This is a genomic window from Bacillus sp. FSL K6-2869 (genome assembly GCF_040869405.1).
Lineage (GTDB): Bacteria > Bacillota > Bacilli > Bacillales > Bacillaceae > Bacillus > Bacillus altitudinis.
In genome coordinates, this window is the sequence record NZ_CP152035.1 from 1,004,952 (window position 1) to 1,235,637 (window position 230,686).

Consider the following 230,686-nt stretch of genomic DNA (forward strand, 5'->3'; position numbering starts at 1 on the left):
TGGCTGATATCAAGAAAAGCTAATACATGCTCGTCTTCATATACTTTTGCACATGGAATGTCTCCATCAATGATCTTGCAAAAAATGCAGTCGCTCACGCCATGTCACTCCTCATTATTTTTCCTTTATCGTATCACAAAAAGAAGCAAAAAAGAAAACAGGACAAGCGAACTCCTTTGGTCGCTCATCCTGCTCCTGCAGAAGAAATGCTGATGCTTTCATTTGATATGCCTTTTGAATTCTCTATTTACTGAAATAAAGAATTCATATGCCTGCTATTTCTGCCGTAAACACCTCATTTGACGTTTTGGTTCGTCGTATACATATTTGTATAGGACACAAAAATCAAGAATCAGTGAAGCAAAACAGAAGCTAAGGTTTTTAGATGAAAAACCAATTTGTCATGCGGTTATTGCCTTTAACAAACACCTCATTTACGTATTGGTCATCAAGTTCATTTCTTCTACATACATTATGATGACCAGTATGCCGATGTTTTATTCATGAGTTGTCTATAGGTAAACATTTCAAATTGTCTTTCGTTTTTGGTACTATAAAGGAAAAAAGAAAGAAAGGAACGAACTGATGTCCCTTCTAACTGTAAAAGATGTAACGGGTGGATATACAAAGAATCCCGTTCTGAAAAATATTTCATTTGAATTAGAAAGAAACCAAATCGTTGGTCTCATTGGCTTAAACGGGGCGGGAAAAAGTACAACCATTCGTCATATTATTGGATTAATGAAACCTCATAAAGGGGTCATTGAGCTAAACGGACGAACCCTTCAAGAAGATCAAGAGGCGTATCGTTCACAATTTACGTTTATTCCAGAGACACCTGTCTTATATGAAGAATTAACGTTAAAAGAGCATTTAGAGCTGACAGCGATGGCTTACGGCCTTTCAAAAGAACAATTAGAAGAACGTCTGCCGTCTTTGCTGAAGGAATTCCGAATGGAGAAGCGATTGAAATGGTTCCCTGCTCATTTTTCTAAAGGGATGAAGCAAAAGGTGATGATTATGTGTGCGTTTCTTGTGGAGCCAGAGTTGTATATTATCGATGAGCCGTTTTTAGGGCTTGATCCGCTTGCGATCAACGCACTATTAGAACGTATGAATGCGGCGAAACAAAATGGCGCAAGTGTTCTGATGTCTACGCATATTTTAGCCACAGCGGAACGTTATTGTGATTCCTTTATTATTTTGCATGAAGGGGAAATTAGAGCGAAAGGAACACTGACAGAACTAAGAGAACAGTTCAACATGAGAGATGCGACACTCGATGATCTTTATTTGGAATTAACAAAGGAAGAAAGCTATGAGTAAAACAACGCAAACCATTTGGAAATCTCGATTAGAAGAACACGTACAAGAAACAAGAAAATATTTAAAATATATGTTCAACGATCATCTTGTGATTGTGCTCATTTTTTTCCTTGCAGGCGGGGCGAGCTGGTACAGTAATTGGCTGAATCATATTCCAGCTCACTTCCCATCCTATTGGGTCATGGCAGTTGTTTTCTCATTGGTACTGACCAGTTCTTACGTGCGAACGTTGATCAAAGAGGCAGATCTTGTGTTTATGCTTCCTTTGGAAGCTAAGATGGACCCTTATTTAAAACAAGCGTTTAACTTTAGCTTCATTTCTCAGTTATTTCCTTTGATTGCCGTGTCCATTATTGCACTTCCGCTATATTCGGCTGTCTCCACAGGCGATCTGATGCTATATGTGCTCATTTTGGCGCAAATGATCTTAATAAGAGGTCTGAATACAGCGATTCAATGGAGAATCACTTATTTTCAAGGGAAACATGTCAGATGGATTGATGCAGTGATTCGTTTTCTGCTCAATACAATGTTAATGTATACCGTTTTACAAGCAGCTTATGCCATTGCCATTGTTTTTTATCTTTTATATGCTGTCTATCTCATTTATCTAACAAATGCAGTAAAAAAACAGCCCTTTCAATGGGAATTGCATATTTCTGATGAGTTAAAACGAAAACAGCGTTTTTACCGCTTGGCAAACTTATTTACGGATGTCCCTCATTTAAAGAAACAAGTGAAAAGAAGGGCGTATATGGACTGGGTCTTGCAGTTTGTCCCTTATGAACAGCGTAAAGCTTTTTCTTATATGTATGTGAGGGCGTTTTTACGTTCAAATGACTATTTTGGTCTTGTGTTTAGGTTAACGGTCGTGTTTGTGCTCATCCTCTTGTATACAGGTGCAGCAGGCTGGGTGGGGGCATTACTTGTCTTGTTTACAGTCTTTATCACAGGTGTACAGCTTGTCCCGTTAACAAAGCATTTTGCTCATCTGTCGTTACAGGCACTTTATCCTGTGTCTCAGCAAGAAAAAGATCGAAGCTTTTTTGTTCTCGTACGAAATGTACTCATCATCCAGTCAATTTTACTGAGCTCCGCCGTTTTCCCAGCAGGTGGATGGAAGGGAAGCGGACTTGCTCTTCTCATTTCATTGGTATTTGTGCTTGTCCTATTCAAGCCTTACGTACAAAGCAGATTAAAAAAGATGAGATAAGCGGAGATTTGTTTTTTACAGCGAGCGTATGATGTCACCAAGGAGGGAACTGGGATGAATGCAGCTGAACGGGAACTGTATGAAGAGGCCATTTTTTTTCAAATGCGTTTTTTAAGAAAACCATCCAAGATCGAGCGGTTTTCAAAAGGTGTTCAGCAGCAAGTGAATCGCCGAATCCCTGCTCGATTTCATCAAGTCATCACAAGTGCGGTGAAAACAATGGTTGAATCCACCGTATCAGGAAGCCATTTTACTTCATTTACAGTCATTGATGAACAATTGTCTATTGTAGAGCGAAATGAGCTGGCAAAGGAAAAGGTGACATATTATCAAAAGGCCGCTGCGATTGAAGGAATTGGCACAGGTGCGGGTGGATTGTTTCTCGGAATGGCGGATTTCCCTCTCCTTTTGAGTATTAAAATGAAATGTCTATATGAACTTGCTTGTATATATGGATTTGATTTGTCTCAAAAAGAGGAAAGGCTCTTTTTGCTTTGTATTTTTCAACTCGCCTTTTCAAGCAGTGCACACCGTCAAAAAATGATGAAACTCATTGAAGAATGGGAAACAACCCGGGAAGAAATGGATTGGTATAGCTTTCAGCAGGAATATCGAGATTATATTGACCTTGTGAAGCTGTTTCAATTAATGCCTGTGGTCGGTGCCGCTGTTGGTGGGGTGGCAAATCATCAGCTGACAGGACAGCTTGGTGAAGTCGCACGCCATGTGTTTCACTTGAGAGTGTTGAAAGAATCGAAATAGAAAAGCCGCTGGTGGCAGCGGCTTTTTTTTATTCATCGTAGGAAAGGACGGCATGAGCGAGTACCTTTGCTGCGACAGGCATTGCGTTTTCGTTAATATCAAATTTCGGATGGTGATGTGGATACACATCTTGGCTGTTTTCTGGCATAGCGCCTGTGTAGAAGAAAGTACCAGGAACATGCTGAAGGTAGTAAGCGAAGTCTTCTCCGCCCATTTGAGTTTCGGCTTCTTTTACTTCTGTGACTCCTTCTGTCTGTTTGGCTATTTCTGCTATATATTCAGTTGGTGCAGGGTGATTTTTGACTGCAGGATAGCCTCTTACATATTCATAAGTATAAGAGGCATCGTGCATGTGGCAGACACCTTTCACCACCTGTTCAATTTCACGTTCAATGATATGGCGTGCACTCTCTTCAAAGGAACGTGCAGTACCTGTTAGCACGGCCGAATCTGCAATGACGTTAAAGGCATTTTCAGCGACAAATCCCCCTACAGATACCACCGCAGAATCAATCGGGTTGACTTTACGGGCCACGACCTGCTGAAGATTGGCTACAATTTGTGAACCGATGAGTACGGCATCTTTCGTCAGGTGCGGCTGTGCGCCATGTCCGCCTTTACCTTGCACTTGAATAGAGAAACGATCGGCGGCTGCCATAAAGTTTCCGCTTTTATAAAGAACAGTGCCGCATGGCTCTGAGGACCAAAGGTGGGTGCCGAAAATGACGTCAACACCGTCTAAACAGCCATCTTCAATCATTGGTTTCGCACCGCCGGGGGCATATTCTTCAGCGTGTTGATGAATGAGGACGATTTTTCCTGTTAATTGATCTCGGTGCTCATGTAAGATCTTCGCTAAGACGAGAAGTGTTGCTGTGTGGCCATCGTGACCGCATGCGTGCATGACGCCAGGTTTTGTTGAACGGTAAGGTACATCCTTTTCATCATGAATGGGAAGTGCATCAAAATCAGCTCTCAGTGCAATGGTCGGTCCAGGGGAAGCTCCTTCAATAAAAGCGAGTACACCATGTCCGCCTACATGTGTGCGTGTTGGGATATGTAATCTGTCATAATATTGAGCGATGTAAGCAGCTGTTTCCTCTTCCTGAAAAGAAAGTTCTGGATTCATATGGAGATGGCGTCTAATTTCAACCATTTCCTCATAATGTTCATCAAGACGTTCATTGATCCTTTTGTGTAAAGTGGATACTGTCATTGATCCGAAAACCTCCTTTAAGCTCTTTTACTGATTGTATGGTAATTGTTAGAATCTTTCAACAGAAGAGGATGTCGAGAATGACAGAAAAGGTCATTTTACATAAAAGTCGAAGGTTAAGTATGAAGCTTGAAAAGGGGGAGTGGCATTGGGAAGCTGTCCAAATTGTTCAAAAGCATTTTCTTTCGTCGAAAAATTTCATTTATCGCATACGAGAATGATGCTTATTCCAAGCTGCCGGCATCAAATCAAAGAAACGTTCGTTTCGAAGATGAGCTTTTTGATGATTTGTTTGATTCCACTGTTGGTACTACTTATTCAGATGAAAGGTGCTTCACCTATGCTCAAATGGCCAATCTTATTAGGATGGATCTTGCTGAATTTTTATGTACTTCAGCCAATTATTCATCGGTACGAGCTTAGAGATAAGCGTTGAAAGCCCAGCAGAAGGGCTTTTTTTTATGAAAAAAAGAAGTGCGAAGAGCAGCACTTCCCAGCGTGTAGACAAACCCTCGCATTCTTTGTCAGTCCTGCGTGCTGGTGCTCACGAATGTCAAATTCGCTCCGCTCCAGTACTCGTCCTTCCTAGACTGCAAAGGTTTTCTATCACGCTGAAAAGAAGACAAAGGGCTAAAATCAAGTTCATTTTAGCCCTTTGTCAACAATCTAAGAAGTGCGAAGAGCAGCACTTCCTTAATGGTCTATGACGGCATGATAGGATGTCAGATAGGCAGGACGAGAGAAGATGGAGCCAGTATCCTCATGCGGCTGAAAGAACGCTTCTGACTCTTGAAAGTCTTGAAATAAGTCTTCAGATTCCCAAAGGGTCAAAATTAAGTACACTTCTTCATCCTTTTTTGGTCTTAACACACGAAGCGCCTGAAAGCCGCGCTGGTGCTCTGACATGTTTGTTTTTTTCTGAAAGGTGGATTCAAAAAGCGCTCTGCTTTCGAGCTTTACAGGGATATGATTCAGCGTGACAAAGCCAGATTGGACGAGCTCACCTTTTGTATAAATCACATCATAGGCATGGGGTGCTTTAAAGACTGTCTCACCCTCCGTTTCATGAAAAAGAGCCGCTTGTTCCTTACCGACCGTATAAAGCAGATTTTCAAGATGATGTTTTTTTGCGATTTTTTGCAAAAAGTCTGCTGTTCCATATGTAATATAGAAATTCATCTAAACCGCCTCCTGCTTGATAGTATAACAAAAGAATGATATATAATTCTTTGGTAGTCAATCCATAAAACATATTATGAAGCAATACATCCCATACTATCCGTATAAAGGAATGAGGTGACCTAATTTGAAGAAAAAGAAGATAATCATTCCATTAGTCATTGCAGGAAGTACAATCGTGCTTTCATTTATTGGCTATCTGACCATTTTATTTTTAGGACATTATGTCATAGATGAGAAGAAGCTCGTTTTTCACGCTTCCTCGAAAATCATTGATCAGAATGGAAAAGAACTCACAAGCATGTATTCAGAAAATCGGGACCCTGTGTCATTAAAAGAGGTCCCAGATAAAGTGGCGAAAGCTTTTGTTGCTGTAGAGGACAAGCGCTTTTATGAGCACCATGGAATTGATGCACAATCGATTTCAAGGGCGGTTTATCGAGATATATTAGCAGGTGGAAAGGTAGAAGGCGGCAGTACCATCACCCAGCAGCTCGCCAAAAATATCTTTCTCACAAATGATAAAACGTTTCTTCGAAAAACAAAAGAAGTCATTATTGCGATCAATTTAGAAAGAGATTATTCAAAGGACAAGCTGCTTGAAATGTATTTGAATCAGCTTTACTTTGGTCATGGCGTCTATGGGATCCAAGCAGCGGCCAATTACTATTTTAGTAAAGATGTAAAAGATCTCACTGTCAGTGAAGGAGCTACACTTGCTGCCATGCCAAAGGCACCTTCAACGTATTCCCCTGTTCTACACCCAGATAAAAATAAACAAAGACGGGATACCATCCTGAATTTAATGAATGAACAAGGATATTTGTCTTCTACAGAAACAGTTGAAGCAAAAGGAAGAACACTTGGTATTCATTTAAAAAAGAAATCAGAAACCCCTTGGGTGGACAGTTATGTAGATCTCATGATTAAAGAAGCAGAATCACAGTATTCGATTTCGCATGAACAATTGCTTCAAGGCGGCTATACCATTACGGTACCAATCGATATGAATTTGCAAAAAGTTGCCTATGATGCAATGAAAAACAATCGTTATTTCCCGGGAAAAAGCGGGTCACCTGAAGGCAGCGCTGTGTTTATTGACAACGCATCTGGTGGTGTAAAAGCAGCAATAGGCGGACGAGAATATCAGGCAAGAGGCTATAACAGAGTCACAGCTGTTAGACAGCCTGGTTCTGTCTTTAAGCCGATCGCAGTATATGGTCCAGCGATGCAGGAGAAAAAATTCAGACCGTATTCACTGCTTGAGGACAAGGAAAAAAGCTATGACGGCTATTCTCCAAAGAACTACGATGGACAGTACGAGGGCAGGGTCACGATGGTAGAGGCTCTCATGAAAAGTAAAAATACATCTGCCGTATGGACGTTAAGCCAGCTTGGCATCGATACGTCTAAATCTTATCTTGAGAAAATGGGGATGGATATTTCGGATAAAGGACTTGCCATAGCGCTTGGCGGTCTAGAAAAAGGGGTTTCTCCATTGCAGATAGCTGGAGCATTTCATACATTTGCAAATGAAGGCGTTTATAAAAAGCCGTTCTTCATTCAGAAAATCACGAATGATGATGGAGAAACCGTTGAAAAAAATCGAAACAAAGAAGAACGAGTGTTTAGCGTTCAGAATGCTTGGAATATGACAAGAATGCTTCAACAGGTCGTCAAAGGCGGAACCGCTCAGAGCGGATCATACGCTGGAGATTTGGCTGGTAAAACAGGGACAACTACGTATTCCGGTGTCAAAGGGGCAACGAAAGATGCTTGGTTTGCTGGCTACACGCCTAGTACAACAGGGGCAATCTGGATGGGGTATGACAAAACGGATAACAGTCATTATTTAACTGGCGGCAGTCAGTATCCAGTGCAGTTAATGAAAGATATTTTAACGACAGCCCAAATAACCAATGAAACATTCCAAAAACCAGAGGGAATTAAAGAACTTCAATCGCCAATCCATTTACAAGGACTGTCAGGCTTTGAAGCACGTTATGCATTTAAAATCAAAGGGCTCTTTACATTGGAACTGTCATGGGATGAACAGGAAGACAAACGCGTTGAATATCGTATTTATGAAAAGAGGAATGGAAGCGAGACCCTGATCGATTCTGTAACAGGAACAAACAGCTACACAATGCCGTATGCAAATGTGTTTTCAGATGCGCAGTATAAGGTTGTTCCATACAATACTCAAACACAAGAAGAAGGCGAAGGCAGTGCTTATATCAAGCCAGAGGCTTTTGGACGTTAATATTCGGCGATTTTTTGAACATTGAGCCGCTTTAGTATACCGAGCCTTGAAAAAGCGGTATAGTAAAAGCAGTGTTTGAGCCTTATACAAAGAGAGTGTGAGGCGAAAGGTGGAATGAAAGGTAATGGGAAAAACGAAGGCTTTTAATGACACGTTCTTAAAGGCGTGCAAAGGGGAAAAAACAGACCATGTACCGGTTTGGTATATGAGACAGGCAGGACGCTCGCAGCCTGAATATCGTGCCCTTAAAGAAAAATACGGGCTATTTGAAATTACGCATCAGCCAGAGCTATGTGCTTACGTAACAAGACTTCCTGTAGAACAATATGGTGTAGATGCCGCTATTTTATATAAAGATATTATGACTCCGCTTCCAGCTATTGGAGTGGATGTTGAAATTAAAAATGGAATTGGACCAGTGATTGACTCGCCTATTCGGACAAAGGCAGATATCCAGCGTCTTGGAGAGCTTCATCCTGAAGAAGACCTGCCGTATGTGCTTGATACGATCAAGCTGTTAACAGAGGAGCAGTTGAATGTTCCGCTGATTGGTTTCGCAGGTGCACCTTTTACGATGGCAAGCTATATGATTGAAGGCGGTCCATCTAAAAATTATCATAAAACAAAGGCGCTCATGTACAGTGAGCCAGAGACATGGATGCTTTTGATGAATAAATTAGCCGATATGACGATCACATACATACGCGCTCAGGTAAAAGCAGGCGTCCGAGCATTTCAAATCTTCGACTCTTGGGTTGGCGCTTTAAATGCAGCAGATTACCGGACCTTCATTAAGCCTGTCATGCAGCGTATTTTCACAGAGCTGAAGTCTGAAAACGTACCAATGATTATGTATGGTGTCGGTGCGAGCCATCTGGCGAAAGATTGGCATGACTTGCCGCTTGATGTCGTTGGACTGGATTGGCGTATGAGTATAGACGAAGCGCGAAAAGAAGGCTTAACAAAAACGTTACAAGGAAACCTTGATCCAACGATTTTACTTTCTCCTTGGGAAGTGATTGAAGAAAGAGCAGCAGCGATTTTAGATCAAGGGATGAAATCAGATCAATTCATCTTTAACTTAGGTCACGGGGTATTCCCTGATGTCTCACCAGACACGTTAAAGAAGCTGACTGATTTTATTCACGATTATTCAGCTAAACATAAAAAGACATCCATCTAAATGATTTCAAATGATCTGAAGGAGTGTTGGTTGTGGAGAAAAAGAAAATGGGGCTACTTGTCATGGCATATGGCACCCCATATAAAGAAGAAGACATTGAACGTTACTATACACATATCCGTAGAGGCAGAAAGCCAGAACCGGAGATGCTGCAAGATTTAAAGGACCGCTACAAGGCAATTGGCGGCATTTCTCCTTTATCAAAAATTACAGAACAGCAGGCAAATGGTTTGTGTGAACATTTGAATGAGATCCAAGACGAGATTGAATTTCATGTATACATTGGGTTAAAACACATCGAGCCTTTCATTGAAGATGCGGTCGCTGACATGCACCGAGATGGCATCACAGAAGCGGTGAGTATTGTCCTTGCACCGCACTTCTCCACATTTAGTGTGAAATCGTATAACAAACGTGCACAAGATGAAGCAGAAAAGCTTGGCCATCTGAACATTACTTCTGTTGAAAGCTGGTACGATGAACCGAAGTTTGTGGACTATTGGGTGAAACAAGTGAAAGAGACGTATGCATCCATGAGTCAGGAAGAAAGAGATTCAGCAGTGCTGATTGTGTCTGCACACAGTCTTCCTGAAAAAATTATTGCAGCAGGGGACCCATACCCTGAACAGCTTGCACAATCTGCAAAAATGATTGCTGAAGGTGCAGGAATTGAGCATTATGAAATTGGCTGGCAAAGTGAAGGCAATACGCCTGATCCGTGGCTTGGACCAGACGTACAGGATCTCACGCGTGACCTATTTGAGCAAAAAGGCTATAAAACTTTTGTATACGTGCCTGTTGGATTTGTCGCTGATCACCTTGAAGTGTTATACGACAATGATTATGAATGTAAAGTCGTCACGGATGAAATTGGTGCAGCCTACTATCGTCCAGAAATGCCAAATGCGAAACCAGCATTTATTGATGCACTGGCAACAGTCGTATTAAAGAAGCTTAATGAAAGCAAGTAATCATATAAAAGAAGGCGATCCTATGCATGACAATCAAAAACACCTTGTCATCATTGGCGGTGGCATCACGGGTTTGGCCGCCGCCTTCTATTTGGAAAAGGAAATTGAAGAAAAAGGCCTTCCTATCCAAATATCTCTTATTGAAGCGAGTCCTAGGCTAGGTGGAAAAATTCAAACATTATATAAAGACGGTTATATCATTGAACGTGGACCCGATTCATTTTTAGAAAGAAAGGTCAGTGGACCCCAGCTGGCAAAAGATGTTGGCCTATCTGATCAGCTCGTCAATAATGAAACAGGGCAAGCGTATGTATTAGTCAATGAAACCCTTCATCCGATGCCAAAGGGGGCTGTCATGGGCATTCCAACTCAAATCAGTCCTTTCATTACAACTGGGCTTTTTTCAGTTGCCGGAAAAGCACGTGCAGCGATGGATTTCGTTTTACCAAAAAGCAAACAGACAGAAGATCAGTCTCTGGGGGAATTTTTTAGAAGACGTGTGGGTGATGAAGTGGTGGAGAATTTAATTGAACCGCTACTATCAGGCATTTATGCTGGTGACATTGATCGCCTGAGCTTAATGTCTACCTTCCCGCAGTTCTATCAAACAGAACAGAAGCATCGCAGTTTGATTCTTGGGATGAAAAAATCACAGCAGCATGCAAAAGCGCAACAAGTGACAGCGAAAAAGCAAGGACAGTTCCAGACAATCAATCAAGGGCTGCAAGCACTTGTTGAAGCGGTCGAAAGTAAACTCAAGCTGACGAAGATTTACAAAGGGACAAAAGTGACCCAGATTGAAAAAGCAGAGGGAGGCTATGGCGTTCAATTAGACAGCGGTCAAACGCTTTTTGCAGATTCTGCCATTGTGACAACTCCTCACCAATCGATCTATTCCATGTTTCCAAAAGAAGCAGGGCTTGAGTACTTGCATGACATGACATCGACTTCTGTTGCAACAGTTGCACTCGGATTTAAAGAAGAGGATGTTCACAATGAATATGATGGTACTGGTTTTGTCATCTCAAGAAATAGTGATTTCTCCATTACAGCATGTACGTGGACAAATAAGAAATGGCCTCACACTGCACCTAAAGGAAAAACATTGCTCCGTGCATACGTTGGGAAAGCTGGCGATGAATCAATTGTCGAACAGTCTGATCATCAAATCGTGAGCATCGTGCTGGAGGATTTGAAGAAAATCATGGATATTAAAGCAGATCCAGAGCTGACGACAGTGACTCGCTGGAAAACAAGCATGCCGCAATATCATGTGGGTCATCAAAAACAGATTTCGACGATGAGAGAAACGTTTAAGCAATCATATCCTGGTATTTATATCACGGGTGCTGCATTTGAAGGTGTTGGAATTCCTGATTGTATTGATCAAGGAAAAGCTGCCATCTCAGAAGCTGTATCTTATCTATTTTCATAAAAAACAAACTCCCTTTTCTGTCATGGAAAGGGAGTTTTTCATGTTCGTATGTTTAGAAAAGAGTGGTGAATAATAAAATTGAACAAAGTTGTTGCATCTGAGGAAAAGGATGTGGTATATTACTTTCTGTACTTAATGACCGAAACGTTCAAATAGTCATTTTGGGAGTGAGATCATGAGTGTTGATAGGAGACAAATGATTTTAGATGGAGCAACAAAGGCATTTACCCAGTTCGGGTATAAAGCCACGACAATGGACCTTGTAGCAAAGCTTGCCAACGTTGGAAAAGGAACGATTTATACTTTTTTCAAAAACAAAGAAGAGCTGTTCGATGAAATTTTCACATCACTGTTAATGGAGATGAGGAAAATTGCAGATGAAGCAATAGATGAGAAGAATAGTTTCTCAGAAAACCTTCATTTAGCACTCTTTGCAATATTAGAATTTCGAAAAAACCACCAGCTTACAATTAAAATCTTTCAGGAAAATGCGGAGCTTGGCACATCAGCAGTGAAAGAAATGATTGAAAAAATGGAGCAGATGATCATTCGCTATATTAAAACAAAAGTAAAAGAAGCGATTGAAAAAGGCGACATTAAGCCCTGTGATCCTGAATTGACGGCATTTGTGATGGTGAAACTATATATTGCACTTATTTTTGACTGGGAAAAGCGATATGAGCCTTTAACAAAAGAAGAGGTCGCTGAATCGCTCGAGCTTTATGTACTAAAAGGACTGTCTGCAACAACATAATTTTTTTTGAGTTCAAATGACCGAATTCTTAATTTAGTCATTCATCAATGGGAGGAAAACAGCAATGAATTTAATTCGGAATCAATGGAAAGACATTGTGACGAGCAAAAAACTACTGATCCCGATTTTAGCTGTCTTATTTATTCCACTGATTTATAGTGGTGTATTTTTAAAAGCTTACTGGGATCCATATGGTACAGTTGATCAATTACCTGTAGCGGTTGTCAACTTGGATGAAGGCAGTCATTATGACGGCAAAACCCTTCAAGTGGGCGATGATTTAGTGAAGGAATTAAAGAAAAACGATAGTTTTAAATGGCATTTTGTTGATAGTGAAGAAAAGGCCATCAAAGGGTTAAATAACGAAGACTATTATCTCGTCGTCGAGATTCCGAAAGATTTCTCGAAAAATGCGAGTACAGTACTAGACAAACATCCGAAAAAATCGAATCTGAAATATTATACGAATCCAGGCGCAAACTATGCTGCGTCTCAAATTGCGAATAACGCCATTATCAAATTAAAAGATTCGGTTTCAAAGGAAGTCACAGAAAATTATGCAGAGGTCATCTTTGATAACTTCAAAACGATTGCAAAAGGATTAGATCAAGCAAGCGATGGAGCGAAGAAAATTGATGACGGAACAAAAAGCGCAAAAGACGGTAGCCAAAAGTTAAAAGACAATCTGGCGAAATTGGCAGAAGGAACGTTAACGTATAGCGAAGGTGTTCATCAGTTTGCAGGAAAAATGGGTGAACTGAACACTGGAATTCAATCTCTTGATAGCGGTCTTGGTCAGCTCTTAACAGGCTATCAAACGATTGATCAGAAATTTGGTGAGCTTGGCACAGGAATTGATACATTGACCGAAGGGTTAAACACAAGCCGTGAAGGACATGAGCAGCTTTCTTCTAAAATGCCGCAATTCACAGCAGGCATTGAGCAGCTGAACAATAAAGCACAGTCATTTTCAGAAAAAATCGCTGCTGTGGAGAAAGTATTGTCTTCACCTGAATTAGCGAATCTTGAAAAGATGGCGCCTAAGATTGATCAGGTGAAAGAAGATGCAAAAACGTTTAGTACCAAACTTGCTTCTTTAAAAGAAGCATTATCTAATCGAGATGCAAAAGTAAAAAGTATTATTCAAAACAGCTCGATGACAGATGAAGAGAAAAAGGCGGCAATGGATCAGCTAGACAGTCTTCCTAAAATTGAACTGCCTGATTTGTCTGGTCTTGAGCAAAGCTTAGCGGCGCTGCAGGAACTGCCTGACGCAAGTGAAGTTCAGTCTGCGGTTGCATCTGCAAAAGCACAGCTACAGCAAGTCAAGCAGCTGCCAGAGAAAACAGAACAGCTGTATACATCGACAGTCGCCATACAAAATGCGATTGATCAAATGACATCCGGTACGAATAAATTGTATCAAGGTGCACTGAAGCTTCAAACGGGCCAAGGGAAATTACAAGATGGCCTGCAAACAGCAAATGGAAAGCTTGATACAGCGAAAAGTGGTGCGGATAAACTGGCAAATGGTTCAAGCCAGCTTAGTGCAGCATTGAATAAACTAGAAAGTGGATCAGCGAGTATCCAAAGCAACTCATCTAAACTGGCTGAAGGGTCAAAATCCCTTGATAAAGGATTAGGTGACTTAAAAAGTGGAACTGGAAAGCTTTCTGATAAGCTAAAAAGCGCTGCAGATGAAACAGGAGACATTGATGCGGGGCAGGACAACTACAATATGATTGCAAGCCCAGTCAAAACAGAGAATGATACAGCGAAAAAAATTGATAACTATGGAACAGGGCTCACACCATATATTTTATCAATGGGACTCTTTGTTGGAGCTCTTATGCTGACTGTTGTATTCCCAATGAAAGATCCTGCAGGACGCCCTAGAAATGCGTTTGAATGGTTTGTCAGCAAATATAGTGTGCTTCTCTTAGTCGGTATCTTGCAGGCAGTGATTGCAAGCTCCATGCTGATCTTTGGACTTGGACTTGAAGTGGAAAGCCTCTGGCGCTTCTATCTCTTTGCGATCATCGTCAGTCTGACATTCCTAGCGATCATTCAGCTTCTTGCGACGACGATGGGGAACCCAGGACGCTTTATTGCCGTCATTATCTTGGTTCTTCAGCTTGCAGCAAGTGCGGGTACATTCCCGCTCGAGCTTGTACCAAAATTCTTCCAAGTTATTCACAGTCTGCTTCCAATGACGTATACCATCAACGGATTTAGAACGATCATTGCAAGCGGTGATAACAGTTATTTATGGCACCAAGCAGCGATTCTTGGAACAGTAGCCATCATCATGATGGCTGCAACAACAGCATACTTTGCTTGGAACATAAGAAAAATGAAACAAGAAGAAGCTTAATCAAAAAAACCTTTCTCTTTCCTGAGAAAGGTTTTTCTATTAGAAATTAGACATCAGGAACCCGAAGCGATATATTTTAAGAAGGATGCTGAAAAAAGGCATGCTTGGAAAGAATTTCTTTTAGATGAAGGAGGATATGCCGAATGACAACGGAAGTAAATGAAACGATTCAGCTTATTCAAAAGCTTGTGTCGATCCCAAGTCCATCAGGAAATACTGAGAAAGTGATTGGCTTTGTCGAACGTTTTTTACAAGATTTACATATTGAAACGAAGCGAAATCGAAAAGGCGGATTAATTGCCACCCTAAAAGGAACAGATGACAAGGAACACCGCATGCTGACAGCACATGTCGATACGCTCGGTGCGATGGTCAAAGAAATTAAATCAAATGGCCGGCTGCGTCTTGCACTTATTGGAGGCTTTCAATATAACTCGATAGAAGGCGAGTATTGTGAAATTGAAACAGTAACAGGCCGTACATACACAGGTACCATTCTGATGCATCAAACGTCCGTTCACGTATATGAGGATGCTGGAAAAGCGAAGCGAAATCAAGAAAATATGGAGATTCGCTTAGATGAGAAGGTGAAAAATGCGGACGATGTGCAAGCACTCGGCATTCAAGTAGGAGACTTTATCTCATTTGATCCTAGAGTGGAAGTGACGTCTTCAGGGTTTATTAAATCAAGACATCTTGATGATAAGGCAAGTGTGGCACTGTTGCTGAGATTGATTCACCGCATTCAAACAGAGCACATCACATTGCCGCATACGACACATTTCTTAATTTCAAATAATGAAGAAATCGGATACGGTGGGAACTCGAATATCCCGGAAGCTACGGTGGAATATTTGGCTGTTGATATGGGAGCCATCGGTGACGGTCAATCAACTGATGAATACAGTGTGTCGATATGTGTGAAGGATTCTAGCGGTCCTTATCACTATGGTCTCCGCAAACATTTAGCAGCAATAGCTGAGGCAAATGAGATCGATTACCGCCTTGATATATACCCTTATTATGGTTCAGATGCGTCAGCAGCGATTCGAGCAGGGCATGATATCATTCATGGACTGATTGGACCTGGCATTGACTCTTCGCATGCCTTTGAAAGAACCCATGAAGACTCATTGATTCATACAGCCAATCTTCTGTACCACTATGTTCAAAGCAAATTAATCACAGTATAAAAAAAGAACCCCGATCGCGGGGTTCTTTTTGATTAGCTTGAAAGTTGTGTTGGCTCAGGTACATCTTGTCCAGTCATCACGCGGTGTCCTTTTTCAGGGTCATATTGCCCTTCCCATTTAGACATCACGACAGCTGCAAGTGCATTACCAGTTAAGTTGACAACGGTTCTTGCCATATCCATGATACGATCAACACCTGCAATAAAGGCTAGACCTTCAGCGGGAACACCGATCGTTCCAAGTGTTGCAAGTAATACAACAAAGGATGTACCAGGAACGGCAGCCATTCCTTTTGATGTCACCATCAATACAAGGATTAGTGTGAGCTGCTGTACGATCGTGAGGTCAATGCCATATACCTGCGCTAGGAAAAGCGCCGCAATGGCTTGATACAAGACGGAGCCGTCCAGATTAAACGTATAACCAATTGGGATAACAAAAGAAACAATTCCTTTTGGACACCCGATGCGCTCCATTTTATCCATGACTCTCGGTAAAACTGTTTCAGAGCTGGATGTACTAAAGGCGAGAAGCATTTCGTCTTTCATGTAAGCAAGAAATCTGAAAATATTGACGCCAATCATCTTTCCAATAATTCCGAATACAACGATAAGGAAGAGAGCGAGCGCAAAATAAACAAGACCTACGAGCTTACCTAATGAAACGAGAGATTCAAGACCAAATTTTGATACTGTCACACCAATGAGCGCGAATACACCAAATGGTGCAGCTTTCATCACAACATTGACGACATGGAACATCGCATGTGACACACCTTCAAAGAAGGCGAGCACTGGTTTGCCGCGTTCACCAATCGCTGAAACGCCAAGTGCGAATAATACAGTGAAGAAAATAATCGCAAGCAAATCACCTTCCGCCAATGATTGGAAGAAGTTCGTCGGAACGATATGAAGGAACGTATCAGCAACTGATTTACTGCTTTGTTCTTTTTCCGTTTCAACATACTGGCTAATATCCTGTTTTTCTGTATGTCCAAAGTCAACGCCTGCACCTGGTTGAACAAAGTTTGCAAGCACAAGACCAAGGATGATCGCAAACGTTGTGATAATTTCAAAATAAAGAATGGTTCTAAAACCAAGCTTCCCTACTTTTTTACCATCACCCGCACCTGCAACACCTAAAATTAAGCTAGATACGACAATCGGAATGACAATCATCTTAATGAGTCGTAAGAAGAAGTCTCCAATTGGTTTTAAATATGTCTCAACACCAGGGTTACCGAAAAAGATCGCACCAACCACGACACCGAGAATAAGACCGATTAGGATTTGAGTAGCTAATCCAAATTTTAATTTTTTCATAGATTTCCTCCCTAACATATTCATTAAAGGAATATTCCCATTATATTAAGTTTTAATATATGAATTAAAGTATAACTAAAATTAAAGAGGTTCGTCCACGATTAAATTATATTAAGAAAATACAAAATTATTTGAAAAAATGGACACTTCGAACCCCCTTCGTTGTTTTAAGTCAATAAAAAGTGCCTTCCGAACTAAAAGTCATCATATGAAAATACTAAAAAACCCTTTTGTACCAAGGGTTTTACCTTTTTACCTATTTTTCAGAAAAAATAAAAAGCACTTTTGACTCCAACTGACGATGGAGGAAAAAAGTGCTTTTTTGTTCTATTTATTTCCTTATTTAAGATAACTTACTTGTGAGCATTCCTCACATTCATTACCGTAACACTCGTGCTGTTCCATTAAATCATTTCCACATTTTGTGCATTTTTTTGAAGGCAAATTTCTAAAAAACTCAGTGATTTTTCCTAGCATTTGTCATCCTCCAATACGTTTTATTGTTATCATTGTATTATAACAGATTGATAATTGTCAATCTGTTTTGTAACAATAGGCAAGAAGAATGCTTTTTTTATGAAAAATGGGTATATTGTAAGAAGGGGATTTTTTGAAAAGGAGGAAATATGACGATGAAATTAACCGTGATTGGCTGCTACGGAGGATTTCCAGCAGCTGGTGAAGCCACATCAGGTTATCTTTTTGAATCAGATGGTTTTCGTCTGCTTGTCGACTGCGGGAGCGGAGTTCTGTCAAAGCTTCAGCAATACATTGATATAGAAGAACTAGATGCTGTACTCCTTTCTCATTATCATCACGATCATGTTGCAGATATCGGACCTCTCCAATATGCGAAGCTAGTGGGTTATCATTTAGGAAAAAGCAGTGGTCCGCTGACGATCTACGGACATACCGGGGATCAAGCAGCATTTCAGCGGCTCTCTGATGATGTACATACAAAGACAAAACCTTATCACCCGGAAGAGGGCATTCAAATTGGACCATTTCAAATTGATTTTTTGAAAACGGTTCATCCGGCAGAATGCTATGCGATGAGAATTCAGGCAAATGAGGCTGTGGTGGTGTATACAGCTGACTCCAGCTATCAAGATGCATTTATCCCTTTTAGCAAGGATGCAGACTTACTTATTGCCGAAAGCAACTTTTACGCCGGACAAGACGGATCGGGTGCAGGACATATGAACAGCACTGAAGTAGGGAAGCTGGCAAGTGAAGCAAATGTTGGAGAGCTTATCATCACCCATCTGCCTCATTTCGGTCGGCATAAAGACCTAGTCAATGAAGCACAGGCGTTATATACTGGCAATATACAGCTTGCCCAATCAGGGCTTAGATGGAACAAGGAAGGAAGATAGAGATGCTGTTTATCGATAACGAGCAACATTATGACCCAATGATTAATTTAGCAATTGAAGAGTATTGCTTAAAATATTTAGATCCAGAAGAAACGTATTTGCTGTTTTACATCAACCAGCCATCCATTATTATTGGAAAGAACCAAAATACAATAGAAGAAATCAATACAAAATATGTAGAAGACAATGGCATCAAAGTCGTTCGCAGGTTATCTGGCGGTGGTGCAGTTTACCATGACAAAGGAAACTTGAACTTCAGTTTTATTACAAAAGACGATGGGGACAGCTTTCATAACTTTAAAAAATTCACCGAGCCAGTCATCAAAGCGCTTGAAAAGCTTGGCGTCAAAGCGGAATTAAGCGGCAGAAATGACATCATGGCAGATGGGCGTAAAATTTCGGGGAATGCTCAATTTGCTACACGAGGACGTATCTTCAGTCATGGCACCCTATTATTTGATTCAGAAATCGAACATGTTGTCTCGGCATTAAATGTGAAGAAAGAAAAGATCGAATCAAAAGGTATCAAATCCATTAGAAGCAGGGTTGCGAATATTAGTGAACTGATGGATCAAAAGATGACAACAGAAGAATTTAGAAAAATTCTTTTAAGCTATATTTTTGACACGAACGGAGACGTGCCTGAGTATCAGCTGACAGAAAAGGATTGGGAGAAGATTCATGAGATTTCTCGTGATCGATACCAAAAATGGGAATGGAACTACGGCCGTTCACCTAAGTTTAACTTGCAGCACTCTAAGCGTTTTCCAGCTGGATCGATTGATCTTCGATTAGAAGTGAAAAAAGGCATCATTCAAGACTGCAAAATTTTTGGTGACTTCTTTGGTGTAGGGGATATTGCTGATATTGAGAAACGACTCATTGGGCACCAATATGATCGCAAAACCATTAGTGATGTATTAGAAGACATGGATATGCGCCATTATTTTGGTAACGTATCAAAAGAAGATTTTCTGGATTTGATTTATTAAGCAAGGACAAGCACGGCTAGAGATAGCGGTGCTTTTTCTAATGAAAGAGATGAAAGCGGTTTACATTTGATCTTGTGAATTTTTTCGATTGTCTATTATAATAGGAAGGAGGAATGTTTGGTCATAAAATGAATGGCTATTCATTCATTGATGAAGTATAAGGGGTGGGAGAATGGATTTGATCAAAAATCTTGAGCAGACTGCGATGACCAAGGGAGAGAACGTCGCACTGATCTTTGAAGGGAACAAGTGGACCTATCAAGAACTGATGACAAGTATCGAACGCTTTGCAGATGGTTTAGTGAGCGAAGGGTTTCAAGCGGGAGATCATATCGCGCTGATTTTAGGAAATTCACCGCATTTTGTGATTTCATTTTTTGGTGCATTAAAGGCAGGACTTGTTGTTGTACCTGTCAATCCAACATATACGCCAAGTGAAATCGGCTATATGCTGGTCACTGGTGATGTAAAAGGGATTGTTGCACCGGATCAGCTTCTGCCGATATACGAGCAGGTGTATGAACAGCTTCCAGCTATTGAACGAGTCATTATTTGTGCACAAAATGAATCTGCGTGCAGGTCAAGTTTAAAAGAAGTATCTGATCGTCTTGTTTTCTTCGGAAAGCTTGTGTCTGGAGATGCGCCGGAAACTGAGCATCCTTCCATACAACCTGACGATACGGCCGTTATTTTATTTACATCTGGCACAACAGGAAAACCAAAAGGGGCAATGCTCACTCATGTTAACCTATATTCAAATGCAAGAGACATTGCGGAGTACCTGTCAATTGATGAGAAGGACAAGGTGATTGCTGCTTTGCCGATGTTCCATGTGTTTTGTTTGACCGTCTGTATGAATGCCCCTTTGATTCATGGAGCGACCATCTATGTCCTGCCGCATTTCAGCCCATCAGAGCTTTTACGAATGATGGAGAAAGAAAAACCAACGCTATTTGTTGGTGTTCCAACCATGTATAACTATTTATATCGTCAGGACGGTCATGAGGAAGCGATGAAGTCGGTGAGGATTTGTATATCAGGCGGTGCGTCCATGCCTGTTGCTTTACTTCACGGTTTTGAAGAAAAGTTCGGTGTCACGGTGCTAGAGGGCTATGGATTGTCAGAGGCTTCCCCAGTGACGGCATTCAATCCCCTTGATGGAAAAAGAAAACCAGGTTCAGTCGGAACTGATATTATGAATGTGAAAAATAAGATCGTGAATGAACTTGGAGAGGAAGTTGGACCAAACGAAGTCGGAGAATTGATTGCAAAAGGGCCAAACATTATGAAAGGCTATTATCAAATGCCAGAAGACACAGAAGCAGCACTGAAAGATGGCTGGCTGTACACAGGAGATTTGGCGAGAAGAGATGAAGACGGATATATTTATATCGTCGATCGAAAAAAGGATATGATTCTCGTTGGCGGGTATAATGTCTATCCAAGAGAAGTAGAAGAAGTGCTTTATCAACATGAAGCTGTAGCAGAAGCCGTTGTCATCGGTGTGCCCGATCCAAACACAGGAGAGGCTGTTGTCTGTTACATTTCCCCTAAGAAACATGCTCACATCAATCAAGAAGACATCATCACACATTGTTCACGCTATTTGGCAAAATATAAGCAGCCCCAAACGATCCATTTCATTGATGATATTCCAAAAAACACGACTGGTAAAATTTTAAGAAGAGCGCTAAAGGATAAGTACCAAGCAGAAACAAGTAAATAAAAAAAGAGTCTCTTCTTATGAAGAGGCTCCTTTTTGAATCGCTTCTTGTACCTGTTTTCGAAAGGAATTTGACTGTTTTTGATTTAATTCATAATAGGTGCCGTCTACTAAAAAAACAACTTGAGAGCGGTTGGTCCATAGCTGAAAAGAAGTGCCATTTGTCCGTCCGAACATGACCTTGGCGATATAATCTGGCTTCTTTACATTCTTTTTGAGATGGCTGCTTGTTTGTTTCCCTTTGTTTAATTGTTCAATTAGATCCTCAGTTGTATCTTTATCATCTATTTCATAAGAAATGGACTGGTTCGTCGGTGAAAGCAATAATTTCTCTGCTCGATTTTCATCGAAGATGTCACTTGTCCGGCTGAACACATAAAAGAAGGTAATCAGTAAAAGCCCAAAGATCACAATTCCTGCAAGGATTTTCTTCATGATGAACCTCCAACTCACTTTTTTATAGTTAGTTTCTCCGATTTTTGAACAGCATAATCATTTTTTCACTCAAGCTTTTTCAGATAGGGCATGCTATGATGGAGCCACATGAGACAGGTTCTAAACAAAAAAGTGCGTGATTACAATAGAGAGAGAAATGGAAAGGAGGCTGACCAGTGCGAGTACGCAAATGGGTAGCTCTTGCAACGGTAGCATACATATTGTACGGTCTTTTTATTTATTCTTACTTATTTCTAATGGGGGATTCATCTGTCCCTGACAGTGTGAAAGGGACAAGTGCAGACCCGCATACATTTATGACAAGCCATGAGCTTTTGATCAGTGGAAATTACTCGAACATTCGTAACCTGTTGTACTTTATGACAATTCCTTTAGATTGGTATGTCTTTTTCCTTTTGCTCATTTCAGGGTTTTCAAGGAAATTAGCAGATTGGAGCTTGGCAGCAGCTCGTTTTGACCTTGTGAGCCAACTTGTGTATGTGTTTGTGCTGTCACTTTTGACGATGCTGATCACATTGCCAGTCAAGTGGGTGAGCTACCAGTTGTCCTTGTACTACGGTATTTCAGCACAAAGCACGGCAAGTTGGCTAAAAGACCAAACGCTTGATTTTTGGATTCAATATCCACTGCTTGTTCTATGCGCGATTGTGTTCTTTTGGCTCATTCAAAAGAAAAGGAAGTATTGGTGGCTGTATGCTTGGTGTTTAACCGTTCCAGTTACACTGTTTCTCTTCTTTATACAGCCGGTCGTTATTGATCCACTCTACAATGATTTTTACCCATTGAAGGATCAAGCGCTTGAGAAAAAGATATTAACTCTTGCAGAGAAAGCACACATTCCAGCAGATCATGTATATGAAGTCAACATGTCAGAGAAAACAAACACGATGAATGCTTACGTCACAGGAATTGGTGAAAATAAGCGCATTGTTTTGTGGGATACGACACTTCAAAAGCTGAAAGACCGTGAAATCTTATTTATCATGGCGCATGAGATGGGACATTACGTGATGAAGCATGTGTATATCGGTTTAGCAGGATATTTAGTGTTGTCTCTGGTTGGATTTTTTGCCATTGACCGTCTTTATTTTTCCCTTTACCAAAAAGGCGCTTCTCCATTTCGTCTGAAGGCACCACATAACGTTGCTGCTCTTCCGCTTCTGTTGATCATTGTATCTATGCTGTCATTTGCTGCTTCTCCTTTTACAAATGCTGTGTCAAGGCATCAAGAACGTGCAGCTGATGAATACGCCGTGAATTTGACGAAAGATGGAGAGGCGGGGGTGACGTCATTTCAAAAGCTTGCAAAATCAGGGCTTTCCCAAGTCAATCCGCCACTTTTAGTGAAAATATTCCGCTATGGACACCCAACGATGATGGAGAGAATCATCGATATGGAAAAAGCCGCAAAAAAAGAGGAAACATCGAAAAAGCAATAAATAAAAAATCCGGCGAACTGAGCCGGATTTTTTTGTCACACTTATTTTAGTTAGAAGCCGCTTGAACGTTAATTAATCCTTTTCCATAATAGAACGAATTACCAAGCGGTGTTGCCGTATTTTCTAAGCGCTGACGAACCTGAGACGTTGATAGATTCGGATACTTAGAAAGGATAAGCGCTGCTGCTCCTGCTACATGAGGAGATGCCATTGATGTTCCCGTATAAGACGTATATCCACTGCTTGGTACTGTACTTAAAATCGATGTACCAGGTGCAGAAACATCTAATTCAGGACCTGCGCTAGAAGACGAGTTTCTGACATTGTTGCTGTTCACGTTGGCAACAGCAATTGTAGAGTCGTATTTTGCAGGATAGCCTACGGTGCTAGTAGAGCCAATTGAACCTGAATTCCCTGCTGCGGCAACGACAACTACTCCGCGGTTATTCGCTGTGTCTACAGCATTTTTAAGCGCTGTGGAGCCGTTTGGTCCGCCTAAGCTCATATTGATGACATCCATGTTATTGGCAACAGCCCATTCAATACCGCTGATAATCCAGCTGTATTGTCCATCTCCGTTTCGATCTAACACTTTAACGGCATACAAGGAGGCGCTTGGCGCAACCCCAAGAACACCAATCGTGTTATCAAGGGCAGCAATGGTTCCGGCTACGTGAGTTCCGTGTGATTGAAAGTCTTGTGTGGCATTTGGCTCTGAAGGGACGAAGCTAGCACCGCCTGCAACATTTAAGTCAGGGTGTGCGGCGTGGATTCCAGTATCAAGGACAGCTACTTTGACGTTAGCACCTTTATAACCTTGAGCGTGTACGGCTGGAGCTTTGATTTGAGGGATACCATAAGGGACGGTTTGTGCATATGCTTCTGCTTTGTGGTCTTCTTCTACATAAGCAATGCTAGGGTCGTGTTCAAGTTTTTTTGCGGCTTGTTCAGACATCTTCACTTGTGCAGCATTAATGAGGCGGTATTGTTTTTCTAATTTCCCACCATTTTGTGTCACTGCTTGTTTCTTAGAGCTGTTTGTGGTGGCAGAAGCTTTAAAGCCAACGATATAGCTTTTTTCGCTTTCTGACTTTGAGGCAGTCTCGGCATTTGCCATCGAGCCTCCAAACCCTGCTGAAAACAGAAGAGGGACAGCCAATAAAACACTTGTCATCACATTTTTCTTTTTCACGCACATTCCACATCCCTTTTTCTTATTTCAGAATAATCATCCGTAGTCTATTAGAATGATCCGTTTGATTATTCTGTATTTTCAGTTTAATAGAGATAGGCAAATAAGAGTAGGCCCGAATTTTTGTGGAAGTCCTAGCGAAAAATAGGGAATTAAGTCGCTTGGAAATGATGGTAAAATATGTTTATTCTATATTTCCAACGGTTTCCTATTAAAAAGGAATCGTGCTTTTTTTCTCATGATCCATTTGAGGATAAACATTCGATACCCGAAATGCCATAAAATAGGTAGAAAAGGCTATCATCTATTTCGAATTTCGATATAAAAAAATATTATTTTATCATTGTTTTTGACATGAAAAAGAACCTGCTATGAAAACAGGTTCTTTAAGAAGGGGCAGATTGTGTTAAATGGCTGACCACGTTGTAATCGCTCACCTTCCATTCACCATCTGTCCATTCCACATAATTTAAGCAGGCATTCTCAAGTCTTGTATCCTTAATACCCATATGTTCGTCAGCTAGTGAGGTGAGTAAGGCATGGATGGCAGCACCGTGTGCTACGATTAGTACCCGTTGATCTGGGTAGGTTGCTCTCACTTTTTCAATACCTTCTAGCATTCGATCTTGAAGTGCCGATAATGGTTCCATATTTGGATACTGTTTATTCGGAAACAGCTTCTGACGTTCCTCAAATGACATGCCTTCAGCGTCGCCATAGTCACGTTCAATAAAATCGTCCATGATCACGAGCGGTGCATGTACATGCTGTAAAATCAAATGAGCTGTTTCTTTTGCCCTTGATAGCGGACTGGAAATGACAACATCCCAGTGGGCATCTTTTAAGTAAAGACCGGTTTGTTCCGCTTGCCATTTACCAGTGTCATTTAAAGGGATATCTGTTCGTCCTTGAATTCGTTTTGCTGCATTCCAATCGGTTTCTCCGTGTCTGACTAGGCAAATTGTTGTCAATCAAATCCCGCCTTTTCTATCTTTTCTTCTATTATACTAAAACAGAAGAAGAATGACTGGATCAGTGATTTGTCAGACTCGTTAAGGACTCGACCGAACTTGCCACTTGGGACACTGTTTGTTTGACTTCTTTCAATTCGTTTAGGAATGTTTGCAAATCTATTTCAATTTTTCCGTTTTGGTTTTTGCTTAAGTTCATGCTGCTGACGATATCATCGAATAGCGAGTTGATTTGGGTCATTTTTTCTTTACTGTCTGTCACAAGTAAATTCACATCAGCAATATGCTGTGACACAATGGCGATTTGTGAATTTGTGTTGTTGACGAGCTCAGATACAGTTGAAACCGTTTTCTTTGTATCCTCTGATAATTTGCGAACCTCATTTGCAACGACAGCAAAGCCTTTGCCATGTTCACCTGCTCGAGCTGATTCGATTGAAGCGTTTAAAGAGAGTAAATTCGTTTGCTCCGCAATACCTGTGACGATCCCAAAAATTTGTTCAATTTGTTTCGCGATTTCTTCTAAGCGTTTAATTTCTGTTTCAATCTTTGTCATACTGCCGTCAATTTGGTTCATTTGCGTCTGCTGAATTTCTAACTCTTTTTTACCGCCAATTGATTTCTCTTCAACTTGTGCTGAAATCTTTGTGCCAGCCTGTGACATATCCGCCATCTCATCAGATTTTGATACAAGTTTGTCCACTGCATTTGTTGTGTTTGAGAAGAGAGAAGCAAGTGAATTAGATGTTTCTGTAATTTTTGTATGAAGCTCTTTTTGCTGTAGTTCTGCTTCATCACGAACTTTAGAGTATTCATTTTGGAACGTATCTAGGACAAGCTGCTGCTCTAGATTTAAAATTTTCGTCGTCGCTTTCACTGCCGTCTGATATTCTTTGAAATCTTGGATATGCTGGGCAAATAAATCCATTATGGATAGCAATAGGTCTTGGAAGGCTGCCATATACCATTTAGGTTGAAGTCCAATTCTTAAATGAACTTGTGCAATTTTAATTCTTTTGGCCACATAAGATTCGTCAATCACACCGGCAAACATTTCACTAATATGAATGCGTAATGTTTTCTTTAGACGCTCGACTGAGCTGTTATCTTGAATGATGTGCATCAAGGAAGACTCGACTTCTAGGTTTTTATAAAATTTATCGACGATATGTTCAATTTCATCTTGAACGATTGGATTCAGCTGTTTCAAGATAAAAAGGTCTTGCTGCGTCAAATCAATCATTTTAATTTGTTTGGCAATGTCCGTATTCTCCGGAAAATTGATTCGTTTTATCCCATCATCCTGCTGTGTGAAAAAAGCAGTGTTTTTCTTTTTACTCTCTTTTTTAAATAACAATGTGTTTGTCCCCCCATGATTATCAAAAATATCAGACTTTATGTTTTTTATCGGATAATTTTGGTTTTTTTAAAGGGAAAACAGTGAAATTTTACTGTTCTTTATATGACCTTTTTAGTGGTTTTTTAGCCGGGCCTTCTACTACTTCTCCCGTAATGGAGAAACGAGACCCGTGACAAGGACAGTCCCACGTGCGGTCACTATTATTCCACGCGACTTCACAGCCTAAATGAGTACAGGTTGTATCGACAAGAAAGATATCGCCGTCCTCTGACTTAAAAGCGCCACATTTTTTATGCTCATAAGATACAATGCCGCCTTCACCCGGTTTTAAATCATCAATTGTTTGATCAGCTCGCTTTAATTTACCGCTGATTAGCTTCGCTGCAACATTGGTGTTTTCTTTGATAAAGTCTTTTACGAATGCGTCTGACACGAGTCTTGATGGAGTAAAGATGGATTCGTAAGGATTCGATTTTCCTTCGATCAAATCTCCGATCAGTGTCGCTGCTACGTGGCTTGTGGTCATGCCCCATTTTCTAAAGCCTGTTGCCACAAAAATATTCGAATGATGTGATGTCAGGCGGCCAATGTAAGGGATTTGATCCATTGTGACCATATCATGCGTGGACCAGCGGTAAAGGACTTCCGTTATACCAAGGGTGGCTTCACCAAACTTTTCTAGTGCTTCATAGTGTGCGGATTCATCTCCGCCTTGTCCGGTTTTATGGCCTTGTCCACCGATGAGCACGACGTCTTCTCCATGGAATTTTGCCGTTCTTAATGAATGGGCAGGCTGATCAATTCCTAAGTACATGCCGTCTGGAAGCGGTTTGCTTGTTTTGGCTGCGACGACATAAGATTGCTCAGGATGGATTCGTGTGAAATACAGTCCTTTGCCATCGTAAAAAGGAAAGTGTGAGCATGAAATGATAGAGCGCCCCATCAGATGATGGCCACTTTTTGTGATGACAGCAGGGTGTTTTCCTTCTTTTACATCGACTGCCGATGTCTGTTCAAATATGCGCACGCCTCGGTCAATGAGTTGATCGATCAGTGCATGAAGATAATGAAGAGGATGAAATTGTGCCTGCTGCGTCATGGCGAGGGCTGCCTTGATGCCAGCATCAAACGGGAGCGCTGTTTTCCATTCGCGATCGATACCGAGCTGTTTGTACGCATCTAATTCCTTCTTTAACTTTTTGACGCCGTTTTCTTCTGTTGTATAAAGGTAAGCATCTTTTACCTCAAGCTGACAATCAATGTCATACTCTTTCACACGTGCTTGGATGAGCTCCTTTGCTTTTTCATTTGCTTCTACATATAAACGGGCTTTCGGCATACCAATATGCTGAATCAGCTCATGATAGTAAACATCATGCTGGGAGGTAATTTTCGCTGTCGTATGTCCAGTGGTTCCTTGCAATACTTGATCAGCATCTATGATGATGACATCCAGTCCGCGTTCTGTCATTTCAAATGCAGTAGCGATACCGGTAATACCGGCACCGACAATGATGACATCTGCTGTAAGATCTTCGCTGACAGTAGGAAAAGAGGGCTTCTCACTATCAGCTAGCCATAACGACTTTGCTTGTTCCGATCCTTTATGTTCTTGTTCCATGTTGTCGCCTCCAGTCACTTATTGTGTATAATTTTTCCACGATGCTGAAAATCATACATTTTAGTGAAAACAAGAGCGAAATACATAAAAAAATGAGCAACACATAAAAATAAACGAGATAAAAGGAAGGAGTGGACTGACGTGTCAACAAAGCAGCCAAAGAAAACGTTACCGCCTCAGCATCAGAACGAACGTCCAGGACTTGAATATAAAATGAACCCTAGACCTATCTTTGATCGAGAGGAGCAAGGCAAAAAGCTGACAGGGAAAACGGCGATTGTCACAGGTGGAGACAGCGGGATTGGAAGAGCAGTATCTGTCTTATTTGCGAAAGAAGGAGCCAATGTAGCGATTGTTTATTTGAATGAACATCGTGATGCGGAAGAAACGAAGGACTATATTGAAAAGATGGGAGGCCGCGTCATTTTAATATCAGGTGACCTAGGGGATGAAGCTTTTTCAAACGAGGTCGTCAAACAAACAAAAGATGCTTTCGGTTCGATTGATATTTTGGTCAACAACGCAGGTGAACAGCATCCGCAAAAAAGCATTGAACAGATTACCTCTCACCAGCTTCTTCGGACATTTCAAACGAATATATTTGCCATGTTCTATTTAACAAAAGCGGTGCTCCCTCATTTAAAGAAAGGAAGCAGTATTATTAATACAGCATCGGTCACTGCTTATAAAGGTCATGAAACCTTAATTGATTATTCATCGACAAAAGGGGCGGTTGTAACGTTTACAAGATCATTATCTCTATCTCTTATCAAACAAGGGATTCGGGTAAATGGGGTAGCGCCTGGACCGATTTGGACACCGCTGATTCCATCCACATTTACGGAAAAGGAAGTGTCTGAATTTGGTGGTGATGTCCCAATGGAGCGGCCTGGTGAGCCAGTAGAGTTAGCGCCAAGTTATTTATTTTTAGCGAGCGAAGACTCTTCTTATATGAATGGACAAATGATTCATGTGAATGGCGGAACCATATTAAATGGATAAAAACAAAAAACTTGCGGTAAAGAGACAAGTTTCTGTCTCTCTGCCGCAAGTAAAATCATCATAATTAATGTAAGCAGTGTTCTGCATATTGAGCTGACAGGTCGTTGAATCGCTTTTCATCACGCTGATCCAGTGCCTTATCAATCTCTTCTCTAAGGAAGGTTAAGCGCTGTTTATAAAGCGCCTCATCTAAAACCATTTGAATATAGATGTCTAAAATCGTCACGCCGTTTTCTTCGGTTTTTTGGGTGTTGCGGGACTTCATGAGCTCAGCATACGTTTTTTTCTCTTTCATAAAGAATCCCCCCGATGCCTTTTTTATAGTATATGGATTGGCGGAGAAAAAATCAACAAGAATTTATAATTTTTAGACAATTTATTTTTGAGCCATATCGACACCCCTTGTCCAGTCGACAAGATGCGATATATCTTTAAAAATGGCTTTTAGATAGATCGAATGTACTAAAAAACATGATAAAAAGATAATTTTAAATAAATATTGAAAAAATCCTGTCGTTTCTTATACGTTGGTGATAGATTAATAGTATCTAAAATAACCAAAAATTAACACAGGAGGAAATGAAGTGTCAGGAATTAGTGAAACACCATTAGATTCATACGTCATTAATCAAACAACAATGGCGGTCCTTCCGGTTGAAGAAGGAAAACGAGTATATTCAAAAGTGATCGAAAGAGAGACAAGCTTTTACGTTGAATTAAAGCCGCTGCAAATTATAGAACGCAGTTGCAGGTTCTTTGGCTCAAGCTATGCAGGCAGAAAAGCGGGAACATATGAAGTAACAGGTATTTCCCACAAGCCTCCCATCGTGATTGACTCATCCAATCATCTGTATTTCTTCCCAACCTATTCATCCAACCGCCCTCAATGCGGATGGATCTCCCACAAATACATTCATATCTTTCAGGAATCATCCCTCGGAGACACGGTTGTTACTTTTACAAATGAGCAATCGGTCAAACTAGATGTCTCATATAAGTCATTTGAGAGTCAGGTACACCGAACAGCGTATCTCCGAACGAAATTTCAAGATCGACTTGATGGAGGTCTTCCTAAGAAACAAGAATTTATGCTGTATCCAAAGGAACAGCAGCTCAACCTTGTGTATGATTTTATCTTAAGAGAACTTCGTAATCGTTATTAGTGAGAGACCAGCGGCAGACAGCCGCTGGACTGCTTACTCATCGCCATCACTTTTTTGCAGAAAAAACCATTGATTATCGTATAAAAAAATATATAATTTATCTATATCGTATAATTTTTTATATAATGAAAGGGGTCATGGGGATGATGTATGAAGAACTGGATACGCCGGCACTACTCATTGATAAACGGGTGATGATGGAGAATGTAGCGGCGATGCAGCAATACGCAGACCGTCAGCATGTCAAATTGCGCCCTCATACGAAAACTCATAAAACGCCTGCACTTGCCAAGCTGCAGGAAGAGAAAGGTGCATCTGGCATTACGGTAGCGAAAGTAGGAGAGGCTGAAGTAATGGCAGCCCATGGGCTCAAAGATATTTTTATCGCCAATCAAATTGTAGGTGAGACTAAACTCAAGCGGATTCGTAAACTGGCAGAGTCGATACAGATTTCATTCGGTATAGATTGTGTTGAGCATGTGAAGCAGATTGAGCAAGTCTTTCGTGAATCAGAGAAAAAAGCGGAGGTTTTAATTGAGATAGAGGTTGGAGAGGGAAGGTCTGGTGTCATTGAAGAACGTGATTTCTGCCACATATTAGAGGCGATTCAAACAAGTGATGCCGTTCATTTAAAGGGGATTTTTTCTCATGATGGTCATACGTATCAAGCGGAAAGTAAAGCACATTGCCGGACATTATACAAGGAGGCTGTAAATCGAACGCTCCGTTTTGCACAGATTGCAGAAGAAGCTGGTATGCCGCTAGAGGTCGTCAGTATTGGATCAACACCGCCATTTTTATTTCAATTTGATATTCCAAAAGGAGTCACAGAAATACGGCCAGGCACATACATCTTGATGGATGCTTCCCAGTCCAATGTAATCGGCACATATTCACATTGTGCAGCATCTGTGCTGACGACGGTCATTAGTAAACCGACAGAGCGCCGGGTGATTACAGATGTAGGGGCCAAGGGGCTGACGGCACAAACGCGTACAAAAGGGCTGACCAAAACAGAGGGCTTAGGCAAAGTGAAAGAATATGATGATGTATTTGTTTCTAGCGTATTTGACGAGCATGCCATTATCTATCATGAAGGCTTTCGTCAAAGTGTACAGATCGGTGAGAAGGTGCAAATTATTCCGAATCACATCTGTCCTGCTGTGAATCTTCATGAAAAAGCATACCTCATTCAAGATGGCGAAGTGGTAGAAGAGCTGGAGATTGCTTGTAAAGGAAAGCTGCAATAAATGGGTAGGATCATAGAGGGAGTTCCCGCTATGTAGAGCAGAATATAAGGCAGCTTCCATGCTAAGAAAGATCATCATTTGAAATCCATACATCTAAGAAAAAGGCGCCGAAAGGGGTCTTTTCTATTTGAGAAAAAATGACGAAGATGAAATAGATTGAAACCAAATGTGCCTTTCTCGTCGTCTATTGACTGTATCATCATGAAATGGCAGGGAAATGTGAACCATTAGAAGGATTTTCATTCATTTCCGCATAAATCACAGAAGTGATACATGCGGTCTGTTACAATAAAAATAAGTCATTTCTTGCAAGGTGTTCGTATGAGGTAAAAGTTGATCATATTTGACCGATATGAACAAATGGGAAAGAGAAATGGGGGCCGTGTATGAAAAAACGATGGCATTTGATGCTGCTATTTACCGTGACAGTGACACTACTCACAGCCTGCAATCAAGCAGGTCAGCCGCCTTCAAAACAAAACACAAAAGAAGCTGCGTATGAACAATGGGTTCAGCGTTATATGGATGAGTTAAATGAAGCATATGAAAACATGACCGATCAATTTATTTCAGATGGACACGGAAAAATTCAAGTGAATGAAAAATTGACAAAAGCGACGAAAGCATTCGACCGTGTCATTCAAAAAGGGCTTACTCATCAAGAAGTGCCAGCTGTGTATCAAAAGGCAGACAAACAATTAAAGACAGGTCTTGCTTCATTTGAAAAAGGAATTAGCAAGGTAGAGCAGCTGTTAAAGCGTCCTGATCAAGAAAAGCTGTTTATGTCAGCCACTCAACATTTTCAAGATGGATTGCAAGAGACAGCCTCTTTCATTGAAGAAGTGGGAAACGTTCAGCAATCACAATGAAAAGCCTGGAAGAGAGACTTCCAGGCTTTTTTAGATGTGCAGTGTTTGCTTTAATCGGCGTACACCTTCTCGAATCATGGCTTCATCCGTACAGGCAAAACCAAGCAGCAACCCTTTCCTTTTGCTTTCATAACAATAGGGGCTTAATGGATAAATGCCGACACCTGCCGCTTTTGCGGCCTCAATCGTGCCTTGTTCATCAAAGTCTGATGTTCCTTCCAAAAAGACGTGAAGGCCTGTATCGGTTCCATATAAACGGAAGTGTTTGTCAAAGTGATGTGTCAAAAGAGCATCCATCATCGCTGCCTGCCGTTTTTTATACACCTGTCTCATCCGCCTGACATATCGCGTAAACTCTCCTTCTCTGAAAAAAGAGGCAAGAGTGATTTGCTCCATGATCGGCAGCTGTCTTTGAATAAGTGATTGCAGTGCAGCGATTTCTTTAATGACTGCTTTGGAGCCGATGATGGCAGCAAGGCGGATGCCTGGAGCAAGTACCTTGGAAAAACTGACAATATAGATCACATGATCGGGTGCTTCTGAAAATAAAGAAGGAAGCGGTCCGCCATGATAACGATAATCCCCATCAAAATCATCTTCTAATATGTAAGATTGAGCCTTCGCAGCAAACTGCAGCAGCTCCCGTCTTCTATTGACGCTCATACAGACACCGGTTGGCCGCTGATGAGAGGGCGTTACAGCGATCAGCTTTGTACGTTCTGGCAATGTATTCACCATCATTCCTTCTTCATCGACTGGTGCGGGGTAAATAGTCATTTCGCGATGTAAAAAGGACAACCTTGCTCCAGGAAAACCAGGATCTTCAACAGCTACTGTATCTCCTTTTTTAAGCATGACTTGTGAAATTAAGTCAATGGCTTGCTGTGTGCCCCCTGTTAACACTATTTGGTCTTCTTCTATATCAATGCCGCGTTCAACCGATAAGTATTGGCGAATTTCTGAACGCACTTCCCATAATCCATGCGGAGAAGAATAGCCCCAATCTTTCATATTTAAGCGCTGTAATGCTTTTAGAAGCGAGCGTTTCCATATGTTTTGAAAATGGTCGTCGATGGCTGGTTCTTGATGGCGGAAATCAATCTCAAGTGTGTCATGAAATTGATTGGCCGAGAGCCAGTGATCCATTTGTTTTTCAGCCTCGTCAAAGTGAGGTCTTATCGGAAGTGCAAAAGGCGGTTCGTTTTGATGTGGGGGAGAAGCAGCATAGTGATTACTTGAAATGACCTTTGTCCCGCCTCTTCTAGAGGTGCTGACATAGCCTCTTGCCAGCAGTTCATCATAGGCAAGCTGTGCGGTGGATCGAGATACGTTGAGCTCTTGTGCTAATACTCTTGTCGGAGTCAACTGATCATCAGGATTCAGTGTGTTTGTATGAATTTTTTGAATGATGCCATTGACGATTTGCTGCCAGAGCGGGGTAGAGCTGGAACGGTCTAAATGAATGTACACAGTGCACCTTCTTTCCTTTGTCTGTCATCATTGATGATGACATGGAATTATGGACTGGTCAATAGCTTCATTTTTGGATATGGGAAGAAATCCAAATGATGTGTACACTGGTTCATATCATTTACACAGAGGAGAGAGTCCCATGATTCCTGCATCAAAAGAAGAAACAGCACAGCTATCCATGATTCCGTTTGTGTTCGTTTTATTTAGCCTTTTTATGATTACAACAGCAGTGAACCTGCAAGTCCCTCTTTATACGGAATATGCAGAGCAGGCAGGATACGGAAAGGCGTCAACAGCCCTTGTGTTTGCTGCGTATGTTTTCGGACTGATTCCAGTATTATTGTTACTTGGCGGCATGTCTGACCGGGCAGGACGAAAACCGATTTTATTGATCGCACTTTGCTTTTCATTATGTGCTACCCTGCTCATGATCGTGCATCCGACCATACAAATGCTCTTTGTCGCCCGGCTGCTACAAGGAGTGGGACTTGGGTTAAGTGTTGGCACATGTACTGCCTACTTGATTGCTTTATATCCAGAGAAATCGGGCTGGATCCCAACGTTTATCGCGTTATGCAGTTCAATTGGATTTGGGGGAGGTGCTCTTTTTACAGCGATTCTTTCTTTTGAGCAAGTGTCACTGACGCCTCTTAGCTATTGGATTGTGTTGGTCTTGATTATGTTGACGATTGTTGCTGTATTCTTTTTGGTGCCGCCTGTACAAGGGGAGGCAAGTAAACCGCTAATGAACATGCCGAGGTTTCCAAAAGGGACAATGTCTGCGAACATAGCCATTGCTATCGCATGGTCTGTGTGCGGTCTTGTTATTTCGATTTTGCCAGCACAGCTTAAATTAAATGGCTATGAATTGTGGGTAGGCCCAGCGCTGTTTTTTATTAATATGGCAGGTGTTCTGATGCAGCCTTTTGTCCGAAAGATGAATAGCAGTGCAGCGCTTCGTATCGGTTTTATTTGTCTTCCATGTGGATATGGCCTGCTGTTATTCGGTGCTAATAGCGGGTCCATATTCCTTGTCCTTGCTGGAACTCTTTTAGCGGGCACAGCTTGCTATGGATTTACTTACTTAGGAGGTCTCCAGCTGATTGTTGAGAAAGGGAAGAAGGAAGCGGCTAGAGCCGTTGCTGGATATTACTTGTTTGCGTATCTAGGTCTTGGCATACCAAGTGTGTTCGTTGGTCTCTTTGCTGATATGTACGGTACTCAGACAGTGTTAACGCTCTTTTTCATGCTCGTGTTGGCTGCCTGTCTGATCTTGTTTAGTTTAAGTTTCAGAGAGAGGCAAAAGTGAAATGGATTCTTTCTCTTTCCTCTCCAATTCGTTTAAAATAAAGACAGAAGAGGGGGAGGGAAATGAAAAAAGTACAGCTAAATGGTGCGATGTGCAGATCACAAGAGGAGCTTCATGATCAACTAAAAACAGTGTTACAACTTCCTGATCATTACGGCAAAAATCTTGATGCCCTTTGGGACTGTTTAACAGGAGAAGTGAGCTTGCCTGTAGAGCTCACGTGGATTCATTATCAAGCAAGCAAAGACGAGCTTGGTGATTATGCAGAGAATTTGCGGCAGTTATTACAAGAAGCTGAAGAGGAACTGCAGGGGCAGTTTCAATTGAATATTGAAGCGTAAAAAGCAGCTGATTCCAAAAGCTGTTTTTTTTATGCGGTTTTCACCCTCATTCTACTATTGAATATTTCACTAAATATGATAATATATGAACTGTCGCTTAATTGATAATGATAATCATTTGTGGCAGAGAGCTTGATAGAAAGTGTGAACCCTGTATGAAGTTGTACCAATTAAGTTTGTTGTTTGTGTGTTTGGCATGTGCGTCGCTGTTTGTCGGAGTACAGGACCTGTCTCTTTTACAGTTGTTTCATCTATCAGATGAACAAATGAACACCTTATTTTCAAGTCGCATCCCGCGGCTGATGAGTATTGTGCTTGCTGGCATGAGCCTGAGCTTATGCGGTTTTATTATGCAAAGCATGACGAGAAATAAATTTGTCTCTCCAACGACTGCAGGAACAATGGATTGGGCCAAGCTGGGTATTTTAACCGCCATGCTTGTTTTTACACAGGCAAGCCCGCTGATGAAAATGGCGATTGCGTTTTTATTTACGTTAGCTGGCAATCTATTATTTTTAAAAATTTTACGCCATATTAAGGTGAACGATACGATCTACGTACCGTTAGTCGGCTTAATGTTTGGCGGAATTGTCAGTTCAATTTCCACGTTTATAGCTTATAAATATGATTTGATCCAAAACGTATCCGCATGGCTGCAAGGAGATTTTTCTCTTATTGTTCAGGGGCGTTATGAACTGCTCTATGTGAGTGTTCCTCTATTGATCATCGCGTATTTATATGCTGACCGCTTTACAGTTGCTGGTATGGGTGAGAGCTTTGCCGTCAATTTAGGTTTAACGTATAAACGTGTCATGGCAGTTGGTTTGGTGATTGTTTCGATGATTACGTCTGTAACGATTTTGACTGTTGGCATGCTGCCATTCCTCGGCTTAATCATTCCGAATATTGTATCGATCTACCGAGGTGATCACTTGAAAAAAAGCCTGCCGCATACGGCTTTATTAGGGGCCATTTTTGTGCTCATATGTGACATGCTCGGAAGGGTGATCATTTATCCATATGAAATATCTGTTGGGCTTATGGTCGGCATCATTGGAAGTGCGATCTTCCTGTACATGTTATTAAGGAGGAAGCGCTATGCATAAGAAACGAACATTATTTCTCATTGCAGCCATTGCAGCCGTATTCGTTGTCATCTTCGTCACCTTTCAAATGGGGTACTGGGAGTACACAGTGCCGAGCCGTTTAAAAAAGGTGCTTGCCATGACTTTGACAGGAGGCGCAATTGCCTTTTCTTCTGTTGTGTTTCAAACATTGACCAATAACCGAATCTTAACGCCAAGCATTTTAGGGTTAGACGCGCTTTACTTGTTTTTGCAAACGGCGATTATTTATCTTTTTGGATCGACCAATATGATGATCGCGAATAAGAATCTGAATTTCTTTCTCTGCGTTGGATTAATGATTCTTTTTTCTGTGCTGCTCTATACGGTCATGTTCAAGCGCAAAAACAAGCATATTTTCTTACTCCTGCTTGTCGGGATTGTGTTTGGAACATTGTTCAAAAGTCTTTCTTCCTTTATGGAAATGCTCATTGACCCGAATGAATACCAAGTCGTACAGGACAAGTCCTTTGCCAGCTTTAATCACATGAACACAGATATTTTACTCTTCGCTTCTCTTTTATTTGCGGCACTTTGTCTTTATATATGGACCTTCCGCGCGAAATTAGATGTCATGTCGTTAGGAAAGGAACAGGCTGTGAATCTCGGGATTGACTATGACGGGATCACAAAAAAGATGCTGATCGTCATTGCCGTCCTTGTTTCTATTGCGACGGCCCTCGTCGGCCCGATTACGTTTCTTGGCTTACTCGTCGTAAATGTGGCAAGAGAGCTGTTTCGTACATATCGGCACACGTACTTGCTATTAGGCTCGTTTTTCATTAGTGTCATTGCGCTTGTAGGCGGGGAATTTCTTGTGGAAAAGGTATTTACGTTTCAAACACCGCTTAGTGTGCTGATTGATTTAGTCGGCGGACTGTATTTTATTTATCTACTTTTAAAGGAGAGTCGTTCATGGTCGTGATGAAGGGAGTCAGTAAGACATATAATGGAAAAACAGTGCTTCACGAAACAACTGTCAGTGTAAAAAAAGGACAGCTGACCTCTCTCATTGGTCCAAATGGCGCAGGCAAAAGTACGCTTTTGTCCATCATGAGCCGCCTGATTCAACCTGATACTGGGGAAGCTTATTTAGAGGACAAACCTTATCGTGCGTACTCTCCTCAGGAGCTTGCGAAAAAAATGAGCATCTTGAAGCAGTCGAACCACATGAGTGTGCGTCTGACCGTTCGTGAGCTTGTCAGCTTTGGCCGCTTTCCTTACTCTCAAGGCCGCTTGACAAAAGAAGATGAGAACATGATTGATGTGTCTCTTCAATACATGAGACTTGTCGAAATCCAGCATCAATATTTAGATGAACTAAGCGGCGGACAAAGGCAGAGAGCCTTTATTGCCATGGTGCTAGCTCAGGATACGGATTATATTTTCTTAGATGAGCCTTTAAATAATTTAGATATGAACCATTCAGTTGAAATGATGAAGCTGTTTCAGCAGCTCGTGAAAGATCTTGGAAAAACGATTGTTGTTGTTCTCCATGATATTAACTTTGCATCTGTCTATTCAGATCACATCGTCGCCTTAAAAGAGGGTCAGGTGATCAAAGAAGGAAGCGTTGATGAAGTGATTCAAACAGAAGCACTTGAACACATTTATGACATGCGCATACCAATCGAAGTCATTCGTGGTGAGCGTATTTGCTTATATTTTTCTTGAAAAAATGAAGAGGTGATCAATCATGAAAAAATGGATTTGGATGATAACAGTACTAACAGCGATTGCTGTCCTTGCTGCCTGTGGTAACCAAGGAAAAACAGCGGGAACGAATGAGGAAACCGTAACAGTAAAGGATATGTTGAATAAAGACGGTGTGAAGGTCAAGAAAAACCCGAAAAAAGTCGTTGTCTTTGATATGGGAAGTCTCGATACACTTGATAAGCTTGGTGTCAACGTGACAGCCTTACCAAAACAAGTGATTCCTCACTATTTATCTAAATATGAAAGTGACAAATATGAGAATGTCGGCGGGTTAAAAGAGCCAAACTTTGAGAAAATTGCAGAGATGAAGCCTGACTTGATCATTATTCAGCACCGTCAAGCAGATGCATTTGATGAATTTTCTAAAATTGCTCCGACGATTTATATGGATGTAGATAATGCAAACTATATGGATTCATTTAAAAAGAATGCTGAAACATTAGGAAAGATTTTTGATAAGGAAGACAAAGTCAAAAAAGAACTTTCTGCCATTGACCAAAAAGTGGCTGCATTAAAGAAACAAGCAAAAGAGTTAAAGAAAAATGGACTCGTCATCATGGCGAATGACAGCAAAATGACGGCATTTGGTCCTAAGTCAAGATATGGTCTGATCCATGATGTATTTGGGATCACACCAGCAGATCAAAAGCTAGAGCCATCTGATAAACATGGACAAAGCATTTCGTATGAGTATATGGTCAAAACGAACCCAGATTACTTATTTGTCGTGGATCGAGGCGCGGCGATTGGAGAAGAAACGTCTGCGAAACAGCTTGTTGAAAATGATTATGTGAAATCAGTCAAAGCGGTTAAAAACAATCATGTGGTGTATTTAAACTCTGACATGTGGTATTTAGCAGGCGGCGGCCTTGAATCATTGAATGCGATGATTGATGAAGTGAAAAAAGGAATTGAACAAAAGTAATGGATGAAAAGCTGCTTATTTTGAGCAGCTTTTTTATTGTGGATACATAAAAATATGTTGCGTGCAGGAAACTTTCATCAAAATATGTTATAGTGGAACCTACATTGTGAGACTAAGATAGAGTGAGGGTTCGGAAAGGATGAAGGAGAAAACAAGATCAAAAAGAAGGCTAAGACCTTGGGTGAAAGTCGTGCTGTTTATCATGGCATTTGTCATGATCATGGCAGTATCTGTCACAGGATACGCATACTATAAAATTTCAAAAGCGTCGAATAAAGCGCAAGTATCTTTAGAAAGAGGAGAGACCTCGCAAAAGCGTGTGAAAGCTTTTGATCCAGGAAAGGATAGCTTTTCGGTGCTGCTCTTAGGGATTGACAGCCGTCCAGGTGAAACGGTAGACGAAGCAAGAAGTGATGCGGTCTTACTGGCGACGGTGAATCGAACAGACAAAACGATCAAGCTCCTAAGTATTCCTCGTGATTCTTATGTTGATATACCGGGGAGAGGATATGATAAAATTGCTCACGCCCATGCGTTTGGGAGTGCAGATTTATCAGTCAAAACGGTAGAGAATTTGTTAAACATCCCGGTAGACTATGTGATTGCAGGAAACTTTAAGGCGTTTCAAGACATTGTCGATGAGCTAAATGGAATTGACGTAACGATTGAAGATGAAGGCATTGCAAAACAAATGGAAAAGGATTCGAAAGGAAAAGTTCATGTGGAAACAGGCACGCATACGCTCAGTGGTGAAGAAGCATTAGCGTTTGTGAGAACGAGAAAGGCAGATAGTGATCTCATGCGCGGAAAGCGCCAAATGGAAGCACTTCAAGCCATCTTTGAAAAATCCAAATCCATTTCTTCCATACCGTCTTATGACAACATCATTGATACACTTGGGGATAACGTCTCCACCAATTTATCCATGAAGCAGTTGATCGGTCTATTCCCTTTACTGAGTTCATTAAAATCAGTGGATACCATTCAGTTAAAAGGGCACGATTACCAGCCTGGGAATGTGTATTACTTTGAGTTAGATGGACCAGGATTAGAAGAAGTGAGACAAGAGCTGAGAAAACAGCTCGAATTGTCATAATTGAGAAAGAGCCTGCCACTGTGGCAGGCTTTTTTTAATAATAGATGGTTGCAGGCATCGTTGGGTACCATACACCATTTAAAGCAAGCGCCCAGCCATACACCTTTTGACCTGATTCAATCTTGTCCTTTACCGAAGTGAGCGCTTCGTATGAAAAGACTTGATAAGCCTGTCCGGTTTTTTTAGCGACAATGACCGATAGAATATTGTCATTGAATACACTTGGCTCTTCGTCCGTACTCGTCCAAGCAATTCGATTATAGTAATTCATGTTGAAAGGATTTTCGAGTGCTTTCACTTCAAACTTCACTCGTTTTCCAACGATAGAAACCGTTGTATAGGCTACACTTGTTATTTGTGCAGATGCTGCTGGGGCTTGTTTTCCTGTTTGCAGTGGTTCTAATGCTGACACTGTGCTTGGCACAAGTAATCCTGCTGCTAAGGTGAGTGCTGTTATTTTTTTGAACATGAGTTGAAACCTCCTAATTTTTGGTATAACAATCAATTCGCCAAAAACTGAAGAGTCCCTTCTGAAAATGTAAAATATAACCATATCATTTTCCTGAATGGAGGAAATAATGGGTGAGCATTTCCTCTACACGATGACGTATACGGGGATTAAAATATTTATGCTTTTCTTCATAGCCATTTATCAGAAATAAATATGTCGTAAATCCTTCATCGTGTTCAATTTGCTGTACGTTCATTTTTTCTTTACGTAACTGTTGTTTCAGTTGATAAAGGGCTTTTTGTGCTTCTTTTAATGAAGAGGTGACTAGCTGAATATATGGTTCATTTAGTTTGAATGTTTGATGTTTTTTAAGGTACGTCAAATCACGATTGAGGATGGAGATGACCATTGGAAGAAAGATGGCCTGTTCCATCATCTGAAGCTGTACGCTTGATAATCTCGTCATGTCCATGCCTGCTTTCTTTATTTATAGAACATTTGTTCTTATTTATTATATCGGATGAGTTAAAAAATCTCAAGGGGGGGCTGAGAGGGATTCATTTGTATATTTTTATGTTTTCCATGTAAAATGAAAGATAGACAAACCTTGAAGGAGTCAAACAAGTTGCCATTATTTCTTTCTATATTTACTCATGAAAATATCACATCATTTTTTGAAAGCTACAAGGCTTTTGGACCCATTGTGGCTATATTACTCCCTTTAATAGAAGCATTTCTACCGTTTTTACCTCTCGTGGCATTTGCGGTGGCCAATGCAAATGCTTTTGGGCTATGGGAAGGCTTTTTATTGACCTGGATTGGTGCAAGTGCAGGATCTATCCTTGTCTTTTTACTGATCAGAAAATTTGGACAGATGAGGATGTTGAACTTTATTAGCAGACACCCTTCTATTCAAAAGCTAATGCTTTGGGTTGAAAAGCGGGGATTTGGTCCGTTATTTATTTTACTCTGCTTTCCTTTTACACCTTCTGCTGCCGTTAATGTCGTAGCAGGTCTATCAAGAATCAGCGTCTGGCAGTTCTCATTAGCTGCTTTATCAGGGAAGTGTGTCATGCTCTTTATTATTAGTTTTATTGGCTATGACATTTCAGCTTTAGTAAAGAATCCGTTAAGAAGTGTTTTTGCGGTTCTAGTCATTGCTTTATTATGGTATGTTGGAAAGAGAGTAGAAAATAGGTTGAATATTCGGATGAGTCAGCGTGAGGACAAAGGAGGCTCTTAATGAAAAAGAAGCCATTGCTATGGTTCATGATTATTACATGCATCGTCTTGTTGTTCCAAGTAAAGAATTTCATGTTTGTCACGTACAAAGTAGAAGGGGTTAGTATGGACCCGACATTTACAGATGGAACAGAATTATTAATTAACAAGTTCTCGCCAAAACTCACGAAAATTAGCCGGTTTGACTATGTGTTATTTCATGGCCCTAAAAATCAAATCTTGATCAAACGGGTCATTGGACTTCCAGGAGAAACAATCAAATATGAAGATGATCAACTGTTTGTTGATGGTGTAAAATGGAAAGAGCCGTATTTAAAAGAGCAGAAAAAACATAAAATGGGCAACGTCCTAACAGGTGATTTTCAGCTGAAAGCCATCACCGGTCGTCAGAACATACAAAACAATCATTACTTCGTGATCGGAGATAATCGAATACATAGCTTTGACAGCCGGCATTTTGGAACGATCTCAAAGGATCAAGTAGTCGGTGTAAAAAGGAATCATGATGAATAAAAAAGAGCCGCTCTGCTTATGCAAAGCGGCTCAGCGTGTAGACAAACCCTCGCATTCGTTGTCATGTCTGCGCTCCAGTGCTCACGAATGTCAAATTCGCTCCGCTCTGGTGCTCGACCTTCCTAGACTTCAAAGGTTTTCTATCACGCTGAAAAGAAGACAACGGGCTAAAATCAACATCATTTTAGCCCGTTGTCAGACCATCTGAAAGCCGCTCTGCTTATGCAAAGCGGCTCTTTTTATTTAGCGGCTTTATAATCAGTCTGTCTTTTTGCCCAGACATGATGTAAGAAACGAAAAAACGGTGGCAGCATGGCGATGACCAAAATAATTCTAACGACTTGTACAGCCACAACAAATGTGGAATCCTCATGAAGTGTCACAGCTGTTGTGGCCATTTCTGCAATACCGCCAGGCGAAAAAGCAAGAATGGCCGTAATGACAGAAATACCTGTTATTTCTGCGATGGCAATTGAACTGAGAACGGTCGCAGCAATCAATCCGGCTGAGCTGACGACGGCCACAATCAAGGTATTTTTTAGCCCGACAAACATTTGTTTATTCATTTTTGACCCGATGGTTGCCCCTAGAAATACCTGTGACGCAATGTTCGCTTGGGCTGGCCAGTAAGGAATCAAATCATGACCTGTCAAGGCGCCTGCCCCTACTTGGAGAGCCGCCACACCTAACATACTGCCGATCAGCCAAGGGGCGGGAAAGTGAAGACGCACGGCTAGGCGAGACATCAGCCATGCCCCTAAAATGAGTGCAACAGTCCAAGAAATGTTTGATATTGTGAAAACGCCTGATGAGAAGGCGCTGCCTTGGGCGACTACCACATCTGATTGGCTTTTTGTATTTAAATAAAATACCGTAAATGGAATGGTCAGTACGACCATTAACACACGTATCGTTTGTACAAGACTCACTACAGCTGTATTTGCTCCAACCTCTTGGGCGATGCCCGGCATAGCGGAAAGACCGCCGGGGGCAGTGCCGACAAAGCTGGTCAGCATATCTGTTTTACTCAGCTTCCATAAGACAAACCCGGAGAGCATGGCTAATAAAATAGAAAAGACGAGCATGAAACTCACGGGAAGCCAATTTTCAGCGAAAATGTGAAGGACTTTCATGTTCATTTTTTGTCCTAGTTCGATTCCGAGAATGAATTGACCAAGGAGTAGCCATCTGCTGTGAATACGTAAGGTATTCTTTCCTTTACGCTGAAACAGGGCGGGGCGGCGCATGGCAATAAATGCAGCTGTCATTAATGTGCCAATCATCCAGCCGATAGACATCCCTGTTAGAGATAAAAGGAATCCACCTAAACCGCTTACCGCAATCAAAATGAGATCGGTTCGAAGGCTGTTTCCTTGCTTCATCACGTATAAACCTTCTTCCTGTATATTTGTTCAGTAAGTGAAATGTTGTTATCTTCACTATAATACAAAAGTCTCTATAAATAAAATACGAATTTTTTTAGTATTTTCATAAGATTAACTTATGTTTAACTCTGTTAGAAAAAAGATTGTTTTTGATATAAATGACATATAATTTTTGTCAAAAACAAATACAATATACAACGATTTTCCCCTATTTTTGTTATCTGTTGACTATCATTTTCAATTACACTACAATGCTTAGTGTGAGGTGATGACATGAAAATTCCTTCTTTTAAATATAACGAAAAGGGATTGAACCGCTTTTTCGGTCCTTTAGAAGGAAGGATTATGGAGATCCTTTATCAAGGTGAGGATATGCCGATTAAAGAGGTACAGCAGAAACTGTCAGATGAGAAGCCAATTAATTTCAACACGGTCATGACGGTACTCAATCGATTAACCGAAAAAGGAATTGTGGAAAAGAAAACAAAAGGGCGTTCATCTATCTATAACCCTGTTTTAACAAAAGAAGAATTTCTAAATGAGCAAACGAAATGGATTACTCAAGGACTGATGGATGATTTCGGCCCCCTTGCAGTCAATCATATGGTGGACGCAATTGAAAGTGCTGATCCTGAATTACTGAAGGTACTCGAAGCAAGGCTTGCATCCAAAAAAGAGGAGAAACGACATGATTAAAATGAAGTCGAGTCTGCTGTTTTTAGGCGGTATATTGATTGGCTTAGTGATCTTTTACCAGATGGGCTATTATGTACTCTCAAGTTTTTTTGGCTGGAATCAAGCATATAACCTGATCCATGTGTGTCAATCTGTTCTCGAATTTTATGGATTCACTCCTTTAAAGTATTTTCTGGATGCGTTCGTCTTGTATACGCTTGGTTTTGCCGTTTTCTATATGACGAAGCAGGTCAGAAAGTATCTTCATTTCAAAAGAAATATGATGATGGCAGTCGATCAACATTCAACGCAAAGTCTATCAGACAAGTATAGAAATGAGATCATTGTGTTTCATTGCCATGAACCGCTTGCTTTCGCAATGGGGATGCTTCGGCCAAAAGTGTATCTCTCAACAGCGCTTATAGACATGCTGGATGAAGGAGAAATCGATGCTGTTGTCTATCACGAATTACATCACAAATACAGCTACGATCCTTTAAAGACTTTCACTTTCTCTATGCTCACAAAAGTGATTTGGTACATTCCTGTGTTAAAGCATATGAGACAAAGTTACTCCGTTTTTCGTGAAGTCATTGCAGATGACTATGCCATTCAGCAGACAGGGACTGAGCTTGGAGTAGGGCAAGCCCTTTTGAAACTCATTAAAAATAGAACCCAGTTTCAAAAACAAACGAAATTTGCCGTGTCCTTTGGAGACCGAGCATTGAATTTAAGAATCCAAAAAATCTTAAACCCAACATACAACATACCGTTCAATGTACCACTTATCCCAATTGTGACATCAACCATCCTCATGTTGGTCTTAATGATTATGCTCAACTTAAATTACTAATTTTTTTTACGAATGAACATTACATGATGTAGTGTAAAAATGGGAGGAAATCACTATATGAAAACAAATCAAGAAATAGGAACACTTTTTGTACGCGTCATCTTAGGCATTATTTTCTTTTTACATGGGCTTCAAGCATATCAAGGTGGACTAGGAGGCACTGCTGCATTTTTTGGTCAAATTGGTGTCCCTGAATTTATGGCCTATATTGTCAAAACAATTGAACTAGTTGGTGGAATCGCCCTGATTCTAGGTTTAGGCACACGTCTTTTCGCAGCTTTATTTGTGCCAATTATGGCTGTAGCCATTATCACAGTTGGTTTTGCAAGAGGATTTGTGGGCGGTTATGAATTTGAACTTTCTTTAATGGTCATGGCGCTTTACTTGACACTTAGTGGCAGCAAGATGCTATCGATTGATGGATTGTTAAAACAACAGCAGCAAAGCAATGAAGCAAAATTTCATTAAATAACAAAAAACTCCTTCTGCGATTTGTAGCAGAGGAGTTTTTTTATGGTCAAAAGGTCGTTTTATCATTGAAAAAAGGAAAAGGGAAGAGGCGTTTTGATGATGACAGCCCTTTATTTCACATATTGAATGAGCAAAAAGGCAATTTCATTTTTTGACGGAACATACGATCTCCTATTAAAATAGGGGTAACTAAGAAACATGGTGCGTTAAAAGATATAGAAACCAGACAGCATGCTGCTGTTCATCTTGAGCAATACGTTTCATTAATTCCTTTGTTCCTTGATCACGGACATAGTCTGATACCGTTAAGTAAAAATCGACTGTTTTTTGTTCGTCTTTAAAGGCAAATAAGAGACCTTCCCTAAATTGGTCTGGACAAGGCTCTGTTATGCTTGGTTTGTGGTTTTTACCAGTCAAAGAATAGTATAGCTTTGTAAATAGCTGATAATGTCTGACTTCATCCTGACGTATTTCTTGAATGATTTTTTTCGCTTCAGGATTTTTTGCTTTTTGTGCAAGTTTTTCATAGCATTGGATCGCAGAATATTCGCCATTTATGGCCTTTTCAAGGTCTGCAATGATCCTTGTGTTTTGGCGCATGTCATATGGCGAGTAGTCATAATAACCGTAATACATGATATTGCCAGCCTCCTTTTAGATCATGATGGTTTATGATATGAAAAGAGTCGGGAAAGGTGCCTATTTTCTTTTCAATCGGAGGAGAAAGGGAAGGTGATAGGAAAATAGCTATTTACCTTTATTTTCGCTAGAATATGAGTACATAAGAAAGGTGTTGTGGAACGTGGAGATTCAGTTTTTAGCAGGCAGATCGGGGAGTGGAAAAACGACTGCAATTCTAGAAGAAATCAAAGAACAACTGCGGCTTGATCCGCTGGGTCCGCCAATCATTTTTTTAGTCCCGGATCAAATGACATTTTTAATGGAATATGAGCTTGCAAAAACGTCTGAAGCTGGTGGAATGATCAGGGCCAAAGTCTTTAGTTTTACTCGGCTTGCCTGGTCTATATTACAGCAGACTGGCGGTGCGAACCGTCAATTTGTCACAAGCACAGGGATTCAAATGCTCTTAAGAAAAGTAATAGAAGAACAGAAAGACAAGTTTAAGGTATTCAAAAAGGCGAGTGATAAACCGGGATTTGTTGAGCAAATAGAAAAGACGATGGCTGAATTCAAAAGGTACTGTATGATGCCGGAGGATATTGAAAAAATTTCGGCATCCAGTATGCATTCAGAGTATACAGAAGAAAGACGTGCGGCGGAAAAATTGCATGATCTTCATGTTCTTTATCAGCAGATGGAGCAGCATCTGCAAGATGAGTATGTGCACTCAGAGGATTACTTGACACTTCTGGCTCAGCAAATTCCTTTATCAGAAGAATTGAGAGGGGCACACATTTATATAGATGGTTTTTATCAGTTTACCCCCCAGCAGCTTCTTGTCATTGAACAGCTTTTGCTACATGCCGAAAAAATAACAGCTGCATTCACAGTGGATCGTTCCTATCATGACACGCAGCCAAATGAACTTGATTTATTTCGCATGACAGGTAAGACATATTCCCAGCTTTATCAGCTGGCCAAAGAGTGCGGAGCGGCTATTTCTGAGAACATTTTGGAGAGAAATAAGCGGCATCTTCATACCCCAGATCTAGCTTATTTAGAAAATCAATATGAACAGAGACCTTTGCAGCCGTATCAAGAAGAAACGCCTCACCTTACCGTATCGAAAAGTGCAAATAAACGAGCTGAAATTGAGGGAGTAGCGAGAGATATTCTTGATTTAGTAAGAGGTGAAGGTCTTAGGTTACGAGACATCTCAATTGTTGCAAGACATGTAGACGACTATAAAGATACGTTAAAAGAGGTGTTTCGAGATTACGATATTCCTTTCTTTATTGATGGAAATGAATCGATGCAGTATCATCCGCTCATTGAGTTCATTCGTTCGAGCCTCGATGTCATAAAAGGGAACTGGCGGTATGAGGCGGTGTTTCGCTGTGTGAAAACGGAGTTCTTATTTCCGCTTGAACTCGCTAAAAACAAAGCGAGAGAACAGGCGGATCAGCTGGAAAACTATTGTATTGCTTACGGTGTAAAAGGTGAACGCTGGACGAATGGTTCACGATTTCATTATCGCCGCTTCCAATCACTAGATGAAGATTTTGGACAAACCGATCAAGAAATAGAAATGGAGCAAATGCTGAATGATGTAAAAGAATGGATTGTTCCCCCTCTCTTTCAATTGCAAAAAAGATTGAAAAAAGCGCAAAAGCTAAGAGACATGGTGGAGGCAGTGTATGTCTTTCTAGAAGAAGCCCAAGTGCCAGAAAAGCTTGAAAAGGCAAGGCTTGAGGCAGAAGAAGCAGGCAGGTTAGCTGAAGCGATGCAGCATGGGCAAGTGTGGGATGCTGTCATTCAATTGATGGATGAATTTGTTGAAATGCTGGGCGAGGAGGAGCTCTCATTTCCATTATTTCAACAGATGATAGATACAGGACTGTCCTCTCTCAAGTTCGCTTTGATTCCCCCTTCACTTGATCAAGTGTTTATCGGAAGTATGGATTTATCCAGAATGTATCAAGTAAAGTGTACGTTTGTTATTGGAGTAAATGATGGAGTTATACCTGCACGGCCCTCTGATGAAAGTGTATTGTCTGAAGACGACCGGGAATGGTTAAAACGGGCAGGAGCAGAGCTGGCAGAGACAGGGAAGGAACGGCTGCTGGATGAACAATTTTTGATATATCAAGCGCTGTCCAGTCCATCGCACTACCTGTATTTATCCTATTCAACTTCAGATACGGAAGGGCGGTCTCTTTTGCCTTCGACCCTCATCAAGTATTGTGAGGAACTGATGCCAAACCATCAGCAAGCCCTCTATGTGTTAGATCCAGAGCAGTTGGATGATCAGGAGCAATTAAAATTTGTAACAAACGAGCATGTCTCGTTATCCTATACCGTTTCGCAGCTGCAACAATGGCTCAATCAATATCCGATCAGCGGCGTATGGTGGAGTGTATATAATCATTTGATGACCTCGTCCAACCGCGACGTATCAAAAAAAATCATGTCCAGCTTGTTCTTTACCAATAGAGCGAAACGTTTAAATCCGAATGTCACAAAAGAACTTTACGGTGACCATATTCAGGGCAGTGTTTCAAGAATGGAGAAATTCAATGCATGTGCATTTTCTCATTTTGCTTCCCACGGGCTAAAACTAAAAGATCGACAATTTTACAAATTAGAAGCACCTGATATCGGCCAGCTCTTTCACTCGGCTTTAAAACTGATTTCAGATACGCTTGTTGAACAAAAAAAGGATTGGAAAAACTTAACGAAGGAAGATTGTGTGACCTACTCAAGGCATGCAATTGAACAGCTGGCTCCACGTCTGCAAAAAGAAATTTTATTAAGCTCTAATCGGCATGCTTATATAAAAGAAAAGCTCCAAAAAATCCTCATCAGGGTGTCTTCTATATTAAGCGAACATGCAAAAGTGAGCGGATTCTCTCCGGTTGGACTTGAGTTAGGTTTTGGAGGTCAAGGACCTCTGCCGCCGTTTACTTTTCAATTAAAAAACGGCTGCACGATGGAGCTTGTTGGAAGGATTGACCGAGTGGATAAAGCAGAAGGATCAAAAGGACTTCTATTAAGAATTGTCGACTATAAGTCCAGTGAGAAGGGACTTGATCTAGCAGAAGTTTACTACGGTTTAGCCTTGCAAATGCTCACTTATTTAGACCTGACCATTACGTATTCTAAAGAATGGCTTGGCATGGAAGCGACACCGGCAGGAATTTTATACTTCCATATTCATGACCCGCTCATTCAAGCCCCTATTCCGCTCGCAGAGGATGCAATTGAGCAGGAAATATTGAAGAAATTTAAAATGAAGGGTCTATTGCTCGAAGATGTGGAAGCAGTGAAGTTGATGGATCAAACACTCGAATCAGGAAGATCACAAGTCATCCAAGCTGGTTTGAAAAAGGATGGTTCTTTCCGATCTGACTCTGCGGTATTAAGTGAAGATCATTTTCATATTCTCACAAAACACGTTCGGCGAACCTTTGAAGAGGCAGGAGAAAGAATTACAAGCGGTGAGGTAGAGATAAACCCATATAAATTAAAGGATCAAACCCCTTGCCGCTTTTGCTCCTTTAAGTCTATTTGCCAATTTGATGAATCAATAGAAGATAATGAATTTAGGGTGCTCACCTCTGAGAAGGATGATGTCATGTTAGACCGGATCAAAAAAGAAGGGGATCAGTATGCAAATACCAAAACCGAATAATAGTACTTGGACAGATGACCAATGGAACGCCATCGTTTCAGAAGGACAAGATATTCTTGTTGCTGCGGCTGCAGGGTCAGGGAAAACAGCGGTCTTGGTTGAACGGCTCATTCGAAAAATGACTCGGCCGGAGCAGCCAGTTGATGTGGACAGGCTGCTCGTAGTGACTTTTACCAATGCTTCAGCAGCAGAAATGAAGCACCGGATCACTGAAGCACTTGAAAAAGAACTATCTAAAAACCCTGGTTCCCTTCATATGCGGAGACAGCTGTCACTTATGAATCGTGCCAATATTTCTACCTTGCACTCCTTTTGTTTGCAAGTTCTCCGTACCTTTTATTATGAGATTGACATTGATCCAGGTTTTCGTTTGGCTGATCAAACAGAAGGAGAATTACTAGGAGATGAAGTGTTAGATGAACTGTTTGAGGATGAGTATAAGGCTGGAAAGCCGTCATTCTTTGAACTCGTTGATCGTTACACATCTGATCGGCATGATTTAGATCTTCAATGGCTTGTCAAAAGAATTTATGAGTTTTCTAGGTCACATCCAGCGCCCGAACAATGGATGCGGGCATTCCTTTCTCTTTATGATGTGGATACACAGACAAAGGTAGAAGAATTACCCTTTTATCCATATATCAAAGAGGACCTTTCTCTCGTTTTAAGAAGCTGTCAGGGACTGCTGGAACAAGCGCTCACTTTATCAAAAGAGCCGGGCGGTCCAGCACCGAGAGCAGAGAATTTTATAGATGATTTAGAGCAAGTAAATGAATTAATAAGGCATCAAGATGATTTTGAGACACTTTATAAGCTTTTACCAAATATCAATTTTAAAAGGTTAAAGACTTGCAAAGGGGATGACTATGACCCAGCTCTGTTAGAAAAAGCAACAGATGCACGCAATCAAGCCAAAAAACAATTAGAAAAACTAAAAGATGAATACTTTATGCGCAGTCCCGATCAGCATTTAAAAAGCTTGGCTGAAATGAAGCCAGTTGTAGAAACACTTGTAGAGCTTGTGATTCAATATGGAGAGCGTTTCGAAAGAGCCAAACAAGAAAAATCAATCGTAGACTTTTCTGATCTAGAACATTATTGTTTGCGCATTTTAGCGAAGCAGGACGCAGAAGGAAATCTCATTGAAACAGAAGCGGCTAAATACTATCAACAGCAATTTGAAGAAGTACTCGTGGATGAATACCAGGATACAAACCTTGTCCAAGAAACGATTTTAAAGCTCGTGTCTAAAGGAAAACATCCTGCCGAAGGCAACCGCTTTATGGTTGGTGATGTGAAGCAGTCCATTTATCGCTTTAGACTTGCAGAGCCGATGCTCTTTTTAAATAAATATAAACAATTTAAAGCAGACAGCAATGAAACAGGTAAAAGAATTGATCTAAATAAAAACTTCCGTAGCCGGGCTGATGTTTTAGACAGTACCAACTTTCTGTTCAAACAGCTGATGGGAGAAACGGTTGGAGAAATTGAATATGATGAACAAGCTGAATTAAAGCTTGGAGCGAGTTATCCGCAAAGCGAAGACACGACGACAGAAATGCTGCTTGTTCATTTAGATCAGCACGACACAGAAAGCGATGAAGAACGAGAAGAGCTAGAGACGGTACAATTTGAGGCGAGAGTGATTGCAAAGAAAATAAAAGAATTGGTAGAACAGCCTTTTCAAGTGTACGATGCAAAACAGCAGCTGACCCGCAACTTGCAGTATCGAGACATTGTGATCTTGCTTCGATCAATGCCGTGGGCCCCGCAAATGATGGAAGAGTTGAAGAAGCAGGGAATCCCTGTTTATGCGAATCTTTCCTCAGGCTATTTCGAAGCGACAGAGGTATCTGTCATTCTTTCTTTGTTAAAAGTGATTGATAATCCATATCAAGATATTCCGCTCGCTGCTGTTTTAAGGTCACCTCTTGTTCATTTAGACGAAAATGAGATGGCACTGATTAGAACCAGTGATAAAAAAGGCACTTATTATGACGCTGTGAAGGCATTTATGAGTGTGACACACTCTGATCATCCGACATGCAGAAAGCTGGAGCGATTCTTCCTTCAATTACGCAAATGGCGTGATTTTTCGATTCAGCATTCGGTAGCAGAACTGATTTGGGAAGTGTACCGAGATACACAATATCTAGATTATGTCGGCGGGATGCCAGGAGGTAAGCAAAGACAGGCAAACCTTCGGGCTTTATATGATCGGGCGAAACAGTATGAAAAGGCTGCATTTAGAGGGCTGTTTCGATTTCTTCGATTTATTGAAAGAATGCAAGAGCGTGGAGATGATCTTGGAGCGGCAAAAACGTTCAGTGAAACAGAGGATGTTGTCCGCATGATGACCATTCATAGCAGTAAAGGACTCGAATTCCCTGTTGTATTTACTGCAGGACTTGGCAGGAACTTTAACATGATGGATTTAAACCAGTCCTATTTGCTCGACAAAGAATTAGGCTTTGGCAGCAAATATATTCATCCTGAGCTGAGAATTAGTTATGCAACATTACCGCTGATCGCGATGAAAAAAAAGATGAGAAAAGAGTTATTATCTGAAGAACTGAGGGTTCTATATGTGGCGCTCACAAGGGCGAAGGAAAAATTATTTTTAGTCGGCTCTGTCAAAAATCAAGTGAAAGCTTTAAGCAAGTGGCAAAATGCCGCAAACGGAGACGACTGGCTCCTCCCTGATTTTGAACGTTATCAAGCGAGAACATACTTAGATTTTATTGGCCCTGCTCTTATCCGTCATCAAGCGATGTCTTCTCTTTTAGAAGAATCGAGAGAAGTCGTTCTCTCGCATCCATCATCATTTTCTATCACCTTTCATCAAGCGTCCAATCTTCTACAAGAAGACATGTCACTTGAAAAACAAAAACAAGACGAAGTGGTACAAGCATTAATGGAAGGTATGCCTGTTCAAGGATATGGCGATTACGAGGAGGAAGTATTAGAAAGACTTTCATGGCGTTATCCATATTTAGCGGCCTCCCAAGTAGGGACAAAGCAGTCAGTTTCTGAGATCAAAAGAATGAAAGAAATACAGGATGAATACAGTGTGCCTTCTTCCGTTCGAAAAGCTCGTGCGACACTGTACGAACGACCGGCTTTTATGAAGAAAAAAACACTCACAGCGGCAGAACAAGGGACGGCCATGCATACAGTCATGCAGCATATCCCTCTTCCTTCAAATGAACCATATGATGAATCTCGTGTAGAAGAGCTGCTCCATTCTTTAAAAGAGAAAGACTTACTAACAGATGAACAAATCCAGTCCATCAATCGAGAAGGAATTGTGGCCTTCTTTTCTACTGCTATTGGTCAAAAACTGCGGAAAGCGGACTGGGTGAAACGAGAAGTATCGTTTAGTATGGTTTTACCGGTTAAAGAGGTATACAGCCATATTGATGCAGAAGGTGAACCTGTGCTCATTCAAGGAATGATTGATTGTTTATTTGAAGCAGATGGCAAGCTCTATTTACTTGATTATAAAACAGATCGAGTGACTGGCAGATTCTCAGGTGGATTAGAGGAAGCTGAAGCGATGTTAAAAAAACGCTATGAAACGCAATTGGCGTTATATACAACTGCAGTAGAACGTTTAACAAACAGAACATTAGAGGAGAAAATCCTTTATTTCTTTGATGGAAATTTAGAAATTTCTTTATAGGTTGAATGAATGAGAGGTGAATCACATGAGGATTCTTCATACAGCGGATTGGCATCTAGGGAAAACCCTTGAAGGCCGAAGTAGGCTTGAGGAGCAGGCTGAATTTTTAGATGAATTGAATCAAATTGTCAAGGATGAACACATTGATGTCATTGTGATGGCCGGTGATGCCTTTGATACAGTGAACCCTCCTGCTCGCGCAGAACAGCTTTTTTATGAAAGTCTGTCTGCATTATCTGATAAAGGAAAGCGTCAGGTGGTTGTGATCTCTGGCAACCATGATAACCCAGACCGTTTATCAGCCGCATCTCCTTTAACGAATGAGCAGGGGATTCATTTAATTGGATATCCGACAAATGATTTAATTCATGTCGATGTTCCTTCTGCAAGTGAACGTCTATCTATTGCAGCACTCGCTTACCCGTCCGAAGCAAGGCTAAACGAAGTGCTGGCTGAAACATTTGAAGAGAAACTGCTTCGTGATCAGTACAATTTAAAAATACAACAAATGTTTCAACATTTAAGCAACCAATTTCAGGCGGATACGGTCAATATCGCAACAAGTCATATTTATGTGGCAGGTGGCAGTCAAACGGATTCGGAAAGGCCGATTGAAGTGGGAGGCGCATATACCGTTGCGGCCGAAAGTCTGCCTGAGGCGGCTTGTTATGTCGCATTGGGGCATTTGCATCGCCCACAAACCATTAAACGTGCCAAAACGATTGCCCGCTATTCTGGATCTCCACTTGCATACAGCTTTTCTGAAGCAGGCTACGCCAAATCAGTCACCATTGTGGATGCAAAACCGAATGAAACAGCAAGCTGGAAAGAAGTGTTTTTATCAAGCGGTAAACCACTTATGAAGTGGAAGGCGACTGAAGGGCTGAGCCAAGTACACAGTTGGCTGGATGAAAAGCGGGATCTTCAAGCCTGGATTGATTTAGAGATTCACTTAACAGATCAGCTGTCGATCGAACAAATTCATCAGCTGAGAAAACAGCATAGTGGATTTGTCCATATTAGACCAAAGTTTAAAGAGTTACAGCAAAAAGAAGAACAAAAACAAGTGGAAAAGCTCTCGATTGAAGAGCGGTTCGTGAAATTTTATGAGCGTCAGACAGGTGGAGGTCTACCTGATGAAAAAACTGTCAAGCTATTTTTAGAGCTTGCCAATGACATGCAAGAGGAGGAAGCGAATTGAAGCCGATCACGCTAACCATTAAAGGACTTCATAGCTTCAGAGAAGAGCAAACCATTGACTTTAGCTCCTTATGTGATGCAGGTGTGTTTGGTATTTTTGGACCGACTGGAAGCGGAAAATCGTCCATATTAGATGCCATGACACTCGCACTCTATGGCAAGGTCGAACGTGCACTCAATAATACGCATGGTATTTTGAACCAAGCTGAAGAAAAGCTGTCTGTCTCCTTTACGTTCGCTTTGCAAAGAGAACACCATATTTCTTATAAAGTGGAACGTGCCTTTAAACGGGCAGATGAAATGAAGGTTAGAACGACGTTATGCCGATTGATTGAAATTGGTGATACGCAGACAGTTCTTGCAGATAAAGCAAGTGAGGTCAATCGTAAAATAGAAGAATTACTTGGTTTAACCATTGACGATTTTACGAGAGCGGTTGTTTTACCCCAAGGAAAGTTTGCGGAATTCCTTTCATTGAAAGGAGCCGACAGACGCCAAATGCTGCAGCGTTTGTTTAATTTGGAGAAATATGGTGATCAGCTCGTCAAACGTTTACGCGCAAAGGCTCAAAATCACTATGGACAGAAAAACGAACTGCTGGCTGAACTGACTGGATTAGGAGAAGCTGGTCCAGAGGCATTAGCGAAAGCTAAAGAAGCAGCTGCGCAGGCGCAAGCTATTTTTCATGAGAAAAAACAAACGCGGGACGAAGCGTTCACTGCTTTTACAAAAGCGCAAGCCATCTGGCAGTATCAAAAGGAACAAGAAGCGTACGAGAAGGAACAACACAACCTCAATCTGCTGGCATCCACGATGGAAGAGAAAAAGAATCAACTTCACATTGCAGAGCAGGCAGAGACATTAAAGCCTTATGCGGATGCATTAACAAAGGCTGAAAAGCAGCTCTCTCAAGTATCAAAAGAGAAGCAGGAAGCAGAAAAACATTTACTTCATCAACGAACGATCTATGATCAAATGACGCAGGAGTATGAGCAAACGCGGCAAAAGAAAATGGAAAATGAGCCAGGGCTTCTTCAAAAGAAAGAGCAGCTTATTCAATTAAAAGAAATTGAACGAAAAAAAGAAACAGCACTTCAGGAAAAGACCGTACTAGAGCAGCAAAACAATGAAAAAGCGCAGCAATTGACTCAAAAAAAAGCGGAAGCCGAAAACGTGCAATCTTTATTAGAGCGTGCGCTTGCGAAACAAACACAGTTGAAGCATGAGCTGGAACAATTACAAGTCTCTGTCAAAGAGCGGAAACTTGTACAAGACGCACTTCGTTTCAGTGAAAATGTTCAAAGAATGAATGTGAGCATTCAAAAGGAAGAACAAAAGATTGAGGAGCTAAGACAGCGTTCAGCACAGGCGACACAATCGTATGAAAAGCTTCAAAAACAGCAAAAAGATCATCATGAAAAAATAAATCAATCGTTTCAAGCGATAGAGCAATTGTATTTTTATGTATGTGAATTTGAACGAGGTCTTACAGAATGGAGTCATAAAGAGCAGGACAAAAAACAAGAAAAATTAAAACAGCGTGATGTTGTCAGATCTGCAGAATTAAGAAAAGAATTAGCGGCAGAGCTAGTAGACGGTGAACCATGTCCTGTTTGTGGATCGATTCATCATGATCCAAAGGCTGTGATAGACAATGACCATGAAGAAACGGTTGCCCAAATTGATGAATGGATTGTAAAAATGGATAAAGAGCTCAAGCTGGCAGAGGAATATGCTAGAGACATGTTTGCTGCAAAGCAGCTGCTTGAAACGCATGCCAATCAATTAGTCAAACAGTTCTCCTTTTTATCTCAAAAAGCCCCCGATTCGGAAGTAGCTGCAGCAGTAGAAGCAGTACAGAATCCGCAGTCTTTGCACCAGCTGATTCAAGAATGGAAAGGCGTAAAACAAGATATTCAAGCAATCGAAAGCAAACGAGCTCGTTTAATGGACGTCACTTATGATCAAGCGGCAGAAATGAGCAAAGTAAAAGATCAACTGACATTTGAGCAGCAGCGCATGCAGGAATTAGACATGCTGATCAAGGAGCTTCGATCTGAGCTTTCCGAACAACTGACGCAATTTGAACAGACCTTTCCTCACCTGACAATCAACCAAGTGCAGGAAATGCAGCAACAAATTGACGAAAAGGATCAACAAGCGGAAGGTTATCAAGAGCGTATTGAGAAGAGTATTTCTTTTCTAGAGGAAAAACAGCAGGCAAAAGAGCATCTGCAAACAGCCATATACGATCTAGAGAAGGAACTCGATAAGCTGGCGCATCAGCTGGGAAGCCAGCAGCACCTGATCGATCAATATGAAACAGATTTACAGCGATATCCTTTAAAAGCCGCTTCTCTTTCTGATGAACTGGACGAAGTTCAACAATCTCTTGCTCATCTAAATGAAAAAGAACAGCATTCGTACGAGCAATTTAAGCATGCACAGCAATTATTTAGTGAGGCGCAAAGCCATTTCTCAAGCAGTGAACGTCAGCTCCAAGAGGCTAAGCGGCGAAAACAAGAAGCTGAGAAAGCGTGGCAAAAAGAAACAGCATCTACTCCTTTTGCTCATCCTCAGGAGATAGCACCTGCTTTAATGGATCGATCTGTACGTCTTACAGTCAAACAGGAAATTGAGGAATTTGAGGATAAAAGAAAGCAATGTGCAGCAAACTTAAAGCGAATTTCGGAACTGTTAAAAGGTGAGTCGCTGGATGAAGACGAGTGGACAGACATTCAACTAAAAAAAGAAGCGGCGGAAAAAGCGCTTGAAGAAGCGACAGCGCTGAGTGGATCTGCACAGGAGCATCTGCGAGTGATTGAAGCAAACCATCAGCGCTTTGCAAGCATTCATGAACGCCTTGAAGAACTGCAGCAAGAAATTGACCGGCTGGATAAGCTTCAAATTGTGTTTAAAGGGAATACATTTGTTGAGTTCCTAGCAGAAGAACAGCTAGAAAGTGTCAGCCGTGATGCTTCTCATCGTCTTGGGATTTTGACAAGACAAAGGTATGCCATTGAAGTCGATTCAGAGGGCGGTTTTGTGATGCGGGATGATGCCAATGGAGGTGTCAGACGTCCGGTATCCAGCTTGTCTGGGGGAGAAACTTTCCTGACGTCTTTAGCACTTGCCCTTGCTCTGTCTGCACAAATTCAGCTGAGAGGTGAGTTCCCGCTGCAATTCTTCTTCTTAGATGAAGGATTTGGTACACTCGATCAAGACTTGTTAGATACGGTGATTACAGCATTAGAGAAGCTACAATCTCAAAATTTGGCTGTTGGTGTGATCAGCCATGTGGAAGAATTAAAGATGAGACTGCCTAAGAAACTGATTGTCCACCCCGCAGATCCAAGCGGGAAAGGAACAACAGTCTCGATGGAATTAATGTAAAGTGAGGTGATCTCAGGATGGCAAAGCAAACGATTGGATTATGTGAGCTGTGCGGAAGACAAGAGGTCGTCCTTACGGAACATCACTTGACCCCAAAAGAAGAGGGCGGGGCTTTTCTACCGACTGCCTTCCTGTGTATCCCTTGCCATAAACAAGTACATGCTCTTTATACAAACCAGGAGCTTGCCGTACGTTTGAATACGCTGGATGCACTAAGACAAGATGAAAAGCTTGTTCCGTACATCAAATGGATTCGAAAGCAGCCGGCAAGCAAGCTGGTCAAAACAAAGAAATCAAGACAACGCAGAAAGAAATAAGCATAAAAGCGCTCCTCTAAATGAAATGAGTGTAGAGGAGCCGCTTTATGCATTGCCTACCATATTCTGATCATTTAAGTCAGGATCCACATAGTTGGTGGCGCTAATGCCATTATTTAAAATCAAGAAATCTCCGGTATTCCCCGCTCCAGAGCCTAAAGCAGATTTTGAAGAACTTTTAGGCGAAAGATAAAATGAGTCACCGACGTTTACGACGCCCCCAGAAATCGAGTTAATGTAAATGGGTCCGACAATTGCTGGCATAATCGACATCCTTTATTCGAAGTCATATCACCATCATATGCGCAGGTAGGTCCAATTGTGAGTTTGGCGGATGTTCGTCATTGTTGCTAAATAACTCTCGAATATGCTTCACTCGCGCAACGGCATTTATTCCGCACGTAGAGCCAATTTGATAGATAGAGGAGGAAGAGACCCCTTCTACATGAATGGACGACACTTTAATGAGAGGCTTTTCATGATAAAAGGCCGTTCTAACCGCTCGTTCTGGCAGCATCAATGGGATCGGCTCATAATACACTTCAAATTCTTTTTCATCTAGGTTTTCAGCTTCATTTCCATAAAACAAACTAATCGTTCGCTGAACAGCTAGCACCTTCACGTTCGGGCATAGCTCTTGTGTATCACCAATTTGAACAACACTTGAAATCCCGACAGAATTCACCTTCGAGAACTTCACTTGAGATGTGCGCTTGATCATTATCGAGGGGCTAGAGGAACAAACGGGCCAATAATTAATGATTCTGGCGGTGTATCGAAAATTGATGACAGTTGTACATGGTCCGTGTCCCCAATAATAAATAGGGAAGAGGACGATACCCCAACTACTTTAATGCTTCCGGTTTCGATGTTGCGGTTGACGACTGTGAAATTCATCCGTTTTCCTCTCCTTTCGTTTCATTTGGAATATGGGCTAAAAAGTGCTCGATTGCCCGTTTGACATCATGTTTCACGTATTCAGCAATTTGCTCGGAACGTTGAAGCGGGGTCATATCTTCCCTTTGTGGCAGCTGCCCCGCATAATATTTGATTCTGCTGTCTATTTGTTTTCGAATGTCCTCAATGATATGGTGTTTGTTGCTTTCATCAAGCGAGCCTTCGTATCGCTGCTCTAGTTCTTCAAGAAGCTGCGGTGCTTCTTCATTTAAGAATGCATCGACAAGCTGGCGTGTTTGATTGAAAAATTGATCAGCCATTTCTTGCTGCATCATTCCAATTCCCGGGGTTGTTGTTTGGCCCACTTCAAAATTTTGAACACTATTTGGATCAGATGGATTGAGGCCGATATTTAATGTGCCTTCCAGCCGCTCGATTTTCAGTTGATCAAATTGATAATCAATCCGTTCAATCGTTGTTGTCGGTTTATCTTTGATCATTTGCATTTCCTGCTGAAGCTCGTTAAGCCTTTTTTCAAGCATCATGATTTGCTGTGTTTGCTTTTGAATGATGCCATACATTTGTGAAGCGCTGTTTTGATAGTCATACATATGCATACACCTCCGGGGATTGCAGATGAACTTATGTTGTTGGTGACTGAAGCGGTACAAAAGGTGCCGTGCTTGCGCCTTGAGACTCTTCAATTCCTTGTGTGCCTGCTGCGGCAGGTGCTGCTTCTACATAGCTACCAGTGTTATACAGATTGGAGAGTGCTTTGATTGATCCAGCACTGCCGATTTGCAGAACGGATGAGTTACTCACAGACTCCACACGTAAGTAATTAATTTGTATCGCTTGATTAATATAGAAGTTCAACGGATTCTCACTCCTTACAAGTTACCAACAAGCGGTTGATCAATGACATCACTATCATACGTATTTGTCACACTTTTATAGTTGCTAATGCGTAATTGATCACCAGTGTTAAAACTGCCTGCGCCGGCAAACGTTTTAACCTGACTATTTGGAGAAATGGTGATGCAGTCTCCAACATGAACGACTCCGCTCGTTCCGACGGCATTTACTTTAAAGGCTCCAACAATAGCCGGCATAGCGGTGCACATCCTTTAGAAAAATAGGGCACTTCGTTTTTTTGGGCGTTTCACCATAGCTTATGATGGGTCTTTTAATATGTGATTGTCTTTTTGAAGAACTTTGATGAGAGGAATGAAGTGTATGGTTTACCCTTTATTCGAGCATTCTTTAGAGGTGGTTTTGATGCCTTTATTTAAGAGTGTGTCAAGCTCTTGACTGCACCTGATGGTTTCTTCGGCATTCATTCCGAATTTTTTTGCGGTCTCAATCAAATGTAATCTTTTTTGTTCAATTTCATAATTGATCATAACGGACGCCAACTCTCACATTTTTTATCAAATAGAAGGATATGGTTAGTATACCCTATTTTTCTATAAAAAAAGCTCTTTCGTCAATATGAGAACTAAAGTGACAAAATTCGAAAGTTTGTTTACAGGCGCGATGTCTCTTTTTTAATCTCAGTTTGTAAATAACGTCGTCTTTTGTTGATATACTGTCGGATTAATTCTCGCTCTGAACGCAGCATGTCTTGTCGGTTTTTCGTATATGGATCATCTCCAATTCGCTGCTCAATCGAAGCATGCCATGTCTCAATGATGGGGAGAAGTCGTTTTTCTAAAAAATGTGTATCTAGTACGTGCTGGAAAAGGGCATAATAGTCTCTTTTAAATGCACGGATGTCTAGCAATCTAGCGGTTAATGTATTGAAACCGCTGACTGGAATATAATCAAACGCCATTTCTTCTCCGTGAATATCACGACCCCAAGTCGCATCATAATCCCAAGGCATTACTTGAAACCTTCCTTGATCATTCACATAAAGCGCATAGTTATGAACAAAGCCATCAAAATTTTGGGTACACACGACACCAATGAGCCAGCGGAAATATTGTGTTACATCAAGGTACTGCTCAATCTTATTTGCAAACGTGTCGTCCCTTGCGGTGTTCAAAAAGTAAATAAATTCACTCAGCTGCTTGTCGTGTTTAGGAGTTCCCGTTTTTTTCTCATAACCGAGAAGAAGATGTTTTTTTGGCTTTTTATCAAATGAACTTAAAAGAGAGAAATTGGCGTCATCATCTACAGCATAATAAATGCCGCCTCCATGCAGCTGTCGTTTTTGGAGGAACAGCTCATCTACAGATTCTATTTTTAAATAAATGCCTTCTTTTCTTCCATTAATGGTCAGAAACACATGAGAAGCGGACGGGCTGAACACGCCCATTTGTTCAAAGAAATAAAAAGACAGCCTGTTGCGAATGAAAGAAGGATCATTGTACTCTGCATTTAAGTGAAAAAGGGATTCGCCCTGTCTTTGCTTTGGTTTTCGATATTCAATTTGATAGGATTTTTTCTTGAGTTTTCGGATGTGCGATCCTCGGTATGAGGCATAAATATGTGACTTGGTTTGGCCGGTTTTCAGAATGGCCTCGACGGGTTCATCGTTCCATACGTCCTTTTTTAATTCCATGAGATCTTTTGGATGAATCCAGATATCCAGTTGTTTTAAAGGTTCTGTGTCCATGCGTTCATCACCCTCCTATTCTCCTCCACTATATGAAATTGAAGGAATGTCCTGTACCTGCTGGTAGGTATTCATGGAGTTTTCTAAGAAAGAGGCATTCGCCAAGAACACTTGTCTATCGAGTCTCGTAACATAAAGCAGAGAAGATAAACAGCTTTGTCTGTTTGTTTTGTCAGAGCACAGTTTGGGAGGGGAATTGTTCGTGAGCACATTTGATCATTCGCATATTGAACATGCAGTTGATTCACTTCGAAGTGAGGGGCGTGATCAACACTTAGATCGTGAACCAGAATCGGGACATTCGCACAAATCATCTCGTTCTCGTCATTCAAATCGCCGTCACTGGTTCTTTGGTGGAGGAGGTTGCCGTAAGTCACATCGCAGCAAAAAAAGCCATAAAAGCTATCGTTCTAAAAAAAGCTATCGCTCTAAAAAAAGTCGCTGCTCAAAGAAAAGTGTAAAGAGCGAGAAACCATGCAAAAGCAAAAAGTCGTATAGAAGCAAGAAATCATGCAAAAGCAAAAAGTCGTATAAAAGCAAAAAGTCTTGCCGTAGCAAAAAGAGTGAACCAAAAAAATCATGCCGCAGCAAACATAGATCACATCATAAGAAAAGCTGCCGCAAATCACACCGTAGCCATCGATCTAAACGTTCTCATCACAAACGGAGTCACTCTTGCCGAAGATGCGGGAAGAAAAAACATCATTCCCGCCATCAAGGAAATGTTGATCGTAAATGGGATCAAGGGAATATGTGGGAGTATCGACGCTACCGCTAAATGTCAGGTCTTCATTTTTGAAACCCTTTTTAAAAGAGAGTATGATAAAAAAGGGTTTTTTTTATTTCGTAGAGAAATAAAAATGAGACATCATAATGTATTGAAATGAAGATTGTGAGGGGAAAACATGAAGTTTTTTACAGGTGAGATACATAACAGATTGTTTATCGGGGTCGTCATTGATGATGAATGGGTGATGGACGTCAAAAAGGCAGAAGCAAAACTATTTGAGCTAGAAACATTGCCAAACTCTTTATCTGAATGCATCAACATGGGGGACAAGTTTGTCGAACACGTCAAACAGCTTCTTGATTGGGCGGAGAAAAAAGAAGAAGACCGCGGCTCTTATGTCTATCCGCTTTCGGACGTGACACTCCATGCACCGATTCCAAAACCAACGAAAAACATCATGTGTGTTGGGAAAAACTATCAAGATCACGTCATGGAAATGGGAAGTGCGGCAGATATTCCTAAAGACGTGATGATCTTTACAAAGGCGCCTACCTCTGTTGTAGGGCATGAAGCGGACATTCTTCTCCATGAAGATGTGACAAGTGAATTGGATTACGAAGGGGAGCTTGCCATTGTCATTGGCAAAACAGGAAAGAATATTGCTCCTGAAAAGGTCCACGATTACATTTTCGGTTACACCATTTTAAATGATATAACGGCAAGAGATTTGCAGAAAAAACACAAACAATTTTTCATCGGAAAAAGCTTAGATACAACTTGTCCAATGGGACCTTATATCGTTCACAAGTCAGTGATCGAGGATCATGGAGCACTCCATGTGGAAACAAAGGTAAACGGAGAGGTTCGTCAGTCTGCCAGTACGGAATTAATGATCTTCCCAATTGAAGACATTGTGTCAACTCTTTCAAAAGGGATGACGCTGGAAGCGGGAGACATCATTGCAACAGGTACACCTTCTGGAGTCGGCAAAGGTTTTGAACCGCCAAAATTTTTAGCCTCAGGCGATCAGGTTGAAGTAACAATTGAACCAATTGGGACGTTATCAAATCGCGTCAAATAAAGGCGTGTTGACACAGGATTGTCGCTTTGTGTTCGACTTATTTCGTGGTACGATGAGAAGGTAATTGTTCTGATAAAGGGGGAAATCACAAATGGGAACACATTTACATATTACAGCGTGGGTGCTAGGTATTATTTTATTTTTCGTTGCCTTTGCATTAGCAGGTAAAAACGATAAAGGCGCTAAAATTGTGCATATGATCGTACGCCTATTTTACTTGATTATTATTGCAACGGGTGTAGAGCTGTATGTTCGCACAGGAATGAAAATCCCGGGTTACGGGGGCGAGTATGTTGGAAAAATGATACTTGGTATTCTTGTGATTGGTTTCATGGAAATGGTCCTTGTACGCAAGAAAAAAGGAAAATCGGTGACGGGTGTATTCATTGGTTTTATCGTGGTTGCCATTGTGACCATTCTTCTCGGCTTACGTCTGCCGATCGGTTTCCATATCTTTTAAGATAAAAAGGGCATTGCTTATCAAAAGCAGTGCCCTTTTTATGTGAGATCAAACTGAGACATCAGCCGGTGACCGTCAGATGTCGTCCATTCCAAGTGAACTTGATTTGCGTCCGAATGATGGTGGCATTGAAGGGCAAGTGATTGCATGTCTCCTGAAAACTGAAAAAAAGACACGCGATGAGAAGGGTGGAAGGAAGAGAAGACACAATCATAGACGGAAAAGCCAAGCTGTTCTACATAGTCAATGATCTGATAAAAAACGCTTTCGGGTACGAACATGAGCAAATCAAGCCACCCTTTTGAAAGAGACGCTGTATATTGAATGCGTTCACCGCCCTTTACCTCCATCAACTTCCCATTCTCACAAAGAACGACAGACCCGAGCAATTCTCCTTTTGTCCATCGCTCCTTTTCTTTCAAACAGATCATAGAACTTTGAAGGCTTTCAGGCAGCATGATGTCTCCTTCTTCGTCTTCAATCAGACAATGACCGTTTTCCATCAGTAAGAACCCGTTACACCATTTTGGGTGGTTTTGCTGAAGATATGTCATTCGGTTCTCCATTCGCAAAACCTCCTTTCCTCTTTCTTTTCTTACCAAATGAAGCTTGTCCTATACACAGGGGGAAAAAAGGACAAATCAACTATCAAGGAGACGATGCATAAACTAAGAAAGGCTAAATGAGAACACTTGATGAAAAACGGATGGGAGCTGATGATGATGTGTGGAATAACAGGCTGGGCAGACTTTAAAAAGCAGCTCATCCAACAGGATCATGTAATCAATCAAATGACAGAGACATTATCTAAACGAGGGCCGGATGATACAAATACGTGGAAAAGTGAGCACGTTCTTTTCGGCCATAAACGGTTAGCCGTTGTCGATGTTGAAGGCGGAAAGCAGCCGATGACATATACCCATCAACACCATGATTATACGGTGGTATACAATGGAGAACTCTATAACACGGAGGATATACGAAAAGAATTATTCAAAAGGGGGCACCGCTTTCTTGGGCATTCTGATACAGAGGTTCTTCTTCACGCCTATACAGAATGGAAGGAAGAGTGTGTGACCCATTTTAATGGAATTTTTGCATTTGTCATCTGGGATAGTGAGCGTGAATTATTATTTGCAGCGAGAGACCGGCTCGGTGTCAAGCCATTTTTCTATACAGAACGTCATCATTCCTTTTTGTTTGGCTCAGAAATCAAAGCACTTCTAGCTCATCCTGAAATGAAAGCCAAAGTGGATCATGAAGGGTTATCAGAAATCTTTGGTTTAGGGCCGTCTAGAACACCAGGGCAAGGCGTATTTAAAGGGGTGAAAGAGCTGAGACCTGCTCATGCCCTAACCTTTTCAAAAGATGGTTTGCGTGTGTGGAGGTACTGGAATGTCAAAAGCAAGCAGCATACAGATTCGCTTGATGACACCGCTCAGCACGTGAAGGAACTCTTTACCGATGCTGTTACAAGACAGCTTGTCTCAGATGTGCCTGTATGTACGTTTTTATCGGGCGGAGTGGATTCTAGTGCCATTACGGCCATTGCTGCCAAGCATTTTGAGAAAATAGGGAAAGCCCCGCTGCATACGTATTCCATTGATTACGACGGAAATGAGCAATTCTTTGAAGCAAGTCAATTCCAACCGAATGCTGACGGCCCGTGGATTGATCGAATGACCAAAGCGTTTCAAACGAATCATCATAGCTGTATCATTGGGCAAAAAGAGCTGGCTTCTTATTTGAAAGAAGCGGTTGAAGTGCGAGATTTGCCGGGGATGGCAGATATTGATTCATCCTTACTATGGTTCTGCCGAGAAATTAAAAAGGATTTTGTTGTCGGTTTATCAGGTGAATGTGCAGATGAGATTTTTGGAGGTTACCCATGGTTTCACATGGCAAGCGAAACCAATGGATTTCCGTGGATGAGATCAACGGAAGCACGCATTCAGCTTCTTCAAGACTCATGGCAAAAGAAATTATCACTGAAGGAATATGCGCAAAGCAAATATGAAGAAACCGTGGCAGAAACCCCTCTTTTAGATGGGGAAACTGGAGTAGATAAAGCCCGAAGAGAACTTTTTTATTTAAATATGATTTGGTTTATGACAACACTGCTGGATCGAAAAGATCGTATGAGCATGGGTGCGAGCCTTGAGGTACGTGTTCCATTCGCAGATCATCGTCTTGTTGAGTATGTATGGAATATTCCTTGGGAAATGAAAATGTATGGAAATCGGGAAAAAGGGGTTTTGAGAAAAGCATTAGAGGGAATTTTACCGAATGAAGTGCTTTATCGCAAGAAGAGCCCTTATCCGAAAACACATCATCCTGCTTATACTCAGGCGGTAAAAGAGATGTTAACAGATTGTCTCGCGCAAAAGGATTCTGTGCTTCATGAATTTTTAGATCCACATCAATTAAAACAGCTGATTGAAACAGAAGGGGCTTCTTTCCAGGTTCCTTGGTATGGTCAGTTAATGAAAGGCCCACAGCTCATTGCCCATTTGGCACAGATTCATCATTGGTTTGAAACATATCGAATTGATATAGAAGCATAACAAAGGGTCGGCTTTCTTGCACTTGTTGAAAGGAAGTCGGCTTTTTTAATACATAACATGAGACTTTTAGAGCACATCAAAAGTTGATCTAACCGTTTCAATTTGTATAATTAACTTAAAGTGAATTAATTTGGAGGAAAAAGGATAATGAAAATCATTGTGATCGGAGCAGGACCAGGGGGACTTGCAGCAGCTATGATGTTGCAAAGCAAAGGACATGATGTTCATATATATGAAAAACAGTCCTTTGTTGGCGGACGTAACTCTAAGTTTCAACTTGGTGATTTCACGTTTGATACAGGTCCTACTTTTCTCAGTATGATTCATATTGCAGAGGAACTATTCACCTTTGCCGGTAAAAATCTCTATGATTATATAGATGTGATTGAATTAAAAGAAATGTATAGATTAATCTTTCAAGATGAGAAGCTTGATATGATTCGAGATCGAGACGAAATGTACAAACGGCTAGAAGCCTTTGCACCTGGTGAGGGCGAAGGGTATGTACGTTTTATGAATGATACAAAACGAAAAATGGACCGCCTAACACCGATTCTACAAAGTAAAATGGATCGTTTCCATCATTATTTGCGACCAAAAGTCATCAAAGCACTTCCTCAGCTCTCATTAAATAAAAGCTTATATGATGTGCTGTCGGATTATTTCTCAAATGAATCAGTGAAATATGCCTTTACATTCCAATCAAAATATTTAGGGATGTCACCTTGGGAATGCCCAGGAGCGTTCTCAATTCTTTCCTTTATGGAGCATGACACAGGCGTTTATCATCCGAAAGGCGGAGTGAATCAGCTGTCAGAAGCGATGGCAAAGGCAGCTGTTGAATCTGGGGCTACCCTTCATCTATCAACTGGAGTTGACAAGTTGCTGACGGAAGGCAGGAAAGTGAAGGGTATTCGCTTAGAAACTGGTGAAGAAATACAAGCAGATGAGGTGGTCGTAAATGGTGATTTTGCACACGTGATGACAAAGCTTGTAGAGCCGGGTCTTTTAAAGAAATATAGCGAGAAGAAACTGAAAAAGAAAAAATTCTCATGTTCCACCTTTATGCTGTACCTAGGTTTAGATACGATATATGATGAGCCACATCATACCATCGTTTTTTCCGATGACTATGCGAAGTTCGTCAAAGAAATTACGAAAACCTTTGAGCTGCCGGATGATCCATCCATTTATATTCAAAATGCAAGTGTGACAGATGATTCGCTTGCGCCAAAAGGCAAGTCCGCTCTTTATGTGTTAGCACCTGTTGCCAATAATCAAAGCGGTATTGACTGGGAAGCGCATCAAGAAGAATTTAGAGAGCTTGTGCTGGATACGCTGGAGCGGAAAACAGGCTTTAAGAATATCAGGCAGCATATTGAAGTCGAGCGGATGATCACGCCGAAGCACTGGGAAGAAGAGCTGTACGTGTATGAAGGAGCTACATTTAATCTTGGTCACCAGTTGACGCAGATGATGGTACTCAGGCCGCATAATGAATTTGATGAGTTGAAACACTGCTGGCTCGTTGGTGGAGGAACCCACCCAGGCAGCGGATTGCCAACCATTTTAGAATCAGCGCGTATTACGACAAATGCGATTCTGTCAAAAGAGAAACATACGCACAAAAAAGTGCCACATCAAGAAAAGGGGAGCGCCTCATGAAAAAACATATATTGATTGCTGGCGGCGGTATTGGCGGAATGATCTCAGCCCTCTATTTAAAAAAAGCTGGACATGATGTCACCCTTGTTGAAAAAAATGAACGGCTCGGCGGGAGACTTGCTTTTGTACGTGAGAAAGGATATAAAGTAGATGAAGGTCCGACCATTGTCCTACTTCCTGATATGTTAAAAGGCATTTTACATGACGTAGGCATTGATGAAACATCTCTTGATCTCTTGCAGCTCGATCCGCTGTATACGATCCACTATCAAGATGGAACCTCCTATACGAAATACTCTGATACACTGCGACAACTAGAAGAAATCAAACGTGTATTTCCAAAGGAAGAACAGGGATATTTAACATTTATGCAAGAAATGACGGATCGGTTTCAAGAAGGGCAGGAAGCTTTTCTAGAAAAATCATTTCATGAAAAACGAACCTTTTTTACAAAAGCGAACATGAAGATTTTAATGAAATTAAAAGCATATCGAACCGTTCAAAGTTCTCTCAAAAAATATTTTTCAGATGAGCGCCTCCGAGATGCATATGCACTTCAAACCCTCTATGTCGGAGGAAATCCGTATGAAGCATCTGCCATTTATTCGCTTGTTTCATATAGTGAGCACGCACACGGAATTTACTATTTAAAAGGCGGATATGCGAGTTTAGTAGATATATTGGAGAGACAGCTCTTAAAGACGGGTGTACACATAAGAAAAAGTGAAGAAGTCGCACAATTTGAGTTTGAGGGGAAACGTGTGGTCAAGGCAACAATAAATGATGAGCACATAGCAGCTGATGCATTTGTGATGAACGGAGATTATCCAGCGGCGTTAAAACAGCTTGGTTTAGGTGAACAAGACCGGCGTAAATACGTTCCATCCTCCGGCTGCGTGATGGTGTATCTAGGGTTAAACAAAGTATACGATGAAGCACCTGTTCATCAATTTTTCATGGGAGAACACTTTGATCAGCATATGAGAGAGGTGTTTCAAACGAAAACGATACCTCAAGATCCATCATTTTATACATTTAATCCATCTATCATCGATCCATCCCTTGCCCCAGAAGGCAGCAGTGTCCTATATATGCTCATTCCTGTTCCATCAGGAGATCACATCAATTGGGAACAAGAGACAGACTTTGTGGATAAAATGGTGGAGCGTCTTGAGAAAAGAGGCTTTCCACAGCTGCGAGAGGCGGTTGTCTGGCAAAAGGTGAGAACACCGAATGATTCAATGCGAGAAGGATTGTTTGAAGGTGGCAGCTTTGGACTCGCTCCTAATTTGTTTCAATCAGGTGTGTTTCGCCCGCAAGTAAAGGTTGCAGATGTAGACAATCTATATGCGGTAGGTGCTTCCATCCATCCCGGCGGCGGGGTACCGATCGTGATGCAAAGTGCAAAGCTCATGGCTTCTGTACTGCTTAAAGAGCTGAACAACAGAAAGGAAGTGAAGCTAAGTGGTTGATGTGCAAACAGCATTGAAAATATGTGAAGAGACCATTCAAACCCATTCAAAAACGTTTTATCGTGCCTTTTCCATGCTGCCTAAAAAGAAAAGACAGGCTGTTTGGGCCGTATATTCTTTTTGTAGGAGAGCGGATGACATTGTAGATGAGTCTCCTTCACCAAAGGAAGAACTGGCGTCTTTTCAGGAGGCATTTGAACGTTTCTTGCAAGGAGAAGTAGATCGTGATGATCCAATGTGGGTGGCGCTGGAGTATACATTTCAACAGTTTCGTATGGATGAATCCCCATTCCGTGACCTGCTGCGAGGACAGGAGATGGATTTAGAGCAGCATCGATATGAAACATTAGATGAACTGCTCATCTATTCCTATCATGTCGCAAGTACAGTTGGATTAATGCTGCTTCCGATCATTGCACCGCGTAAAAAAGAACAGCTAAAAGAAGCCGCGATTTCCCTTGGGATTGGCATGCAGTTGACCAATATTCTTCGAGACATTGGTGAGGATAAGGCGGAAAGGAACCGCATTTATTTGCCAAAACAAGTCATGGATCAATTTGGGTATACAGAGCAAGAATTACAAGAAGGGATCGTCAATCAAGCCTTCCAGCATGTATGGGAATATATTGCTTTTGAGGCAGAGGCGTACTATGAGGAATTTTTTGACCATCTCCATGAATTCCCACTTTATTCAAGGATACCAGTGAAAGCAGCTGCTCACTTTTATAAGGCTATTTTAGATAAAACTAGAGAAAACGAATACCGCGTCTTTACGAAGCGGTCATATATTTCAACACAAGAAAAAGCACTTATTTTAGAAGATATTACGTAATGAAAAGAAGACAAAGGATAAAATAGAGTTCGTTCGTTTTAGCCCTTTGTCAACAATCTGAAAGGACTGCACCCGCAGTCCTTTTTATGTGGAAGTAAACCGATACTCCGTCCACACCCTTGAACGCCACCGCCTATACATGAAGATACCTCTTACCCATTCATCCACGATAAAAGAAATCCAAACCCCGATAAGGCCCATCTCAAGTTGAATGCCTAATAAATAAGCGATCGGAAGGCCGATGCCCCACATTGAAATCATCGCCATATAGACTGGAAACTTCGCGTCACCAGCTGCCCGCAAGGAGTTGATGATGACCATATTAAAAGAACGTCCAGGCTCTAAAATAATCGTCAATATAAGGAGGAGGCTCGCTATTTGAATGATCTTACTGTTGCTAGTGAAAAAAGTAAGTAAATGCGTCGATGATAAAGATAAAGCAGTAGAAGAAAGAAGCGAGATGGCAATGGCCCAGTATAAGCTTTTCATGCATCTTCGATAGGCCGCATCAAATTCTTTCGCCCCGATCAGGCGCCCGATTAAGATTTGCGTTCCTTGGCTAATGGCGGCACCAAATAACATAATGAACATCATCAAATTCTGGGTATAGACTTTTGCTGCCAGTGCTTGCGTGCCCATAAATGTGATAAACAGCGTAATAATCATTTGAGAGCCATTATAAGAAAGTTGTTCTCCAGCAGAAGGAATGCCGATTTTTAGCAGTTTTTTTAAATGCGTTCGCTGGATGTAAAACATTCGCTTGAATGAAAACTGCAATCCAATGCGGTGTCGAACAATGAGAATCATGGCTGTAAGACCGATCAACCGTGCAAATGATGTGGAAAGAGCAACACCCATGACACCTAATACAGGGAAGCCAAATGGTCCGAAGATGACCAAATAATTACCAGCAACATTTAACAAGTTCATACCGATGGTGACATACATCGTATCTCTCGTGAATCCATAGCTTTTTAAAATAGCACTATAGGTCATAATGAGCGCCTGAATAAAAGAAAGTAGGCCGACAATCTGTAAAAAGACGGTTGCATCTGGCATGAGCTCGCTTGATAATCCCATCATATGCAGGATGGGCACAGCTAACACAAACATAAGAAGACTGATCACAAAGCTAATGAGGAAGTTGGTGCCTAGTGATACATAGGCAACTTGGGTCGCTTCCTGCTTGCGGCTCGCTCCTAAAAGCTGCGCAATGACAATCGTCGTCCCAGTCGTAATGAAGCTGAACATCACAATCAATAGATTTAATAGCTGATTGCTTACCCCTACTGCGGCAACACTATTGTCAGAATACTGGCTGAGCATCAGTGTATCTGCGCTCCCCATCAGCATATATAAAGAGATTTCGATAAAAATAGGCCAAGTTAATGCAAATAATGAAGGGTGGGATTTTTCACTTTTGGCTTGAACCTTTTGTATTGTCAGTGCTTGTGGTTTCATCACATCACCTTCTTTCGTATAAATCCGATTTATAGTGTACCTTGCATCGACTATAATAAGAAGAGATGAAACCGAAACTTATTGGAGAAATCCGACTTCATAAGGGGATGAATATGGGTCCGTTTATTACATTTACTGTACCGCCATTTCCAGTCTATATTGCTTCAGGCAAAGGTGTATTCCATCGAGGAGAACGACATATCTCCAGAATTTTCACCGTATTTGATCTTCTTTATGTCACGAAAGGTGAACTGTGGATTACAGAAGACGAGGTGCCTCATCACGTAAAAGAGGGAGAATATATCATCTTATCACCGGGACTTGCCCATGGTGGACATCTGCCATGCAAAGAAGAAACACTTTATGAGTGGCTGCATTTTTCAATTGATTCATTTGAGTTTACAGATCGGCCGAGAGAACACTGGTTTGACATGAAGCAAAATCAAGCCACTTTTGAAAAAGCAGCAAGCTATGAATTTCGTCTGCCCCGAAAAGGAAAAGTGAAAGGGGAAAGCGTGCTACAGAAGCATCTTTCAGCGATGCGCGCTTTAAATGATGATGCGTCTGAACTTCAGCTCAAAAAGCAGCTTCAATTTGAGGAAATGCTCATTCATTTACAAAAAGAAGCATTTCATATTCCAAGTGCAAAGGAGACTGTCGCTTCAGAAGTGGTTCACTATCTTGAACGTCATTTTACGCAAAAATTACAGATGGAGAAGCTGGCAGAGATTCTTCATTATCATCCTGATTACATGACAAGGTGCATGCAGACCGTGTACGGACTGACGCCGAGTCAGTACATCAATCGACTCAAAATTGAAAAAGCCAAAAGCCTGCTTGCTTCAACGAATGAAAAAATAGCTCTCATTGCAGAACATGTAGGCATTGATGACCCTACTTATTTTTCAAAGCTGTTTCGGCAAAATGAAGGCATGACGCCTATCGAGTATCGTCATCTTGCTAAAAGAACGACAAAGTAAAGGAACGTGAACAGATGAAAGGAAAAAAAGAAGAGATTGTGAGCATACGTCCATTAGACGAAACCGATTTAGAAGTGGTATGGCATTTAAGGTTTAAAGCGCCAGACCAGGCTTATCGAAAGTGGAATGCACCATATTTTATTGAACATGACATATCGCTCGCTGCATTTAAAAAACGCTATTTACAGGATGATTCTGTCCTGCCAAAACTATTTGGCATTGATGTCGGAGGTGAATTAAAGGGTACAGTTTCTTATTATTGGGAGAATGAACGCACACGCTGGCTGGAGTGTGGGATTCTTATTTATGACTCACGTTTTTGGAATGGGGGCGTTGGAACAAAGGCATTGCGTCTATGGATCGATGAACTTTTTTCACACATTGATATCCCACGCATCGGTCTGACTACCTGGTCTGGAAATGAACGCATGATGCGTTGCGCAGAGAAATGCGGGTTTATCCTTGAGGGAAGACTGCGTAAGGTTCGTTACTATCAAGGGGAGTATTATGATTCGATGCGGTATGGGATGCTGAGAGAAGAATGGCAAAGCCTTCCGAATCATTCATTTGAATAGTTGTTTTTAAGATTAGGAAAAAAGTATAGTAAGATTAAATAAATTGAAAAAGAAGGGTGGCGGATGAATGTGAAATGGATTACAGGTTGGTTTGTATCCATCTTAGTCGCAATCTACCTATTCGTTGATGCACCAAAACACGGGAAAAATAAATGGTTATGGGCCATCTTAGGTCTTTTGCTCGGGCTCTTCACACTTGGAATATATCTCATTCAAACAGGAAGAAAAGGGTTGGGCTGGACAGTACTGATTGTGTCCATTTTCATCTATGCGATTGCCATCCTCGTCTTTGTCTTGTACTTTCTCATGCTGGTCTTCGGGTACTCCAACGCAAATTAGAGAGTACGGCTGTGGTGATTTGTTTCACTTCAAGTTGCTACCGATTGATGGTTTGATTGCGCCAAAGCATCATAGGATAAATGGTGATGGGCTCGGGCAGGATGATCCTCATGTTTATCCATCTTATTTTATCTCATGTGGCTCACTGCTTTGGTCAAGTAAGTCCTTCATAAAGAAGGGCTTTTTTCTTTTATTTTTTGAGCTGGGACACCTGCAATGACAATCCGCTCTTCATGAAAGGAGCGATTCACTACTGCATTTGCTCCGATGGAAATATGATTCGCAATATAAATATTTCCAAACAGTTTAGCGCCAGGGCCGATCCATACATGATCTCCGATGACGGGCACATCTTTTTCATGATGGTTTTGACCAATATTCACGCCTTGATGAATATCACAAAACGCGCCGATTTTGGCATGCTTGTTCACAATCAACAGCCCAGTATGGTTGATTCTGAGCCCAGGTCCAAATACACCAATTGGGATATCAAAGCCAAGCTGCATGCCTTTCTTTTTATGTAAGTAACGATAAAACCATTTGCGTAACGTAGCACCGCTATTCGTATAGTACTCATATTTTCGTAAATATCTTTGATATTTCCAAATATCATCCCCAAGCCACTTTGGTCTTTTTCGATTGATGGCAAGTGCTTTCTGATCTTGTGCCAAGTAGTGGTGAAGGTCATGCTTCGTTAAAATCATCAGATCTCCCTCGATTCCCTTTCGTTTCAGAGAAATTATACCATCATAACCATTTATATCAAGATAAAATAACGTTCATTTTTTGTTTTACTGCATTCATTTCATTCGGCCGTCCCGTATCAAACAAGGGAGCTACAACGCATAGAGCAAAAGAACCAGGAGAATTGATTTGTAATTTTTTTCAACATTTTTCATGCTCAAACGTTACATCGCCCATATGGCTGTAGATGTTTGTAAAAAATACACGAAATTACTCGTTAAAAAGAGAATATAGCATTCATATGATTTTAGAATCATCTTTTTGAATACAATTGACTTTCGTATCTTACATCCTCTAGGCTAGTAAATGAAAATGATAATCTTTATCAATTGGAGGAGTGTTTTATTATGTCCATCAAAACCGTTTCTAAAAATCAGCAATTTTTAGAGCAACAAAGTCAAAGAGAATCTAATGCAAGGTCTTACCCGAGACGGTTCCCATTAGCCATGCAAAAAGCCGAAGGTATGATCGTGACAGATGCAGATGGTAGAGAATTTTATGACTGCCTAGCAGGTGCAGGAACACTTGCCCTTGGTCACAATCACCCGGTTGTTATAGATGCTATTGAACGTATGCTTCATGAAAAAAGACCGTTGCATACGCTGGACATCACTTCAGAGATTAAAGAAGAATTTGTGAATGAGATTTTTTCTCACTTGCCAGAAGAGTTTGCAAAAAGAGCAAAAATTCAATTTTGTGGACCAACTGGTGGTGATGCTATAGAAGCAGCAATTAAATTAGTCAAGACAGCGACGGGAAATCGTTCCATTCTATCATTCCACGGAGCATATCATGGTGCTACACATGGCACGATGTCATTAAGCGGCAACTTATCGCCAAAGGAAAAAGTACAAGGATTAATGCCAGATGTTCACTTCCTGCCTTATCCATATGAATACCGCTGCCCATTTGGAATTGGCGGTAAAGACTCACATCGCATTTCAAGCTCTTATATTGAGCGTGTATTAAATGACCCTGAGAGTGGAATTCTCCCGCCAGCAGGCATGATCTTTGAAGCGGTGCAAGGGGAGGGCGGCTCCATCCCGGCATCAATTGAATGGATACAAGAAATGAGACGAATCACAAAAGAAAAAGGAATTCCACTTATTATTGATGAGGTTCAATCAGGCATCGGCCGAACTGGTAAGATGTTTGCCTTTGAACATGCTGGTATTGTGCCAGATGTCATTGTGTTATCAAAAGCAATTGGGGGAAGCCTTCCGCTATCCGTTGTGATTTATGATAAAGACTTAGATCAATGGAATCCAGGTGCACACATTGGCACGTTCAGAGGAAATCAAATGGCGATGGCAGCTGGAACTGCTACGCTTAAATATATAAAAGAAACCAATCTGCTTGATCATGTAGAAGAGCTTGGTCAGCGTATGCAGGCCAATCTAAAAGACATTCAAAAACAAGTGCCTGCTCTCGGTGATGTGCGAGGAAGAGGATTAATGATTGGTGTTGAAGTTGTGAATCCAGATGAGAAACAGGATGTGGACGGCAGTTATCCAGCAAATCCAGAGCTAGCCAGTCTCATTCAAAAGAATTGTTTTGATAAAGGCTTAATTGTGGAGACAGGAGGCCGTTTTGGAAGTGTGATTCGATTCTTACCGCCTTTGATCATGACAGAAGAACAGCTTGAAAAAGTCATCACGATTTTTAAAGAGGCAGTTTACGATGCAGTCAACTAAACCGTCTGTCGATTCATTATTTATTCAACAAAGCCAGCTTGGGAGGGAGTCCTTCCAAGCGGCTCTCTACACATCCATCGATAGCTTACTGGCAGAGTGGCAAACAAGCAGAGGACCGTATAGCGGAATATTGCCTGGGAAATTAGCGGCTCATGTCGAATCGTTATTCCAGATTCAACCGGCTGGTGAATCCATTGAGTCTGTTTTTCAAGATATAAAAAATCACCTTTTACCGCATTTAGTTGATGTGTCACATCCTAAATGCCTGGCACATTTGCATTGCCCACCTCTTATTCCTGCTCTGGCAGCAGAGGTGATCGTAAGTTCCTTTAACCAATCAATGGATTCCTTTGATCAAAGCGGCATTGCATCTTTGGTTGAGGAGGAAATCCTCAAGTGGTTATGTGAAAAGTTTTCTTATGGAGAACGAGCAGATGGGACCTTTACGAGCGGTGGAACCCAATCTAACTACATGGGACTGCTTTTAGCAAGAGATGCATTTTGTGAAAACACTTGGCAATGGAATGTACAGCAGAAAGGGTTGCCGAGCGAGGCAAACCGTATGCGGATTCTTTGCTCCAAGAATGCCCACTTCACTGTGAAAAAATCAGCATCTCAGCTAGGTTTAGGTGAACAGGCTGTTGTGTTAGTTGAGACGGACGAACATCACCGAATGGACCTGCATGATTTGCAGAAGAAACTTATGGAGCTTAAAGAGCAGGATTTGCTTCCATTTGCAGTCGTGGCGACTTGCGGGACAACTGATTTTGGCAGTATTGATCCTGTACGTGACATATATGACATGGTGAAGCCTTTCGGTTTGTGGATTCATGCAGATGCTGCCTATGGAGGAGCGCTTGTATTAAGCAAAACCTTCCAAGGAAAATTAGATGGCATCGAGCTGGCTGATTCGATCACGATTGACTTTCATAAGCAATTTTATCAGCCGATCTCCTGCGGGGCATTTTTACTAAAGGATAAAAGACATTTTGGTTTGATTGATTACCACGCAGATTATCTCAATCCAAAGGAAGATGAACTGGAAGGCATTCTGCATCTCGTGAATAAATCTGTTCAGACGACGCGCCGATTTGATGCGCTAAAACTCCTTCTCTCTCTGCGTATGATTGGAGAAGAAGGATTTGCAAGTATCATTGACCATACCATCCATTTTGCGAAAGATGTGGCTACGTTGATTGAGAAAAATGAGCATCTTGAGGTGATCAATCCTGATCCAGAAATCAATGCAGTCGTGTTTCGTTTTATAGATGATCATCAAGCAGAGGACATCAATAAAATCATTCATCGCACACTTTTCCAAACAGGAACGGCTGTCGTAGCAAAAACAGTAGCCGATGGTCAAACATGCTTAAAATTTACTTTGTTAAATCCGAGAACGACTATTACACATATTGAGGAAATCCTTTCTGACATTGTTGATATCGGGATCGCTCATATTCAATCCGGGAGGGTACTACGTTGAGTCAATATAAACAAATGGCTGAAAATGCAACTATGCAAAGCTTTTTAAACTGTTTTTTACGTGAAACAGGAATTGATCGATCTGCAAAGAAAGAGACAAAAGCAGACGGCTCACTTGTATTTGTAGCAGCATTAGCAAAACAAGATCTTGAGCTTGTCATTCCGATTCGATATTTTTCGCCTGTAGGCCGTCATCTCTTTGATTTTCCCGTTCGCTTTCGCCCGCAAGGCAGTGAGCAACAGGGAACGATCATCGATTACACCACACTTGTTGCTTTATGTTCAAAGGAACTTCTCATTGAATACGGCCGCACAGATGCAGAGGATGAGTTCATGCTTCGCATCATTTTAAGCTGCCGGAATATTGAACGATTCATCAGAGAGAGAGAAAGTGATCGAGCGGCTCTTTCTTCAGCAGATTTTGAATATATCGAAGCGGAGCAGTCACTTCTTCTTGGGCATTTAACGCATCCTACACCAAAAAGCAGACAAGGAATGACAGAAGAGGAGGAAGCTATTTATTCTCCTGAGTTGAAAGGCTCTTTCCAGCTTCATTACTTTAAAGCACATCCGTCAATTGTGCTTCAGGATTCTTCTCTTTCACAATCTGCGGCAAGTCTCATGTTTGAGGAGCTCATGCGCCAGATGCCAGAAGAAAAAGAGAGACTGACGACGTTAACAGAAGGCGGTGAATATGTCCTGATTCCGATTCATCCGCTACAAGTCCAAGTGGTCATGGAGAAAGCGTTCGTCAAGCGTTATATAGAGGACGGGATGCTGACATATTTAGGGCCGCTAGGATCTGAATACACAGCGACATCTTCCTTTAGAACGGTCTATCAAAAAGACTCTGCGTACATGCTTAAATTCTCTGTCCCTGTAAAGATCACAAACTCTTTACGCGTTAACAAACAAAAGGAACTTGATCGTGGAGTTGAGATGTCTCGTATCTTAAAAACAGAATTAGGCGTTTCTTTATATGACAAATTCTCTGGATTCCGTGTGATTGAAGATCCTGCGTATCTATCTATTCAAGGGGATGAGGCGGAATCTGGCTTTGAAGTCGTCATTCGTCAAAATCCATTTTTGCATCATGAAAAAGGGGCAAGCTTAATTGCAGGGCTATGTCAGGATCATGCATATGGAGAAAAATCACGCCTTTCAGGCATTATCCATGAATTAGCAGATGCTGAAGGCAGATCAACAGAAGATGTCAGCCGTGATTGGTTCACACAATATTTATCGATTGCGTTAGAGCCGATGCTTTGGCTGTTTGAAACGTATGGACTTGCCCTTGAAGCCCATCAGCAAAATGCTGTCGTACAGCTAAAGAATGGATATCCGCACACATTCTATTATCGTGACAACCAAGGCTACTATTATAGCGAATCGAAAAAGGGTCAGCTTGCGAAGCTTGTTCAAAACTTAAGCGTCAGAAGTGAAACCATTTGTGCAGACGATGTAGCGGTTGAGAGACTGCGTTACTATTTCTTCTTTAATCATTTGTTTGGTCTTGTGAATGGTTTTGGTACAGAGGGGCTTGCAAAAGAAGAAGATTTATTAGCCCTGATTAGAGACACACTGCTTGCGCATGAAGAGACATATGGTGCATCTGAGCTGACGAACAGTCTTCTCCGGTCACAGGAGCTGCCTTCAAAAGCGAACTTACTCACGCGGTTTGAAGATATGGATGAGCTGACCGGTTCTTTAGAAACTCAATCCAGGTACACGTCTGTATTGAATCCGCTCTTTTTACATAAGGAGGCGCTGATTGGATGAGGCATCGAATTGGGTTCATTCGCGCTGAATATGAACGGGACGTCCAGCTTGTCCACAAGTGGATGCAAGAAGAGTATGTTCACCCATTTTGGCATTTGAATATTCCATTTCCTGCTTTTGAAAAGCACTTTTATCAGGCCATTCATGATCCGCATCAAACCCTTTATTTAGGAACCATTGATGGCACGCCGATGAGCTATTTTGAAGCATACAATGTGAAAGGGGATATCATTGAATCGTACTATGAGCCTTCTCCGCATGATCAAGGCATTCACCTGTTAATTGGAGAGCCAGATTATGTAGGGAAAGGATTTGCGGCTTCGCTGCTTCAAGCCATGACAGCATTTCAGTTTGAGCAGAACAAACGAACAGAAAAAATCGTGGCTGAGCCAGATATTCGGAACGAAAAAATGATTCATGTCTTTGAAAAGTGTGGATTCGAACGTGTGAAACCAGTCACTTTACCAGATAAAACAGGTCTTTTGATGTTTTGTCATCGAGATCGATTTGAAAGGAAGTATAACCATGACGCGGTTCAACAAGCAAAATAATGTAGTGGATGTCATTGGGATTGGCATTGGACCATTTAACCTAGGGCTTGCTGCATTATCTGAAGAAGTAGATGAAATTGACGCTTTGTTTTTTGAAAGAAGTGAAGCGTTCCACTGGCATCCAGGTATGCTCATTGAAGGGACAACACTTCAAGTCCCCTTTTTAGCGGATCTTGTCAGTATGGCAGATGTGAAAAGCAAATATAGCTTTCTCAACTATTTGCAGGAACAAAACCGTTTGTATTCATTTTACTTTCTAGAAGACTTCCATATCCCGCGCAAGGAATATAGCCATTATTGCCGCTGGGTCGCGGATCAATTAGATTCTTGCCGATTTGGCATGAATGTCGAATCTGTCTCCATCGTTGAAAAAGCTGGAGAAAAACGATATGAAGTGCATGTCCGTCATGTGAAAGATCAAACGGTAGAGGTGTTTGAAAGTAAGCATCTTGTTTTAGGTATCGGTACACAGCCTGCGGTACCAGTATCTCTTCAGCCAGCTTTAGGGGATCGGGTGTTTCATTCTGCTGATTACTTGAAACGAAAGAAAGAAGGCTGTTTTAAAGGAAAATCCGTGACGGTCATCGGTTCTGGTCAAAGTGCAGCAGAAGTATTCTATGACATTTTATCAGACGATGAGGCGAAGGATATTCATTGGTTTACACGCTCTAAAGGGTTTTTTCCAATGGAATATTCAAATTTGGGTCTTGAGTATTTCTCTCCAGACTATATTGATTTCTTTTATGAGCTTCCGCAGCCTAAAAAAGATGCGCTATTAAAACAGCAAGATTTGTTGTATAAAGGCATCAGCTCAGCGATGATCCGAGATATTTATCACTTGCTTTATGAACGTTCTGCTTGCGGAGAGCAGCTGAACACCGTGCTGCAGGCGATGACGGAAGTCAATTTGATTGAGGAAACGAGGGACGGCTTATCGCTTTCATGCAATCAATGGGTCAAAGAGGACTCCTTTACGCATGAGACAGACATTGTCGTCTTGGCAACGGGCTATCAATCTGTATTACCGCCATTTATTGATCCGATTTCCCATCATATTCAGTGGGATCATCAAGGACGCTTCCAGGTTGAACGTGAATATCGATTGAAAACAAACACATTAGGTGAGAATGATATTTTTGTACAGAATGCAGAGCTTCATACACATGGAGTAGGCGCACCAGATTTAGGGCTAGGGGCGTACCGAAACAGTGTCATTATCAATGAACTGGCTCGTCGACCTGTGTATCCACTTTATCAAAAGCATGTTTTCCAGACATTCGGTACACATAAACACGCAAATACATTTGAAGAAATCAGAGGGTAAGGAGGATGAACCGATGAGTGTACAAGATGAATTGAAAAAAGCGGTCAATCCTGCTGCTTGGAAAAAAGCAAACCAGCGAATGGTGGCAAAAATGCTGTCCGAATATATGTATGAGGATATGCTTCATCCCGTTCAGCTAAACCATCAGGATGGCATCGCCCAATATGAATTAATCATTCACGAACAGAAGAAATATCGTTATCTCGCAAAACCTCGTTTGTTTGATAGTTTTGATACGATTGCTGAATCGATCGAGTGCTGTCAAGACGGAACATGGACAAAGGACGTTAGTGCCATTGTGTTTTTACTAGACATTCAGCCAATCATCCCAATGTCTTCTGAAACAACTGGCCATCTGATCAAAGAGCTTCACCATACCTTGTTAGCGGATGTTCATTTGCTGTCGAAAAAAGCACTTCGTGCAGATGAGCTAACAGATACAGATTATGCATGGATTGAAGGCGAGATGACTGGTCATCCGTGGATCGTCTATAACAAAGGGCGTATTGGATTCAGCTACGATGATTACTTAGCCTATGCACCTGAAAGGCAGGAATGTGTGCAGCTGTCTTGGATTGCTGTTCACCGAGAACTTGCGACTTTCCATGCGGTCGATCATGAGAACTATGAGCACATCATTGCCAAAGAATTAGACGAAGTCACGATTCGTCAATTCCAACGTGTGTTAAAGGATGAAGGGCTGAATGCGGCTGATTATTATATGATGCCTGTTCATAAATGGCAGTGGACGCATATGATCATCCAGCATTTCCCTGAAGATTTAGCCATGCGCCGTATTGTGTATTTAGGAGAAGGGCTGGATCAATATATTCCACAGCAATCGATCAGAACCTTTACAAACATCTCAAATAAAGGCAAGCATCATATTAAACTGCCAATGAGTATTTTAAATACGCTAGTGTACCGGGGGCTCCCATCAGAACGTACGGTGATTGCTCCTCGTATTACAGCACATATTAAAGGAATCGCCGATCAAGACGCCTTTTTATCCGATGTATGCCGCGTGATTTTACCAGGTGAGAATGCGAGTATCAATGTTGATCATCCTTATTACAGCAAGCTACCTGGTGCGCCATATCAATACCTTGAAATGCTTGGGGTCATTTTTAGAGAAAGCATTTATACGTATTTAGATGAAGGGGAGAGCCCTGTTACGCTAGCGGCACTGACTTATGAGGATCATGAAGGCGAGCCTTATCTGAAGCAGCTCATTGAAAAATCGGGTCTGTCAGCAAAAGAATGGATGGCGTCATTCTTCCATGTTGTCATGCCGCCGCTTCTGCACTTTATGTATCAATATGGCACGGTGTTTTCACCTCACGGACAAAATACAATTCTTGTATTAAAAGATCATAAGCCGCATCGTTTGGCGATCAAAGATTTTGTTGATGATGTGAACATTAGTGATCAACCGCTGCCTGAATTGGCTTCATTAGAAGAAGATCTAAAGGAAGTGCTGCGTAGTGAGCCGCCTGAGGGTCTTGTACAATTTATTTTTACGGGCCTGTTTATTTGCAATCTTCGTTACGTGTCAAATGTGTTAGACAATCACAATCTGTTAGATGAAACGACGCTTTGGCGCTTGCTTGCAGAAGAAATTCAGCAGTATCAAAAGCAATTTCCACAGCTAAAAGATCGTTTTGCTTTATTTGATCTATTCCAGCCTCAGCTGACAAAGCTTTGCTTAAACCGTAATCGCATGATTGATTACGGCTATGGAGACGGAGATGACCGGCCGCATGCATCAGAGCATGGCAAGGTCACAAATGCACTCGCTCAAGTTCTCTCATCCGTAGGCGAAAAATAAAAAAGAAAAGCTGCAGACAACATCTGTCTACAGCTTTTTGATTTTTTAAGAAAATGCTTGTGAGGCCAGGAAATAGAGAAACGCCGGATCATTCTGCTTTTCGTTCCCGCGAATCATCATAAAATGTGCGACGTTTGTTTTCGTAAATCCTGCTTCTACAAGTGATGTATGCAGGCGTTCAGCTGTTTCTTCCTGCATATCTAAACGAAAGGCGCCAGAATAAGACGTGAGAAGTGATTGAATGAGTGATAGCGCCGTTTGTTCATCGTTTGCTGCAAGCGGGCCAATCATCAGATTAGCTGGTGTTTCCACACCAAATGCGAAGCCGGTGATTTCGTGGTGTTCATCCTTTGCGATCAGTTTAAATGCTGCTCGCTCCATTCGCTTTATTAAGAAGTTTGATCGATTGGTTCCTGCGCCTTTTTCATCCAGCCTTTCAATAGACGGGAGGTGCGTTTCATCAGCGGGAAAAAGATGAATCTGATGTGACGGGTGAAGCGCACTAGGATTTGTTTTTTGTGCTTTGTATGTATGAATATAACCGGCTGTCTGAAAGCCGATTTTTTCATAAACTGGCTGTCCTTGTACAGTAGCTGTTAAAACGACAGGGACACTTGGATCACTATGACGAAGCAGTGTGTCAATCATTTGACGGGCAAGACCGAGGCCTCGATGTGTCTCAGATACAATGACCGCCCCAATTGATGCCACTCTGTCATACTGAAAAAGTCCAGCGCATGAAATGACTTGTCCGTCAGTTGTTGTAAAACCGGTAAAATGTCCATTTGTTAAAAGAGATGTGAGCTCTTCCGCATTGTAATCAGGCCAGTCGACCTCTTTTGACAATGCGACAAGGTCTGGTATGTCATCAAGGGTTAAAGTTCGTTGTATAACGTTTGCCAATACACGCAACTCCTTCTTAGCTGATTTCTCTATATGTATCGTACCATAAGAACGCATAAGAAAAAGGAAAAGGGGATACCTTTTCCTTCACCGTATAGACAAACCCTCGCATTTGGTGTCAGTCCTGCGCTTCGGTGCTCCCTTTTCCTTTTGACTAGTTTAATAATTGAGGTCACGGTTGTATTCATATTCAAAGGTGAGCTGTAAGTTTTTAATTGAGACAACGCCTACTTTGATTAGCCGTCCACCGATCAATTGAGGAACCTCGGTTGCATTAAAAGAAACAAAAAAGCGGTCTTTTGCTGGCACTTGACTTGTTTTATAAGAAGAGATGTCAACTTTTTGACCGTTCCAAGGTACGTTCACTGTTCCGCCTTTTAAGGAAGAGACGGTGAATACATAATTATATGCATTTGTACTGCCTTTTTCAGCTTCTAATGACAGGCCAGTGACAACGGCATCCTGCGGCAAGCTGCTTAAATCAAAAGAAGAATTGGGAGATCCGGCTTCATTGAAACTATTCAATGTGGCAGGTGATCCATATCGTTTGGTTGTGCCTTTTTCAATACTTTTATCAAAGACAATACGATACATGTTGTCCTCTTCATTTAATAATTGCTTTGGTTTGACGGCTAAATAGTAGTCAGTGCTTGCGGCAATTTTCGGCATATGGATGATTTCATTTTGGTTGTTTGTCCGCACAGAGGAAGACACGAGTGACCCGCTCTGATTGTAAAGATAAAGATCGAAATCATTTCCAGCTTTCACATTGACGAGTTTGATAGAAAAGCGGCCATCTGCTCCATCAAATTTAGAGCTGGTGAACCGGTAAAAATCAATGTCATTCATAGAAGAGATACTACCTTCGTGATATAAATAGGTCTTGTTTAGATGAAGAGAGTGCTGTAAGAATTGAGCTTTTTCCATCGTATCATTGTTTGCATAATCACTGTCTGGATACAGATGCTCCAATTCTTCTGTATAATATTTTGTTTGTTTCGTAGAAGTTTCACTCGCTTGAGCAGGTGATTGGAAAAGAGGGCTAGCGATAAAGAGGCCTGTAAGCAATAAAACCCCGATCTTCTTTTTGAACATGACAAACATCTCCTTTTAAGTAAATGACTTTCATTTATAATATCGGTAAATAAACGTAATTTTTCATATTTATTCCATTTTTATTTGTAAAAAGAACCTCCCATTCAGGAGGTTTTTTTAGTGAACGTTAAAATATCGAGCTTCAGGATGAGAAACGACAATGGCTGAAACAGATGCTTCGGGCTCCATCATAAACCCTTCTGTGAGATGAATCCCGATTTTTTCTGGCTGCAGCAGGTGAAATAGTTTTTCTTGGTCTTCTAGATTAGGGCACGCTGGATAGCCAAAGGAATAGCGCTGACCTTGATATTTGGCTTGGAACCGTTTCTCCATCGTGAAATCGACTGGGTCTGGGAATCCCCATTTATCACGAATTACTTGGTGCGTTCGTTCAGCCAATCCTTCTGCAAGCTCAAGTGCTAAAGCTTGGACCGCATGCATTTTTAAATAGTCACCCTCTTGTTTAAATTGCTGCGCAACCTCTCGTATGCGGGCACCAGCCGTCACTGCAAATAAGGCGATATAATCTTTCTCGTTCTCTCCGCTTTTCCGCACATAATCAGAAATAGACCGGTACGGAAGTTTTTCCTGTCTTGGAAATTGGAATGTCTCAATGACGCGGTCAGGCGCTTCTGGATCGTAGATATGCAGGTCATTCCCATTTGAATTGGCAGGGAAGAATTGATAGACGAATGCAGGTGCAAACCAGTTTTTCTCTCTGCCTTCTTGAAGAAGATCTGTGATCAGCTGTTTTAACTCTAATGCTTTTGGATGCTGTTCAGCCAACAGCTTTTTGACCTTTCCTTTTAAACCGAGATGATGGCCGATCAGCATTTGCTCATTGACATAGGGCATAATGTGGTGCAAATCAATATCCCGTACATAATGGCGTTTCGTATTTTCTGGCGTGAAAATCGCTGCCTCCGAAAGTGTCGCGCGTTTTTCTAGTAATTCAATCACGGCTTTTGGCCGCGTTGTTTCTTTTTCCTTATGGAGTGTTTCTTGATCCTCTAAGGGTTTTGTTTGAAATTGAAGAGGGTTCGCTCTTAATTCATTCGCTAAAGACAGGCCGTCCATTGCATCTTTGGCGTAAAGGACGGGACCATCATATTGAGGCGAAATTTTCATCTTCGTAAACTTCCGTGAAAGCGCCGCGCCGCCCACCAAAATGGGAACAGAAATGTTTGCTTTTTGTAAATCTTGAGCGGTCAAGACCATTTGCTGTGCTGATTTGACAAGTAAACCTGATAATCCAATCATATCTGGCTTTTCTTTTTGCACCGCCTCAATCAATGTTTGCGGGGTTACTTTGATTCCGAGATCGACGACGTGAAAGCCATTATTGCTCAAAATGATGTCGACCAGGTTTTTCCCTATATCATGGACATCGCCTTTGACGGTGGCGAGGAGAATCTTCCCTTTGCCGCTTGCGTCCTTTTTCTCCATAAATTGCTCAAGGTATGAAACAGATGCTTTCATGACCTCAGCGGATTGGAGGACTTCAGCTACAATCAATTCGTTTTGATTAAAAAGGCGCCCAACCTCTGACATTCCCTGCATTAATGGTCCATTGATGACATGAAGAGGTGATTCAAATTTCTCCAAAGCAAGGGCCAAATCATCAATCAGGCCTTCTTTCGTCCCTTCGACGACATAGAGTGCCAGCCTTTCATCAAGTGATAAGGAGATCTTTGGTTTCTTCTCTGTTTTCTTTTTCCCGCGATAAAATTGGGTGAACTCAGCAAGGGTTTGATCATTTGTTTCATAAAGTAAAGTTTCAGCCAGCTTGATTTCTTCCTTTGGAATTGAAGCGAAGCGTTCAAGCTTTTCAGTATTCACGATCGCATAATCAAGCCCTGCTTTTACGCAGTGATACAAATAAACGGCATTCAATATTTCTCTGCCAACTGGCGGGAGTCCGAAAGACACGTTACTAATGCCTAAAATGGTGAGACATTCAGGCAGTGCTGCTTTGATTCGCTCAATGCCTTTAATCGTCTCTTCAGCAGCCCCAATATACTGTTCGTCTCCAGTACCTACTGGAAAGACAAGCGGGTCAAAAATGATATCACTCGCAGGGATTCCATATTTTTTCGTGAGCAGGTCATGGGATCTTACGGCAATCTCAAGTTTTCGATCTGCTGTGACGGCCATCCCTTTTTCATCGATTGTTCCAACAACAAGTGCGCCGCCATATAGCTTGACAAGCGGAAGAATCTCTTCAAAGCGCTCTTTTCCATCCTCTAAATTAATAGAATTAATAATGGCTTTTCCTTGAGAATACATGAGTGCTTTTTCGATGACATGTTTATCGGTTGAATCAATGACAAAAGGAGCTTTCACTTTTTTCATGGCTTCTTTTAAAAAGCCTTCCATGTCTGCTATCTCATCACGATCAGGGTCTGCTAGACACACATCAATGACGTGAGCGCCATTTTTCACTTGAGCACGGGCAATTTCTGCGGCCTCTTCAAACTTTTGTTCTGCGATGAGCCGTTTGAATTTGCGTGAACCAATGACATTTGTGCGCTCACCAACAAAGAGGGGGCGCATTGCTTCTTCATAAATGAGGGGCTCGATTCCTGATACGGTATGCGGTGATGACTCATGCGACATGCTGCGGGGCTGAAGCGAACGTACTTCATCTGACAATGCCTGAATATGTGCAGGCGTTGTACCGCAGCAGCCGCCGACGATATTTAACCAGCCTTCTTTTGCAAAAGCGGCAATTTTTTTAGCAAGCGAAGCAGGGGATTCGTGATATTGCCCTTCTTCATCAGGGAGACCAGCGTTTGGATAGCAGCTGACAGCCGACTTTGAGATGGAGGAGAGTGTACGGATATGGTCTGTCATAAATTCTGGACCAGTTGCACAGTTTAGTCCGACGCTGATTGGTTTCATATGCTCAAGTGAGATATAAAAGGCTTCAATATCTTGACCGGCAAGGGTGGTGCCCATTGGTTCAATCGTCCCTGACACCATCAGTGGCAGCTCAATACCGGTCGCGTGAAAGGCTTCTTGAATACCTTTAAATCCAGCTTTGACATTCAGCATGTCTTGACTCGTTTCTAAAAGAAGAGCATCACATTTCCCATCAATCAGGGCGCGGGCTTGTTCTTCATAATTTGCAACGAGCTCTTCAAACGTTGTGCCGCCTGTTACGGATAATGTTTTTGTAGTGGGCCCCATTGCGCCTACAACAAAGCGGGGCCAGTCTGGTGTCGACAAACGGTCTGCTTCACGCTTTGCCAGCTGAGCTGCTTTTACGTTCAATTCATAGGCGAGATGGCCAAGTCCATATTCATCGAGAACGAGCTTCGTTGCGCCGAATGTATTTGTTTCGATTAAATCTGCACTTGCTTCAAGATATTGCCGGTGAATCGTGGAGATAATATGAGAGGCTGTGACGTTCAAATATTCGTTACAGCCCTCATACTCTTCTCCGCCGAAATCCTCTGCTGTGAGATCGGCGTTTTGAATCATTGTGCCCATTGCACCGTCAAGGACGAGGATGCGTTTTTTGAGCTGTTCAGTGATAGTTGGCATGGATGTTTGGCTCCTTTTCTTTCTGATGGATGTAAGTTGTCAGTTCTGCTGTTAAATCTGATCGAAGGAAAGGGGTAATTAAATAGATACCATTAAACAATTCGCAGGCTGTATCTAATAAAGAGCGGGCAATCGCTAACCCTTCTGTCCGCTGCTTTTCTTTATCTTCGCCTGCCTTGGCCATAATCTCACGAATCGAGTCAGACAATTTAATGCCGGGAATTTCATGATGAATAAACTCAGCATTTCGGCTGCTTGTTAGCGGCATAATACCGATGTAAATCGGTTTATCCAAATGTCGGCTTTCTTCATGAATCTTCACAAGCTGTTCCTCAGAGTAAACAGGTTGTGAAATAAAATAATCGGCACCGTATTCGATTTTCTTCTCGAGGCGTTTGACCGCTTTATCAATATGACGGACATTGGGATTAAACGCGCCAGCCACTGAAAAATTAGTCTTTTTCCCGAGCGGTTTCCCAGAGAAAGATAGCCCCTCGTTAAATTGTTTGATCAGACGGATCAAATCAAAGGAGGTTAAATCATACACAGATGTCGCACCTGGGAAGTCTCCAATTTTAGACGGATCGCCTGTGATGGCTAAAATATCGGTTAGTCCAAGCGTGTCCAGCCCCATTAAGTGGGATTGGAGTCCAATCAAATTGCGATCACGACATGTGATATGGACAAGTGAACGCATATCAAGCTGCTGTTTTAATAAAGCGCCGCATGCCACATTGCTAATACGCGGGGTAGCTAGAGAGTTATCGGCCAGCGTGAGGGCATCAATGCCTGCACTTTTTAATTCGTTCGCTGCGATAAGGAATTTTTCAAAGTTCAGCTTCTTCGGCGGGTCCAGCTCGACGATAATCGAACGTTTTTTCACAGCCAGCTCGTCAAGACCTGGTTCTGTCCGTTGATCTTGGATGGAAATGATTTCTTCTTTTAATACTTTCACTTCTTTTTCGGTGATAGGTGCTAAATCTTTGACCGCCTCAGCCATGGCGCTAATATGCTGAGGGGTTGTTCCGCAGCAGCCTCCAATGATTCGTGCGCCTTGATTTCTAAACTCAAGTGCACTTTTTCGGAAATAATCATTATCTGTATCATAGACGAGTCTGCCTTCTTCAAGGGAGGGAAGACTGCTGTTTGGATAGACAGATAAATGAGAATTTTCCAAAAGTGGAACGCCTTCAAGTGCCTGAATCATATGATAAGGGCCTAATCGGCAGTTAATGCCGACGACATCAGCGCCAAGTGAGGATAATTCAGATAAACCGTCTTTTAGCGGTGTACCGTCCTGCAATACACCTTGCTCATGCATGGAGACGTTCATGACAATCGGAAGCGCTGTTTCTTTGCGAGCAATCTCAAGAACGGCTTTTGCTTCTTCAATATCGTAATATGTTTCAAGCAGTAACCCATCAGGCTCTTCATTTAAAAGGATATAGAGCTGTTCTCTAAAGCTCCGTTTAATCTCGTCTAAAGAGTAGGCATTTTTGTTAAATGTTCGAATGCCGCCGATCGTTCCGAGGACATAAGCTGAGCCAGCGGCTGCTTTAGCAATTTGTACAGCTTTTGTGTTAATGCGTTTTGTTTCTTCCTCTAAGCCATAGCGGGATAGTTTAATATAATTCGCGCCGTATGTGTTCGTTTGAATAATGTCCGCTCCAGCTTGCACATAAGCTTCGTGCACTCTTTTGACTTCATCTTCTTTCGATAAATTTAATTCTTCAAAGCAGCGGTCAATGCCATAAGAGTATAAAAGTGTTCCCATTGCTCCATCAGCAATCAGTACGCGATTTTGTAAGTCTTGTAATAGGCCCATTGGTTTCCTCCTTATTTCTATGTAACAAAAAAAGCCTTCTGATAAGAAGAAGACTTTTTGGCTGTATTGAAATTCTTCTCCTTATCTTCCAAGCAGTTGCTTGCTGGATTTAGCACCTTGGTCATAGAAAATAGATTTCTACTACACCGGTTGCTGAGGCTTCACAGGGCCAGTCCCTCTGCCTCTCTTGATAAGAAAGCGATATGAACATGTCAATGAATTGAACTTCCATCAACTGTATCGAAAAAATCGGAAATAATCAATGGAAAATTTGAAATTTATCGAAAATTTATAAATTGGACGTCAATCGGTAAATCTGCCTTGCGCATGAGCGCCATCACTTCTTGTAAATCATCTTTATTTTTTCCTGTCACACGCACTTGGTCATCCTGAAATTGCGACTTTACTTTTAAACCAGATTGTTTGATCAAGGCATTGATCTTTTTGGCATTGTCCTTATCAATCCCGCTAATCAGCTTTGCACGCTGGCGAACGGTTCCACCTAGGGCATGTTCTGTTTTTCCATAGTCAATGTTTTTAGTCGGTACGTTTCGTTTAATCAGTTTTGTCACAAGGACATCCTTTAGCTGCTCCAGCTTGAAGTCATCATCAGAAATGAGAACGAGTTCTTCTTTTTCTAGTGAAATATCACTTTTACTTCCTTTAAAATCATAACGGTTTTTAATTTCTTTCAGTGCTGCTTGAATGGCGTTTTGCACCTCTGGCAGCTCCACCTTCGATACAATATCAAATGAACTTTCTTTTGCCATCACATATGACCTCCAACTATAGATATTGCGTCTATTTTATCATGCCCATAGGGGAAGAAGAAACTTTATCGAAGAGAGTTCAGATGTATGCGGTATAATTCAAGTGCAGTTTGTCCACTTTAGCTAACAGAACTAGAGATGTTCATGATGACAGAAGTATAGTAGAATAAAGTGAATCAAAAGATGAACGAACGCTCTTTTAAGGGCAGATAGGAAGGAAGAGAACATGAGACCAGGTGAGCAACTGACCTTGCAAATAGATAACGAGATGGAATACGGCTACTTTTTAACAGATGGCGAAGATTCTGTTCTCCTACATCGCAGTGAGATGACAGAGGATATTGGAGATCGTGATGAAGTAGAGGTCTACTTATATGTAGATCATGAAGAAAGACTGGCAGCGACGATGAAAATTCCTAAAATCAATGCACATACATACGACTGGGTAGAAGTCGTAGACGTTGTAGAAGATATGGGTGCTTTTGTCGATATAGGTTTGTCAAAGGATGCACTTGTTGCAACTGAACACCTCCCGCCTTTTGAGGAAGCGTGGCCGAAAAAAGGCGACAAACTATACTGTATGCTCAAAGTGACAAGTTACGGGAGAATGTTCGCAAAACCAGCCACTGAAGATGTGATCAGTGAATTATTTACTGAGGCGCCAGAAACGTTAATGAACAAAGAAATTACGGGAACGATTTATCGCTTAATTGCGACAGGTTCTTTTATGCTGACAGATACAGGCGTGCGTGGGTTTATCCACCGCACGGAACGAAAGGAAGAGCCTAGATTAGGATCGACCGTGACAGGACGCGTCATTGCAGTGAAAGAGGACGGAACCGTGAACGTTTCTCTGCTGCCTAGAAAACAGGATGCATTATCTGTCGATGCAGAAGAAATTTTAACTTACATGAGAACGAGAAACGGTGCAATGCCTTACGGGGATAAAAGTGATCCAGAAGATATCCGGGAAAGATTTCAAATGAGCAAAGCAGCCTTCAAACGAGCATTAGGTCATCTGATGAAAAATGATCTTGTTTACCAAAAAGAAGGATGGACATACGAGAAAAAGTGAGCATTTGCTCGCTTTTTTTATTTTTGTCATAAATAATGGTTTTTTTCAGTGAAAAAAGTCATGAAAAAAGCTGAAAATCCTTCATTTTATCATTGAAACAATGACTCTCAAATCCGATAAATAAGAGGTAAGGATGATAAAAGGAGTGTGTTTTTGGATGAAAGTGAAGATTTCATTACTTCTGATGGCAGCTATGATCATGGTACTCGCCTCATGCAGCAATCAGCAGGGAGGACCCCCGGTATCAAATGCGAAGCATATTGGTGTCATGCTGACGGATGATGGTCTTGGTGATCAATCATTTAACGATTCATCATTTAAAGGATTAGAAAAAGCACGTGATGAGCTTGGCATTGAATTCGATTATAGAGAAATTGCAGAAACCGATACATATGAAAAAGGGCTGACCGAGCTTGTGAAAGATGGAAATGACCTGATCATCGGTGTAGGTTTCAGTATGCAAGAAGACTTAGAAAAGGTAGCGAAAAAATATCCGAAAAAGCAATTTTTACTCATTGATGCTGTGTCTGAACTGAAAAATGTCACATCAGTGACTTTTAAAGAAGAGCAGGGCAGCTATTTAGCGGGAGCTCTTGCTGCCATGACAACAAAAAGTGATGTCATTGGTTTTGTGGGCGGAGTCGATGCAGAGGTGATCCACCGATTTGAACAAGGCTATCAAAAAGGCGCAAAATCTGTGAATCCGAAAATCAAGGTCGTATCCACGTATGCTGGCACATTTAGTGATGCAGGCAAAGGCAGTAAAATAGCGAAAGACATGATCAAAAAGAAAGCAGATGTTTTATATGCCGCAGCCGGTTATACGGGTGTTGGTGTATTAAAAGAAGCGCAAACGCAAGGCAAATATGCAATCGGCGTGGACAGCGATCAGTATTATACAGCTGAAAAAGCCGTTATTTCGTCTATGGTCAAAAAAGTAGATGAAGTCGTTTATCAATTCAGCGAACAGCTCGTCAAAAGCAGCAAAATCAAAAGCGGGCATATCGTCTATGACTTAAGTAATGACGGAATCGATATGGCAAGAATCCGGGTGCTCAAAGATGCTGAGAAATTGACCAAAAAATTAAATGGACTGAAGCAGACACTTCTGAAAGAAGAGGGGGCAGCATCATGAGCTTACGCATCAAAATTTTGCTCAACTCACTCATTTCACTTCTTTTAGCGGTTGGCGTAATTGCCTTTATTATTGTGAGCATGACAAAGATTCAGTCATCAAGCGAAACAGAAGTTCAAACCTTACTGAACGTACAAAAAACGAAGGCCAGCTTTGAAAGTGTCGAACAAGCCATGACCAATTATTCCATGACCCTTTCAGATGAACAGCTAGAGGTCGTTCAAAGCGATATATCGACAGCGAAAAAACAGCTGCAAACGTTAAACAAAAACGCAGGAAATATGAACAAAGAAGCCCTAACACGGTTAAATTCAAAGTTTGACACATGGACGCAAGAAGCAAACAATGCCATTGGTGAAAAAAATGCCTCTGATGCCAGACGAGTAGCTGCCAGAATTGACGGTGTTTTAAACGACGTGCATACGATGAATAAAAGAGCACAAGAAGCGTATGAATACCATTTAGAGGAGGCGGCAGACAATGTGCAATGGATCATTACAAGCGCATCTGTCGCAGCCCTCACGCTGATGGTCATCGCCGTCTTTTTAAATATTGGTTTAACGAGATCCATTGTGACACCAATCAAATCCCTTTCTTACCGGGCAAAACAGATTGCCGAAGGAAACCTCGCTGTGGAGCGGATGAACATCAAGCGGAAAGATGAAATCGGCGGATTAAATGAGTCGTTCAATCAAATGACGGATCAGCTGATTAGCTTGATTCAAGAAATCAGCCATGTCTCAAGTCAAGTGGAATCATTCTCGATTCAGTTAGATGATGAAAACAAAAAGCTTATGGAATCGGCCAATCAAGTGTCTGTATCGACAGACGAAATGGCGAATGGTTCACAAGCGATTTCAGAAGACCTTCAGCATGGCGTTAGTTTGATTGAGAAAATGGATTCACATGGCCGTAAGAATTCCGAGAGATCACATACAGTCATCCGTAGTACAGAGGATGCCATTGGAGCGGTGGAAAGCGGAAAGCACACGTTAACAGAAACAAAAGCAGCCATTGAAAAAAATACACGTGCGACGAGACAAATTGAAGAGTCTGCAGGAGAATTCACTCAGTACGCAAGCGGAATCTCCGCAATGGCCAAAACGGTTTCTGATATTGCGGACCAGACAAACCTCCTTTCGCTTAATGCGGCGATTGAAGCGGCAAGAGCAGGAGAAGCTGGCAAAGGGTTTGCCGTCGTAGCGGACGAAATCCGTAAGTTGGCAGATGAATCGTCTCGTGCAACAAGACAAATTTTTGACATGGTGAGTCATATTGAAAAAGGCATTCAATCCATTAGCCAAACTGTACAAGAAGGGGTCAAGCTATCACTTCAGCAGCAAGATGCAATGGACAAAACCTCACACTCCTTTGAAGATATAGAAACAAAAGCACAACATATTAAGCAAGAAATGGCGGTCTTAAATGACCAAATTATTCAATCAACAGAGCTTGGCGGACAAGTGCTGCACTCGATTGAAAATATTAGTGCCGTTGTAGAAGAAACGGCAGCGGGCAGCGAAGAAATTTCTGCCTCGGCAAACGAACAGCTGCAATCTTTCCATCAAATGAACAAACAAGTAGAAGAACTGATGAATATGACAGCAAGGTTAAACGAAACCGTTCACCGATTTAAGCTATCATAAGAAAAGCACCCTTCCCGTGATGTTTCAGGGAAGGGTGCTTTTTATGATGGGCTGCCTGTAAAGAAGATGGCAAGTGTGCTAGGGCCTGAGTGGGACCCAACAGCCGCTCCGATGACCTGGATGTCGATTTCTTTTGGGTGAAATTCGGCTTCGATTAATTGTCTCATTTCTTCTGCAAGTGCAGGGTCATCTCCATGACTAATGCCAACAGTTTGACTAGACCAGTCAGATCCGCGTTCTTTCATCAGCTCGATAATGCGTTTCAATAATTTTTTACGGCCACGAATTTTTTCAAGGGGTATCAGTTTTCCATCCTCAACGTGTAAAATGGGTTTAATACTTAACAATCCGCCAACAAATGCGGACGCTTTACTGATTCTTCCGCCTCTTGCTAAATACGATAAGTCGTCTACAGTAAAAATATGTTGTAAAGATTCACAAAAATGCTTTACAGACGTTTCAATTTCTTGTATTGTATTTCCGTCAATGGCAAGTGATTGAGCGTGTTTGACAGCTAGTCCATAACCAAGTGAAGCACATTTAGAATCAATGATTCGTAAATCGAAATCAGGGTATTCTTCCTTCACTTCGTTTGCCATCATCACAGCGGTTTGGTATGTACCTGAAAGCTCTGATGAAAAGGCAACATAAATAGCCGATGTATGGGTTTGGGCTGCAGAAACAAAGGCTTCTTTGATCCGGTTCGGTGAAGCTTGTGATGTTTTTGGACTTGCACCTTGTCTCATCGCATCAAATACTTGTTTTGGTTCAATGGTGATCAAATCCTCAAATTCCTGCTCGCCGAGTAACACACGCAGCGGAATGAGTGTCATGTTTTGTTCATCATAATAAGAAAGAGGCAGATCAGCAGCACTGTCTGCTATGATATGAACAGTCATCAAAATCCCTTCTTTCTAAAAAAATCAACCATATTTTATATCTTTTTAGCCTAACTATATCATAGAAAATCATTTTTTCGTGTTCAAATTCTAAATTTTAGGGAAAACCATAGAGAGAATGGTAAGTGGAGGAATGACAACATGTTCATTGGAGAAGCAAAAAAATTCATCGTCGTCGTCATTGGTGCCTTACTCAATGCGATTGGGCTGAATTTATTTTTAATCCCTGCTGACGTATATGCAAGTGGTTTTACAGGGGTTGCCCAGCTGTTATCTAGTTTAATCGATCAATATGCACCGTTTTATTTATCAACAGGGATCCTATTATTTATTTTAAACATTCCGGTCGGCATTTTAGGCTGGATGAAGGTTGGTCGTTCCTTTACTTTGTATAGCATTATTAGTGTGGCACTGACAACGATTTTCCTCGGCATTTTACCAGAGACAAGTGTTTCTGAAGATATTTTATTAAATGCTGTATTTGGCGGAGTCATTTCTGCACTTGGCATTGGGATTACACTGAAATATGGGGCATCTACAGGCGGCCTTGACATTATTGCGATGATTTTAGCGAAATGGAAAGACAAACCAGTGGGCACGTATTTCTTCATTTTAAACGGAATTATCATTTTTACAGCAGGATTGTTACAAGGTTGGGAGAAAGCTTTATATACCCTTGTCACATTATATGTGACGACTAGGGTAATTGATGCCATCCATACGAGACATGAAAAGCTGACCGCCATGATTGTGACAAAGAAAGCAGATGAAATCAAAGAAGCCATTTATGGAAAAATGGTCAGAGGGATTACGACTGTTCCGGCAAAAGGGGCATTTACCAATGAACAAAAAGAAATGATGGTCATTGTCATTACAAGGTATGAGCTGTATGAACTTGAACAAATTATAAAGGAAGTCGATCCAAAAGCCTTTACAAATATTGTTCAAACAACCAATATTCTTGGATTTTTCAGACGAGATTAAAAGGTGGGTAGAAGATGAAAAAAGGGTTAGTGCTTTTTCTCGTTCTATTGGTTTTAACAGCTTGTGGACAACAAAAAAAGGATGAACCAGACAAGGAGGTATCCGGTCAAATGGGAGAAAAAACCGTTGTACTCACAGTAGACCCCGTCCAAAAAGGTTCTTCGGTTCAATTTCATATGTCACTAAAAAATGAATCAGATCGAGATATTGAATTCACGTTTAACACAAGCCAAAAATTCGAATTGAGTGTGTACGATGAAGACGGAAATGAAAAATACCGTTACTCGAAAGACCGTATGTTCACACAAGCCATCCAATCCTTTGTGCTGAAAGCAGATGAAACATATGACTTCCAAGATACGTGGTCAAACGGTGTGGAGCCGGGAACGTATGAAGCGGTCGTCACATTTAAAGGAAAAGCAGAAGGGCTAAAGCAAATCACTGAGAAGAAAACGTTCCAAGTGAAATAAGCATAAGAAAAGCTGTCCACAAAGCGGACAGCTTTTTTCGTTAAAGATCATCAAGCAGGTCTTGGAACGTATGCAGCTGGTTTCTTTCTGCATCTGTCGAATTAGCAAATGCAGATGATACAGCGTTTTTAGCTCGCTGAACTGCTTGTTGACGCTCTAAACCAGATGGAAATGAAGAAGTAAGGGCTTCCTCAGTAAATGATTTGGCTTGATCAAAAAGTTCGTTTCTCACAATGAACCTCCAGAAGCATCAGTCTTCATATTTCCCCTGTCCTCCGCAGCCTCTTCAAGTGTGGAACGATACGGAAAACGTGCGTCATGCAGACTGACTGAATCTTTACCTTGTTGTATAAAGCGTTTCGATTTGCTTCTTTTACCCATTCGGAATCCGCCCCTTTACACAAGCTGACAGGACAACCTGTCTAACGGTAGTATGCCCGCTTCGACCTGCTATGTATGAATGGAAAAATTAAAGCGAGAAGTAATTCGTTAGGAATTTTGCAATCCCATCTTGTTCATTCGTATCTGTCACTTCATTAGAGACGCGTTTCACTGCATCAATCCCGTTGCCCATTGCAACCCCGCATCCAGCAAATTCAAGCATTTCTAAATCATTGTCTTCATCTCCGAATGCCACAATCCGCTCCTGAGGCACACCGTAATAATCACTGATCTTTTGCAGTCCAACGGCTTTGTTCATACCTGTTTTAATGATTTCAATGACATGCCACGGAGCAGCCCAGCGTCTGTGGTCAATCACTTCTGCATGAACATCTGTCAAATAGCTCCGAATCGCTCCGACGTCTTCTTCTTTTGCGTGAATTAAGACGCTTGTGACATTCTCTCCAAGATTGTTCCGAAGGTCTCCAACGGTCACTTTGTTTGCATTCATATTAAATATATCAATGAGCTTTTCATCATGATAATGGAAATACAAATCGTCTAGCACTTCAGCTAACACATTGTGTACTTTATATTCCTCACTAATATCCACAAGCTGTTTCACGACTTGAAGATCAAGTGATGTGTGAAATCTGCCCCATTTTTCATCAAGAGGATGATGGACAAACGCTCCATTAAAGTTCACAATCGGTGAATCGAGCTGCAATTGCTGATAATAAGGAGAGCTGGAACGAAATGGCCGGCCAGTTGAAATACAGACATGATGCCCGCTGTCTTTCACTTTTTGAATGACATCAAGTGTGTGTGCAGAAATCGTTTTATCGTCTTTTAATAACGTGCCATCCAGGTCAAGTGCGATTAGATAAGGTTTAGTCTCCATAAAATCTCCTTTGATCTGTAAGTAATAGGAGGCAGCTGGTGCGGGTGCCTCCACCTATAGTGTATCTTTATCACATCTTCGTTGTCTACATGTTAAAATAAACAAAGACGGGAATGATAAAGGAGGATTCATAGGCTGTGATCACCATTGATGAGCAAATGACGCACGATATTCCATTTTTACATATCGTAAAAGCTGAAAATAAAGATAAACCGATGCCACTTGTATTTTTTATACATGGATTTACAAGTGCACGCGAGCACAACTTACACTTCGCCTTTCATTTGGCGGAAAAAGGCATGAGAGTCATTTTGCCTGACTGTGCTTATCATGGTGTAAGATCAGAAAACCTCAGCTTAGAGGAACTGGCATCAAAGTTTTGGGAAATCGTCCTGAACGAAATACGTGAAATCGATATCTTAAAAACATATTTTCAAGAAAAACAATTGATTGAAGCCGATCTAATAGGTGTTGCAGGTACTTCCATGGGAGGCATCACGACCTTTGGTGCACTCGCAAAACATGATTGGATTAAAGCGGCAGTCAGCTTGATGGGCAGTCCGAAATATACGACATTCCTACAAGCACAAATTATGGACATGCGGCACAAAGGGTTGATGAAAGAGATTACAGATGAAGAGGTTCATCAGCAATTAGACGCGCTGCGTCCTTATGATCTAACGCTGCAAACAGATCGATTAAACAAAAGGCCATTGTTATTCTGGCATGCAGAAAACGATCCAGTTGTCCCTTACAGACATGCAAAAGCTCTTTATGACGAGTTAGCAGAAACCCAATATAAAGAAGATCCTCACCTGATTCGTTTTATCACAGATGGACAGGCTGGCCATAAGGTCTCAAGACAAGCAATGTTTGAAACCATTGACTGGTTTGTGACACACCTGAAAAGCACAAACGTTTAGCCAAAAGGAAAAGTACGTTATACTAGTTGAAAAAGGAGTGGATATCATGGATGAAGCATTGAAAGAAAATATTTTAGGCGCCCTAGAACAGGTGATTGACCCTGAGTTAAACGTAGACATCGTCAACCTTGGACTTGTCTATGATGTCGATCTTGATGAGAATGGAAAAGCGGATATCACAATGACTTTAACATCAATGGGGTGTCCCCTAGCACCAGTTATCGTGGATGAAGTGAAAAAAGCATTAAGTGACTTGCCTGAAGTGAAAGAAACAGAAGTTCACATCGTATGGAATCCACCTTGGACACGTGACAAAATGTCAAGATACGCTAAAATTGCGCTTGGTATTCAATAAGTAAATATGAAAAATGCCTGGTATGAGTTGAACTCGTACCAGGTTTTTTTATGAAAAATTAAGATAGAGGAGGAGTATGGCTTGATATAATGGATGTAATTTTATAGAACGGAGTACCTATAATGAAACGAAAGTGGATATGGATCGTTCTTTTGATGGGATATGGCGCTGCCTTTTTTGCATCAGTCTCTATACGTGAAGGTCAAGCACACAAAAGGCAAGGACTTGAGGCGTTTACAGATGTGAGTCACCTTATGCCGGTCAAAATAAAAAAAGTCGTGCAAGGAAAAGAAATAGAATCTTTAAAAGAAGTATTAGAAGAAGCAAAAGAGAAAAATCTGCCCATTTCAATCGCCGGAAAGCAGCATAGTATGGGCGGCCACACGTATTATGAAAATGGCATTGTACTAGACATGACGAAATTTCGTCGAATCGTATCATTTAATGAAAAAAAGAAGACCATTCGGGTCCAAAGCGGCGCCACATGGGATGATATTCAAAAATATGTGAACCCATATGGTCTTGCAGTAAAGGTGATGCAATCTCAAAACATCTTTACAATTGGTGGCTCGTTAAGTGCAAATGCACATGGACGGGACATTCGCTACGGCTCACTCATTGACACTGTGCGCTCTTTCACACTGTTAAAAGCAGATGGAGAAATCATCACAGTAAAGCCTAGCGATGATTTATTTACTGCCGTGATTGGAGGATACGGCTTATTCGGTGTCATTTTAGATGTTGAGCTTTCCTTAACAAAGGATGAATTATATAAAATGGAGACAACCTCTCTACACTTCGATGAATACACTGATTATTTTCAAAAGAATGTAAAGAACAATAAAGAAGTGCGCATGCATCTCGCAAGAATCTCTACAGCGAAAACAAATTTTTTGAAAGAGATGTATGTGACGAATTATTCGCTTACTTCTGATCAACAGATCGATCCATACCGTGAGCTCAAAGAAGATCAGCTCGTCATCCCTTTAAAATTTATGCTCGGCCTTTCGAGAAGATTTGATATGGGGAAAGATTTGCTATGGAACTTGCAAAAGAAGTATTTTCAAAGTCAAAATGACCAGCTGATCACAAGAAATAACGTGATGCGGTCTGATTCTGCCTTTTTAGAATATGAAAATGAGTCAGATACCGATGTGCTTCAAGAATACTTTGTTCCAGTTGATCGTTTTCGTGCGTATATCGACGACATGAGAAGCTTTTTACAACAGGAAGAATTGAATTTAATGAACATCACAATCCGCTACGTACAAAAAAATGAAAAAGCGGATCTCTCATATGCGAAAGAAGATATGTTTGCACTTGTTTTGTTAGTGAATTATGGTTTTGAGAAAGAAGAGAAGGCAGAAGCAGAGCGGGTCATCCGGCAAATGACAGATATCACCTTGCGGCACCATGGAAGCTATTACTTACCATACATGCCGTATCAAACGAAAGCACAAATGAAACAAGCGTATCCAAAAACCGATCTATTCTTTCAAAAGAAAAAGCAAGCAGATCCAGATGGCAGATTTATCAACTACTTTTATGAAAGGTACAATACACAATGAATGCTAAAGCAATGAAATGGTTCGTCTATTCACAAAGTCTACTGTTTTTCGCCAGTAGTCTCATTTTCCCTTTTTATATTCTTTTTATTAAAAATGTTGGGTCGAGCTACTCTCAATTTGGTCTTGCTTATGGTCTGTTTGGTTTGAGCGGTGCGTTCATTCATTTATTATTAGGAAAACTTCCTGAAACGACCGACAGGCGTCTCTTTTTAATCATTCATTCGTTTGGTATGGGGTTTCTTCTTCTACTTTTTCCACATATCACAGAAGTAGAGCAAGTTTATATGATTCAGCTTGCCTTAGGTGTGCTAGGTGGTGTTCAGAAGCACGGAGAGAAACTACTCGTCACCGAACTCACAAACGAGAAAAAGCGAATGAAAGAAGTTGGGCACTATCATTTTTGGACAGCGCTTTTTTCATCCATCGCCATTATGCTTGGCGGCCTGTTTGCTGATTTCTTCACCATTCATTTGATTTTTTATGCAAGTTCCCTATTATATTTATGCAGTGCGCTTCTGGTCCTCAATATGAAGAACAGTAGATAAAATCCGCATGTCTCACGAAGATATGTGGATTTTTTTATGAAAAAAAATGAAAACAAATATTAAATATACAATTGAATTAATTTTTATACATGTTATAATGTTAAATAATTTCACAAAGATCAAGAGGGTGTATTGACGTTGAAAATAGGTATTATAGGTGCTACAGGGTACGGTGGTGCGGAATTAGTTCGTATCTTTAAGCAGCATCCACATGTGGAGGAATGTATATTGTATTCATCAAGTGGTGATGGGCAATTATACAGTCAATCTTATCCGCATCTGACAACGATTACTGACCAAACATTAAAAGCCATTGATCCGGCTGCCATTGTGCAAGAAACAGATGCTGTGTTTTTAGCGACACCAGCAGGCGTTTCAAGTGAACTCACACCGAAGCTCATGAATCAAGGGGTGCCAATTATTGATTTATCAGGTGACTTGCGCATTCAAGATGGAACTGTTTATGAAGCGTGGTATAAACGAAGGGCAGCGGATGAAGCATCGGTTCAACAAGCTGTATACGGATTATCTGAATTGAATCGTGAAACCATTAAGCAAGCGGAAGTCATTGCAAACCCAGGCTGCTTTCCTACTGCAGTTCTTCTAGGTTTAGCACCGCTGATGAAACAGAATTTAATCGATGAATCTATGATCATAATAGATGCAAAAACCGGGGTGTCCGGTGCAGGACGATCAGCCTCACTTGGCACACATTTTTCAGAGCTGAACGATAACTTTAAAATTTATAAGGTGAATGAACATCAGCACACACCTGAAATAGAACAAGTACTTAGAGAATGGAACCCGCAAACGGCGAACATCACATTTTCAACACACCTTGTCCCGATGACAAGAGGGATTATGGCGACGATGTATACACAATTGAAATCAGATGTCACAAAAGAAGAATTAATGAAACGGATGAAGGACTTTTATGAAGATTCCTATTTTGTAAGAGTGAGAGATCATGGGATATATCCGCAAACAAAAGAAGTATACGGCAGTAACTTCTGTGACATTGGTTTTCATTTAGATGAGCGAACAGGGAGACTGACGATTGTATCTGTCATAGATAATCTCATGAAAGGTGCAGCCGGCCAAGCGGTTCAAAACTTCAACATCATCAAAGGCTTACATGAAGAGGCGGGCCTCACAATGACACCTCTCTATCCATAAGAACAGGGGAGACAACAAACATGATCGAATTGAATGAAAAAAGTATTGTCAAAATAGACGGGGACGTATCATCACCAAAAGGTTTTGAAGCAAAGGGGATTCATATAGGATTACGCTATTCAAAAAAAGACCTTGGCTTGATCATCAGTGAAGTACCAGCAGCGAGTGCAGCGGTATACACTCAAAGTCACTTTCAAGCTGCGCCCCTTCAAGTCACACAAAAAAGCTTAAAAAAGACGGGCAAACTAAAAGGTGTCATTGTCAATAGTGCGATCGCCAACGCATGTACAGGTGAGCAGGGATTAAAAGATGCATACGACATGCAGGCAGCCTGTGCAGACATGTTAGGCACAGAGCCTGATTACATTGCTGTTTCTTCTACTGGTGTCATTGGAGAGTGTCTGGATATGGATAAAATCAAAACAGGCATCGCTCAGCTAAAAGAAGCAAAAGCAGGAAATGGCCACTTTGAAGAAGCGATTTTAACAACAGATACAGTCATTAAAAATACGACATACTCCTTGACGATAGACGGGAAAGAGATTCTCATTTCTGGTGCAGCAAAGGGCTCTGGTATGATTCATCCGAACATGGCAACAATGCTCGGGTTTGTCACAACCGATGCAAATGTCGAACAAGAAGCTTTGCAAAATGCTCTTCGTGACATTACAGATGTGACGTTTAATCAAATTACCGTCGATGGAGAAACATCAACTAACGATATGGTGCTTGTGATGGCAAATGGAATGGCAGAAAACCAGGCACTGAATGAAGAACATCCAGAATGGCCATTGTTTAAAGAAGGATTAAAACTAGCCTGTGAAGATCTAGCAAAAGAGATTGCAAGAGACGGAGAAGGTGCAACCAAATTAATCGAAGCGAAAGTTGTTGGTGCAAAAAACAACTTAGAAGCGGGTATTATTGCAAAAAAAATCGTAGGTTCAAGTCTTGTGAAAACAGCCGTATACGGTACGGACGCCAACTGGGGACGGATTGTCGGAGCAATCGGTCATAGCGCAGCTTCTGTCACGCCAGAAGAGGTGGAAGTTTACTTAGGCGGGCAATGTCTGTTTAAACATAATGAACCTCAGTCTTTCTCAGAAGAGGAAGCAAAAGCGTATCTAGAGCAGGATGAGATTACGATTTTCATTCAAATGAATGAAGGAAATGGTGAAGCGGCAGCATGGGGCTGTGACCTTACCTATGATTATGTGAAAATTAACGCGAGCTATCGCACATAATGAAGGAGATAGACATGGATAAAACGATCGTGTTCAAGTGTGGAGGCAGTGTCATTCGAGAACTTTCCGATACCTTTTATGAAAATGTCCGCTCACTTCAAGCTGCTGGATTTAAACTGGCTATCGTACATGGCGGGGGTCCTGAAATCACGAGCATGCTGCAAAAATTAGAAGTGAAAACGGAATTTGTAGATGGACAGCGCAAAACAACAAAGCCGGTGTTAGAGGTAGCCGAAATGGTCCTTTCAGGAACGGTGAATAAATACTTTGTTTCAGAGTTGGCAAAGCATGATATATCATCTGTCGGTGTATCTGGTAAAGATGGACAGATGCTTGTCGCCGATTTTCTCGATCAAGATGTATATGGGTACGTTGGCGAAATCAAAGAAGTCAATCCAGAGATGGCAGAAGCACTAATGGAGAAACAATTCATTCCCGTCATTGCGCCGCTATCTATGACCGAAGAATGCCAAACGTTAAATGTAAATGCTGATCTTGCAGCATCAGCAGTCGCAGGAGCTATGAAAGCTGATAAGCTCATGTTTGTCACAGATGTGGAAGGAATTTTAAAAAATGGTGAGCTGTTAGACGTTGTCACCGAACAAGAAGCTCTCAAGCTCATCGATGAAGGTATTATTTCCGGGGGAATGATTCCAAAAGTGCAATCTGCGCTAAGTGCTTTATCAGGAGATGTGGATGAAGTCATGATTGTGAATGGAAAAGGCAGTATTTTTACAGGAGATACCTTTAAAGGAACTCGAATTGTAAAACAAAAGGAGGCGGTCCTGTGAGTCATCTCTTTCAAACGTACGGACGGTGGAATGTTGAAATTAAAGAGGCAGAAGGTTCTTGGGCAGTTGATACAACTGGGAAAAAATATTTAGACTTTATACAAGGCATTGCGGTCACGAATTTAGGTCACAATCATCCAAAGGTCAATCAAGCCATCAAGAAGCAGCTTGACGAGGTCTGGCACGTATCAAATCTATTTGAAAATGGACTGCAAGAAAAAGCAGCGGAAAAGCTGGCAGCCAACAGTTCAGGAGATCTCGTATTTTTCTGCAACAGCGGGGCTGAAGCGAATGAAGGGGCTATTAAATTGGCCCGAAAAGCAACAGGTAAAACAAATATTGTGACGTTTTTGCACTCTTTCCATGGGCGCACGTATGCTGGTATGGCTGCCACAGGTCAAGATAAAATCAAAACTGGTTTTGGACCGATGCTGGAAGGCTTTCATTATGTACCGTTTAATGACCCTGAAGCGATCACAGCGTGTGAAATCGATGATGTCGCAGCGGTCATGCTGGAAGTGGTGCAAGGTGAAGGTGGAGTCAATCCAGCTACAGCTGAATTTCTAGAAGCCGTTCAAATGTTTTGCAAAAAACATCAAGCACTGCTCATTGTAGATGAAATCCAAACGGGTATTGGTCGAACAGGGACAGCATTTGCCTATGAGCAATCGGGACTTGATCCTGATATTATTTCAGCCGCAAAAGGTTTAGGGAATGGATTTCCAGTCGGTGCAGTGATAGGGAAAAAAACTTTAGGGGATGCATTTTCTCCAGGCTCTCATGGCACAACATTTGGTGGGAATATGCTCGCTATGTCAGCTGTGAACGCAACCCTTGATGTAATATTCAAAGAAGACTTTCTTTCAGAAGTGAAAGAAAAGGGTGCGTACCTTTTAAAGAGACTGCAAGAAGTCAAACAGCTGAACATCGTGAAAGAAGTACGGGGCAAAGGATTAATGGCAGGAATTGAGTGTCATCAGCCAGTAGGTGATTACATCACAGCCCTTCGAGAGCAAGGTTTGCTTGTGCTTCCAGCTGGTCCGAATGTCATTCGTTTATTACCTCCGCTGAATGTCAAAAAAGTTGAATTGGATCAAGCCATTGAAGCAATCATTCAAGTGTTAGCAAATGAAGCAGTAACGGTCTAAATTTTTTTACACCAGAACGCATAAACATGCATTTATATTATTAATTATTCAATATGGGGTGACACAAGCATGAAAGGTTATTTAAATTTAGAAGATGGAGCCTCTTTTGAAGGAGATCTGACAGGAGAAGCTGGCATGACAGGTGAAGTGGTCTTTTTTACAGGGATGACAGGTTATCAAGAGGTGCTCACAGATCCTTCTTATAAAGGACAAATCATTGTCTTCACATATCCGCTCATCGGAAATTACGGCATCAATCATGAAGACTTTGAGAGCAAAAAACCACAAGTAAAAGCGGTCGTTGTCTATGAGGCAGCTGATCATTTTTCTCATCACCTTGCAGCCGTAAGCTTAAAAGATTATTTACAGAAGTGGAACATTCCGCTTCTTACACATACAGATACTCGTGCAGTCGTGCAGAACATTCGAGCCAATGGAACGATGAATGCAGTGCTTAGTTTAGACGAAAATGAAACGCCACCTGCAATGAAGCAAGACAATGTGGTTGAGCAGGTCACAGAAGATGAAGTATACACACAAGGCAGCGGCGAGGATCATGTAGCGCTCATTGATTTTGGCTTTAAAAAATCAATTGCGGACTCACTCGAAGCGCGCGGCTGTAAAGTCACAGTGATTCCGTACAAACAAATGGAAAAGGTATTTGATATCAAGCCAGATGCGATCCTTTTGTCAAATGGACCTGGAGATCCAAAAACAATGAAGCCATATTTAAAAACCATTCATGACATCATGATGACCTTCCCGACACTAGGCATTTGCTTAGGTCATCAATTAATTGCTCTTGCGCTTGGCGGGGATACGTATAAGCTTCCTTTTGGCCACCGCGGGGCGAATCATCCTGTACAAGATACAGAATCAAAACGTGTCTTTATGACAAGCCAAAATCATAGCTATGTGGTCAATGAAAAAAGCATGAATGACAAAGAAGTGGACGTCAAATTCCTCCACGTGAATGACGGATCTGTTGAAGGATTCATTCATAAAGAGAAGCTGATTATGTCCGTTCAATTTCATCCAGAAGCACATCCAGGCCCTGCAGAAAGTGAATGGGTATTCGATGATTTTATTGAGAAAGTGAAACAAGCAAGGAGAGAAGTCGCACATGCCTAAAGATCAAAGCATACAAACCATTCTAGTCATCGGGTCTGGTCCAATCATCATTGGTCAGGCAGCAGAATTTGATTACTCAGGAACACAAGGTTGTATGGCCTTAAAAGAAGAAGGCTACAACGTCATCTTAGTGAATAACAACCCAGCAACCATTATGACAGACGAGTCATTTGCTGATGAAATTTATTTTGAACCGCTTTCAGTTGATTCAGTGACAAGAATCATTGAAAAAGAGAAACCAGATGGTCTTTTAGCCAATCTTGGCGGACAGACGGCTTTAAACCTTGCTGTCGAGCTGGAAAAAGCCGGTGTGCTGAAAAAGCATGGGGTAAAACTGCTCGGAACGTCAGTTGAAACAATTGAAAACGGTGAAGATCGTGAGAAATTCCGTGCTCTCATGAAGCATTTGAATGAACCTGTACCAGAAAGTGAAATTGTGGATAATGCGAAAGACGCCCTTCAATTTGCAAAAGAAGTGGGCTTTCCTGTCATTCTTCGACCAGCCTACACACTTGGTGGTAAAGGGGGAGGCATCGCTTTAACTGAAGAGGCTTTTAAACCGCTGATTGAAGGTGCTCTTCTAGCGAGTCCGATTCATCAGTGCTTAGTTGAAAAAAGCATTGCTGGCTTTAAAGAAGTCGAGTATGAGGTCATGAGAGATCGTCAAAATACGTGTATCACTGTATGTAACATGGAAAATATCGATCCAGTTGGTGTGCATACAGGCGACTCGATTGTCGTTGCACCGTCACAGACATTAACGGATCAGGATTATCAAATGCTCCGCTCAGCGAGCTTAAAAATCATTTCAGCGCTTGATGTCGTTGGCGGCTGTAATATCCAGTTCGCTCTTGATCCACTTAGCAAAGAATATTTTGTCATTGAGGTCAATCCTCGGGTCAGCCGGTCTTCTGCTCTTGCATCGAAAGCAACAGGCTATCCGATTGCCAAAATGGCGGCAAAACTTGCGGTCGGTTATACACTAGATGAATTGAAAAATCCGCTTACAGGAACAACGTATGCTAGCTTTGAGCCGGCACTCGATTATGTCGTGGTGAAATTCCCACGTTGGCCGTTTGATAAATTTAAACAGGCAGACCGGAAATTAGGCACAAAAATGAAGGCGACTGGTGAAGTCATGGCGATTGACCGTAATTTAGAATCTGCCATTCAAAAAGCCGTCGCATCACTTGAAATCAAAACAAAGGGCTTCCACTTGCCTGAACTGAAAGAACATTCGACTGAACAGTTATTTGAATTAATCAAAACACCGGACGATCGCCGTTTCTTCGCTGTCATGGAGCTGCTTTCCAGACAAGAAACCGTTGAAACGATTCATGAAACGACGAAGATTGATCTGTTTTTCTTACATGTCTTCAAGAATATGATCACACTCGAACAAGAATTGAAGAATCATCAGGGGACGCTATCCAAAGACACCTTAAGAAAGGTGAAAGAAAAAGGTTTCCTTGATGAAACAATCGCTTCTCTGACGGATCGCAGTGAACAAGATATCAGACAGCTTCGTCAAGAGTATGGCATTGCCGCTTCATTTAAAATTGTCGATACATGTGCGGCTGAATTCGATGCAAAAACGAATTACTTCTATTCTACGTACTTTGGCAAAAGTGATGGAGAGCATCAAGAGAAAACAAAGCAGCGTGCACTCATCATTGGCTCTGGTCCGATTCGAATTGGGCAAGGGGTCGAGTTTGATTATAGTGCCGTTCATGGCGTTCTTACTTTACAAAAGCTTGGATTTGAAACCATCATGATGAACAATAATCCAGAAACGGTTAGTACCGATTATGAGATTGCAGATCGTTTATACTTTGAGCCGATCACGTTAGAACATATTTTAAACGTAGTTGAAGCGGAGCAAATTGATTTTGTCATCGTTCAATTTGGCGGGCAGACAGCAATCAATGTGGCGGAAGGTTTAGAAAAAGCCGGCGTTACCTTGTTAGGCACGTCCTTTGACACACTAGATGCATTAGAAGATCGCGATTTATTCTATCAGCTTCTTGATGAACTGAATCTTCCTCATGCAAAAGGAGATACAGCACATTCAAAAGAAGAAGCACTGGAGCATGCTGCAAGCATCGGGTACCCTGTTCTTATTCGTCCATCATATGTCATTGGTGGAATGGGCATGATCGTTGTTCATACAGAAGCTCAATTGGCAGAACTACTTGATCAGCCAGATCATTTACCTTATCCGATCTTAATTGATGAGTATGTCACTGGAAAAGAAGTGGAAGTGGATCTCATTTCAGACGGACAAACGACATTCATTCCAACCATTGTTGAGCATATTGAAAAAGCGGGCGTACACTCAGGTGACAGCTTTGCCATCTTACCAAGTGTCTCTATTAGTGAAGACATCAAACAACAGGTGTATAACGCTTCTGAACAAATCGCAAAGAAATTAGCTTTTAAAGGCATTATGAATATTCAATTTGTGATAAAAGGGAACCAGGCGCTCGTACTAGAGGTGAATCCTCGGGCAAGCCGGACTGTTCCAGTTGTAAGTAAAGTCATGGGTGTTGACATGATCCCAATGGCGACTCAGCTGTTAGCTGGTGCAACGCTTGAAGAATTGAAACCGGCAACGAAGAATAAGGGGGGCACAGCTGTTAAATTCCCAGTCTTCTCCTCACATGCCATTCAAGATATCGATTTAAAGCTCACACCTGAAATGAAGGCGACGGGTGAAGGTATGTGTGTAGGAAAGAACGTCGAAAGCGCCTTGAAAAAAGTGTTTGCACCGATCTGGAAACAGAAAGGAAGCCTCTTTATACAAGGCAGTGAATTATTCGTAGATGAAGCAAAACGAGCAGGCTTTGACGTCTGGACTGGCAGCTTTGAATCGTGGCTGCAACAAGACGATAAATCGCTTCACATTCATTTAGGTGATGATGAAGAGGCAAAAGAACAGCGTGTAAAAGCACTCACACATGGTGTTCAAGTTCTAACCGAATATGAAACGGCGCAAGCGTTCCTGCAAGGAAAAGATGGAGATGTATCACCAGTATCTCTCCACGAATTATATAAAAAGGAAGTGACGGCATGAGCCAAGTCGACGTGCAACCGGCATTATACGGAAAAGACTTTTTATCGTTAAAAGACTTTTCGATCAATGACATTGCGTACTTAATTGAAAAAGCAGAAGAAATGAAACAACATCCATATCAAGATTTATTCAAAGGAAAAACATTAGCGATGATCTTTGAAAAATCTTCAACTAGAACCCGTGTCTCGTTTGAAGCGGGCATGACGCAGCTAGGCGGACATGCGCTCTTCCTCAGCTCAAATGATCTGCAAATTGGCAGAGGAGAAACGATTGGTGATACAGCGCAGGTGCTGTCTGGGTATGTAGATGGCATTATGATTCGAACCTTTGAACATGAGAAGGTAGAAGAACTTGCAAAATACGCCTCTATTCCAGTGATCAACGGACTAACGGACTACTCTCATCCATGTCAGGCACTGGCTGATTTACTGACGATTAAAGAAGCAAAAGGCACACTAAAAGGTGTGAAAGTGGCGTACATCGGTGATGGGAATAATGTGGCTCATTCCTTAATGGTCGGCTGCGCGCAGTTAGGCTGCGACATTGCCGTTGCATCACCAAAAGGCTATGAACCTCTTCAAGAGGTGACAGACACTGCTCGGGCGTTTGCAAAACAATCAGGCGCAGAAGTCATCGTCACAACAGATCCAGTAGCTGCTGTTCAGGATGCAGATGTCATTTATTCAGACGTATTTACAAGCATGGGACAGGAAGCTGAAACAGAGAAACGTCTAGCTGAATTTAAAGAATATCAAGTCAATGAGGAACTCATGCAACATGCAGCAGCAGATTATATCTTCCTTCATTGTCTGCCGGCACACCGCGGAGAAGAAGTGACGGCTGATATCATTGATGGACCACATTCTAAAGTATTCCAGCAAGCAGAAAATCGTCTGCATGTGCAAAAAGCGTTAATCAAAGAGCTCATGTATCAACAACCTAAATAAATCACAAGTGTCCCTGTCTCGACTGAGCAGGGACTTTTTACATATTGGATTGGAGAGGCAATGGACGGGACATAATAACATCAATCGAGAAAGGAGGATGGAAATGGGTCAACAGCATCAGTTTAAATCTGGTAATAAGGCACCTAATAATGGTGTTTATATCGAAATCGGTGAGACCGGTAGTATGGTGAAAGATCCTTTAAAGATAAAGCTTAAAGCAGGAGACGTCTTTCCGGATAACTCGAACCATAACCGCGTTTGGACGTACCAAAGAAAGCCGTAAGCAATTGACTAAGAGTCCATATGAATAAGTCTTTAGAGGCATGTGTCATGCCTCTTTTTTCTTTATAATAAAAAACAATTAAGTTCCAATTTTCAAATAAATAGTATGAAAAAAAGAAATATTAAGGTAAAATATGTAAAAATAGTATAAGGTTGAAAGGATTTGTGTGATGGAAAAGATGAATCTCAGTGAAAGTGTTTGGAATAAACGCTTCACCTCATTGTTCATATCAAGACTCATAAAAAATACAGGAGAAAGTTTTGCTTTTACATCCGTTCTTTGGTTATTAATTTTAAGAGGGGATGGAGCGCTCGGTACCGGACTTCTTCTAGCAGTGACAGTTCTTCCTTCATCATTGTTGGCCCCAATACTAGGACCTCTTATGAAAAGACATCATTTATCTAAATGGATGTTTGCTTCAGATGTCATTCGAGCAACCATTGTACTCATTATTCCACTACTGCATTTTTCGCACATATTGCCTCTATGGTTATTGATCTCATTAATGGTTATTCAATCGGCAACAGGTGCAGCATATAACCCAGCTTCTGTGGCCATCCTGCCGCAGATTGTTCCAAAGCATCTCATTCAAAAAGCAAATGCGATCCTGCAATCATCTTTTGAAATTGTCGCACTTGCTGCGGTGATGGTCGCTGGTCTTTTGGTCAAATTAATTGGCCCTGCAGATACGCTCCTGATCACCACTGCTTTATTTATCATATCGGGCTTGTTCATTATTGGCGTTAAACTCCAAAAGTCAGATGCAGAAAAAGCAGCAGACATTAAGCAAGCAAAGAATACATATCTGTATAACTTAAAAAGAGGCTTTCTAGTCGTTAAAAATCATCATATTTTATTTGCACTAACCCTTTATTGTATTTTAATGAATGTCGCCGCAGCTCCGTGGCAGGCATTATCCGCTGTATATGTAGCAGAAGCACTGCAAAGTGATTCAATGGTGTATTCCATTTTAAGAGGTGTCGCTGCAGTCGGTGCGTTTATGATGGGCTTTGCACTGGCGAAGGTGAAAATCAAAAGATTCGGCTTGTTCTTTATTGTCGCAGGCATGATTGAAGGTGCTGCATTCTTTATCACTGGAATGAGTACATGGCTTCCAGTCGTTCTTCTAGCTTCCTTTATTTTTGGTGCAGCCGTCAGTGCGATCAATGTCCCAGAGATGGTCATTATTCAAACGTCTGTTGACCAAGAAGATCAGCCGCAAGTATATGCCGTGATCAATGCGTCATCAAATGTCTTTCTCCCGCTTGCAGCCGTCATATCGGGCGTCCTGGCAGAACGCTTTGGAGCAGGACCTGTCATTGCGGGGGGTGGTGTGCTTGAAATTTTATCGGGCATCGCGATCTTCCTGTTCACAGGGCTTGCGAAAAGCCATTTGTCAGCAGACAAACAGAAGTCCGAAACGGTTGAGGTGTAACTCAAAAACCCCCTGTAATTGACGGCAGGGGGTTTTAGCGTGCGCTCTCAACTTCTAGTCATCATTCTGAAAAAAAGAAAAAGAGCTAATCTCAAATCATTAGCTCTTTTCCAGCAATATTAAGAATGTTCTGTTGAACTTTCTGTTTCTTTCATTGGACTTACTTCAGCAAAGATGAATAAAATAACCGTAAACACTATGGCAAGAATGGAAGTTAACGTAAAATCATAAGCAGCTCCATTCATAGATGAAACGATGTAACCAGCCATATGTGTCAGCAGAAAAGTCCAAATGAGGGTGATAATGTAATGCATTATTCCACCGTCCTTTATGTAACAATCTATTGACTATCATACCATAGATACGAGTTCAGAGAAAAGACTGTTTTCCGCCTTTATGTGACCATTTTGAGACCTTCTACTATAAAAATAAAAAGAATTCTTCTGTCTTTAGGGGATTTCCTTATTCCTACAAGAGTTGTTGTTCATATCATAGAAAGCAGAATCACTGAAAGGAGGCTGGCCATATGGGTGTAAGCGAACGTTTTTTCCAGCTTGGTTCCCAGTGGAACGTCATTCACCTTCCTCAAAAACCAAATGGCTTTGGCATTCTAATCCTCGGTGACCAAAATCACTTTGTGCAGGAAAATACATCATTCTGGCTTCAGCATTACGGAAGAAACCAGCTATTAACTGCTTTAAAGGATGAAGGATATACATTGTTTAATAGTCATCTTCATGGGAATCACTGGGGATGTGAAGATGCTGTTTTTAGTGCGAAACAGCTTGTTCATCACACATTAAAACAAGAAATATTAAACCGGGAAATTCATGTGCTGGCAGAGGGAATGGGCGCACTTGTCGCCATGAGTCTTGCCGAAGAAATGCCAGAAGTGCTAAGGTCTATAGCCATGATGAATCCATGTTTACACCTGCAAGCACAAAGAGAAAGAGAAAAGGAACACAAATTCTTCTACAAACAGTTCATGAAAGAACTCGCACAGAGCTATGGGTGCTCTGCAAAGGAAGCAGAAACGTATCCACTTCCTTCTTGCCCCGTTCATTCAGCTCATGTACCGATTCATATATGGCAGAGACTAAACGGCGCACCGTATGCCTATGAACTACATGCAAAGCCTTTTATTGATCAACATATGATGAATCCAGACCATTGTCAGATGGACCTTACCTTGCATATGTTTGATCATCCAAGAAGAATCTTTCAGTCCATTCACAAGTTTTATAAATCGCATGAAAGAGAATTGTAATGAATAGGATGATAACAGCCCTTCATGGAAAGGGCTCTTCTTTTTATTCGATATGCTAAAAAAGGGGACATGAACATGGAAACAGGACTGATCATAGGTGCAGATGAATTTTTTGGACTGACACTTTGTGAATATATGATGAAAGAGGGCATACAAGTGGATATCACATATCCTAAGGAGCAGTCAGAGGAGCAAAAAATGTTATTAGAAGAGCGGATGATGTGGCTCGGCCGCAATGATCTTGTCCGCGTTATTGATGGTCAAGATAGGAAAGAGGCATATGACCTGATCTTTTTTCAATCAGATGATTCAATGAACAGAGAGACAGACCTCGAAGCGAAGCATGGCATATACCGCTTGTTTTACGAAGAACCCGAAAGCCATTCGCATGAACAAAGCGTTTCGGCTGTTATCCTTCCACGCATGTTTGGTCCGTGGACACTCCATGAAGAGAGACGAATAAAGGACGATCACGCATTTTTTGTAGAAGATGTCGCAAAGGAGCTTTTAAAGTGGGCACGGACTGATCAAAGGCAGGAAATGATCCATCAATTGAAGGTAGAAAGACAAACAGGTGACAAACAAGCAGAAGAAATCATAGCAGAATGGAAAAGACAAAACTCAACATTTTTCGACAAAAAGCAAGAATGATCTTCCATCTTATCTTTTTTCAGTATAAAATAAACCTATATTTAACATACAGGTTCATGCCTGCGTGTTGCAAAGGGAGTTGAACATGGCATGAAGTACCAGCGGCTTGTCATGATCTTTTCGTTCCTTCTTCTTATGCTATCTGCCTGCTCGCAGGCGCCGTTAAAAGGACATATTGAGAAGGTGGGTTTACTCGTCCCCGATACGATTAATGATCAAGTTTGGGGAACGAAAGGTTATAAAGGCTTATTAAATATCCAATCAACATTTGGTGTAGATGTTTATTATAAGGAAGGGATGGTCGACAAGGAGAAAATCGTTGATGCCATTGAAGAATTTCATAAAAAAGGAGTCAATTTAATTATTGGCCATGGCAATGAATACAGCGAAATTTTCAACTTGATCAGTGAAGATTATCCGAAAACACAATTTATCACGGTCAATGGAGGCAAGCCTCAAGCTGATAATGTCACAAACGTCACGTTTAAAGGAGAAGCAATGGGCTTTTTCGGAGGCATGACAGCAGCACATATGTCCAAAACAAAAAAGATTGGTATTCTGGCTACATATGATTGGCAAAGTGAAGTAGACGGTTTTATCAAAGGTGCAAAATATCAGGACGAACATGTGCAAGTCCTAGCGGAATTTGTCGAAAACTGGGATGATGCTGACAAAGCGGTGAACCTCTATCAAAAATTGAAAAAACAAGGTGTAGATGTTGTGTATCCAGCAGGTGATGGTTATAATATCCCTGTCATTGAACAAATCAAAACCGACAATTTATCTGCGATCGGATATGTCACTGATCAATCCAACCTTGGAAGCCATACGGTGTTAACTAGCACTGTACAGCATGTCGATAAAGCGTACAGTATCATTGCGAAGAAGTTTAATGAAGGCAAGCTAAACGAACAAGGTGAGTACTCCTTTGACTTTAAAGAAGGAGTGATCGAAATGGGGAAATTTAGCTCAACCATAGACCGCGCTTTTGTGAAAGACATTGAGAAGGATATTGCGAATTACAAAAAAACAGGCAAATTGCCAAATGAAAAGTGAGGACGTTGAACATGCAGCACGAAAAATCGATGGAGTTTTTACAAATTGCGATGAAGTATTTTCCACAAGCAAAAGAAGAATTAGATAAAGCAGGGATTCAGCTTGATCCACAAGCACTTCAGCCGCTTCTCTCTTTGTTTACATCTGTCATGCAAGAGGCATATGAGCTTGGAAAAGCAGATGCAGCATCAGAAAAAGCCACAGAATAGTGGCTTTTTTTTATGATAATTTTTTCTTGAAGGCACTAATCATAGGACCGACATCTTTAAACACAGGCTTCAGCTCATCGATGGAGTTCATAATGTTTCCAATTTGATTCATGACATGCATGTAGTCAATGGAGTCATCACTTGAAGAAGTCTCTGCACGCTCCTCCTTTTTTTCTGTCTTGCTTTTCTCCTTTTCAAGCGGCTGACCAAACATCATTGCTGAGAAAATATCCTTTTGCGCCATATCACATGTTCCTTTCTACTATTGGTATATCATTAATCTATGAAAAAAGTGAGAGGAAAGGTTAGACGTTTGTATTGCCAAGGAGAAAAAAATAAGGTAAAATTAGTACCAGATACTAATATAAGATCACAATATCACATGCTCGTATGAGTAAAAGGAGTCTTATTCAATGAATGCTGGAATTATTGGCCTTGGCCGCTATATACCTGAAAAAGTATTAACAAATCGTGATTTAGAAAAAATGGTTGAAACTTCTGACGAGTGGATTCGTACTAGAACAGGTATAGAAGAAAGAAGAATTGCATCTGATGATGTCAATACATCTCATATGGCGCTTGCTGCTGCAAAAAAAGCATTAGCTGACGCAGATGTGGCTGCAGAAGATATTGATATGATTCTTGTAGCGACAGTTACGCCAGATCAAGCATTTCCGACAGTCGCTTGTATGATTCAAGAGCAGCTCGGTGCACATAAAGCATGTGCAATGGATATTAGCGCTGCCTGCGCTGGCTTTATGTATGGGCTTGTTACTGGAAAACAATTTATCGAATCTGGCACTTACAAACATGTGCTTGTCGTTGGTGTAGAAAAGCTTTCTCGCATTACCGATTGGGATGACCGCAACACAGCTGTTTTGTTTGGAGATGGAGCAGGTGCTGCTGTACTAGGAACAGTTAGCGAAGGCAAGGGAATTCTATCATTTGAGCTTGGAGCCGATGGAAGAGGCGGGAAGCACTTGTACTTAGATGAAAAAGATCATACAATCATGAATGGAAGAGAAGTATTTAAATTTGCTGTGAGACAAATGGGCGAGTCAAGCGTAAACGTGATAGAAAAAGCTGGACTATCAAAAGAAGACGTAGACTTCTTGATTCCGCATCAAGCAAACATTCGCATTATGGAAGCGGCACGCGAACGCTTAGAGCTGCCAGTTGAAAAAATGTCGAAAACAGTCCATAAATATGGAAACACATCAGCAGCATCCATTCCAATTTCACTATGTGAAGAAATCGAAGCCGGAAAAATTCATGACGGCGATGTGATTGTAATGGTTGGTTTTGGTGGAGGATTAACGTGGGGCGCAATCGCTATGCGATGGGGCCGATAAAAGAGTGGGGTGCACAAATTAATGGATAAGAAACGAGTAGTTGTTACAGGATTAGGTGCTTTGACACCTCTTGGCAACGATGTAGAGACAACATGGAAAAATGCTGTAGCAGGTGTATCAGGTGTTGGCCCGATCACACGTGTTGATTCAAGTGAATATACAGCAAAAGTAGCAGCAGAACTAAAAGATTTTAACATCGAAGATTACATGGAGAAAAAAGAAGCGAGAAAGATGGCACGCTTTACACAATATGCAGTCGTTGCTGCTCAAAAGGCTTTAGAAGATTCACGCCTCGAAATTACAGATGAAAACGCACCTCGTGTTGGGGTATGGGTTGGATCTGGTATTGGCGGACTTGAAACATTCGAAGAGCAATTCGAAGTGTATTCAAATAAAGGAGCAAGACGCGTAAGCCCGTTCTTCGTTCCAATGATGATTCCAGATATGGCGACAGGTCAAATTTCGATTGCACTTGGCGCAAAAGGGGTTAACTCTTGTACAGTGACAGCATGTGCGACAGGAACAAACTCCATTGGTGATGCCTTTAAAGTCATTCAGCGCGGAGATGCAGATGCGATGATTACAGGTGGAACAGAAGCACCATTAACGAAAATGTCGTTTGCTGGTTTCTGTGCAAACAAAGCCCTTTCGACAAATCCTGATCCAGATACAGCAAGTCGTCCATTTGATAAAAACCGTGACGGATTTGTGATGGGTGAGGGAGCGGGAATTGTTGTTCTTGAAGAATTAGAGCATGCGTTAAAACGTGGTGCGACCATTTATGCAGAAATCGTTGGCTACGGTTCAACTGGAGATGCATACCATATCACAGCACCTGCTCCAAACGGAGAAGGCGGCGTACGTGCAATGAAAGAAGCAATTCGTGATGCAGGTTTAACAGTGGAAGAAATTGATTATATCAATGCCCACGGAACAAGCACACCGTATAATGATAAGTTTGAAACAATGGCGATTAAAGAAGTGTTCGGAGAGCATGCGAATCAGCTTGCGATCAGTTCGACAAAATCAATGACAGGTCATTTACTTGGCGCAGCAGGCGGAGTAGAAGCGATTTTCTCTGTTCTGGCGATTAAAGACAGTGTCATTCCGCCAACGATTAACCTTGAAACACCAGATGAAGAATGTGATCTTGATTATGTAGCAAATGAAGCACGTTCAAAAGAAGTACAAGTTGCTTTGAGCAACTCACTTGGTTTTGGCGGGCACAATGCGACAATTATCTTCAAAAAATACGAAGCGTAATATGTCTTAAGAAGGCGGCGATCTATAAACAGATCGCCGCCTTTTTGCATATGATGAAAATGGAGGTGTTCAGCGGTATGGGTCTGATCAATACACAATATCTCATCCAACAATCATCATCATTTCAGGAGCTGGCGGCACGTTTTGTCCCTTATTTTAAAGGAGCAGAGAAAAAAGAAGGATCATCTATTCTCGCCCATTTACAACATCACGGAATGGTGCGATCATGGAACGCCTGCCAGGAAATGATCGACAAGCTCAAAGAAAAAGGGTATTTCAAGCTTGTGATGAAAGAATACAAAGCGCTGCAAAAAAAGTGGGGAGGTCCTGATGTCCCCGTCTTTATTTTGCCTGTTAATGAGAGCAGCAAAGAGATCAGAGAACAATTTTACTTTCAATCCGGTATGGCATTTGATGACAAAATCTTTCTTTTTTTATCCCCGCATACACCGAAGGAACGAATCGGTACGTTGCTGACGCATGAATATCATCATGTATGCAGGTTGCATTTTCTCACGAAAGAAGAAAAAGATTTTACATTCCTTGATACAATCATGATGGAGGGGCTCGCTGAATATGCTGTGTATCATAGATATGGAGAAAGCTATACAGCAAAGTGGACGACTTTATATGACGAATCGCAGCTGCAGCGCATGTACAAGAAATGGGTATCCAGTCACCTTTATCAAAAAGTGCAGGACGACGAAAGGCTGATACAGAATCTCCTTTATGGAAAGGGGAACTACCCCAAAATGCTTGGCTATGCCACTGGATTTTATATCGTGAAAAAGTATTTCGATGAGCACCGAATCAGCGAGGAGTCTATGATTGCGGAGCCAGCGGAAACGTTTTTAAAGGCGATAGAATCATAAAGACAAACATTCACAAAAAAAGTGACATATTACAATTTTACTAAATACTTCTTGATTTCGTCATGCTGATGTAATAATATACAAATATAAATTTTGATAATTCTTTTTATTCTAAAAAGACAGAATTTTTTGATCCGGTTCATTTAATCTATGGAGAAAGGGGCGAATGCATGAGCACACTGCTTGAAGTGCAAAACTTAAAAACCTATTTTTTTCGAAAAAAGGAACCAATACCTGCTGTTGATGGCGTTGATTTTAGTATCAAAAAAGGGGAAACAGTCGCATTAGTCGGTGAGTCTGGGTCTGGTAAAAGTATTACGTCTTTATCCATCATGGGTCTGATTAATGGGACTGGTGGGAAGATTATGGATGGTTCCATTAAGCTTGATGGAAAAGACCTTGTTACATATAGTGAAAAGGAATTGTGCAATATTCGCGGTAATGATGTATCCATGATCTTTCAGGAACCCATGACCTCACTTAATCCCGTCTTAACCATCGGGGAACAAATAACAGAAATCCTCATTTACCACAAAAAACTTTCAAAAAAAGAAGCGACCAAAAAAGCGATTGATTTGCTAAAGCTTGTAGGCTTTTCCAGGCCAGAACAAATCATCAAAGATTACCCGCACCGTTTATCCGGCGGTATGCGTCAACGAGTCATGATCGCCATTGCGCTAAGCTGTGATCCGAAGCTCCTCATTGCGGATGAGCCGACTACTGCTCTCGATGTGACCATACAAGCCCAGGTGCTGACCTTAATGAAAGATTTATGTTCGACCTTTGGTACATCTATACTTCTCATTACGCATGATTTAGGTGTTGTGTCGGAAGTAGCAGACCGCGTCATTGTCATGTACTGCGGACAGGTTGTTGAAAATGGAACCGTTGAAGAGTTGTTTGATGAGCCGCTTCACCCATACACAGAAGGACTGCTTGAATCCATTCCAGTCATTGACGGAGACATTCAGCCATTAACGGCGATAAAAGGAAATGTCCCTGCGCCAGATCAGCTTCCGGCAGGATGCCGTTTTGCGCCTAGATGCCCGAAAGTAATGGAACGCTGCATAGGTGAATTGCCCAAACTGACAACCTTTGAAAATGGTAGAAGCGCCAGGTGTTTCTTATATGAGGAGGCAAGCCAAACATGACACTTGCTGAAAATCAACCATACATGACAGATCGATCTGAGAAAGAAACCATCCTGGAATTAAAAAATATACGAAAACACTTTCCGATTAAAGCTGGGGTGCTGCAAAAGAAAGTAGGAGCAGTCAAAGCGGTTGACGGCATCGACTTAAACATTTATAAAGGCGAAACGTTAGGCATCGTTGGAGAGTCTGGATGCGGTAAATCCACATTAGGACGGACGATGATTCGTTTATATGAACCAACAGAAGGACAAATTCTATTTAAAGGGCAAGATATCTCTCATGTATCTGAATCAAAACTAAGACAATCAACAAGGAAAAACATCCAAATGGTTTTTCAAGATCCCTTTGCATCACTCAACCCTAGAAAAACACTTCGAAGTATCATCAAAGAACCCTACAAAACACATCACTTATATTCCTTAAAAGAAAGAAATGAAAAAGTAGAACAGCTTTTATCCAAAGTCGGCCTTCACCCAAGTTTTGCGAATCGATACCCGCACGAATTTTCCGGTGGACAAAGGCAGCGGATCGGTATCGCTCGTGCACTTGCCATGAATCCTGAAATGATCATAGCAGATGAGCCTGTTTCAGCGCTTGACGTCTCCATTCAGGCGCAGGTCATCAATTTGATGGAAGAGCTTCAAGAAGAGTTTGACCTCACCTATCTCTTTATCTCTCACGATCTCAGTGTGGTCCGCCACATTAGTGATCGAGTGGGCGTCATGTATCTTGGCAAAATGATGGAACTTGCGGATAAGCATAGCCTGTACGATGATCCGCTTCATCCGTATACACAGGCGCTTTTATCTTCCGTTCCAGTCACCCGTAAAAAAGGTCAGATGAAAAGGGAACGGATTATGCTGCAAGGGGATTTACCAAGCCCTGCAAATCCACCAAAAGGCTGTGTGTTTCATACAAGATGCCCGCACGCGAAAGAAGTCTGTAAAGAAAAAGTACCACAATTTCAAGAATTAAAAACGAACCACTTTGTGGCCTGCCACCTCTACGACGCTTGATCACGCTTGTATGATCTCATCTTTGAGAGGGAGGATAAAACGGGCTTCTGTCATCATTTTTTAAAAAAAGATAGGGGGAATTGTCTATGAAAGATAAAAAGAGAAAGTCCATTTTGGTCAGTTTGCTGCTGATCTTTACATTGATCCTTGCTGCTTGTTCTGGTGGAAATAAAACGTCTGGAGACAGTGAAAAGAAATCCACAGGTAAACCTGTACAAGGCGGCGATCTTGTCATTGGTTCGATTGCAGAGCCTACATTATTTAACTCACTTTACTCAACAGACGTGGCAAGTTCTGATATTGAAGAAAGAATCTATAGCTTTTTACTGCAAACAGATGGAAAGTTAAACCCACAGCTGGCGTTGGCAGAAGATATTAAAGAATCCGATGACGGCAAACAGTTTGATGTGACCATTAGAAAAGGCGTGAAGTTTCATGATGGAGAAGAACTGACTGCTGATGATGTTGTGTTTACATACAGCATTCCGATTAATAAGGATTACAATGGTGAGCGTGGATCAGGCTTTGAAGTATTAGAGTCTGTCAAAAAAACAGGGGACTATTCGGTCGAATTTAAGCTGAATAAAAAAGATCCATATTTTTATAATGTCACGCTAGGAAGCTATGGGATTTTACCAAAGCATATTTTAGGTGATGTCCCTATAAAGGATCTTGGCGAAAATGAATTTAACCGAAAAAATCCAATCGGCTCCGGTCCATTTAAATTTGCCGAGTGGAAAGAAGGAGACTATGTCAAACTCGAAGCATTTGATGACTATTGGGATGGACGGCCATACCTTGATACAGTCACCATTAAAACGATTCCTGATCAAAATGCAGCCATGGCTCAGCTATCCGCAGGTGATATTGATTTCTTTGCAGTGCCTGGAGCAGAACTGCAAACAGCTGAAAAAGTTAGTAACATCAAAATCGAATCTGATCTAGGGCTAAATTATTCATATATTGGCTGGAATCAGAAAAACGAACTGTTCAAAAGTAAAAAAGTCCGTCAAGCTCTTACCCATGCCATTGATCGTCAAACGATTGTCGATCAAGTGTTAAATGGAGACGGGAAAGTAGCCAACATCCCAGAAAGCCCGCTGTCATGGAACTACCCTAAAAATGAAAATGTCCCAGTATTTGAATTTGATCAAGAAAAAGCGAAAAAGATGCTGAAAGAAGAAGGCTGGGAGGATACAGATGGAGATGGTTATCTTGATAAGGACGGTAAGAAGTTCTCCTTCGTCTTGAAGACGAACCAAGGAAACAAAGTCCGTGAAGATATTGCTGTCGTTGTCCAGCAGCAGCTCAAAGAAATTGGCATTGAAGCAAAACCGCAAATTGTGGAGTTCAGTGCATTAATCGAACAAACAACTCCGCCAAAATGGGATTATGATGCGTTATTACTCGGCTGGAGCTTAGCGACATTCCCTGACCAATACAGCATTTTCCATTCAAGTCAGTCTGAAAAAGGCTTAAATAACATTTGGTATAAAAATGAAGAAGTCGATAAACTGCTAGTTGATGCCAAAAACTTGAGTGATCGAAAAGAGTATTCAAAGGCGTATGAAAAAATTTATGAGCTGATTGCAGAAGACCAGCCGTATACGTTCCTTTATTATGCCAACTCACATCGCGCGATGCCATCTAATCTACAAGGCTACTCTTACCACCCGAAAGATGAATATTACAAAATCGAAAAATGGTGGATTGAACAGTAGTCTGCTAGTGAAGAAGGGGAGGGGTCTCCCCTTTTTTCATCATAGTATGGCCATCCGATGAAAAAGGAGTTGTGCACATGGTTACATATATCATTAGAAGGACACTTCTTTCTATCCCGATTTTGTTTGGTATTACGATTTTGTCCTTTGCGATTATGAAAGCAGCACCAGGCGATCCGATGTCACTCATGATGGACCCGACCATTAGTGCCGCAGACCGGGAAGCCTTTATTGATAAGTACGGCTTGAACGATCCTGAATATGTGCAATATATGAAATGGCTCGGTAATATACTTCAAGGTGACTTTGGCACATCCATTGTAAAAAAAGGAACGCCCGTGTCGGATTTGATTTTTGCCCGGCTGCCAAATACCCTCATCCTCATGATCTTTTCTACATTAGTTGCCCTGATCATTGCCATCCCATTTGGTGTTCTTTCAGCAAAACGTCCGTATACAAAACTTGACTATGGTATTACGGTTACATCATTTATCGGACTGGCTATTCCGAATTTCTGGTTTGGTTTGATCCTGATTATGGTGTTATCAGTGAATTTAGGATGGTTTCCGACCGGGGGTGTCTCTACCTTAAATGCAGATTTTAATCTATTTGACCGGCTTCATCATATTATTTTACCGGCCTTTGTTTTAGCAACGGCTGATATGGCCGGCCTTACACGTTATACAAGGTCAAGTATGCTCGATGTGATGCGGCAGGATTACATTCGCACGGCGCGAGCGAAAGGTTTTAGAGAGAACAAAGTCATCTTCAAACATGGATTGAGAAACGGTCTGATGCCTGTTATTACGATCTTTGGACTCATGATTCCATCCTTTATTGGCGGCGCAGTCGTGGTGGAACAAATCTTCACATGGCCAGGGCTTGGGAAACTGTTTATCGATTCTGCTTTTTCAAGAGATTATCCCGTCATTATGGCGATGACTGTTATCTCTGCTGTGCTCGTGGTCGTTGGAAACTTAATAGCGGATATTCTCTATGCGATCGTTGATCCGCGTATTGAATATTAGAAGGGAGCTGAAGCACAATTGGCACAACCTAATATGGGAACACCTCCAGTTGATCTCAAATTAAAAGAAGGCCTTCCGCCAAAACCAGAGACGATGCTTCGTTTATTTTGCGAGAAATTTTTCAAAAATAAATTGGCGGTTGCCGGCTCCGCTATATTATTGATCATTATCTTTTCCGCTATTTTCGCCCCGGTGATCGCACCTTACGCACCGGAACAGCAAGACTTATTGAAACGGCTACAGCCTCCAAGTGCAGAGCATTTTATGGGAACCGACAAGTTTGGTCGAGATATTTTTTCAAGGGTGCTATACGGAGCGAGGGTGTCTTTATTAGTTGGCTTTGTCTCAGTAGTCGGAGCCATCACCATTGGTACCGTCATTGGGGCGGTAGCGGGATACTTTAAAGGCTTTGTTGATTCTGTGCTCATGAGAATGGTGGATGTCGTATTGTCTATTCCAGATATTTTTCTCTTGATCACGCTAGTGACAATTTTTAAACCGGGTATTGATAAATTGATTTTAATCTTTGCGCTGACTGGCTGGACAACAACCGCCAGGCTGATCCGCAGTGAATTCTTGTCACTTCGCACAAGAGAATTCGTACTCGCAGCAAGAACGATCGGAACGAAAAACCATGTCATCATCTTTTCGCATATTTTACCGAACTGTATCGGTCCTATTATTGTGTCTGCTACATTAAAAGTCGGTTCTGTTATTTTAGCTGAGTCGACACTTAGCTATCTAGGGTTCGGCATCCAGCCTCCAACGGCGAGCTGGGGAAACATGCTTCAAGATGCACAAAATTTCTCCATTATGGTGCAAGCATGGTGGTATCCACTGTTCCCAGGTTTACTGATTCTACTTACCGTTTTATGCTTTAACTTCTTAGGTGATGGACTGAGAGATGCCCTTGATCCTAAAAAGCTAAAATAAGGTTCTGTTTATAGAAGATCGTGAAAGGACTATGCGAGACGTTCTCCTTTTCCCAGGAAATAAAGCCGTCCTTCCGTCAGGACGAAGTTTTAATAAAGTTAGAATAATTTCTCTATCCCTTGCCCATACTGTGGACAACAGTTTTTAAAAAGTGAGGGATTGGTTATGTTATTTCTTCATGACGTATGGGTGAATTGGTTTGAAGGGGAAGAGAATGGCTATAATGTGTGTCATTTTCATGAGTGGCGCAAGGAGGACAGCGTGGAGCTGTTAGATCAAGTACCTTTACTCAAGGTGCAGAGTCCTTTGTTTGATTACATAGAGAATGATCTATCAGAGCTACCAAAGACGCTGCTAGAGACTGTATTTGAGAAATCATATATTCGAAAAAATCATGAACGCCGTAAATTAGAGTATTGCTTTGTGGTCACGGACGGAATTAGAATCATCGCTGTGGATACGATTGGTTATTCCATTCCTGTGAGAAAGAGCCGATTGATTCCAAGACAGGAGCAATTGGTGTATGAAATGGTGAAAGATGTGAAGGCAGAGGAGTATGAATTCACACCGGACAGCCTTGAATCGACGAAAGAATATCACATCCTATCATTACCACCGCAGCATATCAGCGGATTAACGAGAAAAGAAAGACAGCTGAAGCAGCTGATGTTTATGGCGCTAGATCAACTAAAGGGGCTTCAAAACCGAGCAGAAATTGCCTATTGGTATACAGAATGGAATCCGCGCATGTACAACCAGATCAAACGAATGTCTTTCGAGGAAATTTGGAACATGCTTTATAACGAAACCATTGATGGATGGTCAGAAAACCATTTAGCCTTTTGTGAAAAAATGATTAAAGGACAGCCATTTTTTGAAAAACTTTGGGAAATGGAAAACGAATCAAAAGTAAATTAGAAAAAGCTTGCAGCTGAATATGCTGCAAGCTTGTTTTATTTGCGTTTCCGGCCAAGACCCATTGCATTCTCCATTTTTTTCAGCATTTTGTTTGCCGCACGGTTTGCCTTTTCAGCACCCTCATCTAAAATGCGATCAAGCTCATCTGACTCAATGAGTTCATAATAGCGATCTTGAATCGGTTTTAAAGCATCCACGACCACGTTCGCAAGATCTCCCTTAAATTCACCATAACCTTTGCCTTCGTATTTTTGTTCAAGCTCTGCAATCGATACGTTCCCTAATACAGAATAAATCGTCAGCAAGTTGGCAATTCCAGGTTTGTTTTCTTTGTCATATTTGACGATGCCTTCTGAATCAGTCACAGCACTTTTGATTTTCTTTTCAAGCTGTTTTGGCTCATCTAATAAGGTAATGAAAGATTTTTGGTTCGGATCAGATTTGCTCATCTTTTTCGTTGGGTCTGTTAAAGACATAATCCGAGCGCCTTCTTTTGGAATTTTGACTTCAGGTACTGTAAAGATGTCGTTATACTTTCGGTTAAAACGTTCAGCAAGCGTTCTCGTTAATTCAAGATGCTGCTTTTGATCTTCTCCTACAGGAACCAAGTCCGTACCGTATAACAAAATATCGCCAGCCATTAATGGCGGATACGTTAATAGTCCTGAAACGACTGCTTCCTTACCAGCAGATTTGTCCTTAAATTGAGTCATTCTTTCTAATTCCCCAATATAAGCGACACATTGCAGCATCCATCCTGCCTGGGCGTGGGCAGGTACCTCTGATTGGATAAACAATGTTGCCTTCTCTGGATCAAGTCCCACTGCCAAATAAAGAGCGGCTAAGCTTCTAATATTTTGTCGAAGGGTTAAACGATCCTGACTGACCGTAATGGCATGCTGATCGACCACACAAAAGTAGCCGTTGTAATCATGCTGAAGATCGACAAATTGCTTCATCGCTCCAATGTAGTTCCCCAATGTCACAGAACCGCTAGGCTGTATGCCTGAGAAAATCGTCTTTTTTGTCATACTAAAACCTCTTTTCTTCAATATAAAAAGGCCCACCCATCACTTTTCAACAGAAAAGGGACGAATGAACCGTGGTACCACCCTTGTTATTTCAATACGAAATCACTCAAGACGTTGATATCGGAGACTGCTCCGTCTAAGCCTACTGACTCTGTCAAGTGTTCGGTTAGCTGCTCCAAAGCCCATTCCATACATGCCATTATCTGCTTGCACCGACCGCAGACTCTCTGTAAATGGTGAATATATGTACTCTTCTTTTTCATCGCAACAGTATGTCTATCTATTATAAAGGATGACCATGAAAAAGTCACGAAGCCTATTTGTGACCTTCTCATCATGTCGTTTGACACTTAAAATTTTAGATAAAATAGTAACTATCTGTCAGAATTTTTTAAAAAAGGATGATTAATTATATGTATAAAACATTATTCCTGCTGAATTTGTCAAATTATTTTAATCAATTTACGCTTTAATTTGTTGAAGTGATTGAGACTTTAGTTTATAAAAATCAATCTTTATCCCCATTTACGTTTTTTAAAAATATGTGAAATTGATATTGCAATAAATTATTCTATTCATTATAATGAATTTGTTCACACGTTTGTGCTAGGCTCTTTACATAGTGAAAATTCAGAAAAAACAAAAGAAATAGAAAGTAAGCTATTCAGGGACTTTTTTACGCTATTTCTTAAATCTGAATCTCATCTTCTATCGAGACCTTTGAACTAAAAACATATTATAAGGGGGAATACAGTTGAAAAAGCGTTGGTCTGTTGTTACTTTAATGCTTATTTTCACACTTGTATTAAGCGCTTGTGGTTTCAGCGGAAACAAATCAGGCGACAGCACGAGCAGTTCTGGAGAGGCTAAAACAACATTAAATGTGAATATCTCCACTGAGCCTTTTTCTCTACATCCGGGATTGGCAAATGATTCAACTTCAGGAAGTGTCATCCGTCAGACTTTTGAGGGATTAACAAGAATTAACGCTGAAGGTAAGCCAGAAAACGCAATGGCTTCTGATATCAAAACAAGTGATGATGGTAAAACTTACACATTCACACTTCGTGATGCAAAATGGTCTAATGGTGACCCTGTCACAGCACAAGACTTCGAATATGCTTGGAAATGGGCATTAGATCCTAAAAATGAATCTCAATATGCTTACCAGCTTTATTATATTAAAGGTGCTGAAGCTGCTAACAAAGGGGAAGCAAAAGTTTCTGATGTTGGCATTAAAGCAAAAGACGACAAAACGCTTGTAGTTGAGCTAGAGAACCCAACACCGTTCTTTACTGAACTAACTGCATTCTATACGTATATGCCAGTCAACAAAAAAGTGGCTGAAAAGAATAAAAACTGGTACACAAATGCTGGTGAAAACTACGTATCTAATGGACCATTCGTTCTTTCTAAATGGAAACACGGCGGTTCTATCACACTTGAAAAGAACAATGAATACTGGGATAAAGACACTGTGAAATTGAAAAAGATTAACATGTCTATGATCAAAGATACAAACACTGAACTTAGCATGTTCAAAAAAGGCGAACTTGACTGGGCTGGTTCTCCAACTGGAAGCCTTCCAACTGAGTCTTTAAAAACGTTGAAAAAAGAAGGCGGTCTTGAAATTCAAACGATCGCTGGTATCTATAACTACAAATTCAATACAAAAGTAAAACCTTTAAACAATGCGAACATCCGTAAAGCCCTTGCTTACTCAATCAACCGTCAAGCAATCGTTGACAAAATTACGCAAGGTGAACAAGTTCCAGCGATGGCAATCGTTCCTCCAACAATGGAAGGATTCACGGATAACAAAACTGGTTACTTCAAAGATCATGATGTAGCGACTGCTAAAGAACTTCTTGAAAAAGGTGCGAAAGAATTAGGTTATAAGTCAGTTTCTGATCTTCCAACATTGAAATTGTCTTACAACACAGATGAAGGCCACCAAAAGATTGCACAAGCAATTCAAGAAATGTGGAAAAAAGATTTAGGTGTGAACGTTGAACTTGATAACTCTGAGTGGAACGTATACATCGATAAAATCCACAGTGGAGACTACCAAATCGGACGTATGGGCTGGTTAGGTGACTTCAACGATCCAGTGAACTTCCTTGAGCTTTACAAAGATAAAGACGGTGGAAACAATGACACTGGATGGGAAAGCAAAGAGTACAAACAATTATTGAATGATTCTGCAAAAGAAACAGACAAAACAAAGCGTGAAGAAATGCTGAAAAAAGCAGAAAAAATCATCATCGACGATATGCCTGTAGCGCCTATTTACTTCTACACTCAACTTTGGGTACAAGATCCAAAACTTAAAGGTGTGGTTGTATCTGGACTTGGTGATGTTCAATACAAATGGGCACATTTCGAAAAGTAAGAGTTATAGTGTAAGAGATCTACGGCAAGGATCTTAAGGTATATGGAGGATGTCTCTCCATATACCTTTCTTGCTGATTAGAGAAATTGTTGTAAAATCATGGAGGTGCAATTCCGTTGCTTAAATATATCGGTAAGCGATTAATATATATTTTAATCACACTGTTTGTTATTGTAACTGCAACTTTCTTTCTCATGCAGGCAGCACCTGGTGGTCCATTCTCTGGAGAGAAGAAACTTCCTGCTGAAATTGAAGCAAACCTAAACGAGCACTACGGGTTGGACAAACCCTTATTTGTTCAATACGTGAGCTACCTAGGTTCAGTTGCAAAATTAGATTTTGGTCCCTCATTTAAATATAAAGGACAAACTGTTAATGATTTAATCAGTTCTGGATTCCCCGTTTCCTTTACCCTCGGAATTGAGGCAATTCTCCTCGCATTAGCATTTGGTGTATTGTTTGGGGTCCTTGCAGCGCTCTATCATAACAAGTGGCAAGACTATACGATTGCCATTTTAACGATCTTTGGAATCTCAGTTCCAAGTTTCATCTTAGCGGCGCTATTACAATATGTATTTGCATCTGAGGCAAGCTTTTTAGCGATCTTCCCAGTTGCAGGATGGGAGTCTTGGGCAAGCACCGTACTACCTTCTATTGCACTTTCCTTCATGCCAATGGCATTTATCGCTAGACTTGCACGGTCAAGTATGCTTGAAGTATTAAATAGTGACTACATTAGAACGGCTAGAGCAAAAGGATTAACAAAATCAGCTGTGACGATCAAACACGCCATTCGAAACGCATTGTTACCTGTTATCACATACATGGGACCAATGGCAGCTTCAGTGTTGACAGGTAGTTTTGTCGTGGAGAAGATTTTTGGTATTCCTGGTCTTGGCTCTCACTTTGTTACAAGCATTACAAACCGTGATTACACCGTCATCATGGGTGTCACAGTCTTCTACAGTATTATTCTATTAGTCAGTATTCTAGTTGTTGACGTCCTCTACGGTATTATTGATCCTAGAATTAAACTGACGAAGGCGAAGAAAGGGGTCTAACACATGGAAGAGATGAGAAAAGATTTATTTGTGCCTGCGACAGCTGACGCAGCAGAATCTGAAAAAATTTCTAAACCTAGTCTATCTTTATGGAAGGATGCCATGCTTCGCTTCCGTGCAAATAAACTTGCAATGGTTGGACTTGCAATCATTTTCATTATTGTGATTCTGGCCATTTTCGTTCCAGTGTTCTCGAAATATGATTATTCAACGACAGATTTGCTTAATGCAGATCAACCGCCATCAAAAGAGCATTGGTTTGGTACAGATGATCTTGGCCGAGACATGTTTGTTCGTACATGGGTAGGGGCAAGAATTTCGATCTTCATCGGTCTTGCTGCAGCAGTTCTTGACGTGATCATCGGGATCATCTGGGGAAGTATTGCTGCATTCAAAGGCGGCCGTACAGATGAAGTCATGATGCGTATCGCAGACGTTTTATGGGCAATTCCAACACTATTAATGGTTATTTTAATGATGGTGGTTCTGCCAAAAGGATTATTAACGATTATCCTTGCTATGACAGTCGTAGGCTGGATTAACATGGCACGTATCGTTAGGGGACAAGTTTTACAATTAAAGAGCCAAGAATACGTTCTTGCAGCACAAACATTAGGTGCAAAAACATCTAGACTTTTATTTAAACACTTGATTCCAAACTCAATGGGACCCATTCTTGTCACAATGACATTAACGATTCCTTCTGCTATTTTCACAGAAGCATTCTTAAGCTATCTAGGGCTTGGTGTACCGGCTCCATTAGCTAGCTGGGGAACAATGGCTTCTGACGGAATTCCGGCCATGACGTATTATCCATGGAGATTATGGTTCCCAGCCGCATTTATCTGTATTACAATGTTTGGTTTTAACGTGGTTGGAGACGGACTAAGAGACGCTTTAGATCCGAAGTTGCGTAAATAAGGAGTGATTAGGATGGAACGTGAACGTATTCTAGAGGTGAAAGACCTTGCAATCTCATTTAAAACATATGGTGGAGAGGTTCAAGCCATTCGTGGTGTGAACTTCCACTTAAATAAAGGCGAGACACTTGCTATTGTAGGTGAATCTGGTTCTGGAAAAAGTGTAACATCACAGGCCATCATGAGATTAATCCCGATGCCGCCAGGTTATTTCAAGCGCGGAGAGATTTTATTTGATGGGCAGGATATTGTCAAGAAAACGGAAAAGCAAATGCAAACCATTCGAGGAAAAGACATTTCGATGATCTTCCAAGATCCGATGACTTCTTTGAACCCAACCATGAAGGTCGGGAAACAAATTACAGAAGTACTTTTCAAGCATGAACAAATCTCAAAAGAAGCGGCTGAAAAAAGAGCCATTGAACTTTTAGAGCTTGTTGGGATTCCAATGCCTGAAAAAAGAATCAAACAATATCCGCATGAATTTAGTGGCGGGATGAGACAAAGGGTTGTCATAGCGATGGCACTTGCAGCTGATCCAAAGCTATTGATTGCTGATGAGCCAACGACTGCACTTGATGTAACCATTCAGGCGCAAATCTTAGAATTAATGAAAGAAATTCAGCAAAAAGTCGAAACATCTATTATCTTTATTACCCATGATCTAGGTGTTGTGGCCAATGTTGCTGATCGTGTAGCCGTTATGTATGCTGGACAGATCGTGGAGACAGGGACTGTTGATGAAATTTTCTACAATCCGAAACATCCATATACATGGGGACTTTTAGCATCTATGCCAAGCCTAGACACAGATGGAGGAGCTGAAGGGAAACTAACGGCGATTCCAGGAACACCACCAGATTTAACAAACCCGCCGAAAGGAGATGCATTTGCACTCCGGAGCGATTATGCAATGAAAATTGACTTTGAACAAGAACCACCAATGTTCAAAGTATCAGATACGCATTATGTGAAATCATGGCTACTTCATCCGAATGCCCCTAAAGTTGAACCGCCTGCTTCCGTAAAGGCGAGAATGCGTGAACTAGAAGGTAGCTACGAAAAACCTGTATTAGTAAAAGAGGGTGAATAGCATGGCAGAAAAACTGTTAGAAATTAAAAATTTAAAGCAGCATTTCCATACAGCAAGAGGAACTGTAAAAGCAGTTGATGGTGTCTCATTTGATATTTATAAAGGTGAAACACTTGGACTTGTAGGTGAATCTGGATGTGGAAAGTCGACAACTGGCCGTTCGATCATAAGACTTTATGATGCGACAGATGGCGAAGTTCTCTATAAGGGAGAAAGCGTACACGGAAAGAAATCAAGACAAAAAATGCTTGAATTTAACCGCCAAATGCAGATGATTTTCCAAGACCCATATGCTTCACTTAACCCTAGAATGACAGTGCTTGATATCATTGCAGAAGGTATTGACATTCATGGCCTTGCGAAAACAAAGCAAGCACGTAAAGACCGTGTGTATCAATTGCTTGAAACGGTTGGCTTGAATAAAGAGCATGCGAATAGATACCCGCATGAATTCTCAGGCGGTCAAAGGCAGCGTATTGGGATTGCTCGTGCGTTAGCTGTTGAGCCGGATTTCATCATTGCCGATGAGCCAATCTCTGCACTAGATGTGTCGATCCAAGCGCAGGTCGTCAACTTAATGAAAGAACTGCAAGAAGAAAAGGGCTTAACGTATTTATTCATTGCCCATGACCTTTCCATGGTGAAATATATCAGCGATCGTATCGGTGTGATGTATTTTGGGAAATTGGTTGAGCTGGCACCAGCGAATGAATTATATGAAAACCCGCTTCATCCATATACAAAATCACTACTATCTGCGATTCCGCTTCCAGATCCTGATTATGAGCGTAACCGCAAACGGATTAAATACGATCCATCTGTTCATAAAGGAACAAATACGGAATTTCGTGAAGTGAAGCCAGGTCACTTTGTCAGCTGTACTGAGGAAGAATTCAAAGAGATCAAAGCAAAACAATAAGAATAGAGAAGAAGCACTGCTAGTCAGTGCTTCTTTTTATTTGGTTTCACATCTTAGAAAGTGCCACTCATCAACGAAATAAACTCACAATATTAGAAGCACTATTAATAAGGATTTTAATTCAAAATAAGGGAAAATATGATACGCTTAAGTTATGGATTTTGAGTTGTATACTATTTCGTTGGGGGAAGAGAATTGAAAAAAATCACCTTATCAAATGGAGAAACAGTTGAAGTGGAGTGTCTTAGTTGTGCATTAACGAATGGATTAGTTAAACCAGAAGGTGGCGTGGTTATTGAAACAGAGCACTTTCACGCCCATCAAGATGTTGCTTATCCAATTAGAGGATTAATTATTTTAGCTTCAAAAAGACACATCAAGTGTTTAGATGATTTAACCCAGTCCGAAAGACTAGATTACATAGACGTATTAGCAAGGATAAGAAAAGCACAAAGAACCGCTTTAGGGATTGAGCATGTGTACTATTTTTACAACGAAGATACAACCCATCATTTTCATACTTGGATGGTTCCGAGATATGAATGGATGTATAACTTCGGACGTTCAGTTGAATCAGTCCGACCAGTATTACTTCATGCTAGAAATGAAATGAATACCAAAGAAAATGTTGAAGAAGTTAAAGAAGCCATCGACATTCTGACCAAAGAATTAAATAAATAAGGCTTTTGTTGTTCTTAAATATCAACAAAAAACTTTAACAAACCTCTATATTTAATGAAAATTATGGTGATTTTTAAAGAGAGAGCCTAGGAGGAAATAAGATGTCTAAATGGAAGGCTTTTCGCTATTCATGGTTTCATTTTATGATCGTATTCATGCTTTTTTCAACGTCTTTTTTGGAGAAACCAAACGGAGGACAATGGTTTCTTTCGTTTATGGTGCTCATTTGCATCATTTCGTTTTCGGTTGAATTTGCTGTGTATCGGCGCACGAATAAACAGAAGGAAGAAGTCCGGCGTATGAAGTACCTTTATTTCATCATGTTTCAGATCGCCATGACACTTCTTTTGTTTGCTTGCTTTCAAATGCTCATGAATCGTTCGATATAAAACTTTTTTGCTTTCTCTTGAAAAAAAGTGAAACCACCAATGGCATTGCTGCGTCTTACTAGTACAGGCGTTTAAATAGCAGGAAATCGGGAATAGATAAGGAAGTGGTTCTTAACTACATCATAAGGAGCGGATCCATGAATTGGTATGAAAAGCTCAGTGAATACTTCCCGATAGAAGAAATGAAGTCAAAAGAGCATATGGAAGCTTTATTAAAGGAAAGAAGTGATATTTATCATAAAGAAGAAGGACCTCATCATGTGATGATGTACGCTGAATTTGATTCTTTCATCTTTATTGATTATTTATTTGTTTCCAAGGATGCAAGAGGTGAAGGCCTCGGCTCAAAGCTCATTCATAAGCTGAAGGAAAAAAGAAAACCGATCTTGCTTGAGGTCGAGCCTGTAGATGAAGATGATGCAGATACTGCAAAACGCCTAAAGTTTTATCAGAGAGAGCACTTCAAGCATGCTGAATCAATTGGTTATAAACGCAGGTCACTTGCAACGAATGAAGTGAACCGCATGGAAATTCTTTATTGGTCGCCTCGTACAGATAATGAGGAAGAAATGATGAAGGCCATGAGAAAGACGTACGAAAGAATTCATACGTATAAAGACGAAGAATGGTATGGACAATCGTATGAGGATGTTGATGATGTGCTGAAGCTCGTTGAAAATAGAAAACAAAAAAATATTTTCGATCATCTCGACTAAATGAGAATGTTCAGACTTCAAACATCTGCACAAAAAGAATGAAATTGTCTAGTTTTTGTCACAAAAATTGCAAGAAAATCTGTTCACACTTACTTTTTTATAGTATAATCACTATAAAGATTACTTATTTAGAACAATTTTAATTTAAGAATACAGATCAATATTCATTCTACAAATTGAGGAGTGAAGATTTATGGTAACATTATACACATCACCAAGCTGTACATCATGTAGAAAAGCAAGAGCGTGGTTAGAAGAGCACAATATTCCATACCAAGAGAGAAATATCTTTTCTGAGCCTCTTTCAATCGATGAAATCAAAGAGATTCTTCGTATGACGGAAGATGGTACAGATGAAATTATCTCAACACGTTCTAAAGTATTCCAAAAACTAAATGTAAATGTTGAGACAATGCCGCTTCAACAATTGTATAAACTAATCAATGAGCACCCTGGTCTTCTAAGACGTCCAATTATTTTGGATGAAAAAAGACTGCAAGTTGGGTACAACGAAGATGAAATTAGACGTTTCCTTCCTAGAACGGTTCGTACATTCCAACTTCGAGAAGCTCAGCGACTCGCTAACTAATAGACAACACGAAAAGCTGCCGATCATTTGGCAGCTTTTTTTATTTATTTTCAGCCGTTTGTTCGTAAAAGAGACTGGCTAAAATAACGGTTGCGACGGTTAAAAAAGGAAGCAACAATTCAAGTGTTGTATGCTGCGACATAAATTCATTCAGTTTTACATCACGGACAATCATTTCTCCGCCAGTAAAAGCTAAAAGGGCACTCCCTCCGTATAAAAGAATCGGAAACTTGGTTAGTGCTGCATGAATCAGCTTACTTCCCCAAATAATAATCGGAACTGAAATCATTAAGCCAAAGGCAGTGAGCACCATGTTCCCTTTAGCTGCCCCTGCAACAGCAATCACATTATCAAGTGACATAAAAAGATCTGCAATCACAATGGTCTGAACAGCACGCCAAAGGGAGCCGCTGCTTTTAATCCGAATGGATTCTTTCTTTTGTTCAATTAACAAATTGTATCCTATATAAAGGAGAAAGAGACCGCCGATAAATTGCAAATAGGGGATGGTCAATAAATAAACGGCAGCACCAGTCATGGTGATTCTCATCAGCACTGCCAAAAGTGTGCCGATCCATATGGCTTTGTTTCGTTTTTCATTTGATAAGCTTCGACTGGCCATCGCAATGATTAATGCATTATCTCCGCCTAATATGAGGTCTATGCCAATAATCATCAGTAAGGATACGATCCACTCTGTTTCCATCCAGTTCACCTCATTTCACTAAAATAGCTCGTACAACCAATATATGAGGACAATTCAAATATATGTTTCTGCAAGTTTTCTCTGCAAAAAATGCGTTTTTATTTCTTTTATTCATGTTTTATCATAAAATAGACAGTACACAGCAATACCTCATTTCTTTAAATGGTTAACATGTAGACGGAACGGGTAAAGTGTAGTAAAGTACTATTAATTGGGAGCTTGTATGTCCCTTCAACATCTTATATAGAAGGGAAGGTTGGCAAAATGGAAATCGAAAGAATAAATGAACATACAGTCAAATTTTATATTTCCTACGGTGATATTGAAGATCGCGGTTTTGACCGTGAAGAGATTTGGTATAATCGTGAGCGCAGTGAAGAGCTGTTCTGGGAAGTGATGGACGAAGTGCACGAAGAAGAAGAATTTGCAGTAGAGGGACCACTTTGGATTCAAGTACAGGCACTTGACAAAGGTCTTGAAATTGTCGTGACAAAAGCCCAACTTTCTAAAGATGGACAAAAGCTCGAATTGCCGATTCCAGAAGATAAAAAAGATCAAACAGAAGAAGAAAGTTTAGATGCTCTGCTTGATGATTTTCATAAAGAAGAGCAAGATCAAGAAGATCATAATGAGAAGGACAAAAAACTTCAACTTCAGTTCGTATTGAAAATGGATGACTTTGAAGATTTGATTGCACTTTCTCAATTAAATATGCAGGATTTTACGACAAGTTTATATTCGTTTGAAAACCGTTATTATCTATATGTTGACTTCCACGAGGATTTGTCAGATGAGCAGGTGGAGAATAAGCTTAGTATTCTGCTTGAATATGCTCATGAATCAGTGGTCAGCATCTACAGACTGCAAGAATACGGTCAGCTGATTGTCAAAGAGAATGCGCTTGAAACGATTCAACAGCACTTCTCGTAACAACCAAAAGTCGATTTCTATAGAGGAATCGACTTTTTTATCTGAATGAAAAAGTAAATAAAGTGATCGGCAAGGAGAAAATGAAATGAGAAATGTAGTCAAAGTTCTATTTTTTCTTATCATTACGATAGGTGCTTATTTGATTATCCAAATTTTTGCCGGTGATCTAGCGGTAAGTGTATTAAGTTCCGTCAGTGTTCTATTCACTTTATCGATTATCTTCATCGGGTTTGTCATTTTCTTAGAAAACAGAAATCCCTCTCAAACGATTACGTGGCTTGTTCTGCTTGGGAGCTTTCCGCTTTTCGGGTTTTTATTTTATATTTTCTTTGGACGCAATATTAAAAAGCGCAGACTTTTTGAAAAGAAAGCGGTACTGGATGAACAACTTGTCCAGGAAGATGAACGTATCCACAGAGAAGCAATTGAAAAAATGACTCATATGGGTGACCATCAGCAGCTCTTATTTAAGCTGGCCCACAGACTTGGACATACCCCTATTACGTATCGCACATCCTCTAAAGTTCTGACCAATGGAGAAGAAACGTTCTCTCATATTTTTGAAGAGATCAAAAAAGCAACACATCACATTCACCTAGAATATTATATTCTCCGTCATGATGATCTGGGACAAGAATTAAAGGACATTTTAATCGAGAAAGCAAAAAATGGTGTGATTGTCCGCTTTTTATATGATGATGTAGGTAGCCTAAAACTCTCCCGTCAATATATTGCTGACTTAGAAAAGGCTGGCGTGCAGATCGTTCCGTTTTTACCAGTGAGACTGCCCTTATTAAATAATAAAATCAATTTCCGAAATCACCGGAAAATCGTGGTGATTGATGGAGAAGTAGGATTTGTCGGCGGACTTAACATTGGGGACGAATATATGGGCAGAAGCAGACAATATGGATTTTGGCGTGATACCCACCTGATGATTAAAGGTGAGGCCGTTCGTGATTTGCAGCAGATTTTTATGCAGGATTGGTATTACATGACCAATGAAAGATGCTCGGGTGTGGATTATTTTAAAGATTTCAGCCATATGGAGAGTCGAGCAGAAGGCGTACAAATGATTGCGGGTGGTCCTGATAAACAGTGGGAAGTCATTAAAAATCTCTTTTTCTCCATGATTATCTCCGCCAAAAAATCAATTTGGATTGCTTCACCATATTTTGTACCTGATGATGATATTTTGTCCGCACTGAAAATTGCTGCATTGAGCGGAGTCGATGTGCGAATCATTGCGCCGAAAAATCCAGATAAACGCATCGTATTTCATGCGTCCCGTTCATACTTCCCCGAACTTTTAGAAGCAGGTGCGAAGGTATACGAATATGATCAAGGCTTTATGCATAGTAAGTTTATCATTGTGGATAGTGAGCTAGCTTCAATTGGTACAGCAAATATGGATATGAGAAGTTTTCATCTGAACTTTGAAGTGAATGCTTTCCTCTATAAAACAAAAAGCACAGAGAAGCTGGTCAACGATTTCTTAGGTGATTTAGAGCAGTCACATGAAATTGTTCCAGAAGAATTTGCGAAGAGACCTTTGAGGGTGAGGCTGTTTGAATCAACAGCAAGATTATTATCACCACTTTTATAAAAATTGTATTTCCCCCTTTTCTAAAAGGGGGATTTTTGATTTTACTAAGGGAAAGCAGGTTGAAATCGTGTTTTGACACGGTAAAAGTTCATTTTCGATATTCGCTTTCTTGTGAGAGAAAAAGCTATAATACGGTCATCAAAGAGCAAGGGGCGAAATATATGAATGCAGCGATCATGGAGAATGGCAAGCTGGTTCGCATCACACAACATCTGACTAAAAGGCGGCTAGAGCATGTAAGAGCTACGTGCAAATTTTACTGTCCTGAATGTAGGCAGGAGGTTCTATTAAAGCTAGGTGAGCATCGTGTCCATCATTTTGCACATAAACAGCTCTCGGCATGTCCATTAGCGTCCACCGGTGAAACAGCTTATCATCAGGCAGGGAAAATGGCTCTTAAGGATTGGCTCACGCAGCTTGGATATGAGCCGTTACTAGAGAAATATGTTTCAAACATTCAGCAGCGCCCTGATGTGACCGTTGCTATAGAAAATAAAAGCTATGCCATCGAATTTCAATGTGCAAATATTTCGTGGAAAGAGCTACATAAACGAACGGAAGGTCTCCATGCTGCGGGGCTCTATCCTATATGGATCATAGGGGCGAATCGTTTAAAACGAATGGCTGGCCAGCTCTTTTCATTCTCCTCCATTCATTGGGGAATTTTAAGGCAGTCAAAGAATAGGAGACTCATTTTTTATTGTCCGATCCAAAATAGATTCATCCACCTGGATCAACTTCTCGTGTTTCAGCCAACGAAAATATGTGCCTCAATGACCGTTAGACCGCCTTCAGCTTATCGCCAACTACCAGCACTCTTATCTGTTTCCTCGAGCAATCATCAATTGTATAAAGAGTGGCTCAAGTGTATTCGGCAATTTAGGGAGCGGCCACCCCGCATTTTAGCAAATGAAAGCAAGCGTTTAAGAACCATTTTTTATGAGCATCATCAAACAGCATGGCCATTTCTACCGACAGAATTATTTATCCCCCTGACAGAAGCATATATCTTTTCAAGCCCTGTTTATGTGTGGCAAGGATGTCTTTATGATTGGATGGTTAGAAAGGGAAAAGAACAAGTGACCATTCATCTACTTTTAAAAGAAATTAAGCGATGTGTCCAGAATAAAGAAGTGAAGCTCCGATATACCAATGTCACAATAGAAGAAATCAAAGGGGTGATCATTTCATATGTACGGGCGCTTGTGAATCTAGGGTTTTTATACATGACGAAAGAGGGTAATTATCAAGTAACGTCGAATCAAAAGCCTATACAAACAGCAGATGAAGCGATAAAACGAGATGCTTTCTTATTTCATTAGCATGTTTCATGCCCACTTTGATCATGATAAGAAAAAGGTGGTGCTGCTATTGAATAGAAAGAAACGCTTTTTTCTCATTTTTTTAGTTTGTTTGGTATTTATTTCTGCATATGATTTGACAAATATAGTTCAAAACAAAGAAGATAAATACAACACCAATTTCTTTCACTTTCCGAAAGGTTGGTTCAACACAACTCATGCAAGGGGGATTCATATGACTTCACAAAATAACAACAATCATTTACCAGACAGAAGCGAAGTAAAAGAAGAAAACAAATGGCGCCTTGAAGATATTTTTGAAAGTGTCGATTCTTGGAATAAGGAATTCGAAGCTGTAAAAAAAGAAATTCCGAAGCTCGCCCAATTTAAAGGCAAGCTGGCCCATTCTGCTGATGTCTTGTATGAAGCCCTAACATTTCAGGATCAACTTTCTGAAAAGCTTGGTAAGCTTTATACATATGCGCACATGAAATACGATGAAGATACAACAAATTCATCATTTCAGGCTTTAAATGATAAAGCATCCAATTTATTTACACAGCTGTCTAGTACATCTGCCTATATTGTTCCGGAAATTTTATCTATTCAAGAAGATAAGCTGCAGCAATTTATTTTGGAAAAAGAAGAATTAAAACTTTATTCTCACGCTCTCGAAGAAATTAACAAAGAGCGTCCGCATATTTTAAGTGAGGAGCAAGAAGCTTTATTAGCTGAAGCCTCTGAACCTTTATCAACATCATCCACTACGTTTAGTATGTTTAATAATGCAGATATTTCGTTCCCTTCTGTTAAGGATGAAAATGGAGAAGAAAAGAAAATTACTCATGGCAACTTCATTACCTTTTTAAACAGTGATGATCGTGAAGTGAGAAAGAATGCTTTTAAAGCCGTTTATAAAACGTATGATCAATATAAGAATACTTTGGCGTCTACACTCAGCGGCTCGATTAAAAAGGATAATTTTTATGCGAAAGTACGTCATTACAAATCTGCAAGAGAAGCAGCGTTATCACGCAACAGTATTCCTGAAGAAGTGTATGACAATCTAATTGATACAGTTCATCAATATTTACCGTTATTACACCGCTACATTGAATTGCGTAAAAAGGTATTAAAGCTTGATGAAGTGCACAATTATGACTTGTATACACCATTAGTAAAAGATGCTGGCATGAAGCTGACGTATGATGAAGCAAAGGATTATATGCTGAAAGGGTTAGCGCCATTAGGAGAAGAATATGTTTCGGTATTAAAAGAGGGACTCGAAAATCGCTGGGTAGACGTTTATGAGAATAAAGGGAAACGAAGCGGCGCGTATTCTTCTGGAAGCTATGGTACGAATCCTTATATCTTAATGAACTGGCAAAATAATATTGATAATTTATTTACACTGGCTCATGAATTTGGTCACTCTGTTCATAGCTACTATACAAGAAAGCATCAGCCATATCCGTACGGAAACTACAGTATTTTTGTAGCGGAAGTAGCTTCTACAACAAATGAAGCATTACTAGGTGAATACTTACTGAATCATTTAGAGGACAAAAAGCAGCGCTTGTATGTGCTCAATCATTTGTTAGAAGGATTTAGAGGGACGGTATTCAGACAAACGATGTTTGCAGAGTTCGAGCACCTGATTCATGTGAAAGCGCAAGAAGGGGAGGCATTAACGCCAGAGTTTATGACGAACCTGTATTACGACCTGAATAAGAAGTATTTTGGCGAAGGTATGGTTGTGGATAAGGAAATCGGATTAGAATGGACGCGAATTCCGCATTTCTATTACAACTATTATGTGTATCAATATGCGACAGGCTATAGTGCGGCTCAGGCATTAAGTAAACAAATTTTAGAAGAAGGGAAACCTGCGGTGGAGCGCTATACAGACTTCCTTAAAGCAGGAAGCTCTGACTATCCAATCAACGTGCTGAAAAAAGCTGGTGTAGATATGGCATCGAAAGAGCCAATTGAGGCAGCATGTCAATTGTTTGAAGAAAAATTAAAGGAAATGGAAGAGCTCATCTCAAAGACTGGTGAGTAACGAGAAGACTTCTGTCAGGTGTGTGAGTGCAAACTCACCTTTTGGCAGGAGTTTTTTCTTGAAATAAAAAGACCAGATTGTTGACAAAGGGCTAAAATGAACTTAATTTTAGCCCTTTGACTTCTTTTTAGCGTGATAGAAAACCTTTGCAGGACTGACACCGAATGCGAGGGTTTGCCTACACGCTAGACCTCGTCTATATGAACGAGGTTTGTACATTCAATGATTACGCTTTAAATCCTTTGAAGGTTTTTCGGTGATTCATTCGATAGAGTGTAAAGAGAATAGAAGCGAATAGGAGTGGAGATGTCAGGTAAAGAGGCAGCATCTTCATTAAGCCTAATATATTTAAACAGAAACATAAGCCAATGGCAACAAGTCCGATGGTTGTGCTGCGCATGCAGATCCCCCCATTTTTTTGTTACTTTCACTATATGAAAGTGACAGTCCTCTTATGTTTTGTGACAAAAATATGAACATATAGTATATCGGTTGTCATAAGTCGACAAAATTTGATATACTACAGATGTGAAATTAATCACATACAAACATTACCCCTTTGTTTGACCGTGAAAAATTTCTCCCATCCCCTTTGTTGTCGTTAAGACATAGTGAAACCGCGCTTATCCCGGCGCGGTTTCTTCGTACTTATAAATAGAACGAGTGTTCCTTTGGGAGTGAAGAAAAAAACATGGGTCAGCACCCATGTTCATTCTCACAGCGGTAGACATCAAGATCTGAATGATTGTCTCCTTCTGTATAACGCCAAAACATTTCTTGATGTACTTGTACACGTTCTACCTTTTTAGCAAATGCGAGTTTTTTCATCTCGCGTTCAACTTCTTCAAGGGTCAGGTCATATACAACGGCAATTTCTTTTGCTGATGCAAATTGAAAGTAAGCGATAAACCATTCAATTGGCGGTCGTTCTGAAGGTGTTGGTTTTTCGCCAATCATTTCAAAGAGAATTTCCTCGTAAATATCATAAGAATATGCACCTGAAATCTTTAATCCTTCTTCACCATTTATCGTATTAAAAAAGGCGAAAGTGGGAAGCTCAGACACATCCATTTCAGCTGCGATTTTCATATCACATTGGAGCGCTTTGACAGCACTTTGAGAATGGATATCTCGCTGGAACTCTTCAATGTCCAGTCCAGCCGTTTTTGCATTTTCTAGCAAGACTTGTTCACTGGTGACGTCCTGCTGATGGCAAAAAAGCGATTCTTGAATGAGTCGTAAAAATTTCATTCCGCATTTTCTGCCCTGAAGTTCAGCTGCTTTTAATGCAAGAGAGGCGAGATAAGGTGATGTCACAATTTGTTCAGACAGCATTTGTTCTTTTTTGGTCTGAGTTTTCGTGGCAAATTTCCCCCACGCTTCGGTTAGTAAATGTTTTTTTCGTTTCCGGTTCAAAGCATTAATACTAGAACTTGTAACCGTTCGTAAAGTGAAGAAACGGCCATATTTCATTTTCAACTTTTTAATTGATGGCTCTAATAACCAGCAGTCCGGGCTGAGAGGATCAATGAATACATAGATTTCAATCGGCTTTTGAGGATGTCCGTGACAATGTGAGAAATATTGCTCATGCGGATTGCAGCTCAAGATCGTCCGTCCTTTTCAGGTATTTGGTTGACCATGTGACGAGCCGTCAAAGACAGCCGCTCAAATAAAAAGTCACGAATATCGCCGGTTAGTCCTACTTGATCCATTGCATCCTCCATGCATTCAAGCCATGCGTCCGCCCGCTCCTCAGTAATCGGAAAAGGGAGATGTCTCGCCCGTAGCATTGGGTGACCATGCTCCTCAGTATAAAGCGGCGGTCCGCCTAAATATTGAGTTAAGAACTGTTTTTGTTTTCTTGCTGTTTCTTTTAAGTCATCCGGGAAAATAGGATGAAGCAAAGGATGACACTTTACATTTTCATAAAAAGTATCAACAAGTTGCGATAGAAGTTCCTCTCCAACCGCTTCGTAAGGTGCGTTAAACGATTGTACCATGTTGACTACTCCTTTAACTCGTAGCTAATAGGATGGCTCACCCTATTGCGAATTTCATGTATTTCAAAAGTGATATTCAGTTTGTTCTATTTTGTTGTTTCTATTCTTGTATACTTATTTTAACAACCTCTACTCAATTCCACAAACAAACCGCTTTGGTGCTTTGGGAATAGTGAGGGAGACAGGGTCCGTGTTCAATTGACCATATCATAACACATTCAGTCAAAAAAGGGTGAAAAGCGACATACAAAAAACCGAAGAGGTTATTCTCTTCGGTTTAGGCGAAATATTGAGCTGTGATTTTCTTTACATAATTTTGTGTTTCTTTAAATGGAGGAATGCCTCCGTACTTATCTACATTCCCTGAGCCTGCGTTATAAGCGGCTAAGGCAAGTGAGACATTTCCATTATATTTTTGCAGCATTTGTTTTAAATACTTCGTTCCGCCTTCAATGTTTTGGGCTGCATCAAAGGCATTGTTCACGCCAAGTGATTTAGCAGTAGACGGCATAAGCTGCATCAGTCCAAGTGCACCTGCATGGCTGACAGCATTCGTGCGATAACCGGATTCTTGCTTGATCACTGCGTGGATCAGCTTTTCTGGAACTCCGTGCTTTTGAGCCATTTGTGAGACGATCTGATTAATCTCTTTTGATGAAGAGCCTGAAACAGCTTTTTGAAGCGGCGGTGTGTAGCTGTTATTTAAGACGTTTCCAATACCATTTGCGGTATTCAATTGGCTGTCATTTGCATAAAGAGACTGAGATTGAAGCTGTTCACTGCCCGCTATCGCAGATAAATATGGATTCATGCGTGCATATTGCGTGTTCGGAGACGTTGATGGGTCCGATCCCATGAAAGCAGAAATGGAAAGCGGGAGACGAGATAATTCTGATCCGCCTAAAAAATCTTGCAACAGCGACTGGAATGAAGTCTCAGCGCTTGATTCTTGTCCAGCTGTGAGTTGTGTTTGTCCATTATCAGATTGTAACGATTTGAGTGCTTGCAGCTGCATAAAGGATTGAAGTTGATTGACGTTCATCATGTTCCTCCTTCAAGGAATTCATCTATTCTTTTGTTTTCATTTTTTCTTCATAAAAACGTACGACTTTGTTTTTCGTGTGTCTTGGTGGGATCTGAAATTGCTGAAGCAATGCTGTGAAAGCGGCTTGTCCAATGTCTAAATCGCTCACTTCAAATTCAAGTTCATAGTCCTCTACTGTTAAATATCGGCTGTGATCCAAAACAATTAAGCCTTCTTTGATCATTTTTTCTGCTCTTGACGTTTCCAGTGAACCAAAATACACGATTTGATCCTTTTGAATGTGAAGGTATACTAATCTGTCTGCCACTTCACCTTCAGGCAGGTGGAAATGTTCAAGACTTGCGGGAGGATCGATCGTTTGGTGAGTTTCCAAAAGGCCGATCTCATGCGGTTCCTTTAATGTGAGGACCCACTGCCCGCCTTTTTCTCTCATTCGTAATGCAGCGAATTTGGATTTTATATCAAATTGAGGTGTATCAAAATAATAGTTGGTTTGAGTGTGGAAGTCCTCGTCCTTTAATTGAAAATAATCTTTTAGCTGTTCAAATTCTTCTTTCATTAATAATTGTTTTAGTTCTATCTCAATTTCCTGTGCCATTTTGACATCAACCTTTCATTTAGAGGAAATATGATTATTGTACATGAAAAGCTTCTTTTTTTCTTATTTATTCCTTAAAAAGAGACGTATATAGATGCTAAATGAGGCAAAATGAACAACGAAATGGAGAAATCAAATTTTCTCAAAAAGTTCGGTTTATCAATATTGAACTTGATATGATAAAATAAAGCTGTACTTTGTTGTAAAGGAGATCATGATGCAAAACAGAATTGAAATCACAGAAGCAACTTTAAAAGAAGACAGGCTGATCTTGACGGTCCAGTCAGATGAGCAAATTCAAAAAGCAAAAGCATCAGGACAAATGCTTGTTGATTCTGATCACTTTGCGTTCGTTTACATACTTGAGACTGAGGAGTCTTTTACGTATCTTATTTTAGGAGAACATACATGGGCTCCATTAAAAGAAGCAATGAATCGTGAAATCCCTGTCTATTTGGCGGCGGAAGAGCAAACACTAGAACTCATTCAACTTCATCAGGAATTAAACTATTTAATCGACAATATTAAAGACAATGCCAATTACGGAGATATGGAAGAGAAAGTGAAGAGCACATTCCTCTGAAATAATTAGGTATTTGGAATTGGGGGAAGTTTCATGGACAAAAAACAATGGGATCAATTCCTCGCACCATATAAGCAAGCAGTCGAAGAATTAAAAGTGAAACTAAAAGGCATTCGAAAACTGTATGAATTTGAGGATGACCATTCACCAGTAGAATTTGTCACTGGCCGAGTGAAACCCGTTGCCAGCATATTGGAAAAGGCAAAGCGTAAAAACATCCCGATGCATGAGATTGAAACGATGCAGGATATTGCTGGGCTTCGCATTATGTGCCAATTTGTAGAAGATATACAAGTCGTCAAGAAAATGCTCCAGTCACGAAAAGATTTCGTGGTTGTAGATAAACGCGACTATATTGCAGAACATAAAGAAAGCGGATACCGCTCGTACCACCTTGTTGTGTTATATCCGCTACAAACGATCAATGGAGAGAAGCAGCTCCTCGTCGAAATCCAAATCCGTACATTAGCCATGAATTTTTGGGCGACCATCGAGCATTCTCTGAATTATAAATATAGCGGGAATATCCCGGAGAAGGTCAAGCAGCGCCTTCAAAGAGCTTCTGAGGCAGCATCTCTTCTTGATGATGAGATGTCTGAAATAAGAGGCGAAATTCAAGAAGCACAAGTGGCTTTTTCCCGGAAAAAGAAAAACGATAGCTGAGCCTGAGCTTAAACAAATATGATGCTGCTTTCTCGTCGCAGCAAGGTGGAAAAGGAGAAGAATTCATGAAATTTGCAGTTTCTTCGAAAGGGAATTCTGTATCTGACACACTTAAAAATAAAATACAGACCTACTTATTGGATTTTGGAATGGAATTAAATGAAGAGGAACCCGATCTCGTCATTACAGTTGGCGGAGACGGAACCCTTTTATACGCTTTTCACCGGTATAGCAACCGTCTGAACGAAACCGCTTTTGTCGGCGTACATACAGGCCATCTTGGTTTTTATGCGGACTGGGTCCCGAGTGAAATTGAAAAGCTTGTGTTAGCCATTGCCAAAACGCCTTATCATATTGTGGAATATCCGATTCTTGAAGTCATCGTCAGGTACAACGATGGGGGCAGGGAAGAAAAATATTTAGCAATGAATGAATGTACGATTAAAAGTATGGAAGGTACACTTGTGGCAGATGTTGAGATTAGGGGTCAGCTTTTTGAAACATTCAGAGGAGACGGTCTTTGTTTGTCTACACCATCTGGCAGTACAGCCTATAATAAGGCACTTGGCGGGGCTATTATTCACCCATCCATTAGGGCGATCCAGCTGGCAGAAATGGCTTCAATCAACAACAGAGTGTTTAGAACGGTCGGTTCGCCGCTCATTTTGCCGGACCACCATACGTGTGTGATCAAACCGATTAATGATGTGGATTTTCAGGTGACGATAGATCATTTGTCGCTGCTGCATAAAGATGTGAAATCCATTCAATGCCGAGTGGCAGACGAGAATGTCCGGTTTGCCCGATTTAGACCATTTCCGTTTTGGAAAAGGGTGCAAGATTCCTTTATCGGCAAAGGAGAATAAGAAAGAGGTTGTTCTCGCTGGAATACTTTAAGATAAACAAAACCATATCAGCCAAAGAAGAAGGCAGGCTGCTGAAGGACTACTTAATCGATCTTGGCATTTCAAAACGAATGCTGACAGATATTAAATTTGATGGCGGTGACCTTCTGATTAATGGAGAGCATGTGACCGTGAGATATGAGCTGCGCGAGGGAGACAGGCTCACCATTTTATTTCCCGAGGAAAAAGTGAGTGAAGGGCTAAAACCTGCGGCCATTCCGCTTGATATTTTATTTGAGGACGAGCACGTGCTTGTGCTGAATAAAAAGCCGTATATCCCATCGATTCCTTCTCGAGAGCACCCTGAGTATAGTATTGCAAATGGGGTGCTTCACCATTATGCTGAACAGCCTGTTCGACTGACTGTCCATTTGGTGAACCGTCTTGATCGTGATACTTCTGGTGTCATGTTAGTCGCTAAACATCGCTTTGCACACAGCCTTTTATCAAAGGCGCAGAAAAAAGGGGAAGTCAAGCGAACGTATAGAGCCATTACACATGGCATGATCACGCAAAAGGAAGGAACAATTAGAGCAAAAATTGCTCGAAAAGGGGACAGCATTATTGAACGAATGGTGGATGAATCTGGTCAGGAAGCCGTAACACATTATACGGTGCGGGCGGTACATACTCATTTAGATATGTCTGATGTGTCCCTTACACTTGAAACGGGAAGAACTCATCAAATTCGTGTTCACATGCAATTCCTTGGTCATCCGCTTGTTGGAGATACGCTATATGGTGGAACAAGCGAGAGAATAGGCAGGCAGGCACTTCATAGTGAAACCCTTGTTTTTCCGCATCCGATAACAGGGGAGTCCATGACCTTTTCGGCTCCTTTGCCGGATGATATGACATTATTGCTTCAGTAAACAAGTAAACCCGGTCACCTGTCATGGTGGACCGGGTTTTTTATTGCGTGAAATGCTGAAATCTTGAATCATCATATGGCATAGATGAAGGAACAGATACGGTCTCAAGCTCTGGATATCTAAGGGCAGAGAGCTTGTGGCCAAAGATGCAGCCTGTATCAATGTTAACCGTTCTACCGATAAATCTTGGTTCTTTTACGGGTGTATGCCCGTACACAATCCATGGTTTTCCGTGATATTCCTTTGCCCAGTCCTTCCTGACAGGTCGACCGTCTGGCCATGTTTCTCCGGTGACTGCTCCAAATAATAGATAAGACCTCATCTGTTTGTTCGGTTTTTTGCCAATATCCTTTTCCTTCATCGCTGCGTGTGCAATGATCAGTTCATTCGGAATCAGTACATCATAAAGCGGTGCCTTTTCAAATAAATGTTTAAATTCACGTGATAAAATGGTTTGTTCATCATGCGGCAGGTTTTTGATTTCGTTCACCGTTGTTTCAATGCCATGCAGTAATTTTACGGGATTTCCTTTCAAATAGCGATACAGCTTAAAACAATGGTTGCCAGGCACATAGCGGATTGCGCCCTTAGAATAGGCGTGTATGACAAATTGCATGACGGCAACTGATCGAGGGCCGCGGTCTGTTAAATCACCAACAAGGGCCAGTGTTCTCTTATCAGGGTGGACAGGTAGTCCATGTTTGAGTTCGTATCCTAGTTTGTGTATGAGGGTAAGCAGCTCTTCGTAGCAGCCGTGGATATCGCCGATGATATCGAATTTCATAAAGGTTCCTCCTGATTTTTTCATCCATTGATCGGATATAAAGAAGTTTGAATTTTAGAAAATATAACGAATGGCTTTCATTTCATTTGCGCAATTGTTAGAATCAATGCTTTAACGTAAAACTTAAAAATTAAACATGAATGTTAGGAGGCTTTAGCCAATGGAGCATACATCTGTTTCATCACTCGTTGTCGTTATTATTGTAGCCTTTTTCACCCCCATTTTATTGCACCGATTTAAGCTGACCATCCCAGTCGTTGTCGCTGAAATCATCATGGGGCTCATCATTGGAAAAAGCGGTCTTCAACTAGTTGTTGAACACGACGCATGGCTAGATACGTTATCCATGCTAGGTTTTATTTTTCTTATGTTTTTAAGTGGACTTGAAATAGATTTTTCTTCTTTTGAATCAAAGAAGAAAGTGCGAGAACTACCAAATGGATTAAAAGAACCGAATACATTTAAAACAGCGACCATTATTTTTGTTGGCGTATTTTGTATGTCCTTTATCCTGTCTTATGCGTTTGTCCTTGCAGGATTTATTCAAAATGCCTTTTTAATGACGCTTATTATTTCCACCATCTCATTGGGTGTCGTGGTTCCTACATTAAAAGAGGAAAAGTTGATGCAGACGAATATTGGTCAAATCATTTTGCTTGTAGCCGTCATTGCTGATTTGGTGACAATGATTTTACTTGCTGTGTTTTCCTCCATTTATGGCGATGGAACAGGGAACATGTGGTTGCTCTTATTATTATTTGCGGCAGGTATTCTTCTTTATTTATTTGGCCGGGTATTTAAGACAAAGTCCATTTTTCAGTCCATGTCAAAAGGAACGGTGCAAATTGGGACAAGAGCCATCTTTACTCTCATTATAGTCTTAGTTGCCTTATCTGAATCACTCGGTGCTGAAAATATTCTTGGGGCTTTTTTAGCAGGTGTGCTTGTGTCTCTTCTTTCGCCTAATAAAGAGCTCGTACAGCAGCTGGACTCGTTTGGCTATGGATTTTTAATTCCGATCTTTTTTGTGATGGTCGGTGTGGACCTGAATATATGGTCACTCTTTAAAGATCCAACCATCATGATCATGATTCCGCTACTGTTTATCGCATTATTGCTTAGTAAACTCGTTCCGATTCTTTATTTAAAAAAATGGTATGACATGAAAAAAGTCATCGGTTCTGGTTTTTTATTAACCTCGACGTTATCCCTAGTTATTGCTGCTGCAACGATTGGTGAGCGGCTTGGTGTCATTGATCATAAAATGTCAGGAGCCCTTATTCTAGTCGCTGTGCTCACGAGTGTTTTAACACCTGTTTGGTTTAAGGCGTTATTTAAACAAGAACGTGAAACCAATCATAAAAAGCGTGTGACGTTTATTGGAGCGAATCAGCTGACGTTACCTGTGACGCTTGATTTGCATCAGGATGAATATGACATCCGTATTTTACACGTCTTTCAGGAAAATAAAGAAGCCTTGCTTGCTGACTCCATCTTTGAAGTTGAAGCGATTGAACAATATGACGATGATACGCTCAGGCAGGCTGGCATCGGGCAAGAGGATGTGCTCGTTGTGGCTACAGGCAGTGAAACGAAAAATAAGGAAATTGCTTTATTTGCAAAAGAAGAAGGGTCTAAACAAGTCATTGCAAGTGTTAACAAAGCGGAAGCCGAGCTGACTTTAAAGGAAGCAGGGATCGATACCTTTTCTAACTTCTTATCATCTAAAACGGTGCTGAGGGCATTGATTGAAGCACCTGATGCGATTCGCTTGTTAACAAATGAGGATTCTTCTTTGTATCAAATTCAAATGAACAATCATCGGTATCATAATGTCATGCTGAGGGAATTTCCTTTTACCGGCGATTTGGTGTTTGTCCGTATTTTTAGAGGAATTGACAGCTTAGTACCGCATGGGGATACGACGCTTAGAAGCGGTGACCGCGTGCTTGTGTCTGGCTCCCGGGAGTATGTGGCAGGACTTAGAGCCCAATTAGAGTTGCAATGAACCCTTGACCGATGAACAAATCCTGATTAAGATAGAGGTACAACAATATATGTTTGATCCACTAGGGGAGTCCTTTAAAAGGGCTGAGATAAAAGTGTAGACTTTTAGACCCTCATTACCTGAACAGGTTCATACCTGCGTAGGGAAGTGGTGCGGTGTTTGACTATGCTTTTTACAAATTCCAAACCACTTTCCACGCGGAAAGTGGTTTTTTTATATGGAAAAACAGGAGGAGAGGAACATGACATTTTCGAACGAATGTAAAGAAGCAGCAGCTAGATGGTGGAATGGGAGCTTTACACACCCTTTTGTGAAAGGGATTGGTGATGGCACACTTTCACTCGATCGTTTCACTTATTATGTGATGCAGGATTCGTACTATTTAACTCATTTTGCAAAAGTACAATCGTATGGAGCCGCTATTAGTGAGGACTTACATACGACAGGCAGAATGGCATATCATGCGCAGGGTACGTATGAAGCAGAGCTATCACTGCATAGAAAGTTCACAGAACTGCTCCAGATCTCTGATGAAGCGCTGGCAAACTTTAAACCTTCTCCAACTGCTTATGCATATACCTCGCATATGTACCGATCTGTGAAAAGCGGTCGTTTTGAAGAAATTTTAGCCGCATTATTGCCGTGCTACTGGCTTTATTATGAGGTAGGAGAAAAACTGAAACAAACAACGCCTGACCATCCGATTTATCAAGAATGGATTTTGACATATGGCGGGGATTGGTTTAAAGAGCTTGTTTTTGAACAGGTGAACCGTTTTGATGAACTTGCAGAAAAAGCGCCAGAACATGTGCGGGCTAATATGAAAGAAAATTTCGTGATTTCGAGCTATTACGAATACCATTTCTGGGAGATGGCGTATGAAAAAGAAATGTGGCAGACAGCATGCTTAGATGGGGTTGGTGCAAATGGAACTCCATGCAGTGACAAATGATACGCTTCCTGTCAGGGAGCTCATCAAGCAAATAAAAGACATTGCGTCTGAAGTAGACTTTATTCATATTCGTGAACGATCGAAGGCAGCAGGTGAGCTGGTTCACCTCGTGAAACAACTCCTAGCAGAAGGTGTTCCGAAAGAAAAGCTGATTATAAATGACCGAGTTGACGTTGCGCTGCTGACCAATATTCACCGGGTTCATCTTCCAGGACACAGCTTTTCGCCAAAGGAATTAAGACAAAAATTTCCTCACCTCCATGCGGGGGTATCGGTTCATTCGATAGAAGAAGCCAAAGCAGCAGAGAAGAACGGGGCAGAGTATGTCATGTTTGGGCATGTGTATGATACCGCATGCAAACCCGGACTTCAGGCGAGAGGCATAAAGATTGTGGAAGACATGACTTCTGAGCTGTCCATTCCAGTCGTTGTCATTGGTGGAATCACACCAGAACGACTGCCAGAATTGATGCATGTTGATTTAAAGGGAATAGCCGTCATGTCGGGAATTTTTGCTCATCCTCAGCCGCGCAAAATGGCGCAAACATTTTCTAAAAAGCGAAAGGAGAATCCTTATGAACAAGCATTATGATGTTGCAATCATTGGTGGTGGAATCATAGGGATGTCGATCGCTTATCACCTTGCAAAAGCAGGAAAGCAGATTGTCTTATTTGAGGCAAATGAGATCGGGAAGCAAACGACGAGTGCGGCTGCTGGCATGCTGGGTGCACATGCTGAAGGAGAAGGTGATGAAGATATTTTCTTTCAAGTAGGTAGACAAAGTCAGGCTTTATATGAAAAATTAACGGTCGACCTTCAGCATGAATCGGGCATTGATATTCGGACATCAGTGGGCGGGATTATGAAGGTGGCTTTTACAGAACAAGAAAAACGTGCGCTTTGCCGGATGCAGCATTTGCCCACATTTGAATGGCTTGAAGCAAGCAGCGTAAAAGAACGTATGCCTCAAATTGCAGATGACATCGTAGGAGCAGGCTTGATAGCAGATGATGTACATGTCGAGCCATATGCGGTATGCAGGGCTTTTTGGCAGGCAGCTGTTCGGCACGGAGCGGATGTGAAGGAGTTTACCCCCGTTATCGATGTGAAGAGGGGAAAAGAAACATTGACAGTCAGTACAGCTAAAGGCATCTTCACATGTGATCATCTGACTGTAGCAAGTGGTGTATGGTCAGGCCGTTTTTTAGAAGAACTGGGGTTATCACATTCTCTCTATCCAGTAAAAGGAGAATGCGTGTCTGTTTGGAATAACGGTCCAGCGCTTGCACACACCATCTATCATGATCATTGTTATATCGTTCAAAGGGATAGCGGTAAGCTAGTGATTGGTGCAACGATGATACCGAATGACTGGCAGGCCGTTCCGACACTTGGCGGTATTGAAGCAGTTATTCACAAAGCATCTCAGCTCATGCCTTCTATTCGAGAGATGCCGATTGATCAATGCTGGGCAGGTCTTCGGCCAGCGACAAGCGACCGGCACCCCTATATCGGAAAACATCCAGAAGACGAGCGTATTCTTTTTGCAACGGGACATTACCGAAATGGCATTTTACTTGCGCCAATTACGGGGGAAATCATTCGCGGCTTGATAGTAGGCGAGTCTGTTCACAAGGAATGGCTTCATGCGTTTCGTATTGGGCGAAAGGAGGCATTGTTCGTATGAAAATTCAATTGAATGGAAGAATGGTTGATTTCGATAAGGAAAATGGCACGGTTTTTGATCTGCTATCAGCCTATCAACTTGAAAACCGAGTGGTGATCGTTGAAAAGAACCAAGAAATTATAGATAAAGAAGCCTTTCAACAGGTAAAAATTCAACCAAATGACACGATTGAAATCGTTCACTTTGTAGGAGGAGGATGACACCATGCTGCGCATTGGCGGAAAAACATTTACATCAAGACTATTACTAGGGACAGGAAAGTATCCATCATTTGAAGTTCAAAAAGAGGCGGTCAACGTATCAGAAGCTGAAATTTTGACCTTTGCTGTGCGAAGAATGAACATCTTTGAACCATCACAGCCCAATTTTTTAGAGCAGCTCGATTTATCAGCCTATACATTGCTACCAAATACTGCCGGGGCAAGTACAGCGGAAGAAGCAGTGCGGATTGCTCGTTTAGCGAAAGCTTCTGGACTGTGTGACATGATCAAAGTAGAAGTCATTGGCTGCTCAAGGTCTCTTCTGCCAGATCCAGTCGAAACGTTAAAAGCATCTGAAATGTTATTAGAAGAAGGTTTTATCGTGCTGCCATATACGTCAGATGATGTGGTGCTGGCAAGGAAATTAGAAGAACTTGGTGTCCATGCCATTATGCCAGGTGCTTCTCCAATCGGTTCAGGTCAAGGGCTTTTAAACCCTCTGAATCTATCGTTTATTATCGAACAGGCAAAGGTGCCAGTTATTATTGATGCGGGTGTAGGTTCTCCGAAGGATGCTGCTTATGCGATGGAATTGGGCGCTGATGCTGTATTACTGAATACAGCCGTGTCTGGCGCAAAGGACCCTGTGAAAATGGCTAAAGCGATGAAGCTGGCGATTGAATCTGGAAGACTTGGTTTCGAGGCAGGCCGTATTCCACTCAAAAACTATGGAACAGCCAGCAGTCCGCAGGAAGGAATGCCAGCATTTTGAGCACACGTTATTCACGCCAAGAGCTTTTTAGGCCGATTGGAACAGAAGGACAAAAACGGCTACATGCCTCAAAGGCCGTCATTATTGGGGCTGGGGCACTTGGAACAGCGAGTGCTGAAATGCTCGTCCGTGCCGGCGTAGGATCTGTCACCATTTTGGATAGAGATTATATTGAATGGAGCAACCTGCAGCGTCAGCAGCTATACACAGAACAAGATGTTCTTGATCGGCTGCCAAAGGCTGTGGCTGCTGAGAAAAGACTCAAGCAGGTGAACAGTGACGTTCATGTGAGAGGAATCGTCATTGACGTGACCGCTCAAAATATTGATGAGTACGTCAGCGGGGCATCCATCATCGTGGATGCAGCGGATAATTTTGAGGTGAGAATGATTGCGAACGATGCAGCCGTCAAACATCAAATTCCGTTCCTTTACGGAGCCTGTGTAGCAAGCTACGGTATTCAATTCACAGTGATTCCTGGTCAAACACCATGTTTACACTGCCTACTTGAGCATTTACCTGCACAAGGCATGACATGTGATACAGCAGGAATTATTAGTCCAGTTGTGCAGCAGGTTGCGGCCTATCAAGTGGCGGATGCACTGAAGCTTTTAACAGGACACCACATCACGCCGGTATTAAGATCGTTTGATTTATGGACAAACGAGCGATCTGATATTCGATCCGTTACGTCTTTAAAAAAGAAACAATGTCCAAGCTGCGGTCTTAAGACATACCCATTTCTCTCATATGATCAAAGAGCAAAAGCAGATGTATTATGTGGACGAAATACCGTACAAATTCGCAGTGCACTAGGGGCACCCCCGGCGCTGCATGAAGTAGCCCGTCAGCTAAAGAAAGCAGGAATGGATGTGCTGGAAAATCCTTATTTGCTTTCGTGTCAGAAGGATGAGTACAAGCTTGTTTTATTCAAAGATGGCAGAGCGCTTGTACATGGGACAAATGATATTGCGAAAGCGAGAACGATATATCATCAATGGATTGGTTAATGAGAGGGTGAGATGACATGACGATTAAAAAAGCATTAACCATCGCAGGTACTGATTCTGGTGGTGGAGCAGGTATTCAAGCAGACTTGAAAACCTTTCAGGAGCTTGGTGTGTACGGAATGTCCGCCATTACGGCCATTACAGCTCAAAACACACTTGGTGTTCACGGTATTTATCCACTGTCTATCGAGGCGCTCGAAAGTCAAATTGATGCAGTAGCAGAAGACTTGTTGCCAGATGCCGCTAAAACAGGGATGCTGTGGAGTGCCGACATGATCAGTGTCGTTGCTGAAAAGACGAAGCAATATGACTTGAAACTAATTGTCGATCCAGTCATGATTGCCAAAGGAGGCGCTTCTTTATTAAATGAAGATGCGGTCTCTGCTATGAAAACACAGTTACTACCTGTCAGTTATGCAGTCACACCGAATCTCCCTGAGGCAGAAGTGCTGACAGGCATGCGCATTCAGACAAAAGACGATCGCCATAGAGCGGCAGAACGACTTTATGAGCTTGGCACGTCCTATGTTGTGATCAAAGGAGGTCATAGCCCTTCAGACGGCCTCATTACAGATCTTTTGTACGATGGAAAAAGCTTTTTTGAACTCAGTAATGAACATATTGATACACCACATACACACGGAACAGGCTGTACATTTGCAGCGGCATTAACGGCAGAAATAGCAAAAGGTCGTTCCATGAAGGAAGCCTTTGAAACGGCAGAAACCTTTGTCCATGAGGCGATCAAATTTCCTCTGAATATTGGTGCTGGGCACGGACCGACTAACCACTTTGCTTATCAGCAAAACAGAGTCAAAGCATAAAAAGAAGACTGTCTTCACTTGTGAGGACGGTCTTTTTTCTGAAATAAAAACTTTCTTTCAGCGGAAATTGTCAATATCTCATGATTTGTGATAAGATTATGATCAGGTACTAATACTATGTCTTGAAAAAATAGGAGGCTTTAATACATATGAACTTTTCTTTAGAAGGCCGTAATATTGTGGTGATGGGTGTTGCCAATAAACGAAGCATCGCTTGGGGAATTGCTCGTTCACTTCACGAAGCAGGAGCTCGTTTGATTTTTACTTATGTTGGAGATCGTCTGGCAGAATCAGTGAAAGAGCTAGCAAGCACGCTAGAGCGTGATGATTCCATTATTCTTCCTTGTGATGTGACAAGTGATGAAGAAATCGAAAAATGTTTTGCAACGATTAAAGAAAAAGTACAAGTCATCCATGGTGTTGCACATGCGATTGCATTTGCGAACAAAGAAGAGCTTGTCGGTGAATATTTGAACACGAACCGTGAAGGTTTCCTTTTAGCGCACAACATTAGTGCCTATTCACTAACAGCTGTAGCAAAAGCAGCACGTCCGCTCATGACAGAAGGCGGAAGCATTGTCACACTTACTTACCTAGGCGGAGAGCGCGTTGTCTCTAACTATAATGTCATGGGTGTAGCAAAAGCAGCCCTTGAAGCAAGTGTGAAATACTTAGCAGCTGATCTTGGAGCGGAAGGTATCCGTGTGAACAGCATTTCTGCTGGTCCAATTCGTACGTTATCTGCAAAAGGAATCAGCGGCTTTAATACGATCCTGAAGGATATTGAAGAGCGTGCACCGCTTCGCCGTACAACGACTCCTGAAGAAGTTGGCGATACAGCACTATTCTTATTCAGTGATTTATCGCGCGGCATGACAGGTGAGAATCTTCATGTTGATTCTGGCTTCCATATCATTGCCCGCTAAACGAATAAATGATTTGCAGCATACCAATCACTGGTATGCTGTTTTTTATTTTTCTTCTGATTTGGGGTGTCCTCTCATATATATAAGGAATGAATCATTCGGGAGGGATCAGTATGTCAAATAAAGGTGATGAGAATCAAAAGCCGCTTATGTATATTGTTCAGCCGAGCTATGATGAATCAGCGCCGGCCATGCAAAATATTGTGAGAAAGCGCAAGAAGTCAGAAAAACCTTCAGAAGCCAAAAAAAGTGCCAAAGAGGATGCAATCGAAGAGAGCGTGCAAGAACCTGTATCACAGGAAGTAAAGCAGAAAAAAGAAGAGCCGCCTGCGCTACAGCAAGAGCGGGAGATCAATCAAGAAAAAGATAATTCACAAAATCGAGAGCCAGTACAAGAACAAGAAAAACAGCCAGAAGGCGTATTTCATGAAACAAAAGAAGAACCAAGAAGAAAACGAGTGAAGAAGCCGTTAAGCCAAATGAATATCGAGGAGAAAGTCGATTTTCTTACAAGTCTGCCGCATAATATGCCGAGAGCGCTTTGCCTCATTGAAGCCGATGGAAAAACATACAGAGGAATCATCATGGAGAGAAAAGACAATATGGTGGTCATCCGCACAGCAGGCGGCGGTAATCCAGTGGAATTAGCGATTGGTGATATTTCTTCTATTCATCCACTTGGTTTTTAATGAACATAAAAAAAGTCCCATAACGGGACTTTTTTTGTTAGCAGCTACGGTTGATGAGTCTTGGATTTAAGCACTCGATTGCGCAGAAGCAGTCAAGGTCTACTTCAATGCAATATTTTGATTTTTCTAAACGGAACACATCACATACGGAATCTTTATCTGTAAAATCTAAAATATGACGATCTTTGTCAAATGCAATAAGCAAGCTGAGTGTTGCGCAGTGATCAGAGATGTGTTCGACTCTGAAAAATGCAGTGCTGAAGCAAGGGCCAGCATCTACTTCTCCGACGTTTCCGAATGCGACGAATGGTTTTGATTTTGAGGTAAATAGAACAAACGGGACAGTGTCACCTAATGAATGTGATGGAGAAAGGAGATTGCTGTAACAGCTGGTCGGGCAATCCTCTTCGACGGCATTTTGTAAGTCGTTTATGTTTTCAACAGCCTCTGCTACACAGTTCCATGAATGTTTGCGGCTCATATTCAACCCTCCTATACAAGGAAATTTGTTTGAGTGTTTGAGCACTGTCATCATCATCTATAAGCTTTATTACGTGTCTCGCCGGTTGATGCATCTAATGTCAATCAATGCGGAAGCGGCCGCCTTTTGCTGACTGCTCCGCATGATTGGTTGTCACTCGTGAGGAAGGGGATGCTTTGACTTATGACAAGTTAGATGAGCGGGCGATTGGTTTAGCCGTGGTGATGATGCTTTTTATCTTTTGTTGGCATGACTCTGTCGACAAGTTCTGGATTTAAACATTGGATCGCGCAGAAACAGTTCAAATCAACTTCGATACAAAAGTCCGCTTTTTCTAAACCAAAGAAGTCAGGATCGCAAGGGTGACAAACGCTTAGCGTATGTCCGTGTACATCAACAGGTCTTAACACAGATAATGTGGCACAGCAGTCATGCAATTTTTCAACCCGGAAGAAAATGGATTCGAAGCATTGGCAATCGTCAACAAATCCTCCAATGTTTCCGAAAGTAGAGAACAATCCGCCCTTTTTATCAAAAAGTAAAAACGGAATCGTATCTTTTCCAGAAACTGTCGGGCTTAATAAATTACTGTAGCAGCTCGTAGGACATTTATCTTCTACAGCTTCCTGCTCTGCTAAAATCTTATCAACCGCATCGCATACACAGTTTTCATCATGTCGGCCATGGTGTTTTCCGCAGCTCATGGATTTCAGCTCCTTTAACAAGGTATTTGACTTTAGTCCTTAACAACATATGTATGCGCCCTCTAGTTGGTGTGGGTAAATGACTATTTATCTTTGTTGTATTTTTAGAAAAGGAAAAGCAGAGCTTTTCGCTCTGCTTTTGTACATTAGAGGATACCAATTGCAACGATCGTCGCAACAAGTGTCTGTGTAAGCGTTTGGATGGCAATAGAGATGTCTGCATCGATTGTAGAGACTGTAACGTTTCTAGAGTTTTCGATGACAAGTTTCTGGCGATTTGTTTGTTTGTGGCTAGCTGCTTGCAATAGATCTTGCGTGACGCGGTCAGCTAGGTCACCATCAGCGATTGAGATGTTTGTAATGGTGATGATCGCTGTTTGAACAGCTGCTTGGATAGATGCTGCAACCTGTGCATCAACAGAAGAGACGTTAATGTCACAAGAATCTCTAACGATAATGACTTCCTCAGATGTCTGCTTTGTTACACTCACTTGATCAAAGTCTTGTAAAACATCTTCATCATCATAATAGTGGCCGTCACAAACTGCTTTTCTTTCGTAGTTATGATGGTAATCGCCGTGGTGTGTACAGTTGCGATCTAGAGCGACCCAAGAGTATGGTTTAGAATCCATTTCTTTTCCTCCTTCCGTTTACTTTATTAAATGCTGGAATGATTGGTTTTGTCTCGGGCATTTATCCTAGCAGGCAACCCATTTTTATTTAATCGTTATTTTGCTGCGCTTGACGACGCTGCTGGATACGTTCTCGAAGTGAATTTCGTTTAGGGCGCACTTGTGGTTCAGGCTCGACCTCTTCTGCATGTTTTGCTGCCTCTGCCTGACGCTTTTTCTCCTGCTGCTGCTGTACGAAATCATCTGCTTTCTTTTGTAAATCCTGAACCAGCTTCAAAATCATCCTTCTTTGATCTTCTGAAAGGTTTGCTTTCTGATCATCTGTGACATTATTTTTGTTTAAAATATCACTTACAAGAAGGCTTGTTAATGGATCAACATCAGTGTTGATTTGAAACTCCTTTTTTTCGTTCTCTTCAGCCACGATTATTTCACCTCTTTCATACGTGATGTTAGAAAAAGAAAGGGTCAAAGAATGCCGGCTTCAACTAAAAGTACATTCAGTGTTTGAGTGAGAATTTGTACGGAGTTCATAATGGATGCATCAGATAATGTAATCGTGACGTTATAACAATTGATGATTTGAATCACTGTTTTCTTTTGAACTGTCACTTGTTGTGCAGCTAAAAGCTGTTCTGTGATGTTTGCAGCCACTTCATCATCTGGTACAAGAATTTGAATTAAAAGAGTAATGATTGTCGTTACGGTCGCTTGAAGGGAGAGTGCGGCTGTTACATCTGTTTTATGAATCGTGACATTTTCGGAATCCTTGATCTCGATGAAATCATCATAATTGCTGATTAATTCGTTTAACAGTTGTGTGTATAATAAATCAGCACTTTCTTCAATAGACAATACTTTCACTCCTTTCTTATCTATACATTATTTAATGCAGCAGAGGCTCAAGGTGGAATCGGAAAGCATGAAAAAGTACAACCCAATTTTATTTGCACCCGATTCATCATGGTGGTCTTTCTTTTTGCATATATAAAGAAAGGACGGAAAAAGAAGAATGAAGGAGGTGGAGGTTCCATGAGCGGCGCTTTGTCATTTGCTATATTTGCCCTCGCATCCTTTAGGCTGACGAGATTGATCGTGTTTGATACGATTACAGCCCCCTTTCGCCGTCTATTTCATGAAGAGCAAGAAGAGGTAAACGAACAAGGTGAAGTCGAGACCTATATCGTCATTAAGGGGAAGGGACTGCGATCTTGGATAGGAGAGCTGTTAAGCTGTTATTGGTGTACGGGTATATGGTGCACTGCTGCTTTATTACTGATATACATATTTTTTCCTGTCATCAGCATGTGGCTTAATTTACTATTAGCGATTGCCGCCGCAGCAGGCTTGATTGAAGCAGTCGTGTCGAAGCTTGTGAAATAAACAGGCATTCTGATCAGACACGCTTAAAGAAAATGCATATACTAACATGGAATAGGAAAGGAAGGGTTGCGATGAAACCAACTGAAACACCGTCACATATGCTTCAAGGGTATCCAGCGCAGTCAAATCAACAATCTGTATATACGAAGAAAATCAAGAAGACGGGATGCGGCTGCGGGAAGAAAAGGAAACCTCAATAGGGAAAAACAAAAGCCGGATTTATCCGGTTTTTTTGTTGCCCTTTTTTTGGGTGATGCATATGTAAGAGAGAAGGGGTGACCAGAATGGATGCATTCGAACAATTAATCGGTTCCTTGTTCACTAAACCCCATGATGGGAAAGAGCAAGCGCACGAAAAAGCTGAAATGGATCTAGCGAATAAAGCGAAGGATCTTGAAGAGCACTTAAAAGCATTTGGCGAGAAAATGGATACTTTTGCGAAAGAAACAGAAGCATTCATGATCCGTCATGGAGAGGCAGATTACGTCTTTAAACAGCAGAAATAAAAATTCCGCACTTTTTTATGTGATCGTCCAAACCATTTCATGTATTTTTCATATTTTGTAAGGGAGAAGAGGAGGTGCTTAAATATGAGTTGTTACGGTTACGGTGGCGGTTATTGCGGAGGTTATGGCGGCGGCTACGGCGGCGGTTATGGTTCAACTTTTGTTCTTGTCGTCGTGCTTTTCATTCTTCTAATCATCGTTGGTGCTTCTTTCTTTAACTAAACAGTAAGAAGGTGAGGGAAGCAATAGGGAAGCCTTTTGCTTTCCTTTCTCTTTGCTAACAAGGCAGCAGGATAGGCACATATCTCGCCTATTTTCATATAGTAAGGTGATTACTCCACAAAGAGGAGGCAAAGGAATGGATAATAAGTTCTTTAAAAGTGTGGAAAATAAAACAGGTGTAAATATGAATGATGTCTTTAAGCTTGCAGGTTCTTTGCAAAACGCGAACTTTAAAGATGAGAATACCGTTCGAGGTGTCATTAAAAAAGTAGCGCAGCTTGCAAACAAACGTGTACCTAAAGAAATGGAAGACAAAATCGTTCAATCGATTACAAGTGGAAAAGAAAAGCTTGATTTTAATACAATCGCTAAAATGATGAACAACAAAAAATAAACAACAGGCTCTCCGTTTAAAGGGGGGCCTGTTGTTTTTGTGTGAATAATTCTCGATTTTTCTTTAAAAGAGGGTACAAAAAGCGGGAGCGGTGAGCAGTTTTTCCTCTTCTATATGATGGAACGGATAGATAAAGGGTTTGTTCTGCTCTCGTCATGGCAACGTATAATAAGCGCCGCTCCTCTTCAATGGCTTCTTCATCACCGTTTCTCAGCTCATCAAGTGCAAAGTCATGAGGGAGCGCCCCATCAACCACGCTCGTGATGTACACTGTTTGGAATTCTAGTCCCTTCGCACGGTGGATCGTCATGAGCTGAACGCCTGGTTCATCTGATTTTTCCTTTTCAGCAGATTTCATATGTTCGGCATGAGCGAGGAAGGCTTCAATTGTTTCAAAACGTTTCGCCGCTGTTTTCACATCCCGTACATCATCTGTTCCTTTTTCAAGCACATTCGTATCATTCACGCGTTTTTTTAAATAATCACCAAGTCCCATCCTTTGTTCAATAAACGCTACAGCTTCAGATGGCTTTAACGATTTTAACGTTCGAAACAGGGGAACGATCGATTGTAGTTTTTTGCGCTGAAACGGCTGAATGTCTGTTAGCTTTCCAAGTGCCTCTACCATAGAACAATCTTCCGTAATGGTCAGCGCCTTCAGGGTATTCAGTGTTTGCTGCTTTAAAAAGAAAACGGGCAGCAGCAGCTTCATTGCGGCGACATCATCTGCATCCTGACTTAGCGAAAGAAAAGCGAGCAGCACCCGAACAATTCTTCTGCTATAAAAGGCTTTTACGCCAGCATCGGTTTGATACGGAATCGCCGATTGATGAAGACGTTCATAAATCGCACGGCCTCCTGTATTCGTTCTAAACAGCACGCAAAAGTCATTCGGTTTTGCACCGTTTTTAATTTTCTCCTGAATATCTGCTACGATCATGGTCGCTTCCTCTTCCTCGTCATATGGATAAAAAAGAGTCGGCGGAATTTTCTCCACGCGTACGGCTTTTAACGTTTTCTCGTAACGATGCTGGTTCTTCTTAATAATGGCGTCTGCACTTGCGACAATCGTATGATGAGAGCGGTAATTTGCATGTAAATGGACGATCTCGGCCGAAGGATAGTCCTGTTTGAAGTCAAGAATAAAAGCGGGATTGCTTCCTCTAAATGCATAGATGGCTTGATCATCATCGCCTACACAAAATAGCTGCTCGGATTCTCCAGCTAAAAGCTGGATTAATTGATATTGTACGGGATTAATATCTTGAAATTCATCTACTAAAATATACTTGAATCGTTCTTGATATTGTTTGAGCAATTCAGGCTGCTTATTCAGCATGTGTAAACAGGCAATCGCCATGTCATCAAAGTCAAATTGTTGATTTTCACGCTTTTGCTGTTCGTATGATTGATAGATTGTCCACATTTGCTTTTCCTTTTCATCTTTCAGCTCAGGAAGTTCGTTTGGTAAAAAAGCATTTTTCCAATAGCCGATTGATTGCAGCACTTGATCGGTTGGATAGTCTTTTTCATCAAGTCCTTCATGCATGATCGCTTTGCGAATATACTGCTCTTTTTGCCAGTCGAATTTAATCAAATGCTGTCCGTTCCATTTACCCCGATCATCGTGAAGCAGCATTTTATAAAATAGACTGTGGAATGTGCCTGTCACAACTTGGCTCGCCTGTGAAGGATGAAGCTGATACTGCATACGCAGTCTTTCTTTCATTTCACTGCTTGCTTTTGTGGTGAAGGTCACGAGCAGGATATGGTGAGCAGGGATTTGATGGTATGACATCAGATAAGCAGCTCTTGCTGTCAGTACCCTTGTTTTCCCGCTGCCGGCGCCAGCTAGCACAAGCATCGGACCGTCTTTGTGTGTGACTGCTTGAAGCTGCGGTGCGCTAAAGGTGATGTGTGGAAAGAGGTCAATGGTATGCACTTCTTCATTCTTTTCTAAATGAAAGGTTTCGCCAAATTGAATGGATCGTGGTTCCTGCCAGTCATCCGATTCTTCTGTTTGTGAGATGATCTGTTTGCCGGTTGGAAAGCGAAAGCCGCCAAGTTCTTTGTAGGATGCATGTTCCTCTTGTTCAGCCGGTTTCTTTTCCTCTTGTTGTTCTCTTTTTTCGCAAATCTCTTGCTGAGATATTTGCTTATGGATAAAGGCAGGTTCTTCATGTATATTTAATCTAAAAAAGACGGGTTGTCCGCAATATGGGCAAGATAAATGCCCTTTTTTCCCCTCATCATGGAGGAATTGATAGTGTTCTCTCGAATATGTATGTAATGAGATCGTTCGATCATGTCGTCGTGCGCATTTCAAAGCTAGTCCTCCAATAGTCAATCAATCTTAAAAAGAAACACATCTAATCATATCAAATGAGGCGTGTTTCAAACAGTCATAATTAGGGAATAGTAGAGTAGAAGAGAAGCAAAGGAGGCGTTCTTGATGGGATATATAGCCCCGATTCAGCCGGATCTGTATTTTCAATATATCAATCGTCCTGCTCCTCAGGATAAAGAAGACTATGCGAAAGTGACGAAGGTCACCCGCACCTTTCATGACAAGGTATACAGAGAGCTGGAGAAAAAAGAGGACTTAGTGACAGAAGCGGAAACGAAAGTACAGCAAAAAAAGCGGGAACGCTTTGTACGAGATATGTTTATGGAAGAAGGTAAGGGCGTTCATATCAATACTTACGTCTAAATGACTGCGCTTTCTTCCTGAGCGAACGAGATAGAATCAATAAAAAGCCAGAGCATCCATGATGCCCTGGCTTTTTATTTTCGTTAAACGGATAGTGTTTTTGTCATTTTGACATGTGTAATCCCTGCTTCTTCAAACGGTTCTGAAACGGCTTTGTAGCCTTTCTTTTCGTAGAAAGGAAGAGCTTGGACTTGTGCATGCATGACAGCTTCTTTCGCTCCGTTTGCCATCGCTTCAGACTCAAGTGCTTCTAAAAGCTGATGGCCAAGACCGAAAGAGCGCGCCTCTTTTAATACACAAATTCGTTCAAGCTTTGCCTTATGACCTTCAATTATGCGCAGTCTAGCAGCAGCTTGTGGTTTGTTGTCATCATTATAAATGACAAAGTGAATGGCTTCGTCCTCAAGTTCATCAATTTCGATCTCTAACGGGACTTCTTGTTCTTTTACGAAAACTTCTTTTCGAACATAATAAGCATCTTCTCGTTGTGTTTGTTCTTTTACGATGACTGTATTCAAATGTCTTTAACCCTCTTCTCCTAAGATAAATGTTTCATAAACGGTCCAAGAACCGTTCTCTAATTGATATAAAAGGTGGAAGCGGTCAACCGTTTCCTCGTGGTCAATTTTTCTCAGCTTCAATGTGCCTAGAACGTCTGAATGCTCATCGTCTGATAACTTTTGAGCCACTGTCACATGCGGAACAAATGCATATTCAGGTGTACCAGCAAGCGGATCAGTGTACAACTTCTCATTGAGAGTCATTAATTCTTCGTTCGGTTCTACTTTCATATAAATCACGTTGTTTACAGGAGCGAATGAACTGAATTTTTTAATACGTAACGTAATAGGAGAAGCATTTTTTGCGTACTCTCGCAAGGTGGAGACGACCTCAGCTGCTTCTAGATCCGTTAATTCAAAAGGTGTTCTTAATGTTAAATGAGGTGGTATGAGTGCATAGTTCGGATCATAACGTTTCCGATAAGAGTTCGCAATGTCTTGCAATTTTTTTGATGGAAATAAAACAACTCCGTATTTCATCATGTTCCCTCCTGATTAAGAAAGTATTTATTATTTTTTATTATAACAAAATTCAGTTGATTAACGAATATGGGAGCATTCTTTTTAACGAAGGTGAAATGAGCGGCTGCCAAAACGTCCATTTATGATCGCCTTCGAATGTCTCAAATAAATAATCCGCACCGGACTTCTCCAAAAGGACCTTTAATTCTTCGTTCGGCTGAATAAAGTCTAGCACTTGCCCATCTGTCGTTTTCACAGCTGTTTCTTCTAACCCGATTTGATGGATAATGGCATAATGAGCAAGGGATGATGACTGTTTGACTGCTTGCAGAACCGACTCATCCACGTAAGGAGACTGCAAAATCAGTCCGCCAAATAACGAAGGATAATCAATGGCTGTCATAAGTGAGATCGTAGCACCTAATGAATCACCAATAAATGTACGACCTGATCCAACTTGATACGTTGGATAGTGTTCATCAATATACGGAACTAGTTCATTTGCCAAAAAGCGTTTATACGCCTCGAACTTTGGTCCGTCTGGATGATACGTATTTCGTCTTTCAGTAACATTTTCATATGGGACACCAATGATAATCGAGCGTTCCATTTCTTTGTTTTGCATTAATTCTTCCGCTTGTCTGCCTATCTTACCTAGACGGAAATAATCATGACCATCTTGTGCAATGATGACATGATATGTATAAAGGGGGGAGTAATTGACTGGCAAATAAATCAAAATGGTCATATCTGCCCCAAGTTCTTTTGACTGTAAGGTTTCTTCTTGAATGATGCCTGTTTTCTTCACCATAATCCATTCCTCCAGCTAACCAAATTCATCATAAGTGAAACGTTTCCATTCATTGTAACACGAAAAACAGCGTTGTTCCTATATGCTAACATGCAATCAAATTAGCTAACATTCAATCTGCTACAAAATACAGAAAATTTTAATTAATCGTTACATTTCCCCTTGAAAAATGAGGTTTAATGCGTTACAGTATTAAGAATTAGAACAGACAGACAACACATTCTTATCGTGAGAGGTGGAGGGACTGGCCCTTTGAAACCTCAGCAACCGGTATGCATCACTTCATGTGATGTACCAAGGTGCTAAATCCAGCAAGCAGCTTTTTTGCTTGGAAGATAAGAGGAAGCGATTAAACCCCTTCTTCTTATGAAGAAGGGGTTTTTCTGTTTTGAAATTAGATTTTTACTTAGGATGGTGTCAAATGACAGAACATGTGGAAACGAAGTTAGCGCAAATTGGAAACCGCAGCGAAGAGGTGACTGGTACTGTCAGTCCTCCCGTTTATCTTTCAACAGCTTACAGACATAGAGGCATTGGGGAATCAACAGGATTTGATTATATTCGGACGAAGAACCCAACAAGGCAGCTTGTAGAAGATGCGATTGCTTCACTCGAAGAAGGAACGGCCGGTTTTGCCTTCAGTTCGGGAATGGCTGCCATCCAAACGATCATGGCGCTGTTTGAGAGCGGGGATGAACTCATTGTTTCATCAGATTTATATGGCGGTACATACCGTCTATTTGAAAACGAATGGAAAAAGTACAGACTGCGCTTTGTTTATGATGATTTTTCAGATGAAGACTGTTTACGCTCTAAAATGACGCCAAATACAAAAGCCGTCTTTATTGAAACGCCAACAAACCCACTCATGCAGGAAGCGGATATTCAAAAGGTTGCGAAAATCGCTAAAGAGTATGGTGCATTGGTCATTGTGGATAACACCTTTTATACGCCCGTCTTGCAAAAACCGATTACACTCGGAGCGGACATTGTCATTCATAGTGCAACCAAATATTTAGGCGGACATAACGATGTTCTTGCCGGACTTGTCGTCACAAAAGGGGAGCAGCTATCTGAAGACATGTTCCAGCATCAAAACGCCATTGGGGCGGTTTCATCTCCATTTGACTCATGGCTTTTAATGAGAGGAATGAAAACATTGGCGCTGAGAATGCGTCAGCACGAAGCAAATGCGAAGGAATTAGCTGATTTTCTAAAGCAGCAGCCGGAAATTCAAGATGTCCTTTACCCAGGAAAGGGAGGCATGCTGTCATTCCGAGTAGCCAAAGAGGACTGGGTCAATCCATTTTTGAAGCAGCTGAAAACGATTTGTTTTGCTGAAAGCCTTGGCGGAGTCGAAAGCTTCATTACGTATCCTGCAACGCAAACCCATATGGACATCCCAGAAGAGATTCGCATCGCAAACGGTGTGTGTAACAAATTGCTCCGTTTCTCAGTCGGGATTGAGCATGTGGAGGACCTAAAAGCAGACCTGAAACAGGCACTATCAAATGTGAAAGAGGAGGTACACACGAAATGACCACACACGATTGGACATTAGAAACACAACTCGTTCATAATGCGTTTAAAACAGACCGTTCAACAGGTGCAGTCAGTGTACCGATTCAACATGCATCGACGTTTCACCAAAGCAGCTTCGATGACTTTGGTCAATATGACTACTCCAGATCAGGCACCCCTACACGTCAGGCATTGGAGGATACCATTGCAGCGCTAGAAGGAGGAACGAGAGGGCTTGCCTTTGCGTCAGGTATGGCAGCCATTTCAACCGCTTTTCTTCTATTATCAAAAGGAGATCATGTCCTTGTCACAAGAGATGTGTACGGCGGGACTTTCCGAATGATCACCCAAGTTCTTTCGAGATTTGGGATTGAGCATACCTTTGTGGACATGACTGATTTGAATGAAGTGAAACAAGGCATTCAATCAAATACAAAAGTCATTTACATGGAAACACCGTCAAACCCTACACTCGGTATTACGGATATTGAAGGTGTCGTACAGATTGCGAAAGAACATGACTGTCTGACTTTCTTAGATAATACGTTTTTAACGCCTGCGCTTCAGCGTCCGCTGGACCTTGGTGTTGACGTTGTGCTGCACAGCGCAACGAAATTTTTAAGCGGCCACAGTGATGTACTGTCAGGCTTAGCCGTGGTGAAAGATGAGAAGCTAGGAGACGAACTTTATTCGCTGCAAAACTCCTTCGGGGCGGTACTTGGCGTACAGGATTGCTGGCTTGTGCTTAGAGGATTAAAGACCCTTCAAGTCAGATTAGAAAAAGCCAGTCAAACCGCATTAGAACTGGCTTCATTCCTCAAAGAACATCCTGCGGTCAAAAAAGTATATTACCCAGGATTAGATGATCACCCAGGGGCAGACATTCAGCGGAAACAGGCGAGCGGTGCAGGTGCTGTTCTTTCATTTGAACTAGAAAACCAAGCGGCTGTCAAAGAATTGGTCGATGGCGTCACATTACCTGTATTCGCCGTCAGCCTCGGAGCAGTCGAATCCATTCTTTCCTATCCGGCCAAAATGTCCCATGCCGCTATGCCAAAAGAAGAAAGAGAAAAAAGAGGCATTACGGATGGTTTACTTCGATTAAGTGTGGGCGTAGAAAACGGAGAAGATCTCAAAAGGGACTTCAAACAAGCACTAGATCAACTAAAGCCCGTCCTTGTGAACCAATCATAAAAGTCAGTAAAAAGCCGGTATGGATACCGGCTTTGTTCCTTTTTTGAACAAAACCATTGACGACTGATCATGATGGTTATATAATAGAGACTGTCAGTAACAGAAAGCCCAGAACTGATACATAACCCGATTCCGTAGCTCAGCTGGGAGAGCGCTACCTTGACAGGGTAGAGGTCGCTGGTTCGAGCCCAGTCGGAATCATATGAAAAGACGTTGATACAGAGCCATTCTTGAGATAATCGAGAGTGGTTTTTGTATTTCTAAAAACAAAAAGGTAACATTAACAAATTAAAAGCCACACTGTATTTTTCAGTGTGGTCAATTTAATATGTGATCAATTTGATCGGCTCTCTGTTGGAAAGAGGCTTCAAATGCTCTTGGTGTTGTCGTTAAGGGTAATACTACTGGACAAAAAATCGATCGTTTTAAGTATTTGAAGTGTCAGTGACTAGAATTTTACCAACAATTATTCAGTGAATATGAACGTTGATAAAATGGTTGCTAATGAAAAAGGGGGCTAATAATGCACTGCAAGCAATTTGCCAGGGATTAAAGCAAATGAAAGGTAAGGTCTAATAGGTGTATAGACCGTATTCTATATACCTGTTTTTTGTTTGTTTTTTCCAAGATTTTGAGAGATAATTGAAATTGAAAGTTTTTGTTTTCATCGAGAGTTAAAGAAGATATAGGAATTTTTATGAAATCATTCTTTTAAATAAAAAAGGTGTGGAACTTTGTGGACTGGTATACGCTTATAATAGTTATTAATTGTTTATCAGCATTTTTTACAATTGCTTTGACTTTGTTTAAATCAAAACTTACACTTGTGCCATTGTTTAATACAGGGTTGGTATAACGTTTGGACAGTTTCCATGATTAGCATAAGTTTAATTCTTTTATTTGTATTTGACTCAGTGAAAAAATATGCGGAAGTTGAATTTTATTGCGCCCAAGCATCAGCTCTGTTTGGAGGTACTCCTACTACAAAAGATATAATCAAGTTTGTTACTGAAAACCGAGAACCTAAAGCTATAAAACCATTACTTTTTGCTAAAGGAATCCGAACAATTGCAAAGAACGGAGAACAATATTTAGTTACGAACGACTTGCTTTTTGCAGCCGGAAATTTACATATAGGACTTAGCTATGATTATTTAAAATGTATTACCTTATTGATCGATGTAAAAAGGTTTTTTGATTTAAGTGAGTCATATGAAAGCATTTCTGATAAGTTAGCTGTTACTGCTATGAACGGAGTGCAACTTAACCAATTTGAAGAAGCTTTCATAATCTATAAAGAAAAAGTGATACTAAACCAGAACAATTTTTTTGATTTTTTAAGTGCTTTGATTTCTCTAATGCAGAAAGGTGAAAGACCACAAAAAGCAGGGGAAAGTTTAGCTTATATAATGAATAGCTTTGCTGAAATTACAACCGATGGAAATAACATATAATTTGTAAAATGATAAGAAACACATAAATGTTATGTATCTAAATAAAAGAAGTATTTTGAAGATAGTGGAGAGGGATTAATATGAAAGTATCTTTAAATGATGTTAGACCAGGAATGTGAGAAAAAGAACCCTATAATTTTGGGGTTCTTTTTTATTTTTAGACTTTTTTATATTTGTACATTAGATGTGAGGCGAAATCATATAACTCTTTTGTAGCCATACCCTCTTTAAAGAATTTTTCCACTTCTGGTGTTACCTGTGTAGTGATTCTATAGTTCGCGATTGCTTCTTTTCTCTTCTTTGGCTTGTTTTTTTGCTGTTCGCTCATATTCATCACCCTCATTATATTTAGATTCCATAAGTGCTTCTTTTATAATTATGTTTGCTAATTCTTGATAGAATTCTTCTTCTGTCAGTGTTCCATAAACTTGGGGGAATATTGCTATGGAGTAGGGTTTTCCTGGGAATGTTAATGTCTCTGTCATATTCTTCTTGGCATGTTCAAAAATTTCTTTCCAATTTCCTCTATTAGTTTTGGCCACAATATAACTCCTATAATTGAATTTATTAAATTAATAATAAGGAGAATGGAGGAGGGGGTCTATATTATATGTAAATGATGGTAATTAAAAAAGACCTTCAAGAGAAGGCCGTCAATTGAATTTCTTTTTTAATCCATCCATCATATCTGCATCATAAAAAGATTGTAAAAGCTCGTCCACATTGATTTTTTTATCCTTCTTGCTTAGAAATTGATTTATGATCTCTTCATATTCTTCTCTAGTATTTCCTTCAATATCTGAAAGGTTTAATTCTTCACCAAAGTGTCTAATGAACGCTGTCCTTGTTATATCATATGCCTTTTTGTTTTCTTCTTCACAGGTGCAAAATGCTCCTGAGAGAGTGATGAGGAATTGAACGTCTTCATCGTCTAAACCATTGGCTTTTTGGAACTGAATGAATTGATTTTGTGACATATATAGTCACCATCCTTTTATCTAAAGTATGAGTAAATCAGCAGTGAGAACGATGTATTCAACAACAAGTCCGATTGTATCAGCTACACCTGAGTCTATATGTTTTTTAAGCTCTGCAGAAACAACCTTTCGAGCCCTACCAGCTGCATTTTTTGGAGTATCAATAATTTTTTCTAATTCTTTAATGATCTTGTTTGCATTTTTGACAGTACCATTTACAGCTTCCTTTCCAAAACGTTGCTGTAAAACCCATTTTGCCCAGTCGTTATTCACTAAGCCTTTAATTACTTTGATTGCTGCTTTAATAGCCGCACCCTTAGGGCCATTTGTAGTAGCAAGTGGATCATTGTTAGCATTCTCAATAGCTTTAAATGCTTGAAGCAAGGCTTCTTGTTTTTCTAATGGTACATCTCTTAAAGCAAGTTGTTTTTGTAGCTCAGTAGGATTGAAAGTTACTGCCAAATCTTCTTTCTGTTCGATCTTTTCTGCTGCATATGTAGCTGTTGAGGGAATGAAAACTGCTGCTGATATGAGAACTAGCAACATCTTAACAAAAAACTTTTTCATTGGAATACTTCCTTTCTAATCATTTTTCAATAGTGAGGATATCACAGAAGAGAATTGATTTTACATAAATTAGAATAAATGGGCTTTAAATCACATGCTGTTTGTCTTTGTTTAATTCGATGTGTTACTAATTTCTTGCATCTTGAAAAGGGCATATTTACGCATGAAAAAACCATCTACACATCAATGTGAGTGGCTATTGTCTATCTAATTTATCTAATTTTTTATTTATTTGATTGAATTCATTCTTTACATCATCAATGAATTCAATAATATTGTATTCAATTTCTTTTTAGATGTAAGGTTAATAGATGAGTTACTATTTGTAACAATCATGAGCACATTAGGGTTATTCCTACTGCTCATGATCGTCATTTCTAGCTGATTAGAAAAGTGTTGGCGCACTATCTAATCTGATTGGTTGGTACGCGCCCGTGATACCAGCCCATTCTAACTTAATTTAGTTTATATTCAATAGGTCGTGCATTTTACAAGGCAAGTAAAGTTTACCTCACCTAACTAAATAGAATTAGTCTATACTCCTAGATCAAGGTGTTGTCTTTAGTGATGCCATTTTTAAGGATAAGACTGTCGTGGAATGTGCTAACACTTTAAACTTAAAAGGGTAGTGACTCAGCCGATGCGATAAATGAGGATAGGATACCACTGTGCTTCACTATTTGCACATGTATCTGAAAGGCGAAAGCTGCCATTAAGTGCTGTACGAAGGATGGGTGTATCGTTTCTGAAGATGCAGGACAAGCCACAAGTATCAAAACTCAAACTTGAGGGTTGAGAAACTGTTCGGGACACTTGACACAGTCGTGCAGTATTACAAAGGGAGTAGTTTTAACCTACAGTGGGGATCTCATAAATACCTACCGTCATTTAAAATGACATCAGCTTATGTCAAAACGCATATTTGCGTTCAGTCGTTTAAAACTATGATATTCTTTCCATTCAATCTAAATTCCCTGTATAATTAAGGAAAATTAATTAGGAGGATTAAAAGTGAAGGTTCTTAGATTTGAATATGAGAATAATAGATTTGAATTACACACAATGTTTATAGACGATATTTCAAACATGAAAGATAATGATATTCAAAGAGATATGTTGTTTAAGAGTAAAAATATAGTTAAAGCTGCTTTGGGCTTTGAAGGATATTTGAAAGTAGAAAGCTTTTCGACTTATGAAGAAACCAACTCTGTATATTGCTCATATACGTTTTGAAAGGATAACAAGATAAGAAGCGATTAGAACGTGAGTTAGATGAAGCTAAGAATATGGATCACGATGAATTGATTGAAGATTAATTATTAACTCATGTTATCATAGAAGAAAATGGATTATGGGGGATTGTCAATAAATGCTCAAATCAAAATTAATTGTTTGGACTTTTATCATTGCGACTGGATTCTATATGCTCATATGTATATGGAACATTGCTGTATTTCCAGATAAGACATGGACAGATTACGCAGGACAGATTTTGATTGTAGTTTTTGGAAGTATGGTGAATGGTTTAATCGCTGCATTCTTTATGTACGCAGCAGCTATGTTAGTGAAATATATTAATGGTGATAAAGCTTAAAACAGGTGTATAAAAAGGTAACATTTTTTTCGGTTTTTAAAAAATACTAAGGAACACCAGAGGATATTGGTGATACTCACAGTATGCCATATATCTACCTTGACAGGATAGAGGTCGCTGGTTTGAGCCCAGTCGGAATCATCGTTGAAACCCTTGCCTAGCAAGGGTTTTTTGATTGTCGGTAACAAATGTTTGTTCTGTTTCTTTTGATTGGGGACGAATTGGGAACGAATTTTATCCATTAGATTGTTTCTCAGTATTTTTAGAATCAAAAAATCCCTTTTCCATACAGATCACACACTTTTAATAGTAACAGCATATCCAGTTTAAGAGGTTACTTACAAAATATTTAGAACTTTTTAGTAAGAATCCTCAGAAATGTAATACGGTTTTAAGTATTTTCATTTATAATTCTCTATTTGTCTATACTTTTCATATCGCTGTTGTATAAGCTCTTCCGAGGATAATCGTATCAATTTTTTAAGAGATGATTCGATTGCAGATTCAATCAATTTTGCTTGTGATTTTATATCATTTTGTGCTCCACCCTTAATTTCAGGAATGATTTCATCAATAATTCCTAAATGCTTTAAATCTTTTGCTGAAATTTTCATATGTTCAGCAGCTTCTGGAGCATACTTAGCATCCTTCCATAGGATAGATGCTGCTCCTTCTGGCGAAATGACCGAGTACCATGAATACTCTAACATATGGATATGGTTACCGACACTAATACCAAGAGCTCCACCACTTGATGCCTCTCCAATTACAATACAAACAATTGGCACTTTAAGTGTAGCCATTTCCAATAGATTTCGAGCTATCGCTTCAGAAATTCCACGTTCTTCAGACCCTTTGCCTGGATAGGCGCCAATTGTATCAATAAATGTAATAATAGGGCGATTAAATTTATCAGCTTGTTTCATCAGTCTTAGCGCTTTTCTATATCCTTCTGGATGTGACATTCCAAAATTTCTTTCTATATTTTCCTTTGTACTTCTCCCTCTTTGATGACCAATAACCGTAACGGGCATCCCTTTAAATTTTGCAATACCACCTATCATTGCTTGATCATCACCATATAATCGATCACCATGAAGTTCTAGAAAGTTTGTAAACAATAAAGGTATATAGTCCAATGTCGTGGGCCGGTTACGTAGCCTTGCAATTTGAACTCGCTGAAAAGGTGTAATATTAGAATAAATTTCATCTTGCATTTTATTTAAACGTTTTTCTAATACATGGATTTCTGATGATAAATCTACATTATGTTCTTCCATCATTTTCTTTAATTCATCAAATTTCTCTTTTAATTCAATAATAGGACGTTCAAAATCCAAACTCATTTTATCCTCCAAAGGGTATGATTTACCTCACTCTAATCAAAAGACTTAGAAATAGAATCAATAAATAATTCAAAACCATCCACAACTATTTTTTGTTCTGATTCTGATAAATTATTGAGGATACGTTGATAAAATGTAAGGGATTGTTCTCTTAAGCGATTAACAGTAATGTGGCCTTTTTCTGTGAGGTGCAGAAAAAGTTCTCTTCTGTTTTTTTCATTTACTTCACGATAAACAAGTCCCTTTTTTACTAACTTATCTACCAATCTACTTACAGTTGAAGTCTCTAATCTAAGTTTATTGGATAGTTGCCAAACAGTTAATTTTTCCATCTCTATTTCCTCTAACGCCATCATTTGAGAAGTTGGTAGAGGTTTTTCAAATGGTCCATTGGGCAAATTTTGAGATTCAAAAACCCCAGTTATTATAATCATTTTCTTAATATCTGATCTTAGTTTTAAGGCATCTTCTCTTTTCAAAAAGGTCACCCTCCTAAAATTCATGTATGATACATTAATTGTATTATACATGAATATGTTTTTTTCACAAGTTTAACGTAAGCCAATATTAAAATAAGGATGAGATATTTCTACTTGTTAAAATGGTATAAAGCGATTTATTTTATTAATATAAATGAGAAGCAGTTGCCCGAGGTCTTTCAGTATTTAGAGCAGAAACAGTGTTTCGCTTATGCTGAAGCATGCTATATAGTATATGCAGATGAGTATGAGAAACAAGGTCGATTTGAAGAAACTACGGCTGCTTATCAAAAGGTATTAGAAACACATCTCAAAACGTATAGGCAAAATTAAAACAGACCATGCAGGGTCTGTTTTTTTTATGGGGACGGATTGGGGACGAACCCTTTCAGTTTTCTTCAGAAATGCACATTTTTTATCAGAAAGGCTCATCATAGAATCTTATTAAATCAGTCTTTTTAAGAGAACATCTGGTAGCTTCGGATAAGGTCATTCACATTGACGGGGAGAGATCGCTAGTTCGAACCCAGTCGGAATCATATGAAAAGATGTTGATACAGAGCCATTCTTGAGATAGTCGAGAGTGGCTTTTGTGTTTCTAAAACAAAAAAACATTAGTGAAATAAAAAACCACACTGTATTTTTCAGTGTGGTCAATTTAAGATACGACAGATGAGCCATTTAACAATACAATAGTTTCATAGTGTGATTAAGATCATAAAACCGTATTTTGGTAACCTTATCTCTGCTATTGAAGGGCTCATTATCCTGTTTTTCATAGCTACACCTTCGAAGAGTCATCAATCTTTCTTTTTTTGTAGTCTTTTATTAAGCTTGAAACAGTTAAACCAATTACACCAAAAGCTACTACATAAAATAAAATGTTTGTTACAGGTGTATCAATTTTTCCTAAAATCAATACAATAGCGATAAGAGAGGCGGGTAAAGTAATAAACAAACCTTTTGATGCCTTATTTTCCTGTGTCACTAACCAAGCACCTCCTTATTGTTTCAGCATTGTGTTTTAGTTCATTTTAAAAAACGAACAACATGATGGTTCTAGCAACCCACCATGCTGCATTTTCACTTCCATTCACTTTAAGAGCGCCTGTATAGTGTTCAAGAGTGATCTGCAGAAGGTGTGAATAAAAAAAGAAATTCCTGCAACAGTGGATAATATTAAACCTTTTGAAAGTTTTTATCATAATGAATATGTATGCATATTGGTTTCCATCTCTAATGGATGTTATCATTTGTAAAAAATGAAGTAAATAGGTTATTTGTTATAGGGGTTGAACGGTCCTTGACAGGGGAGAGGTTGCTGGATCGAGTTTAGCCGGAATCATCAAAAAAACCTTGCTTAGCAAGGGTTTTTTGACAACAGATATTTGTTTTATTTTTTTGAAAAGGGACGAATTGGGGAAGAAGTTACTAACTCAAAAACCTTTACGATGCATGTGTCATAAAAATTCTTAATGAATGTTACCATTTATTTAGCAGAAGTAACATATACGTTCTTACCAGAATTCACACCAGTAATTAAAATAATGACTGAAATGAAGATGAGCATGAACAGAGGAACAGTCCAATGATAAGTAATGTCATGTAACCAGCCGAATAAAATAGGTCCTATCGCTGCTAATAGATAGCCTAAAGACTGTGCCATACCAGATAATTCTGCTGCTTCTTGTGTATCTTTGGTGCGTAAACTAAAAAACATCATGGCTAAGCTAAAGGCCATTCCAATGCCAATCCCAATCATTATCATCCACAGAGGTATAAGGAATGACACGCCAAATAAAATGCCCATTAAACCAACAACAAGCAAGAGAAATGAAATCCATACTAATATCTGTTGTTTGCTAAAACGTCCAGCTAAAATAGGTACAATAAAAGTAACAGGAAGCATTGAAAGTTGCATCAATGACAGCATCCATCCACCTTCATTAGCATTTAACCCTTTAGTTTCAAGAATTTCAGGTATCCATGAAATGACCGTGAAAAATACGAAGGACTGAGTCCCCATAAACAATGTAACATTCCACGCTAGCTTAGAACGCCAAAGACTGATAGGTCTTTTCTTATTCTCTTTTCGAAAAAAATCCAAAGATTCTTGGTTGTTCCTTAGTTTTGGTACCCAAAATATCATGGTAAGAAGAGTTAAGATTCCCCAGCAGCCCAGGGAACCTGACCATCCGAAACCTAATGATGAAGAAATGGGGGCGCTAATCCCTGAACCAATAGCGCCAAATAAATTCATAGAAACAGCATATAGGCCTGTCATCAAACCTAATTTGGTTGCAAAATGATGTTTAATGAAGCTAGGTAATAAAACATTACAAATCGCGATTGAAGAACCGATGATAATGGTTCCTATAAATAACGTGTCCACTCTCCCAAAAGAACGTATTCCAATTCCAACTAATAATAATGTTATCGACATAAACAGTAAGAATTCCATGCTGAAACGGCGAGTGATCTTGGGGGCAAAAGGAGAAAACAATGCGAATGTGAGTAAAATGGCTGTAGGAATTGTACCAGCTAATGTGTTAGAGATACCAAGATCATCACGAATGGAAGACAATACTGGACCGACTGATGTAATTGGGGCCCTAAGATTTGCTGCAATTAGAATAACACCAACAACAGTTAATATCTTTTTATTTGTCTGCATACTCGATTTTTTCTTTTGCTCTGTTTGCGGAATACTCATGGCAGCTATAGACTCCTCCAAATCTTTTGTGACGAATTGGGACAAGCTGGATGAAAGGATTTGAACCTGCTTGCAATGAAATAATATTTATCGAATTGGAGAACGACAACTACCTACCTTTATGCCTAAAGCATTGTAATGGTTTTTAATATTTACAATCGCGTGTCCACGTGTCACCTCATCGATTAGTTGATTTATTTTTTGAAGATTCACAGGCTTATTTGCAACTAAGTCACTAAAAAATGTTTGAATCTCTTTTGGATAAACATTTCCTACCATACTAGAAAGCCCGTTACATCCGTTTAATATTTTTTCAATGAGGTTTACGTCCCCTCCAGCGAACATGATAAAGTCATCTGGTAAAGTTGTATTTTTCAGGCGCCTAACATCACTCTCTTCTTTCATCCCAACCAAATGAGAGTGTTTTTGATTCACAAGAGTGTGAAATGAGTCAGCGCTCAATTCAAACCCCGTGCGCAAAGGATTATTATAAAGAACAACATGTTTTGTGGTTTGCTCTAACAATTCATTCATATAAGATATCGCTTGTTCCTGAGTTGGTCGGATATAAGGAGGAAATTGAATGAGAATCGAGTCGAAAACTGAATCCTCGAGACTTTCAATCAACTTTATTGCATTTTTTGTCGTTGTAGCTGATACACCAAACATTAGTTCAACATGTTTAAAGTCTTGCTGATTAAAAAAATCAATAATTTGTATCCTTTCTTCAATACTCATTGAGTTTTGTTCACCTGTAGTTGCAGATACGAGTAGTGAATCAATACCATTTTCAGCTAAATATTCAACGATTGGTTTAAATCCATCCAAGTACAGACTTTCATCTTCATGAAAGGGGGTTGGAATCGCTACATTTAAATTCTTCAATTTTTTAACCTCCAACATTAAAATTTTTATCAGGTATAAAAAATGTTACTTGTTCTCGTTATATCGACTGACCTCCTTTACATGGTTTGAAGGAATTATTTGTGCATGTAAGTCTAGCCTTCATGTAATAGTCTAAGACACTTATTTTTATAGAACAATTCAATTATTTATATAATAACTATAGTTTGTACCTATGGTTTTATTTGTATAATAATGTATATTAGATGTTAATATTAAAAAAATCATATAGTTGGTTCTTGTGAAAATTTCTAATTAGGAGTCGAAGAATGGAATTAAAACAATTAGAGTATTTTTATGCAATGTGTCAAGAACTACATTTTACAAAAGCTGCAGAAAAGGTTGGAATATCTCAACCATCTTTGAGCCAGCAAATCAAACTTTTAGAGCATGAAATTGGAACACCTTTGTTTGATCGTATTGGTAAGAAAACGACTCTTACTGAATCAGGAAAACTCCTATTAAAATATACTCGCAATATTTTTCACGAAATTGAACAAGCAAAAATATCGATTAATGAATTAAATGGGCTTCAAAGAGGATCAATCTCAATTGGGACATTGCTAACAGTAGAGAACTACCTTATTCCACCGGCATTATTTAAATTTCATCAGCAATATCCAGCTGTGAAAATTTCTGTACTAGGTCTCCGTACTGGGGATATTCAAAAACACTTAATAGAAAATAGGGTGGACTTAGGGATTGTGTTTTTACCAATGAAAGAGGATGAATTTGAAACAATCTCTTTATACACGGAAGATATGGCTTTTGCAGTACCTGTTAAACACCCCCTGGCACAAAGTGAAAAGTTGGGGTTAGAAGTATTAGAAGAAACTGCTTCAATTTTGTTTCCTGAGCAATTTTACATCAGACAGTTTATCAACAAGAGTTGTAAAGAAATTGGTTTTCTACCCAATCCTATTTTTGAAGTAACAACTATGCAGTCATTAATTAATATGGTGGTAGATGGCATAGGGATAACGGTCTTACCGACTCCTTATCTTGAATACTTAAACGAACCTCAATTAAAGATTATTCCTATAAAGAACGCTAATCTGATTAGAAGTGTAGGAATAGTTTATAGGAAGGACAAACATCTAGGAGCAGCCATTCACATTTCCATTGATATATTAAAAGAGATTGCTTTTGATTTGAACTATGTTTATGAATCGAGAAAGAAGTAATAGTTTTTAAGGGAATTTCAAGAGAGTGTTGAAATTCAAGAAATCACAGAGCAAGGGTAAACTGATAACGTTCAGGCAAATACATTTTTGATAAAATATTTAGTGGAGGGGGGAAAGGTATGAAGTCATTTTTACTAATTGGACAATCAAATATGGCGGGGCGAGGCTTTAAGCATGAAGTGCCGCCAATTTATAATGAAAGAATCATGATGTTGCGAAACGGTAGATGGCAAATGATGACTGAGCCCATCCATTTTGATAGACCGGTAGCTGGCGTAGGACTAGCGGCTTCTTTTGCGGAGGCTTGGTGTAAAGAGCATGAGAGAGAGAAGATTGGTCTTATCCCATGTGCCGAAGGTGGCAGTTCCATTGATGAGTGGTCACGAGATGGGGCATTATTTCGTCATGCAATAAATGAAGCTACATTTGCAAAGGAAGATAGCGAATTGGCCGGGATATTATGGCATCAAGGAGAAAGTGACAGCCAAGATGGAAAATACAAAGAATACGATGAAAAAATACGAAGATTATTTCATGAGCTAAGAACTGAATTATCTGTACCTAACATTCCGCTTGTGATAGGTGGTTTGGGCGATTTCTTAGGAAAGACAGCATTTGGCGCAGGATGTGTGGAATATCAACTGATCAATGAGGTACTACAAAAATATGCAAATCATCATGAAAATTGTTATTATGTTACTGCGAAAGGCCTTATACCTAATCCGGACGGAATTCACATCAATGCGATGTCCCAGAGAATATTTGGGATAAGATACTATGAAGCATGTCGAAAAAAAGAACATATACATGAACCATTACCAAATGAACATGAGTTAGTGAATGAATTTCATAATAGGATGAATACCTCAGCGGAGAAAACATATATAGCACTAGAAAAATTCACGTTGGGCAAGATGACTTACGAAGAGTTGCTGCAGGCTTTAACGTAGGCAAAGCTCATGGTAGTCTTTGAATAGACAGAAACATGATATATCTTTTGAAAGGATGATAGTGGTGGTAAAAACAGATAAAGCTTCCTCCTGAATACAAGCAATTACATTCAGGAGGAGATAAAAAATGTTTAAACAAATAGATGAAAATTATCCGAGAAAAGAGCACTTTCATCATTATATGACGGTAACCCGATGCTCATATAGTCTGGTGATCGATCTAGACATCACAAAATTGTATGCAATATTAAAAGAAAAAAGGCTGAAAGTATATCCTGTGCAAATTTATTTGTTAGCAAGAGCTGTGCAGCAAATTCCTGAGTTTCGGATGGATCAAGTGAACGATGCACTTGGTTACTGGGAGATTCTCCATCCTAGTTATACGATTTTAAATAAAGAAACAAAGACATTTTCAAGTATCTGGACGCCTTATGACGAAAACTTTGCTCGGTTTTATAAAAGCTGTGTAGCGGACATGGACACTTACAGCAAAAGTAATAACCTATTTCCGAAACCTCATATGCCAGAAAACATGTTCAATATTTCAAGTCTGCCGTGGATTGATTTTACTTCTTTTAACCTTAATGTATCTACAGATATAACTTATTTACTACCAATATTTACGTTAGGTCAATTTAAGATGAAAGAAGAAAAAATCACCTTGCCAGTCGCGATTCAAGTCCATCATGCTGTTTGTGATGGCTATCATGTCGGTCAATATGTGGAATATTTGAGGTGGCTTATTGAACATTGTGAAGAGTGGTTAAATGATTCAATGCAAATTACCTGAAGACAAAAGGTGTTCTCATGAAAATCTAGAAGATGAAGGCAGACTGAAATGAGTCTGCCTTTTTGTTTTGTGATGAGAATAAAAATGTTCCAAAGGTTTACTAAGGCTATATTTGTTCTTTTTGCGGTTTCTTTTCGGTGCTTTGTAAATTCTTGTATGTGATAATAAATGTCATATAAGGGAGTTCAGTGGAAGGGGGATAAGGGATGGAGAAAGTTCTTTCTTCACATGTAGGTGTGAAAATCAATGAATGGTATAAAATGATTCGGCAATTCAGTGTACCTGATGCAGAGATTTTGAAAGCTGAGGTCGAACGAGAAATTGAACGAATGGAAGAGGATCAAGATCTGCTCATTTATTATCAATTGATGTGTTTTCGCCATCAGCTTATGCTCGATTATATTAAACCTTCAGAAAAACGATCGCCTTCTGTTTCTGAATTGGTTGATAAAATTGAGAATTCTAATCATCAACTTTCCGGTATGTTGCAATATTACAATGCTTTTTTTAGAGGAATGCATGAATTTAGTAAGAAAGAATATGTACAGGCTATTCAATATTACAAGATCGCTGAAAGGCAGCTTGCACTGGTTGTCGATGATATTGAGCAAGCGGAGTTTCACTTCAAGGTGGCTGAGGCCTACTATATTATGAAGCAAACGCATGTGTCTATGCATCACATCATAAAGGCACTAGATATTTATAAAGAACATGAGCAGTATAAAGTTCGCCAAATTCAAAGTCTAATTGTCATTGCAGGAAATTATGATGATTTCATGAGATATGAAAAATCGTTGCAACATTTAAAGACTGCTTATTCAATTGCTGTGGGCGCAAACGATCAACGTTTAGTAGCAAAAACATTATTAAATATTGGTAATACATATGATAGGCAATCAAAGTATACAGAGGCAATAAAGCATTATAAAGAAGTGTTAGATGTCATTTCTTCGGAAAAAAGTGACATAAAGCCAATCACTCTATTTAGTTTGTGTTGGTCGCTGTACAAGTCTAATCAAACTGATGAAGCGGATCTGCTCGTTGAAGATGGACTTATATATTCCTCAAAGGTAAATGATTCGCTAAGTGTCTTGTTATTTAAAGCATTAAAAGCTATTTATATGGATACTAATGAACAAGCTTTGAAAGAAGTGTTTGATATTTTTGAAGAAAAGAAACTACATGTCTATGTGGAAGCATTTGCTCAAAGTGTCGGGTTATTTTATGAAAAAAAAGGGGACTTTGAAAAAGCTGCCGAATATTACAGAAAGGCTCTTAAGGCTCAAAATGATATTCAAAAAGGAGAGTGTCTGTATGATTATTAAAAAATTACTAATCATTTTATCCATTGTATTGTTAAGTGTTTCAACAGCAGAAACTTTAAAAATCATTGAAACGAAATCAATTCGGAATACAACAATGGAGGAACAAAAATCATATCGAAACACGACTATGATTGATCGAAATACAACCTCTGAAAACGTATAGACAAGATTAAAACAGACTTTAAGAGTCTGTTTTTTTATGAAGTAGAATGAGTAAATGAACAGTTGGTCAATGTTATACTTATCTCAGATAGATACGAGGAGGCATCCACTTTGAAATCATTCTGGGAGAAAGATGATGAGAGTCCTTTTACGTTAGAAAAGATAGATGAGGAACAAATTCGTGAAGCAGAGGGAACGCTTGGTGTCACTTTACCTGATACATACAAAAAACTCATTTTAGAATGGAATGGTGGTTTTACAGTTCGTAATGCTTTTCCAACCGAACGGCCGAATTCATGGGCAGAGGATCATGTTCAATTCGACCATCTAAGAGGAATCGCCAAAGATGATGGAATTATGAATAGCGGTCAGTTAAGTGATGAATTGGAGCTGCCCGAGGGACTTATTTTCATCAGCGGGGAAGAAGATACATGGATCGCCATGGATTACCGAGAAACGAAAGAACATCCTCCTATTCACTATTTCGATTTAGAGCTGGAAGTAGATTTTAAGCTGGCAGATAGTTTCGATGAATTTGTTGAGCGGTTATATACAGCTGACGACGCCATGGTTGAAGTAATAGAGATTGAGGAGGAAGCTTCGGATTTATATATCAGTAAAGAAGAGCTTGAACACATTTTTGAGAGAGGAGACCTTCGTCAGCAGAATCTCTTCAAAATAGCGCATTATCCGATGGAAGACATTGAAGAGATCGCATGGTTTTTCATGCGCATGAAACATTGCATCAAACAGATAAAAGATCAACATGTCTTGTATGAAACAGCTACTGCTATTCACTCCAACCTTCTGTTAAACCCAGATATGCCAAGGAATGACCGTATCAATCAAGAGCTGCAAGAAATGGCTGAATTTCTAGAAAATAGTGGAGATCCGAATATCGCCTTTTTGGGAGGGGACATTCATCCAGTGAAAGAACGATAGTGAAAGATGAAAAGCCCTTTCTAGGGCTTTTCGAATGTAGTTTATGATCTCTTTTTATTTAAAATTTTCATAATGAATAATGCTATATATGAAGCAATGAATGAGCCCAAAGTGTAAATAACAGCCCAGCCAAAGAAAGAGACATTAAAAAGTGTAAATGTCAGAATGAGCAAAATGATAAAGCTCACAACTGGCATGAAATAAACCTTTTGTACAAACAATGTGACGATTAATGAAGCGATCAAAATACTTACTGGAAGCAAGCCGAATGCGAATTCTAAATGAGTCATATCCATTCTCCTTTTAAAAATGACTTAGCTACATTTGATTTGTTCTCATTGTCTCTCATACACTCAAAATTCATAGTACATCGGGTTTTTGAGTTTAATAAATTATATTAGACAGAAGAATCAATAGCCATATCATAACACAGAAAAATGAAATTATTTCATTTTATGTAATTTAAAGGATGTTTGATGATTTTAAATCCTTCTTTTTGTCATCTTATTGAAAGCCATATTTAAATAAAGTATAGTAAATTTATATGATAAAGAGGAGGATGGTTAAAGATGATGCATTCAGGAAGATTACGCCAGAAAACTTTGAACAATCAGTAATTTCATATGTTCAAAGGCTCTGTTTTCATCAAACGGAGTAAACGGGGTAGTCTGCACATTTTTAATGATCTTCAGCGGGAAAGTATGCAATTTCACTAGAAAAGAGGCAGCTAATCGATCTGTCTTTTTTTTGTATGTTTTTTATGATGCAAAGAAAGGCATATGTCTAGCTTTGTTTACTCTGACCACATAAAGTAGCCTGTTTGTGGGTTTTGTGATGATATTCTTGGTGCCTATTGATCATGACTAAATGAGCAATTGGAGGAATGGATATGAACAGACTGGAATTAAAGCAGTTAGTCAAACATCACGGATTAGAGATTTTAGAGAATACCATCAAAATAAATGAATCAGGTGTGGATTTCCGTGTCGCTCACGTCGAAGATTTACATGGTGATCAATGGATATTAAGAATGCCTCGCAGGCCTGAATCAATGAAACATACCTTACAAGAAAAAAAGACATTAGATTACATTAGTAATCAGGTTCACTTTCAGGTTCCTAAGTGGTCTATCTTTACAGAAAATCTGATTGCTTATAAACAATTAGAGGGGGTACCGGCAGCTAGTATTGATGTGGAACAGCAATCTTATGTGTGGAGTTTTGACCAAACGAATGTACCGCAAGCTTATTATGAATCATTAGGAAGAGTTTTAGCGAATGTACATTCTTTAGATCAACAGCCTTTTAAAACGATCGGTGTGGAGATGATCGGTGCACATGAATTAAGAGGATCAATGAAACAGCGAATGGAACGTGTCAAATCGCAATACACCATTAACAGCGGTTTATGGGAGCGTTGGCAAGAATGGCTAGCTAAAGATTCTTTATGGCCGCCTTTTGTGGGAGTGAAGCATGGAGATTTGCATCCTGGCCACATTCTGATTGATGAAAATCAATGTGTTACCGGTGTGATTGATTGGTCTGAAGTGGGGATTGGTGATGTATCTGCCGACTTTTTGTCGCATCAACTTCTCTTTGGGAAAGAAGGATTAACGAAACTTATCCATGCGTATGAAAAAGCAGGCGGGAGAACTTGGTCAGGAATGGATGAACATATAATAGAACTTCTGACGACAAGTGCGATCACTGTGGCCGAGTACGCACAGAGATCAGGATTGAAAGATATGCATGAATCTGCCGAATACATGTTGGCAAACGAAAGCTGATCAATCAGAACGAATCCAAAAAAGCCCCAAAAAGGGCTTTTTTTAATCTAATTCATGAAAAAACTGTTTGAGCTGATCAATGAAAACGGATTTGGATTTTCCTTTTTTATAAATGAACTCGATATTGATGTTGAAATCGATGGATGGATCGATTGAAATTTGTTTTAATGTTCCTTGTTTTACTTCATTTCTAACACAATGATGAGGAAGAAACGATAGTCCCATTCCTTGCATCACCAAATTTTTTGCAGTTTCCATATGATCAACCTCAATGGAAATGTTCGGTGTGATGTTGTTTTTTTGAAATAATCGGTGGAGCATCAACCAATCAAATGACCCATAGTCAAAGAAAATAAAAGGTTGTTCTTCTAGTTCATTCATATTGATGTTGTCATGGCTGGCAAGAGGGTGATGAGTTGGGACGAACAGCCCGATTGGATCGCTGAAAATCGGGATTGATTCAATTTGAGGATGTGTTTCAGTCCTGACAATGCCAAAGTCTACTTGGTTGTTAATCACTTTTTGGACAACATCCTTTGAATGTCCTGTTACAATTTTCACTTTCAGGTTTTCGTATTTTTCTTTTAGGGCGGGCAATATGTTAGGCAATAGATTATTGGAAATAGAGGATGCGCATCCAATCGTCAATTCATAAGGGATCATCGTTTGTTTAAGACTATGCTTTGCTTCTTGATAAGAATGGAGAATCTTTTTGGCATGAGGGTAAAACTGTTCACCTTTTTCCGTCAGAGATAATTTATTTCTCTGTCTATCAAATAATTTCAGATCTAATTCTTTTTCTAACGATTGAATACGTGCCGATACAGAAGGCTGGGTTAAATACAGTGCTTCTGCAGCTTTATTGATACTGCCTAGCTGGCATACATAAATAAACGCTTCTATATTCTCAATATTCATGTTATCCCCTTATATGACGTTCTTTAAATGTTTAGCTTTTCAAGCTCATACACTAATTTTACAGCTTCTTTCGCCAAAATGACAGTAGGGTCAATCACTTTCACAGCTTTGGTTGACCTTAGAACTAAAGGAATTTCTGTACAGCCGGCAATGATGGCTTCTGCTCCTTGATTGATTAAAATTTCTGCAGCTAACACCAGTTCACTTTCGCCTTTACTCAATTTCCCTGCTTTCACGGCATAAATCCCATTCATCACGTTTTTCTGAAGATTTTCACTAGGAGTCATGACATCAATCTTGTGATGGGCACAAGCCTTTTGATAGAGCTGGGTTTTTAATGTGCCATCAGTACATAGTAAGCCCACAGACGTATAGTGATGTTTGTTCAGGTGCTTTGCGGTTTCTAATGGCATATTCATGATAGGGATATGAATGGATTGTTGTACGTTTTCTAAAAAGAAGTGAGCGGTATTGCATGCAATCAGAATAAAGTCCGCTCCTGCGCGTTCTAATCTTTTAGCTGATGCAATCATATATTCTGTAGGATCTTCGCCTTTCCCAAATATGGCATTGGTTCTATCAGGGATTTGCGGATAATTATCAGCAATCACATGGAGATGATCCTGATCTTTAATAGCTGGTGTATGAGAGATAATTTTTTTCATCAGATCAATCGTCGCTAAAGGGCCCATACCACCCATAATCCCAATCGTTGTAGACATCACTATCACCACATTTCATTTTTTTCTATTATAAAAAAAGAAAGGATGGTGAGTGTTATAGAAAAGTTCTATTTGTATATAGAAAGTTGATCAAAAGCGCCTTTTATTTTCTTCTTTATCTGTTTTGCGGTATGAGTTGCAATCTAATTAAAAAACATTAGAATAAAGAAAAATTGATAAAGGAGCAGCCATATGAATTTCAATTTGAATGAAGCTTTAGATATGTTGAGTCGAACTCCTCGTACATTAGAAAGTCTTTTGTCAGGTTTATCGAAGGATTGGCTGCACAGTCGTGAAGGGGAGGGAACGTGGAATCCCGTTGAAGTCATTGAACATTTGATTGAAGCAGAGAAATTCAACTGGATTCCCCGATTAAATGTCATTCTTGCTGATGGAGAGAATACCCCATTTCCTGCATTTGACCGCTACTCCCATTTGAATCAAACTGAAAGACAGATAGAACAAGCACTAGCGGAGCTTCATCATGTGCGGATGGAGAATGTGGCATACATTCAGCGTATGACACATTCAAGTCTTGATCTAGAGAAAAAGGGCGTCCATCCAGAATTCGGCGTCGTGCAAGTGCGCGAATTACTTTCTGCGTGGGTTGTCCATGATTTCACCCATATTTCCCAAATTGTTCGGGTCATGGCGGAACGATATCGAACCGATGTAGGACCGTGGAGCGCTTATTTAGGGATTTTGAATAGGAAATAAATGATTAATGACGCTTCGCGGCCCACTCGGATTGAAGAATCGCATATTGATACTCATCGACCCAATGTCCTTTTGACATATAATTTTGTAGCAAATGTCCTTCGCGTCTCATGTCTAAACGTTCCAGCACTCGAATAGATTTTTCGTTTCGTACATCTGTAAAGGCAATGATTTTATGCTTGTTCAGTGTAGTGAAAATATATTCGATCATTGAATTCAAGGCTTCATGAATATAGCCCTTTCCTTGAAATTCAGGCGCGAGTGTAAATCCTATTTCAACGATTCTAGGCTCGCTGCCGAGTGTATGAATGGCGCAATCTCCTATCAGCTGATTGGATTCAGATAAGGCAATCGCATATTGAAACCACGTCCCTGGTTGATTAGGTTGTTGCGTCATTTGGTGTTGTACAAATGATTCAGCGTCTTCGTGCGTGTAGTTTTCCCAGGATTGAAATGTGGCAATAGAGGGATTTGATCGGTATTGATAAAATGCTTCAATATCCTGCTGATCAAACTGACGAATCACAACCCGGTTTGTTCTTGTAAATATGCTGTTTGCATTCTTCATGTGTTACCCTCACTTTTTAGTTTGTTCTTGATTTAAAAAAGTCTATTAGCCATTCAGATAGCTGTTTTTGCGCTTTGGTCACAAATCGATCGGCATAATACGTTAATTCAAGATGCCGAACAGGAGCAGGAGCAGAAATAGGGATAGAGACAATATTAGGCCATGCTGAATGTTGCTTTAACAGCCCTCTTGGCTGGATGGTGGCGCCGATACCGGCTTCAACCAGCTGCAATAATGAAGTGGCAGACCCAACATCCATGACCGTGTCCAATTCAAAACCGTGTTCTTTACATACGTCATCGACCAAATCTCTTCCTAGATAGCCTTTTGGATACATGACCAGTGCATGTTTTGTCAGCTCTTTTAGCGTCACTTCACGCCTTTTTGCCAGTTCACTGTCTGAATGAACAAACAATTCGTAGGGCTCATCGCCAAGTGGAATTTGAATCAGGCGTTTATCCGCAGGCCCGCGCAGCCCAATTCCGATATCGACTTTATGTGAGAGCACCTCGTCACGAACAAAGATGGTCGAAAAAGCCTTTAGGTTGATCTCTGGATACAGCGTTTTAAATTCTACAAAAAGCGGAACAAGCTGAAAGTCAAGATCAGAGGGGAGGACGGCAAGCCGAACAGTGCCCCGCTGTTCAGATAACAGTTCTTTCATAGCATTTTTGGCATCTCGTTCAGCCTGAAGCATTTTCATGCCATATTGATAAAGAAGCGTACCAGCTTCAGTTGCAACTACTTTTTTACCGATTCGGTCAAAAAGCGGCATCCCAACTTCAGCTTCAAGCAGCTGAATCTGTTGGCTTAATGTAGGCTGTGATATACCTAGTTGCTCTGCAGCCTTTGTGAAATGTAAATGATCGAATACAGCCATAAAATAGGTAATGTGACGAGTATCCATATGCCATCCTTTCATTAATGATAGTATTTTCCTATCATCATAATACGAATTATTGTATTGATCAATGAATGAAGCGGATTTATACTCATAGTAACCTCAACAAGATGAGAGAGGAAGAAGAGTATTGATAAAAAAAATATTTTATTTAGCTGCTTTATTTTTAGCTGCCTTAAACTTGCGCCCAATCATTACATCCGTAGCTTCTATGATGAGCATGATTCAATCAGACCTTGGCGTTAGTGCACTCACGGCAAGTCTTTTAACCACTTTGCCGGTCTTGTGCATGGGAGTGTTTGCCCCTGTAGCAACGAAACTAAGCCGCCGGTTTGGATTAGAGAGAACTCTTTTTTTCTCGATTTTTCTTATCACAATTGCGACTGGACTGCGTGGTACAAGTCAAACGGTTACCATCCTTCTTACGACTGCTTTTGCAGGAGGAGTTGGAATTAGTTTTGCCGGACCATTGTTGTCTAGTTTTATTAAAAAGTATTTCCCGAAAAGTCCTGGGATTGTCAGTGTGTACTCTATATCGATGACAGTTGGAGCTGCACTTGCTTCGGGCTTGACCATTCCGATTTACCTTCGCAGTGAGCATAACCTTCCACTTGCGTTATCCTGCTGGGCGGTTTTAGGCGTTATTGCACTGATTTTATGGCTCGGTCTAGCTCGTCAAAACCAACAAGCGGATCATGCAGATGTGCCGCTGAGATTACCGCTGCGAAACAAAAAAGCCATTCAATTCACCTTGTTCTTTGGCTTTATGTCTAGCATGTTCTATTCGTTAACAGCGTGGATTTCACCCATTGCGCTTGATTTTGGGAATAGTCCGCAGTATGCCGCCATGCTGCTTACGATATTTACACTCATTCAGATTCCGGTGGCATTACTCGTTCCAAACATCGTCAATCGTCTAGGAAAGCCGAAATTATTTCTGATCTTATGCAGTTTGTCAGAGCTGATTGGCCTCATATTCCTTCTACTGCCAATGCCGATCCTGCCAGCTGTTATTTTTCTAGGGATTGGAGCAGGTGGATTATTTCCTTTGGCGCTTATGTTGCCTATTATTGAAACGCGTACGCCAGAAGAAGCCGGTACATGGTCAGCGATGTCACAGATGGGCGGGTACATCATGGGAGGATTTGGTCCATTTTTAATCGGTTTGATTTTCGATATCAGCGGACATTTTCAAGCTGCTATTTTCGCAATGCTCGCCATCGTGATGCTGATGATTGGTGTTCAGTTATCTATGAAGTTAGGGGGAAAACGTGAAGAAGGATCCAGCTCATAATTTTACTCGCTGGAAGCATTTCGGTCATTATGTCTAGAGGCTGCCCTATTTAATTGGAAATTGGAGGGATTCACATGCTTATACGAGAAGCAAAAACGATCGACTATCCACAATTAAGAGACATTTATTTCGAATCCCGCCGGCAAAGTTTTCACTGGCTCCATACGGAAGAAATAAATCTGCATGATTTTGATCAGGATACCCAGGAGGAACAAATTTTTTTAGTCGAGAAGAACAATAAAATCCTTGGTTTCATTTCTCTCTATGTACCAGATCGTTTTATTCATCTCTTGTTTGTCCATCCAAATGCGGCTGGTCAAGGGGCTGGAGATCTATTGCTTCAACATGCTATAGAAGTTCTAGGAACACCGGTCACCCTCAAATGCGTCTCCGAAAATCACAAGGCTTTATCTTTCTATCACAAAAGAGGTTGGAAAGCAGTGGTAGAAGAAGGAGAACCGGGGGCGGAATACTGGGTTCTTGTTTATGAAGAAAGATCATTTATGTTTTAGCTCCTTTACAAGGGGCTTTTTTGCGGTTTATTTTCGGTGTCGAAAGGTTTATGAAATGATAATATATGTCATTATAGGGAAAATAGAGGGAGGAGTAGGGGTGGATGAAAAAAGTACTTTCTTCTCACGTCGGCTTGAAAATCAATGAATGGTATTATCATATTCAAAGATTTAATGTTCCTGATGCCGAGGCGTATAAAGAAGAAATCAAATCGATGCTTGATGATATGGAAGAAAATCAGGATTTATTATTATATTTCTCACTCATGGAGTTCAGACATAAATTAATGCTAGATTACTTGGATCCTTTAGAAAATGGGAAAGAACGAGCGAACTTCAGGGAACTTGCAGTGAAGATAAAAAAAGATCAAGAGAAATTAACAGGATTGCTAGAATATTACTTCAATTTTTTCTACGGCATGTATGAATTTGAGAAATACGAATACTTAAATGCGATTACCTTCTATAAGCGGGCAGAAAAAAAGTTAACCCTTGTAAGTGACGATATTGAACGTGCCGAGTTCAATTACAAAATGGCTGAAATCTATTACCACATGAAACAAACCCACATGTCCATGCACCATATCGCACAGGCGATAGAATGTTACCGAGAAAAAGATACATACACAGTTAGAGAAATTCAATGTTCTTTTGTCATTGGCTTAAACTATATCGATATGGGCTGTCCCGAAAAAGCCATTCCACATTTTGAACGCGCACTAGAACAAGTTGCCGATCACTCAACAAAAAGATTAGAAGGGTCAGCGCTCTATAATTTAGGGTTGAGCTATTTTCATCATGGTGACCTAGCACAAGCAATTATTCACTTTAATGACTCGATTCGAGCATTTAAAGAGCGGGGCTACGAGCATTTAAATCGGATTTTAGACCCTCTCGTGATGTTGTCAAAAGCCTATTTTAAAAAGAACGAACAGGATTTAGGTACGTATGCTTTGCATAGCGGAATAGAACTATCTGAAAAACTGAAAGATCATGTGCTGTTACGTATCTTTACGTTTTTAAAATCACTATACGTTGACAACAATTTTGAACAACTAGAACAAATTTCAGAATGGTTAGAGATGAAGTCCATGTATCCTGACCTTGAAGACTTAGCAAAAGATGCCGCAAAATATTATAATGAATTGGGAGATAAAGACAAGGCAATGCTGTTTTATGAAAAAATTCTTTATTTCCAAGTTCAAGTAAAGCGGGGTGACTGTCTATATGAAATTTAAAACTGTATCCATTGTATTCGTGGTGATGAGTGTGATAAGTGTTGTGAGTTATTTCACATCTGAAGTTACAGCAAGTCATGATGAAGCTAGGAGAGGTCATACAGCAAGTATCGGTTATTCTGCTTAGTAAAAGGCCCTTAAAGGGCTTTTTACTTTAAAATGGAATTTATGCAATGGATAAAGTATATTTTTCACATAAAATATACTGAGGAAGAAGTAAAATGACAATGTTAAAACCCAAATGATTTCGAAGGATTTTCATTATATTCTTTGCTTTAACCTTTATGATTAGCCTGTTAAATATGGCTGTATTTCCAGGGACGCCAGTGTCTTATTATGTTGGTCTGATTTGTAAGATGTTGTTAATCAGTTTGTTAAATGGTATGTTTTTCGGCACAATCTTCTATTTGATTGTCACCTTTCTTATCGCTAAAGATTTTAATCAAAATCAATAGTTAGCAAAGCATTCATGAATCTAACATTCTGATTGGAAGGCAGGCAGTATAAGCCGATACTAGAACAACAAAGATTCAAAAGTTCTCAAGTCTCATTTTTCATTCGCAAAACTCCACTATAAACTCATTCAAAATTTGAATTGCCAATGTTAAATTTCTCTTTCACCTTTATATCGATTCAATGTTGTTAATAATATGAGAATAGCTAGAAAAGTGTACTACATGAAAAATAATTACTAGGGGGAATCACCATTTCATGTGAGGCCTCTAAGTAAGTGAAGTGAAAAAATCTGCCCTAATAAAGGGGCAGATTTTTTTGCATTTTTACATTATTCGTAAACATAACAAGTGCCGCTTATAACAGTGACACATTCATAAGTATTAGAGTAAGACTTACCATTCGAATCTCTAAAGAAAACGGTAACGGTTGCTACTCCACTGCTATTGTAGCCATTCCATTGATATTGATAGCCATCATACTTGTCCCTAATAGGGATTAAATTCGAAGCGGCATCAGCAGGAATTGCAGAGAACATTAAAGCACCAGTGAAGAGAGTAGCTCCCACTATTTTTTTCATTTTTCCCTTAAACATTAAAACATCTCCCTTTTCCTTATTTTTCTATTAAACCAATGTTTAACAGATGCTTATAAGAATAGCACGTCTAGCAGGAGAAAAATGTCAAAAAATGTCTAAATAAATAAAAATTCAAAAAATATACATATTTAGGAATTATTTGTTTTTGGCGTGATTGAATGTTTTTTCCTAAAAATGAATAAAGATAGACTACGCATAAAAGCGAACATGGATAAAGGGATGATTAAATTGATTAGGAGGAGAAATACATGCAAAAGCTTTGCAGGGAAGTCTGGATAGAAGTCAATCTTGATGCGATAAAAAGAAATATCGAAGCGATTCAAGCGCATATTCCAAGAAAAAGTAAGATCATGGCTGTCGTGAAGGCGAATGCTTATGGACACGGTTCAGTGGAGGTAGCACGGCAGGCACTGGAAAGCGGTGTGACGGAGCTCGCAGTTGCTAGCTTAGAGGAAGGCATTGTGCTGCGAAGAGCAAAAATTGAAGCGCCGATTTTGGTTCTTGGATTTACACCGCTCGATTGTGTGAAAAGGGCCGCAGCCTGGAGAATTGATCTCTCCGGCCTTCGAGAAGACTGGATTGCTCAAGCAAATGAGATCTTAGCGGAAGAAGAAAGCCAGCGCCGGCTTGGGATTCATGTCAATGTTGACACAGGGATGGGGCGATTAGGTGTACGGACAAAGGAAGAGCTGTTAGCGGTGGTGAAGGCGCTTGAAAAGAGTGAAAACCTGAGGTGGGATGGAATATTTACGCATTTCTCTACTGCGGATGAGCCTGATCCTGATTTCACGTTGCTGCAGCACAGCATCTTCATTGATTTTCTTCGGTTTTTGAAAGAAGAAGGGATCAAACTGCCGACCGTACATATGAACAATACAGCTGCTTCGATTGCGTTTCCTGAATTTAGCGCCGATATGATCCGGCTTGGTATCGGACTTTATGGACTGTATCCCTCGCAATACATTAAAAGCTTAGACGCTGTTCAGCTAGAGCCCGCTCTCAGTTTAAAAGCAAGAATTGCGTTCGTGAAGAAAATGGTGACAAAGCCAAGAACGGTCAGCTATGGGGCAACCTATGTGGCAAAGCCTGACGAAGTCATTGCAACCATACCGATTGGTTATGCAGATGGGTACTCACGTGCTTTATCCAATCGAGGGTTTATGCTTTTCCGCGGAGAAAGAATGCCGATTGCTGGCAGAGTCACAATGGATATGACGATGATCAGCTTAGGAGAGATGAAAGCAAAGCAAGGCGAGGAAGTCGTCATTTATGGCCGTCAAAAGGGCGGAGAAATTTCTGTTGATGAAATTGCTGAAATGCTCAATACGATTAACTATGAAGTCATTGCAACATTAAGCCGCCGTGTTCCAAGGTTTTATCGTCGAGGCGGGAAGATTATTAAAATATCGACGCCGGTGATGTATGTGTGAAGGTAAGGACTGCATGAAAGTCCAAAAATCCCCCTTTATATGGAAAGGGGGATTTTGAGTTTCATGTCTTATTACGGCTTAAGCTCGATACTCTTTATCTAAAATAAGAATTGGTTTAATCGTAGATCCATTTTTAGAATCTTCAAAAGCTTGTTCAATCTCTTCTAATTCGTAGAATTTTGCTAGTTTCTCAACTGGGAATTGTCCATTTTTAAAGAACTTGACTAGTTTAGGAATGAATAGTTGAGGAACGGCATCGCCTTCTATCACACCTTTTAACGTGAGCGCATTGAGCATGAGATCATTTGTGACATTAAACGTTAAATCACGTTTTCCTACTGCTACTGTTGCACAAGTTCCTTTGACACGCAGGCAGTGAAGGGCAGCTAGCGTGACTTCTGGTACTCCAGTTGTTTCAAATGAGTAATGTGCCCCTTTTCCTTCTGTGATTTCCTTCACTTTTTCAGCTGGGTTCTCATGTTTACTGTTGATGACATGTGTTGCACCTAATTCTTTTGCTAGCTCAAGGCGGCTATCATGGATATCAACGGCAATAATCGGATCACAGCCTGCAATTTTTGCTGCCATTAACCCACTTAAACCAACAGCGCCTGTACCGAACACAACAAGGCTTGTACCTGGAGCTGGAGCAAGTGAATTTAAGACAGTACCGCTCCCAGTCATTAAGCCGCAGCCGAATGGTCCTAAATAACGTAAATCAGTTTCTTTGTCTACTTTCACCACATTTTTCTCATCAACCGTTGCATATGTACCAAATGACGATTGACCAAAAAATTGTGATACATCTTGATGATCATGTGTATGGATAGGCGTTTCATTATGTTTATTACGACCAGAAAAATTCAGTGGAATCATGTTTTCACATCCACCAGCGTTCCCGTCAAGACAATTATGGCAATGACCGCAATAAGCGAAACCAAGTACAACGTGGTCTCCTTCTTGAACGGTTGTGACATTAGAACCTGCTTTTACGACAATGCCAGAGCCTTCATGTCCTAATAAAGCAGGACGTGGGACAGGAAGCGTACCATCTAATACTGTGGCATCCGTATGACAAACGCCAGATGCAACGATTTTGACAAGCACTTCATCTGCTTTTGGATCATCTAGTAATAATGTTTGTTTCTCGAAATCTTTTTCATTTGTTGTGACCATCGCTTGAATTTCCATATCATGTGCCCTCACTTTTTGTATAGTATGATATTCTGAAGAAGTTAGATCAAATGTCACAAAAAATTCATTTCTTTATGACTAAGTTGATTGTAGGACGAAAGATTTTCCGTTTCAATCAGCAAAAAATCTTTTTTGTATAGGTTTTCAACACAAATAAATTTATGTATATCTAATCAACATTTATTAAAAAGTTTCTAAAGGAGGGGCCCATGATCAAAAAAGAGGATCGTCGTGTTGAGCGAACAAAAGAAACACTTCGTCAAACATTCAAAATACTAGTAAAAGAAAAAGGATATTCGCACGTAAAAGTGAAGGATATTGTGGAAAAGGCAAACTATAATCGGACGACGTTTTATGTGCATTATGAAAGTAAAGATGAATTAGCAGCAGATGTTATTCACCGGGAAATGGTCAATTTCGAATATGAATTTTGTAAGCCGACTCGTGAAAATCCACTGTTGGATTTAACTCGCATGAAACCAGAAGGCACTGATGTATTTCAATATATCGTTGAAAATCGCGACTATTATGATTTATTAGTGATGGAAGACCGAATTCCCCACATACAAGAAAAATTGCTTAAAAAAATACAATATATTTTCCAAAATAGAATGTCGTTTGTGAGTGATCAGTATGCAGAAATCAACGACAGTTATTTTGTCCAGTATCGTTCATACGGCATCTTTGGTTTTATCATTGAATGGATCAGAAATGACTACAATGCATCTCCCTCAGAAATGGCACGACGTATTATCAATTTATTATATATTCAATCCTCACTCATGATTCAGTTGAAAAATGAAGAAGCGATTATGAAAAGGTAATGCTTAGGCCGCATCTCTAGCCCACAACATTTTGAATGTATATAAAGTTTTATTTAAAACTTCTTTAAATTGTAAACTTTGTAAAAAATAGAACGATAAAAGGAGGGAACATAACGAGTTGGAGGAATAGAAAATGAAAAAAAGGTTTTTATTATTTATCACGGTACTCCTATTAATGAGTATTCTTAGTCCATTTAAAGCAAATGCAGAAAATTCAATTGGATGGACGAAACGAGCTGATTTACCAGAAGAACGTATTAATGCTGGTGTGGGAGTCGTTGATGGGAAGATTTATGTATTTGGTGGAGCAAATGAAAAAAATAAGTTGAATAACCAAACATTTATGTATGATCCAAAAAAAGATGTTTGGGAAGAGAAAGCCAGTATGCCAAGAAATAGAACAGGCGGTACTTACGCTACTGTAGGTAAAAAAATCTATCTAATAGGTGGAATTAATGAAGAGACAGAAGTAGCTTATAACACTATAGATATTTATGATGCAGAACTTGATCAGTGGGCTGAAGAGCCGATTCGAATTCCAAGAGAGCCGGTTTTTTCAGCTTATAGTAAAGGAACTTTACAAGCAGTTGCAGTGAAAGAGAAGATATATATTGTATCTTCAAAAAACTCATATAAGAATAATGTCTATGAATACAATACAGTCTCTGGTGAATGGAAGAGCTTGAACTCATCGGGTTTGCCATCTCGGAATGGGAGAGCCATTTCTGCAATTGACGGAAAAATATATGTTGCAGGTGGCGAAAATTCGATAGGGCATAGTAGAGAAAAGTATTTGTTTCAGTATGATATTTCAACAGATACTTGGAAGAGATTAATTGATGTTCAGTTAACATCTTATACATATGAACCCTCCTATGAAACTTACAACGGCAAGTTCTTTATTATTGGTGGGCAATTATATGGTGATAGTTCGAAAAATATGGTAAATAAAGTTCAGATTTTCAATCCAAAAGATGGCCAATTTAAAAATTCAGCATATGATTTACCAGAAGGTAGAGTATCAGCTGTCGCAGCAATTGTTGATGACCAATTGTATGTCATTGGCGGACGTAACTATTCGGAATCTATGAGACATCTTTCTGTGAAAAGTGATTACAGATCCGTGATTTCTATTTCATTAAAAGACTTACAAGTGACTGAGGATGAAACAAAGCCGGATGATGGGATAGCAGAAGACCCAAAGGATCAAGACGGAACAAAGCCTGGTGATGGAACAACAGAAGACCCAAAGGATCAAGACGGAACAAAGCCTGGTGATGGAACAACAGAAGACCCAAAGGATCAAGACGGAACAAAGCCTGGTGATGATACAACAGAAGACCCAAAGGATCAAGACGGAACAAAGCCAGGTGACGGCACAACAGAAGAGCCAAAAGACCAAGATGGAACAAAACCAGGCGAAGAAACTGCGAAAGGTATACTTTCCATTACCATGATCAATGGGTTACAAAAGGATTATCTGCTCTCAATGAAAGAAATCAACGATTTTCTTAATTGGTATAAAGAAAGAAGCTTTGGAATCGGAATGAACTTTTATGAGATCAATGATGAACACAATAAAGGACCTTTCACAAGTAAGAAAGATTACGTGGTGTACCAAAATATCTTAATGTTTGATATCAAGCAATATTGATAAAATGAAAGCTGCTGATAATAGATTAGCAGCTTTTTATATTTTACATTATTGTTAAAATTAGGATGAACATCATAAAAAAATAAGATATTTTTTTAAAAATCTGCTAAACATCCCATAACCACGTCCGATAATAGAATTGTCAGGGTTGATAAGCCCTAGAATAAAGGACTTTTTTCAGACAAGGACGTCTGTCAGGTCCCACATACATGGAGGTAATAGGAAATGAGAATTAACCACAATATCGCAGCACTTAACACATTAAACCGTTTATCTGCAAACAACGGTGCGAGCCAAAAGAACATGGAGAAACTTTCTTCTGGTCTTAAAATCAACCGTGCAGGAGATGACGCAGCAGGTCTTGCAATCTCTGAAAAAATGCGTGGACAAATCCGCGGATTAGAAATGGCTTCTAAAAACGCACAAGACGGTATCTCTCTTATTCAAACAGCTGAAGGTGCATTGACTGAAACTCATGCAATCCTTCAACGTATGCGTGAACTAACTGTTCAAGCAGGTAACACTGGTACTCAACAAACTGAAGATTTAACTGCTATTAAAGAGGAAATGGATGCATTAATCGAAGAGATTGATGGTATCTCTAACCGTACAGAATTTAACGGTAAGAAATTACTTACTGGTGACTTCAAAGCTGGTGCTACTCCTGCAACAGATCTAATTTTCCAAATTGGTGCAAATGCTACGCAACAAATTAAAGTAAACATTGAAGAAATGTCAGCTGATGCACTTGGAACAGACGCTACTTTAAATGTTTCTTCTTTAGATGTAACTAAATTTGCTACTAATGCACCTGATGTTGCAGCTGATGGCTATGATGCCCAATTAAAGATTGTTGACGATGCAATCAATCAAGTATCATCTCAACGTGCTAAACTTGGAGCAGTTCAAAACCGTCTAGAGCACACAATCAACAACCTTGGTGCTTCTGGTGAAAACTTAACAGCTGCTGAGTCTCGTATCCGTGACGTTGACATGGCGAAAGAAATGAGTGAGTTCACAAAGAACAACATTCTTTCTCAAGCTTCTCAAGCAATGCTTGCACAAGCGAACCAACAGCCACAAAACGTACTTCAATTACTACGTTAATGAAAGGCCCCTTGATGGGGCTTTTTTTTATGCTCTTTTTTCTTCGCTTTTTCTCCTTCTCTTCACTTGTGATTCTTTAATCCCTCTGTTAAATCATGAAAAATGACCTTTAAATTTGGCATACTCTAGCGAAACGATCATATTGAATGAGACTTTTCCCTTATTTATTCCTTTTTTGTTAAACATATTCCATTAAAGTTCGATAAATGGATTGTAAGGCTTACAGAAAAATTCTAATTTAGAACTTTTAGACATGGATGTCTAATTGGTTCAAACACATGGAGGTCATTTAATATGAGAATTAACCACAATATCGCAGCACTTAACACATTGAATCGTCTTTCTACTAACAACGGTTCAAGCCAAAAGAACATGGAGAAACTTTCTTCTGGTCTTCGCATTAATCGCGCAGGGGATGACGCAGCAGGTCTTGCGATCTCTGAAAAAATGAGAAGTCAAATCCGTGGTCTAGAAATGGCTACTAAAAACTCTCAAGATGGTATCTCTCTTATTCAAACGGCTGAAGGCGCATTGACTGAATCTCATGCGATACTTCAACGTATTCGTGAGCTAGTTGTTCAAGCTGGGAACACAGGTACACAGCAGGAAGAGGATTTAGCATCCATTCAAGATGAAATTTCAAACTTGCAAGATGAGATTACAAGTATTTCTACTCGTACAGAGTTTAACGGGAAGAAATTATTAGACGGAACTTATTCGTCTAAGGGTGCTGATGACGGTGGTGAGGCACAAAGCCTTGTATTCCAAATCGGTGCAAACGCAACACAACAAATTACACTTAACATTGAAAACATGGGTGCTTCAGTTTTAGGTACAGATGGGACGGCTGAAGGTGAAGATGGAGCCGGTTCTGTTGCTGGAATCGATGTGACAAAATTTATTAGTGCAAGTGGTGAAGATGGCGAGGAAGCTGCTGGATTTGATGCACAACTTGGTATTATTGAAACAGCAATTAAGCAAGTGTCTGCTCAGCGATCTAAGCTTGGTGCAGTCCAAAACCGTCTAGAGCACACAATCAACAACCTTAGCGCTTCTGCTGAAAACTTAACAGCTGCTGAGTCTCGTATCCGTGACGTTGATATGGCGAAAGAAATGAGTGAGTTCACAAAGAACAACATTCTTTCTCAAGCTTCTCAAGCAATGCTTGCACAAGCGAACCAACAGCCACAAAACGTACTTCAATTATTACGTTAATTAAAAGCCCCCTTTGAGGGGCTTTTTTTATGTTAGTTTGATTTTAGCAATTGATGTAATTGAAAGTCTGGAACAGCTTCATAGAAGAAAGCTCGATTTAATTCATCATTCTTTTGATCCCACCTATGCCACCAGTGGCCGACCTCACCAGTGGAGTCAGCTTGAATCATGTCTTGCAGCTGCTCTAGGTTGATGATTTTTCTCGGTTCTATTAAGAACGAATGCATACGATGATACGCCTCAAGGCATTTAGGTTGTTTTGTTTGAACGGCATATTGTACATAATAATTGAAAAATTCTTGTGCAAATGTCAGATGGGGAATGGGGGTTCCTTTTAATTCGACGCCTTCCCAAGCCATATCCGCAATTGCACAAAGCCACCAGCCAAGCTCATTGGCGTGCTGCATTTGTTGTAAGGTATGCCGTTCAAAAGAAATTAGCCCATCTTCTTGTGCTTGTTTGAGCATACGCTCAAGTGTCTGTGCCTCAAGAGCGGCCTTTGTCATTCCCTGACCATGTATTGGATCTAATGTGCATAAGGCATCACCCATGACCAATAAGCCGCTTGGCCAATCTTCCATTTGTTCATAGTGGTTTCTGACACAAGCCGGAACTCTAAATCCTTTTGGTTTCGTATAGGGAATTAAATGAGTGATGGCTTCTGCTATAGAGGGATTGGTCAGCCTAGCGGTCTCTACATCAAACTGATCAGCGTCCGTTGTTGGATAATGAGAACCGCCAGCTGCAGAGAGAAGAACCGCTGCTAAATCATGATCTACTCGTTCAAACAGTCCTGTTGGAATTTTTTTATTTGGCTGTCCAACGATGACCATTGGTTCTAGGTTCGGTGCCTCAGATGGTATTTGGTAGTATCTCGTGCTATAGCCAAGAGACACGATTAGCTCATCTGTCTGCGGCAAGGTTCGTCCTGCGCTTTTCAGCCATTTTGGCAATTTTGACATTCTTCCAGACGTATCAATGACTAAGTCCGCGCTCATTTTGTTGATGATTCCAGGCTTTATCCTCCGATCTTTGACCTGTAATCCACTCACTTTAGTCGTTTCTTCTTCAAAAAGAAGAGCGTTCGCTTCATGTTTTTCTAAAAATTGAACACGATCCTCACGTAACATTCTTTGCATCAGCACCCACTCTAGCATGGCACGTCGTGTGACAGCTGTTTCTTCAGTATCGGTGAGTACTAACTCGCCATCTTTTGTCATAAATCGAGATGTCTGATGCCATGTGTTGTACCCGCCCATTTCGAGTAATTCTTTTGTATAACCAGGAAATAGACGTTCCACGATTTGTTTGCCTAGTGGCAGCATTCTATGTGGATGAAAAGCTTGAGGCGTGCCAAGACGATTCTCAGGAGCGTCTGGCAATTCGTCCTTTTCAATAATCAATACTTCAAGGTAAAAACTTGATAAAACCTTTGCAGCGAGCATTCCCGTTATTCCGCCTCCGATGACGATCGCCCGCTCATACTTCATGGGTTGTGTCACAACATGCGCCTCCAGTGAATATATAAAATGGTTACATGACCATTTCGTCATATGTTGATTTTCTAAGTATAGCAAATTCTCGTTTTTTTGAATATAGAAAGGAATTGGCATACTTTTTACTCGTAAATATGAAAAAAACTTCAATCTTGATCATTATTTTTAAAAAATAATAATCAAATTTAAGAGGAATGACCGGTAAATACATTAAGGGGGTAGAGAAAATGGATATACTACAGAGTGTTGTAACCGCAGCACCTTATATGATGAAGATTTTAAAAGATGAAGTGACGATGGGTGTCATTGATCGAGAAAAATTCTTGCTGTATTTGCCATCAAAATCGGTGTATGGGACGCCTTTAAATGCAATGGGATTGCCGATTTTCGATGAAAATCAACAAGTCATTGGTGCAATCGCTTTAGGTTTTCCGCTAAAAAATCAAATAGAACTTGAGGCGTATATGGAGTCATTGAACGACATCATTCAAAGTATTCAAGAAAAAGTACATGTGGTGGCGGCTCATTCAGAAGAGCTCTCTGCGACAAGTGAGGAAATGACATTCCAAACACAGCAAACACTAGAAAGCTCGAAAAAAACTTCAGATATTACAAAAATGATCAAAGGTATCTCTAAACAAACGAGTTTGCTAGGATTGAATGCTTCAATTGAAGCAGCCAGGGCAGGGAAAGAGGGGGCGGGTTTTAGTGTGGTAGCGAGCGAGGTTCAAAAGCTCTCAAGCGAAACCTCACGTGCAACAGAAAACATAGAAAGCTCATTGCAAGGGATTTCCTCTAATATACATACATTACTTGAGAGTATGGGCCATATGAAAGGGTCATCTTCAGAACAGGCTTTATTAGTGACGGAGTTTAGTGAAATTGTAGATAGGTTGACGACGGTTAGCAAAGAAATGAAAGAATTTATGCAAAAGGTGATGTCAACGTAAAAAACGAATCCAAAAAGGGTTCGTTTTTTTGTTGGCTCGTTATTTTCTGTTTTTCTGATCAAAGCGATAATCGTATGTTTCACCTTTGACCACATTTAAAAACTCATGTCCAATTTGAACGAGCTGTGCATTTTCCCATTTGATCAGAGGATCTTTATCAGGGTACTTCCAGTAGATTGTTTTTTTGTGATGGGTGAGTTTGTTTTCAATTTCTGCTCTGACCGCATTCTCTTTTAGTTTTCCTCCGCTATGTCGATATGTGTTAATGGTATAGGTTCCATCAGGTGATGATATCGAGCGGATGAATGTTCCGTGAGACACGCCTTGAAGAGAGAAGCATTTCCAGTAAATAATTCCGGCGAAGCTAAGACATAAGATGGCAAGGATGATGGTGGTTTTCTTTTTAAACATGAATTCCTCCAGGTGTAGATCGCAATATTCTAATATATGAGAGAGATTACAAAAAGATTCATATAGTCCAAAAGTTCTATTCATTTCAATTATCGGTCATTTTTTCTCAACATTCAACAGTTAGCCCGTAAAGATAAGGAAAATTTAAGGATGCATTCAGATCACACTGGTTATTCGAAAACACTTTACAAAAGAATTTGCGATTAGTAGACTTATGCTCATATAGAGAAATGGGGCAGATGGAATGAATCAAATCATAGATACGTATCAAAATTATGAAGAGCTTTCCGCTCATGAAAGAAAAGGGATCGACTATCAGATTCTTCATCAGCGGAAAGGGGATCAGCTTCTCGTCCTGTCACCTCATGCGGGAGGGATTGAATCTGGCGTGAGCGAGCTGGTCCATGAAGTAGCAACCGATTATTCTATGTATTTATTCGAGGGCCTTAAAGTGAAAGGCAATCATGTTCTTCATATTACGAGCACACGTTTTGATGAGCCGATTTGTCTTTCTCAAGTGCATACACATCATTATACGTTTGCACTCCACGGCTATGGAGAAACAGACGTCCTACAAACTTTAGTTGGCGGTACCGACAGGGAAAAAGCTGCTGAAACAGTGAAGTATCTCACACAAAATGGCTTCCATGCCTTACTTTTATCTGAATCGGATCAATTTGCTGGAACACATCCTCAAAATATTAATAATCAATGCCTCACAGGAAAAAGTGTTCAAATTGAAATTAGCCAAGCTCAGAGAAGAGCTTTCTTTCAAGACTTTAGGCGGAGCCGTAGGCGTGATACACAAACCGAACAATTTTATCAATACACAAATGTACTGAAACAAGTGTTAAGCCTTTATGAATAAACTTCTGACGTCACGTGTGCAGACGCTTTTGTTTGATACGCAGCTTCATTTTCTGCGACCTTGCCTGCTCTCATTAAATAAGAAGTGAATTCTTTTTGAAATTGAATGCCGGCTCTTCGCTGTTCAAATAGAGCAAGCCGTTTTTCAGCAAAATCCCGAGTGACATGAAATGTTTGAGCAATATGCAAAATGGCTTGCTGCCTAAGGTTTGGGAGCGTCATTTGCAGCAGCATAAAAGTCGGAACACAAAAGTGATACATGAATTGTTTTGCTTGAAACTCTTGCAGTTCTCGAAAGAGCTTGTGCATGTTAAAGTGGTTGCCTGTATGCTTCAGCACATGACAAAGCTCGTGGGCGAAATCCTGCCACTGTTCTTCTGACGATAAGGCTCTGTTTAAAATAATACTGTAAAGACCTTGATGTTTGATCATCATGCTGCCAGTATCCTCGTAGTGTACCCATACATGAAATTCAGCGGCGATCCTATGCATGTCTACATAGGCAGGACCGCTTATTTGCAGTTGAGTGTATAACCGTTTAATATCTTCTTCTAAATGGGTTAAAAAATAAGTCATGTCAAAACCTCCATACAAACGTATGTTCTATTTTTGCCGTAAAAGAAAAGTCCATATAGGACTAAATGGCTAATAAAGCTATCGCTTACTTTTTATATCGGCTTGTTTTTAACAATTTTAACATAAAATCAAAGAAAATTGGAAGTTTTTCCTGTTTTTTATTCTATTTTTTTATATTTTACAAAGATAAAACGGCGATTGAATTCAAATTTTACCATAGTCTTATGACGAAAACAAACAAATTTGTCTTACGTTTGCCACCGATTGATGAGCAAGATCAAACATCAATTTAACAAAAAGGAGTGCAAAACATGGTACAAATTTATCAAGATTTTATTCCAGTTGGAAACGGAAATCGGCCAGGATATGCTATGACGCCGCTTTATGTAACTGTGCATAACACAGCCAATACATCTAAGGGAGCTGACGCAAAAAGTCACGCGGCATATGTCAAACGCTCAACAACAGAGGTAAGCTGGCACTTTACAGTGGATGACAAGGAAATTTTTCAGCATCTCCCTTTAAATGAAAATGGATGGCATGCTGGGGATGGACATGGAGATGGCAACCGAAAATCGATTGGCATTGAAATTTGTGAAAATGAGGATGGAAACTTTCAACAAGCTGTCAAACATGCCCAGTGGCTTATTCAAAAGCTTTTAAAAGAACATGGCATTCCATTAGCAAATGTGGTGACGCATCAGCATTGGTCAGGAAAAACATGTCCACGTCTGCTGCTAGCTACATGGGATGAATTTAAAAGAGGAATTGAGACTGCAGGTGATCCGGAAACGGTTATCACATATGTGGTGAAAAGCGGGGATACGCTAACGAGTATTGCCAAAGCCCATGGTGTCACAGTGAGTGATTTACAGACATGGAATCAGATTAGTGACCCGAACATGATTCGAGTTGGACAAGTTCTCAAGATTTATCATGCAGAAGAAAAGCTCAGTTATGAACTGCCGGATGGGGTGTTAAAGGTGACATCACCTCTGACAAAGGGGGAGCATGTACGTCTCGTCCAAAAAGCGCTTGCTGCTGTGTATTTTTATCCTGACAAAACAGCTGTAGATAAGGGCATTGATGGCGTTTATGGGGAAAAAACAGCCAATGCCGTCGCTCGATTTCAACTGATGAATGGTCTAACAAGTGATGGAGTATACGGTCCTAAAACAAAAGTGAAGTTGCTTCAACTATTAAATCAGTGAGTCTTTCTTTTTGGCCGCTTGAATGGCGGCTTCACTTTTTTCGTGTAATCGGCAGACATAAGGGGATGGCTTAAATTCAGCAAACTGAACATACCTCAATTGTTTAAGTTTCTTTTTCATATTGGCACCTCAATCGTTGCAGCAGTTGGTTTTATTGTATGCAAGTAGATGTGAAAACGGAAGTAGGACGCGGATGAAGTTCCGCGTCCTTTAGTGTAATCAAGCTTTTTTATTTTTATACTCATCTAGGAGCTGTTCATTCTTTTTGAAAATACGCTCCGTATGGGGACTTACTTTGTAATCAGCCATACTAATATGGCGCTTTTTCTTTAAAATCTTAAATGGGTTTTTCTTGCGATTGTTATTATCCCCTTGAAGTGCGTGTTCCATCTTCATCACCTTCCTCTTCGTCAGGCAAGATTAGGTCATAAATCGTTGTAAGTGAAGTCATTAATAAATAGTCGAATTCAGTGACAATATCCTCAGAGGTCAGCTTAATCACAAAGTGTGCATCCGCTACTGAAAACGGGATGAGAACCAATTTGCCGAAATCATCGTAATACACTTCCTGCCTGTCAAGCTTTGCTTGAATGAGCGCTCTCTGATCAAGTGTCCGCAGCAGGTCATCTTTTTGCTCCTGCGTATCATAAGGACAAAGAACTGCTTGAATATTCATTTTTTCTGCAAAAGAATAGATCAGTCGTTCAATTCCCTCTATATATGCTTCTATACTTCCATAATATACATGGATCGGTTCGTTTTTCAATAGGTATTGGTACGTTTTTAGTTTATTGAGGTAAGAATGAAGCAGGTCGTTATTTTGTTCTAGGAGTTGATGGGTGTCGGTTTCAAGTTCATGATTTCCGAGTTTTTTAATATAGGAGCTGAGGAAAATAAAGGCATCAGTTAATGCGAAAAAAACAGCAATAATCAGGTAGTGCATCCAATCGGTGAAGATTGAAGCAGGGTCATTTGTCCAGTACACAACAGCACCCGCTACATAAATCCAATACCACGTTTTACGAATCGCAAACATCTTTTCTTTTACTTTTTGTTCAAAGCGCCATACCGCAAATACATATACAGCAAGAGCACCTAGCAATAACCAAACAGTCAATTGAAAAAATAATAGCATGTTCTTCTCTCCCATAGACAGATGGATACTTATTTATTTCTATGGATATGTTTGGAAACCCTGCTTCATGAAAAAATGGCTTGCAGAAAAAGAGCATTTGAGGATGCAAACAAATAAAAAAGACCTGTTAGACAGGTCTTTTAAATTAAAGAATCGCATTTAACACAAAGTATATAAGTGCCCCTAGAGTTCCCGAAATCGGTAATGTGATCACCCAAGTGACAAGCATACGTTTTGCCGTACCCCAGTTAACTCCTTTTACTCTATGTGCAGAACCTACACCTAGAATAGAAGATGAGATCACGTGAGTGGTACTAACCGGTAAGTGAATAAATGTTGCACCGAAGATAATAGCTGCACCTGTTAAGTCTGCAGATACTCCGTTTACTGGACGAATCTTCATGATTTTACCGCCGACTGTTTTAATAATCTTCCAGCCGCCAATAGACGTACCTAGTCCCATTGCAAGAGCACAAGAGAATTGTACCCAGAAAGGAATGTCGTCTGTTGTATGCAAATTACCTGCAATTAAAGCCATCGTAATAATTCCCATCGCTTTTTGCGCATCGTTTGTTCCGTGGGTATACGATTGCAGTGCAGCCGTTAAAATTTGAACACGTCGGAATTGTTTATTTGTTTTTGCGAGATTGTTGTTTCGGAATATAATTTTGATAATGGTATACACGATATATCCCAAAACAAAAGCCAGGATAGGTGAAAGCAATAGTGCTTGAATGATTTTAATGAATCCCGAATAGTTTAAAGCGCCAAAACCAGCGGAGGCAATAACAGCTCCTGCAATTGACCCGATCAGTGCGTGTGAAGAACTACTCGGAATCCCGTAATACCAAGTAAGCAAGTTCCAAGTAATGGCTGCAATTAAAGCAGCCAAAATGACGACAGATCCGTTTTGAAGTGTAAAAGGATCTGCGATGTCTTTTGTAATGGACTTTGCCACACCTGTAAATGTCATTGCTCCTAAGAAGTTCATAAACGCTGCCATAATAATAGCATGTCTTGGCTTTAACGCCTTTGTTGAAACTGAAGTAGCAATGGCATTTGCTGTATCGTGGAATCCGTTAATGAAATCAAAAGCAAGTGCACAAATGACAATAAGTATGGTAAGGATGAGTAAAGTATCCATGTTTAACTAACCCCGTTACGCATTCTTCATAATGATTGTTTCTAGATTGTTGGCAACACTTTGACAGGAATCTGCGATTTCTTCAAGTGTTTCGTAAATTTCTTTGTATTGAATGACCTTAATTGGATCTGTTTCTTTTCCAAACAAGTTCTTTAGTGATTTGCGGTGAAGATTGTCACAATTATGCTCAATCTCTTTAATTTTGATTGCGTGCGGATGAATATCTTTCAAGCGATTATCAGCCAGTAATTCAATAGTCGTTAAAATTTCTTTCGCACATTCTCTGATGTAGTGGCTGAATTTGTCGATATGTTCGTCAGAGCTTGTAATTGAATAAATTTCTAAAGTTGCTGAAAAATGCTCAATGCCGTCTAAAACATCGTCGAGGCTATTCGTCAATTGAAGAATGTCTTCACGTTCAATCGGTGTAATAAAGGCTTTGTTCAGCTCTTTAATCATGGTATGAACATGATTATCACCTTTTGTCTCATATTCCTTCAATGTGTCAGAAAATTCTTTCAGAGTGGTTTGATTTGTTACTTTATAGCTAACAAAATACTCAGCAGTTTCATCTAAATTTTTAGCAATTTCCGTTAACAAGACGGAAAACTTGTCTTTTTTCCTTTTTAACATGTAAAAACCCTCCATTGTATAAATGAGACAATGCACACATCAAATAATTATATATTCTTTTGTCGAAAAAAAACAGGTGTAGTCGAAAATTTCTTCACTTTTTCTATTTGATCTTATTCTGACCTAAAGATGTGATCTCAACTCACCTTTTTCAGAAAGGGGAGAAGAAAGCAAAAAAGCGGACCATTTTTGGCACCGCTTAAAAGTTAAGAAGCTGAATAAACAAGCTTAAATCGCTCACAAACAAGAAGCATATCTTCCTTAAATGTTAATCCGTACGGCTTAAGGGCTTCTGTGAAAAATTCTTCATGTTCTTTGTACCAATAGTCATATGAAAGATCGCCTTCACCTTCTGCTTTTGCAAATGATTCAGGAACCTCATTCATTGGCATGATATCTACTTGCGTGATCTCTATGATGGCTTTTGGTTCCTCCTGACTGTCCAAAATGACCGCATATTGACCGGGTTTTGGAAGAGGCTCTTGTTCTTTTTCGTAAAAAAGGTATCCAGAACAAGTGGCTGTTTTTTTTCCTTGTTGTACAAGGTCAAGCAAGTGATCTGGATTTGCGCCAAATGCCCAAGCAGAAACAGAGGCGTGATCAGGAGTTTTTTCTGATTTTTCTTCCCAATAAGATTCCCAAAATAAAGTGCTTTTGTGGTTCATTCTTTTTCCCCCTTTGTTATGAGTTTATTATATCGTGAAGTTTCAAACTTGGAAAACGTATGTCTTTATTACTACTAGATGTGCATGTCATATGTTTTGAAAACATGTGTTTTGTTTGGCAGATATAGGATGATAGAATGAAAAATTTTGAAATTTTAGAATAATCTATTGTATTCTGGTCAAGAAGTCGGTAAGGTCAAAGTAAGAATATGGAAGGGGTGTTGTTCATGAAACGCATTTCTCTAACTGTTTTGTCCATATGTCTGTTTGTTTTCTCGTTTTTCCTGCCGGTCAGCCAAGTCACTGCAAACGAAACTCATGGGAATAAAGTAGCTGTTGGCAAAGATGGTATGGTGGCTACTGCACATCCGCTTGCATCGGAGATTGGTGCTGACGTATTGAAAAAAGGTGGGAACGCAGTGGATGCTGCTGTTGCCATTCAGTACGCACTTAACGTAACAGAGCCAATGATGTCTGGAATTGGCGGCGGCGGATTTATGATGGTTTATGATGGGAAGACAAAGGAAACATCCATCATCAATAGCAGAGAGCGAGCACCACAGGGCGCAACACCTGACATGTTTTTAACAGATGATGGAAAAGTGATTCCGTTTGCTGAGCGCTCTACACATGGAAATGCGGTAGGTGTTCCAGGGACTGTAAAAGGTCTTGAAGCTGCATTAGATAAGTGGGGTACTCGTTCTATGAAGGAATTGATTGAGCCCTCCATTCAACTTGCAGAAGATGGTTTTGAAATTGATTCTGTCTTGGCAAATGCGATTGATGATCACCAAGGGAAATTGAAAAAAACGGCCGCAGCGCCAATTTTTCTTCCAAATGATCAGCCGCTCGAAGAAGGAGATCTGCTTGTCCAGCCAGGTCTTGCAAAAACATTTAAACTCATTGCGAAAAAAGGAAGCAAAGCGTTTTATGAAGGAAAAGTAGCAAAGGCACTTGCAAATACAGTTCAAGATTTTGGCGGGACGATGACTTCAAAAGATATCAAACGTTATGAAGTCAAGACTGACAAGCCAATCTGGGGAGACTATAAAGGATATCAGCTTGCAAGCATGCCTCCACCAAGCTCAGGCGGGGTGTTTATGCTACAAATTCTCAAAATACTTGACCATTTTAACCTGTCTCAGTATGACCCCAAATCATTCGAAAAATATCAGCTGCTTGCTGAAACAATGCACCTCTCCTATGCTGACAGAGCCGCATATGCCGGCGACCCCGAATTCGTAGATGTTCCACTAAAAGGACTACTAGACGATGATTACATTTCAGAAAGAGCCTCTCTCATTCAATTAGATCAAATGAATCGCAGCCCGAAAGAAGGAGATCCTTGGGCATATGAGGATGAAAAAAATCCATCCCCAATTGTTCCTCAGCCAGAAGATAAAACCATTGGTGAGACGACCCATTTTACTGTTGCAGATCAGTGGGGAAATGTTGTGTCATTTACAACAACCATTGAACAATTATTTGGTACAGGGATTCTTGTTCCAGAGTATGGATTTTTCTTAAATAATGAACTGACTGATTTTGATGCAAGACCTGGTGGGGCAAATGAAGTCCAGCCCAATAAACGTCCATTATCAAGTATGACCCCGACGATCATTTTTAAAGATGGAGAGCCTGTCATGACTGTTGGGTCTCCTGGTGGAACGACGATCATTGCTTCTGTTTCACAGACGATTCTCAATTTACTTGAATATGACATGGAGCTACAGGATGCGGTAGAAGAGCCAAGAATCTACACAAACAGCTTAACTTCGTATCGTTATGAAGTAGGTGTCCCTCTAGATGTAAGAACAAAGTTAAATGATATGGGTCACCAGTTTGGCAGTTCCCCTATTGATATAGGGAATGTGCAAGCTTTACTGATTGATCGAAAAGCAGGGACATTCACTGGAGTAGCTGATTCAACGAGAAATGGAACTGCTGTTGGTGTCAATCTAAAGGTAGCTGCAGATCAATAGCATTTCCCGGGAAAAGAAGCGCCTCATCAAGAAGGCGTTTCTTTTTAGTTTTCATTAAAATAAAAACACAGTTGACACCTGTGAATAGTTTGAATAATATATAGACTAACATCAATCATACATAGCTGATCGGACAACCGAAGGCTCTTGGCATTGACGTACAGGACTTTTTTGTACTTCAATCGCTGAGGGCCTTTTTTGCGTATAGAACTGAAAACGGCAAGGTTGGTGTCACTATTCAATGTGAAAGGGAGCGGATAACATGAAAAAATGGATATGGATTTCTATTGCGATGACACTTTTCATCATCACAAGTGCTGCATGCTCAAATGCGAATGAAGCCTCAAATCAAAAGGGAAAGGTTGAGCTGTTGAATGTGTCATACGATCCTACACGTGAATTGTATCAGGAATACAATCAAGCCTTTCAGACTTATTGGAAAGACAAAACCGGTGAAGATGTGACAATACAGCAGTCTCATGGAGGGTCAGGTAAGCAGGGGAGATCGATTATTGATGGACTCGAAGCAGACGTGGCTACACTTGCTCTTGGGTACGACATTGATGCCATTGCAGATCGAGGGCTACTTTCAAAGGATTGGCAAAAAGAATTTCCGAATCAGTCCACACCTTATACGTCTACTATTGTGTTTCTTGTGAAGAAAGGAAACCCCAAAAAAATTAAAGACTGGGATGACTTGATTCAGCCAGGTGTATCCATCATCACACCTAATCCAAAAACGTCAGGCGGTGCAAGATGGAATTATTTAGCCGCATGGGCATATGCCGATAAAACCTTTCATGGGGATGAAGAAAAAACGAAGGATTTTGTGAAAAAGTTATATGAGCATGTCGAGGTGCTCGATTCAGGTGCTCGTGGCGCCACAACAACTTTTGTCGAGCGCGGTCTTGGTGACGTGTTAATTGCTTGGGAAAATGAAGCCTATTTGACACTGCATGAATTAGGCAAAGACAAATTTGAGATTGTCAGTCCCTCCATTAGTATTCTAGCAGAGCCGCCCGTTGCCGTTGTCGACCAAAATGTGAAACGAAAAGGAACAGAGAAAGTGGCAAAGGCTTATTTAGATTATTTGTATTCTAAAAAAGGACAGGAAATTGCGGCGAAAAACTATTATCGACCAAGAAATCAAGAAGTGCTAAACAAATATAAAGATCAATTTAAAGAGATTGATATGGTGACCATTGATCAGGCATTTGGCGGATGGCGAAAGGCGCAGAAAAGATTTTTTGATGATGGCGGATTATTTGATCAAATATATAGCGGACAAAAATAGGGGGCGACGTGATGAAGAAAGGCTATGCTGCCGCCAATAAAAGAAAACGTGTATTGCCTGGATTCGGGCTGAGTCTCGGAGTGACACTTGTTTATGTCAGTGCGATTGTCGTGATTCCTTTATCTATGGTATTTATTTGGACGGCTTCATTAGGAGCAGAAGGAATTTGGAATGTCTTTAGTGATGCGCGGGTGCTAAAGTCGCTGCAGCTTACGGTTACGACTTCTTTTGCAGCTGCACTCATCAATGCAGGTTTCGGTGTACTGATCGCATGGGTTCTCACGCGGTACTCGTTTCCAGGAAAGAACATCCTGGATGCCCTCATCGATTTGCCGTTTGCTCTTCCAACGGCAGTGGCTGGCATCGCTTTGACGACTCTTTATTCTCCGAATGGGTGGATTGGGCAATTTTTGCATGTGAAGGTGGCATACACCCCGCTCGGTATTATTTTGGCACTGATTTTTATTGGCGTTCCATTTGTCATAAGAACGGTTCAACCGGTCATTGAGGGGCTTGAGCAGGAAGTGGAAGAGGCCGCAGCTATACTTGGTGCTACAAGAAAACAGACCTTTTTTCATGTACTGTTGCCTGCCTTGTTTCCAGCGGTGCTGACTGGATTTTCTCTTGCATTTGCAAGAGCACTCGGTGAATATGGCTCCGTTGTGTTTATAGCGGGAAATATTCCGTTTAAAACAGAGATTACACCACTGATGATCATGTCTAAGCTTGAGCAGTATGATTATCAAGGTGCCGCAGCCATTGCCTGTTTCATGCTGCTCTTATCATTTGTCATTTTGTTATTGATTCACGGATTGCAGTGGTTTGTCGAGCGGAAAAAACAAGTGGAAGTGAGGTGAGACGATTGGAAAGGGAGCTTCTTAAAGAGCACCGCATCAAGTACAGGAGTCCTGTGACGGAATCAAAAGCGGTGAAGAGTATGTTGATTGGTGTGGTGTATGCTTTTTTGATTTTGTTTTTACTCATGCCGTTGATTGCTGTGTTTTCAAAGGCTTTTGAGAAAGGATGGAGTTCTTATCTTCTTGCCATCTCACATCCAGACACGCTTGCTGCAATTAAATTGACTGTTTTCATTGTGATGATCACATTGCCGCTTCAAATGATTTTTGGGGTCAGTGCTGCTTGGCTCATCACAAAATTTCATTTCCCGGGAAAACGTTTGTTAACGACTGTCATTGATCTTCCGTTTGCGGTGTCACCTGTCATTGCAGGACTTGTATTTGTACTTTTATTTGGTTCAAATGGACTTTTAGGACCGTGGCTTTTAGCAAATGGATGGAAAGTGATTTACTCTGTACCGGGGATGATTCTTGCGACTATCTTTGTGACATTTCCTTTTGTTGCGAGAGAGTTAATTCCGTTTATGCAAAATGAAGGCATTCATGAGGAAGAAGCATCGCTTACGCTTGGTGCCAGTGGGTGGAAGACCTTTTTCCTTGTGACACTTCCAAATATAAAATGGGCCCTTTTTTACGGCGCCATTTTAGCAGGGGCTAGGGCAATTGGTGAATTTGGTGCAGTGTCGGTTGTATCCGGTCATATCCGCGGAATGACGAATACGATGCCGCTTCATATAGAAATTCTATACAACGAGTATCAATTCCAAGCGGCTTTTGCCGTGGCCTCTCTCATGGCATTTGTAGCGGTCATTACATTAATCATCAAGCAGATCATTCAGCAGATGGATCATAGGCTTGGCAAGCGTTCAAAATAAGTGGAGGGATCAGCCTTGGGGATTACAGTGAAACAAATATCAAAGCAATTTGGGCAGACGAAGGTTTTGCAAAACGTGGATTTGATGATCAGAAATGGGGAATTGATTTCCTTACTTGGACCGTCTGGGTCAGGTAAGACGACTTTATTAAGAATTATTGCAGGGCTTGATGATGCGAATACAGGGCAGATCTTATTTGGAGAACAGGATTATACTCACATCCCAGTGCGAAAACGGCAAATTGGTTTTGTCTTTCAGCAATATGCGCTTTTTCGAAATATGACGGTATTTGATAATGTGGCTTATGGATTGAAGATGAAACCTAGAGGAGAAAGGTTGCCTAAAAAAGACATCAAAGAGCGGGTGCATGAGTTGCTGAAAGTCGTTCAATTAACGCAGTATGAACATCGTTATCCAGAGCAGCTGTCAGGTGGACAAAAGCAGCGTGTAGCACTTGCACGTGCACTTGCCGTCAAACCGAAAGCTCTTCTCTTAGATGAACCTTTTGGTGCACTAGATTCAAAGGTGAGAAAAGACTTAAGACATTGGCTGAAAAAAGTTCATCAAGAATTTCAAATGACGACCATCTTTGTGACGCATGATCAAGAAGAAGCGTTTGATATCGCTGATCGTGTTGTGGTGATGAATGAGGGCAGAATCGAAAAAATCGGCACAAAAAAAGAAATGACAGAGCAGACAGACAACCTTTTTGTATCTGAGTTTTTAGATATAGGAAGCCATATTTAACAAGAAATTGATGTGATGTAATGAAAGAGATGCGGCAAAAAGCTGCATCTTTTTTTATAAAAATTTTCCTAGGAACATTGACTTATAATTTCGAATATTATAATATCTTTACAAAGGTAACAGTATTGAACATTTTATAACACATCTGTTTGTAAGCGCTTTACAAAAGGTTCTATTTTAAAATGTTCATTCTATTTGTTACATGTGTTCATATTTATACCAAATGAAAGGGGTGGTTGTTTGAACAGCTTGTTTGAGTTAGATCAACAGCTGATTGAGCTGCAGTACGAAGCATCTTCAAGTGAGGAGGTGACTGCCTATTTAGCAGAAAGGTTAGAAACTGGAGGGTATATTAAATCGAGCTTTTTACCAGCAGTGCTTGAAAGAGAAAAAACATATCCGACCGGTCTTCCTCTTGCGACCTTTGGGGTAGCCATTCCCCATACAGATCCTGAACATGTAAACAAACCGGCGATCAGTGTAGCGACATTAAAGGAACCTGTTATTTTTCATAAGATGGGAAGCCCTCATGAGACAGTTCAAGCCAAAATTGTGTTCGTTCTGGCAATCTCTGAACCTAGTAAGCAGCTCGTGATGTTAGAGAAACTGATGACGCTTTTCAGAAAAGAAGAAGTAATGACAAGATTATCTCACATGACATCGTATGAAGAAGCCGTTGATGTACTTCAAAAAGAATTAAACCAATAGTTATTCAAGACATAATGTAAGCGCTTTATTTAAAATCAGGAGGTGGATGTATGATCAAGCAAGCCGTCGATTTCATCTTAGACTTAGGGCCAACAATTATGCTCCCAATTATTATGACGTTATTCGGTATGATTTTAAGGCAAGGATTTAAAAAATCCTTCCGTGCAGGTATTACCATCGGAATTGGATTTGTCGGGGTCAATCTTGTCATTAATTTACTTGTAAGCGGTCTTGGACCAGCAGCCAAAGCCATGGTCAATTCCCTTGGATTAAAGCTTGATATTTTAGATGTCGGTTGGCCGATTGGAGCCGCCATTTCTTTTGGTACACCTGTTGCCCCTTTGATGATTCCTCTTGTGCTCTTGTTAAATGTCATTTTGCTGTCTGTTAACTTTACGAAAACATTGAATGTGGATATTTGGAATTTCTGGCATTTGATTTTCGCTGCTTCTGTTACTTACTACGCTTATCATAATATGTTCTTAGCTCTTGCCGTTGGTTTAATCGTTTCTGCGATTACACTAAAACTCGCCGATTGGACGGCACCGACGATTGAACACCATTTCGGATTAAAAGGCGTATCGATGGCTCATGCTGAAACGGTCAACTTCGCTCCGCTCATGTATGCGTCAAACCGCGTGATTGATAAAATCCCTGGTTTAAACAAAATTCATGCGGATCCAGAAACTTTGAAAAAACGTTTTGGCATCTTTGGTGAACCGCTTGTGATGGGTCTTATACTTGGTATCATTATTGGTCTTCTTGGCGGCTATGATGCAAAAGGTGTCATGACCCTTGGAATTCAAATGGCTGCAGTGCTTGTGTTAATGCCAAGAATGGTTGCTTTATTAATGGAAGGACTTATTCCAATCTCTGAGGGTGCTCGTTCTTATATTCAAAAGCGTTTCCCTGGAAAAAATGTCTATATTGGTTTGGATACAGCGATTGTCATTGGTCATCCAGCGAATATGGCTGTAGCCCTTTTGATGGTGCCAATCACCATTTTGCTCGCTGTTGTCCTTCCTTACAATGGTATGCTGCCGTTTGCAGACTTATCGGTTCTGCCATTTACAGTGGTATGGGCAGTAGCAGCCGCTCGTGGAAATATTATTCGCGGCCTCATTAACAGTATTTTTACTTTAATGATTGTCTTCTTCATTGCAACGAACCTTGCACCACTCGCCACAACAATGGGGAAAGCAGTTGGTTTCGATTTCCCAGAAGGGGCAAATATGATTTCTGGTATTGATCTCGGTTCTCACGTCATTCCTTGGATCATGGTGAGACTTCTTGATCCGAGCAATCCTTACTTCATTGCAGCGATTGTCTGTGCACTGGCATATGCGCTTCTTTGGTACTGGGTGCGAAATGATATTAAAAAGCAGTATGCAAAAGAAATGGGCTTAGATCAGAAAGATCAATAAATGAGCTGGAGGGATTCTCATGGCAAAAAAAATATTAGTATCTTGCGGAACGGCAGTTGCTACGTCAACGGTTGTGGCAAAAAAGGTAGAAGAGACATTAAAGGAAAAAGGATACGATGTCATCGTTGAACAGTGTAAGGCATCTGAGGTTCCGCAGAAAGCGGAGGGTGCTGATTTAATTGTGACGACAACGCCTGTTAGTGATACAAAAGGAACGCCTGTGATTCAAACGTTATCTTTTTTAACGGGATTTGGCATTGAAGAGGATATTGAAAAAATTATCGATCATATTAAGTGAACGATGGTTGCGTGGAGGAGCTGCGAAAGCTCCTTCCATGTCATTTGAAAGGAGGAGCTCTTATGCAGCAGCATGCTTATAGCCGAACGTCTGCCATGTTTTCTATTTTCCTTCCGGCCTTGTTAATATGTGTGTTTTTTCTCTGGTCTCTTTATACGTTGATGTCGGCAGGACCTGAGCCATTAGCTGTGTTAGGTGTCTATACGCTGCCTATCCTTATGCTTTCTAGCATCACAGGCCTGAATCAGCCAACGAATATCATGATTAGTGAAGATGAACTGAAAATAGGTGCTTTTGGTAGGTGGCACACATATGCCGTGTCCGATATTAAAGGAACATTGTTTTTAAAACCATATCCTCATATCGGGAAAGTATATGTCAGAGTGGGACCTGCGCGAATATTTGGCGGACGCTACTGGATTTCAAGTGAGATGAGTGAGTACAAGCAGCTCGTTCAATCCTTGCAGAGTCTTGCGACATGTGATGAAAAGGAGGATGCGGCTAAATGAAATCAGCTGTCTTTTATTCTTCAGAGGACATTCGTTACGAGGAGCGGAAGCGGCCAGCCATTGGTGATGATGAAGTATTATTAAAAATGCGTGCCTGCGGTTTATGCGGGACGGATATTTATAAAGCGACACATGAGACGGTACCTCCTGGCACAGTGCTAGGGCATGAAATCGCTGGTGACATTATCGAAACAGGCCGTCACGTCACACATGTTCAAACGGGAGACAGGGTGTATGTAGCGCATCATGTCCCTTGTTTTACTTGTGACTTTTGTCAAAGGGGATTTTATACAATGTGTCCGCAATTTGCAGCCACAAATGTAGAGCCGGGCGGTTTTTCGGAATATATTCGTGTTCCTGCTTTACATGTGAAGCATACAATGGGCAAGCTCCCACATGGCGTCTCATATGAACAAGGAGCGATGGTTGAACCGGTTGCCTGCTGTCTTCACGGCTTTGAAAGGGCGCCCGTTCATCCTGGAGATTCTGTCTTGATTCTTGGAGCGGGGCAAATTGGCTGCATTCAATTACAGCTTGCCAAATATTATTTGGCTGGAAAAGTGTTGATCACAGACGTAAATGAGAACAGGCTCCTTCAAGCAAGAAATCTTGGGGCGGACGTCGCCTTTCATCCAGCATCTGAGCCAGTAGAAAACCGCGTCATGAAAGAAACAGATGGAAAGGGAGCGGACCTTGTTATTATTTCTGTGGGGAGCAGTGCGCTTTTAAAAGAAGCATTTCAAGCTGTTGCAAGAGGCGGAACGATTTTGGTCTTTGCTCACTTTCCGAAAGGGGATGTCTCCATTCCAGCAGAACGTTTTTTCCATGATGAAGTGAAAGTAGTCGGAGCTTATTCCTCGCATCCATATCATTATCGTGAAGCGCTGGAGCTCTTAAAAGCGAAGGTCGTTCATACAGAAAAAATGGTGACGCATCGATATCCATTAAGTCAGCTTCGTCAGGCGATAGAATGCGCTAGGCATCCAGAAGGTGAAAGCGTCAAAATCATGATGTATCCAGATGAATGAGAATGTACGAGATGGAGAGAAAGAGAAGGTCTTTGGAAAAGGGCTTTGCCTTTCTCTTTTTTTCTGAAAAAAGATGAAAACGCTTAAAAAATAAACGGAAATGCTTGACTTCAATGAGAGTTAAACGTATGATAATTACAAATGTAACACATAAGAACAAATGTAAAGGGGAGAGAAAAAATGCAAAAACAAATCACTTTGCCTGAACAGATTAGTCATGAGAAATTAGCAGATTTATATAAACAAATGTGGTTAGTAAGATATTTTGATGAAAAGGTCGATCAATTCTTTGCTAAAGGATTAATCCATGGAACGACCCATTTATGTGTTGGACAGGAAGCATCGGCTGTTGGATCTATTGCTGTATTAAAGGATGAAGATAAGATTGTCAGTACACACCGCGGACATGGTCACTGTATTGCAAAAGGTGCAGAGGTCAATAAAATGATGGCTGAACTGTTCGGACGTGAAACAGGTTACTGCAAAGGAAAAGGGGGTTCCATGCATATTGCCGACTTAGAAAAAGGAAACCTTGGGGCAAATGGAATTGTTGGCGGCGGTATTCCGCTTGCAACAGGTGCGGCGCTCACGTCCAAGATGAAAAAGGAAGGCTTTGTGGTCCTTTGTTTCTTCGGAGACGGCGCTACAAATGAAGGCAGCTTCCATGAAGCGCTGAACCTTGCTTCCATTTGGGATTTACCTGTTGTGTTTATTTGTGAAAACAACCAATACGGCATGTCTGGTCCTGTAAAAGAAATGATCAACATTGAAGACATCTCAACAAGAGCAGAAAGCTACGGAATGCCAGGGAAAACAGTTGATGGAAATGACATGGTTGAGATCATGAATACAGTAGATGAAGCGGTCAGCCGTGCAAGAGCTGGAGAAGGGCCATCACTCATTGAAATGAAAACGTATCGCTGGAAGGGTCACTCAAAGAGTGATGCGAAAAAATACCGTACACGTGAAGAAGAGACAGAATGGAGACAAAAAGACGGAATTAAACGCTTTAAGTCACTCTTAATGGAGCTAGATGTTCTGACAGAAGAGCAGGCTGCTCGTTTACAAGAAGAAGCGAAGCAAGAGATCGAGGCATCTGTTGAATTTGCGAAAAATAGTAAAGAACCATCAATTGACACACTATTAGAGGATGTATACGCCTAATTAGGAGGGGAATCACGTGACAAACACGACAGTGAGAGAGATTTCATATTTAGAAGCCGTTCGAGAAGCAATGAGTCAGGAAATGAGAAAAAATCATGATGTCTTCATTTTAGGTGAAGATATCGGCGTATACGGTGGCGCATTTGGTGTCACGCGCGGGATGATCGAGGAATTCGGTCCAGAACGCGTCCGCAATACGCCGATTTCAGAGGCTGCCATCGCAGGAGGCGCAGTCGGAGCGGCTTTGACAGGGATGCGTCCGATTTTAGAACTGCAATTCTCTGACTTTATTACAATTGCAATGGATCAGCTTGTAAACCAAGCAGCGAAAACACGTTACATGTTTGGCGGAAAAGGGAAGGTGCCGCTTGTTGTCAGAACACCAGCAGGTTCCGGGACAGGTGCCGCAGCGCAGCACTCCCAAAGCTTAGAAGCGTGGATGGCTCATATTCCTGGACTAAAGGTGGTTCAGCCTTCAACAGCTTATGATGCAAAAGGACTTTTAAAAGCAGCAATGGATGATGACAACCCTGTCATTTTCTATGAACACAAGCTTTTATATAAAACAATCGGTGAAGTACCAGAAGAGCAGTATTCGATTCCTTTAGGGAAAGCGGATGTGAAGAGAAGCGGAAAGGACGTCACAATTGTCGCAACAGCCATTATGGTGCACAAAGCGCTCGAAGCAGCGAAGGAACTAGAAGCGGAAGGAATCGATGTCGAGATCATTGATCCGAGAACGCTCGTCCCATTAGATGAAGAAACCATTATTGAATCTGTGAAAAAAACAGGCAAATGTATCGTTGTGCATGAGGCAGTGAAACGAGGCGGCTACGGCGGAGAGATTGCCAGTATGATAGCGGAAAGTGAAGCCTTCGACTATTTAGATGCACCTATTAAACGACTTGGCGGTCTTGCCGTCCCAATACCGTACAACCCAACGCTGGAAAAAGCAGTCATTCCACAAGTGCCAGATATTATTGAAGCAGCAAAAGAGCTCGTGCGCTCTTAAGTAAAGGGGAGAAGATCATGCCAAAAGAGATATTTATGCCGAAGCTAAGCAGTACGATGGAGATCGGTACCTTGCTTCAATGGTTTAAAGAAGAAGGAGATTCGGTTGAAATCGGTGAGCCTCTATTTGAGATTATGACAGACAAAATCAATATCGAGGTTGAAGCCTATGATGATGGCGTTTTTCTAAAGAAATATTACGAAGCAGATGATCAGATTCCAGTTAATGCTGTCATTGGATATATCGGAGAGGCTAATGAGCAGGTACCGAGCGAGCCGCCAGCGCAGTCAGAAGAAGCATCTTCTGAAGACAGCGGAACGTCATCACCATCTGAACCATCTGTTTCGACTGAAGTTGAACCAGCGGTGGGTGAGAAAGTACGCGCAACACCTGCAGCGAGAAAAACGGCAAAAGATCACCAAGTAGCCATTCAAGAAGTATCTGGTACAGGTCCAAAAGGCAGAATTCAAAAACGGGATGTCGAAGCGGCCCTTCAGACGAACGAGGAAGGCCAACGCGTATCACCACTTGCAGGAAAAGTGGCTGCTCGTGAAGGAATCGACTTAGCGAATGTTGCTGGTTCTGGCGCTCACGGAAAAATCATGAAGAGTGATGTGACAGCAGCAGGCGCACAAAAGGCAGAGGCTGCTCCAGTGAGAACACAAAAGCTAGCCGGGATGAGAAAAGTGATCGCAGATCGCATGTCACAAAGTGCCTTTACAGCGCCGCACGTCACATTAACAAGTGAAATTGATATGACAAAAGCAAAAGAAGTGCGCAAACAGCTGCTCCCAGCGATTGAAAAAGAGACAGGCTACAGATTGTCGTTTACAGAAATCATCATCCATGCGGTCAGCAGTGTCCTCACGCGCCATCCGCAAATCAATATGACGTTTGAACAAAATGAGCTCCATTTCCATGAGGATGTGCACATTGGTCTTGCGGTTGCTGTGAAAGACGGCCTAATGGTTCCGGTCATCTCTCATGCAAATCAAAAAGGGCTGAAACAGCTCACAAAAGAAGCAAAAGAAATTGGTCGAAATGCACGCGATCAAAAGCTACTGCCAGACCAGTTGAAGGGGTCTACATTTACCATTAGTAACTTAGGGATGTATGCCATTGACACGTTTACCCCAATTATTAATCAGCCGGAAGTGGCGATTTTAGGTGTTGGACGCATTCAAGAAAAACCTGTAGTGATCGATGGAGAAATTCAGGTGCGGCCAATGATGGGCGTCAGTTTATCATTTGATCATCGAGTGGTAGATGGTGCACCAGCAGCAGCCTTTTTAACAGACCTTAAAAAAGTGCTTGAACAACCATTTGAATTGCTAATGTAGGAGATGAATCGGATGACAAAAACGTATGATCTGACAGTCATTGGCGGAGGGCCTGGCGGATACACTGCCGCCCTTCAAGCCGCTGAACGTGGACACAAAGTTGCATTGATTGAAGAGGATTTTCTAGGGGGGACTTGTTTAAATCGAGGCTGTATCCCTTCAAAGACACTGCTCAAACATGCAGAAGTCATTGAATCCATTGAGAAAGCAAAAAGTTGGGGAATCGAAACAGGTGAGATGGTTCTTTCCTTCGATAAAATGAGAAAACGTAAAGATGATGTCATCGAAAAACTCAGGGGCGGAATCGCCTTTTTATTGAAGCAAGGAAAGATTGATGTATATAACGGCAGAGGCACAGCTGTGACAAAAAATCGCATTGACATTGAAAAACAAGATGGGTCAGAAACGATTGAAACAAAAGAGCTGATCATTGCCACTGGCTCATCACCTGCTATTCCGCCTATTCCAGGGCTCAAAGAGATTCAATTTGACACAAGTGATACGATCTTTGACATCCCAGATATTCCTGCATCTGTCGTCATTATTGGCGGGGGTGTAATTGGTCTTGAGCTGGCATGCATCTTCCAGAGTCTCCAATCAAAAGTCACCATTATAGAAGCCGCTCCGTCGATTATTCCGCAGGAAGATGAAGAAGCGTCGAAATTACTAGAAAAAGAATTGAAGAAAAAAGGCATCCATATTGCAAAGAAAACGACGGTGACAGAGGTAACAGAAAGTGAAGGAGTCAAAGCGATTCATGCGACAGACGATAAAGGAGAAACGCACATCTTTACGGCTGAAAGACTGCTGGTTTGCGTCGGAAGAAGACCAAATGTCTCTGCTGTCAGTCAGCTGGACCTTCAGCTGGATGGTCCTTTTATTAAAGTAAACGACGAGATGAAGACAAGTGCTGAAGGTGTATATGCAATTGGAGATGTAGCCGGCGGCTATCAGCTCGCTCATGCGGCGATGGCAGAGGCAGCTGTTGCGGTTAGCAATATATGCGGCGAGCCTGAAAAAATGAATCACGACATCGTTCCTAGATGTATTTATACATTGCCAGAAGTAGCGAGTGTGGGACTGACAGAGAAAGAGGCAAAAGCCAAAGGGCTGAACGTACGGGCAGAGCGATTTGATTTAGCTGCAAGCGGAAAAGCGTTGGCAGCAGGTGTTCAAACCGGTTTTATTAAACTCGTGTACGATACCGTATATGGTGAAGTCATTGGCGCTACAATGGTTGGTCCGCATGTAACGGAGATGATATCAGAGGCTTCCTCATTTATGTATTTAGAAGGAACAGCGGAAGAGATGGCCAAAATGATTCACCCGCATCCAACCATCTCAGAAGGCTTTTATGAAGCAGCTCTTGATATTGTGAGTAAGCTGAGAAAATAAATGCCAAACAAGGGAGAGGGAGGAGATCCGTGTGCACGTCCAGCTTCATCAGAAAGTGGCACTTGTGACAGATAGCACAGATGGATTTGGAGAAGCCATCTGCCTAGCTTTGGCCCAGGCAGGTGCACATGTTTTCATACACGCTTTTCGTGATGAATCAAAAGCAAAGTCGATAAGCGAAGACATTGAAAAATTAGGCGGCCAATCGACTGTTGTCATCAATCCGCTTGAGACACCGCGTGATGCTACGCTTATGCTAAGACAAGTCATCGATACATGCGGCAAGCTTGATATTTTAGTCAATCAAGCCGAGCAAAAAGCAGATGGGGGGATTGATGACGTAAGTCCTAAGCTATGGGTCGATGAAGTGGAAAGATCCGTAAATACAGTCTTTCTTTCCAGTCAAGCCGCTGTGTGGCATATGGTGGATCAGAAGCAGGGCTGCATCATTAATATTTCCTCATCAGGCAGCATAACAGGTGATGGCGGGATCTCACATGCTACATCAAATAGTATGTTGAATGCCATGACAAAAGGATTAGCGCGCGAATTTAAAGACAAAGGCATCCGGGTATTGGCACTACTTCCGCCGCCTCTCCATTTGCTTCCTGACAAAGAGCAAATCAAGGAGACGGTGGCTCATATGACGGTTTTCTTAAGTACGTCGTACGGTGCATTTACAGATGGAGCAGCGATTATGCTCGATGGGGGTGAGAGCGCTGGCTAATCAACAAAAACCAGTTCTCATCGTAGGTGGCGCCCAAGGAATCGGCAAAGAAATTGCTCAGCGTTTTTTAAAAGAAGGGCATCGTGTAGCTGTGTCAGATATAGATGAACAGGGACTTTCGCTTTTAAAACAACAGCATCCTCAGCTGCTGACGTTCCAAGCTGACGTTTCATCGTGGGAAAGTGTTCAGCAAATGGCGTCAGCAGCTGAAAGGGAGTTGGGTGGCATTGGGCATCTTGTCTATTCAGCAGGAATGACGAAATCCCTTCCTTTTTTAGAGGTTGATTTTTCACTTTGGAAAAAGACACTGGCTGTGAATCTATATGGTCTTTTCTACTGCATTAAAGCATTAGCACCCTATCTATGTGAGCGGAAAGAAGGCAGCGTCGTCATTATTGGATCAGGATCTGCGATAACAGGCTCTGGCGGCGGCATCCAGTATTACGCGTCAAAAGCCGGGGCATTTGGTCTCATGCGTTCGCTTGTAAAGGAATTGGGTTCCCATCATGTCCGCATCAATGTCATTGCACCGCGCGTCATTGAATCTCAGATGCTTGATACGCTCTATCCGACTGAGCTTGAGAAAAGTCAGCTTCGATCCCTTATTCCTATCGGGAGATTAGGAAAACCAGAAGATATTGCTGGAGTCACTTTATTTCTCGCAAGTGACGAGGGAAGCTATTTGCACGGACAGATACTCTTATTAGATGGCGGGAGAACGTATCAGCCTAAATATAGCGAGGGAAAAAGAGCGGAGAGTTAATCGCTCTTTTTTTATTTTCATAACAATTGTTCCAATTAGAAACGAATGTTTGGTATACTGGTAATCATAGTATATTAAAAGGATGATGTCACATGCTGAATTGGGAAGAAAGACGACAGCTCGTCAAGGTTGCTCATCTTTATTATACAGACGGGTGGACGCAGCAGGAGATTGCAAAAAAGCTCAATGTCTCAAGACCAGTCATTTCAAAGCTCTTACAAAAAGCAAAAGATGTGGGAATCGTTGAAGTGTACATTAAAGACGAAAGTATTCATACAGTGGAACTTGAAAAGCAGCTGGAAACGACCTTTCAATTAACGGATGCTGTCGTTGTCCCAAGTGTCGGGACAATGTCTGAGATGGTCAAACGGGCAGTCGGTCAAGCGGGCGCCTATTATCTGTCTAAAAACATGAAAGGCGCTGAGAAAATCGGTATTTCATGGGGAACCACACTTGCCGAGCTCGTCAAGGAATATCCATTTGAGCGAAGAAACGATGTCAAAGTCATTCCTTTAGAGGGCGGAATGGGCAGGCAGGCAGTCGACATTCACGCGAATCAGCTGGCATATGAGCTGGCAAAGAAGATGAATGGTACGTGCTCCTATTTATATGC

At 40.7% G+C, this 230,686-nt stretch carries 236 protein-coding genes, 1 tRNA gene, 3 riboswitches and 1 other annotated feature (2 of these 241 only partly in view); of the genes, 158 read left to right on the plus strand and 79 right to left on the minus strand.

The window, feature by feature from the left end; translation table 11 throughout:
- A protein-coding gene (locus MHI58_RS05035) for an HIT family protein (RefSeq protein WP_008348883.1) crosses the window boundary here: on the minus strand, window positions 1-98 show its 5' portion. It extends 331 nt beyond the left edge of the window; the window shows 98 of its 429 coding nt (coding positions 1-98); its start codon is at window positions 96-98; the stop codon falls past the left edge of the window.
- A gap of 487 nt (window positions 99-585) precedes the next feature.
- On the opposite strand from MHI58_RS05035, the gene MHI58_RS05040 reads away from it, so the two are divergent.
- From MHI58_RS05040 to MHI58_RS05050, 3 genes are read left to right on the plus strand one after another with little or no spacing between them, the layout of a single operon-like run.
- Complete coding sequence (locus MHI58_RS05040) at window positions 586-1,326, plus strand: ABC transporter ATP-binding protein (protein ID WP_008348877.1); 741 nt, start codon at window positions 586-588, stop codon at window positions 1,324-1,326.
- The gene (locus MHI58_RS05045; protein WP_045034859.1) at window positions 1,319-2,539 is read left to right on the plus strand and encodes an ABC transporter permease; all 1,221 of its coding nucleotides are present in this window, start codon (window positions 1,319-1,321) and stop codon (window positions 2,537-2,539) included. The genes MHI58_RS05040 and MHI58_RS05045 overlap by 8 nt, the downstream gene beginning before the upstream one ends.
- A 54-nt stretch (window positions 2,540-2,593) precedes the next feature.
- Window positions 2,594-3,301: an EcsC family protein gene (locus MHI58_RS05050; protein ID WP_024719995.1), complete on the plus strand. Its 708-nt coding sequence runs from the start codon at window positions 2,594-2,596 to the stop codon at window positions 3,299-3,301.
- Window positions 3,302-3,329: 28 nt separating this feature from the next.
- Here the strand turns inward: MHI58_RS05050 and MHI58_RS05055 are convergent, their stop codons facing one another.
- On the minus strand, window positions 3,330-4,517 hold the full coding sequence (locus MHI58_RS05055; RefSeq protein ID WP_045034860.1) for a M20 family metallopeptidase: 1,188 nt from the start codon (window positions 4,515-4,517) through the stop codon (window positions 3,330-3,332).
- 148 nt (window positions 4,518-4,665) lie between these two features.
- Between MHI58_RS05055 and MHI58_RS05060 the strand changes: the two genes are divergently transcribed.
- Window positions 4,666-4,953, plus strand: coding sequence for a hypothetical protein (locus MHI58_RS05060; RefSeq protein ID WP_234710319.1), 288 nt, complete (start codon window positions 4,666-4,668; stop codon window positions 4,951-4,953).
- A gap of 257 nt (window positions 4,954-5,210) precedes the next feature.
- On the opposite strand, the gene MHI58_RS05065 is transcribed toward MHI58_RS05060, so the two are convergent.
- Window positions 5,211-5,696 carry an antibiotic biosynthesis monooxygenase gene (locus MHI58_RS05065; protein WP_007497177.1) on the minus strand — a complete coding sequence of 162 codons (486 nt, stop codon included), beginning with the start codon at window positions 5,694-5,696 and terminating at the stop codon, window positions 5,211-5,213.
- A 127-nt stretch (window positions 5,697-5,823) separates the two neighbouring features.
- Here MHI58_RS05065 and MHI58_RS05070 point away from each other — a divergent pair, with 127 nt between their 5' ends.
- From MHI58_RS05070 to MHI58_RS05100, 7 genes are all read left to right on the plus strand, one after another.
- Window positions 5,824-7,959 (plus strand): transglycosylase domain-containing protein, encoded by a 2,136-nt coding sequence (locus MHI58_RS05070; protein WP_045034862.1) that lies wholly within the window; start codon window positions 5,824-5,826, stop codon window positions 7,957-7,959.
- 124 nt (window positions 7,960-8,083) lie between these two features.
- Window positions 8,084-9,142, plus strand: coding sequence for a uroporphyrinogen decarboxylase (gene hemE, locus MHI58_RS05075; RefSeq protein WP_025207037.1), 1,059 nt, complete (start codon window positions 8,084-8,086; stop codon window positions 9,140-9,142).
- Between the two features lie 32 nt (window positions 9,143-9,174).
- The gene (gene hemH, locus MHI58_RS05080; RefSeq protein WP_045034863.1) at window positions 9,175-10,113 is read left to right on the plus strand and encodes a ferrochelatase; all 939 of its coding nucleotides are present in this window, start codon (window positions 9,175-9,177) and stop codon (window positions 10,111-10,113) included.
- 22 nt (window positions 10,114-10,135) lie between these two features.
- A complete protein-coding gene (gene hemY / locus MHI58_RS05085; protein ID WP_008348859.1) occupies window positions 10,136-11,548 on the plus strand; it encodes a protoporphyrinogen oxidase in 1,413 nt (470 codons plus the stop codon).
- Window positions 11,549-11,723: 175 nt separating this feature from the next.
- Window positions 11,724-12,302, plus strand: coding sequence for a TetR/AcrR family transcriptional regulator (locus MHI58_RS05090; protein ID WP_007497184.1), 579 nt, complete (start codon window positions 11,724-11,726; stop codon window positions 12,300-12,302).
- 64 nt (window positions 12,303-12,366) lie between these two features.
- The gene (locus MHI58_RS05095) at window positions 12,367-14,676 is read left to right on the plus strand and encodes a YhgE/Pip domain-containing protein (protein WP_045034864.1); all 2,310 of its coding nucleotides are present in this window, start codon (window positions 12,367-12,369) and stop codon (window positions 14,674-14,676) included.
- A 143-nt stretch (window positions 14,677-14,819) separates the two neighbouring features.
- A complete protein-coding gene (locus tag MHI58_RS05100; RefSeq protein WP_045034865.1) occupies window positions 14,820-15,869 on the plus strand; it encodes a M42 family metallopeptidase in 1,050 nt (349 codons plus the stop codon).
- Window positions 15,870-15,901: 32 nt separating this feature from the next.
- Here MHI58_RS05100 and MHI58_RS05105 read toward each other — a convergent pair whose 3' ends face one another.
- Both MHI58_RS05105 and yhfH read right to left on the minus strand, forming a co-directional pair.
- Window positions 15,902-17,191, minus strand: coding sequence for a cation:dicarboxylase symporter family transporter (locus MHI58_RS05105; RefSeq protein WP_008348850.1), 1,290 nt, complete (start codon window positions 17,189-17,191; stop codon window positions 15,902-15,904).
- 339 nt (window positions 17,192-17,530) lie between these two features.
- On the minus strand, window positions 17,531-17,668 hold the full coding sequence (gene yhfH / locus MHI58_RS05110) for a protein YhfH (RefSeq protein ID WP_008359029.1): 138 nt from the start codon (window positions 17,666-17,668) through the stop codon (window positions 17,531-17,533).
- Window positions 17,669-17,823: 155 nt separating this feature from the next.
- Here yhfH and MHI58_RS05115 point away from each other — a divergent pair, with 155 nt between their 5' ends.
- The 3 genes from MHI58_RS05115 to MHI58_RS05125 all read left to right on the plus strand — a co-directional run bounded on the left by MHI58_RS05115 (window position 17,824) and on the right by MHI58_RS05125 (window position 21,285).
- Window positions 17,824-18,567, plus strand: coding sequence for an MBL fold metallo-hydrolase (locus tag MHI58_RS05115; protein ID WP_045034874.1), 744 nt, complete (start codon window positions 17,824-17,826; stop codon window positions 18,565-18,567).
- 2 nt (window positions 18,568-18,569) lie between these two features.
- Window positions 18,570-19,559 (plus strand): lipoate--protein ligase, encoded by a 990-nt coding sequence (locus MHI58_RS05120; protein WP_045034866.1) that lies wholly within the window; start codon window positions 18,570-18,572, stop codon window positions 19,557-19,559.
- A 172-nt stretch (window positions 19,560-19,731) separates the two neighbouring features.
- Window positions 19,732-21,285, plus strand: coding sequence for a fatty acid--CoA ligase family protein (locus tag MHI58_RS05125; protein WP_024720003.1), 1,554 nt, complete (start codon window positions 19,732-19,734; stop codon window positions 21,283-21,285).
- A 15-nt stretch (window positions 21,286-21,300) separates the two neighbouring features.
- Here MHI58_RS05125 and MHI58_RS05130 read toward each other — a convergent pair whose 3' ends face one another.
- Entirely contained in the window at window positions 21,301-21,717 is a 417-nt protein-coding gene (locus MHI58_RS05130) for a hypothetical protein (protein WP_007497192.1), read from the minus strand.
- A gap of 176 nt (window positions 21,718-21,893) precedes the next feature.
- Between MHI58_RS05130 and MHI58_RS05135 the strand changes: the two genes are divergently transcribed.
- Window positions 21,894-23,177: a M48 family metallopeptidase gene (locus MHI58_RS05135; RefSeq protein ID WP_045034867.1), complete on the plus strand. Its 1,284-nt coding sequence runs from the start codon at window positions 21,894-21,896 to the stop codon at window positions 23,175-23,177.
- Window positions 23,178-23,223: 46 nt separating this feature from the next.
- Here the strand turns inward: MHI58_RS05135 and MHI58_RS05140 are convergent, their stop codons facing one another.
- The 4 genes from MHI58_RS05140 to MHI58_RS05155 all read right to left on the minus strand — a co-directional run bounded on the left by MHI58_RS05140 (window position 23,224) and on the right by MHI58_RS05155 (window position 28,321).
- The gene (locus MHI58_RS05140) at window positions 23,224-24,375 is read right to left on the minus strand and encodes a serine alkaline protease SapB (protein WP_081105403.1); all 1,152 of its coding nucleotides are present in this window, start codon (window positions 24,373-24,375) and stop codon (window positions 23,224-23,226) included.
- 380 nt (window positions 24,376-24,755) lie between these two features.
- Window positions 24,756-25,340, minus strand: a complete 585-nt coding sequence (locus tag MHI58_RS05145; RefSeq protein WP_045034868.1) for a histidine phosphatase family protein — start codon at window positions 25,338-25,340, stop codon at window positions 24,756-24,758.
- A 61-nt stretch (window positions 25,341-25,401) separates the two neighbouring features.
- Window positions 25,402-26,697, minus strand: coding sequence for a globin-coupled sensor protein (locus MHI58_RS05150; protein WP_007497200.1), 1,296 nt, complete (start codon window positions 26,695-26,697; stop codon window positions 25,402-25,404).
- Between the two features lie 91 nt (window positions 26,698-26,788).
- The gene (locus MHI58_RS05155; RefSeq protein ID WP_045034869.1) at window positions 26,789-28,321 is read right to left on the minus strand and encodes an FAD-dependent oxidoreductase; all 1,533 of its coding nucleotides are present in this window, start codon (window positions 28,319-28,321) and stop codon (window positions 26,789-26,791) included.
- Window positions 28,322-28,462: 141 nt separating this feature from the next.
- Between MHI58_RS05155 and MHI58_RS05160 the strand changes: the two genes are divergently transcribed.
- Window positions 28,463-29,323, plus strand: a complete 861-nt coding sequence (locus MHI58_RS05160) for an SDR family oxidoreductase (RefSeq protein ID WP_045034870.1) — start codon at window positions 28,463-28,465, stop codon at window positions 29,321-29,323.
- 64 nt (window positions 29,324-29,387) lie between these two features.
- On the opposite strand, the gene MHI58_RS05165 is transcribed toward MHI58_RS05160, so the two are convergent.
- Window positions 29,388-29,618: an IDEAL domain-containing protein gene (locus tag MHI58_RS05165; RefSeq protein WP_003210924.1), complete on the minus strand. Its 231-nt coding sequence runs from the start codon at window positions 29,616-29,618 to the stop codon at window positions 29,388-29,390.
- Between the two features lie 289 nt (window positions 29,619-29,907).
- Between MHI58_RS05165 and MHI58_RS05170 the strand changes: the two genes are divergently transcribed.
- From MHI58_RS05170 to MHI58_RS05180, 3 genes are all read left to right on the plus strand, one after another.
- Window positions 29,908-30,486: a competence protein ComK gene (locus MHI58_RS05170; protein WP_017366958.1), complete on the plus strand. Its 579-nt coding sequence runs from the start codon at window positions 29,908-29,910 to the stop codon at window positions 30,484-30,486.
- 143 nt (window positions 30,487-30,629) lie between these two features.
- Window positions 30,630-31,736, plus strand: coding sequence for a D-TA family PLP-dependent enzyme (locus tag MHI58_RS05175; RefSeq protein WP_039167442.1), 1,107 nt, complete (start codon window positions 30,630-30,632; stop codon window positions 31,734-31,736).
- A 386-nt stretch (window positions 31,737-32,122) separates the two neighbouring features.
- Window positions 32,123-32,605: a hypothetical protein gene (locus tag MHI58_RS05180; protein WP_008348662.1), complete on the plus strand. Its 483-nt coding sequence runs from the start codon at window positions 32,123-32,125 to the stop codon at window positions 32,603-32,605.
- A gap of 30 nt (window positions 32,606-32,635) precedes the next feature.
- On the opposite strand, the gene MHI58_RS05185 is transcribed toward MHI58_RS05180, so the two are convergent.
- Window positions 32,636-34,075: a PLP-dependent aminotransferase family protein gene (locus MHI58_RS05185; protein ID WP_045034721.1), complete on the minus strand. Its 1,440-nt coding sequence runs from the start codon at window positions 34,073-34,075 to the stop codon at window positions 32,636-32,638.
- Window positions 34,076-34,217: 142 nt separating this feature from the next.
- On the opposite strand from MHI58_RS05185, the gene MHI58_RS05190 reads away from it, so the two are divergent.
- From MHI58_RS05190 to MHI58_RS05220, 7 genes are all read left to right on the plus strand, one after another.
- On the plus strand, window positions 34,218-35,387 hold the full coding sequence (locus MHI58_RS05190; RefSeq protein ID WP_045034720.1) for an MFS transporter: 1,170 nt from the start codon (window positions 34,218-34,220) through the stop codon (window positions 35,385-35,387).
- 62 nt (window positions 35,388-35,449) lie between these two features.
- Window positions 35,450-35,728, plus strand: coding sequence for a barstar family protein (locus tag MHI58_RS05195; protein WP_045034719.1), 279 nt, complete (start codon window positions 35,450-35,452; stop codon window positions 35,726-35,728).
- Window positions 35,729-35,883: 155 nt separating this feature from the next.
- Complete coding sequence (locus MHI58_RS05200; RefSeq protein WP_045034718.1) at window positions 35,884-36,834, plus strand: ABC transporter permease; 951 nt, start codon at window positions 35,884-35,886, stop codon at window positions 36,832-36,834.
- The gene (locus MHI58_RS05205) at window positions 36,827-37,777 is read left to right on the plus strand and encodes an iron chelate uptake ABC transporter family permease subunit (protein ID WP_045034717.1); all 951 of its coding nucleotides are present in this window, start codon (window positions 36,827-36,829) and stop codon (window positions 37,775-37,777) included. Before MHI58_RS05200 ends, MHI58_RS05205 begins: the two co-directional genes overlap by 8 nt.
- On the plus strand, window positions 37,768-38,526 hold the full coding sequence (locus MHI58_RS05210) for an ABC transporter ATP-binding protein (protein ID WP_019743341.1): 759 nt from the start codon (window positions 37,768-37,770) through the stop codon (window positions 38,524-38,526). The genes MHI58_RS05205 and MHI58_RS05210 overlap by 10 nt, the downstream gene beginning before the upstream one ends.
- Window positions 38,527-38,548: 22 nt before the next feature.
- Complete coding sequence (locus tag MHI58_RS05215) at window positions 38,549-39,493, plus strand: siderophore ABC transporter substrate-binding protein (RefSeq protein WP_045034716.1); 945 nt, start codon at window positions 38,549-38,551, stop codon at window positions 39,491-39,493.
- A gap of 139 nt (window positions 39,494-39,632) precedes the next feature.
- On the plus strand, window positions 39,633-40,589 hold the full coding sequence (locus MHI58_RS05220; RefSeq protein ID WP_007499147.1) for an LCP family protein: 957 nt from the start codon (window positions 39,633-39,635) through the stop codon (window positions 40,587-40,589).
- A gap of 34 nt (window positions 40,590-40,623) precedes the next feature.
- Here MHI58_RS05220 and MHI58_RS05225 read toward each other — a convergent pair whose 3' ends face one another.
- Window positions 40,624-41,058, minus strand: coding sequence for a hypothetical protein (locus tag MHI58_RS05225; protein WP_045034715.1), 435 nt, complete (start codon window positions 41,056-41,058; stop codon window positions 40,624-40,626).
- An 85-nt stretch (window positions 41,059-41,143) separates the two neighbouring features.
- Window positions 41,144-41,506 carry a hypothetical protein gene (locus tag MHI58_RS05230; protein ID WP_017360224.1) on the minus strand — a complete coding sequence of 121 codons (363 nt, stop codon included), beginning with the start codon at window positions 41,504-41,506 and terminating at the stop codon, window positions 41,144-41,146.
- A 159-nt stretch (window positions 41,507-41,665) separates the two neighbouring features.
- Here MHI58_RS05230 and MHI58_RS05235 point away from each other — a divergent pair, with 159 nt between their 5' ends.
- Entirely contained in the window at window positions 41,666-42,283 is a 618-nt protein-coding gene (locus MHI58_RS05235) for a TVP38/TMEM64 family protein (protein ID WP_017366969.1), read from the plus strand.
- On the plus strand, window positions 42,283-42,795 hold the full coding sequence (lepB, locus tag MHI58_RS05240; RefSeq protein WP_007499139.1) for a signal peptidase I: 513 nt from the start codon (window positions 42,283-42,285) through the stop codon (window positions 42,793-42,795). Before MHI58_RS05235 ends, lepB begins: the two co-directional genes overlap by 1 nt.
- A gap of 239 nt (window positions 42,796-43,034) precedes the next feature.
- On the opposite strand, the gene MHI58_RS05245 is transcribed toward lepB, so the two are convergent.
- Window positions 43,035-44,177 (minus strand): AbrB family transcriptional regulator, encoded by a 1,143-nt coding sequence (locus tag MHI58_RS05245; RefSeq protein WP_045034757.1) that lies wholly within the window; start codon window positions 44,175-44,177, stop codon window positions 43,035-43,037.
- Window positions 44,178-44,453: 276 nt separating this feature from the next.
- On the opposite strand from MHI58_RS05245, the gene MHI58_RS05250 reads away from it, so the two are divergent.
- Genes MHI58_RS05250 through MHI58_RS05260 form a run of 3 tightly spaced genes read left to right on the plus strand, consistent with a single transcriptional unit; the run spans window position 44,454 to window position 46,176 of the window.
- On the plus strand, window positions 44,454-44,876 hold the full coding sequence (locus MHI58_RS05250; protein WP_007499135.1) for a BlaI/MecI/CopY family transcriptional regulator: 423 nt from the start codon (window positions 44,454-44,456) through the stop codon (window positions 44,874-44,876).
- Window positions 44,869-45,708 (plus strand): M56 family metallopeptidase, encoded by an 840-nt coding sequence (locus MHI58_RS05255; RefSeq protein ID WP_017360221.1) that lies wholly within the window; start codon window positions 44,869-44,871, stop codon window positions 45,706-45,708. The genes MHI58_RS05250 and MHI58_RS05255 overlap by 8 nt, the downstream gene beginning before the upstream one ends.
- 57 nt (window positions 45,709-45,765) lie before the next feature.
- Window positions 45,766-46,176, plus strand: a complete 411-nt coding sequence (locus tag MHI58_RS05260; RefSeq protein WP_008348626.1) for a DoxX family protein — start codon at window positions 45,766-45,768, stop codon at window positions 46,174-46,176.
- Between the two features lie 192 nt (window positions 46,177-46,368).
- Here the strand turns inward: MHI58_RS05260 and MHI58_RS05265 are convergent, their stop codons facing one another.
- A complete protein-coding gene (locus tag MHI58_RS05265; protein WP_007499129.1) occupies window positions 46,369-46,815 on the minus strand; it encodes a ferritin-like domain-containing protein in 447 nt (148 codons plus the stop codon).
- A 166-nt stretch (window positions 46,816-46,981) separates the two neighbouring features.
- On the opposite strand from MHI58_RS05265, the gene addB reads away from it, so the two are divergent.
- Genes addB through MHI58_RS05290 form a run of 5 tightly spaced genes read left to right on the plus strand, consistent with a single transcriptional unit; the run spans window position 46,982 to window position 59,083 of the window.
- Window positions 46,982-50,491: a helicase-exonuclease AddAB subunit AddB gene (gene addB, locus MHI58_RS05270; RefSeq protein ID WP_045034713.1), complete on the plus strand. Its 3,510-nt coding sequence runs from the start codon at window positions 46,982-46,984 to the stop codon at window positions 50,489-50,491.
- Entirely contained in the window at window positions 50,469-54,173 is a 3,705-nt protein-coding gene (addA, locus tag MHI58_RS05275) for a helicase-exonuclease AddAB subunit AddA (protein ID WP_368004381.1), read from the plus strand. Before addB ends, addA begins: the two co-directional genes overlap by 23 nt.
- A 25-nt stretch (window positions 54,174-54,198) precedes the next feature.
- The gene (sbcD, locus tag MHI58_RS05280) at window positions 54,199-55,374 is read left to right on the plus strand and encodes an exonuclease subunit SbcD (RefSeq protein ID WP_007499123.1); all 1,176 of its coding nucleotides are present in this window, start codon (window positions 54,199-54,201) and stop codon (window positions 55,372-55,374) included.
- Window positions 55,371-58,766, plus strand: a complete 3,396-nt coding sequence (sbcC, locus tag MHI58_RS05285) for an exonuclease subunit SbcC (protein ID WP_045034711.1) — start codon at window positions 55,371-55,373, stop codon at window positions 58,764-58,766. The genes sbcD and sbcC overlap by 4 nt, the downstream gene beginning before the upstream one ends.
- A 17-nt stretch (window positions 58,767-58,783) precedes the next feature.
- On the plus strand, window positions 58,784-59,083 hold the full coding sequence (locus MHI58_RS05290; protein ID WP_045034710.1) for a hypothetical protein: 300 nt from the start codon (window positions 58,784-58,786) through the stop codon (window positions 59,081-59,083).
- Window positions 59,084-59,128: 45 nt separating this feature from the next.
- Here the strand turns inward: MHI58_RS05290 and MHI58_RS05295 are convergent, their stop codons facing one another.
- The 8 genes from MHI58_RS05295 to MHI58_RS05330 all read right to left on the minus strand — a co-directional run bounded on the left by MHI58_RS05295 (window position 59,129) and on the right by MHI58_RS05330 (window position 62,600).
- Entirely contained in the window at window positions 59,129-59,347 is a 219-nt protein-coding gene (locus MHI58_RS05295; RefSeq protein ID WP_003211468.1) for a spore germination protein, read from the minus strand.
- A 22-nt stretch (window positions 59,348-59,369) separates the two neighbouring features.
- On the minus strand, window positions 59,370-59,804 hold the full coding sequence (locus tag MHI58_RS05300) for a spore germination protein GerPE (protein ID WP_045034709.1): 435 nt from the start codon (window positions 59,802-59,804) through the stop codon (window positions 59,370-59,372).
- Complete coding sequence (locus tag MHI58_RS05305; protein ID WP_003210893.1) at window positions 59,804-59,980, minus strand: germination protein GerPD; 177 nt, start codon at window positions 59,978-59,980, stop codon at window positions 59,804-59,806. Before MHI58_RS05305 ends, MHI58_RS05300 begins: the two co-directional genes overlap by 1 nt.
- Complete coding sequence (locus tag MHI58_RS05310; RefSeq protein WP_008348607.1) at window positions 59,977-60,591, minus strand: spore germination protein GerPC; 615 nt, start codon at window positions 60,589-60,591, stop codon at window positions 59,977-59,979. The genes MHI58_RS05305 and MHI58_RS05310 overlap by 4 nt, the downstream gene beginning before the upstream one ends.
- 31 nt (window positions 60,592-60,622) lie before the next feature.
- Entirely contained in the window at window positions 60,623-60,856 is a 234-nt protein-coding gene (locus MHI58_RS05315) for a spore germination protein GerPB (protein WP_003210877.1), read from the minus strand.
- 14 nt (window positions 60,857-60,870) lie between these two features.
- The gene (locus MHI58_RS05320; RefSeq protein WP_003211745.1) at window positions 60,871-61,092 is read right to left on the minus strand and encodes a spore germination protein; all 222 of its coding nucleotides are present in this window, start codon (window positions 61,090-61,092) and stop codon (window positions 60,871-60,873) included.
- A 129-nt stretch (window positions 61,093-61,221) separates the two neighbouring features.
- A complete protein-coding gene (locus MHI58_RS05325; RefSeq protein ID WP_008348605.1) occupies window positions 61,222-61,383 on the minus strand; it encodes an aspartyl-phosphate phosphatase Spo0E family protein in 162 nt (53 codons plus the stop codon).
- A 122-nt stretch (window positions 61,384-61,505) separates the two neighbouring features.
- Window positions 61,506-62,600, minus strand: a complete 1,095-nt coding sequence (locus tag MHI58_RS05330; RefSeq protein ID WP_045034708.1) for a CotH kinase family protein — start codon at window positions 62,598-62,600, stop codon at window positions 61,506-61,508.
- 563 nt (window positions 62,601-63,163) lie between these two features.
- Between MHI58_RS05330 and MHI58_RS05335 the strand changes: the two genes are divergently transcribed.
- The 3 genes from MHI58_RS05335 to MHI58_RS05345 all read left to right on the plus strand — a co-directional run bounded on the left by MHI58_RS05335 (window position 63,164) and on the right by MHI58_RS05345 (window position 64,871).
- Window positions 63,164-63,487, plus strand: coding sequence for a hypothetical protein (locus MHI58_RS05335; protein ID WP_045034706.1), 324 nt, complete (start codon window positions 63,164-63,166; stop codon window positions 63,485-63,487).
- A gap of 18 nt (window positions 63,488-63,505) precedes the next feature.
- A complete protein-coding gene (locus MHI58_RS05340) occupies window positions 63,506-64,411 on the plus strand; it encodes a fumarylacetoacetate hydrolase family protein (protein WP_045034705.1) in 906 nt (301 codons plus the stop codon).
- A gap of 91 nt (window positions 64,412-64,502) precedes the next feature.
- Window positions 64,503-64,871, plus strand: a complete 369-nt coding sequence (locus tag MHI58_RS05345; RefSeq protein WP_007499115.1) for a YisL family protein — start codon at window positions 64,503-64,505, stop codon at window positions 64,869-64,871.
- A gap of 38 nt (window positions 64,872-64,909) precedes the next feature.
- Here the strand turns inward: MHI58_RS05345 and MHI58_RS05350 are convergent, their stop codons facing one another.
- Window positions 64,910-65,437 (minus strand): DUF2777 family protein, encoded by a 528-nt coding sequence (locus tag MHI58_RS05350; protein ID WP_045034704.1) that lies wholly within the window; start codon window positions 65,435-65,437, stop codon window positions 64,910-64,912.
- Window positions 65,438-65,593: 156 nt separating this feature from the next.
- Between MHI58_RS05350 and asnB the strand changes: the two genes are divergently transcribed.
- The 4 genes from asnB (at window position 65,594) to MHI58_RS05370 (ending at window position 71,404) form a co-directional block, all read left to right on the plus strand.
- Window positions 65,594-67,435: an asparagine synthase (glutamine-hydrolyzing) gene (gene asnB, locus MHI58_RS05355; protein ID WP_045034756.1), complete on the plus strand. Its 1,842-nt coding sequence runs from the start codon at window positions 65,594-65,596 to the stop codon at window positions 67,433-67,435.
- 147 nt (window positions 67,436-67,582) lie between these two features.
- A complete protein-coding gene (locus MHI58_RS05360; protein ID WP_045034703.1) occupies window positions 67,583-69,100 on the plus strand; it encodes an NAD(P)/FAD-dependent oxidoreductase in 1,518 nt (505 codons plus the stop codon).
- Entirely contained in the window at window positions 69,097-70,572 is a 1,476-nt protein-coding gene (locus MHI58_RS05365; protein ID WP_041507485.1) for an NAD(P)/FAD-dependent oxidoreductase, read from the plus strand. The genes MHI58_RS05360 and MHI58_RS05365 overlap by 4 nt, the downstream gene beginning before the upstream one ends.
- Complete coding sequence (locus MHI58_RS05370) at window positions 70,565-71,404, plus strand: phytoene/squalene synthase family protein (protein ID WP_024720032.1); 840 nt, start codon at window positions 70,565-70,567, stop codon at window positions 71,402-71,404. The genes MHI58_RS05365 and MHI58_RS05370 overlap by 8 nt, the downstream gene beginning before the upstream one ends.
- Window positions 71,405-71,488: 84 nt before the next feature.
- On the opposite strand, the gene MHI58_RS05375 is transcribed toward MHI58_RS05370, so the two are convergent.
- Window positions 71,489-72,865 (minus strand): MATE family efflux transporter, encoded by a 1,377-nt coding sequence (locus MHI58_RS05375; protein WP_041507484.1) that lies wholly within the window; start codon window positions 72,863-72,865, stop codon window positions 71,489-71,491.
- A gap of 113 nt (window positions 72,866-72,978) precedes the next feature.
- On the opposite strand from MHI58_RS05375, the gene MHI58_RS05380 reads away from it, so the two are divergent.
- From MHI58_RS05380 to MHI58_RS05390, 3 genes are all read left to right on the plus strand, one after another.
- The gene (locus MHI58_RS05380) at window positions 72,979-73,845 is read left to right on the plus strand and encodes an AraC family transcriptional regulator (RefSeq protein WP_045034702.1); all 867 of its coding nucleotides are present in this window, start codon (window positions 72,979-72,981) and stop codon (window positions 73,843-73,845) included.
- 14 nt (window positions 73,846-73,859) lie between these two features.
- A complete protein-coding gene (locus MHI58_RS05385) occupies window positions 73,860-74,420 on the plus strand; it encodes a GNAT family N-acetyltransferase (RefSeq protein WP_035392472.1) in 561 nt (186 codons plus the stop codon).
- A 63-nt stretch (window positions 74,421-74,483) separates the two neighbouring features.
- Window positions 74,484-74,759 (plus strand): hypothetical protein, encoded by a 276-nt coding sequence (locus MHI58_RS05390; RefSeq protein ID WP_035392471.1) that lies wholly within the window; start codon window positions 74,484-74,486, stop codon window positions 74,757-74,759.
- 167 nt (window positions 74,760-74,926) lie between these two features.
- Here MHI58_RS05390 and MHI58_RS05395 read toward each other — a convergent pair whose 3' ends face one another.
- Entirely contained in the window at window positions 74,927-75,463 is a 537-nt protein-coding gene (locus MHI58_RS05395) for a serine O-acetyltransferase (protein ID WP_017360201.1), read from the minus strand.
- 387 nt (window positions 75,464-75,850) lie between these two features.
- Between MHI58_RS05395 and MHI58_RS05400 the strand changes: the two genes are divergently transcribed.
- From MHI58_RS05400 to MHI58_RS05425, 6 genes are read left to right on the plus strand one after another with little or no spacing between them, the layout of a single operon-like run.
- Window positions 75,851-77,197: an aspartate aminotransferase family protein gene (locus MHI58_RS05400; RefSeq protein WP_045034701.1), complete on the plus strand. Its 1,347-nt coding sequence runs from the start codon at window positions 75,851-75,853 to the stop codon at window positions 77,195-77,197.
- Complete coding sequence (locus MHI58_RS05405) at window positions 77,184-78,680, plus strand: aspartate aminotransferase family protein (RefSeq protein WP_041507481.1); 1,497 nt, start codon at window positions 77,184-77,186, stop codon at window positions 78,678-78,680. The genes MHI58_RS05400 and MHI58_RS05405 overlap by 14 nt, the downstream gene beginning before the upstream one ends.
- On the plus strand, window positions 78,677-80,458 hold the full coding sequence (locus tag MHI58_RS05410; RefSeq protein WP_045034700.1) for an IucA/IucC family siderophore biosynthesis protein: 1,782 nt from the start codon (window positions 78,677-78,679) through the stop codon (window positions 80,456-80,458). The genes MHI58_RS05405 and MHI58_RS05410 overlap by 4 nt, the downstream gene beginning before the upstream one ends.
- A complete protein-coding gene (locus MHI58_RS05415; protein ID WP_045034699.1) occupies window positions 80,455-81,009 on the plus strand; it encodes a GNAT family N-acetyltransferase in 555 nt (184 codons plus the stop codon). The genes MHI58_RS05410 and MHI58_RS05415 overlap by 4 nt, the downstream gene beginning before the upstream one ends.
- The gene (locus tag MHI58_RS05420) at window positions 80,984-82,333 is read left to right on the plus strand and encodes a lysine N(6)-hydroxylase/L-ornithine N(5)-oxygenase family protein (RefSeq protein ID WP_045034698.1); all 1,350 of its coding nucleotides are present in this window, start codon (window positions 80,984-80,986) and stop codon (window positions 82,331-82,333) included. The genes MHI58_RS05415 and MHI58_RS05420 overlap by 26 nt, the downstream gene beginning before the upstream one ends.
- A gap of 13 nt (window positions 82,334-82,346) precedes the next feature.
- Complete coding sequence (locus MHI58_RS05425) at window positions 82,347-84,161, plus strand: IucA/IucC family siderophore biosynthesis protein (RefSeq protein WP_035700240.1); 1,815 nt, start codon at window positions 82,347-82,349, stop codon at window positions 84,159-84,161.
- Window positions 84,162-84,206: 45 nt separating this feature from the next.
- Here the strand turns inward: MHI58_RS05425 and MHI58_RS05430 are convergent, their stop codons facing one another.
- From MHI58_RS05430 to MHI58_RS05450, 5 genes are all read right to left on the minus strand, one after another.
- On the minus strand, window positions 84,207-85,064 hold the full coding sequence (locus MHI58_RS05430; RefSeq protein WP_045034697.1) for a GNAT family N-acetyltransferase: 858 nt from the start codon (window positions 85,062-85,064) through the stop codon (window positions 84,207-84,209).
- Between the two features lie 159 nt (window positions 85,065-85,223).
- On the minus strand, window positions 85,224-86,159 hold the full coding sequence (locus MHI58_RS05435) for a hypothetical protein (protein ID WP_041507476.1): 936 nt from the start codon (window positions 86,157-86,159) through the stop codon (window positions 85,224-85,226).
- Window positions 86,160-86,276: 117 nt separating this feature from the next.
- On the minus strand, window positions 86,277-89,705 hold the full coding sequence (gene metH, locus MHI58_RS05440; protein WP_045034696.1) for a methionine synthase: 3,429 nt from the start codon (window positions 89,703-89,705) through the stop codon (window positions 86,277-86,279).
- Window positions 89,689-91,530 carry a bifunctional homocysteine S-methyltransferase/methylenetetrahydrofolate reductase gene (locus tag MHI58_RS05445; RefSeq protein ID WP_045034695.1) on the minus strand — a complete coding sequence of 614 codons (1,842 nt, stop codon included), beginning with the start codon at window positions 91,528-91,530 and terminating at the stop codon, window positions 89,689-89,691. Before MHI58_RS05445 ends, metH begins: the two co-directional genes overlap by 17 nt.
- 78 nt (window positions 91,531-91,608) lie before the next feature.
- Window positions 91,609-91,727: riboswitch (SAM riboswitch) on the minus strand.
- Window positions 91,728-91,808: 81 nt separating this feature from the next.
- Entirely contained in the window at window positions 91,809-92,300 is a 492-nt protein-coding gene (locus MHI58_RS05450) for a YajQ family cyclic di-GMP-binding protein (protein WP_024720044.1), read from the minus strand.
- A gap of 226 nt (window positions 92,301-92,526) precedes the next feature.
- On the opposite strand from MHI58_RS05450, the gene MHI58_RS05455 reads away from it, so the two are divergent.
- The 3 genes from MHI58_RS05455 (at window position 92,527) to MHI58_RS05465 (ending at window position 96,156) form a co-directional block, all read left to right on the plus strand.
- Window positions 92,527-93,375, plus strand: a complete 849-nt coding sequence (locus MHI58_RS05455) for a S1 RNA-binding domain-containing protein (protein WP_017360190.1) — start codon at window positions 92,527-92,529, stop codon at window positions 93,373-93,375.
- A 157-nt stretch (window positions 93,376-93,532) separates the two neighbouring features.
- Window positions 93,533-94,510: a BMP family protein gene (locus tag MHI58_RS05460; RefSeq protein ID WP_039167385.1), complete on the plus strand. Its 978-nt coding sequence runs from the start codon at window positions 93,533-93,535 to the stop codon at window positions 94,508-94,510.
- Complete coding sequence (locus MHI58_RS05465; RefSeq protein ID WP_045034694.1) at window positions 94,507-96,156, plus strand: methyl-accepting chemotaxis protein; 1,650 nt, start codon at window positions 94,507-94,509, stop codon at window positions 96,154-96,156. Before MHI58_RS05460 ends, MHI58_RS05465 begins: the two co-directional genes overlap by 4 nt.
- Window positions 96,157-96,197: 41 nt before the next feature.
- Here the strand turns inward: MHI58_RS05465 and MHI58_RS05470 are convergent, their stop codons facing one another.
- Window positions 96,198-97,055, minus strand: a complete 858-nt coding sequence (locus tag MHI58_RS05470; protein WP_008348544.1) for a DegV family protein — start codon at window positions 97,053-97,055, stop codon at window positions 96,198-96,200.
- A 141-nt stretch (window positions 97,056-97,196) separates the two neighbouring features.
- Between MHI58_RS05470 and MHI58_RS05475 the strand changes: the two genes are divergently transcribed.
- Window positions 97,197-98,039, plus strand: coding sequence for a YitT family protein (locus MHI58_RS05475; RefSeq protein ID WP_007499067.1), 843 nt, complete (start codon window positions 97,197-97,199; stop codon window positions 98,037-98,039).
- A 14-nt stretch (window positions 98,040-98,053) separates the two neighbouring features.
- The gene (locus tag MHI58_RS05480; protein ID WP_008348542.1) at window positions 98,054-98,509 is read left to right on the plus strand and encodes a BsuPI-related putative proteinase inhibitor; all 456 of its coding nucleotides are present in this window, start codon (window positions 98,054-98,056) and stop codon (window positions 98,507-98,509) included.
- A 40-nt stretch (window positions 98,510-98,549) separates the two neighbouring features.
- On the opposite strand, the gene MHI58_RS05485 is transcribed toward MHI58_RS05480, so the two are convergent.
- The 3 genes from MHI58_RS05485 to MHI58_RS05495 form a co-directional block, all read right to left on the minus strand.
- On the minus strand, window positions 98,550-98,741 hold the full coding sequence (locus MHI58_RS05485; RefSeq protein ID WP_008348541.1) for a DUF3813 domain-containing protein: 192 nt from the start codon (window positions 98,739-98,741) through the stop codon (window positions 98,550-98,552).
- Entirely contained in the window at window positions 98,738-98,890 is a 153-nt protein-coding gene (locus MHI58_RS05490) for a hypothetical protein (protein ID WP_008348539.1), read from the minus strand. The genes MHI58_RS05485 and MHI58_RS05490 overlap by 4 nt, the downstream gene beginning before the upstream one ends.
- Window positions 98,891-98,978: 88 nt before the next feature.
- Complete coding sequence (locus tag MHI58_RS05495) at window positions 98,979-99,791, minus strand: Cof-type HAD-IIB family hydrolase (RefSeq protein WP_008348537.1); 813 nt, start codon at window positions 99,789-99,791, stop codon at window positions 98,979-98,981.
- A 137-nt stretch (window positions 99,792-99,928) separates the two neighbouring features.
- Here MHI58_RS05495 and MHI58_RS05500 point away from each other — a divergent pair, with 137 nt between their 5' ends.
- The 13 genes from MHI58_RS05500 to MHI58_RS05560 all read left to right on the plus strand — a co-directional run bounded on the left by MHI58_RS05500 (window position 99,929) and on the right by MHI58_RS05560 (window position 114,407).
- Window positions 99,929-100,714, plus strand: a complete 786-nt coding sequence (locus MHI58_RS05500; RefSeq protein ID WP_041507472.1) for an alpha/beta fold hydrolase — start codon at window positions 99,929-99,931, stop codon at window positions 100,712-100,714.
- Window positions 100,715-100,760: 46 nt separating this feature from the next.
- Window positions 100,761-101,069, plus strand: a complete 309-nt coding sequence (locus MHI58_RS05505; protein WP_003211530.1) for a metal-sulfur cluster assembly factor — start codon at window positions 100,761-100,763, stop codon at window positions 101,067-101,069.
- A gap of 122 nt (window positions 101,070-101,191) precedes the next feature.
- Window positions 101,192-102,637: an FAD-binding oxidoreductase gene (locus MHI58_RS05510; RefSeq protein WP_274660972.1), complete on the plus strand. Its 1,446-nt coding sequence runs from the start codon at window positions 101,192-101,194 to the stop codon at window positions 102,635-102,637.
- Window positions 102,634-103,182 (plus strand): MFS transporter, encoded by a 549-nt coding sequence (locus tag MHI58_RS05515; RefSeq protein WP_056407974.1) that lies wholly within the window; start codon window positions 102,634-102,636, stop codon window positions 103,180-103,182. Before MHI58_RS05510 ends, MHI58_RS05515 begins: the two co-directional genes overlap by 4 nt.
- 138 nt (window positions 103,183-103,320) lie before the next feature.
- A complete protein-coding gene (argC, locus tag MHI58_RS05520) occupies window positions 103,321-104,358 on the plus strand; it encodes an N-acetyl-gamma-glutamyl-phosphate reductase (RefSeq protein WP_026050072.1) in 1,038 nt (345 codons plus the stop codon).
- Window positions 104,359-104,378: 20 nt separating this feature from the next.
- Window positions 104,379-105,599, plus strand: a complete 1,221-nt coding sequence (argJ, locus tag MHI58_RS05525) for a bifunctional ornithine acetyltransferase/N-acetylglutamate synthase (protein ID WP_007499060.1) — start codon at window positions 104,379-104,381, stop codon at window positions 105,597-105,599.
- 14 nt (window positions 105,600-105,613) lie between these two features.
- Window positions 105,614-106,390 (plus strand): acetylglutamate kinase, encoded by a 777-nt coding sequence (argB, locus tag MHI58_RS05530; protein ID WP_017360181.1) that lies wholly within the window; start codon window positions 105,614-105,616, stop codon window positions 106,388-106,390.
- The gene (locus tag MHI58_RS05535; RefSeq protein ID WP_056407971.1) at window positions 106,387-107,538 is read left to right on the plus strand and encodes an acetylornithine transaminase; all 1,152 of its coding nucleotides are present in this window, start codon (window positions 106,387-106,389) and stop codon (window positions 107,536-107,538) included. Before argB ends, MHI58_RS05535 begins: the two co-directional genes overlap by 4 nt.
- Window positions 107,539-107,607: 69 nt before the next feature.
- Window positions 107,608-108,669 (plus strand): carbamoyl phosphate synthase small subunit, encoded by a 1,062-nt coding sequence (locus tag MHI58_RS05540; protein ID WP_017367005.1) that lies wholly within the window; start codon window positions 107,608-107,610, stop codon window positions 108,667-108,669.
- A complete protein-coding gene (locus MHI58_RS05545; RefSeq protein ID WP_056407968.1) occupies window positions 108,662-111,742 on the plus strand; it encodes a carbamoyl phosphate synthase large subunit in 3,081 nt (1,026 codons plus the stop codon). Before MHI58_RS05540 ends, MHI58_RS05545 begins: the two co-directional genes overlap by 8 nt.
- Window positions 111,739-112,689, plus strand: coding sequence for an ornithine carbamoyltransferase (gene argF / locus MHI58_RS05550; protein WP_024720054.1), 951 nt, complete (start codon window positions 111,739-111,741; stop codon window positions 112,687-112,689). The genes MHI58_RS05545 and argF overlap by 4 nt, the downstream gene beginning before the upstream one ends.
- 103 nt (window positions 112,690-112,792) lie before the next feature.
- Entirely contained in the window at window positions 112,793-112,972 is a 180-nt protein-coding gene (locus MHI58_RS05555; protein ID WP_008348517.1) for a YjzC family protein, read from the plus strand.
- Window positions 112,973-113,141: 169 nt separating this feature from the next.
- On the plus strand, window positions 113,142-114,407 hold the full coding sequence (locus MHI58_RS05560) for an MFS transporter (protein WP_007499050.1): 1,266 nt from the start codon (window positions 113,142-113,144) through the stop codon (window positions 114,405-114,407).
- 119 nt (window positions 114,408-114,526) lie between these two features.
- On the opposite strand, the gene MHI58_RS05565 is transcribed toward MHI58_RS05560, so the two are convergent.
- Window positions 114,527-114,721, minus strand: a complete 195-nt coding sequence (locus MHI58_RS05565) for a YjzD family protein (protein WP_024720055.1) — start codon at window positions 114,719-114,721, stop codon at window positions 114,527-114,529.
- A 212-nt stretch (window positions 114,722-114,933) separates the two neighbouring features.
- On the opposite strand from MHI58_RS05565, the gene MHI58_RS05570 reads away from it, so the two are divergent.
- The 4 genes from MHI58_RS05570 to MHI58_RS05585 all read left to right on the plus strand — a co-directional run bounded on the left by MHI58_RS05570 (window position 114,934) and on the right by MHI58_RS05585 (window position 117,590).
- Window positions 114,934-115,674, plus strand: coding sequence for a hypothetical protein (locus MHI58_RS05570; RefSeq protein ID WP_056407965.1), 741 nt, complete (start codon window positions 114,934-114,936; stop codon window positions 115,672-115,674).
- A gap of 75 nt (window positions 115,675-115,749) precedes the next feature.
- Window positions 115,750-116,325, plus strand: a complete 576-nt coding sequence (locus tag MHI58_RS05575; RefSeq protein ID WP_039167361.1) for a hypothetical protein — start codon at window positions 115,750-115,752, stop codon at window positions 116,323-116,325.
- A 90-nt stretch (window positions 116,326-116,415) separates the two neighbouring features.
- Entirely contained in the window at window positions 116,416-117,381 is a 966-nt protein-coding gene (locus MHI58_RS05580; RefSeq protein ID WP_017360174.1) for a BMP family ABC transporter substrate-binding protein, read from the plus strand.
- An 11-nt stretch (window positions 117,382-117,392) separates the two neighbouring features.
- Window positions 117,393-117,590, plus strand: coding sequence for a ComZ family protein (locus tag MHI58_RS05585; protein ID WP_008348507.1), 198 nt, complete (start codon window positions 117,393-117,395; stop codon window positions 117,588-117,590).
- Between the two features lie 10 nt (window positions 117,591-117,600).
- On the opposite strand, the gene MHI58_RS05590 is transcribed toward MHI58_RS05585, so the two are convergent.
- Window positions 117,601-117,834, minus strand: coding sequence for a hypothetical protein (locus MHI58_RS05590; protein WP_008348506.1), 234 nt, complete (start codon window positions 117,832-117,834; stop codon window positions 117,601-117,603).
- A 169-nt stretch (window positions 117,835-118,003) separates the two neighbouring features.
- Between MHI58_RS05590 and MHI58_RS05595 the strand changes: the two genes are divergently transcribed.
- The 9 genes from MHI58_RS05595 to MHI58_RS05635 all read left to right on the plus strand — a co-directional run bounded on the left by MHI58_RS05595 (window position 118,004) and on the right by MHI58_RS05635 (window position 127,847).
- Complete coding sequence (locus MHI58_RS05595) at window positions 118,004-118,942, plus strand: beta-ketoacyl-ACP synthase III (protein ID WP_024720058.1); 939 nt, start codon at window positions 118,004-118,006, stop codon at window positions 118,940-118,942.
- Window positions 118,943-118,963: 21 nt separating this feature from the next.
- Window positions 118,964-120,205 (plus strand): beta-ketoacyl-ACP synthase II, encoded by a 1,242-nt coding sequence (fabF, locus tag MHI58_RS05600; protein WP_008348501.1) that lies wholly within the window; start codon window positions 118,964-118,966, stop codon window positions 120,203-120,205.
- Window positions 120,206-120,282: 77 nt separating this feature from the next.
- Window positions 120,283-121,077 carry a DUF2268 domain-containing protein gene (locus tag MHI58_RS05605; protein WP_056407963.1) on the plus strand — a complete coding sequence of 265 codons (795 nt, stop codon included), beginning with the start codon at window positions 120,283-120,285 and terminating at the stop codon, window positions 121,075-121,077.
- Window positions 121,078-121,247: 170 nt separating this feature from the next.
- A complete protein-coding gene (locus tag MHI58_RS05610) occupies window positions 121,248-122,228 on the plus strand; it encodes an ABC transporter ATP-binding protein (RefSeq protein ID WP_056407962.1) in 981 nt (326 codons plus the stop codon).
- A gap of 23 nt (window positions 122,229-122,251) precedes the next feature.
- Window positions 122,252-123,247 (plus strand): ABC transporter ATP-binding protein, encoded by a 996-nt coding sequence (locus tag MHI58_RS05615; protein WP_024720061.1) that lies wholly within the window; start codon window positions 122,252-122,254, stop codon window positions 123,245-123,247.
- 86 nt (window positions 123,248-123,333) lie between these two features.
- On the plus strand, window positions 123,334-124,968 hold the full coding sequence (locus tag MHI58_RS05620; protein WP_041093116.1) for a peptide-binding protein: 1,635 nt from the start codon (window positions 123,334-123,336) through the stop codon (window positions 124,966-124,968).
- Between the two features lie 77 nt (window positions 124,969-125,045).
- Entirely contained in the window at window positions 125,046-125,996 is a 951-nt protein-coding gene (locus tag MHI58_RS05625) for an ABC transporter permease (RefSeq protein ID WP_056407959.1), read from the plus strand.
- A gap of 33 nt (window positions 125,997-126,029) precedes the next feature.
- Window positions 126,030-126,929 (plus strand): oligopeptide ABC transporter permease, encoded by a 900-nt coding sequence (gene opp4C, locus MHI58_RS05630; RefSeq protein ID WP_017360169.1) that lies wholly within the window; start codon window positions 126,030-126,032, stop codon window positions 126,927-126,929.
- 165 nt (window positions 126,930-127,094) lie between these two features.
- Window positions 127,095-127,847, plus strand: a complete 753-nt coding sequence (locus MHI58_RS05635; protein WP_025207150.1) for a YjbA family protein — start codon at window positions 127,095-127,097, stop codon at window positions 127,845-127,847.
- A 35-nt stretch (window positions 127,848-127,882) separates the two neighbouring features.
- On the opposite strand, the gene trpS is transcribed toward MHI58_RS05635, so the two are convergent.
- Window positions 127,883-128,878, minus strand: coding sequence for a tryptophan--tRNA ligase (trpS, locus tag MHI58_RS05640; RefSeq protein ID WP_368004382.1), 996 nt, complete (start codon window positions 128,876-128,878; stop codon window positions 127,883-127,885).
- Window positions 128,879-128,931: 53 nt separating this feature from the next.
- Window positions 128,932-129,150 (minus strand) — a binding site (T-box leader).
- 482 nt (window positions 129,151-129,632) lie between these two features.
- On the opposite strand from trpS, the gene MHI58_RS05645 reads away from it, so the two are divergent.
- From MHI58_RS05645 to spxA, 9 genes are all read left to right on the plus strand, one after another.
- Entirely contained in the window at window positions 129,633-131,270 is a 1,638-nt protein-coding gene (locus tag MHI58_RS05645) for a peptide ABC transporter substrate-binding protein (RefSeq protein WP_007499024.1), read from the plus strand.
- 116 nt (window positions 131,271-131,386) lie between these two features.
- Entirely contained in the window at window positions 131,387-132,331 is a 945-nt protein-coding gene (locus MHI58_RS05650) for an ABC transporter permease (RefSeq protein ID WP_007499022.1), read from the plus strand.
- Window positions 132,332-132,334: 3 nt separating this feature from the next.
- Complete coding sequence (locus tag MHI58_RS05655) at window positions 132,335-133,252, plus strand: ABC transporter permease (protein WP_017360167.1); 918 nt, start codon at window positions 132,335-132,337, stop codon at window positions 133,250-133,252.
- A 3-nt stretch (window positions 133,253-133,255) separates the two neighbouring features.
- A complete protein-coding gene (locus MHI58_RS05660; RefSeq protein WP_089374143.1) occupies window positions 133,256-134,344 on the plus strand; it encodes an ABC transporter ATP-binding protein in 1,089 nt (362 codons plus the stop codon).
- A gap of 1 nt (window position 134,345) precedes the next feature.
- Window positions 134,346-135,263 carry an ABC transporter ATP-binding protein gene (locus MHI58_RS05665; RefSeq protein WP_024720064.1) on the plus strand — a complete coding sequence of 306 codons (918 nt, stop codon included), beginning with the start codon at window positions 134,346-134,348 and terminating at the stop codon, window positions 135,261-135,263.
- 195 nt (window positions 135,264-135,458) lie between these two features.
- A complete protein-coding gene (locus MHI58_RS05670; RefSeq protein ID WP_160757908.1) occupies window positions 135,459-135,944 on the plus strand; it encodes an HIT family protein in 486 nt (161 codons plus the stop codon).
- A gap of 101 nt (window positions 135,945-136,045) precedes the next feature.
- A complete protein-coding gene (locus tag MHI58_RS05675; protein WP_041092067.1) occupies window positions 136,046-136,333 on the plus strand; it encodes a hypothetical protein in 288 nt (95 codons plus the stop codon).
- Window positions 136,334-136,470: 137 nt separating this feature from the next.
- Window positions 136,471-137,049, plus strand: a complete 579-nt coding sequence (locus MHI58_RS05680) for a GNAT family N-acetyltransferase (RefSeq protein ID WP_368004383.1) — start codon at window positions 136,471-136,473, stop codon at window positions 137,047-137,049.
- A 193-nt stretch (window positions 137,050-137,242) separates the two neighbouring features.
- Window positions 137,243-137,638, plus strand: coding sequence for a transcriptional regulator SpxA (gene spxA / locus MHI58_RS05685; protein WP_003211421.1), 396 nt, complete (start codon window positions 137,243-137,245; stop codon window positions 137,636-137,638).
- Between the two features lie 40 nt (window positions 137,639-137,678).
- Here spxA and MHI58_RS05690 read toward each other — a convergent pair whose 3' ends face one another.
- Window positions 137,679-138,344, minus strand: coding sequence for a TerC family protein (locus tag MHI58_RS05690; RefSeq protein WP_268431242.1), 666 nt, complete (start codon window positions 138,342-138,344; stop codon window positions 137,679-137,681).
- Window positions 138,345-138,608: 264 nt separating this feature from the next.
- On the opposite strand from MHI58_RS05690, the gene mecA reads away from it, so the two are divergent.
- The 4 genes from mecA to pepF all read left to right on the plus strand — a co-directional run bounded on the left by mecA (window position 138,609) and on the right by pepF (window position 144,243).
- Entirely contained in the window at window positions 138,609-139,274 is a 666-nt protein-coding gene (gene mecA / locus MHI58_RS05695; protein ID WP_326112600.1) for an adaptor protein MecA, read from the plus strand.
- Between the two features lie 85 nt (window positions 139,275-139,359).
- The gene (gene cls / locus MHI58_RS05700; RefSeq protein ID WP_024720122.1) at window positions 139,360-140,880 is read left to right on the plus strand and encodes a cardiolipin synthase; all 1,521 of its coding nucleotides are present in this window, start codon (window positions 139,360-139,362) and stop codon (window positions 140,878-140,880) included.
- Between the two features lie 161 nt (window positions 140,881-141,041).
- On the plus strand, window positions 141,042-142,202 hold the full coding sequence (locus MHI58_RS05705; protein WP_056408060.1) for a competence protein CoiA: 1,161 nt from the start codon (window positions 141,042-141,044) through the stop codon (window positions 142,200-142,202).
- A gap of 214 nt (window positions 142,203-142,416) precedes the next feature.
- Window positions 142,417-144,243: an oligoendopeptidase F gene (pepF, locus tag MHI58_RS05710; protein ID WP_282746884.1), complete on the plus strand. Its 1,827-nt coding sequence runs from the start codon at window positions 142,417-142,419 to the stop codon at window positions 144,241-144,243.
- Between the two features lie 226 nt (window positions 144,244-144,469).
- Here pepF and MHI58_RS05715 read toward each other — a convergent pair whose 3' ends face one another.
- The 5 genes from MHI58_RS05715 to MHI58_RS05735 all read right to left on the minus strand — a co-directional run bounded on the left by MHI58_RS05715 (window position 144,470) and on the right by MHI58_RS05735 (window position 147,889).
- The gene (locus MHI58_RS05715; RefSeq protein WP_008348466.1) at window positions 144,470-144,643 is read right to left on the minus strand and encodes a hypothetical protein; all 174 of its coding nucleotides are present in this window, start codon (window positions 144,641-144,643) and stop codon (window positions 144,470-144,472) included.
- A gap of 296 nt (window positions 144,644-144,939) precedes the next feature.
- A complete protein-coding gene (locus MHI58_RS05720; protein WP_007499002.1) occupies window positions 144,940-145,851 on the minus strand; it encodes a ClpXP adapter SpxH family protein in 912 nt (303 codons plus the stop codon).
- Window positions 145,848-146,246 carry a thiol management oxidoreductase gene (locus tag MHI58_RS05725; RefSeq protein ID WP_007499001.1) on the minus strand — a complete coding sequence of 133 codons (399 nt, stop codon included), beginning with the start codon at window positions 146,244-146,246 and terminating at the stop codon, window positions 145,848-145,850. Before MHI58_RS05725 ends, MHI58_RS05720 begins: the two co-directional genes overlap by 4 nt.
- Window positions 146,247-146,523: 277 nt before the next feature.
- A complete protein-coding gene (locus MHI58_RS05730) occupies window positions 146,524-147,288 on the minus strand; it encodes a lytic transglycosylase domain-containing protein (RefSeq protein WP_368004384.1) in 765 nt (254 codons plus the stop codon).
- Between the two features lie 25 nt (window positions 147,289-147,313).
- On the minus strand, window positions 147,314-147,889 hold the full coding sequence (locus MHI58_RS05735) for a CYTH domain-containing protein (protein WP_368004385.1): 576 nt from the start codon (window positions 147,887-147,889) through the stop codon (window positions 147,314-147,316).
- A gap of 217 nt (window positions 147,890-148,106) precedes the next feature.
- Between MHI58_RS05735 and MHI58_RS05740 the strand changes: the two genes are divergently transcribed.
- From MHI58_RS05740 to MHI58_RS05755, 4 genes are all read left to right on the plus strand, one after another.
- Window positions 148,107-148,472 (plus strand): hypothetical protein, encoded by a 366-nt coding sequence (locus tag MHI58_RS05740; RefSeq protein WP_008348459.1) that lies wholly within the window; start codon window positions 148,107-148,109, stop codon window positions 148,470-148,472.
- 33 nt (window positions 148,473-148,505) lie between these two features.
- Window positions 148,506-149,135 carry a GTP pyrophosphokinase family protein gene (locus MHI58_RS05745; RefSeq protein WP_008348457.1) on the plus strand — a complete coding sequence of 210 codons (630 nt, stop codon included), beginning with the start codon at window positions 148,506-148,508 and terminating at the stop codon, window positions 149,133-149,135.
- 65 nt (window positions 149,136-149,200) lie between these two features.
- Window positions 149,201-150,001 carry an NAD kinase gene (locus MHI58_RS05750; RefSeq protein WP_008355343.1) on the plus strand — a complete coding sequence of 267 codons (801 nt, stop codon included), beginning with the start codon at window positions 149,201-149,203 and terminating at the stop codon, window positions 149,999-150,001.
- 17 nt (window positions 150,002-150,018) lie between these two features.
- Window positions 150,019-150,912 (plus strand): RluA family pseudouridine synthase, encoded by an 894-nt coding sequence (locus MHI58_RS05755; protein ID WP_045034754.1) that lies wholly within the window; start codon window positions 150,019-150,021, stop codon window positions 150,910-150,912.
- A 40-nt stretch (window positions 150,913-150,952) separates the two neighbouring features.
- Here MHI58_RS05755 and prpE read toward each other — a convergent pair whose 3' ends face one another.
- Entirely contained in the window at window positions 150,953-151,696 is a 744-nt protein-coding gene (gene prpE, locus MHI58_RS05760; protein ID WP_368004386.1) for a bis(5'-nucleosyl)-tetraphosphatase PrpE, read from the minus strand.
- Window positions 151,697-151,856: 160 nt separating this feature from the next.
- On the opposite strand from prpE, the gene MHI58_RS05765 reads away from it, so the two are divergent.
- The 10 genes from MHI58_RS05765 (at window position 151,857) to MHI58_RS05810 (ending at window position 160,765) form a co-directional block, all read left to right on the plus strand.
- Window positions 151,857-153,704 carry a monovalent cation:proton antiporter family protein gene (locus MHI58_RS05765; protein WP_041507457.1) on the plus strand — a complete coding sequence of 616 codons (1,848 nt, stop codon included), beginning with the start codon at window positions 151,857-151,859 and terminating at the stop codon, window positions 153,702-153,704.
- 53 nt (window positions 153,705-153,757) lie between these two features.
- Window positions 153,758-153,867, plus strand: a riboswitch (TPP riboswitch).
- 78 nt (window positions 153,868-153,945) lie between these two features.
- Entirely contained in the window at window positions 153,946-154,656 is a 711-nt protein-coding gene (gene tenA / locus MHI58_RS05770; RefSeq protein WP_017367022.1) for a thiaminase II, read from the plus strand.
- Window positions 154,631-155,248, plus strand: a complete 618-nt coding sequence (tenI, locus tag MHI58_RS05775; protein ID WP_041507456.1) for a thiazole tautomerase TenI — start codon at window positions 154,631-154,633, stop codon at window positions 155,246-155,248. The genes tenA and tenI overlap by 26 nt, the downstream gene beginning before the upstream one ends.
- A complete protein-coding gene (thiO, locus tag MHI58_RS05780; RefSeq protein ID WP_368004387.1) occupies window positions 155,232-156,344 on the plus strand; it encodes a glycine oxidase ThiO in 1,113 nt (370 codons plus the stop codon). The genes tenI and thiO overlap by 17 nt, the downstream gene beginning before the upstream one ends.
- Entirely contained in the window at window positions 156,341-156,544 is a 204-nt protein-coding gene (thiS, locus tag MHI58_RS05785; RefSeq protein ID WP_024720130.1) for a sulfur carrier protein ThiS, read from the plus strand. Before thiO ends, thiS begins: the two co-directional genes overlap by 4 nt.
- 4 nt (window positions 156,545-156,548) lie before the next feature.
- Entirely contained in the window at window positions 156,549-157,316 is a 768-nt protein-coding gene (locus MHI58_RS05790) for a thiazole synthase (protein ID WP_007498979.1), read from the plus strand.
- The gene (locus MHI58_RS05795) at window positions 157,313-158,326 is read left to right on the plus strand and encodes a thiazole biosynthesis adenylyltransferase ThiF (RefSeq protein ID WP_368004388.1); all 1,014 of its coding nucleotides are present in this window, start codon (window positions 157,313-157,315) and stop codon (window positions 158,324-158,326) included. Before MHI58_RS05790 ends, MHI58_RS05795 begins: the two co-directional genes overlap by 4 nt.
- Before the next feature lie 17 nt (window positions 158,327-158,343).
- Window positions 158,344-159,150 (plus strand): bifunctional hydroxymethylpyrimidine kinase/phosphomethylpyrimidine kinase, encoded by an 807-nt coding sequence (gene thiD, locus MHI58_RS05800; RefSeq protein ID WP_024720133.1) that lies wholly within the window; start codon window positions 158,344-158,346, stop codon window positions 159,148-159,150.
- A gap of 149 nt (window positions 159,151-159,299) precedes the next feature.
- A complete protein-coding gene (gene fabI / locus MHI58_RS05805) occupies window positions 159,300-160,076 on the plus strand; it encodes an enoyl-ACP reductase FabI (RefSeq protein WP_003211867.1) in 777 nt (258 codons plus the stop codon).
- Window positions 160,077-160,189: 113 nt separating this feature from the next.
- Entirely contained in the window at window positions 160,190-160,765 is a 576-nt protein-coding gene (locus tag MHI58_RS05810) for a CotO family spore coat protein (protein WP_368004389.1), read from the plus strand.
- Window positions 160,766-160,802: 37 nt separating this feature from the next.
- On the opposite strand, the gene MHI58_RS05815 is transcribed toward MHI58_RS05810, so the two are convergent.
- The 5 genes from MHI58_RS05815 to MHI58_RS05835 all read right to left on the minus strand — a co-directional run bounded on the left by MHI58_RS05815 (window position 160,803) and on the right by MHI58_RS05835 (window position 163,437).
- Window positions 160,803-161,246 (minus strand): CotY/CotZ family spore coat protein, encoded by a 444-nt coding sequence (locus MHI58_RS05815; RefSeq protein WP_008348434.1) that lies wholly within the window; start codon window positions 161,244-161,246, stop codon window positions 160,803-160,805.
- A gap of 212 nt (window positions 161,247-161,458) precedes the next feature.
- Window positions 161,459-161,950 carry a CotY/CotZ family spore coat protein gene (locus MHI58_RS05820; protein ID WP_008348432.1) on the minus strand — a complete coding sequence of 164 codons (492 nt, stop codon included), beginning with the start codon at window positions 161,948-161,950 and terminating at the stop codon, window positions 161,459-161,461.
- A gap of 146 nt (window positions 161,951-162,096) precedes the next feature.
- Window positions 162,097-162,582, minus strand: coding sequence for a spore coat protein (locus MHI58_RS05825; protein WP_008348431.1), 486 nt, complete (start codon window positions 162,580-162,582; stop codon window positions 162,097-162,099).
- Between the two features lie 88 nt (window positions 162,583-162,670).
- Complete coding sequence (locus tag MHI58_RS05830; RefSeq protein WP_035392394.1) at window positions 162,671-163,006, minus strand: hypothetical protein; 336 nt, start codon at window positions 163,004-163,006, stop codon at window positions 162,671-162,673.
- A gap of 44 nt (window positions 163,007-163,050) precedes the next feature.
- On the minus strand, window positions 163,051-163,437 hold the full coding sequence (locus tag MHI58_RS05835; RefSeq protein WP_041092031.1) for a spore coat protein: 387 nt from the start codon (window positions 163,435-163,437) through the stop codon (window positions 163,051-163,053).
- Between the two features lie 177 nt (window positions 163,438-163,614).
- Between MHI58_RS05835 and MHI58_RS05840 the strand changes: the two genes are divergently transcribed.
- From MHI58_RS05840 to MHI58_RS05860, 5 genes are all read left to right on the plus strand, one after another.
- On the plus strand, window positions 163,615-163,965 hold the full coding sequence (locus MHI58_RS05840) for a DUF1360 domain-containing protein (protein WP_045035236.1): 351 nt from the start codon (window positions 163,615-163,617) through the stop codon (window positions 163,963-163,965).
- Window positions 163,966-164,036: 71 nt separating this feature from the next.
- Window positions 164,037-164,165, plus strand: coding sequence for a hypothetical protein (locus tag MHI58_RS05845; protein ID WP_368004390.1), 129 nt, complete (start codon window positions 164,037-164,039; stop codon window positions 164,163-164,165).
- Window positions 164,166-164,249: 84 nt separating this feature from the next.
- Entirely contained in the window at window positions 164,250-164,471 is a 222-nt protein-coding gene (locus MHI58_RS05850) for a hypothetical protein (RefSeq protein ID WP_008348420.1), read from the plus strand.
- 84 nt (window positions 164,472-164,555) lie between these two features.
- Window positions 164,556-164,693, plus strand: a complete 138-nt coding sequence (locus tag MHI58_RS05855; RefSeq protein WP_008348419.1) for a YjcZ family sporulation protein — start codon at window positions 164,556-164,558, stop codon at window positions 164,691-164,693.
- 136 nt (window positions 164,694-164,829) lie between these two features.
- A complete protein-coding gene (locus tag MHI58_RS05860; RefSeq protein ID WP_008348417.1) occupies window positions 164,830-165,087 on the plus strand; it encodes a stage VI sporulation protein F in 258 nt (85 codons plus the stop codon).
- A gap of 16 nt (window positions 165,088-165,103) precedes the next feature.
- Here the strand turns inward: MHI58_RS05860 and MHI58_RS05865 are convergent, their stop codons facing one another.
- The gene (locus MHI58_RS05865; protein ID WP_061418703.1) at window positions 165,104-167,413 is read right to left on the minus strand and encodes an ATP-dependent helicase; all 2,310 of its coding nucleotides are present in this window, start codon (window positions 167,411-167,413) and stop codon (window positions 165,104-165,106) included.
- A 126-nt stretch (window positions 167,414-167,539) separates the two neighbouring features.
- Between MHI58_RS05865 and MHI58_RS05870 the strand changes: the two genes are divergently transcribed.
- Window positions 167,540-167,797: a hypothetical protein gene (locus MHI58_RS05870; protein WP_008348414.1), complete on the plus strand. Its 258-nt coding sequence runs from the start codon at window positions 167,540-167,542 to the stop codon at window positions 167,795-167,797.
- Between the two features lie 83 nt (window positions 167,798-167,880).
- On the opposite strand, the gene MHI58_RS05875 is transcribed toward MHI58_RS05870, so the two are convergent.
- The 3 genes from MHI58_RS05875 to MHI58_RS05885 are packed head-to-tail and all read right to left on the minus strand — an operon-like array spanning window position 167,881 to window position 169,630.
- Window positions 167,881-168,315, minus strand: a complete 435-nt coding sequence (locus MHI58_RS05875; protein WP_008348412.1) for a GNAT family N-acetyltransferase — start codon at window positions 168,313-168,315, stop codon at window positions 167,881-167,883.
- A 6-nt stretch (window positions 168,316-168,321) separates the two neighbouring features.
- Window positions 168,322-168,837 carry a YjcG family protein gene (locus MHI58_RS05880; RefSeq protein WP_024720139.1) on the minus strand — a complete coding sequence of 172 codons (516 nt, stop codon included), beginning with the start codon at window positions 168,835-168,837 and terminating at the stop codon, window positions 168,322-168,324.
- A gap of 52 nt (window positions 168,838-168,889) precedes the next feature.
- Entirely contained in the window at window positions 168,890-169,630 is a 741-nt protein-coding gene (locus MHI58_RS05885) for an esterase family protein (protein WP_019743058.1), read from the minus strand.
- Window positions 169,631-169,850: 220 nt separating this feature from the next.
- Window positions 169,851-169,972: riboswitch (SAM riboswitch) on the plus strand.
- A 79-nt stretch (window positions 169,973-170,051) separates the two neighbouring features.
- Between MHI58_RS05885 and MHI58_RS05890 the strand changes: the two genes are divergently transcribed.
- The 4 genes from MHI58_RS05890 to MHI58_RS05905 all read left to right on the plus strand — a co-directional run bounded on the left by MHI58_RS05890 (window position 170,052) and on the right by MHI58_RS05905 (window position 173,799).
- Window positions 170,052-171,170 (plus strand): methionine biosynthesis PLP-dependent protein, encoded by a 1,119-nt coding sequence (locus MHI58_RS05890; protein WP_368004391.1) that lies wholly within the window; start codon window positions 170,052-170,054, stop codon window positions 171,168-171,170.
- A complete protein-coding gene (gene metC, locus MHI58_RS05895; protein ID WP_024720142.1) occupies window positions 171,167-172,345 on the plus strand; it encodes a cystathionine beta-lyase in 1,179 nt (392 codons plus the stop codon). Before MHI58_RS05890 ends, metC begins: the two co-directional genes overlap by 4 nt.
- A gap of 128 nt (window positions 172,346-172,473) precedes the next feature.
- Window positions 172,474-172,546 (plus strand) — tRNA-Val (locus tag MHI58_RS05900).
- Between the two features lie 671 nt (window positions 172,547-173,217).
- Entirely contained in the window at window positions 173,218-173,799 is a 582-nt protein-coding gene (locus MHI58_RS05905; RefSeq protein WP_234823324.1) for a hypothetical protein, read from the plus strand.
- Window positions 173,800-174,068: 269 nt separating this feature from the next.
- Here MHI58_RS05905 and MHI58_RS05910 read toward each other — a convergent pair whose 3' ends face one another.
- The 3 genes from MHI58_RS05910 to MHI58_RS05920 form a co-directional block, all read right to left on the minus strand.
- Window positions 174,069-174,341: a hypothetical protein gene (locus MHI58_RS05910; protein WP_024720144.1), complete on the minus strand. Its 273-nt coding sequence runs from the start codon at window positions 174,339-174,341 to the stop codon at window positions 174,069-174,071.
- A 111-nt stretch (window positions 174,342-174,452) separates the two neighbouring features.
- Complete coding sequence (locus tag MHI58_RS05915) at window positions 174,453-174,776, minus strand: hypothetical protein (protein ID WP_024720145.1); 324 nt, start codon at window positions 174,774-174,776, stop codon at window positions 174,453-174,455.
- A gap of 21 nt (window positions 174,777-174,797) precedes the next feature.
- The gene (locus MHI58_RS05920) at window positions 174,798-175,343 is read right to left on the minus strand and encodes a hypothetical protein (RefSeq protein ID WP_113766962.1); all 546 of its coding nucleotides are present in this window, start codon (window positions 175,341-175,343) and stop codon (window positions 174,798-174,800) included.
- Window positions 175,344-176,354: 1,011 nt separating this feature from the next.
- On the opposite strand from MHI58_RS05920, the gene MHI58_RS05925 reads away from it, so the two are divergent.
- Together MHI58_RS05925 and MHI58_RS05930 are read left to right on the plus strand one after the other, a co-directional pair.
- Window positions 176,355-176,576 (plus strand): hypothetical protein, encoded by a 222-nt coding sequence (locus MHI58_RS05925; protein WP_056704928.1) that lies wholly within the window; start codon window positions 176,355-176,357, stop codon window positions 176,574-176,576.
- Window positions 176,577-176,712: 136 nt separating this feature from the next.
- Window positions 176,713-176,937, plus strand: a complete 225-nt coding sequence (locus MHI58_RS05930; RefSeq protein ID WP_113766963.1) for a hypothetical protein — start codon at window positions 176,713-176,715, stop codon at window positions 176,935-176,937.
- Between the two features lie 401 nt (window positions 176,938-177,338).
- On the opposite strand, the gene MHI58_RS05935 is transcribed toward MHI58_RS05930, so the two are convergent.
- The 5 genes from MHI58_RS05935 to MHI58_RS05955 form a co-directional block, all read right to left on the minus strand.
- Window positions 177,339-178,283 (minus strand): acetyl-CoA carboxylase carboxyltransferase subunit alpha, encoded by a 945-nt coding sequence (locus tag MHI58_RS05935; RefSeq protein ID WP_113766965.1) that lies wholly within the window; start codon window positions 178,281-178,283, stop codon window positions 177,339-177,341.
- A 32-nt stretch (window positions 178,284-178,315) separates the two neighbouring features.
- The gene (locus MHI58_RS05940) at window positions 178,316-178,762 is read right to left on the minus strand and encodes a MarR family winged helix-turn-helix transcriptional regulator (RefSeq protein WP_008348375.1); all 447 of its coding nucleotides are present in this window, start codon (window positions 178,760-178,762) and stop codon (window positions 178,316-178,318) included.
- A gap of 781 nt (window positions 178,763-179,543) precedes the next feature.
- Window positions 179,544-179,750 (minus strand): hypothetical protein, encoded by a 207-nt coding sequence (locus tag MHI58_RS05945; protein WP_039168828.1) that lies wholly within the window; start codon window positions 179,748-179,750, stop codon window positions 179,544-179,546.
- A 501-nt stretch (window positions 179,751-180,251) separates the two neighbouring features.
- Entirely contained in the window at window positions 180,252-181,475 is a 1,224-nt protein-coding gene (locus tag MHI58_RS05950) for an MFS transporter (protein WP_039168826.1), read from the minus strand.
- 87 nt (window positions 181,476-181,562) lie between these two features.
- Window positions 181,563-182,360 carry a dihydrodipicolinate synthase family protein gene (locus MHI58_RS05955; protein WP_039168825.1) on the minus strand — a complete coding sequence of 266 codons (798 nt, stop codon included), beginning with the start codon at window positions 182,358-182,360 and terminating at the stop codon, window positions 181,563-181,565.
- Window positions 182,361-182,647: 287 nt separating this feature from the next.
- Here MHI58_RS05955 and MHI58_RS05960 point away from each other — a divergent pair, with 287 nt between their 5' ends.
- From MHI58_RS05960 to MHI58_RS05985, 6 genes are all read left to right on the plus strand, one after another.
- Window positions 182,648-183,562 (plus strand): LysR family transcriptional regulator, encoded by a 915-nt coding sequence (locus MHI58_RS05960; protein WP_368004392.1) that lies wholly within the window; start codon window positions 182,648-182,650, stop codon window positions 183,560-183,562.
- Window positions 183,563-183,681: 119 nt separating this feature from the next.
- Window positions 183,682-184,512: a sialate O-acetylesterase gene (locus MHI58_RS05965; protein WP_039168820.1), complete on the plus strand. Its 831-nt coding sequence runs from the start codon at window positions 183,682-183,684 to the stop codon at window positions 184,510-184,512.
- A 127-nt stretch (window positions 184,513-184,639) separates the two neighbouring features.
- Entirely contained in the window at window positions 184,640-185,302 is a 663-nt protein-coding gene (gene catA, locus MHI58_RS05970; RefSeq protein ID WP_251210815.1) for a type A chloramphenicol O-acetyltransferase, read from the plus strand.
- Between the two features lie 206 nt (window positions 185,303-185,508).
- The gene (locus MHI58_RS05975) at window positions 185,509-186,627 is read left to right on the plus strand and encodes a tetratricopeptide repeat protein (protein ID WP_368004393.1); all 1,119 of its coding nucleotides are present in this window, start codon (window positions 185,509-185,511) and stop codon (window positions 186,625-186,627) included.
- On the plus strand, window positions 186,617-186,790 hold the full coding sequence (locus MHI58_RS05980; protein WP_024720159.1) for a hypothetical protein: 174 nt from the start codon (window positions 186,617-186,619) through the stop codon (window positions 186,788-186,790). Before MHI58_RS05975 ends, MHI58_RS05980 begins: the two co-directional genes overlap by 11 nt.
- A gap of 110 nt (window positions 186,791-186,900) precedes the next feature.
- Window positions 186,901-187,731 carry an SMI1/KNR4 family protein gene (locus MHI58_RS05985; RefSeq protein WP_368004394.1) on the plus strand — a complete coding sequence of 277 codons (831 nt, stop codon included), beginning with the start codon at window positions 186,901-186,903 and terminating at the stop codon, window positions 187,729-187,731.
- Window positions 187,732-187,772: 41 nt separating this feature from the next.
- Here MHI58_RS05985 and MHI58_RS05990 read toward each other — a convergent pair whose 3' ends face one another.
- On the minus strand, window positions 187,773-188,021 hold the full coding sequence (locus MHI58_RS05990; protein ID WP_368004395.1) for a DUF2651 family protein: 249 nt from the start codon (window positions 188,019-188,021) through the stop codon (window positions 187,773-187,775).
- Window positions 188,022-188,620: 599 nt separating this feature from the next.
- Between MHI58_RS05990 and MHI58_RS05995 the strand changes: the two genes are divergently transcribed.
- Complete coding sequence (locus MHI58_RS05995) at window positions 188,621-189,517, plus strand: macrolide 2'-phosphotransferase (protein WP_368004396.1); 897 nt, start codon at window positions 188,621-188,623, stop codon at window positions 189,515-189,517.
- Window positions 189,518-189,559: 42 nt separating this feature from the next.
- Here the strand turns inward: MHI58_RS05995 and MHI58_RS06000 are convergent, their stop codons facing one another.
- The gene (locus MHI58_RS06000) at window positions 189,560-190,435 is read right to left on the minus strand and encodes a LysR family transcriptional regulator (protein WP_163116662.1); all 876 of its coding nucleotides are present in this window, start codon (window positions 190,433-190,435) and stop codon (window positions 189,560-189,562) included.
- Between the two features lie 23 nt (window positions 190,436-190,458).
- Window positions 190,459-191,157: an aspartate/glutamate racemase family protein gene (locus MHI58_RS06005; RefSeq protein WP_159159564.1), complete on the minus strand. Its 699-nt coding sequence runs from the start codon at window positions 191,155-191,157 to the stop codon at window positions 190,459-190,461.
- Between the two features lie 192 nt (window positions 191,158-191,349).
- Between MHI58_RS06005 and MHI58_RS06010 the strand changes: the two genes are divergently transcribed.
- The gene (locus MHI58_RS06010) at window positions 191,350-191,874 is read left to right on the plus strand and encodes a DinB family protein (protein ID WP_159159565.1); all 525 of its coding nucleotides are present in this window, start codon (window positions 191,350-191,352) and stop codon (window positions 191,872-191,874) included.
- Window positions 191,875-191,878: 4 nt separating this feature from the next.
- Here MHI58_RS06010 and MHI58_RS06015 read toward each other — a convergent pair whose 3' ends face one another.
- Both MHI58_RS06015 and MHI58_RS06020 read right to left on the minus strand, forming a co-directional pair.
- Complete coding sequence (locus tag MHI58_RS06015) at window positions 191,879-192,442, minus strand: GNAT family N-acetyltransferase (protein ID WP_035700391.1); 564 nt, start codon at window positions 192,440-192,442, stop codon at window positions 191,879-191,881.
- A 16-nt stretch (window positions 192,443-192,458) separates the two neighbouring features.
- Window positions 192,459-193,364 (minus strand): LysR family transcriptional regulator, encoded by a 906-nt coding sequence (locus tag MHI58_RS06020; RefSeq protein ID WP_019743043.1) that lies wholly within the window; start codon window positions 193,362-193,364, stop codon window positions 192,459-192,461.
- Between the two features lie 112 nt (window positions 193,365-193,476).
- On the opposite strand from MHI58_RS06020, the gene MHI58_RS06025 reads away from it, so the two are divergent.
- From MHI58_RS06025 to MHI58_RS06035, 3 genes are all read left to right on the plus strand, one after another.
- Window positions 193,477-194,637 (plus strand): MFS transporter, encoded by a 1,161-nt coding sequence (locus MHI58_RS06025; protein ID WP_327861973.1) that lies wholly within the window; start codon window positions 193,477-193,479, stop codon window positions 194,635-194,637.
- A gap of 74 nt (window positions 194,638-194,711) precedes the next feature.
- Window positions 194,712-195,149 (plus strand): GNAT family N-acetyltransferase, encoded by a 438-nt coding sequence (locus tag MHI58_RS06030; RefSeq protein WP_096881304.1) that lies wholly within the window; start codon window positions 194,712-194,714, stop codon window positions 195,147-195,149.
- Between the two features lie 104 nt (window positions 195,150-195,253).
- The gene (locus tag MHI58_RS06035; RefSeq protein WP_056407869.1) at window positions 195,254-196,387 is read left to right on the plus strand and encodes a tetratricopeptide repeat protein; all 1,134 of its coding nucleotides are present in this window, start codon (window positions 195,254-195,256) and stop codon (window positions 196,385-196,387) included.
- A gap of 784 nt (window positions 196,388-197,171) precedes the next feature.
- On the opposite strand, the gene MHI58_RS06040 is transcribed toward MHI58_RS06035, so the two are convergent.
- Complete coding sequence (locus MHI58_RS06040; protein WP_024720168.1) at window positions 197,172-197,435, minus strand: hypothetical protein; 264 nt, start codon at window positions 197,433-197,435, stop codon at window positions 197,172-197,174.
- Window positions 197,436-197,686: 251 nt separating this feature from the next.
- On the opposite strand from MHI58_RS06040, the gene alr reads away from it, so the two are divergent.
- A complete protein-coding gene (alr, locus tag MHI58_RS06045) occupies window positions 197,687-198,868 on the plus strand; it encodes an alanine racemase (protein WP_113766967.1) in 1,182 nt (393 codons plus the stop codon).
- Between the two features lie 78 nt (window positions 198,869-198,946).
- On the opposite strand, the gene MHI58_RS06050 is transcribed toward alr, so the two are convergent.
- Complete coding sequence (locus MHI58_RS06050) at window positions 198,947-200,059, minus strand: NAD(P)-dependent alcohol dehydrogenase (RefSeq protein ID WP_113766968.1); 1,113 nt, start codon at window positions 200,057-200,059, stop codon at window positions 198,947-198,949.
- Window positions 200,060-200,271: 212 nt separating this feature from the next.
- On the opposite strand from MHI58_RS06050, the gene MHI58_RS06055 reads away from it, so the two are divergent.
- From MHI58_RS06055 to hag (MHI58_RS06070), 4 genes are all read left to right on the plus strand, one after another.
- Window positions 200,272-200,886, plus strand: a complete 615-nt coding sequence (locus MHI58_RS06055) for a TetR/AcrR family transcriptional regulator (protein ID WP_046343327.1) — start codon at window positions 200,272-200,274, stop codon at window positions 200,884-200,886.
- 133 nt (window positions 200,887-201,019) lie between these two features.
- Window positions 201,020-202,540, plus strand: a complete 1,521-nt coding sequence (locus MHI58_RS06060) for a kelch repeat-containing protein (RefSeq protein ID WP_113766969.1) — start codon at window positions 201,020-201,022, stop codon at window positions 202,538-202,540.
- Window positions 202,541-202,765: 225 nt separating this feature from the next.
- Window positions 202,766-203,647: a flagellin Hag gene (gene hag / locus MHI58_RS06065; RefSeq protein ID WP_061418747.1), complete on the plus strand. Its 882-nt coding sequence runs from the start codon at window positions 202,766-202,768 to the stop codon at window positions 203,645-203,647.
- A gap of 294 nt (window positions 203,648-203,941) precedes the next feature.
- Window positions 203,942-204,862, plus strand: a complete 921-nt coding sequence (gene hag, locus MHI58_RS06070; protein WP_041092274.1) for a flagellin Hag — start codon at window positions 203,942-203,944, stop codon at window positions 204,860-204,862.
- Window positions 204,863-204,894: 32 nt separating this feature from the next.
- Here hag (MHI58_RS06070) and MHI58_RS06075 read toward each other — a convergent pair whose 3' ends face one another.
- The gene (locus MHI58_RS06075; RefSeq protein ID WP_113766970.1) at window positions 204,895-206,364 is read right to left on the minus strand and encodes an NAD(P)/FAD-dependent oxidoreductase; all 1,470 of its coding nucleotides are present in this window, start codon (window positions 206,362-206,364) and stop codon (window positions 204,895-204,897) included.
- A 221-nt stretch (window positions 206,365-206,585) separates the two neighbouring features.
- On the opposite strand from MHI58_RS06075, the gene MHI58_RS06080 reads away from it, so the two are divergent.
- Entirely contained in the window at window positions 206,586-207,308 is a 723-nt protein-coding gene (locus tag MHI58_RS06080; protein WP_045034929.1) for a methyl-accepting chemotaxis protein, read from the plus strand.
- A gap of 39 nt (window positions 207,309-207,347) precedes the next feature.
- Here the strand turns inward: MHI58_RS06080 and MHI58_RS06085 are convergent, their stop codons facing one another.
- Entirely contained in the window at window positions 207,348-207,719 is a 372-nt protein-coding gene (locus MHI58_RS06085) for a DUF5412 domain-containing protein (protein WP_017359605.1), read from the minus strand.
- Window positions 207,720-207,963: 244 nt separating this feature from the next.
- On the opposite strand from MHI58_RS06085, the gene MHI58_RS06090 reads away from it, so the two are divergent.
- Window positions 207,964-208,587 (plus strand): poly-gamma-glutamate hydrolase family protein, encoded by a 624-nt coding sequence (locus MHI58_RS06090; RefSeq protein ID WP_024719586.1) that lies wholly within the window; start codon window positions 207,964-207,966, stop codon window positions 208,585-208,587.
- Here MHI58_RS06090 and MHI58_RS06095 read toward each other — a convergent pair.
- Complete coding sequence (locus tag MHI58_RS06095; protein WP_041507425.1) at window positions 208,578-209,162, minus strand: ImmA/IrrE family metallo-endopeptidase; 585 nt, start codon at window positions 209,160-209,162, stop codon at window positions 208,578-208,580. The genes MHI58_RS06090 and MHI58_RS06095 overlap by 10 nt on opposite strands.
- 311 nt (window positions 209,163-209,473) lie before the next feature.
- Between MHI58_RS06095 and MHI58_RS06100 the strand changes: the two genes are divergently transcribed.
- Window positions 209,474-210,373 (plus strand): N-acetylmuramoyl-L-alanine amidase, encoded by a 900-nt coding sequence (locus MHI58_RS06100; protein WP_017359601.1) that lies wholly within the window; start codon window positions 209,474-209,476, stop codon window positions 210,371-210,373.
- On the opposite strand, the gene MHI58_RS06105 is transcribed toward MHI58_RS06100, so the two are convergent.
- From MHI58_RS06105 to MHI58_RS06130, 6 genes are all read right to left on the minus strand, one after another.
- Window positions 210,362-210,493 (minus strand): hypothetical protein, encoded by a 132-nt coding sequence (locus MHI58_RS06105; RefSeq protein ID WP_255816994.1) that lies wholly within the window; start codon window positions 210,491-210,493, stop codon window positions 210,362-210,364. The genes MHI58_RS06100 and MHI58_RS06105 overlap by 12 nt on opposite strands.
- Window positions 210,494-210,592: 99 nt before the next feature.
- The gene (locus MHI58_RS06110; RefSeq protein WP_008346289.1) at window positions 210,593-210,769 is read right to left on the minus strand and encodes a type II toxin-antitoxin system SpoIISB family antitoxin; all 177 of its coding nucleotides are present in this window, start codon (window positions 210,767-210,769) and stop codon (window positions 210,593-210,595) included.
- Complete coding sequence (locus tag MHI58_RS06115) at window positions 210,738-211,508, minus strand: type II toxin-antitoxin system SpoIISA family toxin (RefSeq protein WP_019743468.1); 771 nt, start codon at window positions 211,506-211,508, stop codon at window positions 210,738-210,740. Before MHI58_RS06115 ends, MHI58_RS06110 begins: the two co-directional genes overlap by 32 nt.
- A gap of 145 nt (window positions 211,509-211,653) precedes the next feature.
- Window positions 211,654-212,652, minus strand: coding sequence for an inorganic phosphate transporter (locus MHI58_RS06120; protein ID WP_017359158.1), 999 nt, complete (start codon window positions 212,650-212,652; stop codon window positions 211,654-211,656).
- 15 nt (window positions 212,653-212,667) lie between these two features.
- Window positions 212,668-213,285, minus strand: a complete 618-nt coding sequence (locus MHI58_RS06125) for a DUF47 domain-containing protein (RefSeq protein WP_017359157.1) — start codon at window positions 213,283-213,285, stop codon at window positions 212,668-212,670.
- Between the two features lie 206 nt (window positions 213,286-213,491).
- The gene (locus MHI58_RS06130; protein WP_073414248.1) at window positions 213,492-213,950 is read right to left on the minus strand and encodes an ASCH domain-containing protein; all 459 of its coding nucleotides are present in this window, start codon (window positions 213,948-213,950) and stop codon (window positions 213,492-213,494) included.
- 227 nt (window positions 213,951-214,177) lie between these two features.
- Between MHI58_RS06130 and ggt the strand changes: the two genes are divergently transcribed.
- The 17 genes from ggt to MHI58_RS06215 all read left to right on the plus strand — a co-directional run.
- Window positions 214,178-215,932, plus strand: coding sequence for a gamma-glutamyltransferase (gene ggt, locus MHI58_RS06135; RefSeq protein ID WP_035700423.1), 1,755 nt, complete (start codon window positions 214,178-214,180; stop codon window positions 215,930-215,932).
- A gap of 262 nt (window positions 215,933-216,194) precedes the next feature.
- Window positions 216,195-217,226: a sulfate ABC transporter substrate-binding protein gene (locus MHI58_RS06140; protein ID WP_045034931.1), complete on the plus strand. Its 1,032-nt coding sequence runs from the start codon at window positions 216,195-216,197 to the stop codon at window positions 217,224-217,226.
- 11 nt (window positions 217,227-217,237) lie between these two features.
- Complete coding sequence (gene cysT / locus MHI58_RS06145) at window positions 217,238-218,083, plus strand: sulfate ABC transporter permease subunit CysT (RefSeq protein WP_024719596.1); 846 nt, start codon at window positions 217,238-217,240, stop codon at window positions 218,081-218,083.
- 5 nt (window positions 218,084-218,088) lie between these two features.
- A complete protein-coding gene (gene cysW, locus MHI58_RS06150) occupies window positions 218,089-218,958 on the plus strand; it encodes a sulfate ABC transporter permease subunit CysW (RefSeq protein WP_045034932.1) in 870 nt (289 codons plus the stop codon).
- A gap of 15 nt (window positions 218,959-218,973) precedes the next feature.
- A complete protein-coding gene (gene cysA / locus MHI58_RS06155) occupies window positions 218,974-219,705 on the plus strand; it encodes a sulfate/molybdate ABC transporter ATP-binding protein (protein ID WP_052659635.1) in 732 nt (243 codons plus the stop codon).
- A 240-nt stretch (window positions 219,706-219,945) separates the two neighbouring features.
- A complete protein-coding gene (locus tag MHI58_RS06160; protein WP_024719599.1) occupies window positions 219,946-220,413 on the plus strand; it encodes a PTS sugar transporter subunit IIA in 468 nt (155 codons plus the stop codon).
- Between the two features lie 50 nt (window positions 220,414-220,463).
- Window positions 220,464-221,837, plus strand: a complete 1,374-nt coding sequence (locus MHI58_RS06165; RefSeq protein ID WP_007498866.1) for a PTS galactitol transporter subunit IIC — start codon at window positions 220,464-220,466, stop codon at window positions 221,835-221,837.
- 19 nt (window positions 221,838-221,856) lie between these two features.
- Window positions 221,857-222,135, plus strand: coding sequence for a PTS sugar transporter subunit IIB (locus MHI58_RS06170; RefSeq protein WP_008346262.1), 279 nt, complete (start codon window positions 221,857-221,859; stop codon window positions 222,133-222,135).
- Between the two features lie 62 nt (window positions 222,136-222,197).
- The gene (locus MHI58_RS06175) at window positions 222,198-222,644 is read left to right on the plus strand and encodes a hypothetical protein (RefSeq protein ID WP_017359148.1); all 447 of its coding nucleotides are present in this window, start codon (window positions 222,198-222,200) and stop codon (window positions 222,642-222,644) included.
- Complete coding sequence (locus tag MHI58_RS06180) at window positions 222,641-223,672, plus strand: alcohol dehydrogenase catalytic domain-containing protein (RefSeq protein WP_045034933.1); 1,032 nt, start codon at window positions 222,641-222,643, stop codon at window positions 223,670-223,672. Before MHI58_RS06175 ends, MHI58_RS06180 begins: the two co-directional genes overlap by 4 nt.
- A 180-nt stretch (window positions 223,673-223,852) precedes the next feature.
- Entirely contained in the window at window positions 223,853-224,836 is a 984-nt protein-coding gene (pdhA, locus tag MHI58_RS06185; RefSeq protein WP_008346257.1) for a pyruvate dehydrogenase (acetyl-transferring) E1 component subunit alpha, read from the plus strand.
- 31 nt (window positions 224,837-224,867) lie between these two features.
- Window positions 224,868-225,848, plus strand: coding sequence for an alpha-ketoacid dehydrogenase subunit beta (locus tag MHI58_RS06190; protein WP_056408057.1), 981 nt, complete (start codon window positions 224,868-224,870; stop codon window positions 225,846-225,848).
- A gap of 17 nt (window positions 225,849-225,865) precedes the next feature.
- Complete coding sequence (locus tag MHI58_RS06195) at window positions 225,866-227,188, plus strand: dihydrolipoamide acetyltransferase family protein (protein ID WP_045034934.1); 1,323 nt, start codon at window positions 225,866-225,868, stop codon at window positions 227,186-227,188.
- Between the two features lie 12 nt (window positions 227,189-227,200).
- The gene (gene lpdA, locus MHI58_RS06200) at window positions 227,201-228,583 is read left to right on the plus strand and encodes a dihydrolipoyl dehydrogenase (protein ID WP_056407862.1); all 1,383 of its coding nucleotides are present in this window, start codon (window positions 227,201-227,203) and stop codon (window positions 228,581-228,583) included.
- 31 nt (window positions 228,584-228,614) lie between these two features.
- The gene (locus MHI58_RS06205) at window positions 228,615-229,310 is read left to right on the plus strand and encodes an SDR family NAD(P)-dependent oxidoreductase (protein ID WP_045034936.1); all 696 of its coding nucleotides are present in this window, start codon (window positions 228,615-228,617) and stop codon (window positions 229,308-229,310) included.
- Window positions 229,288-230,073, plus strand: a complete 786-nt coding sequence (locus MHI58_RS06210; RefSeq protein ID WP_024719604.1) for an SDR family NAD(P)-dependent oxidoreductase — start codon at window positions 229,288-229,290, stop codon at window positions 230,071-230,073. The genes MHI58_RS06205 and MHI58_RS06210 overlap by 23 nt, the downstream gene beginning before the upstream one ends.
- Window positions 230,074-230,165: 92 nt before the next feature.
- On the plus strand, window positions 230,166-230,686 hold the 5' portion of the coding sequence (locus MHI58_RS06215; protein ID WP_007498849.1) for a sugar-binding transcriptional regulator. Its footprint extends 436 nt past the window's final position; the window shows 521 of its 957 coding nt (coding positions 1-521); its start codon is at window positions 230,166-230,168; the stop codon falls past the right edge of the window.

What these genes read in the sequence shown, in the direction of transcription:
- MHI58_RS05610 (WP_056407962.1), top strand. Translation starts at nt 121,248, where the DNA reads ATGAGCACACTGCTTGAAGTGCAAAACTTAAAAACCTATTTTTTTCGA.
- MHI58_RS05475 (WP_007499067.1), top strand. Translation starts at nt 97,197, where the DNA reads ATGTTCATTGGAGAAGCAAAAAAATTCATCGTCGTCGTCATTGGTGCC.
- MHI58_RS06005 (WP_159159564.1), bottom strand. Translation starts at nt 191,157, where the DNA reads ATGTCTACAACGATTGGGATTATGGGTGGTATGGGCCCTTTAGCGACG.
- MHI58_RS05255 (WP_017360221.1), top strand. Translation starts at nt 44,869, where the DNA reads ATGATTAAAATGAAGTCGAGTCTGCTGTTTTTAGGCGGTATATTGATT.
- MHI58_RS05920 (WP_113766962.1), bottom strand. Translation starts at nt 175,343, where the DNA reads ATGAAAAAGTTTTTTGTTAAGATGTTGCTAGTTCTCATATCAGCAGCA.
- pdhA (WP_008346257.1), top strand. Translation starts at nt 223,853, where the DNA reads ATGCAAAAACAAATCACTTTGCCTGAACAGATTAGTCATGAGAAATTA.
- MHI58_RS05890 (WP_368004391.1), top strand. Translation starts at nt 170,052, where the DNA reads ATGACAGAACATGTGGAAACGAAGTTAGCGCAAATTGGAAACCGCAGC.
- MHI58_RS05575 (WP_039167361.1), top strand. Translation starts at nt 115,750, where the DNA reads ATGGAAACAGGACTGATCATAGGTGCAGATGAATTTTTTGGACTGACA.
- MHI58_RS05165 (WP_003210924.1), bottom strand. Translation starts at nt 29,618, where the DNA reads ATGAAAGAGAAAAAAACGTATGCTGAGCTCATGAAGTCCCGCAACACC.
- MHI58_RS05880 (WP_024720139.1), bottom strand. Translation starts at nt 168,837, where the DNA reads ATGAAATACGGAGTTGTTTTATTTCCATCAAAAAAATTGCAAGACATT.
- MHI58_RS05990 (WP_368004395.1), bottom strand. Translation starts at nt 188,021, where the DNA reads ATGACTCATTTAGAATTCGCATTCGGCTTGCTTCCAGTAAGTATTTTG.
- metC (WP_024720142.1), top strand. Translation starts at nt 171,167, where the DNA reads ATGACCACACACGATTGGACATTAGAAACACAACTCGTTCATAATGCG.
- tenI (WP_041507456.1), top strand. Translation starts at nt 154,631, where the DNA reads ATGGAACTCCATGCAGTGACAAATGATACGCTTCCTGTCAGGGAGCTC.
- MHI58_RS05740 (WP_008348459.1), top strand. Translation starts at nt 148,107, where the DNA reads ATGCAAAACAGAATTGAAATCACAGAAGCAACTTTAAAAGAAGACAGG.
- MHI58_RS05965 (WP_039168820.1), top strand. Translation starts at nt 183,682, where the DNA reads ATGAAGTCATTTTTACTAATTGGACAATCAAATATGGCGGGGCGAGGC.
- MHI58_RS06035 (WP_056407869.1), top strand. Translation starts at nt 195,254, where the DNA reads ATGAAAAAAGTACTTTCTTCTCACGTCGGCTTGAAAATCAATGAATGG.
- MHI58_RS05870 (WP_008348414.1), top strand. Translation starts at nt 167,540, where the DNA reads ATGGGATATATAGCCCCGATTCAGCCGGATCTGTATTTTCAATATATC.
- MHI58_RS05730 (WP_368004384.1), bottom strand. Translation starts at nt 147,288, where the DNA reads ATGAACGTCAATCAACTTCAATCCTTTATGCAGCTGCAAGCACTCAAA.
- MHI58_RS05490 (WP_008348539.1), bottom strand. Translation starts at nt 98,890, where the DNA reads ATGGGTAAAAGAAGCAAATCGAAACGCTTTATACAACAAGGTAAAGAT.
- MHI58_RS05995 (WP_368004396.1), top strand. Translation starts at nt 188,621, where the DNA reads ATGAACAGACTGGAATTAAAGCAGTTAGTCAAACATCACGGATTAGAG.
- fabF (WP_008348501.1), top strand. Translation starts at nt 118,964, where the DNA reads ATGGATAAGAAACGAGTAGTTGTTACAGGATTAGGTGCTTTGACACCT.
- MHI58_RS05320 (WP_003211745.1), bottom strand. Translation starts at nt 61,092, where the DNA reads ATGCCGGCTATTGTTGGAGCCTTTAAAGTAAATGCCGTCGGAACGAGC.
- MHI58_RS05510 (WP_274660972.1), top strand. Translation starts at nt 101,192, where the DNA reads ATGAAACGAAAGTGGATATGGATCGTTCTTTTGATGGGATATGGCGCT.
- MHI58_RS06000 (WP_163116662.1), bottom strand. Translation starts at nt 190,435, where the DNA reads ATGAATATTGAGAATATAGAAGCGTTTATTTATGTATGCCAGCTAGGC.
- MHI58_RS05465 (WP_045034694.1), top strand. Translation starts at nt 94,507, where the DNA reads ATGAGCTTACGCATCAAAATTTTGCTCAACTCACTCATTTCACTTCTT.
- MHI58_RS05810 (WP_368004389.1), top strand. Translation starts at nt 160,190, where the DNA reads ATGTCAAATAAAGGTGATGAGAATCAAAAGCCGCTTATGTATATTGTT.
- MHI58_RS05305 (WP_003210893.1), bottom strand. Translation starts at nt 59,980, where the DNA reads ATGAATTTCACAGTCGTCAACCGCAACATCGAAACCGGAAGCATTAAA.
- MHI58_RS05930 (WP_113766963.1), top strand. Translation starts at nt 176,713, where the DNA reads ATGCTCAAATCAAAATTAATTGTTTGGACTTTTATCATTGCGACTGGA.
- MHI58_RS05190 (WP_045034720.1), top strand. Translation starts at nt 34,218, where the DNA reads ATGATTCCTGCATCAAAAGAAGAAACAGCACAGCTATCCATGATTCCG.
- prpE (WP_368004386.1), bottom strand. Translation starts at nt 151,696, where the DNA reads ATGAAATTCGATATCATCGGCGATATCCACGGCTGCTACGAAGAGCTG.
- MHI58_RS05250 (WP_007499135.1), top strand. Translation starts at nt 44,454, where the DNA reads ATGAAAATTCCTTCTTTTAAATATAACGAAAAGGGATTGAACCGCTTT.
- hemE (WP_025207037.1), top strand. Translation starts at nt 8,084, where the DNA reads ATGGGAAAAACGAAGGCTTTTAATGACACGTTCTTAAAGGCGTGCAAA.
- MHI58_RS06110 (WP_008346289.1), bottom strand. Translation starts at nt 210,769, where the DNA reads ATGAAGATGGAACACGCACTTCAAGGGGATAATAACAATCGCAAGAAA.
- MHI58_RS06055 (WP_046343327.1), top strand. Translation starts at nt 200,272, where the DNA reads ATGATCAAAAAAGAGGATCGTCGTGTTGAGCGAACAAAAGAAACACTT.
- MHI58_RS05205 (WP_045034717.1), top strand. Translation starts at nt 36,827, where the DNA reads ATGCATAAGAAACGAACATTATTTCTCATTGCAGCCATTGCAGCCGTA.
- MHI58_RS05340 (WP_045034705.1), top strand. Translation starts at nt 63,506, where the DNA reads ATGAAGTTTTTTACAGGTGAGATACATAACAGATTGTTTATCGGGGTC.
- MHI58_RS05435 (WP_041507476.1), bottom strand. Translation starts at nt 86,159, where the DNA reads ATGTTCAAAAAGAAGATCGGGGTTTTATTGCTTACAGGCCTCTTTATC.
- argJ (WP_007499060.1), top strand. Translation starts at nt 104,379, where the DNA reads ATGATCGAATTGAATGAAAAAAGTATTGTCAAAATAGACGGGGACGTA.
- argB (WP_017360181.1), top strand. Translation starts at nt 105,614, where the DNA reads ATGGATAAAACGATCGTGTTCAAGTGTGGAGGCAGTGTCATTCGAGAA.
- MHI58_RS05220 (WP_007499147.1), top strand. Translation starts at nt 39,633, where the DNA reads ATGAAGGAGAAAACAAGATCAAAAAGAAGGCTAAGACCTTGGGTGAAA.
- hag (WP_041092274.1), top strand. Translation starts at nt 203,942, where the DNA reads ATGAGAATTAACCACAATATCGCAGCACTTAACACATTGAATCGTCTT.
- MHI58_RS05495 (WP_008348537.1), bottom strand. Translation starts at nt 99,791, where the DNA reads ATGGAGACTAAACCTTATCTAATCGCACTTGACCTGGATGGCACGTTA.
- MHI58_RS05450 (WP_024720044.1), bottom strand. Translation starts at nt 92,300, where the DNA reads ATGGCAAAAGAAAGTTCATTTGATATTGTATCGAAGGTGGAGCTGCCA.
- MHI58_RS05360 (WP_045034703.1), top strand. Translation starts at nt 67,583, where the DNA reads ATGAAAATCATTGTGATCGGAGCAGGACCAGGGGGACTTGCAGCAGCT.
- MHI58_RS05125 (WP_024720003.1), top strand. Translation starts at nt 19,732, where the DNA reads ATGGATTTGATCAAAAATCTTGAGCAGACTGCGATGACCAAGGGAGAG.
- MHI58_RS05580 (WP_017360174.1), top strand. Translation starts at nt 116,416, where the DNA reads ATGAAGTACCAGCGGCTTGTCATGATCTTTTCGTTCCTTCTTCTTATG.
- MHI58_RS06080 (WP_045034929.1), top strand. Translation starts at nt 206,586, where the DNA reads ATGGATATACTACAGAGTGTTGTAACCGCAGCACCTTATATGATGAAG.
- opp4C (WP_017360169.1), top strand. Translation starts at nt 126,030, where the DNA reads ATGGGAACACCTCCAGTTGATCTCAAATTAAAAGAAGGCCTTCCGCCA.
- argF (WP_024720054.1), top strand. Translation starts at nt 111,739, where the DNA reads ATGAGCCAAGTCGACGTGCAACCGGCATTATACGGAAAAGACTTTTTA.
- MHI58_RS05100 (WP_045034865.1), top strand. Translation starts at nt 14,820, where the DNA reads ATGACAACGGAAGTAAATGAAACGATTCAGCTTATTCAAAAGCTTGTG.
- MHI58_RS05415 (WP_045034699.1), top strand. Translation starts at nt 80,455, where the DNA reads ATGAGGCATCGAATTGGGTTCATTCGCGCTGAATATGAACGGGACGTC.
- MHI58_RS05445 (WP_045034695.1), bottom strand. Translation starts at nt 91,530, where the DNA reads ATGGGCCTATTACAAGACTTACAAAATCGCGTACTGATTGCTGATGGA.
- MHI58_RS05175 (WP_039167442.1), top strand. Translation starts at nt 30,630, where the DNA reads ATGATGTATGAAGAACTGGATACGCCGGCACTACTCATTGATAAACGG.
- MHI58_RS05290 (WP_045034710.1), top strand. Translation starts at nt 58,784, where the DNA reads ATGGCAAAGCAAACGATTGGATTATGTGAGCTGTGCGGAAGACAAGAG.
- MHI58_RS05545 (WP_056407968.1), top strand. Translation starts at nt 108,662, where the DNA reads ATGCCTAAAGATCAAAGCATACAAACCATTCTAGTCATCGGGTCTGGT.
- MHI58_RS06180 (WP_045034933.1), top strand. Translation starts at nt 222,641, where the DNA reads ATGAAATCAGCTGTCTTTTATTCTTCAGAGGACATTCGTTACGAGGAG.
- MHI58_RS05555 (WP_008348517.1), top strand. Translation starts at nt 112,793, where the DNA reads ATGGGTCAACAGCATCAGTTTAAATCTGGTAATAAGGCACCTAATAAT.
- MHI58_RS06105 (WP_255816994.1), bottom strand. Translation starts at nt 210,493, where the DNA reads ATGAAAAAGAAACTTAAACAATTGAGGTATGTTCAGTTTGCTGAATTT.
- MHI58_RS06115 (WP_019743468.1), bottom strand. Translation starts at nt 211,508, where the DNA reads ATGCTATTATTTTTTCAATTGACTGTTTGGTTATTGCTAGGTGCTCTT.
- MHI58_RS05215 (WP_045034716.1), top strand. Translation starts at nt 38,549, where the DNA reads ATGAAAAAATGGATTTGGATGATAACAGTACTAACAGCGATTGCTGTC.
- MHI58_RS05155 (WP_045034869.1), bottom strand. Translation starts at nt 28,321, where the DNA reads ATGGAACAAGAACATAAAGGATCGGAACAAGCAAAGTCGTTATGGCTA.
- pepF (WP_282746884.1), top strand. Translation starts at nt 142,417, where the DNA reads ATGACTTCACAAAATAACAACAATCATTTACCAGACAGAAGCGAAGTA.
- MHI58_RS05790 (WP_007498979.1), top strand. Translation starts at nt 156,549, where the DNA reads ATGCTGCGCATTGGCGGAAAAACATTTACATCAAGACTATTACTAGGG.
- MHI58_RS05350 (WP_045034704.1), bottom strand. Translation starts at nt 65,437, where the DNA reads ATGGAGAACCGAATGACATATCTTCAGCAAAACCACCCAAAATGGTGT.
- MHI58_RS06090 (WP_024719586.1), top strand. Translation starts at nt 207,964, where the DNA reads ATGAATCAAATCATAGATACGTATCAAAATTATGAAGAGCTTTCCGCT.
- MHI58_RS05975 (WP_368004393.1), top strand. Translation starts at nt 185,509, where the DNA reads ATGGAGAAAGTTCTTTCTTCACATGTAGGTGTGAAAATCAATGAATGG.
- MHI58_RS06140 (WP_045034931.1), top strand. Translation starts at nt 216,195, where the DNA reads ATGAAAAAATGGATATGGATTTCTATTGCGATGACACTTTTCATCATC.
- MHI58_RS05120 (WP_045034866.1), top strand. Translation starts at nt 18,570, where the DNA reads ATGCTGTTTATCGATAACGAGCAACATTATGACCCAATGATTAATTTA.
- MHI58_RS05095 (WP_045034864.1), top strand. Translation starts at nt 12,367, where the DNA reads ATGAATTTAATTCGGAATCAATGGAAAGACATTGTGACGAGCAAAAAA.
- MHI58_RS05935 (WP_113766965.1), bottom strand. Translation starts at nt 178,283, where the DNA reads ATGAGTTTGGATTTTGAACGTCCTATTATTGAATTAAAAGAGAAATTT.
- MHI58_RS05055 (WP_045034860.1), bottom strand. Translation starts at nt 4,517, where the DNA reads ATGACAGTATCCACTTTACACAAAAGGATCAATGAACGTCTTGATGAA.
- MHI58_RS05090 (WP_007497184.1), top strand. Translation starts at nt 11,724, where the DNA reads ATGAGTGTTGATAGGAGACAAATGATTTTAGATGGAGCAACAAAGGCA.
- MHI58_RS05405 (WP_041507481.1), top strand. Translation starts at nt 77,184, where the DNA reads ATGCAGTCAACTAAACCGTCTGTCGATTCATTATTTATTCAACAAAGC.
- MHI58_RS05840 (WP_045035236.1), top strand. Translation starts at nt 163,615, where the DNA reads ATGAGCGGCGCTTTGTCATTTGCTATATTTGCCCTCGCATCCTTTAGG.
- MHI58_RS05050 (WP_024719995.1), top strand. Translation starts at nt 2,594, where the DNA reads ATGAATGCAGCTGAACGGGAACTGTATGAAGAGGCCATTTTTTTTCAA.
- MHI58_RS05585 (WP_008348507.1), top strand. Translation starts at nt 117,393, where the DNA reads ATGCAGCACGAAAAATCGATGGAGTTTTTACAAATTGCGATGAAGTAT.
- MHI58_RS06040 (WP_024720168.1), bottom strand. Translation starts at nt 197,435, where the DNA reads ATGTTTAAGGGAAAAATGAAAAAAATAGTGGGAGCTACTCTCTTCACT.
- MHI58_RS05375 (WP_041507484.1), bottom strand. Translation starts at nt 72,865, where the DNA reads ATGAAACCACAAGCACTGACAATACAAAAGGTTCAAGCCAAAAGTGAA.
- MHI58_RS05625 (WP_056407959.1), top strand. Translation starts at nt 125,046, where the DNA reads ATGGTTACATATATCATTAGAAGGACACTTCTTTCTATCCCGATTTTG.
- MHI58_RS06020 (WP_019743043.1), bottom strand. Translation starts at nt 193,364, where the DNA reads ATGAAAGGATGGCATATGGATACTCGTCACATTACCTATTTTATGGCT.
- MHI58_RS05200 (WP_045034718.1), top strand. Translation starts at nt 35,884, where the DNA reads ATGAAGTTGTACCAATTAAGTTTGTTGTTTGTGTGTTTGGCATGTGCG.
- MHI58_RS05310 (WP_008348607.1), bottom strand. Translation starts at nt 60,591, where the DNA reads ATGTATGACTATCAAAACAGCGCTTCACAAATGTATGGCATCATTCAA.
- MHI58_RS05420 (WP_045034698.1), top strand. Translation starts at nt 80,984, where the DNA reads ATGACGCGGTTCAACAAGCAAAATAATGTAGTGGATGTCATTGGGATT.
- MHI58_RS05515 (WP_056407974.1), top strand. Translation starts at nt 102,634, where the DNA reads ATGAATGCTAAAGCAATGAAATGGTTCGTCTATTCACAAAGTCTACTG.
- MHI58_RS05065 (WP_007497177.1), bottom strand. Translation starts at nt 5,696, where the DNA reads ATGAATTTCTATATTACATATGGAACAGCAGACTTTTTGCAAAAAATC.
- MHI58_RS05505 (WP_003211530.1), top strand. Translation starts at nt 100,761, where the DNA reads ATGGATGAAGCATTGAAAGAAAATATTTTAGGCGCCCTAGAACAGGTG.
- MHI58_RS06030 (WP_096881304.1), top strand. Translation starts at nt 194,712, where the DNA reads ATGCTTATACGAGAAGCAAAAACGATCGACTATCCACAATTAAGAGAC.
- MHI58_RS05105 (WP_008348850.1), bottom strand. Translation starts at nt 17,191, where the DNA reads ATGAAAAAATTAAAATTTGGATTAGCTACTCAAATCCTAATCGGTCTT.
- MHI58_RS05480 (WP_008348542.1), top strand. Translation starts at nt 98,054, where the DNA reads ATGAAAAAAGGGTTAGTGCTTTTTCTCGTTCTATTGGTTTTAACAGCT.
- spxA (WP_003211421.1), top strand. Translation starts at nt 137,243, where the DNA reads ATGGTAACATTATACACATCACCAAGCTGTACATCATGTAGAAAAGCA.
- cls (WP_024720122.1), top strand. Translation starts at nt 139,360, where the DNA reads ATGAGAAATGTAGTCAAAGTTCTATTTTTTCTTATCATTACGATAGGT.
- MHI58_RS05210 (WP_019743341.1), top strand. Translation starts at nt 37,768, where the DNA reads ATGGTCGTGATGAAGGGAGTCAGTAAGACATATAATGGAAAAACAGTG.
- MHI58_RS05820 (WP_008348432.1), bottom strand. Translation starts at nt 161,950, where the DNA reads ATGAGCTGCGGAAAACACCATGGCCGACATGATGAAAACTGTGTATGC.
- hemY (WP_008348859.1), top strand. Translation starts at nt 10,136, where the DNA reads ATGCATGACAATCAAAAACACCTTGTCATCATTGGCGGTGGCATCACG.
- MHI58_RS05605 (WP_056407963.1), top strand. Translation starts at nt 120,283, where the DNA reads ATGGGTCTGATCAATACACAATATCTCATCCAACAATCATCATCATTT.
- MHI58_RS06210 (WP_024719604.1), top strand. Translation starts at nt 229,288, where the DNA reads ATGGGGGTGAGAGCGCTGGCTAATCAACAAAAACCAGTTCTCATCGTA.
- MHI58_RS05245 (WP_045034757.1), bottom strand. Translation starts at nt 44,177, where the DNA reads ATGAAGCAAGGAAACAGCCTTCGAACCGATCTCATTTTGATTGCGGTA.
- MHI58_RS06195 (WP_045034934.1), top strand. Translation starts at nt 225,866, where the DNA reads ATGCCAAAAGAGATATTTATGCCGAAGCTAAGCAGTACGATGGAGATC.
- MHI58_RS05735 (WP_368004385.1), bottom strand. Translation starts at nt 147,889, where the DNA reads ATGGCACAGGAAATTGAGATAGAACTAAAACAATTATTAATGAAAGAA.
- MHI58_RS05425 (WP_035700240.1), top strand. Translation starts at nt 82,347, where the DNA reads ATGAGTGTACAAGATGAATTGAAAAAAGCGGTCAATCCTGCTGCTTGG.
- MHI58_RS05260 (WP_008348626.1), top strand. Translation starts at nt 45,766, where the DNA reads ATGAAAACAAATCAAGAAATAGGAACACTTTTTGTACGCGTCATCTTA.
- MHI58_RS05560 (WP_007499050.1), top strand. Translation starts at nt 113,142, where the DNA reads ATGGAAAAGATGAATCTCAGTGAAAGTGTTTGGAATAAACGCTTCACC.
- MHI58_RS05725 (WP_007499001.1), bottom strand. Translation starts at nt 146,246, where the DNA reads ATGGTACAATCGTTTAACGCACCTTACGAAGCGGTTGGAGAGGAACTT.
- thiO (WP_368004387.1), top strand. Translation starts at nt 155,232, where the DNA reads ATGAACAAGCATTATGATGTTGCAATCATTGGTGGTGGAATCATAGGG.
- MHI58_RS05750 (WP_008355343.1), top strand. Translation starts at nt 149,201, where the DNA reads ATGAAATTTGCAGTTTCTTCGAAAGGGAATTCTGTATCTGACACACTT.
- MHI58_RS05330 (WP_045034708.1), bottom strand. Translation starts at nt 62,600, where the DNA reads ATGGACACAGAACCTTTAAAACAACTGGATATCTGGATTCATCCAAAA.
- MHI58_RS05470 (WP_008348544.1), bottom strand. Translation starts at nt 97,055, where the DNA reads ATGACTGTTCATATCATAGCAGACAGTGCTGCTGATCTGCCTCTTTCT.
- MHI58_RS06175 (WP_017359148.1), top strand. Translation starts at nt 222,198, where the DNA reads ATGCAGCAGCATGCTTATAGCCGAACGTCTGCCATGTTTTCTATTTTC.
- MHI58_RS05115 (WP_045034874.1), top strand. Translation starts at nt 17,824, where the DNA reads ATGAAATTAACCGTGATTGGCTGCTACGGAGGATTTCCAGCAGCTGGT.
- MHI58_RS06165 (WP_007498866.1), top strand. Translation starts at nt 220,464, where the DNA reads ATGATCAAGCAAGCCGTCGATTTCATCTTAGACTTAGGGCCAACAATT.
- MHI58_RS05675 (WP_041092067.1), top strand. Translation starts at nt 136,046, where the DNA reads ATGTCTAAATGGAAGGCTTTTCGCTATTCATGGTTTCATTTTATGATC.
- MHI58_RS05130 (WP_007497192.1), bottom strand. Translation starts at nt 21,717, where the DNA reads ATGAAGAAAATCCTTGCAGGAATTGTGATCTTTGGGCTTTTACTGATT.
- MHI58_RS05180 (WP_008348662.1), top strand. Translation starts at nt 32,123, where the DNA reads ATGAAAAAACGATGGCATTTGATGCTGCTATTTACCGTGACAGTGACA.
- catA (WP_251210815.1), top strand. Translation starts at nt 184,640, where the DNA reads ATGTTTAAACAAATAGATGAAAATTATCCGAGAAAAGAGCACTTTCAT.
- MHI58_RS05365 (WP_041507485.1), top strand. Translation starts at nt 69,097, where the DNA reads ATGAAAAAACATATATTGATTGCTGGCGGCGGTATTGGCGGAATGATC.
- MHI58_RS05295 (WP_003211468.1), bottom strand. Translation starts at nt 59,347, where the DNA reads ATGCCAGCAATTGTCGGACCCATTTACATTAACTCGATTTCTGGGGGC.
- MHI58_RS06120 (WP_017359158.1), bottom strand. Translation starts at nt 212,652, where the DNA reads ATGGATACTTTACTCATCCTTACCATACTTATTGTCATTTGTGCACTT.
- MHI58_RS05590 (WP_008348506.1), bottom strand. Translation starts at nt 117,834, where the DNA reads ATGGCGCAAAAGGATATTTTCTCAGCAATGATGTTTGGTCAGCCGCTT.
- MHI58_RS05680 (WP_368004383.1), top strand. Translation starts at nt 136,471, where the DNA reads ATGAATTGGTATGAAAAGCTCAGTGAATACTTCCCGATAGAAGAAATG.
- MHI58_RS05400 (WP_045034701.1), top strand. Translation starts at nt 75,851, where the DNA reads ATGTCCATCAAAACCGTTTCTAAAAATCAGCAATTTTTAGAGCAACAA.
- MHI58_RS05595 (WP_024720058.1), top strand. Translation starts at nt 118,004, where the DNA reads ATGAATGCTGGAATTATTGGCCTTGGCCGCTATATACCTGAAAAAGTA.
- MHI58_RS05380 (WP_045034702.1), top strand. Translation starts at nt 72,979, where the DNA reads ATGGGTCCGTTTATTACATTTACTGTACCGCCATTTCCAGTCTATATT.
- MHI58_RS05570 (WP_056407965.1), top strand. Translation starts at nt 114,934, where the DNA reads ATGGGTGTAAGCGAACGTTTTTTCCAGCTTGGTTCCCAGTGGAACGTC.
- MHI58_RS06095 (WP_041507425.1), bottom strand. Translation starts at nt 209,162, where the DNA reads ATGACTTATTTTTTAACCCATTTAGAAGAAGATATTAAACGGTTATAC.
- hag (WP_061418747.1), top strand. Translation starts at nt 202,766, where the DNA reads ATGAGAATTAACCACAATATCGCAGCACTTAACACATTAAACCGTTTA.
- MHI58_RS05815 (WP_008348434.1), bottom strand. Translation starts at nt 161,246, where the DNA reads ATGAGCCGCAAACATTCATGGAACTGTGTAGCAGAGGCTGTTGAAAAC.
- addA (WP_368004381.1), top strand. Translation starts at nt 50,469, where the DNA reads ATGCAAATACCAAAACCGAATAATAGTACTTGGACAGATGACCAATGG.
- thiD (WP_024720133.1), top strand. Translation starts at nt 158,344, where the DNA reads ATGACGATTAAAAAAGCATTAACCATCGCAGGTACTGATTCTGGTGGT.
- MHI58_RS06130 (WP_073414248.1), bottom strand. Translation starts at nt 213,950, where the DNA reads ATGAACCACAAAAGCACTTTATTTTGGGAATCTTATTGGGAAGAAAAA.
- MHI58_RS05265 (WP_007499129.1), bottom strand. Translation starts at nt 46,815, where the DNA reads ATGTATTACGGTTATTATGACTACTCGCCATATGACATGCGCCAAAAC.
- MHI58_RS05395 (WP_017360201.1), bottom strand. Translation starts at nt 75,463, where the DNA reads ATGATTTTAACGAAGCATGACCTTCACCACTACTTGGCACAAGATCAG.
- MHI58_RS05960 (WP_368004392.1), top strand. Translation starts at nt 182,648, where the DNA reads ATGGAATTAAAACAATTAGAGTATTTTTATGCAATGTGTCAAGAACTA.
- MHI58_RS05715 (WP_008348466.1), bottom strand. Translation starts at nt 144,643, where the DNA reads ATGCGCAGCACAACCATCGGACTTGTTGCCATTGGCTTATGTTTCTGT.
- MHI58_RS05915 (WP_024720145.1), bottom strand. Translation starts at nt 174,776, where the DNA reads ATGTCACAAAATCAATTCATTCAGTTCCAAAAAGCCAATGGTTTAGAC.
- MHI58_RS06015 (WP_035700391.1), bottom strand. Translation starts at nt 192,442, where the DNA reads ATGAAGAATGCAAACAGCATATTTACAAGAACAAACCGGGTTGTGATT.
- asnB (WP_045034756.1), top strand. Translation starts at nt 65,594, where the DNA reads ATGTGTGGAATAACAGGCTGGGCAGACTTTAAAAAGCAGCTCATCCAA.
- MHI58_RS05390 (WP_035392471.1), top strand. Translation starts at nt 74,484, where the DNA reads ATGAATGTGAAATGGATTACAGGTTGGTTTGTATCCATCTTAGTCGCA.
- MHI58_RS05040 (WP_008348877.1), top strand. Translation starts at nt 586, where the DNA reads ATGTCCCTTCTAACTGTAAAAGATGTAACGGGTGGATATACAAAGAAT.
- MHI58_RS05615 (WP_024720061.1), top strand. Translation starts at nt 122,252, where the DNA reads ATGACAGATCGATCTGAGAAAGAAACCATCCTGGAATTAAAAAATATA.
- ggt (WP_035700423.1), top strand. Translation starts at nt 214,178, where the DNA reads ATGAAACGCATTTCTCTAACTGTTTTGTCCATATGTCTGTTTGTTTTC.
- MHI58_RS05705 (WP_056408060.1), top strand. Translation starts at nt 141,042, where the DNA reads ATGAATGCAGCGATCATGGAGAATGGCAAGCTGGTTCGCATCACACAA.
- MHI58_RS06050 (WP_113766968.1), bottom strand. Translation starts at nt 200,059, where the DNA reads ATGGAAATTCAAGCGATGGTCACAACAAATGAAAAAGATTTCGAGAAA.
- MHI58_RS05140 (WP_081105403.1), bottom strand. Translation starts at nt 24,375, where the DNA reads ATGTGCGTGAAAAAGAAAAATGTGATGACAAGTGTTTTATTGGCTGTC.
- MHI58_RS06100 (WP_017359601.1), top strand. Translation starts at nt 209,474, where the DNA reads ATGGTACAAATTTATCAAGATTTTATTCCAGTTGGAAACGGAAATCGG.
- thiS (WP_024720130.1), top strand. Translation starts at nt 156,341, where the DNA reads ATGAAAATTCAATTGAATGGAAGAATGGTTGATTTCGATAAGGAAAAT.
- MHI58_RS06060 (WP_113766969.1), top strand. Translation starts at nt 201,020, where the DNA reads ATGAAAAAAAGGTTTTTATTATTTATCACGGTACTCCTATTAATGAGT.
- metH (WP_045034696.1), bottom strand. Translation starts at nt 89,705, where the DNA reads ATGCCAACTATCACTGAACAGCTCAAAAAACGCATCCTCGTCCTTGAC.
- MHI58_RS06170 (WP_008346262.1), top strand. Translation starts at nt 221,857, where the DNA reads ATGGCAAAAAAAATATTAGTATCTTGCGGAACGGCAGTTGCTACGTCA.
- MHI58_RS06010 (WP_159159565.1), top strand. Translation starts at nt 191,350, where the DNA reads ATGAATTTCAATTTGAATGAAGCTTTAGATATGTTGAGTCGAACTCCT.
- tenA (WP_017367022.1), top strand. Translation starts at nt 153,946, where the DNA reads ATGACATTTTCGAACGAATGTAAAGAAGCAGCAGCTAGATGGTGGAAT.
- MHI58_RS05455 (WP_017360190.1), top strand. Translation starts at nt 92,527, where the DNA reads ATGAGACCAGGTGAGCAACTGACCTTGCAAATAGATAACGAGATGGAA.
- MHI58_RS05845 (WP_368004390.1), top strand. Translation starts at nt 164,037, where the DNA reads ATGAAACCAACTGAAACACCGTCACATATGCTTCAAGGGTATCCAGCG.
- MHI58_RS06085 (WP_017359605.1), bottom strand. Translation starts at nt 207,719, where the DNA reads ATGTTTAAAAAGAAAACCACCATCATCCTTGCCATCTTATGTCTTAGC.
- trpS (WP_368004382.1), bottom strand. Translation starts at nt 128,878, where the DNA reads ATGACAAAAAAGACGATTTTCTCAGGCATACAGCCTAGCGGTTCTGTG.
- MHI58_RS05540 (WP_017367005.1), top strand. Translation starts at nt 107,608, where the DNA reads ATGAAAGGTTATTTAAATTTAGAAGATGGAGCCTCTTTTGAAGGAGAT.
- MHI58_RS05765 (WP_041507457.1), top strand. Translation starts at nt 151,857, where the DNA reads ATGGAGCATACATCTGTTTCATCACTCGTTGTCGTTATTATTGTAGCC.
- MHI58_RS05655 (WP_017360167.1), top strand. Translation starts at nt 132,335, where the DNA reads ATGGAAGAGATGAGAAAAGATTTATTTGTGCCTGCGACAGCTGACGCA.
- MHI58_RS05230 (WP_017360224.1), bottom strand. Translation starts at nt 41,506, where the DNA reads ATGACGAGATTATCAAGCGTACAGCTTCAGATGATGGAACAGGCCATC.
- MHI58_RS06125 (WP_017359157.1), bottom strand. Translation starts at nt 213,285, where the DNA reads ATGTTAAAAAGGAAAAAAGACAAGTTTTCCGTCTTGTTAACGGAAATT.
- MHI58_RS05225 (WP_045034715.1), bottom strand. Translation starts at nt 41,058, where the DNA reads ATGTTCAAAAAAATAACAGCACTCACCTTAGCAGCAGGATTACTTGTG.
- MHI58_RS05345 (WP_007499115.1), top strand. Translation starts at nt 64,503, where the DNA reads ATGGGAACACATTTACATATTACAGCGTGGGTGCTAGGTATTATTTTA.
- MHI58_RS05885 (WP_019743058.1), bottom strand. Translation starts at nt 169,630, where the DNA reads ATGGTGAAGAAAACAGGCATCATTCAAGAAGAAACCTTACAGTCAAAA.
- MHI58_RS05620 (WP_041093116.1), top strand. Translation starts at nt 123,334, where the DNA reads ATGAAAGATAAAAAGAGAAAGTCCATTTTGGTCAGTTTGCTGCTGATC.
- MHI58_RS05855 (WP_008348419.1), top strand. Translation starts at nt 164,556, where the DNA reads ATGAGTTGTTACGGTTACGGTGGCGGTTATTGCGGAGGTTATGGCGGC.
- MHI58_RS05325 (WP_008348605.1), bottom strand. Translation starts at nt 61,383, where the DNA reads ATGATCAATTATGAAATTGAACAAAAAAGATTACATTTGATTGAGACC.
- MHI58_RS05300 (WP_045034709.1), bottom strand. Translation starts at nt 59,804, where the DNA reads ATGATCAAGCGCACATCTCAAGTGAAGTTCTCGAAGGTGAATTCTGTC.
- MHI58_RS05045 (WP_045034859.1), top strand. Translation starts at nt 1,319, where the DNA reads ATGAGTAAAACAACGCAAACCATTTGGAAATCTCGATTAGAAGAACAC.
- MHI58_RS05905 (WP_234823324.1), top strand. Translation starts at nt 173,218, where the DNA reads ATGATTAGCATAAGTTTAATTCTTTTATTTGTATTTGACTCAGTGAAA.
- MHI58_RS05460 (WP_039167385.1), top strand. Translation starts at nt 93,533, where the DNA reads ATGAAAGTGAAGATTTCATTACTTCTGATGGCAGCTATGATCATGGTA.
- cysT (WP_024719596.1), top strand. Translation starts at nt 217,238, where the DNA reads ATGAAGAAAGGCTATGCTGCCGCCAATAAAAGAAAACGTGTATTGCCT.
- MHI58_RS05860 (WP_008348417.1), top strand. Translation starts at nt 164,830, where the DNA reads ATGGATAATAAGTTCTTTAAAAGTGTGGAAAATAAAACAGGTGTAAAT.
- MHI58_RS05745 (WP_008348457.1), top strand. Translation starts at nt 148,506, where the DNA reads ATGGACAAAAAACAATGGGATCAATTCCTCGCACCATATAAGCAAGCA.
- MHI58_RS05690 (WP_268431242.1), bottom strand. Translation starts at nt 138,344, where the DNA reads ATGGAAACAGAGTGGATCGTATCCTTACTGATGATTATTGGCATAGAC.
- sbcD (WP_007499123.1), top strand. Translation starts at nt 54,199, where the DNA reads ATGAGGATTCTTCATACAGCGGATTGGCATCTAGGGAAAACCCTTGAA.
- MHI58_RS05195 (WP_045034719.1), top strand. Translation starts at nt 35,450, where the DNA reads ATGAAAAAAGTACAGCTAAATGGTGCGATGTGCAGATCACAAGAGGAG.
- MHI58_RS05980 (WP_024720159.1), top strand. Translation starts at nt 186,617, where the DNA reads ATGATTATTAAAAAATTACTAATCATTTTATCCATTGTATTGTTAAGT.
- lpdA (WP_056407862.1), top strand. Translation starts at nt 227,201, where the DNA reads ATGACAAAAACGTATGATCTGACAGTCATTGGCGGAGGGCCTGGCGGA.
- yhfH (WP_008359029.1), bottom strand. Translation starts at nt 17,668, where the DNA reads ATGCTAGGAAAAATCACTGAGTTTTTTAGAAATTTGCCTTCAAAAAAA.
- MHI58_RS05665 (WP_024720064.1), top strand. Translation starts at nt 134,346, where the DNA reads ATGGCAGAAAAACTGTTAGAAATTAAAAATTTAAAGCAGCATTTCCAT.
- lepB (WP_007499139.1), top strand. Translation starts at nt 42,283, where the DNA reads ATGAAAAAGAAGCCATTGCTATGGTTCATGATTATTACATGCATCGTC.
- MHI58_RS05385 (WP_035392472.1), top strand. Translation starts at nt 73,860, where the DNA reads ATGAAAGGAAAAAAAGAAGAGATTGTGAGCATACGTCCATTAGACGAA.
- MHI58_RS05565 (WP_024720055.1), bottom strand. Translation starts at nt 114,721, where the DNA reads ATGCATTACATTATCACCCTCATTTGGACTTTTCTGCTGACACATATG.
- MHI58_RS05825 (WP_008348431.1), bottom strand. Translation starts at nt 162,582, where the DNA reads ATGGATTCTAAACCATACTCTTGGGTCGCTCTAGATCGCAACTGTACA.
- MHI58_RS05635 (WP_025207150.1), top strand. Translation starts at nt 127,095, where the DNA reads ATGTTATTTCTTCATGACGTATGGGTGAATTGGTTTGAAGGGGAAGAG.
- MHI58_RS05850 (WP_008348420.1), top strand. Translation starts at nt 164,250, where the DNA reads ATGGATGCATTCGAACAATTAATCGGTTCCTTGTTCACTAAACCCCAT.
- alr (WP_113766967.1), top strand. Translation starts at nt 197,687, where the DNA reads ATGCAAAAGCTTTGCAGGGAAGTCTGGATAGAAGTCAATCTTGATGCG.
- MHI58_RS05950 (WP_039168826.1), bottom strand. Translation starts at nt 181,475, where the DNA reads ATGAGTATTCCGCAAACAGAGCAAAAGAAAAAATCGAGTATGCAGACA.
- mecA (WP_326112600.1), top strand. Translation starts at nt 138,609, where the DNA reads ATGGAAATCGAAAGAATAAATGAACATACAGTCAAATTTTATATTTCC.
- fabI (WP_003211867.1), top strand. Translation starts at nt 159,300, where the DNA reads ATGAACTTTTCTTTAGAAGGCCGTAATATTGTGGTGATGGGTGTTGCC.